The organism is Solimonas soli DSM 21787, assembly GCF_000474945.1.
Classification (GTDB): Bacteria; Pseudomonadota; Gammaproteobacteria; order Nevskiales; family Nevskiaceae; genus Solimonas; species Solimonas soli.
Genome location: NZ_AXDW01000011.1, coordinates 55,507 through 243,254, shown reverse-complemented (window position 1 = coordinate 243,254; position 187,748 = coordinate 55,507). Strand labels below are relative to the sequence as shown.

The window sequence follows — 187,748 nt, the reverse complement described above, 5'->3', positions numbered from 1 at the left end:
GCCATGGTTTGTCGCAGCTTCGAATGCGCTCGATGAACGCGCATTGCCCTGGGCGGGACCTGCGAATTTCGATGTTCTGGTGCGCCCGGCAGGATTCGAACCTGCGACCTACGGTTTCGGAAACCGGCACTCTATCCAGCTGAGCTACGGGCGCGTGGAGGGCGGATTCTAAAGCACGGCGCCCGGCGAAGCCACGGAACGAACAAAAAAGGGCCGCCGGACCGGGCTTGTCCGGCGCGGCGCACGCCACCCCGCCTCCAGAGCCTGGTGTTCTGCGCCGCCGCGCTCAAGCTTTGTAGGCCGGCACCTGGAAGCTGCGGCGCATCATCGCCTCGAGCTGGGTATCGGACAGCAGGCGCTTCATCATGCCCATCGGCTTCACGTCCTTGCCGAGATACTCCATCGGCTTCCACTTCTTCTTGTCGAGGATGACCAGCGTGCCGGCCAGTGCCTGCTCGGGCGTGGCGCCGCTCTTTTCCAGCATGTCGGGCAGCACTCGCGTCATCACGCGCTTCAGGTACGGCTCGTAGACCTGGCGCACCGCTTCCGGCTGCTCGTTCCAGCTGCGCTCGGTGTTGGCGTGCGAGTTCGCCGACATCGCTGTCAGCACGCCGCCGGGAATGATCGAGGTGACCTGAATGCCGAACGGCGCGAGCTCGTGGCGCAGGGTCAGCGTCATGCCGTGGATGGCATGCTTGGTCATGTTGTAGGCGCCGGCGCCGACCGGGTTGGCGAGGATGGCGCCGGAGCTGTAGTTGGCGATGCGCGAACCGGGCGCGCTGCGGCGGATCAGCGGCAGGAAGGCCTGGATCACGCGCAGCTGGCCGAACAGATTGATGTTGAACAGGCGCTGCACCGCCGCGAAATCGGCCGCTTCCAGCACGCCGGTGCCGATGTTGGCGACACCGGCGACATTCATCAGCAGATCGAGCCCGCCGCCGCCCAGCGCGTCGGTCACGAATCCGGCGCTCGCCTTCACCGATTCGTCCTTCGACACGTCCTGCTCGACGACGACGACGTTGCCGCCGGTGACGAGATCCGTGGGCGCGCCGGGCAGCACGCCGGCGAACACGCGCCAGCCGCGCGCCGCCAGTGCCTTCGTCAGCAGATTCGCCTGTCCGACATTCGCGCCGGTGATGAACGCCGTCTGCATTTTCCGATCCTCAAAAACACGGGGCGGCAAAGCCGCCCCGTTTGACAGTCACTCGCAGAGTTCTTAATGGCCGCCGCGCGCCGCCGCTTCCGGGCTGAACATCGCCGGCGTCAGCGGCTTGTTGGTGCGCCACCAGCCATCGCCGCGCTCGTTGACCATGTAGCCGGCCTCGTAGGCCTTCGCCGTCAGGTCGTGATAGACCGAGGTGCCGCGGTGGAAGGTCTGCGATTCCTGCGAGAAGAAGTAGTTGACGAAGGCCACGCGCCACAGCTGGCCGCGCGCGTCGTAGTTGTCGGCCCACAGCGCCATCCAGGTGTCCTCGTCGACGTACAGGCGTCGCTTGCTGTAGATGTGGCGCACGCCCTGCTTGAGCGAGCCTTCGAGTATCCACACGCGGTGCAGCTCGTAGCGCTCGTAGTCCGGGTTGATGGTGTTCGGCTTGATGATGTCCGTGTACTTGAGCGCCGGATCATTGATCTTGAAGTTGTGGTACGGCACGTAGATTTCCTGCTTGCCGACCAGCTTCCAGGTGTAGCGCTCCGGCGAGCCGTTGAATACGTAGTCGTCGTCGACCGTGCGCAGTCCGGCCGGCGGCACCGGGTAGTCGAAGCCGACTTCCGGCGCCTGGCGCACGCGGCGGATGCCGGGCTGGTACTGCCAGGACTGCGTCGAATCGTTCTTGAAGTTGTTCGGCTGGATGCCGACGGCGACAAAGCCCTTGTCGCGTTCCGGCAGCAGGTAGCCGGTGTAGAAGTAGGCGTTGATCTTGTCGGTGAACGAGCCGCGCTTCTTCGGGTCGTTGCCCGGGTTCAGCGTCATGAACTTGTTGCGGCCCCAGGCGATGCTGCCGTTCGAATAGACGTCGGCGATGTCGCAGACCGCCTGCTCGGTCCAGGCGCGATGCGGGTTGATGACGTTCCAGATCGCTTCGAGGCCGCTCTTCGGGAAGGGGAACGGAATCGCGCCGCTGATGCCGGTGATGCCGAGACCGTCATCGACGACTTCCGAGGTCGTCGCGTTCTTCTTGACCGTGTCGCAGACCCAGGCCGGCACGCCGAAGTCGCGGTGGCTCGGATACACGTTCATGCGGTACGAATCGGGGAACTGCTTGAGCAGCGCCTTCTGGCCTTCGGTCAGCTTGGCTTCGTACTGCGCCATGTTCTTCGCGGTGACCGTGAACAGCGGCTTCTCGTCGGCATAAGGTCCGGGTTCGTAGCCGAACGGCTTCTTCATGCCCGGCCAGCTGTCGAGGTACTTGCCGGTGTATTCGGCGACGCCGCCCGGCGAGCCGGCCTTCTCGGCGCCGATGCACGTCAGCTTCGGACCGTCGAGCTCCGCCGCTTTCGCGGCATCGACCTTCGCGTAAGCCTGCGGCGCGGCAAAGCCGATCGCGCTGACGGCGAAGCAGGACGCCAGAACCGTTTTGACCTTCATGTTCTCTCCTCGTCGTTGGAATCGCCGGAGACGATCCCATCAAAGCGCGCGCAGGACATTCGCTGCGCCGCGTGAGCGGCCTGTCGCCATCGTCGCGTGAAGCCGATCGTGTGCGGGCCGGAGCGCGGTGCGCGCCACGCGCACATCGCCGTGGAGCTATCGTAGTTGCGAATCGGCGCGGTGCCTCGTCCGAAACGAGTATCCGCGCCGCGGCCTGCGTTCAGAGATAGTCGTTCAGCAGGCTGGCGGCGACGCGCGTCTCGTCGGCGAAGCGCGTCTCCATGTCGGCGAGCGCCATCTTCTCGATCTGGCCGCCGAGCAGCGGCACGCTCGATTTGATCGTCCAGTCGTAGACCACGCGCGTGTGCTTGCCGTCGGCGACGATCTGCGCCGTGCACGCGCAGTCGATCGGCATCATGCCGGCATCGACCTTGACGCTGCCGCGCCGCTCGGCGAGATGCCAGAGCTCCTCGTTGACGACCGTCGCCTCGGCCTTCTTGCCGCCCGGCATCTGCACCGGCACCTTGCGCTCGACGCGGATGCGGAAGGTGTTGGCATCGGCCTCCTGCGCCAGGACCTTGTACGGCAGGCCGAGCGCATCGAGCTTCTTCACGTGGAAGGCCTTGTCGCCGAACATGCGGACGACCACGTCCGGTGGCGCGGCAAAGCGCGCCTGCATCTGATGCTTCATGGCCTTCTCCCCCTCGTTGTTCCCGGCTTCAACCGGCGTAGATCTCGAACGATTCCTTCGGTGAACCGCATTCCGGACAGACCCAGCCGTCCGGCAGCTCGCTGAACCGGGTGCCCGGCGCGATGCCGTGTTCGGGCATGCCGAGCGCCTCGTCGTAGATGTAGCCGCAGATCACGCAGATCCATTTGTCCATGGCGTCGTCTCCCGGGCCGCGCGTCAGCGCTCGCGCCGCCGCGTATGCAAGGTCCTGGCGAGGTTCTCGCGCTTCTCGCGCGCGGCGGCGTAGCCGGACAGCATCGTGCGCAGGGCGACGCGCCAGTCGACCAGCATCGCCGTCTCGCCGAGATTGCCCAGCAGCGCGCGCGCGTGCGGCAGCTCGCCCTCGTCGCGCTCGTCGAAGGTGCGGTCGATCAGCTGATGCCAGGGCTCCTGGTTCTGGATGCTGGCCTTGAGGCCGGCGGCGCCGAGCGCGGCGCCGAGCGTGACCATGCCGATCCAGTGGAACAGCGCCGCGCTTTCCTCGGCGCGGAAGCCGTGCGCCGCCATCGCCTCGATGAACTGTTCGAGGATGTCGAGCTCGGCGTGCGGCCCGAGGCGGCCCTTGAGCAGCTCGGCGATCAGCAGCGGCTCGGCGGTCAGCACCTCGAACAGGCCCTCGGCGTAGCGCTCGGCGAGCGCCGTCCAGTGCTCATGCGCGCCGTCCGGCAGGCGGCGCGCGAGCATGATCTGGAAAGTCGCCAGGCGCAGCAGCTCGTCGCGGTTGTGGACGTGCCGGTACAGCGTCGCCTGCGCGACGCCGAGCCGGTCGGCGATCTGCTTGAAGGTGACGGTGTCGAGGCCGATCTCGATCGCCGCCGCGATGATCGCCTGCACGGTGACGGCCGGCGGCCGTCCGACGCGCGCCACGGCCGGCGCCGGCGCGCTCGCCGCCCCGGCCACCACCCCCTGAGGCTGCCTCTCCGACACTCCCCGTCCAGTCCTGCGCATGATGGCGCTGTGCTCCATGCCGCCGAGTTTCAATAACGCATGCCCGGAATTCTTCGTCCGCCCGGACGACGGGGCAAGTCGGCGCCCGCCGCGCCCGCGGTCTCAGCCGGCCCAGACCGGCACGCCGGCGCGCCAGGTCATGCGCACGCGCGCCGCGCCGAGCCGCGTGCGCAGCGCCGCCCACGGCGTGGCCAGCAGGCAGAGATCGGCCGGCGCGCCGACCGCGAGCGGCGGCGCCGGCCGCGTCGGCGTGCGCAGCGCGCCGGTGAACAGGGCGTGCGCGGCCTCCGGCGTCAGCGTCTCGTCCGCGCCGAGCAGCGCGCCGCGCGGCGTGCGGCGCTCGCAGGCGGCCTGCATGGCGCGCCAGGGATCGGCGTCGCCGAACGGCGCGTCGGTGCTGCCGGCCAGCGCCACGCCGGCCGCCTGCAGGCCGCGCAAGCGGTACAGCCAGGCACGATCCTGCGGCTCGACCTCGGCGAGATACGCATCGCCGCGCTCGGCGACGAAGTTCGGCTGCGTCACCACCCACAGGCGGCGACGCGCCAGCTCGGCGGCGAGTTCCGGCGGCGCGACCGCGGCGTGCTCGATGCGGTCGCCGCCGCGCGTGCCGGTCTCGGCCAGCGCGCCGAGCACGTAGACCAGTTCGGTGCGCGTCACGCAGTGGAAGGCGACATTGCGGCCGTGCGCGTGACTGCGGCGGATCGCCGCGCACAGCGCCTCGAAATCCGGCAGCGCGTGCTCGTGCAGATGGAACTTGTGCGCGCCACGCGCCACGCCGGGCCGGTCGGCCTCGGCGTCGAGCCGCGCATCGCCCATCACGCACAGCGCCTGCAGCAGTTCGCCGCGCGCCTGCAGCGCCGCGAAATGCGCGAGATCGTCGGGGCCGTTGGTGTGTGTGGTGTCGGTCAGGCCGACCACGCCGCGCGCCGCCAGCGCGTGGCTCAGCGCCTGCAGCGCGGGCCGCGCGCGCGGCAGGCGCGTGCGCAGCCAGTCGTCGGCGTCGTAGAGGCGTCCCGTCAGCCGGCCGTCGACGCGCTCGAAGGGATCGTCGCCGTCGTCGCGCGCGCCGAGCGCGGCGAGCGCCGCCGAGTTGAAAATCCACAGCCGGCCGCTGCGCTGCTGGATGCGCAGCGGCCGCGACGCGACGACACGATCGAGCCGCGCGCGATCGAGCGGCCCGGCCACCGTTTCGTGATAGCCGACGCCGCGCAGCCAGCCCTCGCCCTGCGCGGCCGCCGCGCGCAGCGCCGCGACCAGGGCCGCCTCGTCCTGCACCTGCGGCGGGCCGCAGGCGACCGAGGCGCGCGCCGCGGCGAGCGCCTGCAGATGGATGTGGTGATCGCGCAGCGCCGGCAGCAGGGCGCCGCCGTCGGCGTCGATCACCGTCTCGTCGCCCTGCGCATGCAGGCGCGCGCCGATCGCGGCGATGCGGCCGTCGGCGATGCGCAGATCGACGACTGGTCCGAAGTGCAGCTCGGCGCGGCGAATCAGCATGCGATGCCCCAGCCTTGCAGCACGCGCGTCGTATCGGCGCCGAGCGCCGCCGCCGTGCCGCGCGCGGCGCGCGCGGGCGGCAGGCCTGCTTCGAGGCCGGCGACGCACGCGGTCCACTCGCGCTGCCGCGCGCGCAGGGCCTCGTCGTCGCGTGGCCGGTCGAACTGCGCGACGTGGCGCGCAACATCGCGCAGCGCCAGCGCGAGCAGGCGCCCGCCGCCGGCGCGATGGCTGGCCCAGGCGGCGAGCGCGGCGTGCAGGCCGGTCAGCGGGTCGGCGATCGCATCGCCGACGAAGACGCGCGCGCCGCTGGCGCGGTACAGGATTTCCGACAGGCCGGCGGCGACGCCGGCGTCGTCGCCGTAGGCGATCCACTGCGCCTGCGGCTCGGCGCGGCCGTAGCCGGTGAGGCTGACCCAGGTCAGCCCGGCGTTCTCGCGCAGCAGCGCCTCGGCCTCGATGCCCATCTGCCGCAGCGCGCGCGGCCGCGAGGCCTCGATGACGATATCGGCGCGCAGCAGCAGCTCGCGCAGCTGTGCGCGGCCGCGCGGCGTGTGCAGCTCGAGCGCGACGCTGCGCTTGCCGGCGTTGAGCAGATCGAAGAACGCCGCCGGCCCCTGGCGCGCGCCGTCGGGACGCGTCGTGCTCTCGCACTTGATCACCTCGGCGCCGCAGCGCTGCAGCAGCTGCGTGCACAGCGGGCCGGCCCACAGCGAGGACAGATCGACGACGCGCGGCGGCCGCGCGGGTTTCATCGCGAAATGCGCGTCGCCGCGCGGCAGCTCGAACCAGGCCGTGCGCTCGTGCGGCGCGTCCACGCCCGGCGCGACGGCCAGACCGAGCAGCCGGCCGCGCGCGACGAGTTCGTCGCGATGGCGCGTGCGCACGAGCCGCGCGACGCGATCCCAATCCGCCGCGTCGTCCTCCAGCCAGGCCGGCAGCAGCGACCAGTCATCGTCGCGCGCCAGGCTCAGGGCGAATGCGCCGTCGGCGGCATCGAGCAGGCGACAGGCGCCGCCGGCGGATCGCGCGCCCTGACGGCGCAGCCCCGTCAGCGCCGCGCGCTCGCCGAGCAGGCGGGCTCCGCGCAGATCGGCGAAGTCGGCCTGCGGCGCCAGCGTGGCGAGCGCGGCGAGCGCGCCGTCGGCGAGCGTGGCGAGCGGCACGGGACACATCAAGGGCGGTCCGTCGGCCTGACCGCTGAGCGCCATCAGGCCGCTCGCCGCGCAGGCGAGCGCCGGATGCTCGTCCGGCACCGGCGCCGGCGCCGATGCGGCGACGCCCAGACTCGCGAGCAGCGCATCGCGATAGGCGGCGCCCGGCGCCGCGGCATCGCGCGGCGCGCTCATCGTGCGCTCAACCGCCGCCGGCGTTGGTCTGACGATGAATCCACAGTTCCTCGGCACGCTGCTTGACGCCCGCCGTCATGCCGGCGAAGCCGTTTTCGAGCGCGCGACGGAACAGCGCCAGCACGACGACGCTGAGCCAGCCCTGCAGCTGGAAGTGCGAGCGATAGCGGCTGCGCGCGCCGTCGACCGGCGTGATCTCGTGCGAGCGCCGCGACGACAGCGCGCCGCCCGGCACCGGCTTCATGCTGTACGCGAAGCCCTTGCCCGCCGTGTATTCCTTCATCCACTCGCGCTGCGCCTGCGGCCGCGCGGTGAGCCTGACCTTCATGTCGATCGGGTCGCCCGGACGCAGGGTCGAGCGGCATTCGACGCAGAACGGATTCCACTCCGGATACTTCGCCAGATCGCTGATCACTTCCCAGACGACGTCGGCGGGGGCGTTGATGTCGACCGTCTTGTCGATGATGAACGGCATGGCGCGGCTCCGTGGCGGTCGCGGAAGATTAAACGCTGCGGCGGACGATGCGCAGTCTCCGCCCTCGCCCGCAAGCGGCAAGGACGGCGCTCAGCCGGCGAATTCCTGGCGGATCACGCGGCGCAGCACCTTGCCGGTCTCGTTGTACGGCAGCGCGTCCTTGAAGACGATGGCCTGCGGCACGCGCGAGGAGCGCAGCCGGCCCTTGACCAGCTCCTGCAGCTCGGCGGCGTCGACGGCGGCGCCGTCCTTGAGCACGATGGCCGCGGCGACGGCCTCGCCCCACTGCTCGTCGGGCATCGCCACGCAGGCGCAGTCGGCGACCGCCGGGTGCGAGAGCAGCACGTCCTCGATCTCGCCCGGCGAGATGTTCTCGCCGCCGCGCACGATGACGTCGTCGGCGCGGCCGTCGAGGAAGAGGTAGCCCTCGGCGTCGAGATAGCCGCGGTCCTTGGTCGGGAACCAGCCGTCGGCATCGAGCTGGCTGCCGAGCGAGAGGTATTCGCCGGACACCTGCGGGCCGCGCACGTAGACCATGCCGGCCTCCTCGGGCCCGAGCACCTTGCCGTCGTCGTCGCGAATCTCGATCTCGACCGCCGCCGGCCGGCCGACCGAGGCCAGGCGGCGGCGCACCAGCGGATCGTCGCTGGCGGCGGCGGCGCGGTGATCGTCCGGGCCGAGCACGGCGATCGTCGAGCTGGTCTCGGTGAGGCCGTAGGCGTTGGTGAAGTCGACGCCCGGGAACAGCTGCATGGCCTTGGCGATCGTCGACAGCGGCATCTTGCCGCCGCCGTAGGCCAGCGCGCGCAGCGCCGGCAGGTCCGGCGCGGCGCCGTGCTCGACGAGGTGATCGACGATGCGGCCGAGCATGGTCGGCACGAGAAAGGCGTTGCTGACCTTCTCCCGGCGCATCGCCTCGAGCCAGGCGCGCGGTTCGAAGTTCGGCAGCAGCACCATGCGCCGGCAGGCATAGGTCGAGCTGAGCACCGCCGAGATGCCGGCGATGTGATACGGCGGCACGGTGACGACGATCGCGTCGTCCTCGTCGGCCGCGCCGAACTCGACGGTGCCGACGATGTAGCTCATCAGGTTTTCGTGGCGCAGGATCGCCGCCTTCGGCTTGCCGGTCGTGCCGCTGGTGAAGAGCTGCACGGCGATCGCGCGCGGGTCCTCGGCCGGCTGCGGCGGCGCGCCGTCGAGCGGCGGCAGTGCGAGGAATTCGCCGCGATCGAGAATCCCCAGGTCGGCGCGTGGCACGAGCAGCTTGCGGTAGTCGTCGATCGTGATCAGCAGCGCCGGCGCGATGCGCTCGACCAGCTCGTTCAACTCCGGCGCCGTCAGGCGGTAGTTGAGCGGCACGTAGGGCACGCCGGCGTAGGCCGCGGCGAACACGGCGATCGGCGTCGCCGGGCTGGCGACGTCGAGCAACGCGACGCAGCGCGCGCCGGAGGCCTGGATGCGCGCCGCCGCGCGCAGCGCCGCTTCGCGCAGTGCGGCGTAGGTGTAGCGCTCGTCGCCGACGACCAGCGCCACGCGTTCGCCGAACGCTTCGGCGGCCATGTCGAGAATGGTGGAGATGTTCATGGTGCTCGGGCGGTTGCGATCGGCTGGCGGGTCGGCGTTCCAGGTGCCCTGCATTCTCCCCGACCTCGCGGCTGCCCGGCGCGGGGCGCCGGTCGGGATGAGGGCGGATCAAGCGGCATTGCGGAAACGATCAAGAAGCGTCGGCGCCGCAGGCTCGCCGCTCGCCGCCCCGCGCCACGCGGACGCTCAGTCCGACGACGGCAGCTGCTTGGCCTGCTTCACTTCGAGCGGCGTCGTGCCGAGGCTCAGGCCGCCCTTGCCGCCCTTGGTGCAGAGCAGCTCAAGCGATTCGTCGGCGTTGACATAGCGCTTGCCGATCAGCGTCGGCCCGCCAAAGGCGGCATCCGGTTCGCCGCCCGCGCTGTCGGTCGGCGCCACCATCGGCGCGCCACCGCAACGCAGATCGTGCTCGCCGGCCGGCGCCTTGACGACCATCACCTGCGTTTCGCAAACCGCGCTCTTGAAGCGCGAACCGGGCTTCAATGCCGTCGCCATGCTGTCCTTCTCCTCGACGTGGGTGCGTGAACTGTAAGGAAGCCGCCGCCTTCCGACCCCGTCCACTTGTGGGAGGTGAGTCCGACTCGGGGCGCGCGGCGGCGCACGCCCCGCCGGGAGATCCTCATTGCCTGCGGCCGGCGCCGGCGTTCGCCGTCGCCGCGAACCGCTTCCCGGACCTTTCGCATGCCGCGCCGACGCAGGCCCCGCCGTACACGCCGAGCCCTCGATGTCGAGGACAGGCGATGGTGAAGGAACCGCGGTGCAGGGCCTGGTGATTCGGGTCGCCGCGATACGGCGCTTGTCGCCATGGGAGTGCCAGTCCGGACCGAACCGGCACCGAGTGATCTCGACGCCATCGCCGACTATACCGCCCTGGAAAATCCGGAAGCCGCCAAAGAACTGGTGCGGCGCGTTTTTCAGCACGTCGGTCAGCTGGCGGCTCATCCCGGAGCGGATCGAAGCCGCAGGAACTCAAGGGCTGGCGCTACCGGCGAATCGTCGAGGCGCCCTGCCGGATTTTCTATCGTCGGGATGACGATCGCATTTACATCCTGTACGTCATGCGCGGCGAGCGCCTGCTGCGGACAAAGCTGCTGTCCGCACGCAGCAAGAAGACAACCGCAAGGCGGCGCTCGACGTCAGCGAGTTCAGCGACGAGCTGCTGACCGCGCGCGGGACGGCGCGCGTACAGCGCGACTTCAGCTGGGCACCGGACAATCGCGCAACGAACGGCGGATCTGCCGCCCACGTGGAGGGATTCACATGCGACGCAATATCGAAGCGACGGCCGGTCTTCTGCTGCTGGCGGCGCTGTGCGCGGCCGCGGGACTGGCGCAGGCGGCCGAGGCCAATCCGGCCGACATGAAGCAGGCCGACAAATTCCTGGCGCAGTTGCCGAAAACCTGCGGCGCCAGCAGCAAGTCGGTCGCCGACGACGGTTCCGTCAACATCCGCATCAAGTGCGACGGCAACGGCAAGAAGATGGACGGCCTGGTCGCGATCAAGGACGGCATCGTCACCAAGGTCGAATAGCGGCGGCCAATCGCGCGGCCCGGCGCCGCGATGCGGCGCCTTCAGGCGCGCAGGGCCGCCTGCCACGCGCCGACGCGCCGGAACAGCTGCGCGCGCGCCGGAAACAGGAAATGACTGTGCCCGGTCTCCGGCAGCACGAGCAGCGTGATGTCGGACGAACCGCTGAACGCCGCCGGCACCTGATGCGCGGGGCCGACCATGTCGCGGGCGCCGACGCCGAGAAACACCGGCACCGCGATGCTCGCCGCTTCCGGCGCGACGTTGCCGGGCACGATCGACAGCGTCGCGGGAATGGGCAGCAGGCAGTCGGTCGCGGCCTTGAGCGCGGCCACGCCGGCCGGCTCGGCTTTGCTGCTGCCGAACAGCTCGCTGTTGCCGGCGCGCGCGGCGTGAATCACGGGATAGGCCTGGCCGCCGTACATCTTCCGGGCGATGTCGAGCAGCAGCGGCCGTGCGGCGAGCGGATCGCCGATGTCCTTGAGCGGCGGCGGCGCGTACTCCGGCAGGCCACGCGTCGAGAAGCCGAGCAGCACGACGGCCGCGTGCGGCGCATGCGCGTGCTGCTGCAGGATCGTCATCATTGCGCCCATCGAATGGCCGACGCCGATGCTGGCGAGGTCCGGCAGCGCGCCGAGCCGCGGATGCGCGCTGCCGTCGCGCAGCTTCGCCATCAGCGTTTCATGGACGTGGCGATGGATCGCGGTCAGCGTGTCCGGCGTGCACAGCCAGCCGTCGTCCGGCTTGCTGCTGTCGCCGAGGCCGAGGTAATCGACGGCGGCGACGACGAAGCCCTGCGCGGCCATCGCGCGCGCGAAGCTGAAGCTCGTGTCGGGCGGACCGCCGCCTTCCGCCGGCGGCAGCAGATCGCCCCCGCCCGCCTTGGCGGGCGGGATCAAGTCAAAGTAGCGGCGATTCATGTTGCCGCCCGGCAGACACCACAGCAGCGCGCGCGGCGGCACGTCCGGCGGCGGCGCGAACAGATCGACGGCGATCCGCGGCGCGCGCTCGCCGGGCAGGCTCGCGCCGGCGTCGAGCCGCAGCGTCAGCGGCGCGGCCACGCCTTCGGCCTCGCTCGTCATGCGCTTCGCGCGGGCCTCAGGCGCGCGCGAGCACGGCGCCGGCCATGCCCGACGAGACGAGCACGTGCTCGACGGTCTTCTTCGTCACCTGGTTGTGCGAGGTGCCGCGAATCTGCCGCACGCCCTCGATCATGCTGTTCATGCCGTGGATGTAGGCCTCGCCGCTGAGGCCGCCGTTGGTGTTGGTCGGCAGCGGTCCGTCGAGCGCCATGCCGCCGGATTTGACGAAATCCTTGCCCTCGCCCGGCTTGCAGAAGCCGAAGGCTTCGAGCTGCAGCAGCACGTGCGGGGTGAAGGCGTCGTAGATCGCCGCCATCTGCATGTCGGAGGGCGCCAGGCCGGTCATCGCCCACAGGCGTTTGGCGACGCCCTGCGCCTCCGGCATCACCGTGAGATCGTCGTGGTAGTAATTGGAGATCACTTCCACGTTGTACGGAATCGACTGCGTGGCGCCGAGGATGTGCACTGGCTTCTGCTGCAGATCGCGCGCACGGTCGAGGCTGGTGACGAGGATCGCCACGCCGCCGTCGCTCTCCTGGCAGCAGTCGAGCAGGCGCAGCCAGGGCTCCTGGATCCACTTCGAGCTCTGATGATCCTCGAGCGTGATCGGCTTGCCGTAGAACCACGCCGCCGGATTGTTCGCCGCGTAGGCGCGCTGCTGCACGCTGATGTAGCCGAGATCGCGGTTCGTCACGCCGTACTTCTGCATGTAGCGCGCCGCCTGCAGCGCGCCCCAGCTCGCCGGCGTCATCGCGCCGTAGGGCACGCACCACAGCAGCGAGCCGGTACCGTTGCCCGACTGGTACTGCATCTGCTGGCCCTGCGGATTCTGGCCGAAGCGGTACTGGCTGCGTTCGTTCATCGCGCGCCAGATCAGCACGTTGTTGCACAGGCCGGCGTTGACCGCGGCCATCGCCTGGTAGATCGTCGCCGCCGCCGCCGCGCCGCCGCCCGGGATGCGCGTGGTGTACGCCAGATCCTTCACGCCGAGGCAGCGCGCGAGATTGATCTCGTCGCTGTTGTCGATGGTGAAGGTGATCATGCCGTCGATGTCGTGCGGGTTGACCCCGGCGTCGCGGCAGGCCGCCAGCGCGCACTCGGCGGCGAGCTGCAGCTCGCTGCGGCCCGAGGCCTTGGAGAACTCGGTCTGGCCGATGCCGGCGATCGCCGCTTCCGTGAATTTTCTTGCCATGTCTGCGTTCTCGTTCTTCTTATTTTCCGGCCGGCTTGAAGACGGGGACCTTGTGGTTGTTCATGGTCGCCTCGAACGTCACCACGACCGGCATGTCCGGGCGGATTTCGTCGTGCGCGCAGTCGACGACGTTGGAGACGAAGCGGATGCCTTCCTCGAGCTGGATCACCGCGACGATCGGCGCCTCCTTGAAGCCGAACGGCGCCGGATGGCGCGGAATCGTCCAGCCATGCACGGTGCCGCGACCCGACAGCGGCACGATCTGCCGGTTCAGGCTGAAGCACTGCGGACACATCGGCCGCGGCGGGAAGGTGAACAGCCCGCAGTCGCCGCACTTCTGGCCGACGAACTGCTCCTGATCGGCCGCGTCCCAGAAGAACTTCGCGTCGAGCGTGACGATCGGCGGAATGCGTGTGGGCTTGGGCGCGGCGGGTGCCGCCGGCGCGCTGTCGGTCGGAGTGCTCATCGTGTGTCCTGAACCTGGGATCTGGATTTCGGGTCGCCGCACGTGACGCGGGCGACGATGCTGGATCGACGATAGCCGGCGCAACGCCGGTGCGGCCTGATACAAACGGGTGATACAAAGGATGACGCCTCGTCGCCGTTCGACTTGTCGACCCCGGCAGCGTATCCTCGCCGCCCTTCCCCAGCCTTCGGCGTGAGTCCACGCCGCCAGCGGAGATCGTCCGCCGGCCTCCCCGACCGCTCGCGCCTCGCGCCTTCGATCCCGGACCTGCGCAGGCCGGCAGCTCGCCGGCGCCTTTCGCCGTTGCGTGCAGCGGCGCCCTCCACCGCATCGGAGCGACAACGATGGCCAAGACCAATTACGGATTCGAGAAACGCCAGCGCGAGCTGGCCAAGAAAAAGAAGAAGGACGAGAAGGAGCAGCGCAAGGCCGCTGCGCGCTCGGTCGGCACGCCGCCGGAGGGCGGGACTTTGCAGTGAGCTGTGCCGTCGCAGCCCGCTCCCACTCGCCGTTCCGCTGGAGAATGATCCATGGCCAAGGCCCGTTACTACATTCGCGTGATTCATAAAGGCCGCGAGAAGGACTACTTCGATTTCTGGCGCCGCGATCTGCGCCAGAACACCGCCGGTGAAGCGCTGACCGCCGAGCTGGTCGGCTTCGACGTCGCGCAGGCCGGCGCCAGCGTCGAGGAAGCGATCGCCGCCGTGCGCCGCAAGCACGCCGGCCTGCAGATCGACACGCAGAGCACGCGCGTCGACGAAGCCATCGTCGACTGATCAGCCGGCGATTGCGGCCGCTTCGCCGGCGAGCAGGAAGGCCAGCGCCTCGGCCGCCGGCTGCGCGACTTTCAGCTGCAGCAGATCGTCGGCGCGCGTGCGGCCGAGATTGACCGCGGCGAGCGGCTTGCCGGCCCGGGCCGCCGCCTGCGCGAAGCGGTAGCCGGACCACACCATCAGCGAGGACCCGACGACGAGCATCGCGTCGGCCGCCCGCAGCGCGGCCATCGCCGCGTCGACACGCTCGCGCGGCACGCTCTCGCCGAAGAACACCACGTCCGGCTTCAGCAGGCCGCCACAGGCCGGGCACGGCGGCACCGCGAAGGAAGAGAAATCGGCGTGCTCGAGATCGGCGTCGCCGTCCGGCGCGATGCCGGCGTCGAGGGTCGCCCACGCCGGATTGCGCTGCAGCAGGAGCTGCTGGAACTCCGCGCGCGGCCAGCGCCGCCCGCAGGACATGCAGCGCACGAGATCGAGCCGGCCGTGCAGATCGACGACCCGTTCACTGCCCGCCTGCTGGTGCAGGCGGTCGACGTTCTGCGTCAGCAGCAGCTCGACGCCGCCGCGGCTCTCCAGCGCCGCCAGCGCGCGGTGCGCGCTGTTCGGCTGCGAGCGTCCGAACAGGCGCCAGCCGACGACACTGCGCGCCCAGTAGCGCTGCCGGGTCGCGGGCTCGCCCATGAAGGCCTGATAGGTCACCGGCGGAGCGCGTTTCCAGGCGCCGTCGGCATCGCGATAGTCGGGAATGCCGGAGTCGGTGCTGACGCCGGCGCCGCTCAGGACGAACAGGCGCGGATGCCGGTCGATGAAGTCGCGCAGGGCGATGTCGCTCATGCCGCGAGTATGCCGGAGCAGGCCGGCAGTGGCTTGCGCGACAGGGCAAGGGCTCCGCTATGATCGCTCGCTCCCCGGGCTCATCGAGCGATGGGCTCTTGTACGGCGCAGGAGATGCGCGCTGCCATGCGGCGGAATGCCCGATGGCGGTGCCGCGGCGCGGTGCCGGGGAAAAACCCAAGCAAGGACGCCGCATGCCGAAACCGCCAGCCGACCCCGTCTCGGTTCACGACACCCGTTCGCGCCTGCCGATGGCGCCGCCGGTGCTGATCGGCTTCGCGGCGGCCATCCTCGTCGTCTGCCTCATCACCGCCGTTTCGTACCGGTCGCTGCGCGAGCGCGACGAAACCTCGGCGCGCGTGCAGCACACCCTGCAGCTGCTGCAGCAGCTGCAGGACGTGCTGTCCGTCGTCAAGGATGCCGAGACCGGCCAGCGCGGTTTCCTGCTGACCGGAGACGAGCAGTACGCCGAACCGTACATCGCCGCGCAGGCCACGCTGCCGTCGGCGCTGTCGGCCTTGCGCGCCACCGTCCGCGGCGATGCCGAGCGGATGCGGCAGCTCGACACGCTCGAATCGCTGATCGGCCAGAAGATGGACGAGCTCGGCCAGACCGTCGCGCAGAAGCGCGACGGCGACAGCGCCCTCGCCACCGCCACCGTGCGCAGCGACCGCGGCCGCGCGCTGATGGCGCGCATCCGCACGCTGGTCGCCACCATCGACGCGGACGAGCGCGCCGCGCTGCGCGAGCGCCAGCAGGCGTGGCAGGATGCCGCGCGCTTCTCGGTGCTGTTCACCTGGGGCAGCGCGGGCCTGCTGCTGACCCTGATCCTGGCCGGCGCGGCGATGACCGTGCGCGACTACCGCGCGCGGCAGACGCAGACCTGGCTGCGCAGCGGGCAGCTGGCGCTGGCGGCGCGGCTGCAGGGCGAACAGCGGCTCGAGGTGCTCGGCGCCAATCTGCTGGCGTTCCTCGCCGACTATCTCGGCGCGCGCGTCGGCGCTGTCTACGTCGCCGAGGGCCGCACGCACTTTCAGCGCGTCGCCGGCTATGCGCTGGCGCCCGACGCGCCCGGCGGCACGCTGCGCCCCGGCGATGGCCTGCTCGGCGAGGTGGCGCGCGAGCGGCGCACGCTGCAGGTGCGCGAGGTGCCGGCCGGCTATCTCGCCGTGCATTCGGCATTGGGACAGGGCCGGCCGGGCGAACTGCTGATCGCGCCGGCGATCGTCGACGAGCAGGTGCAGGCGGTCATCGAACTCGGTTTTTTCCGCCGTACCGACGCCAGCGATCGCGAACTGCTCGACCGCGTGTCGGAGACGCTCGGCGTCGCCGTGCGCGCGGCGCGCGACCGCACGCGCCTCGAGGAACTGCTCGAGGAAACGCAGCGCCAGGCCGAGGAGCTGCAGGCGCAGCAGGAGGAGCTGCGCGTCAGCAACGAGGAGCTGGAGGAACAGGGTCGCGTCCTCAAGGAATCGCAGGCGCGTCTCGAAGCGCAGCAGACGGAGCTCGAACAGAGCAATGCGCAGCTCGAATCGCAGACCCACGTGCTGGAGACGCAGCGCGACGATCTGGCGAAGGCGCAGGCCCTGCTGCTCGACAAGGCCGCCGACCTCGAACGCGCCAACCAGTACAAGAGCGAGTTCCTCGCCAACATGAGCCACGAGCTGCGCACGCCGCTCAACTCGACGCTGATCCTCGCCAAGCTGCTCGCCGACAACAAGGACGGCAATCTGTCCGAGCAGCAGGTGCAGTTTGCGCGCACCATCTTCTCGGCGGGCAACGATCTGTTGGCCCTGATCAACGACATCCTCGATCTCGCCAAGATCGAGTCCGGCAAGGTCGAACTGAGTCCGGAGACGGTGAGCGTCGCGCGCCTGACCGACGATCTGCGCGCGATCTTCGCGCCGATCGCCGAGCAGAAGGGCCTGCTGCTCTCCATCAGGATCGACGACGACGTGCCGGCGGCCTTCGAAACCGACATGCAGCGCGTCACGCAGATCCTGCGCAACCTGCTGTCGAACGCGGTGAAGTTCACCGCGCACGGCGAGGTCGGGCTGCGCGTGCAGGCGGCGCCGGACGGCCTGTCGTTCGCCGTGCACGATACCGGCATCGGCATCGCCGCGAGCCAGCAAGGCCTGATCTTCGAGGCCTTCCGCCAGGCCGACGGCAGCACGCACCGCAAGTACGGCGGCACCGGGCTCGGCCTGTCGATCTCGCGCGATCTGGCGCGCCTGCTCGGCGGCGACATCGGCGTGCGCAGCGCGCCGGGCGCCGGCAGCACCTTCACGCTGACGCTGCCGCTGCGCTACCCGGCGCAGGCCGGCGGCGCGCCGCCGGAAGCCGCCGCGCCGGCGCCGCGCACCGAAGCCGAGACGCCGTCGCTGCCCATCGCGCCGCCGCCGCCGACGGCTGCCGTCGACGACGACCGCGCGCGGCTGAATCCGGATGCGCGCCTCGTGCTGATCGTCGAGGACGATCTGCGTTTCGCGGCGATCCTGCGCGATCTCGCGCACGAGCTCGGCTTCCAGGCCGTGGTCACGCACAGCGCCGGCGATGGCCTGGCGGCGGCGCAGCACTGGCGGCCGAGCGCCATCGTGCTCGACATGAACCTGCCCGACTACTCCGGCCTCGGCGTGCTCGACCAGCTCAAGCGCAACGCGCAGACCCGGCACATCCCGGTGCACGTGGTCTCGGTGGCCGACTACGCGCAGGAGGCGCTCGAGCGCGGCGCCGTCGGCTACGCGCTGAAGCCGGTCAAGCGCGAGGAGCTGATCGACGCCTTCCGCAAGCTGGAAGAGCGCCTCGCGCAGACCCTGCATCGCGTGCTGGTGGTCGAGGACGACGCGCGGCAGCGCGACAGCATCGAGCGCCTGCTCGGCGGCGGCGACATCGAGATCGTCTCCGTCGCCAACGGCGCCGACGCCCTGCAGGCCCTGCGCGCGACCACCTTCGACTGCATGGTGATGGACCTCTCGCTGCCCGACTTCAGCGGCTACGAGCTGCTGGAGCGCATGTCGCAGCAGGACGGCGTCGCCTTCCCGCCGGTCATCGTCTACACCGGGCGTTCGCTGACGCACGAGGAAGAGCAGCGCCTGCGCCGCTATTCGAAGTCCATCATCATCAAGGACGCGCGCTCGCCGGAACGCCTGCTCGACGAGGTGACGCTGTTCATCCACCAGGTCGAGGCCCGGCTGCCGCCGGAGCGCCAGCGCATGCTCAAGGCGGTGCGCGACCGTGACACCGCGCTCGACGGCCGCCGCGTGCTGATCGTCGAGGACGACGTGCGCAACGTCTTCGCGCTGTCGAGCCTGCTCGAACCCAAGGGCGTGAAGGTGGAGATCGCGCGCAACGGCCGCGAGGCGGTCGAGGCGCTCGACCGCAGCCAGGCGAATCCGCAGGAGGCGATCGATCTGGTGCTGATGGACATCATGATGCCGGAGATGGACGGCTACACGGCGATGCGCGAGATCCGCCGCCGCCCGCATTTCCGCCGCCTGCCGATCATCGCGCTGACCGCCAAGGCGATGAAGGACGATCAGGAGAAATGCCTGTCCGCCGGCGCCAGCGATTACATCGCCAAGCCGCTCGACGTCGAGCAGCTGCTGTCGCTGATCCGCGTATGGATGCCGAAGTGAACCGCGCCGCGGCGGAAACGCCGCCCGAGCCGCCGCTCGATCCGGTCTTCGAGATCGAGATGCAGCTGCTGCTCGACGCGATCTACCTGAAGTACCACTACGACTTCCGCGCCTACGCCGGCGCCTCCCTGCGCCGCCGCCTGCGCACCGCGCTCGAACGCTTCGCCTGCCGCACGCTGTCGCAGCTGCAGGACCGCCTGCTGCACCAGCCGGAGCTGTTCCCGCCGCTGCTCGATTACCTCACCGTGCAGGTCAGCGACCTGTTCCGCGATCCCGCCTACTTCCGCGCCCTGCGCGAGCGCGTGGTGCCGCATCTGCGGACCTATCCGTCGCTGAAGGTGTGGATCGCCGGCTGCAGCAGCGGCGAGGAGGTCTATTCGCTCGCCATCCTGCTGCGCGAGGAAGGCCTGCTCGAACGCACGCTGATCTACGCCACCGACATCAATCCGCAGGCGCTGCAGCGCGCCGAGGCCGGCGTCTACGAGATGGACCGCGTGCCGGGTTTCACCGAGAACCATCGCCTGTCCGGCGCCCCCGGCTCGCTGTCCGATTACTACACGGCGGCCTACGGTCGCGCCCTGTTCGACCGCTCGCTGAAGAAGCACATCGTGTTCTGCGACCACAGCCTCGCCACCGACAGCGTGTTCGCCGAGGTGCAGCTGGTGTCGTGCCGCAACGTGCTGATCTACTTCAACCGCGAGCTTCAGGACCGCGCCCTGGGCCTGTTCCGCGAGGCGCTGTGCCGGCGCGGCTTCCTCGGCATCGGCTCGCGCGAATCGCTGCGCTTCTCGGCGCACGCCGAGGCCTTCGAGGAAGTCGCGCGCGAGGATCGCGTGTTCCGCAAGCGGGAGGGCGCATGAACGACGTTGCATTTGCGCAGCGGCGCATCGACGCCGTCGTCATCGGCGCCTCGGCCGGCGGCATCGAGGCGCTCGGCCTGCTGCTGCCGGCGCTACCGGCGCAGCTGCGCGCGCCGGTGCTGATCGTGCAGCACATCCCGCGCGATCGGCCGAGCCTGCTGGTCGACATCTTCGCGCCGCGCTGCGCGCGGCCGGTGCGCGAGGCCGACGACAAGGAGCCGGTCGCGCCCGGCACGGTGTACTTCGCGCCGCCCGACTATCACTTGCTGGTCGATCGCGGCCCGCAGCTCGCGCTGTCGGCCGACGAACTGGTGCACTTCTCGCGCCCCTCGATCGACGTGCTGTTCGAATCGGCCGCCGATGCCTACGGCGCGCATCTGCTCGGCATCATCCTCAGCGGCGCCAACGACGACGGCGCCGCCGGCCTCGCCGCCGTGCATCGCGCCGGCGGCATGGCCGTGGTCCAGGACCCGCGCGGCGCGCAGGCCGAGACCATGCCGGCCGCCGCCCTGCAGCGCACCGCCGCCGCCCTCGTCATGTCGCTCGAAGCGATTCGCGATCTGCTGCACGCCCTGGAACGTGACCATGCCGCTTGAAAACCCGCCCCCGCCGACGCGCATCAAATGCCTGCTGGTCGACGACGTCGACGCCAACCTGCTCGCGCTCGCGGCGCTGCTGCGCAGCGACGACGTCGAACTGCTCACCGCGCGTTCCGGTGTCGAGGCGCTGGAACTGCTGCTCGCGCACGACATCGCGCTGGCCCTGCTCGACGTGCAGATGCCGGAGATGGACGGTTTCCAGCTCGCCGAGCTGATGCGCGGCAGCGAACGCACGCGGCACGTGCCGATCATCTTCATCACCGCCGGCGGCCGCGACGAGCGCCGCGTGTTCAAGGGCTACGAGAGCGGCGGCGTCGACTTCCTGCACAAGCCGATCAACCCGGTGATCCTGCGCAACAAGGCGGACGTGTTCTTCCGCCTGTACCGCCAGCAGCAGCAGCTCGCATACGAGCTGCGCGAACGCACCGAGGCCCTGCACCTGGCCGAGATGTTCATGGCCGTGCTCGGCCACGATCTGCGCAATCCGCTGTCGGCGGTGATGCTGATGGCGTCGGCGATCGAGGGGGCGACGCCGGAGCGCGTCGCCGCGCTCACCTCGCGCATCATCTCCAGCTCGCAGCGCATGGCGCGCATGATCGACGACCTGCTCGACGTGGTGCGCGCGCGTCTCGCCGGCGGCATCGCCATCCGCCGCGAAGCGGCCGATCTCGGCGTGCTGGTGCGCCGCGTCGTGCACGAGCACCGCGCCGCGCATCCGCAGCGCCGCATCACCATCACCGAGGATGGCGACCTCGGCGGCGAATGGGATGCCGACCGTCTCGCGCAGGTCGCCTCGAACCTGATCGGCAACGCGCTCAAGCACGGCGATGCGGCCGGCGCCGTGGAAATCCATCTCGACGGCCGCGCGCCCGGCGCGGCGACATTCAGCGTGCGCAACGGCGGCCGCATTCCGCCGGAGCTGCTGCCGATGCTGTTCGATCCCTTCCGCGGCCGCAGCCAGAACGAGGGCCGCCGCGATGGACTCGGCCTGGGCCTGTACATCGTCAAGCAGATCGTCGACGCGCACGGCGGCGAGGTCGAGGTGGAATCGGCCGGCGCGCAGACCTGCTTCGTGGTGCGCCTGCCGCGCGGCGCGGCCGCGGACGAGGACGCGGCGCGCGAGACGCAGCGGTTTCAGGGGCCGCCGAACAGCCGCGCGTCGATGCGCGAATAGAGAATGCCGTCCGGACCGGACGGATACTCGATCCAGGCGGCGCTCCAGGTCGCGGCGAAGTCGCCGGCGGCGTCCATCGCCACGTCGGAGAACCGGAAGCTGCCGAGCGGCGCAGGCGTCGTCACTTGATGAAGCGGCCCTGCGCCCGGGCGACGACGAAATCGCCGACGACGCCGTGCTGGCGCGGCATGACGCCGAGGCGCAGCCCGGCCGCTACGACGCGCTTTACCTGCCGCATAGCGCACGCGCATCGCCTTCAGCGTACCGCCGGACCGGCATTGGCGGGCGGCCGCGGAAAAAGGCGAAGGCTGAAGCGAAGGGCCGTCGGCGCCCGTGCCGCCGCGGCGCCGCGCATGTCGCGCGCGCGACGCGGCCTCTTGCCGTCGCGGCAAGGAGGCCCGCCCGATCGTCGCGCTACTGCTTGGCTTCCTTCTCCAGCATGCTCGCCATGCCCGGCTTCGGCGCCTGCGGCTGCGTCGTCGCCGGACGCGGCGGCATGCGCGGCATGCCGACGAAGCCGATCGCGAACTGCTCTTCCATGGTCTTGATCTGCTCCTCGCTGTAGCCCATGCCGGCGAGGATTTCCTGGGTGTGCTCGCCGACCAGCAGCGGGCGACCCTGGATCACGCCCGGCGTGTCGGACAGCGAGAACAGCAGGCCGATCTGGTCGAGCTTGCCGACCACCGGATGCGGATAGCTGACCACCATCTTCGCCTTCTGGAATTCCGGCACGTCGTGCAGCTTGCGCGAGAATTCCGCATCGACGATCTCGACCGGCACGCCGGCCTTGTCGAGCGCGGCGAAGGCCTCCTGCGCGGTCTGCGCCTTGATCCGGGCGGCGATGGTCTTGGCGAGCGCGGCGTCGTCGGCGGCCGCGTCGGCGGCGATGCCGCAGGTTTCCAGCAGCGCGGCGCGCTGCGGGCCGCGCGTGGCGGCGACGCAGATCCAGCCGTCGGCCGCTTCGTACAGGCGATGCGTCGCCGAGTAGCCGAGCTGCAGCGCGCCGATGCGCGGCCGCGCGAAGCCTTCGCCGTTCGGCCTGGCGACCGCGTAGCTGGTGTTGAGCAGCGCGGCGTTGATGATCGAGGTGTCGACGAACTGGCCTTCGCCGGTGCGGTCGCGGTGGTAGATCGCGTTGCAGATGGCGATCGCCGAGAGGAAGCCGTTGCCGGTATCGCCGAAGCTGGTGAAGCTCCACAGCGGACGACCCTTCACGCCGCCCTCGTCGCGCGCCATGCCGCCGTCCTCGAACTGGATGCCGGACAGGCAGGCGCCGGTCTGGTCGTTGCCCGGCAGGCCGGCGCGCGCGCCGCGCTCGAAGCCGCGCGTGTGGCAGTAGATGAGCTTCGGGTTGATCTGCTTCAGCGATTCGTAATCGATCTTCAGGCGCTCGGCGGCGTCGTAGCGCATGTTGTGCTGCACGACGTCGGCCTGCTTGACCAGATCGAGCAGGATCTTCATCGCGCGCGGATCTTTCAGGTTCAGGGTGATCGACTTCTTGCCGCGGTTCGCCATGTAGGCGATGTGCACGCGGTGCCAGAACAGATCGAAGAGGCCGTTGACCTTGATGACGGTCGCACCGAGATCGCTGAGCAGCTGCGTGCCGAACGGACCGGCGATCGCCAGGCCGAGGTCGAGGACAACGATACCCGCCAAAGGTGCGGCCGCCGCAGGCGGCCGGCCACCGTCCCTCGCCCGCGCAGCGGGAGAGGGGGGGACCGTCTGCGCAGCAGACGGTGGGGTGAGGGCAGCGGCCTTCGCTTCCTTGATGATCCTCGCCGCTTCCGCCTTCACCTCATCGGTGTTGGCGCCCGGCGCGACGGCCGGCGCGCCGGGCCGGCCTTGCGTGAGGCTCATGTTGTAGGCATTGCCGACGGTGCGGATCGTGCCGAGCGTGGCGTCCGTCGTCTCGGTGACGCAGCCGTCTTCGAGGAAGGCCGGATCGGCGAGCGATTCCTCGATGCTGCGCACCGGCTGCATCGTCATCTCGGCGGTCGCGGCGGCTTCGATCCAGTCCTTGACCGGAAACTTGGCGACGGCCTCGGCGAGGATCGGCTGGTAGTGCGACATCACCAGGATTTCTTCGGGGCCCGTGCCGAAGCGGTCCGGGTCGTTCTGCACGGTGAGGTCCGGCGAGGCGTTGAGCGTGTCGCCCTGCGCGGCCTGCAGGATGAAGCGCGGGTTCGGCACCCAGTTGTGCAGCCAGTGCCCGTCCTTGGCCTGGAAGTGCCCCTTCGGCGACTTGCTGCCGAGAATCCAGGTGTCGAAGCCGGGCGCGTCGATCTTCTCGGCGCGCTGCCAGACACCGGCGGCGCCGGCCAGCGCGCCCTGCAGCAGCGAGGTCTCGACCCACTGTCCGCGGCCGGTGATCTCGCGCGCGCGCAGCGCCGCGGCGATGCCGAGCGAGGCGTTGAAGAAGGCGCCGAGGCTCGGCCACTGCGAGGCGACGAACAGCGGGCCCGGACGCGGCGCGCCCTGCACCCAGTCCTGCGGAATCTCCAGATCCGGGAACGGGTCGGGCTCGCCGTTCATGTGGTTCAGCGCGCCTTCCGGCCAGCCGCGCTGCTCGAACATCAGGCCGGTGCGCGCCTGCACCAGCGCGTCGATCGCCGGGCGGTCGCTCAGCGGATTGTCGCGGCCGTAGCCGGTGATCGAGCAGACGATCAGGCGCGGGTTGAGCGCGGACAGCGTCGCGTAATCGAGGCCGAGCTTCGCGGCTTCGCCGGGCGCGTAGGACTCGACGAGGATGTCGGCGGTTTTCACCAGCGCCAGCAGCACGTCCTTGTCCTCGGCCTTGCCCAGATCGAGGAAGGCGCTCCTCTTGCCGCGCTGCCAGACCGTGTAGCCGAGCTGCTGCGGGCCGGGCTCGAAGCGCGCCGGATCGCCGCCGGGCGGCTCGATCTTGATGACGTCGGCGCCATTGTCACCGAGCAGCATCGCCGTCATCGGCCCGGCCACGCCGGACGTCAGATCGAGCACTCTCAGATTCGCGAGAACACCGGCTTTCGTTGCAGCCATCTTGATCGCCTTCGATTTGCCGAAAGATTGAGACGGTCCGAGCTTACCCGCCGCCTGCGCAAAAGCGTCGTTCACTTGGACGAGGCATGCACGAGCCTGTCATCGACGCGTCAGCCGGACCTACATGCCCCGACTCCCTCTCCCCTCGAACGAGGGGAGACCTCGGTCCCCGAAAGGGGAGGGTTGGGGTGAGGGGTTACGAAATCGAGCGATGCGGCCAGCAAGCGCCCCTCACCCAACCCTCTCCCCGCAAGCGGGGAGAGGGCGTCAAGCGGAATCACCCCAGCCCGAACGTCCTCAGCGCATTGCCCGACGTGATCTTCACGCGGTCCGCCTTCGGAATGCCGGCTTCCTTGAACTGGCTGACCACCTGCTTGCGCGAGTTCGGCCAGCAGGTCGCCGGATGCGGGAAGTCGGTCGACCAGTACAGGCAGTCGGCGCCGAAGTAGCGGTAGCAGTCGGCGAGGCCGCGCGGCTCGTACATGAAAGTGGCGCCGCACTGCGCACGGAAGGTTTCGGACGGCGGCCGCTTCACGCCGGGGAATTCGTAGTGCTGGTGCATGCGCGGGTCGAGCAGCGATTCGAAGAACCACGGCAGCCAGCCGAGGCCCGGCTCGACGAACAGCACCTTCATCTTCGGATACTTTTCCAGCGTGCCGGTGAGAATCCACATGCAGATCGACTCGGCCAGCGGCGCCCAGGCCAGGCCGGTGAAGATGCCCTTCTGCGGCGTCGGATCGCGGCGGAACACGTCCCACAGCTGCGTGCGCACGTCGAGATGGTTGAGGATGGTCAGGCCGGTGTCCTGGATCGCCGACCACAGCGGCGCGTAGCGCGCGTCGTAGACATCCGGCAGGCCGAAGTCCGACGGGAATGGCGTGATCTGCACGCAGCGCGCCTTGCGGTCGCGCGCCAGGCGCTCGACTTCCTTGACCGCGAAGTCGACGTCGTACAGCGGCAGCTGGTAGGCCGTCATCAGGCGCACCGGATCGACGGCGGCGAAATCCGCCATCGCGTCGTTGTAGCCGCGGAACACCTCCTTCCAGTCGTCGCCCATCAGCGTCGGATTGGCGATCTTCGCGCCGGCCAGCTCCGGGAAGATCACCTCCGCGAACACGCCGTCGCGATCCATGGCCTTGAGCTTGCCGTGCGGCTCGAAGTGCCCCGGGTCCCTGGCCGCGTCCGGATCGACGAAGTCCTCCAGCTCCAGCTGCTTCTGGCCGCCGCGCAGCACCTTGGCCGCGTACTCCTCGGCCTTCTTGTTGGCCTCGTCCCAGACCGCGTGCAGCTCCTTGCGCAGCCGCGCCTTCACCCAGTCGTCGCTGAAGTGGACATGCGAGTCCACCGAAACCAGTTTCTCCGTCGCCAGTTCGCTCATCGTGCGTCTCCTCGTTGCTCGCGGCCTGTTGCCGGCTCGCTGAAATGAAAGCGGTCCGGCACCGCGCCGGCATCGGCGACGAGTCTAGGCAGGGCGCGGCAGGCAACCCCATAGCAAAAAGTGACAAGTGCGGAGGAACCGGCGCCGGACCGGCGCCTCAACGCATGATCGCCGCGTGCGCCAGTTCTCAGGATCGTGGGGAATCCGGTTGTGCGACATGGCATGTGGAATGGCGCCTATCCGCCGATCGGCCAGAGCTGGCGGCGGAACTGGTCGCGCATCACGCCGTTCTTTGACTATCTGCCGGAGATTCGCAAGTGATCTGCACTACCAACGCGATCGAATCGGTCAACATGAGCTTGCGCAAGCCGAGCAAGAACCGCGGATCTTTCCCCGCGACGAAGCGCTGATCAAGCTCTTCTCCCTGGCCCTGCGAAACATTCGCCAACGATGGACCATGCCGATCCGCGATTGGAAGGCTGCACAAATCCGATTTGCTATCCAGTTCGAGGAGCGGATGCCGATCCGTTGACCCATCGCCGTCCACACAAAAGTCCGGACACGCTCGCACACCGGATGGTGCCGAGCATGAGCCGCCGAGGAAACTGCCACGACAATGCGGTCGCCGAGAGCTTTTTCAGTGCGCTGAAGAAGGAGAGGATCAAGCGGCGGATTTATCCAACGCGACAAGCTGCCGCATCGGATCTGTTCGATTACATCGAGATGTTTTTTACAACCCGGTGCGGCGGCATGGTTCCGCTGGCGATCTATCACCCGTAGAGTTTGAACGGCGCTACGCGCTGAACGGCTCTTGAGTGGCTACGAAAATCTGGTCGGTCCAGAGCTCACTCGCTCCCGCAGCCTGCGGATGCTGTAGTGAACCCCGGTCAAACATAACGCCCATGTCTGACGTAGTCGCAGGCGCGCTCGACGAGGAGATGTTGACGACGCGGCCCCGATTGGCGGCCTTCATGTCCGGCAACACGACCTGGGTGACGATGAAGGCGCCGATGCCGTTGACGTTCATCATCTTCTCCCAGTCGGCCTCGGCCTGTTCCTCGGACGGAATGAAGTTGGAGAGGCCGGCGTTGTTGACGACGATGGTCACCGGGCCGAAGGCTTGGCGCCGCGCTTGACGGCGGCGGTGACCTGCGCGGTCGGCGATGCTGGCGTTCAGCGCCAGCGCCTTGCCGCCGGCCGCTTCGCGGAAAATAAGGAGCCATTCAACCCGGCACCGACTCCTGTCCGTGCAGCGTCTTACGGTGCATGAGGCGACCACTGTCCAGCGGGTAATCCTCGGTGCGGTGCATGGTGCCGGTGTTGTCCCCGGAAGTCGACGAGCCGCATCCTGCCGCTGGTGATGTTGACGCCGCGGGAGGGCGATTCCGGTGTTCAAGGAATCGGACGCGACGGGCTTCGGCAGAGCTGACGCCCGCCGCGTCGCGATGCCGAAGCGCTGCGGCGCGTGGGGCCGAAGGCGACGAGCGATCGCGCCTGGCGGCCGCAGCGTCCGTCGTGCGGCGTCGTGGCGTGCACGGCGCGCGGATTTCGCTACGACAGGCGCATGCGCTCCGGCGCGCGCAGCGCCGGTTCGGCGCCGCGGCGCACGTCGAGGGGCGACAGCCCGGCCCAGGCCCTCAGCGCGCGCGTCAGGCCGTTCGGCTCGGCGAAGCCGGCGCGCAGCGAGACTTCGCCGATCGGCAGCTCGCCGTCGCCGAGCCATTTCAGCGCCAGCTCGCGGCGCACTTCTTCCTTGACCAGACGGTAGCTGCTGCACTCCGCCTGCAGGCGGCGACGCAGCGTCTGGCTGCTGAGATGCAGTTCGCCGGCGGCCTCCTCGATCGACGGCAGGTGCTGCTGCGTTTCGAGCTGCGCCTTCAGCCGCGCTTTCAGCTGCGACTTGAACGACAGGTGTCCGCCGTACAGCGCCGAGCGGTCGATGTCGCGCGGCGAGAGGAAGCCGTTGAGATCGGCGCGGCTGCGCACGACCGGCCGCTGCAGATAGCGGGCCGGCAGCAGCAGGCGCGGCTGCGCCTGCGAGAAACGGCAGAGGCCGCCGAGCATTTCCGAGTATTCCTCGGGCCGGCCGGCGCGCGGGTGGGCGAAGTCGGCGGCGACGACGGGAATCTCCTCGCCGATCAGCCAGCCGGACAGATGCGCCCACAGCATGAACCACCACTCGTTGAGGAAGCCCTGCGGGTCGTAGCGCGGCTGCGCGATGTGCATCTCGATCGCCGCGAGTTCGCCGTGCAGCCGCAGCTCGAAACGCAGGTCGCCGGTCTGGCTGGCGTAGAAGGCGAAGGCGCGGCGCAGGGCCTCGCCGAGCACGCCGCCGGTGACCGTGCCCTCGCACATCATCTCGAAGGAGCCGAGCGGGCACGGCGAGCGGGTGAAGCCGCAGAACTCGTCCGCCATCAGCAGCTTCAGCTTGCGCGACACGCGCAGGAAGGTCGGCGCGTCGATGCGCTCGCGCGCGTCGTGCAGCAGCGCCGGCGCGATGGGAATGGCCTCGCAGATGCGCGCCTCGTCGTAGCCGCGCGCCGCCGCGTTGCGGATCAGCGTGCGGGCGTAGCGGTCGATCAGGCCGGGCGTTGACATGCGGATAGCCGGTACAGAGCGCGCATCGAGCCTAGGCGCGCGCTTCGCCTCCTCGCCTGCTGCAAATGGACGAGGGTCGGCCGGGACCGCGATTCAGGCCCGGAGCCCGCCCAGCATGCCGAGCAGCGCCAGCTTGATGCGCTGCAGATGGCGCTCGACGTGGCGCACCTTGCGCTCGAAGACGTGCTCGATCGACAGGCCGGTCAGGAAGCAGTGCACGAAGGTCATGGCCTCGCGCAGCTGCGCGTCGTCGAGCTTCGAGTCGCTGAAGATCTCGCGCATCAGCTTCTGGTGCGCGCGGATGTGGCGCTCCTCGGCGCTGCTCGGCGCCGAGCGCTGGAAGCCGCGCATCGCCAGCAGGATTTCGAGCGCGACGAGATAGACGTCGTCCTGATAGTGCCGCCACATCAGCTCGACGAAGCGGCCGACGCGCGCCGCCATGTCGCCGCTGCGCAGGATCGGGTCCGCCATGCGCTCCGAGAAGCGCTGGTGGGAGATTTCGAGGATCGCGTCGAGGATGTCTTCCTTGGCGCCGAAGTGATGCTGCGCGGCGCCCCAGGTCATGCCGGCGCGCTCGGCGATGCGGCTCGCCGTGGCATTGGCGAAGCCGCCTTCCTTGATCAGCGCGATGACGGCGCTGATGATCTTCTCGCGCGCCAGCCGGGTCTTCTGCGCCTGCCGGCCGGGCGCCGTGGCGGCGGTCTTGTTCGCGGTCTTTTTCTGCGCACGCGGTCGCGTGCCGGCGGTCGGCCTGGGCATCGTCAGTTCGTCGGCGGGTTCGGGGGCGTTTCGGGGCGCGCATTGTCCAACAGATCGGCGCAGGCGTGCTCCGCGGCAAGGAAGCCGAAGGTCATGGCCGGCCCGAGCGTGGCGCCGGCGCCGGGGTAATGGCGGCCGGTCACCGAGGCGGCGAGATTGCCGACCGCGTAGAAGCCGGCGATCGGCGCGCCGTCCGCGCGCAGCACCCGGCCGTGCTCGTCGGTCGCCAGCCCGCCCTTGGTGCCGATGTCGCCCGGATGGATTTCCAGCGCGTGGAACGGCGCCTCGGCCAGCGGCGCGAGGCAGGGATTCGGCCGGACGCGCACGTCGCCGTAGAGCAGATCGTAGGGATTCTCGCCGCGCCCGTAGTCCTCGTCCTTGCCGTTCGCGGCGAACACGTTGAAGCGCGCGACGCTCGCCTCGAGCCCGGCGGCGTCGATGCCGAGCTTCGCGGCCAGCGCGCGCAGGTTCGGCGCCGTCGTCAGCAGCGCGCGGCGGATGTGCCGCGGCTGCAGCCAGTTCAGATGCATGCCGCCGGGCAGCAGCGGTCCGAAGGGGTATGCGCGGGCGTAGCGCGCGTCGAACACCAGATAGGCCGGCAGATTGCCGTCGGCGTACATCGCCTGCACCGCCGTCGTGTAGGCGACCGATTCGTTGAAGAAGCGCGCGCCGCGCCGGTTGACGACGATCGCGCCCGGCATCGAGCGCTCGGTGAACAGCATGCGCGCGCGGTCTTCGCCGGCGATGTGCATCGTCGGCCCCCACCAGGCCTCGTCGAGCAGGCGTGTCGCCGCGCCGAGGCGCTGGCCTTCGACGAGCAGGTCGCCGGTGTTCGACGGGCTCGCCGCCGACCAGCGCGCCTGCGTCGGCTTCGGCAGGTAGCGCTCGCGCAGCTGCTGGTTATGCTCGAAGCCGCCGCTGCCGGCGATCACGCCGCGCCGCGCGCGGATGCGCAGCGGTTTTCCTTCGCGCTGCACTTCGGCGCCGACGACGGCGCCGGCCTCGTCGACGACCAGCCGCCGCAGCGGCGTGTTCAGCCGGATCGGCACGCCGCGGTCGAGCAGCGAACGGCGCAGCCGGCCGATCAGCGCATTGCCCATGGTCAGCCGCCGCGAGCGCGTCGAGCGCAGACGCCAGGGCAGATCGAGGAAGTAGGCGAGCGTCAGCTTGAGCAGCAGCTTGAACCAGCCGGGCGACTTGCTGAGCAGGACCGCGCCTTCGCTGTTGCTGTAGCCGATCATGCCGAGCACGCGCGTCTGCCGGTGCGGCGCCTGCATGTCGCGGAAGTCGTCGCCGAGCGCGCGGGCGTCGTAGGGCAGCGGATCGATCGAGCGCGCGCCGGGGCGCGAACCGGCGAGATGCTGGTAGTAGTCGGCGTAGCAGGCCATCGCCTGATAGGCGACGTGGCTGTGCTCGCAGAGCCAGCGCAGCATGCGCTTGCCGTGGGTGACGAAGGCGCGCACGTTGGCGGCCGGCGCGTCGTCGCCGACCAGCTGCGTCATGTAGTGCAGCGCGTCGGCCTCGCTGTCGTCGATGCCGCAGCCGGCCATCAGGTGATTGCCGGGTATCCACAGGCCGCCGCCCGAGGTCGCCGAAGTGCCGCCGTAGACCGCGGCCTTCTCGACGATCAGCACGCGCGCGCCGGCGTGCGCGGCGCGCAGCGCGGCGGTCATCGCGCCGGCACCGGAGCCGACGACGAGGACGTCGACTTCGTGATCGAAGGGCTGGTTCGGCGCCGCATGCGTCATGCTTGCCACCTCAAAATTTCCCAAAAGAAGATTCCCTCTCCCCCATCGCGATGCGATGGGGGAGAGGGTGAGGGTGAGGGGGTGCCTGCTCGCCGCGCATCTCGATCTGATAGCCCTCTCCGGCCAGCCGGCCTGCATGCCGGCTGGCGTTCGCAGGCTCGCAGCTGTGCTGCTCGAAAGCCCTGCTCACCCCCAGCCCTCTCCCCTCTGCTGAGGGGAGAGGGAGTCAACTTCTTTGCGCGCTTCACGGTTCACTTCCCATCCAGCGTGAACGCGACGACCGCATCACCGACCGCGTCACCCAGCGCGCCGTGACCGCCGGCGGCGATGACCACGTACTGCGGACCACTGGCCCTGGTGCGATAGCTGATCGGCACCGCGTGGCCGGCGTAGGGCAGCTCGTAGCGCCAGAGTTCCCGGCCGTCGTCGGCATCGAAGGCGCGCAGGTACTGGTCCATGGTCGCGGCGATGAACACGAGCCCGCCCGCCGTCTGCATCGAGCCGCCGGAGTTCGGCGTGCCGGTTCTGAAGCGATCGCCGAACGGCGCCATCCTGTTCAGGGTGCCGAGTTCGCGCCGCCAGGCGATGTCGCCGCTGTCGAGATCGATCGCGACGAGTTCGCCCCAGGGCGGCGGCACGCAAGGGGTCTTCAACGGCGACAGGAACGGTTCGCGCACCACGACGTAGGGCGTGCCGGCCTGCGGATTGACGCCGACCAGATCGCTGCCGCCGGTCGCGCCCTGGTAGTCGGCGCGCGCAATCACGCGCAGCACGAAGGGCGCGCGCTGCAGGTTGACGACCATGCGCCGCTTCACCGGATCGACCGACACCGAGCCCCAGTTGATGCCGCCGCCGAGGCCCGGATATTCGAGCGTGCCCTTCAGCGACGGCGGCGTGAACGCGCCGCGGTAGTCGAGCGCGTCGAACGCGGCCTGGCACTTGCCCTTGTCCCAGAACGTCAGGCCGAACAGCTCGTCACGCTTCAAGCTCAGCGGATGCAGCGGCGCCGGCCTGGTCGGAAACGGCTGTGTCGGCGAGGCGCGCTCGCCGGGCAGCGTCGATGCCGGCACGGCGCGCTCCTCGACCGGGAACAAGGGCTTGCCGGTTTCGCGGTCGAGCAGGAACACGAAGCCGAGCTTGGTCGCCGCGATCAGCGCCGGCTGGCCGACCTGCGTGCTGTACGCGACCGGCTGCGCGGCGACGTCGTAGTCCCAGAGATCGTGATGCACGGTCTGGAAATGCCACACCGGCTTGCCGCTGCGCGAATCGAGCGCGACCACCGACTCGCCGTAGTGATCGAGATCGCGGCGCTCGCTGCCGCCGTAATGATCGGGCGCGGCGCTGCCGGTCGGCGCGAAGATCAGGTGCCGCTCGGGATCGGCCGACATCAGCGCCCAGACGTTCGGCGTGCCCGGCGTCAGCGTCGCGCCCTTGGCGATTTCATCTGCCGTCACCGCATGCAGGTCCGGCGGCACCGAATCCCAGACCCAGCGCAGCGCGCCCGTGCGCGCATCCCAGGCGCGCAGGCCGCCGCCCGGCGCGTCGGTGCGCTGGCCGTCCTTGACGAAGGCGCCGGTGACGATCAGGTCATCGATCGGCAGCGGTGCCGAGGTCGGGTAGTACTCGGCTTCGCGCACCGTGCCGAGCCCGGCCAGCAGGTTGACGGCGCCGTTCCGGCCGAACGCGCTGCAGGGCCTGCCGGTTTTCGCGTCGACGGCGATCAGGCGCGCGTCGAGCGTGGTCTCGAAGATGCGCTGTGCGCAGGCCGCCTTGGCGTCGGCCTGCGCGTCGACCCAGTAGGCGACACCACGGCAGACCGGCGCATAGACGCCCTTGAGCCAGACCTTCGGATCGTGCGTCCAGCGCTCGCCGCCGGTCTCGGCGTCGAGCGCGACGATGCGGTTGTACGGCGTGCAGAAGTACAGCGTGCCGTCGATCATCAGCGGCGTCGCTTCGAAGGCGGTCGCGCCGTGCGTGGCGTCGCCCTTCGAGAAATCGCCGTGGTGATAGGTCCACTTCGGCCGCAGGCGCGCGACGTTGCCCTTGTCGATCTGCGTCAGCGGCGAATAGCGCTGGGCGCCCGGCGTGTTGCCGATCTCGCGCCACTGCGCGCCGTCGTCGGCGTGCGCGACCGCGGCGACGCCGGCCAGCGCGAGCACGGCGAACACGCGCCTCATGGCGCCGCCTCGCCGAGAAACACGCGGGCGATGCGCTCGCGCAGCGCGTGCGTCATCGGCAGCTCGACGCCGAGCGCATCGGCGCTGCGCAGCGCCGCATCGAGATCCTTCCGGCCGAGCGCGGCGAACGGCCCGAAGGCCTTGCGCATGAACTCGACGCCCTGCGGCGCGAGCTTCTGCCGGTGGCTCAGAAAGGCTTCCATCTGCGGCGTGACCACGCCGTTGGCGCGGCCGACCTCGATCAGCAGTGCGGCGTCGAGACCGCCGGCCTGCGCCAGGCGCACGCCCTCGTCGATCGCCGCGAAGGCGGCGTAGGTCATCAGGTTGTTGCAGAGCTTCAGGGCGATGCCGCAGCCGGGCGCGCCCGCTTCGACGATCCTGCTCGACCAGCACGACAGCACCGGCCGCAGCCGTTCGACCAGCGCCGCGTCGCCGCCGACCATCGCGCACAGGGTGCCGGCCTCGGCGCCGCTGGCGCCGCCGGTGATCGGCGCATCGACAATGTGCAGCCCGCGCGCCTGCGCATCGGCCGCCCAGCGCAGCAGTGCGGCCTGGGTGACGGTGCTGTGCACGGCGACGATGGCATCCGCCGGCAGCTGCTCCAGCAAACCGTCGGGGCCATACAGCAGGCCTTCGACATCCTTGTCGTCGCGCACGCAGAGGCCGACGATGCGGCACTGCGCCGCGAGCACGCGCGGCGATGCCGGCGTCGCACCAAGGGCTGCGAGTTCGTCTAGCGGTGCCTGCGCGACATCGTGCACGAGCAGCGGCTCGCCGAGCTTCAGCTGATGCTTCGCCATCGGCTTGCCGATATTGCCGAGGCCGATGAATCCGATTGCCACGTGTCTCTCCCCTTCCCTGTCTTTACTCCCTCTTCCCATCGCATCGCGATGGGGAGAGGGTTGGGATGAGGGGCGCTTTTGCGTCGAGCGTCACCCGATCGGCACCCCTCACCCTAACCCTCTCCCCTCACGAGGGGAGAGGGAATCCCTTTTATTGCTTGGTTTCGCCTTCCCACTCGTTCTCCAGCAGCTTCGGCATCGGCATGTTCGGCCGCACTTCCATGAACTCGACGGCGACGCCGGGCGGCAGCTCGAAGCAGGCGGCGATCGCTTCGCCGATCGCCTCCGGCTGCGCGGCGCCGTCGAACTTCGGGCCTTTCTCCAGCCAGGCCGCCATCGCGCCGGGCAGCACGGCCGGATCGAAGTTGGCGATGCTGCCGGTCGCCACTGCGCCGGGGCTGAACAGCGTGACCATGATGCCGTCGCCCTTCACTTCGCTGCGCAGCTCGGCGGTGAAGTGATCGACGGCGGCCTTGGCTGACGAGTACATCGCCATGTGCGCGAACTCGTTCTCGTGCCGCACGCTGGCCGACGACAGATTGACGATGCGTCCGCCGCCGGTCTTGCGCAGCTGCGGAATCGCCAGCTGGCAGGCGAACAGGGTGCTGAAGAAATTCAGATCGAAGATGCGTCGCGCCTCGTCTTCCGGCACGTCCTCGATGCGCCGTGCGAACGGGAAGCCGACGTTGTTGACGAGGCCGTCGATGCGGCCCCACTGGGCGACGACCTGGTCGAAGGCCGCCGCGAGCGCGGTGCGGTCGCTGACGTCGGCGGCGATGCCCAGCGCGCGCTCGCCGCCGATCGCCGCGACCGCGTCGTTCAAGGCGTCCCGGTTGCGCGCCAGCAGCGCGACCCGCGCACCGCGCGCCGCCAGCACCTGCGCAGTCGCCAGGCCGATGCCCTTCGAAGCGCCGGTGATGACGATGACCTGATCCTTGACGCGCCAGTTGATGCCCGTCTGCATGCTCGTCTCCTCAGGCGCGCATCAGCTGGCCGCCGTCGACGTTCATGATCAGGCCGGTGACCCAGCCCGCATCGTCGGACAGCAGGAAGGCCAGCGGCTTGCACAGATCGTCCGGCGTGCCGAGCCGCGCCAGCGGCATCTGCACGACCATCGCGTCGATGTACGGCTGCGGCACCTTGTCGCGCAGGGCCTGCGTGTCGGTCGGGCCCGGCGCGATGGCGTTGACGCGAATACCCTTGGGCCCGAGTTCGCGCGCCAGCACGCAGGTGATGCCGTTGAGCGCGAGCTTGGTGATCGAGTAGTAGTCGATGTTCATCCACGCCGCCGTCGACGATTGATTGACGATGGCGGCGCCGGGCTGCATGTGCGGCGCGACGGCGCGCGTCATCACCACCGCGCCGAGCATGTTCACGCTGATCAGCTTGTTCAGGTAGGCGAGATCGACCGTCATCAGCGGATTGAAGTCGAGCTTGCCGAACATCGCCGCGTTGTTGACGAGATAGTCGATGCCGCCGAACTTCGCGAGCGTCGCCTCGGCGAGCGCCTGCGCCGATGCCTCGCTCGACACATCGACCTTGATGAACAGCGCCCTGCCGCCGGCCTGCTCGATCTCGTGCGCGACGCGCCGGCCCTGCGTGTCGTTGATGTCGGCGACGACGACGCTGGCGCCGAGTTGGGCGAGCCCCTTCGCATAGCCCTCGCCGATGCCCTGACCGGCGCCGGTGACGATCGCGATCTTGTTGCTGAAGTGCATGCGGATTGTCCTTGTTGCCTAGCCGGCATTGCCGTCCGCCGGGAGTTCGACCTCGATGCCGTCCAGCGCTTCGGTGACGAGCACCTGGCAGCCGAGGCGGCTGTTCGGGCGCCGCTGGTTGACGGCCTCCAGCATCAGCTTCTCGCCGTCGGCGGGCGGCGGAATGCGCGTCTGCCAGGCATCCGGGATGTAGCAATGGCAGGTCGCGCAGGAGCAGATGCCGCCGCACATGCCGATGACGCCCGGCACCATGTTCAGCGTCGCGCCTTCCATGAGATTGCTGTTCGGCTCGGCCTCGACCGTGTGGCGTGTGCCGTCGTGTTCGATGTAGGTGATCGCAACCATGTGTCGAAAGTTCGCGTTTCAGACGGTCATTCCCGCCTGCGCGGCAATGACGACCCATGAAAAGTTTGCGCGGCGACTCATGCCTCAGGCCGGAACCGCGACCGTCTTGGTCTGCAGGTATTCCTCGAAACCCTGCTCGCCCATCTCGCGGCCGATGCCGCTCTGCTTGTAGCCGCCGAACGGTGCGTCGGGCGCGAAGAAGTTGGCGCCGTTGATGTTCAGCGTGCCGGTGCGCAGGCGGCGCGCGATGCGCAGCGCGCGCTGCGCATCGGCGGAGAACACCGAGCCGGACAGGCCGTAGATGGAATCGTTGGCGATGCGCACGGCGTCATCGTCGTCCTCGTAAGGAATGGCGACGAGCACCGGCCCGAAGATTTCCTCCTGGGCGATGCGCATGTCGTTGCGCACGTCGGCGAACAAGGTCGGCTCGACCCAGAAGCCCTTGTGCAGATGCGCGGGCCGGCCGCCGCCACAGACCAGGCGCGCGCCTTCGCGCTTGCCGGTCTCGATGTAGTCGAGCACACGCTGCCGCTGCCGGGCACTGACCAGCGGTCCCATGATCTGCTGCGGCGCGTACTGATCGCCCGGCCGCACGCAGGCGAACATCGCTTTCAGCGTTTCGATACCTTCGGCGTAGCGCGACTCCGGCAGCAGGATGCGCGTGGTGATCGCGCAGCCCTGGCCGGCGTGGTAGCAGACGCCGAGGCCGGACAGCAGCGCGGTGGAAAAATCGGCATCGTCGAGAATGAGGTTCGCCGACTTGCCACCGAGTTCGAGAAAGACCTTTTTCACCGTCGCCGCGGCCTTGTCCATGATGCGGCGGCCGGTCGGCGTCGAGCCGGTGAACGAGATCATGTCGATGCGCGGATCGCCGCTCAGCTTCTCGCCGATCGCCGCCGGATCGGAGGCCGTCAGCACATTGAACACACCAGCCGGCATGTCGGTGTGCTCGGCGACCAGCTTGCCGAGGATCGTCGCCGTCCACGGCGTTTCCGGCGCCGACTTCAGCACCACCGTGCAGCCGGCGGCGAGCGCCGGCGCGATCTTGGCCATGTTGATCTGGAACGGGAAGTTCCACGGCGAGATGGCCGCGACCACGCCGGCCGCCTCGCGCCAGATCAGGCGGCGGCTGGGCACGCCCATGGTGTTGCTGACCGGCAGTTCGCCGGCCCACTCGTAGCGCTCCATCAGCTCGATCACGTAATCGAGGATGCCGATCGGGCCATCGCCCTGCGGGCCGTTCTCGGTGATCGCCCGCGGCGCGCCGGTTTCGGCGACGACCTGCGCACGCAGCTGCGGCGCGTTCGCGCGCAGGGCGTCGCGCAGCTGCATCAGGCAACGCTTGCGAAAGCCGCGATTCGTCGACCAGTCGGTCCTGTCGAAGGCGCGACGCGCGGCGGCGATGGCGAGCTCGGCATCCTCGACGCCGGCGTCGGCGACCTCGCCGACGACGTCCTCGGTGGCCGGATTGATGTTCGCGTAGCCTTGCCCCGATTGCGCGGCGACCAGCCGGCCGTCGATCAGCAAGCGCGATTCGCCGGCGGCGATGACGGGTGCGGCCTGGGCAGCATTCATGGGGCGGACTCCGGCTTCGAGGGCTCAGCCGGCGCGCGGCCGCAGCACATGCACGCGCAGCATCAGCAGGCCGAAGATGACCAGCCACATACCGTTGAAGATGACGACGGGAACGATCTGCGCGCCGGTGTCGCGATAGGTGCGCAGCTCCCAGATCAGATAGAAGCCGATCGCGTAGCTCATCATGCCGGCCATGAAGGTCGCGAGGCCGCGATACCACGCGCGGTCCTGGCGCTTGCCGAGAAACACGATCACCGACAGCACGTAGAACCACGAGAAGAAGAACATGTCGAGTTCGTTGACCAGCCGCAGCCAGACCGGCGCGTCGCGGTAGATCGGCTCGACCTGCACGTAGCCGAGCCAGGCGCGGCCGATCGCCGTCGCGCCGCAGGGGCCGTCCGGGCCCAGTGTCAGGCCATCCCAGCCGCAGCCGAACACGAACAGCGGCGCGTAGACCAGCGACATGAAGCTGGTGAACAGGAACAGCACGATCAGCAATCGGTCCAGCCAGCGCGCCGCCATGCAGCCGTCTCCTCTCGTCGTGGGGCCGGCGCGCTGCGGATGGCGCCCGGCTCGCCGCTAGATTCGGGCCGCGCGGCATCCGCATTCATCCTCCGTTTGGAGGACGAGTTTGAAACCATGCGATCGCAATGTTTTACGCGAAATCGGGCGGCCATGCGGGCCGCCGCACAGCGACGGAGACGAACATGGAAGGCAATCGGCACGGCGGCGACCTCAACTACGCCGCGGACACCCTGAAGCGCTCGTCGGCCTCGACGGTGCAGCGCAATCTGCAGACGATCCCGCGCCTCGGCGACGGCTCGCCACGTTACGCGCGCGGCTGGCACATGGTCGGCTGGAGCGACGAGTTTCCGGCAAACGAGGTGGTGCCGCGCGATTACTTCGGCATGCGCCTCGCGTTCTACCGCGGCGCAGACGGCACGGTGCGCTGCCTCGATGCCTTCTGCCCGCATCTCGGCGCGGACCTGTCGGCCGGCAAGGTGATCGGCAACGAGCTGCAGTGCCCGTTCCACAACTGGCAGTACGACGGCGCCGGTCAGTGCGTGAAGATTCCGTACTGCGACAAGATTCCGGCCCGGGCGAAGACACGCTCCTTCGAGACGCGAGAGATGAACGACACGGTGCTGATCTGGTTCGATCCGGAGTTCGGTGCGCCGGATTACGAGATTCCGCCGCTCGCCGACTATTCGCCGGCCGACGCCGCCGATTCGAAGGGCTGGACCCGCGGCTGGCGGCGCTTCCGCATCACCATCAGGACGCATCCGCGCGAGGTGATCGAGAACACCGTCGACAAAGGCCATCTGCTGCCGATCCACGGCTACGACGTCGACCAGTGGCTGCCGGTGTGGAACGGCCACATGACCGGCGAGCTGATGTGGGGCACGCACACGCGCCTCGCCGCCGACGTGCAGGACGACAAGCTCTACGTGCGCTCGATCAGCCACGGGCCTTCGTACCAGTACACCTGGCAGACGCAGGATTCGAAGCAGTTCGACTCGGCGATCCTCACCGCCTGGTGCCCGATCGACGAGAACACGCTGGAGTACTGGTTCGGCGTCATCGTCAAGGCCAATGCCGCCGAATTCCCGCCGGAGGCGCTGGAGATGGCGGCGCAGGGTTACTGCGAAGCCTCGTACCAGGCCTTCATGGAGGACGTCTACATCTGGGAGCGCAAGCTGTATCGTCCCGAGCCGACGCTGTGCGCCAACGACGGGCCGATCGCCAAGCTGCGGCGCTGGTACATGCAGTTCTACACCGATAGGGCGAAGCTGCCGAAGCCCTGGCACAACCACAATCACGAGTGGACGGTACATGACCTGCGCGACCGCCAGGCCGAGGTCATCGCCGCCCAGGAGGCCGAACCAGCTTCGGCCTGAACCCAGCTCAGGGAGCAAGGTGTATGGCGAAGTGGGAATGCACGATTTGCGGAATGATCTACGACGAGGAAAAGGGCGATCCGGACCATGGCATCGCGCCGGGCACGCGCTTCGAGGACATTCCCGACGACTGGGTCTGCCCGGACTGCGGCGCGGCGAAGGACACCTTCGAGAAGATGGGGTAGCGCTACGCGAACACGATCGCGCGCATAAAAAGTGAACTCCTCTCCCCCGGATACGGGGGAGAGGCTGGGTGAGGGGGTGCACGATCGAGCGACGCGGCGAGCAGCTCCCCTCACCCCACCCTCTCCCCGCATGCGGGGAGAGGGAGAAATGGCAAGAGGAGAGACGATGAGCGATCACGACGGCAAGGACACCTTCGAGAAGATGGGGTAGCGCTGCGCGAACACGATCGCGCGCATAAAAAGTGAACTCCTCTCCCCCGGATACGGGGGAGAGGCTGGGTGAGGGGGTGCACGATCGAGCGGCGCGGCGAGCAGCTCCCCTCACCCACCCTCACCCCGCATGCGGGGTGAGGGAGAAATACAAAGAGGAGACCCGATGAGCGATCACGACAGCGACGCGTCCGCCGACGGCTCGCGTCGCGCCTTCCTGCGCCGGCTCGCGCTGGCCTCGGCCGGTGCCGCCGGCGCGGCGGCGAGCTTCGACCTGTCGGCGGCGACGCCGGCCGCGCGCCGCGAGGTGCGCCACTGGGACGCGACGAGCGAGGTGCTGATCATCGGCTCCGGCGCCGGCGGCATCGCCGCGGCGATCGAGGCGCGGCGTGCCGGCGCGCAGGCGCTGGTGCTCGAAAAATTCCAGGTGCCCGGTGGCTCGTCGAGCCTGTCCGGCGGCGTCTGCTACTGCGGCGGCGGCACGGCGCTGCAGAAGGCACTCGGCTTCGAGGACACGGTCGAGGCGATGTACGACTACATCGTTGCCGCCAGCGGCCTGCACGCATCAATCGACAAGGCGCAGGTCTATTGCGAAAACAGCGTCGCGCACTTCGACTGGCTGGTCGCCAACGGCGTGAAGTACGCGCAGAAGTTCTCCGACGAGAAGGAAATCTCGATCCCCGACGGCTCGCTGTATTTCTCCGGCAGCGAGCGTGTATGGCCGTACCGCGACGCCATCAGGCCGGCGCCGCGCGGCCACGTGCCGCCCTCGCCGCACCTGATCGGCGGCCGCGATCTGATGGCGGCGCTGACCGCCTCGGCGCTGAAGCTCGGCGCGACCCTGAAAACGCGCATGTCGGCCGAGCGTCTCGTCGTCGAGAGCGACGGCAGCGTCTCCGGCGCCATCGTCACCGACGAAGCGGCAAACAGGAAGGTCGCGATCCGCGCGAAAAAAGGCGTGGTGCTCGCCGCCGGCGGTTTCATCCACAACCGCGCGATGCTCGAACGCTACGCGCCCGAACTCGCGCAATGCTCGGCGCCCTGGGGCCGCGCCGGCGATCTCGGCATCGGCATCCAGATGGGCATGGCGGCCGGCGGCGCGGTGCTGCGCATGAACCAGGGCTTCGTGATCATTCCGATCTATCCGCCCGAGAGCATCGTCAAGGGCATCATCGTCAACGCGCGCGGCCAGCGCTTCGTGCCGGAGGACGGCTACTACGGCCTGCTCGGCCACGAGATCGCCTTCCATCAGGACGGCAAGGCCTTCCTGATCGCCGATGCCGACATCGCCTTCGCCTGGGACGACTTCCGCCTGCCGGTCGCGGCCAAGGCCGCGACCATCGCCGAACTCGAAAGCGCCTTGCAGATGCCGGACGGCGCACTGACGCAGAGCGTCGACTACTACAACGCGCACGCGAAGAGCGGCGACGATCCGCTGCTGCACAAGGCGAAGAAGTTCAACGCGCCGTTGCTCAAGGCGCCGTTCACCGCCTACGACCTGCGCCTGCCGAACGTGTTCGCGCCGGTGCACACCTTCGGCGGCCTGCAGACCAATATCGACGCGCAGGTCATCAACGCCTGGGGCGAGCCGATCCCCGGCCTCTACGCCGCCGGCCGCACCTCGGCCGGCCTGCCGGTCGCGCCGTACATCGGCAGCGGCATCTCGGTCGGCGACGCCAGCTACTTCGGCCGCCGCGGCGGTCATCACGCCGCGACGCGCAAGGCCTGAGGGAGAGGACGATGAAGCGGATCCGATTCGCGATCTTCGGTGCGCTGCTGATGATGGCGCCGCTCCTGCACGCGCAGACCGCCGCCCCGCAACCGGCTGCGGCGGCGTCTACGCAAACCGCCCTCGTCGGCGACGCCGCGCGCGGCCGCAAGGTCTTCTTCCAGTGCCGCACCTGCCACTATCCCGAGAAGGCCTACGGCAACCACAATGGCCCGAACCTCTACGGCATCTTCGGCCGCAAGGCCGGCACGCGCGAAGGCTATGCGTACTACTCGGAGACGATGAAGAAGGCCGGCTTCGTGTGGACGCCGCAGCTGCTCGACTTCTGGCTCGCCAATCCGAAAATCTTCCTGCCCGACAGCGCGATGGTGGTGTTCGAAACGACGCCACAGGATCGCGCCGACCTCATCGCGTATCTGCAGCAGTTTCACGATTGAGGCGTGCCGCATCGCACACTTTGAATCCAAGGCACGATGCTAGATTGCGCTCCGGGAATGTCCGTATCTTTCGGGGGAAAGCAATGCGCGTGATGTCATGGCCGGCCATCGCCGGCGGGCTGCTGTCGGGCGGCATCGGACTGGCTTTGGCGACGGACAGCATCGGCGAGCGTTACGCGCCCGTGCTGGTCAGCGATCCAGCGGCCGCTGCGCAAGACCTGGGCTATGGACTCGCGGTCGATGCGCGCGGCAATTTCGTCGCGGCGTGGACCGAACAGGGAGAACGCAATGGCGGCACCTGGTTTGACGTGCTGATCCGCCGCGTTTCATTCGATGGCACGCCGCTGGCCGCAGCCGCTCCGATCGACGATGCCACGGGCGTGCAGCGCCTGTACCCCGCCATCGCTTCCGATGCCGAAGGAAATTTCGTCGTCGCCTGGGGCGAAGCTGCATCGGCCGATCTGCAGAACCTGACGATCCACGCGCGCCGCTTCGCCGCCGACGGATCACCGCTCGGCGCGGCTACGCTCATCAGCACCGTCGACACGCAGGCGGACGGCGGGCCGCAGATCGCGGCCAACGCCGCGGGCGACCATGTGATCGCCTGGTTCCGCAAGGGCACGCCGACCGTCGCGGTGGCACGCGTCTTTTCCGCGACGGGCGCAGCAGTGGGCCCGGAGTTCGCCCTGCCCGTGCTCGACGGCACCAACCCGCGCCTCGACGGCATCGCCCTGAGCGACGACCGCCGCGTCATCGTCGCGGCGGCGCTCGGCGTGCAGTCCGGCGGCGACGATTTGCGCTTGCAATGCTTCAGCGACCAAGGCTCGCCGGTCGCCGGCGCGATGACCGTCATCGCCGCGAGCCCCGATGTCATTCCCGACGGCAACCACGGCGCCCTGGCCGCGACGCCGGACGGACGTATCTTCGTGTCCTGGCCGCAGACACGCGTCGACAACATGCAAGGCAAGGTGTTCTCCGAATTGCAGTTGCAGGCCGTCGCCGCCGATTGCATGACGCCCGGCTGGCACGCCACGCCCTTGTCCTTGCCCGGCAGTGAAGGCAGCGTGTCCGCCGCAGCGCTCGTGACCCGTCGCGATGGCGGCGAACTGATGCTCGGCTGGGCATTCGAGGGCGCGCAGGCTGCCGCCTTCGCGCGTCACTACGGCAGCGACGGCAGCGTGCTGTCGGACGCCATTCCGGTGGTCGGCAACATGACCTCGGTGTCGGCACCGCAGCTAGCCATGCGCAGGCATGGCTTCAGCGCCGTCTGGAGCCAGGCCAGCACCGCGAGCCTCGCGACGTACACCGACGTCTATGCGCGCGGCTTCTTCACGGCCAGCGCGCCGGATCCGTATCTGAGTGCGCCAACGATCGACTTCGGCAATCAATCCGTCGGCGTGGCGAGCATGGCGCAGGCGGTCAGCGTCACCAACGACGGCAATACGCCGCTCGTCATCGCTTCCGTCACGGCTTCCGGTGATTTCGCCGTGAGCGCGAACGGTTGTTCGACCGCGGTCGCGCCGCAAGCCAGTTGCACGATCGCCGTCATCTTCACGCCCGGCGCTGCGGGCGCACGCGCCGGCGATCTCGAGATTGTCAGCAACGCCGACGATAGCCCGGCCAGCGTGACATTGACCGGCACCGGCGTTGCCGGCGGCACGGGCGGCGGCACGACCGGCGGAGATACCACTGGCGGCGGTACGGGCGGCGATAGCGGCGACGGCAATGAGGGCGAAAACGGCGGTGCAATGCCGTGGCCGCTGCTGGCCGGCCTGCTCGCCGCGGCAGCATTGCGCCGTCGCCGCGGCGCCTCCCGGCTCTAGTCCCGATCCGGCGCGCCGAGCGGGAAGTACGGCCGGAACGGCCGCGCCTCGTCGACGCAGCGTGCGAACGAGGGCCGGGCGAGCAGGCGCCTGCGGTAGGCGATCACGTTGGCGAACTTCGCGTCGATCGCGTGCGTCCAGTCGGCATAGAACAGCGATGGCGCGGCGGCGCAGTCGGCGAGGCTGAAGCGGTCGCCGGCCGCCCAGGTGCGCGTGGCCATCACGCCGTCGAGCCAGGCGTACGAGGTTTCCAGCATGCGGCGCGCCTCGTCGACGCCGTATGGATCGCGATGCGCTTCGGGCCGCAGCGCGTTGAAGACGATCCGCCCCTGCGGCGTCATCACGTAGTTGTCGAAAAAGCGATCCATGAAGCGCACTTCGAGCGCGGCGCGCGGATCGTCCGGGATCAGCGGCGCCGGTCCCGGATGGAAGCGCTGCAGATGCTCGATGATGATCGTCGCCTCGCGGATCACCTGCTCGCCGTCGACCAGCACCGGGAAGCGCTTCATCGGCCACAGCGCGGCGAGTTCGGCATCGATTTCCGGCGTGCCGACCTGGCGATACTCGAACGGGGTGCCGTTCTCGTAGAGCGCGATCAGCGCCTTCTGGCAGTAGGACGAGAACGGGTGCGCATAGAGTTTCAGTGACATCAGTCTTTCCTTTTCAGCTTTCGTAGGCGCGCTGCAGCGCGGCGACATCGAGTTTCTTCATCGGCATGAGCGCGGCCATCACGTGTTCGGCGCGCACCGGGTCGCCGGTGAGCCATTTCAGCATGATCGACGGCACGACCTGCCAGGACACGCCGTAGCGGTCCTTCAGCCAGCCGCAGGGCTGCTCGCTGCCGCCGGCGGTGAGCGCGCTCCAGTAATAGTCGATCTCGGCCTGCGTCTCGCACTCGATCTGGAACGAGACCGCCTCGCTGAAACGGAACTGCGGACCGCCGTTGAGCGCGGTGAAATGCAGGCCGTCGAGCTCGAACTCCACGGTCAGCACCGAGCCGGCGGCGTGCCCGTGGATGTCCCTGCCGGCCTCGCCGTAATACAGGGTCGCGGCGATCCGCGACCGGGGAAAGATGCCGGTGTAGAAGGTCGCGGCCTCCTCGGCCTGGCCGTCGAACCACAGGCAGGGTGCGATGCGGCATTGCAGGGTCATCGTCGTCTCTCCTGAACCCGGCGAACCGGCCGGCGCGGGCGTGGCGGCGCCCCATTCCCTGACACGTCGAACGAGAGTGCCGAAAATCGACAGGCCGGCCGACGTCCCCGCGCGCCGCTCAGAAGGCACCGATCACGTCGCCGAGCCGGCGGGTCTGCCAGACGTTGAGCATCCTGTTCGTCATGTGCGGCTGGATGCGCGCTTCTCGTGCCGGCTGAACCGCGGATCGCGGCTGCTCTCCCCGGCATCGATGTCGGCGATATCGCGTTCGACGGCGAGCGGCGCGCCAGAAAGCCGGGGCCGTCGGCGCACAGCGTCCGCCGGAATCGGCGGGCCGAAGATCTCGCCGGGCGCCGGGTGTCGGCAACCGCCTGTTCGTGCCTCGCCGGCATCGCGCGCCCTCTTCGCATGCCGGTACCGTGCCTGCGCTGCGACGCGGCGAATCTGCAGCACGATTCATCGTCCGGCTTGAGCGCCCATGGCCGATTTAGCGATGCTTCGGCCGGTTCCCGCGCGCGCCGTCGCTCAGGCGATCGGCCCGACGATCCAGGTGAAGAGGTCGAGCAGCAGCAGCACGATCATGCTCACTGCGGACGCCTCGATCGCCGCGCGCGACACCGTCCACGGCTGCGCGGCGTCCTCGTCGAGCCGGTAGACATTGGGGAAGCTGACGATGAAATACAGCGCGTAGCACAGCGAGCCGATCGACAGCATGCGCGGAATGTCGACATACCAGACGTTGGCGCGCGACATCTGCGACGAGGCGACATAGAAATAGGTTTCGGCCCAGGCAAAGAAGTACGCGACGGCGGCGACGGTGATGATCCATAGAAGGCCACGCAGCAGTGGCGCCGCGCTCAGGCTCATGGTGCGCACGCGGCGCATCACGACGACGGCGATGCTGTGGTAGACGACGAAGAAAGCCACCGCGTTGAAATACATGCCCGGCGGCACCTTGCGAGAGGTGGCGAGCGCGGTCGCCTCGTCCGGGCCGAGCAGGGCCGAATCGAAGTACCAGCTGACGTGCGGAAAGCGGTAGCGGATGCCGAGCACGTCGAAGAAGTACTCGGTGTGGAAGTACGTGGCGAAGAACACGTACACGAACATGTAGACGTTGAGCTTGAACCAGTAGCTGCGCAGTACCGGCACGCCGCTGTTGCGGCGCAGCCACCAGGGCAGCAGCACGCAGTACGGAATCCACATCAGCACGTTCTGCGCGAGGTTCCAGAAATTGCCGGTGTCGAGCAGGCCGTGGGCGAGGATGACGTAGTTGTAGAGGCCGAACAGCGGCACGAAGGCGAGGAAGAACTTCTCGCCCCAGGCCTTGTCGGGATTCTTCGAGAACCAGTAGCCGGGCAGACTCATCGCCGCATCTCCGCGTGTCGTTTCACGCATGCTCGCGTGCGCCACGCGGCGCCAGCGGCCCCTATTCGGAGGAGACGCGCGCGGCTTACGGGCCCGCGCCGGCCTTGAGCTTCGAGGCGATGCCGAACAGCAGCGAGCCGCGCGGATAGCCGACGTACTGCGTCAGGAACGGCACCAGGGCATCGAGCTGCGCGGGCGTCAGCTCGCCGCGCTTGAACGCGGCGCGCAGCTGGATTTCCAGCGTCGTCGCATCGCCGAGCGCGGTGATCGCGCCGATCAGCAGCAGCCGGCGCTCGCGAATCGACAGCGTCTCGTCGGCCCACAGCGTGCCGAACAGCGTCTCGAGCATGTAGTCGATGAACGGGTCGGCGCCGCCCGGCGGCAGCTGCGCGTCGCCGGCGTAGACCTCCTTGAACAGCTCGATGCCGCGCTCGCGATCGTATTTCTTCACGCCTTCTCCGGATCCGCCCGCCGCGCCGCATCGCGACAAAACCATTCAACTGCAATGCGGCGCGCCATCCATACCCAGTTTGAGGGAGGATCGGCGCCGGCGCGCGGGCCTACCTTCGGCCGTCGCCTACGATATGGAACGCGGGGAGAACCGATGGCATCTCGCGACAGCAAACGCCGCGGCCGCGGCCCGACCGCGATCGCCGCGGCCGTGCTCTGCGGCGCGGGCCTTCCGGCGGCGCAGGCCGATTCCTACGACGTGTTCGGCGCGGAACTGGAAACGCAATTCTCCGCGACCTACTCGGCGGCGTGGCGGCTGCAGGCTCCGGACAAGCGCCTCATCGATGCGCCGGGCGCCGCCACCATTCCGGTGCCGGACTACTTCAAGGTGCCGGAATCCGCCAACTACGACGACGGCGACCGCAATTTCGACAAGGGCGCGCTGGTCAACAACCGCATGACGCTGCTCGGCGAGCTGCTGCTGCGCAAGAACGAGTACGGCATCCAGCTGCGCGGCGACGCGTTCTACGACGACGTCTACCAGCATCGCAACGACAACCGCTCGCCGCAGACGGTCAGCAAGACGGACGGCGACTACGACGAATTCAGTGGTGCCGCGCGCTATTACGACGGCGCGCGCGCGCGCCTGCTCGACGCCTATGCGTTCGGCTCCTGGTATCTGACCGACACCATGGTGCTGAACCTGCGCGTCGGCCAGCACGTCGCCGCCTGGGGCGAGAGCCTGTTCTTCGACGGCATCGCGCTCGCCCAGGGCCCGGCCGACGCCACCAAGGCCAACGTGCCCGGCGCCGACGTGAAGAGCCTGCTGCTGCCGGTCAACCAAGTGTCGATGCAGCTGTCGCTCAACGACGAGTGGACGCTGCTGGGCCAGTACAAGCTTGCCTTCAAGCCGACGGAACTCAATCCGGTCGGCGAGTACTTCTCGGTGACCGACGTCGTCGGCCCCGGCGCCGAATTCATCTACGGCCTCGAGAATCCGCTCTACCTGCCGAACTACAGCGATTTCAATCTCGCTTCCGACGATGCCGTCGAGCTGGTCGATCTCGCGCTGTCGGCGCTGGCGCCGAACGCGCCGACCGGCACCGTCACGCAGGCGCTCGGCCGCCTGCTCAACGCGCTCGATCCGTATCTGCCCGACGTGCCGCTGCCGGTCGGACAGATCGGCCAGCCCGGCACGCCGAAGTACATCAACGTGCAGCGCATCAAGGACACGCGGCCGAGCTGGGGCGGCCAGTACGGCGTCGGCCTCAAGTACCAGATCACGCCGGTGACCAACATCGGCCTGTACTGGCTGCGCTACCACAGCACCACGCCGGCGCCGGTGCAGAACTACGGCTACGCGGCGCTGATCGGCGGCGTCAACGGCATCCCGCCGCTCGTCACCACGCAGATCCTCGATCTGCAGGTGCCGGTGACGTACAGCGTGCATTACTTCGACGGCATCCACCTCGGCGGCCTGAGCTTCTCGACCACGCTCGGCGGCGTGAACGTCGCCGGCGAGGCGATCTACCGCGACGGCGCCGACGTGCTGGTCGACGTCGACGGCGGACTGCTCGGCCCGGTGCCGACGCCGGTGCGTTCGAAGATCTGGCAGGGCCTGCTGTCGGGGCTCTATTCCTTCGGCCCGGGCCTGTTCTGGGATTCGCTGTCGCTGGTCGGCGAGACCGGCTTCATCCACGTCGCCGACAACGACGCCGGCTGCGGCCCGACCAGCTGCACGAAGCAGCTCACCTATTCGCGCGACGCCTCCGCCGTCTCGACGCTGGCGATCGTCGACAAGAAGAACGTCTTCTCCGGCTGGGACCTGTCGATGCCGGTCAGCTACGCGATGATGATCGACGGCCAGAGCTCGCTGCTGTCCGGCTTCGGCGCGCTGATGGGCCCGCACGACAAGCGCTTCGGCGTCGGCGCCTACTTCACCTACCTGCAGCAGTTCACCGTTGGCCTGCAGTACAGCGGCTTCTTCGGCAAGCCGGACCTGCGCGCCAATCCGTATGCCGACCGCGACAACATCGGCGTGACCTTGAAATACAACTTCTGATTCTGAAGCGGGAACGCGGCCGGCGGCGGCGCCGGACCGCGAAGACGCAATCCCGGTCAGGCGCCGCAGCGAGGCTTGCGGCACAGGCCTCCACACGGACCGCCGCAAGAACGCGCCGCATCCGGATGCTTACGCCGCGCGCTTCGCCGGCGTGCTGGCCTACATCGACGCGCATCTCGATGCGGCACAGCCAGATGACGCGCAGGATCGCCAGCTCGCGCTCGCGCACCGGGAGCGTGCCCTGGCACAGCACGGTGCCCCTGCGCGACGGCATGGCGCAGCGCGGAATGTGCGTACAATGGCCGAGCCGTGCTCCTGCGGTGGCCTTCATGGATGCTCCGCATGGCCCACGTCACCGCGCAGGATTGCCTGCTCCACGTTCCCGACAGCTTCGCCTTGACGCTGATCGCCGCCAAACGCGCGCGCCAGCTGGCGCGCGGCGCCCAAGCGACGCTGCCCTGGGGCGATCACAAGTCGACGGTGATGGCCCTGCAGGAAATCGCCGCCGGCCTCGTCACCGCCGCGATCCTCAGCGAACCGGATCTGCCCGCGCCGCAGCCGGGCGCGATCGAGTTCGAGCCGCTGGTGCTGTAAGCCGCAGGCCGGACCTGCGTGTACGCGCACCCGCTGACGCGGCGCTGCGATGTCGAGGCCGTGACCGCGTGCGCCGATTCGACAAGCGGGGCCAATGCGGGTATGGTCGAATGGCAAGTATCAAGCAGTGTACTCAGCTAGTTCGTTTCGCCCCGAGCTTTTCGCGATACGGAATTCCCAGATGCGTTCCTTGACCGTTTGCGCCTCGGCGGGCGGTTTGCCCGTTCTTCTCAAAGGAATGCATCCATGAGCAACACCTCCAGCGGTACCGTCAAGTGGTTCAACGACGCCAAGGGCTTCGGCTTCATCACGCCGCTGAACGGCGGTGAAGACCTGTTCGCGCACTTCAAGGAAATCGAGGGCGGCGGCTTCAAGTCGCTCACCGAAGGCCAGCGCGTCGAGTACGTCGAAGCGCGCGGCCCGAAGGGCATGCAGGCGACCAAGATCCGCCCGATCGGCTGATCGGCAGCCAAGCTGTCGCGTCAGCAACCGCGGCGGTCACGACCACCGCGGTTTTTTTGGCGTTTTTTTTGCCGCATGCGGCAACGCCACCCGCTCATGAGCCGAAGCTTCGGCTGCCTGCCGTATGGCGGCATGGCCGAGGCTGCTCTCTCCAGCCAGGAATTCCCATGAAACCCAGATTCCCTCGCAAGTCCACGCAAGACGCGGCGCCGCCGAAAGTGCGCCGCGCGCCCGGCTCGCCGACCAAGAGCCAGCTGCAGGCCATCGCCGTGGCCGAAGCGCGCAACCGCGCCGCGAAGTGGAAGACGCTGATTCCGGTCGCCAACGCGCTGTGGACGAAGATCCACGCCGCCGATCTCGCGCGCACCAACGGCGACATTCACATGCTCTCCGGCATGGTGCAGATGCACTACCAGGCCAGCCGGCAGGACGTCGATCGTCAGGTGAAAGCGTTCTTCGATCAGCACATGCCGTCCGAGCCGCTGGTCGCCCGGCCGGCGACGATCGCGACGCCCGTCGCCGCCGCGCCGGAAAGCGTCATCGCGCCGGCGTCGGTGCTGTCCGCCTGAGTGCAGCCGCGCGATCGGGCCGGCGCCGCTGCGCCGCCCGAGCGCGTGATGCGGCAGACACGGCCGGCGCACGCCGGCCGTGTGTCGGCAGCCTAGGCCGTCAGCGACCGCTCGAGCAGCACGAGCAGACGGCTCCAGGCCTTTTCCGCCTGATCGTGGTCGTAGACGGCGGAGTCGGGCGGACACCAGCCGTGCTTGGTGCCCGCATACACCTCGATCTCCGCCGGCAGCTTCGCCTGCGCGAACGCTTTGCGCAGCACTTCCTTGGCCTCGGGCTCCCTGGCATCATCGTTCTCGGCGATGGCGATGAGGAACTGCGCCTTCATCTGCGGGATCAGCAGATGCGGGCTGTCCGGCTTGTCGGTGGCGAGTCCGCCGCCGTGGAAAGTGGCGCCGGCACCGATGCGCGCCGGCACCGCGGCGGCCGTCTGAAACACCAGCGGGCCGCCCATGCAGTAGCCGGTCGTGCCGATCTTGCGCTTCCGGTCGACCGCCGCCTGCTGGTCGAGAAACGCGACGAAAGCCCTGGCGTCGGCGGTCGTGGTGTCCGGGCTCAGGGTGTCGCGCAGGGCCATCAGCGCATTGCGCGTCGCCGGATCGTTGAAGTCCGGATGCTCGGGCGCGGTCGGCGCTTTCTGCGTGCGGTAGAAGGGATTGACGACCAGCACGGCGTAGCCGGATGCCGCGAGGCGCGTCGCCATGTCCTTGAAGGCCGGCCGCAGGCCGAAGATGTCGGGCCAGATCAGCACGCCCGGATGCTTGCCCTTGGCCGGATGCACGAAGTACGCATCGGCGCTGCCGGCCGGCGTCTTGATCTCCAGGTCCTGGCCCTGGGTCTGCGCGGCCTGCGCCACGCCGGGCAGCGCCATGGCCAGGCCGGCGCCGAGCGTCGTGAGTCCGAAGCCGCGCCGCGTCAGTCCCGTCCTGCGCCGCGCAAAATATTCGAGGTCATCGTGTTCGCACATCGTTCGCTCCGCGCTGAATGACGCCGAGCATGATCAGGCATCGGCGTCGATTTTTCACGCGCCGCGCCAAGGTCTGCTGCCGCGCCATCGCGCATCGCGTGCATGCGGCCGAACGACGACACGTCCCCGTGCCGGACCCGGCGCGGCAAGCGGCACGCCCGCCGCGGGCACCTCCGAGCAAGGGGCAATTCAGTGAGCGCCGCTAAGGTGAGACGGAACGACCACCCACGTCCATCACGCAGGAGGCCATCATGTCGCTCATCGACAAAGCCGTCGCCGCCCTTACCCCGCCGGAATCGGAACGCGAGCGGCGCAGGGCGCGCCGCGAGGCGCAGGACATCGCCGCGGCCGGCAGCTGGTTCGCCATGATTCTCGACCATCACGAACAGATCGAGGCGGCGTTCGACGCGCTCGAGAAGGCCGGCAGCGCGGCGCAGCGGCGCGCCGCGCAGAAGTGGCTGGCGATCATCCTGACCGGCCACTCGATCGCCGAAGAGGCGGTCATCTATCCGGCCATGGCCTCGCACAGCGAAAAGGCCGGCGCCGAGATGGCGTACCAGGAGCAGAGCGCGGCCAAGGGCGAAGTCGCGGCGCTCGAGGAACTCGACCCGCTGAGCGAGGACTACCGCGACAAGCTGGCGCACATCCGCGGCGCCGTCGCCCATCACATGTATGAAGAGGAAAGCCGCCGCTTCCCGAAACTGCAGGAACGCGCGGACGCCGCGACCCGCGCGCGCCTGCGCCGGCGTTACGAGGAGGAGTTCAAGCGCTACGTCGGTGGCGACACGCAAGCCGGCGTGATGAAGGCGGCGCAGGAGGCGCGCTCGCACTGAACGCGGGCGCGCGGCAGCGGCAGAGTGCGCCGCGCGCCCGGCGCGGGCCGCCGGGGCGCGCGGCTTGCCGCCTCAGCGCTTGAAGACGCCGACGACGCGCACCACCTTGTCGATCAGGCTGACCATGCCGTCCGGCACCGGCTTGCCCTCGAGCAGCTGCGTCAGCTGCTTCTTGTACTTGTCGGTGAGCGGCGGGAACAGGGTGCGCGGATCGACGACCTTGGGTCCTTCCTCGAACACGGTGCGCGCGTTCGAGCACTCGGCGAAGGTGTTGAAGCCGACCAGGCGGCCGATGCCGCTGTGGTTGACGCCGCCGAACGGCAGGTACGGGTTGGTGCCGGACTGCACGACGTTGTGGTTCAGCACCATGCTGCCGGACGTCGTGTTCTTCAGGAAATATTCCCAGACCTCGCGGTCCCTGGCGAACACGTAGGACGCCAGCGGCTTGTCGTGCTTGCGGATGTAGTCGACGACGTCCTCGCGCTTCCGCCACGGCATGACGACGATCACCGGCCCGAAGATCTCTTCCTGCATGATCTTCATGTCCGGCGTCGTGTGCGTGATGACGGTGGGCGCGATGTAACGCTCCTCCGCCTTGTACTCGCCGCCCATGACGATCTTCGCGCCCTTGGCGCGCGCGTCCTCGATCAGCGCCTTGATGCGCTCGAAGTGGCGGGCGTTGATGACGCGCGGATATTCCGGATTCTTGTCGAAGCCTTCGCCGCGCGGGTCGTACATCGCGGTGATTTCCTTGACCAGGGCGTCGACGTAGCGCTGGAACACCGCTTCGTGCGCGAACACGTAGTCCGGCGCGATGCAGGCCTGGCCGGCGTTGCACATGCGGCCCCAGGACGTCTTCAGCGCGGCATCCTCGACATCGGCGCTGGCGTCGACGATGGACGGATTCTTGCCGCCCATTTCCAGCGTCACCGAGGCGAAATGCTCGGCGGCGGCGCGCATGATGATGCGGCCGACGGTGTTGTTGCCGATGTAGAAGATGTGGTTGAACGGGCAGGCGAGCAGGCCGGTGGCCGCCTCGACGCCGCCTTCGACGACGGTGACCTCGCCATCCGGGAACGCTTCGCGGACGATGTCCGCCATCACCTTCGACGACGGCGCCGCCAGTTCCGACGGCTTGACGATGACGGCGTTGCCGGCGGCCAGCGCGCCGAGCACCGGCAGGAAGCCGATCACGTATGGCGCGTTCCAGCTCGGCAGCACCAGCACCATGCCCTTGGCTTCGTAGTGCAGATAGCACTTCTTGCCGAGCGTCATCAGCGACGGCGGTGCCGGCTTGTCGCTCATCCAGTCGGCCAGATGCTTGGCGATGTGCTCGGCCTCCATCTTCAGCATGACGAGCTCGCCGTCGACGTCCGGAGGCGTCAGGCCGCGCTCTTTCTTGACCGCCTCGTAGATGCGCGGCCGCGCGTCCAGCGTCGCCTTCATCAGGCGGCGGATGCGTTCGACGCGCTGCGCCGCGCTGCTCTGCGCGAGCTGCGGGACGAGGCCGGCCACGCGATCGAAGGTGGCGCGAATCTCGTTGTTGACCGGCAGATTGACGACCGTGCTCATCGCTCCTTGCTCCTCATGAGGCATCCCGCATGTTGGTCCTTCGCGGCGCCCCTCACCTCGTCCGGATGGCGGGGGTGGCGGCCCGCTCAGTGGCCGGATCGCGCCGCCGCCTCCGGAGTGAACTGCGAGGCCGACATCGGCTTGTTGATCTGCCACCACTGCTTGCTCTCGTTGACGAGATAGCCGGCCTCGTAGGTACCGGCGCTGAGGTCGTGGTAGATCGACACGCCGCGATGCCAGGCCTTGCCTTCCTGCGAGTAGTGATAGGTGATCAGCGGCACGCGCCACAGCTGGCCGCGCGCGTCGTAGTTGTCGGCCGTCAGCGCCAGCCAGCTGTCTTCGTCGACGTACAGGCGGCGCTTGCTGTAGATGTGGCGCACGCCTTCCTTGAGCGTGCCCTCGACGATCCATACGCGGTGCAGTTCGTAACGCAGGTAGTCCGGATTGACGGTGTCCGGCTTGATCAGGTCCTTGTACTGGATCGCCGGGTCGTTGATGCGGAAGTTGGCGTAGGGCACGTACATCTCCTTCTTGCCGACCAGCTTCCAGGTGTAGCGCTCCGGCGAGCCGTTGAAGCCGTAGTCGTCGTCGACGGTGCGGAAGCCCGCCGGCGGCACCGGGTAGTCGAAGCCGACTTCCGGCGCCTGGCGCACGCGGCGCGTGCCCGGCAGGTACTGCCAGGACTGGGTCGAGGCATTGGTGTAGTTGTTCGGCTGGAAACCGACGGCGACGAAGCCGCGATCGCGCTCCGGCAGCATGTAGCCGGTGTAGAACTGCGCGGTCATGCGCTCCGCGTACGATTTCTCCTTGCTCGGATCGTTGTTGTGCACCAGCACCATGAACTTCTGCCGGCCCCAGGCAACGTTGCCGCCGGCGTAGACGTCGGCGATGTCGCAGATCGCCTGTTCGGTATAGACGCGGCCGGCGTTGCCGACGTTCCAGATCGCCTCGAGGCCGCTCTTCGGAATCGGGAACGGAATCGCGCCGGCGGTGCCGGACAGGCCCTTGCCGTCGTCGATCACCTCCGCCGTCGTCGCGTTCTTCCTGGTGCGCCGGCAGGTCTCGTCGGAATCGGCGAAGTCGCGATGGCTCGGATAGACGTTCATCCGGTAGGCGTCCGGATATTTCTTGAACAGCGCCTTCTGGCCGTCGGTCAGCCTGTCCGCGTACTGCGCCATGTTCTGCGCGGTGATCGTGAACAGCGGCTTCTCGCTCGCATAGGGCCCGGGCACGTAACCGCCCGGCGCCTCGAGCCCCGGCCAGCTGCCCTTGAACTTGCCGGTGTACGCGGCGACGCCGGCCGGCGTGCCGGCGCGCTCGGCACCGATGCAGCTCAGCTTCGGCCCGTCGAGCTGCGCGGCTTCCTCGGCGCTGACCTTGGCCTGGGCAGCGCCGGCCGCCAGGGCGAGCCCCGCCGTCACCACCATCGCTCTTACCGCGCGCATCGGGTCCATCGCGTCCTCCTCGGTCTGTGGACGCCGACCGGCCTGACCGTCCGCCGGCCCGCTGTCCGGGGTTTGCAGATCCGACCGTCCGCCTGCGCCGCGAATCGCGCCATGGACTGTCGCCGCCGCCGAATGCCGATTACAATGCGATCGCAATGTTTTTTTGCGAGTGCCCGCATCGCTCGGCAAGTGATGGTCGGCATTCGGCGGAGCGCCGCGCATCCCCCAAATCAGTGAGGTTTGCGCATGGCGAACGAGAAGCCGCGCGACGGCGTTCCAGGGAGGAAGAAGACGATGTCCGGCAAGGTCCGCTACCTGAACCCTTCGGCGCGCGTCGCGTCGCGTCCGCCGCCGCTGGCGCCGCTGCAGCTGCTCGCCGGTCTCGAGGACGACGAACTCAACGGCCTGCTCGATGCGATCTACGAGGGTCCGGCCGAGCGCCCGGCGTGGGACGGCGCGCTGCGCCTGCTCAAGCAGCGGCTCGATGCCTCGCACGTCGCGCTCATCGTGCGGTCGCCGTCGGCGGATCGCTTCGGCACGATGTCGCACATCGGCTACGAGGACGATCATGCGATGGAGTCGTACACCAAGCATCTGTTCGCCTTCGATCCCTTCGTCAATCTCGACGAGGGCGAAGTGGTGACGCCGGAGGAGCTGATCGGCGAGGCGTGGCTGGACAACGCCATCTATCGCGACTACCTGAAGCCGCTCGACGTGCGCTACGTGATCGGCGCCGACCTGCGCTCCGCCGAAGGCGTCGAGTGCCAGGTGCGCGTCGCGCGGCCGCATGCGGCGCCGCCGTTCGGCGATCGCGAGCGTGCCCTGCTGCGCTTCATCCTGCCGCATCTGAAGCGCGCGATCCGCCAGCAGGTGCGCGTCGACTCCCTGGAATCGGAGCGCAGCCTGTTCGCCGGCGCGGTGAACCGGCTGGCGCTCGGCGTCATCAGCCTGTCGGCGAGCGGCGCCCTCCTCGACATGAACGACGAGGCGCGCCGCATCCTCGCCGAGCGCGACGGCATCGCGCTCGGCATGAACGGCGGCCTGATCACCGACAGCGCGCAGGAGAAGCGCGAGCTGCAGCGGCTGATCGAGCTGGCGATCCGCAAGGCCGGCGGCAAGGGACTGCCCGGCGTCGCCGAGGCGATGCCGATCACGCGGCCTTCGGGGCGCAGCCGCCTCGGCGTGCTGATCAAGGCCCTGCCGCCCGGCAGCTGGCCGGAGCACGAGCGCAGCCCGGCCGCCGTCCTCTATCTGCGCGATCCGGAAGCGAGCACGCCGCAGACCGCGCAGGAGATCGCGCGGCGCCTGCTCGGCCTGACCCGCGTCGAGACGCGCCTGGCGATGTACCTGACCGACGGCCACTCGCTGGACGAGACGGCGGACCTGATGAACATCCGCCGCAACACCGCGCGCACGCATCTGCGCTCGATCTTCAGCAAGACCGGCGTGACCCGGCAGACGACGCTGGTGCGCCTGATGCTGAAGAGCGTCTTCACGCTGGGCTGAGCCGCGGCGTGAAGCGCGCCGGCACGTGCGTGAAGCCGCGCACGTTCGGATTGTGCGCGCGCCGCAGGCCGGACTCGTCGATCTCGTAGTCGGGGATCGCGGCGAGAATTTCCTCGAACACCACGCGCGCCTCGAGGCGCGCCAGCGCCGAGCCGAGACAGGCGTGGATGCCGAGACCGAAGGCCAGGTGATCGCGTGCCCCGCGGCGCACGTCGTAGCGATCCGGGTCCGGATACCTGTCGGGATCGCGGTTGGCGGAAATGATGCAGAGGCCGACGCGCGCGCCCCGCGGGATCGTCTTGCCGCGCAGCGTCACGTCGCGGCCGGCGCGCCGCACGATGATCTGCGAGGAGCCGTCGAAGCGCAGCGTTTCCTCGACCGCGCCGGCGATCAGCGACGGATCGTCGCGCAGCAGCCGGCGCTGATGCGGATGCTGCCAGAGGCGGTAGGCCATGTTGCCGATCAGCTTGGTCGTCGTCTCGTTGCCGGCGATCGCCAGCAGGATCAGCGTGCCGACGACCTGGGCGTGCGACATCGTGCCGGCCCGCTCGGCGTCCAGCATGATGCCGAGCAGGCCATGCCGGGGCGGCGCCGCGGCCTGCCGCGCCGAGTGTGCCTCGAAATACTGCGCCATGTTGATGAAGCCGCCGATGTTGCGTTCCGACAGGGCGTGCTGCTTGTCCTCGCGCGCGATCAGATCGTCGGCCCAGCCGCGCACGCGGTCCTGGTCCTCGACCGGCACGGCGGTCAGCGTCGAGATGACGTCCATCGGCAGGAAGCAGCCGAGATCGGCGACGAAGTCGAAGCGACCGCGCGCCAGCACCGGCGCCAGCAGCGCGCGCGTGCGCTCGCGGATGTACTGCTCGAGCGCCCTGACCGCGACCGGCGTCATCAGCGGCATGAACAGATTGCGGATCCGCGTGTGCGCCGGCGGATCGCTGAAGATGAACATCGGGTACGGCAGCTGCTCGGTCGAGCCCCTTTCGAGCGAGGTGGCGCCGGTGTTGACGAAGCTCCTGAAATCGCGGAACGCGGCGAACACGTCGTCCCACCTGGTGAGGAACCAGAGATCCAGCTCCTCGTTGTAATGCACCGGATCGCGCTCGCGCAGCGCCGCGTAGGTCGGATACGGATCCCAGTGGAACTGATGTTCGTAGGGGTCGAGTCGCAGGGCCTGCATCGCATTCTCCTCGCGCGCCGCTTCGATCGGCGACGCACGGCGAGCATCGGCGATGGCGCGCGCCGCGTTCATCCCTCAAACGGCGCATAAATGCGCGGTCGCGGCGCGGCGGTGCTAGGCCGCGCGCGGCGGCGCCACACCCGGCACGCGCCGCCCCTTGACCCTGACCTTGAAGCTCATCGACGGCCCGGGCGTCGGCGCGGTCTTGGTCTTGAGCACGTAGTCCGGCGACGGCAGCTCGAGATCGAAGTTGTAGAAGACCTCGGCCATGGTCATCGCCAGCAGCACTTCGGCGAGGCTCTTGCCGAGGCAGGTGTGCGGACCACGGCCGTACGGCGAATAGGCACCGACCTGCATGTGCTCGGCGCGCGCCTTGCCGTAGCGGTCGATGTCGAACTTGTCGGCGTCGGCGTAGAACTCGCTCTGGAAATGCGGCACCGCGGTGCCGAGATAGATCATCTCGCCCTCGCGGATCAGGTGGCCGCCGAACATGAAGTCCTTGTTCGCCGTGCGGATCTGCGCGACGGCGATCGGATAGAGGCGCATGGTCTCCATGATCGCGCCGTTGAGCGCCGGCAGTTCCTTCATGAACTCGTCTTCGTTGACCGGCCGGCCCTTGGCGTACAGCGCGTCGACCTCGGCGTGGATGCGCGCCAGCACCTCGGGATGCTTGAGCACGGTGTAGACGATCGCCGAGGTGGTGTTGGCGACGGTGTCGAGGCCGGCGACGTAGGGGCCGGTCATCAGCATCACCAGGTCGCCGGCCGGGATCAGCTCCGGATCGCGCTGGTGCGCCTCCATCACGTCGTCGATCAGCGTCTTGAATTCCTCGGCGACCGCCCCGCCGCGCGCGACGCGGTCCTGGTACTGCTGGATCATCTTGCGGCCGAGCTCGAACATGCGTGCCTTGGCGCGCTTGTACTTCGGCATCTTCATGAGGAACTTCGGGCGCTGGCGCGTGACCAGCACGTTGAGGATGTAGAGGATCGTGGTGCGGATGTCCTGCACGTACTCGCGCGGCGTCTGCCCGGTCAGCACCATGCCGAGCTGCTCGACGACGAGGTACTGCATGGCCTGCACGACCGGCACCTTGCTGCCGACCTTCCAGTCGCGCAGCAGCGCGGTGCGGGTGATGTCGAGCACTTCCTGGTAGCGGCCCTTGATCGATTCCTTGGAGAAGCCGCGCTTCATCACCGCGCGCAGCTGCTTGTGCAGCTCGCCGTCGACCGCGGTCAGCATTTTCGAGGCGCCGAACTCCTGGACCAGCGGCTCCCAGGCTTCCTTGGAGCGCAGCGATTCCTTGCCCTCGCGCGTGCCCATGAAGTTGGCGGCTTCGGCGCCGGCGATCACCGTCAGCTCGTTGCCGAACACGCGGACCTTGAAGACCTGGCCGTACTCGCGATAGCAGCGCGCGAAGAAGCGCGCCGGATCGGCCGCCATCTCCAGCGTGCTGCCCAGCAGCGGCAGGCCGCGCACCACCGGCGGCGGCGTGTGTCTGGGGAGAGTCGGTTCTGCGCTGCCCATGATGCGGCTCCTCGAACTTGAAGGCCGGCGATCGTGCGCGCCGGCCATGCTGGAAATGTGGCGCCGCTCAGGCTGCCCTGCGCTGCGCGACCGCATTGGTCTTGACGATCAGGCGATTGATGCGGCGCGCGTTGTGGTGGTTGTAGTCGTACTCGACGTGGCCGTCGCCATCCAGCAGCCCGGCCTGCGGGAAGCGCCGCATCAGCTCCTGCAGCATCAGGCCGCCCTGCACGCGCACCAGATACGTGCCGATGCAGAAGTGCGCGCCGGCGCCGAACACCAGGTTGCCGTCGAGCTTGCGCGTGATGTCGAGCCGGTGCGGGCTCTCCCACTTCGCCGGATCGATCCAGGCGGTGGTGATGTTGATCAGCACCGACTCGCCCTTCCTGAACTTCTGGCCGCGCCACTCGAGGTCTTCGCTGACGAAGCGGAACTGCGGTGTCTTGCCGAAGGAACCGACGCGCAGCAGCTCGATGATGGCGTTCTCCATCAGCTCGGGCCTTTCGCGCAGCAGGGCGTACTGGTCGGGATGGCTGAGCAGGCCCTTGATCGCGTAGGTGTGCAGATCGGTCGCGGTGTCGGAGCCGGCAACGATCACCGCCTGGATCACCGAGACGATCTGGTAATCGGTGAGCCGGTCGCCGTTGTCGGACGCGGCGACCAGGCTGCCGATGAAATCGTCGCCCGGGTGCGGCGCGGCGCGCCGTTCCTTGATGATGTCGAGGAAATACCGGAAGCCGGCCAGCGAATCCTGCATCGCCTTGTCGCGTTCCTTCGGCGGCAGGTTGATGCGCGTCGCCTTGACGACGTTGACCGCGAAGTCGTGGAAGAACGATTCCATATTGGTCGGCACGCCGACCATGCGCGCGATCGAACGCACCGGCAGCTTCTCGGCGATCATGGTGAACGCATCGAACTGTTCCGGCGTGCCGATCTCGTCGAAGCAGGTCGTGATCAGGTCGCGGATCTTGGCGTCGATCTTGCCCATCACCGGCTTGGAGAACGCCGGCATCGTCAGCTTGCGCAGGCGCAGGTGCTCGGTCGGGCTCACCGCGAACAGGCCGGCGTCCATGGCCCGCTCGAAGTGGTTCTGCTGCTCGAACGGCTTGGCCGGCGGCGCGTACTGCCAGTGCTTGTAGTTCGTCGAGAAGCGGTTGTCCTTCATCATGTCGAGCAGCGGCTCGTGGCCGCTGACGACCCACATCTGCAGCTCCTTGTGCCAGGCCACCGGGTAGTCGCGGATCAGCGTCTCCCAGGTCGCCCACGGCGAGCGGATGAAGTCCTTCGAATACGGGTTGAAGATCTTCGCGTCGATTTCGACGCGGCCCGGTTCGGTGCTGGCGCTCATGGCGGATCCTCCTCCTCGCGGGCCCTCGTCGCGGCCCTGGCTGCACGTCCTGCAGCGTGTCCGTCGAGTTTTGCAACTCGATTCTCGAAATTCATCGTCCGCGTGGAGTAGGAAGGCGCGGCGCCCGATTGCGGCGGCCCGGCGCATGCTTCGGCGGCGCACGGACCGCGTCCGAGCCGGCGCCTATGGTTCGCGCCTGTCCAGCCGGAGCGGAGATGGCCGTGTCGATGCCGCGCGTCGCGTTGCCGGGTGCGATCACGCGACGGGTACCGGCCGGCGCGCAACGGCGAATGGCACTTCAACAAGGATGGCAGCTGCGTCGCCAGGCCGGCGCAGAGCTTCGACGCGAGCGCCGGCTGGACCTTCCTCGCCGTCAGCTTCACGCACGGCGGCGCCACCGATCTGTACGCCTGGCAGGCCGGCGCCGGTTCGGGCGGCGCGATGCGTGCTTTCGCGCTGCTGACGCTGTTCGTCGCCGCCCCGCGCCGGTCGCGGCGCGCGGACCGCCGCCTCAGGCCTCGCTGAGGCGCCGCGCGCCCAGCGCCGCCGCCGCGCGATCGCGGAACAGCCAGGCGCCGAGCGCCGGCAGCAGGCAGATCGCGCCGAGCATGTTGACGAGGAACATGAAGCTCAGCAGCAGGCCCATGTCGGCCTGGAACTTGAGCGCCGACATCGTCCAGGTGCCGACGCCGATCGCCATGGTGATCGCCGTGAACACGGCGGCGACGCCGCGCGCGAGCATGGCCTCGCGGAAGGCGTCGGCGAACGACAGGCCCTTGGCGAGATCGTGCTGGATGCGCTCGAACAGGTAGATGCCGTAGTCGACGCCGACGCCGACGCCGAGCGCGACGACCGGCAGGGTGGCGACTTTCAGGCCGATGCCGAGCGAGGCCATCAGCGCGTTGCAGAAGATCGACACCATGGTCAGCGGCACCAGCACGCAGAGCGTCGCGCGCCAGGAGCGGAAGGTGATGAGGCAGAGCAGCGCCAGGGCGCCGAAGATGGCCAGCAGCATCTTCGCTTCCGCCGCTTCGACGGCCTCGTTGGTCGCCGCCATCACGCCGACGTTGCCGCTGGCCAGGCGCATCTTGACGCCGTCGACCGGATTGTCCTCGATGAAGCGCTTGGCCTCGTGCAGGGCATGCGCGATGTTGGCGCCCTCGTGGTCCTTCATGAACACGAGGATCTGGATCGCCTTGCAGCCGTCGGTGTTGAGGCCGAGATTCGGATCGAAGGCGCGCGAGCCGGTCGACAGGCCGACCTGCGAACGCGGCAGGGCGCGCCAGCGCGGATTGCCCTCGTTGAACGCCGAGATCACCAGCTTGCCGATGCCGCCGACGCCGGTCACCGAGCGCACGCCGTCGACGCCGCGCATGAACAGCTCGAAGCGGTCGATGAGGTTGACGACCGGATAGTGCAGGCAGGAATCGCCCTCGAAGTCCTTGGCCTCGACGATCACGCTGAGCACGTCGGTGCCGATGTTGTACGAATCGGCGATCGCGCGGTTGTCGTGGTTGTAGCGCGAATCCTGGCGCAGCTCCGGCGCGCCGGTGCCGGAATCGCCGATCACCATGCTGCGCGAAACCTGCGTGGTCACCGCCAGCAGGGCGAGGCAGATGGCGAACACGGCCAGCGCGGGCTTCGGCTCGGCGCACTTGGCCATCTGCTTCCAGATCGCCATCTGCCTCGGGCCGGGCGGCTTCAGCGAATGCACGCGGCTGCGCTCTTCGAGGCGGATGTGCGTGAGGATGATCGGCAGGATCATCTTGTTGGTGATGATCATCAGCAGCACGCCGAGGCAGGCGGTGATGCCCAGCTCGTGCACGATCGGGATGTCGATCAGCATGATCACCGCGAAGCCGAGCGCGTTGGTGAGCAGGGCGACGGCGCCGGGAATGAACAGCTTGCGGAACGCCGCGCGCGAAGCCTCGACCGGCGTGCAGCCGGCCACCACTTCGTGCCGCCAGGCGTTGGTCATCTGCACGGCGTGGCTGACGCCGATCGAGAAGATCAGGAACGGCACGAGGATCGACATCGGATCGATGCCGAAGCCGATCAGCGGCAGGATGCCGATCAGCCACAGCACCGGCAGCATGGCGACGACGATGGCGGCGAGCGTCAGGCGCACCGAGCGCGAGTAGAAAAACAGCAAGGCCAGCGTGATGAGGAAGGCGAGCGCGAAGAAGGCGAACACGCCGACCAGGCCGCCGATGACGTCGGCGAGCAGCTGTGCGAAGCCGATGATGTTGACCTCTAGGTTCGGGTCGTAGTCGGGGTTCTTGACCTTCTCGACCGTCAGCTCGCTGCCCTTGAACGGCACCGCTTCGCCGCCGCCGTGCGGCACGCCGAAGAAAGTCTGCGAGCCGAGCAGCCAGCCATAGTCGACGTAACCCTCGTCGATGACGTCGCCGGCCTTGAAGCCGTCGCGGTCGACCTTGAGCCTGTAGACGTACTTGGTCTGGCTCTCGAAGCGGCCGCGGATGTCGCCGAGCTTGTTCATCACCTGGCGGTAGAAGATCTCCGCCTTGGCCGGATTGCCGGTGTCGGCTTCCTGCAGGTCGGCGCGGATCAGCGCCGCCTGGTAGTCGTTGGCGACCAGCAGGCCGACCTGGCCGGACAGCGAGACGTTGTGGCGCACGCGCGCAAGCTGCTCCGGCGTCGCCGAGAAGCGTGCCGGCACCACCGGCTCGCCCTTGAAGCCGTCCTCGGTGATTTCGATGTAGTAGGTGTTCGGCGTGAAGATCGACGAGACGTGCGTGCGGTCGATGCCGGGGATCAGGAAGACGTCGTCGGTCGCCTTGCGCATCGCCTCCATGAATTCGGCGTTGTAGATGTCGCCCTCGCCCTTCCAGCGCAGGTTCACGAGCAGGTTGTTGGCGCCCGAGAAGTTCTTCATGTAATCCATCATCGTGCGCATGTACTCATGCTTGATGGGGATCATCTTGAGGAAGCCGGGGTCGAGCTGGACGCGCGTCGCGCTCCAGCCGAAGAAGATCGTCAGGGCGAGGAAGACGACCGACAGCAGATGACGCCAGCCGAGCAGGAAGTCGGAGATGCCGTCGACACCGCGATGCAGTGCGCCCTTCATGGCCGTGCTCCGGCGGCGCCGGCGCCGAGTTGCACGAACTGGATGCCGCCGTCACCGGCGGTCAGCGCGCTGCCCGCGCTCAGCGGCAGCACGGCGGCGAGGTCGTGCGGCTCGCTGGACGAGGCCTGCGTGAAGCTGCGGCCATCGTCCTGCGAGGTGAGGATCACGTGACCGGCGCCGGCCAGCACGACTTCGCCGCGCGCGCTGACGTTGCCGGAGAACAGCGAGCTTTCGACCGGCGTCCTGACCTTCTGCCAGGTCTTGCCGTCGTCCTCGCTGCGGAACACGTTGCCGCGCATGCCGAAGGCGAGCAGGGCCTTCGACGGCAGCACGATGGCGCCGAAGAACGAGCCCTCGTAGACCGGCGGCAGCTTCTTCCAGGTGGCGCCTTCGTCCGTCGAGCGCGCCATCAGGCCGCGCTCGCCGACGACGATCAGCGAGCGGTCGCCGGCGCGCACCATGGCGTAGAGATGAGGGTCGGCGATCGCCTCGGCGGCGAGGCGCGTCCAGGTCCGGCCGGCATCGCCGGAGGTCAGCATCAGGCCGAAGCCGCCGACCGCGTACAGGCGCCCGTCGAAGGGACCGGCGATGCCGAGCAGCGGGTCGGGTTGCAGCGGCGGCGGTGTCCAGGCCGCCGCGCCGGTCATGCCGGCGAACGGATCGGCCGACGCCTCGGCGCCTTCCGGCGGCGGCTCGGCGCTGAAGCCGGCATCGGCCGGCGGCCCGGCGCCACCGGCCGCCTCGGCGCCGTCCTTCGGCGATTCGATGAAGAAGGTTTCCTGCCAGGTCTCGCCGGCGTTGGTGCTGCGCAGGATCCAGCCATCGTGACCGACGGCAATCACCGTCTTGTCGTCGATGAACTTCACCTGCGTCAGCGTCGAACCGCGCTGCGGCTCGACCTTGGCCTCGTGCCAGGGCCCGCGCGCATCGTCGGCGATCAGCACGCGGCCCTGCTCGCCGACGGCGACGAAGCGCGAACCGCTGCGCGCGAGGCCGTTGACGAGCAGACCGTCCGGATGCACGGCGGTCGGCGCGAACGGCGGCGCCGGGCGTGGCGAGAACGCGTAAGCCGCGGCGAGCGCGACGATCAGCGTGAATACCAGCGCCGGCCAGCTGCCGGTCGATGACGCGGTGGCGCTGCGGCTGCGAACCGCGGAAGCTGCCGTTGCGTTCATGGTTGTCTCCTCCTTGCTGCTCTCGTGCACTTCGCCCTCGTGTGCCGCCCGTGGCGTCCATCGTTTTGCGGCTTTGCCGCCGCCGTGACCGTGGCCGGACCGCCATGGCAATCCGGCGTCAGGGCCGCGCACTCAAGCCGGAATCTCGAACAGGCCGGCCGCGCCCATGCCGCCGCCGATGCACATCGTCGTCACCACGTAGCGCACGCCGCGCCGCCGTCCCTCGATGAGCGCGTGCATCACCATGCGCGCGCCGCTCATGCCGAAGGGATGGCCGATCGCGATCGCGCCGCCGTCGACGTTGAGCCGGTCGTTGTCGATGCCGAGCTGGTCGCGGCAGTAGATCACCTGGCAGGCGAACGCCTCGTTCAGTTCCCACAGGCCGATATCGGACACCTTGAGGCCGTGCCGCGCGAGCAGCTTCGGCACCGCGGCCACCGGGCCGATGCCCATCTCGTCCGGCTTGCAGCCGGCGACCGCGAAGCCGCGATAGATGCCGAGCGGCGCCAGGCCGCGCCGCCGCGCCTGCTCGCCCGACATCAGCAGCGTCGCGGCGGCGCCGTCGGACAGCTGCGAGGCGTTGCCGGCGGTGATGTGCGCGCCCTGCTTCACCCACTGGCCGTCCTTCCACACCGGCTTGAGCGCGGCGAGGCTCTCCAGCGTGGTCTCGGCGCGGTTGCCTTCGTCGCGATCGAGCGTGACGCGCTGCTGGCCGCTCGGGTTGCCTTCCTTGTCGAACAGCTGCTTGTCGACCGTCAGCGCGACGATCTCGTCCTTGAACCTGCCGGCCTGCTGCGCGGCGGCGGTGCGCTGCTGGCTCTGCAGCGCGTATTCGTCCTGCTGCGCGCGCGAAATGCCGTAGCGCTCGGCGACGATCTCCGCGGTCTCGATCATCGGGATGTAGGCCGTCGGCTCCGCCGCGACCACCGCTTTCGACACGAAGCGGTAGCTGTTCTTGTGCTTGTTCTGCACCAGCGAGATCGATTCGAGACCGCCGGCGATGACGATGTCCTGCTCGCCCGCCATGATGTTCTTCGCGGCGATGGCGATGGTCTGCAGGCCGGACGAGCACTGGCGATCCAGCGTCATGCCCGGCACGGTGTCCGGCAGGCCGCCGGTGTAGGCGCAGAGGCGGCCGAGGTTGTAGGCCTGCGTGCCCTGCTGCGCGGCGCAGCCGAGCAGCACGTCATCGACGTCCTTCGGATCGACGCCGGCGCGTTCGACCACGGCCTTGACGACGTGGCCGCCGAGCACCGGCGCCTCGGTGTCGTTGAATGCGCCGCGATAGGCCTTGCCGATGCCGGTGCGGGCGACGGAAACGATCACTGCGGTTTGGGTCATGGCGCTTGTTCTGAAAGTCGAGACGGGGATGCCGAGTGCTGCGGCAGGGACGTCTAGAAGTAGTAACGGCTGATGGTGTCGGCGATGCACGCCGGCTTGGCTTCGCCGTCGATCTCGACGGTGACGCGGATCACCGCCTGCACGGCGCCGTCCTTGCTGCGTTCGGCGGCGATGAGTTCGCCCTTGCCGCGAATGCGGCTGTTGACCTTCACCGGCGCCGGAAAACGCACTTTCTCGCAGCCGTAGTTGACGCCCATCTTCATGCGCACGTCGACGATCTCGGGCAGGAAGCGCGACGCCAGCGACAGGGTCAGATAGCCGTGCGCGATGGTCGCGCCGAACGGACCGGACCCGGCCTGCTCGGCGTCGACGTGAATCCACTGGTGATCGTCCGTCGCGTCGGCGAACTGGTTGATGCGCCGCTGCGTGATCGTCACCCAGTCGCTGGTGCCCAGCGTTTGGCCGACGGCGGCGAGCACGGCGTCGGCGGAATCGAACACGGGTTTCATGGCTTTCAGGCCCTCTGGCTCGATGCGGAAATCGTTTCGCCGACGAGATACGAGGCGTAGTCCGACGCCAGGAACACCATCACGTTGGCGATCTCCCAGGCCTCGGCGCCGCGGCCGAAGGCCTCGCGGCTCGCCAGCTCGTTGAGCAGCTCCTCCGGCGCGCTCTTGCGCAGGTGATCGTGAAAGACGATCGACGGCGACACGGCGTTGATGCGGATGCCGAACTCGGCGGCCTCGAGCGCGCTGCAGCGCGTCAGCGCCATGACGCCGGCCTTGGCGGCCGCGTAGTGCGCCTGCTCCTTCTGCGCGCGCCAGCCGAGCACCGAGGCGTTGTTGACGATCGCCCCGCGGCGGCGCGGCTGCATCTTGCGCAGCATCGCCCGCGTCATGCGGAACGTACCCGTCAGCGTCACATCGAGCACCTTGTGCCACTCCTCGTCCGTCATGTCGACGACGCGCTTGCTGCCGCCGAGACCGGCGTTGTTGATCAGCACGTCGACGCCGCCGAGCTTCGCTTCGGCCTCGTCGACCAGCGCCTGCACGTCGTCCTCGACGGCGACGTTGGCCAGCCGGCCGTGGACCTCGCAGCCCGCATGCTCCTGCTTCAGGGCCGCCACCGCCTCGTCCAGACGGCGGGGGTGGATGTCGGAGATGAACAATGCCCGCGCGCCTTCCTCGGCGCAGCGCGTGGCGGCCGCGAAGCCGATGCCGCCGCCGGCGGCCGCGGTGATCAGCACGCTGCGGCCCTTCAGCAGGCCGTGCGCGGGGACATAGGGAATGGGCGGAACCGTGATCATCTCTTTCCTCAGGCAGCCGGACGCGGCTCGCGCGGCAGGCCGAGGCCGCGCTCCGCGATCAGGTTCAGCTGGATTTCGTTGGTGCCGGCATAGATCGTGTCGGCGCGCGAGAAGAAGAACAGCTGCTGCAGCGGCCGGATCGCCGGATCGTCGCTGACCACGTCGGCGGCGAAGCCGAGCACGTCGGCGCCGAGCTTGCCGAGCTCGCGATGCCAGTTCGACCAGTAGTACTTGTAGATCAGCGCCTCGCGGCGCAGGCCGAGCTGCGCGCCGTCGGCGAGCATGCGCATGGCGTTGTGGCGCATCACGCGCAGCCCGGCCCAGGCCTGCGCGAGCCGCTGGCGGATCTGCGCATCGCGATCGCGGCCCAGGCGCTTCGCCGCGTCGACCACCAGCGCGAACTCGTGCGCGAAGTGCATCTGCTGGCCGAGCGTCGACACGCCGCGCTCGACGTCGAGCAGGCCCATCGCCACCTTCCACCCCTCGCCCGGCGCGCCGACGACGTGGCCGGCCTCGGCAATCGCGTTGTCGAAGAACACTTCGTTGAACTCGGCGCCGCCGCCCATCTGCACGATCGGCCGGATCGTGATGCCGGGCTGCGCGAGCGGCATCAGCAGGAAGACGAGCCCCTTGTTGCCGCGGCTGCCCGGCTCGCAGCGCGCGAGCACGAAGATCCAGTCCGACTCGTGCGCCAGCGAGGTCCAGATCTTCTGGCCCGACACGCGCCACGATCCGTCCGCCTGGCGCTCGGCGCGCGTCGCTACGGCCGCGAGGTCGGAGCCGGCGTTCGGCTCCGAGTAGCCCTGCGCCCAGTACTCCTCGCCGGCGACGATCTTCGGCAGGAAGCGCTGCTTCTGCTCGGCCGTGCCGAACTGGATCAGCGTCGGACCGATCAGCCCTTCGCCGATGTGTCCCATGCGGCCCGGCCCGCCGGCGCGTGCGTACTCCTCGTGGAAGATCACCTGTTGCGCGATCGGGAGGCCGCGGCCGCCCGCCTCGCGCGGCCAGCCCACGCAGGTCCAGCCGCCGCGCGCCAGCTCGCGCTCCCATTCCTTGCGCAGGGCCGGATCGGCCTCCTCGTCGCCGGGCCCGCCGCGATGGCGGAGCGCCGCGAAGCGGCCGCTCAGGTGTTCGCGCATCCACGCCGCGACTTCGGCGCGGAAGCGCGCATCGTCGCTGTGCGGCGCCGCATCGTGCGCGGCCGCCGGCCACGGCGGACGATCGACACAGGCGACGGCGATCGCCTCGCGCAGATCGTCGGCGCGGCCGAGCCAGTGCGACGAGGCCTGGGCGCGCTTGAAATACAGCTGCACGTCGTACTCGGCGGTGAAGCCGACGCCGCCGTGCAGCTGGATCGCCTCCTGGGCGCAGGCGAAGACCGTATCGGCGGCGAGCTGCCGTGTCGCCGCGCATTCGACGCCGAGCGTGGCGGTGTCGGCGGCGCCGGCCGCCAGGGCGGCGGTGCCCGCGACCGCCGAGCGCAGCGCCTCCACCTTCACCATCATCTCGGCGCAGCGATGCTTGACCGCCTGGAACGAACCGATCGCGCGGCCGAACTGCTTGCGCTGCGCCACGTATGCGACCGTCAGGTCGAGGCACTGCTGCGCGATCCCGAGGCCCTCGGCGGCGAGATAGAGCCGCGCCAGCGCGAGCGCCCGCGCATAGCCAGGGTCACGGCCCGGGCCGTCGATGCGTTGCGCCGCGACGCCGTCGAGCTGCAGCGATGCGAAGCGCCGCGTCTCGTCCCAGGTCCGCAGCGGCGTGGCGCGCAGGCCGTTCGCCTCGCGCGGCACGGCGTACAGGCCGGGCTCTTCGGCCTCGCCGCCGTCGTCCAGCGCGAACAGCAGCAGCGTGTCGGCGCTCGCACCGTCGACGACGGCGGCGACCGTACCGGAGAGCCGCCAGCCATGGTCATCGCGACGCGCGCGCAGCGAATGCGCCGTCGCCCGCCACTCGCCATCCGGCATCGCCACGCCGCAGCGCAGCTGTCCGCCGGCGATCGCGCCGAGCAGCTCGGCGCGCGGCGCTTCGTCCGCGCATTCGGCAATCAGGGTCGCGGCCAGCGCCACCGTCGCGAAGTAGGGCGAGCAGAACAGGCGCCTGCCCATCGCCTCGAGCACCGTCGCCATCTCGACCGGCCCGAGGCCGAGTCCGCCATACGCCTCCGCGATCGGCATCGCGCACCAGCCGAGTTCGCCCGCGAGGCGCTGCCACGGTTCGGCGGCGTAGCCATGCAGCTCCGCCATGTGGCGGCGCACGGCGGCGCTGTCGCTGACATCAGCGAGAAAACTCTCGGCGGCGTCGCGGATCAGCAGCTGGTCGTCGCTGAGCGTGAGGTTCATCTTGTTTTTGCGGATGATTCAGACCCCGCATTATTCAGAAGAACCGTCCTCCCACTCTTCACCCGTTGGGACGATCGGCGCCCGCCTCAATTGACGTGCAGCGCCTCCAGCTTGGCCAGCTTGGCTGCGTAAATGTCGTGATCGTGCACGTTGGTGGCCAGCGTCGACGCTTGCGCAAGGTACTTGCGCGCTTCCTGATCACGACCGAGCCGCGCATTGGCGACAGCGATCGCGTAATGCACCTCGGGACTGTACGGCTGCCTCGCCAGCTCGCGCCGGTAGAGGATCAGCGCCGAGCCCGGATCGCCCGCGGCCATCGCCGCGTAGCCGGCATCGAGGAATTCGAACGGCCTGATCGGCTGCACGCTTGCGAGGCGCCGCTCGAAAGACGCCGCCTCGTCGCTTCGCGCCTCGCCGGTCAGCAAGCCGATCATGTTCGACAGCAGCTGCGCGTTATCCGGTTCCATCTGCAGCGCCAGCGTGAAGCTGCGCTCGGCCAATGCCGCATCGCCGTGGCGGCGATAAATGACCCCGAGCGTGTTGTAGGCCGCGACGAAGGACGGGTCCTTGTGCAGCGCGGCGCGGGCCCACCAGTACGCGCCGTCCACGTCGCCCGTCACCATGGTTTCCACGGCGCGGTTGTTCATATACATGGCGACCACCGACGCTTCGTCGATTTCGACGGTCTCCTGCCCGCGCAGCTCGCTGGGCGGAAGGAAGTCGATGACGATGCCCGGGTCGAACGCTCTCGGCTTTCCGGCGACCTGCCCCGGCTCCAGCGCAATGTTGACGTGACCGTTGAGCAACACGAGACGCCCGGTGCGGCTCCAGCTCTGCTCGTTGCGCACGTACTGGTAGCGCACCGGAATGCCGAGCTCACGCGCCAGCGCCGACGTCAGGATGACCAGCGACAGGCAGTTGCCCGAGCGCGCCGCGAAGGTTTCCGCCGCCGTGCGCGTCGTCGAGGCGTCGTAATCGATGCGCAGGCTCGTGCGCATCGCCTCGTACAGTCCGCGCGAGTCGCCGCGCGTGCGGATGAACTTCGGCACCTCGCCGTTGATGAACGCCTGCATCGCCGGGCTGGCGGCGAACAGATCCAGCTGCTGGATCGCGGGCGGCGGCGCGCCGAAACCCTCATCGGCGAAAAGATCGCCGGGAAGCTCGCGGGTCGGCGCCGCACTGCAGGCCGCCAGCAGCAAGGAGACGATCGCCAGTCCTCTCATGATCCACCCCCGCGGCCTGTGCCGGCCGCTGCGCACCGGCTCTACTGTACGCGCGTCGCGGACCGGCGGCATACGGTGGCATGACCGTTCGGCGGCCGCCTTCACACCGTCAGGACAGGCTCCGGTCCGTCGCCGAGCCAGGCCGTGAGCGCGGCGCGTTCGGCGGCGTCGAGCGCGACGGCCTGGTGACGCTCGCGGTCCCAGCGCACGATCACGTTGAGCGCGCTCGCCACGCAGCCGTCGCCGTCGAAAATGCCGACGCCGATGCGGAACGAGCTGCGGCCGATCGCCAGCACGCGCACGCCGACGCGCACATCGGCCGGATAGCCCAGCTCGCGCCGGTAGTCCATTTCGAAGCGCGCGATGACCGTCTGGCGGCGCGCGTCGAGCTCGAACATGCCGAGCGAGCGCAGGAAGCTCGCGCGGCCGGTCTCGACGTAGACGACGTAGGCGATGTTGTTGACGTGGCCGAGCAGGTCCAGGTCGTTGAAGCGCACGCGCTCGCCGACCCAGAAGCGGTAGTCGGCGACGCGCGTGCCGTCGGCCGCGCTCATCGGCGCGAAGCCGCGCTCGCCGCCGGCGCGCGCCGGCACGGAATCCCGGCGGCGCTCATGCGCCGTACACCTTCTGCGCAGGCGGCGATTCGGCGATCAGGGCGGCGACGACGTCGGTCAGCTCGGCCGGCTGCCAGCGCGCCTTCTTGTCGCGGACGGGGCCAGTCTTCCAGCCGCTGGCGATCGAAACCTTGCCGCCCTCGACCTCGAAGACCTTGCCGCTGACCTGGGCCGACAGCGGGCTGCACAGCCAGACGACCAGCGGCGCGACGTTGGCCGGATCGTAGTGGTCGAAGCTGCCGTCCTCGGGCTTCTTCATCATGGCGCCGAACGGCCCCTCGGTCATGCCGGTGCGCGCGGCCGGCACCAGCGCATTGGCGGTGATGCCGTAGCGCGCCAGCTCCGCCGCCTGCACCAGCGTCAGCGAGGCGATGCCGCCTTTCGCCGCCGCGTAGTTGCTCTGGCCGATCGAGCCCTGCAGGCCGGCGCCGGAGCTGGTGTTGACGATGCGCGCATCGACCTTCTGCCCGGCCTTGCTCTGCTCGCGCCAGCGCTGCACGAGACGGCTGGCGATGCAGAAATGACCCTTGAGATGCACCTTGATGACCAGGTCCCAGTCGTCTTCGCTCAGCGAGGCGAACATGCGGTCGCGGACGATGCCGGCATTGTTGACGACGCCGTGCACGTCGCCGAAGGCCTCGATACCGGCGGCGATGATTGCGTCGGCGCCGCTCATCGAGGTGATGTCGGCACAGGCCGCCACCGCCTTGCCACCGGCTGCGGCGATCTCGGCGACGACGGCGTCGGCCATCTCCTGCCTGATGTCGTTGACGACGACGTTCGCCCCTTCGGCGGCGAGCGCGAGGGCGTATTGCCGGCCAAGGCCGGAACCCGAGCCGGTGACGATGATGGTGCGGTGGTCGCAGATGCCCATGTGAGTGCTTCCGGTTAGTTCTATGCGAGCGCGCTCAATGCGACGCTCTGCTGTTGCCGTTGATGTTCGGGTCCCCTTGGGCCGCACCGAGCAGCGCAGCGCGCGCAGGGAATGGCGTGCCAGGACGGCACGCCAAGGCACCGTCACGACAGGGATGTCGTGTCGGTGCCGGTCCCGAGCACGTGAGCAGCGCAGGGAACCCCGCGCAGCGGGGTGCGGCCCTAGGGGTGTGCTTTCTTTTGCTTACTTTTCTTTGCACAAGCAAAGAAAAGTGAGTCGCCTTCAAGGCGAAACAAAAGGCCGGATTTGTCGACGACGCTTGCAGCACGAGTAGCCGGCGCTAAAGCGCCGCCCTCACCCTAACCCTCTCCCGCAAGCGGGAGAGGGAATGAAGTTTGAGTTCGCACATCGTTCAACATCAGTGATCGCGTTCAGAGCCGCTCGATGATCGTCACGTTGGCGACGCCGCCGCCCTCACACATCGTCTGCAGGCCGTAGCGCTTGTGGGTGCGCTCGAGTTCGTGCAGCAGCGTCGTCATCAGCTTGACGCCGGTCGCGCCCAGCGGATGGGCCAGCGCGATCGCGCCGCCGTTGACGTTGGTCTTCTCGCGCGGATAGCCGACGTCCTTGAACCAGGCCAGCACGACCGGCGCGAAGGCCTCGTTGATTTCGACGAGGTCGATGTCGTCGAGCTTCATGCCGGCCTTCTTCAGCGCGCGCTGCGTCGCCGGAATCGGCGCGGTCAGCATGTAGATCGGATCGTCGCTGTACACGCTCATGTGCACGATGCGCGCGCGCGGCGTCAGGCCGTACTGCTTCAGCGCCTTCTCGGAGACGATCAGCATGGCCGAGGCGGCGTCGCCGGTCTGGCTCGACACGCCGGCGGTGATCGTGCCGCCGGGTGCCAGTGGTTCGAGCTTGGCCATCTGTTCGAGCGAGGTGTCGCGCACCGTCTCGTCCATCCTCAGGCCTTCGGTCGCGATGATCTCGCGGTCGAAGCGGCCTTCCTGCTGCGCGACGCGCGCGCGGCGGTGCGACTCGAGCGCGAACTGCTCCATGTCCTCGCGCGAGATCTTCCACTTGTCGGCGATCATCTGCGCGCCGACGAACTGCGACACCGGCTGGTCGCCGAAACGCGCGACCCAGCCCTTGGAACCCGAGAACGGATCCTTGAAGCCGAGCGGCTGCGCGGCGATCATCGCCGACGAAATCGGAATCTGCGTCATCGTCTGCACGCCGCCGGCGACGACCACGTCCTGCGTGCCGCTCATCACCGCCTGCGCGGCGAAGTGCACGGCCTGCTGCGACGAGCCGCACTGGCGGTCGATGGTGACACCCGGCACGTGCAGCGGCAGGCCGGCGGCCAGCCACGAGGTGCGCGCGATGTTGCCGGCCAGCGGGCCGATCGCATCGAGGCAGCCGAAGATCACGTCGTCGTAGGCCTCCGCCGGGATCTTGTTGCGCTCGACCAGCGTCTTCAGCGCGTGCGCGCCGAGATCGGCGCCGTGCATGTGCGCGAGGCTGCCCTTGCGCTTGCCGGTGGGCGTGCGCAGCGTGTCGACGATATAGGCTTCAGCCATGGTGTGACTCCGGGTTCATGTTCGGAAAAGTGGTGCTCGGGCCGATGGCTGCGGCGCCGGCGAGGATATCGGCGGCGACCCGCGCCTTGTGGAACTTGGCGTCGCCCCAGCTCGCATCGAGGGCCCAGGCGCGCTTCATGTACATCTGCAGATCGGCTTCCCAGGTGTAGCCCATGGCGCCGTGCGCCTGGATGCTCCTGCGGCCGGCGAGCCGTGCGGCTTCGCCGGCGGCGAGCTTGGCGTGCGAGACGTACAGCGCGCGGCGCGGATCGTCTTCGGCGACCGCCTGCGCGGCGCGGTGAATGACCGGCTCGGCGAACTCGATCTTGACGGCGACGTCGGCGAGATGGTGCTTGACGGCCTGGAACGAGCCGACCGGCTTGCCGAACTGCTTGCGCTGCGCGGCGTGGTCGACGCCGAGATCGAGCATGCGCTGCGCCAGGCCGAGCAGTTGCGCGGCGGCGGCGAGCGCGGCGCGATCGGCGAGGTCCTTCCACAGCTGCCGGCCCTGTTTCGCGGGGCAGATGCGCGTCGCCGGCGACGGCGTCCAGTCGACCTTGTACAGGCGCCGCGACAGGTCGATGCTCGGATTGAACGACGCCGTGATCTGGCCGGGCTTCAGCGCGTGAATCTCGTCGTCGTGCCAGAGCAGCAGCAGATCGGCATTGGCCGCGTCGGCGACGAACGGATTGAGCGGATGGCCGACGGCGATGCGCGCCTTGCCGGCGGCGATGCGCGGCAGCCAGTCGCGCTTGAGGTTGATGTCGGCCGGCAGATGCGTGAGCAGATAGACCGCCAGATAGGCGGCATCGGTCAGCGAATCGGGAATCGCGAAATAGCCGAGTTCCTGCTGCACCAGCACCCAGTCCAGATCGCCGAGATTGATGCCGCCGAATTCTTCCGGCACCGACAGCGCGGTGAGGCCCTGGTCGGCGAGCTTGGCGCGCAACTCGGCGGAGCGGCCGCTCTTGGTCGTCTCCCAGATCTCGCGCAGCATTTCCGGCGCCGCTTCCACCATCAGGAACTTGTGGATCGCGTCGCGGAACGCGAGCTGCTGGTCTTCGAAGGTGAAATCCATCTCTTTCCCCGTGATTGGTGATGCGTGATTGGCGATTGGCAAATGAAGATTCGTCGGTGCGTCACGCGCTTCTACGAATCACAAGTCACCAGTCGCTGATCACGGACGACGCGCATCAGCGCGGCAGCCCCAACATGCGCTCGGCGATGATGTTTCTCTGGATCTCGTTGGTGCCGGCGTAGATCGGCCCGGCCTGCGCGAACAGGAAGCCGTCGAGCCAGGCCGCGTGCTCGTGCCCGAACGGCCCGCCGTCCGGCGCTTCCGGCATCAGCTCGCCGTAGGGGCCGAGAATGCGCATCGCCGTTTCGTGCATCAAGAGATCGAGCTCGGACCAGAAGATCTTGTTGGTGCTGGCCTCGGCGCCGATCTTCGCGCCCTTGCCCAGGCGGCTGGCCGTGCGGTAGGTGGCCAGCGTGTAGGCCTCGGCGTCCATCCAGCTCTTCATCACCGCGTCGCGGATGCCCGGATCGGCATCGGCGGATTCGCGGTGCCGCAGGTACAGATCGACGAGCTTGCGCGCGGTCTGCTGGAAGCGCGCCGGCGAGCGCAGCATCAGGCCGCGTTCGAAACCGGCCGTCGCCATCGCCACGTTCCAGCCGGCGCCTTCGTCGCCGAGGCGGTTCTCGACCGGCACGCGCACATCGTCGAAGAAAATCTCGGCGAAGCCCGGCAGGCCGTTGAGCTGCTTGATCGGGCGGATGGTGATGCCCGGCAGATCGAGCGGCAGCAGGATGAAGGTCAGGCCGTGATGCCGGCTCGACGCCGGATCGGTGCGGAACATGCCGAACAGCCAGTCGGCCCACACCGCGCGCGTCGACCAGGTCTTCTGGCCGTTGATGACGTAATGGTCGCCGTCGCGCACCGCCCTGCTGCGGATCGCCGCCATGTCGGAACCGGCGCCCGGCTCGGACCAGCCCTGCGCCCAGATGTCCTGGCCGGAGGCCATGCGCGGCAGGAAGCGCGCCTTCTGTTCGTCGCTGCCGTATTCCATCAGCGTCGGCGCGAGCAGGAACACGCCGTTCTGGTTGACGCGCAGCGGCGCGCCGGCGCGCCAGTATTCCTCTTCGAAGATCAGCCACTCGATCAGGTCGCAGCCGCGGCCGCCATACTCCTTCGGCCACGTCACCGCGCTCCAGCGCCCCTCGAACAGGGTCGCTTCCCAGCGGCGATGCGCCTCGAAGCCTTCTTCGGTGTCGAAGCTCGGCAGCGGCGCCTTCGGCACATGGGCAGCGAGCCAGTCGCGAATCTCTTCGCGGAACTGCTTCTGCCGCTCGGTGTAGATCAGTCTCATGAGTTTTTGAAGTTGGCTTCGCGCTTCTCGACGAACGCGCGGCGTGTTTCCGCGGAATCCTTTTCGCTGTAGGCCTGCAGCGTGAAGCCCTGCTCCCAGCGGTACTTGTCTTCGAGGTTGCCGTCCTCGATGCCGTTCAGCGATTCCTTGGCGAGGCGGATCATCGCCGTCGACTTGGCGGCGATCTTGCGCGCGATCGTCAAAGCGGCTTCGCGCAGCTCGGCGCGCGGCACGACGCGCTCGATCGCGCCGAGGCGATGCGCCTCGGCCGCCGTGATCGGCTCGCCGGTGAAATACATCATGCGCACCTTCTGCACCGGCAACAGGCGCTGCAGATGCGCGCCGCCGCCCATCGCGCCGCGATCGACTTCCGGCACGCCGAAGGTGGCGTCGGCGGCGGCGACGACGATGTCGGCGGCGCCGGTCAGACCGATGCCGCCGCCGAGCACGAAGCCGTGCACGGCGACGATGACCGGCAGCGGATTGCGGTGCACGGCGCGGAACGAGCGGTAGTTGCCGGCGTTGACCGAGACGATGCGTTCGGGATGCGCGTCGAGTTCCTTGATGTCGACGCCGGCACAGAAGCCGCGGCCCTCGGCGCGCAGCACGATGACGCGCGCGTCCGGATCGACGCCGAGGCGCTCGATCTCGTCGGCGAGCGCGTGCCAGCCGGCGTCGTCGAGCGCATTGACCGGCGGGCGGTTGATGACGAGCTCGGCGATGCCGTCGGCGATCGTCGTCTGGAATCCGTGGCTCATATCGTTTCTCTCGTTCCGTCTTCGGCGCTGCGCGCCGCCCTGTCCCTAACCCTCTCCCGCCAGCGGCAGAGGCAACGAGTCGGCGCGCCCTTGCTCCCCTCTGGCGCTCGCGGCAGAGGGCGCGGGGGAGAGGGCGCCGAGCGCAGCGAGGCGTTGTTCGGCTTCGCTGATGATGCTGCCGATCAGCTCCGCGACCGCCGGCAATGAATCGATCACGGCGGCGACCTGACCGCTCGGCAGCACGCCTTCATCCGGACGGCCTTCGACCATCGCGCGCTGGATCAGCACCGGCGCATTGGCGGCCATCATCGTCTGGATGGCGCTGTCGCCTTCGCGCAGCGCGCCGACGAAAGTCTTCGCCATGTGTGCGAGCGACATGCCGGTGTGCGCGCGCCAGCGCCAGGCGCTCGCCAGCGCGACGCACAGGCGGTGCAGCAGGCCGCCGCTTTCGAGGCGCAGGAGGAAGGGGTTGTCGATCATGCGCTGCGGCATGCCGTCGACGGCGGTCGACGCACGAATCTGTGCCGGCTCCTTGACCGCGATGTACTTCTCCAGCGTCGCGCGCGGCACCGGCGACTCGGCCGTCATCAGGAAGCGCGTGCCCATGGCGATGCCGGCGGCGCCATAGGCGAGCGCGCCGGCGAGGCCGCGGCCGCTGTGGAAGCCGCCGGCGGCGACCACCGGCACCTTCACCGCGTCCAGCACCTGCGGCAGCAGCAAGGTCGTCGGCACCGAGCCGGTATGGCCACCGCCTTCGCCGCCCTGCACGGTGATGATGTCGGCGCCGAGTTCGACGGCCTTGATCGCATGCTTCAGCGCGCCGACCGTCGGCATGCACAGCACGCCGGCGTCCTTGAAACGCTGGATGGTCCTGGCATCCGGGCCGCGGCCATACGACACCGCGCGCACACGATCGGCGTTGTCGAGCACCAGCTCGATGACCTCGCGCGCGTTCGGCTGGAACATGTGGAAGTTGACGCCGAACCTGCCGCTGCACGCCGCGCGCACCGCGGCGATCTCGCGGCGCAGCGTGTCGGTCGACATCGTCGCCGCGGCGACAAAGCCGAAGCCGCCGGCATTGGTCGTCGCCACGACGAGCTTGGCGTCGGCAACCCAGCCCATCGCCGTCTGCACGATCGGGTAGCGGCAACCGAGCATCTGCGTCAGCGGTGTCTGCAGGGCGGGATTCATCTGTCGGAACCGGTCGGCAGGCGGCGCATCAGCGTTTCACGATCACCGACGAGCCGTGGCCGAACAGGCCCTGGTTCGCGGTGATGCCGACCTTGGCATCGGCGACCTGGCGCGCGCCGGCCTGGCCGCGCAGCTGCCAGGTCAGCTCGCAGACCTGCGCGAGCGCCTGCGCCGGCACCGCTTCGCCGAAGCAGGCCAGGCCACCGGAAGGATTGACCGGGATGCGGCCGCCGATCCGCGTCTCGCCGGCGCGCAGCAAGTGCGCCGCCTCGCCGCGTGCGCAGAGTTGCAGGTCTTCCATCCAGTCGAGCTCGAGCGCGGTCGACAGGTCGTAGACCTCGGCGACGCTGACGTCCTCGGGCCCGATGCCGGCCTGCTCGTAGGCCTTCCTCGGCAGCGCGGCGCGGAAGCTCTGCGCCGGCGCGGCGATCGCCGAATCGGTCGCGATGTCCGGCATCTCGACCAGCGCCGAGGCGAAGCTCGGCGTCACCGTCGACACCGCCGCGACGCGCGGCGCATTGGCCTTGCCGATCCTCGATGCATACGCGAGGCTGGAAACGATCAGCGCCGCGGCGCCGTCCGAGGTCGCGCAGATGTCCATCAGGCGCAGCGGATCGGCGACGATCGGCGAAGCGGCGACTTCATCGGCCTTGAAGGCCTTGCGGTAGCGCGCGTTCGGATTGCTCAGGCCGTGCTCGGCGTTCTTCACTTTCACCGCCGCGAAATCGGCGAGCGTGTCGCCGTACATCGCCATGCGCCGGCGCGCGTACAGCGCGAAGTAGGTCGGATTGGTGATGCCGATGCGAAAGCGCACCCAGTCCGGATCGTCCGGCCGGTCGCCGGGCTGCGGCTTGAGGAAGCCCTTCGGTGTGGTGTCGGAACCGATCACCAGCGCGACCTCGCACTCGCCGGCGAGAATCTTGGCGCGCGCCGCGGCCAGCGCCTGCGAGCCCGAGGCGCAGGCGGCATACGAGGTGTTGACCTGCGCGCCCTGCCAGCCGAGCGCCTGCGCGAAGGTCGCGCCGGCGACCTGGCCGGGATAACCGTTGCGGATCGTCGCCGCGCCGGACACGAACTGCACGTCGCGCCACGGCACGCCGGCGTCGGCGAGGGCGGCGCGCGCCGCGACGACGCCGTATTCGACGAAATTCCTGCCCCACTTGCCCCACGGGTGCATGCCCGCACCCAGGATGGCGATATCACGCGTTGTGCTCATGCACCCGTCCTCACCCCAGCGCCCGCCCGGCGGGCGGCCCTCCCCTCTCCCGCAAGCGGGCGAGGGGCAGAAGCGCGGCCTGCGGCCGCATCTGTATCCCGGTGCATGCCGACGCCGACAATGGCGATGTCCTGGCTCATGCCTGCGCTCCGGCGGGTGCCCACATCCAGGTCAGCTTGCCGTCGGCGAGCGCGCCGAGCTTCAGCTCCATCGTCATGCCGACCTTCAGCTGCTCGACACCGACGCCGGCGACCACCGCACCGAGCACGATCATCTTTTCCTTGTCGAGCTCGACCGCGGCGATCGCGAACGGCCTGAAGGCGTCCTTGTCGACCTGCGCATACGGCTCCGGCGGCTGGTAGGCGGCGTTGCTGTACGACCACAGTGCGCCGCTGCGCGACAGCGGCGTCTCCTCGAAGCGCTCGCCGTCGCAGTCCGGATTGCGGCAGTAGCCGCTCTTCAGCTTCGGAAAGTAGACCGTGCCGCAGGCAACGCAGCGGTTGCCGAGCAGCTGCGGACGCTCGGCGTCGAGCGTGAACCAGCCTTCGAGGAAGGGCTGCGCGTTGCAACCGGCGACGGTGTCGTTCACGCGGCTTTCCTCACGCCGGATGGATTGTCCTTGAGCTGCTTGCTGCGCAGGTCCTTCGGATCGAGCTTGCGGATCAGCGCGAGCTGTTCGGCCGTCGGATACGCGGTCTCGCCCAAGTCTTCGATCTTCAGCAGCGGGAAGCCGGTCGCGGCCTGCACCTGCGCGAAGCTCACGCCCGGGTGCAGGCTGATGACGCGGATCGCATGCTCGCTGTCTTCGCTGCGGCCGCCGAAATCCATCACGCACAGATCGGTGACGATGCGCGCGATGCGCAGGTAGTCCTTCTTCACGCCGGCCGGCCAGCGCTCCTTGCGATAGCCGACCGAGCAGACGACGTCGACTTCCTTGTCGACGAACACGCGCGGGCCATGGTTCGGCACGAAGAAGGAATTGACGTGATTGATGCTGTTGCCGGGAAAGCCGCGCAGGCCGAGCAGCTGGCGCTTGGGCCTGGCGAAATCGCCGATGCAGGAAATGTTCGCCTGTCCCCAGCGATCGACCTGCACCGGGCCGACCAGCGCATGACGGCGGCCGCCCCAGAGGTTGTCGAACACGCGCGAGTACGGCATCCAGCCGGCATAGGCGCGGCCCTCGTGGTTCTTCGCGCCGATCGTCACCGGCTCTTCGGTGAGGCAGGCCTCGCCGTCGGTGATCATCAGCTCGGGGCTGTGCGTCAGCTTGGCGAGGCCCTGCGCGAGGCGCGGGATGATGCCGATGCCGGTCGCCAGAACCTCGCCCTCGTCGCGCCACACCTCGGCGCAGGCGCAGATCAGCAGTTCGGCGAGCGTGAAGTTCGCGGCATTGCTTGTTTGGCTCATGATCAGAACACCTGCCGCGGCAGTTGGGTGATGGCATCGACGCCGCCGACGGCCTGCTGGTACGCCGCTTCGTCGCCGGCGAGGAATTCGCTGGCGTACTGCGCCCAGCCACCGTCCTGCTCGGCCGAATCGCAGTAGCGCTTCAGATGCGCCGCATCCCAGCCGTAGCCGCCGCACTGCGTCGACACGTTGGACGTCGAAACATTGGATGTGGGATGGGCGCCACCGCGCGCCGCGACCACGCCGCTGACGAGGTTGCGCTCGAAGGGATTGAACCTGGCGTCGGTCTCGTCGCTGGCGATGCGCTCGACGACTTCCTCGCTGCTGACGTAGCAGCGCTCGGCGGCGCGCGCGAACCATTCGTCGAAGAACGGATCGGGCGCATAGAGGCGCGTGTTGCCGAGCTTGTCGGCCTTGTGCACGTGCAGCAGCGCGACATCGAGCTTGATCGCCGGCATCGCCAGCAACACTTCGCCGTCCGCATACGGCGAGGTCACCGTGCGGAACTGCGGATTGATCTTGCCCGGCTGGTCGGTGGCGAGGCCGATGCGCGTCGGCAGGAACGGCAGGCGCATCGCCGCCGCGCGCAGGCCCCAATGCAGCTGGCCCTCGTCGAGTTCCATCGCCTCGATCTGGCCGGCCTCGCGCGCCTTGCGGAAGTACGGTTCGAGCGGAATGAAATCGAGCGAGACGAAGCCGTAGATCAGCTTCCTGACCTTGCCGGCCGCGCACAGCATGCCCATGTCGGTGCCGCCGTAGCCGACGACGGTCAGATCCTTGAGCGGCGAACGCAGGATCTCGCGGACGATGGCCATCGGCTTGCGGCGCGGGCCCCAGCCGCCGATGCCGATCGTCATGCCGTCGCGCAGCGTCGCGACGACGTCGGCCGCCGTCATTTGCTTGTTCAGCATGAAAAAGCTCTCAACCACAGATTCCACAGATGACACTCATTGACAGCGTCATGTCGGCCTCCGCTCCGTCCTTCTGTGAAATCTGTGAGATCTGTGGTTAAAGCGCTTTTCATTGAAACCCCACCGAGAAATCGTGACCCCAGATCGAAACCTGCTGCGTCTGCGTGGTCTGCCAGACGCCGGGCTCGACGCTGATGCCGCCGTAGCCGTACTCGATCGCGAAATTGGACGGCGTCAGCATGTAGAACGAGGTCATGCGGTCGTTCTCGTGCTCGCCGAGCGTGGCCATCAGCTTCACGCCCTCGCGCTTCATGCGGTCGTAGGCGAGGCCGACGTCGGTCAGCGTGTTGGTCTCCACCATCACGTGCACGCAGCCGGCCGGGTTCGGCATCTCGGCGAGCGCCACGCTGTGGTGGCGGCCGGCGCTGGCGTGCAGGAAGTAGATGCGCATGTTCGGCGCCTCGGGCGCCGGCTTGAAATTGAAGATGTCGGACAGGCCGAAACCCAGCGTTTCGTGAAAGAGCTGCAGCGTCGGCTCGAACGGGATCGCCGGCAGCACCGTGTGGCCCATGCCCTGCGCGCCGGTCTTGAAGCCCTGCACGCCGATCGGCGACACGAACGGCGTCCGGCCGCCGGCATAGCCGCAGACCAGCTCGTGCAGATTGCCGGCCGGATCGCTGAACGTGGCGATCGCCTCGGCCTTGCGCGCCGCGGCCAGCGCGGCTGCGCCGGCGCTCACGGCCACGCCGGCCTTCTGCAGCGCGGCGACGGTCGCGTCGAAGGCGGCGCGATCCGCCAGCTGCCAGCCGGAGGCGACGTAGCGGTCGGCGGCGCCGCGCACGACGGCGATGCGGAAATCGCGCCCGTCCATCTTCAGGCCGAGGCCGTCGGCGGTCGGCACCGCTTGCATGCCGAGCACGCGTTCGCCGAAGTGCTGCCACTTCGCGATGTCGGTCGTCTCGGCGACGATGTAGGCCAGCGCCTCGATCTTGAGCATGGGGGAGTCCGCCGTCTTGTCGGGAGTTTTGTGGACGACGAAATTATCGAGAGCGCCGGACGCCGGAGCTTCACCCGATTAGACGAGTCAAACCTGCGTTTCCAAAGCCGATTTCCGACACGGCGTGCTCGTCTCATCGGACGAAGCTCGACCCGCGGCGATCGAAATAATGCAGGTGATCCACTGCGCGCCGCGCTTCGCCGAATATCCATCATGCCTACGCCCGCCTCCGCGACCGCTGCCGACGGCAGCCTGCCGATCGATGCGCCGCTCGTCGTCGATTCCGACGGTGCCGTCGACTGGCGGTGGCGCTGCGATGTGCTCGTGGTCGGCTACGGCGCGGCCGGCGCCAGCGCGGCGATCGCCGCACAGGAGGCCGGCGCCAGGACCCTGATCGCGGAACGCTTCGACGGCGGCGGCGCGACCGCGAAGAGCGGCGGCATCGTTTACGCCGGCGGCGGCACGGCGCAGCAGCGGCGCGCCGGCTACGCCGACACGCCCGAGGCGATGTTCCGCTACCTGCAACTGGAATGTGGTTCGCACGGCGACGACAACGCGGTCGCCGACGGCACGCTGCGCCGCTTCTGCGAGGACAGCGTCGGTCTCGTGGCCTGGCTCGAATCGATCGGCGTGCGCTTCGATTCCGACCCGCAGTACGAGAAGACGCAGCCGAAGACCTCGTATCCGAAGGACGGCATCTACCTCTATTACTCGGGCAACGAGGCGGTGAAGGAATACGCCGCGGTGGCCGAGCCGGCGCCGCGCGGGCACCGCGTGCGCGGCAGCTTCCTGTCCGGCCGCACGCTGTTCGAGGCCCTGCGCGCGCGTGTCGACGCGCTCGGTATCCGCACCTTGCGCCAGAGCGGCGTGCGGCGTCTGGTCGTCGACCGCCGGAACCAGGTGCTCGGCGCCGAGCTGTGGCAGCTGCCGGCGGATTCGCCGGCGGCGCGGCGCCACGCACGGCTGATGCGCCGCGCCGAGGCGCTGCACAACATCGCGCCGCGCTGGGCCGACCGCCTGCGCGCGCGGGCGCTGCAGATCGAAACCGCGCAGGGCGACAGGGCCCTGGTGCGCGCGCAGCGCGGCGTCGTGCTCAGCACCGGCGGCTTCATCTTCAACCGCGCGATGGTCGCGCAGCATGCGCCGAAATACACGATGACCATGCGCCTCGGCGCGACCGGCTGCGACGGCAGCGGCATCCGTCTGGGCCAGTCGGTCGGCGCCAGCGTGGCGCGGCTCGACAAGGTCTCGGCCTGGCGCTTCATCAATCCGCCGAGCGTCTGGCCGCAGGGCATCGCCGTCGACGCCGGCGGCGAGCGCTTCTGCAACGAGCAGGTCTACGGCGCCAAGCTCGGCGTGCAGATGTGCGAACAGCACGGCGGCCGCGCCTGGCTGATCATCGACAAGGCGCTGCGCCGCAAGGCGATACGCGAGGCGCTGTTCGGCGGCCTGTGGGCCTTCCAGAGCATGCCGGCGCTGTTCCTCATGCTGTTCGCGCCGCGCGCCCGCTCGCCCGAAGCGCTGGCCGCGAAGATCGGCATGCCGCCGGCGGCGCTGCGGCAGAGCGTCGAGCGCTACAACGACGGCGCGCGGCGCAAACAGGACGCGCTCGGCAAGAGCGCCGCCTATCTCGCCGAGCTGGCGCAGGCGCCGTACTACGCACTGGATCTCTCGGCCGACAGCAAGACCTTTCCCTGCCCGGCGATCACGCTCGGCGGCCTGCGCGTCAACGAGGCGAGCGGCGCCGTGCTCGATGCGCAGGGCCTCGACATCGGCGGCCTCTATGCGGCCGGGCGCAGCGCGGTCGGCATCGCTTCGAACAGCTACGTCAGCGGCCTGTCGCTGGCCGACTGCCTGTGGTCGGGCCGGCGCGCCGGGCGCGCCGCCGCCGGACTCGCCGGTTTGCAGGCGGCGGCCTGAGCCGCGCCCGCGCAACATTCACCGCCAATCATCAGCGCAACACGAGGAGCAGCAGCATGGGTCGTCTGTCAGGCAAGGTCGCGATCATCACCGGCGCGGCGAGCGGCGTCGGCAAGGAAGACGCGCTGCTGATGGCGCGCGAGGGCGCGCAGGTCGTGCTCACCGATCTCAACGAGGAGGCCGGCCGCGAGGTGGCGAAGACCATCGGCGACGCCGCGCTGTTCGTGCGCCACGATATCGCCTGCGAGGACGACTGGAAGAACGTCGTCAAGGCCACGCAGGACAAGTTCGGCGGCGTCGACGTGCTGGTCAACAACGCGGCGATCCTCGCCTACGGCACCATCGAGTCGACGACGCTGGAGCTGTGGCAGAAGATCCAGCGCATCAATTCGGACGGCTACTTCCTCGGCTGCCGCTACGGCCTCGAAGCGATGAAGGCGCGACCGAGCGGCTCGATCATCAACATGTCGTCGATCGCCGGCATCGGCGGCCAGTCCTCGTTCTGCGCGTACAGCGCCTCGAAGGCCGCCGTCGCCGGCCTGACGCGCAGCGTCGCCGCGCACTGCCGCGCGCAGCTCTACAGGATCCGCTGCAACTCGATCCACCCGGACGGCATCGCCACGCCGATGGTCTTCAACCTCAACCGCGACAACAAGGCCGGTAGCGGCTACGTCCGCGAGAAGGATCCCAAGCAGCTGCAGGCGCGCTTCGCGCAGCCGCAGGACATCGCCAACGTCGTGCTGTTCCTCGCCAGCGACGAGTCGAAGTTCATCAACGGCGCGGAGCTGCGCGTCGACAACGGTTATCTCATGTGGGCTGATTGAGCAGATGCTCGCCGCAGCACGCAAAGAAATACCGCCTCTCCCCCGTCGCATCGCGATGCGGGAGAGGGTTGGGGTGAGGAGGCGCTTCGCGGCGCGCTCCGTCGCTCGATTGAGCTCCCCCCTCACCCTCACCCTCTCCCCCCGCATGCGGGTGGAGAGGGGATTTTTTTGTGTGTGCCCTTCATGATCGAAACCGCCCCGCAAGCCTTCGCCGCCGCCGTCGCGACCTTCCGTGATCGCGTCGCGGTGGTCGCCGAGAGCGGTGCGCAGCTGAGCTACGGCGAGCTCGACGCGCGCCGGCGGCGGGCGGCGGCGGCGCTGATGGCGGCGGGCGTGCAGCGTGGCGACCGCGTGGCGATCTGGTGCCCGAACAACGTCGAATGGATCATCGCCGGCCTGGCGATCCATGGCGTCGGCGCGGCACTGGTGCCGCTCAACACGCGCATGCGCGGCGCCGAGGCGGCTTACATCCTGCAGAAGAGCGGCGCGAAGCTGCTGTTCTCGGTCGGCCGCTTCCTCAACCAGCACTATCCCTCTCTGCTGGGCGAGCAGCGGCCGGCGACCCTGCAGACGATCGTCGTCATCGACAACGCCGAGCCCGGCGATCTCGACTGGAACGCCTTCATCGCAAGCGGCGCGTCGGTCGGCGATGCGGAGGTCGATGCCCGTACCGCGAGCGTCACGCCCGGCGACACGCTCGACATCCTGTTCACGTCGGGCACCACCGGCCTGCCGAAAGGCGTCGTCACCACGCATGCGCAGAACCTGCGCACGATCCGCGAATGGTCGGCGTGCATGCAGCTGAATCCGGACGATCGCTATCTGATCGTCAATCCGTTTTTCCATTCGTTCGGCTACAAGGTCGGCTGGCTCGCCGGCCTGATCGCCGGCCTCACCGTGCTGCCGCATGCGGTGTTCGACGCGCGCGCGATCTTCAAGCGCATCGCCGCCGAGAAGATCTCCGTGCTGCCCGGCCCGCCGACGCTGCTGGTCAGCCTGCTCAACGAACCCGAGCGCGCGAGCACCGACATGAGCTCGCTGCGCGCGACCATCACCGGCGCCGCGGCGATCGCGCCGAGCCTGATCGAGCGCACGCGCGCCGAACTCGGCTTCAAGATCGTGCTGACGGCGTATGGCCTGACCGAGACCTGCGGCGTCGTCAGCCTCTGCCAGGCCGACGACGATGCCGAGACCATCGCGCTGACGTCCGGCCGCGCGATGAACGGCATCGAGCTGCGCTGCGTCGACAGCAGCGGCAAGACCTGCGCGCCGGGCGAACCGGGCGAGATCGTGGTGCGCGGCTACAACGTCATGCAGGGTTATCTCGACGATGCGCAGGCGACGGCGGAAGCGATCGACGCCGATGGCTGGCTGCACACCGGCGACGTCGGCAACCTCGATGCGCGCGGCTATCTGCGCATCACCGACCGCCTGAAGGATATGTACATCAGCGGCGGCTTCAACTGCTATCCGGCCGAGATCGAGCGCATGCTCGCCGCGCATCCGGCGGTGGCGCAGAGCGCGATCATCGGCATTCCCGACGAGCGCCTCGGCGAGGTCGGCAAGGCCTACGTCGTGCTGCGGCCCGGCCAGACGCTCGACGAGAAGTCGCTGATCGCCTGGTGCCGCGAGCAGATGGCCAACTACAAGGTGCCGCGGCAGGTCGCCTTCGTCGATGCGCTGCCGGTCAACGCCGGCGGCAAGGTGATGAAGTTCCAGCTGCGCGAGCTGCACAGGCAGGCGCAGGCGGCCTGACATTCCGATTCGAGGAGACTTCCAGATGGACAAGAACCTGAAGGGTGTGGTGGCCGTGGTCACCGGGTCGTCGCGCGGCGCCGGCAAGGGCATCGCGCTGGCGCTCGGCGCCGAGGGCGCGACGGTCTACGTCACCGGCCGCTCGCTGAAGGAAGGCGATGCGCAGCTGCCGGGCACGATCAGCGCCACGGCCGACGAGGTGACGAAGGCGGGCGGGCGCGGCATCGCTGTCGCCGTCGACCACGCGAAGGACGGCGACGTGAAGGCGCTGTTCGAGCGCGTGCAGCAGGAGCAGGGCCGGCTCGACATCCTCGTCAACAATGCCACCTTCCTGCATGAGCAGCTGATCGACAAGGGCGGCTTCTGGACCAAGCCGCTGGAACTGGTCGACATCCTCGATGTCGGCCTGCGCTCGGCCTATGTCGCGAGCTGGTATGCGGCGCCGCTGATGGTCGCGCAGAAGAACGGCCTGATCGCCTTCACCTCCTCGTTCGGTTCGAGCTGCTACATGCACGGACCGGCCTACGGCGCGCAGAAATCCGGCGTCGACAAGTTCGCCAAGGACATGGGCGTCGATCTCAGGCCGCACAACGTGGCGGCGGCGTCGATCTGGATGGGCATGCTGCGCACCGACCGCACCCGGCGCGTGATGGACGCCGAGCCGCAGAAGTACGCCGGCTTCTGGGAGATCGCCGAGACGCCGGAATTCACCGGCCATGTCATCAGCGCGCTGTACCGCGACCCGAAGCGCGCCGAGAAGTCCGGCCAGGTGCTGATCGGGGCCGAGCTGGCGCTCGAATACGGCCTCACCGACGAGGGCCGTCAGCCGCCTTCGCATCGCGCCATGCTCGGCGGCCCGCAGCAGGCCCATCCGGCGATCGTCGAGTGAATTTCCTGCAGCCCGTGGCGGCTTGCGCCTACCGCTGCGCTTCCACGCCCGTTCATGGCGCTGCGTACCCTGCCGGCTCACATCCGTGATGCGAGCAGGAGAAGGGACATGATGAAGACCACCGCCGTTTCCGCGCTGGCCGCAGCGCTGCTGGGCCTCGGCAGCGTCGCGGCCGCGGCGCAGACCACGCCGGCCGAAGAGCAGGACCAGCGTCAGGAGAATCGCCAGCAGCGCCAGGACGCGCGGCAAGAGAACCGCAACAAGCGCCAGGACACCCGCCAGGAGAACAGCAACAACCGTCAGGACACCCGCCAGGAAAATCGCGCGGACCGCCACGGCACCATGAAGGAGAACAGCGCCAGCCGGCAGGAGACGCGGCAGAAGGCGCGCGCCGAGCGCCAGAAGACCCGCGAAGAGAACCGCGAGAACCGTCAGCCGGCGCAGTGAGGCCGCGGCATCACGCCGCCGCATGAAAAAAAGGGCCGCAGTCGCGGCCCTTTTTCTTGCGCGACGGCCGGGCGGACGATCAGGCGGCGATCGCCAGCGTGTCGGCGCGCAGCGGACGGCGGCGAATGAAGCTGTGCACGTCCATCGATTCCTCCAGCAGGCCGCCGCTGGCCTCGGCGAAGTGACGGCCGCTGCCGTGCTCGAGATGTTCGGCGAGCGCTTCCGCCGACTGCCAGCTGGAATACAGGAACCACAGCGCCGGGTCGTCGCTGGACTGGTGAATCGTGAATTCGATGCAGCCGGGCTCGCCGGCCGCTTCGACGGCGAGTTCGGCGATCCGTGCCGCCAGCGGCCCGGTGCAGTCGGGCTTGGCGAGAACGAAGGCAAGATGGGTCAGGCTCATGAGGATCTCCATCGTGGTGCAGGCCCGCAAGGCAGGCCGAGGGCGGCAAGGTAGTGCCCGCCGCATGCGGCCGCGGTGCAGCCGGCGATCGCATGCGTCAGGAAGGAACGAGGGGACGCTGCCAGTATCGCGGCTGCGCGGGGCGCTGCGAATACCCGGGGCCGCCGCGTCCTTGCCTAATCCTGCGGCCTGCTCAGGATGACGGTTTGGCGACCAGGCGGAATTCGACGGCGAGTTCGTCCTGCACCGACAGCGCGCCGCCGAGGATCGAGAACGGCTGCACGCCGTAGTCGCTCTGGCGCAGCGCCAGCGCGCCGGACGCCCGCAGGCCGGCCGCGTCACGCTCGACGCGCAGCGCCACGCGCTGCTCGCGCGTCACGCCGTGCAGGGTGACGGCGATGCGCGCGACGGCCAGCGGCCAGTCGCCGGCGACCTCGATCGAGTTGATGACCACGTCCGGATACTGCGCCGCATCGAGACTCTTCAGCATGTTGCGCTGCGTGCCCTCGATGTCGGCCGCGGAACGCAGGCTGGCGAAGCTGCCGCCGGTCTGCGCGCGCAGGGCCGCATCGTCGATCTGCAGCTGGTCGAGCCGCAGGCGCAGCGTGAACTGCGCACCGCGCAGCGCTTCGCCCGGCAGCAGCAGCTCGCCTTCCAGCTGCGGCGCGGCGAGCACGTGGTTGTGGCCGTACTTCGCCGCCGCGCCGCCGCGGAACGCGTAGATCGTCAGCCGCGAGGCGGCGGCATCGAGCCGGTAGCGCACACCTTCGCCGGCCAGCGGCGCGCGGTACTGCGCGAGCGCGGCGTCGGACATCGCCTCCGCCGTCGGCCGCGGCGCCGGCGCCTGGCAGGCGGCAAGCAGCAGCACGAGCGCCAGCGCGAGCCGTTTCAGCATGCACGCATCACCAGCACGGCCCATGGCATCAGCGCGAGGGGCGGAACACGTAGAGCGCGGCGCACAGCGCGGCGCCGACCGCGTACAGCAGCCAGGTGCGCTCGAAGAAGTACGGGAACACCATCAGCGCGATGCCGATCGCGATCGGCTCCCAGACCATCCACTGGCGACCGTAACGCACCGCCGCCAGGCCGACGAGGCTGAAGAAGATCATCGCGAACAGCGCGGCAGGCGTCGGCATCGGCGATCACGGCTGCGCGCCGCGCCAGCGTTCCGCCGGCGCGCGCAGATAGCAACGGACGACATGGCCCCAGGGCAGCACGATCGGCACGAGCGCGACGCCGATCAGGCAGGCAAACAGCGTTTCGGAGGCGTACTCGTCCAGGCCCGGCCCGAGCCACATCGGGATCGCCGACGCACAGACCCAGATGAGCTTCCACAACAACTCGAACAGCAGCAGCGGCAGCATCTTCAGCGGGTAGCGCAGCCCGAGCAGCGAGAGCACCGCCAGCGCGCCGAGCAGCGCGCGGATCACCGATTTCGGCCCGGCGGCGGGATCGGCGGGAAACAGGATGTACGGCCACACCGTCGTCGCCAGGCCGGCGGCGATGAGCAGGTACATGGCGCGCAGCAGATAAAGTCGCAGCAGAGACACTTCGGTCACGTGGATTCCTTTGTCGCGTTGCCCGCAAGCGCGCCCCGCGGTCCTCTGGCCCTGCGGCAGCAGGCTCCGGCCGAGGGTGGCCGGCCAGGACGGCGCATCATCGCACGGAGGCCGCGGCCACGGGCGGCGCGCCAAAGAAAATGCCCGCCGGGCGGCGGGCATCGAAGTTGGCGCTGGCCGGGCTTACCAGCGCACGATGCCGGTGATGCCGAAGGTCCGCGGATCGACGAAGTTTGCGACGGTCAGGCTGCCGAAACCGGGGCCGAAGTCGATGAAGTTGTTGGCCGTGTCCTCGTCGGTGACGTTGCGGCACCACAAGGCGAGCTCGCCGGTCGCCGTGCCGCCGAGCTTCACGTTGGTGAGCGCCAGGCGCAGGTTGAGGATGCCGTAGGCGTCGACCTTGCTGTCGTCGGCGACCTGCGCCGGATCTACCGGATGCAGCTGGTAGGCATAGGTGAAGAAGGAGGCGGTGTAGGCGTAATCGGCGACGCCGCGCAACTCGCCCCAGCCGAGCTGCGCGAGGCGCGCGTCGAGGAAGAGGTTGAGCGTGTTCTTCGGCGCATGCACGAAAGCGCGGTTGTCGGCGACGTCGTTGCCGTTCTCGTCGAAGAACTCGTCGTACTTCGGATGCAGATAGGCGTAATTGAAGCCGAGCCGCGTGCCCGGCGTCAGCACGAACTGGCCTTCGATCTCGGCGCCGTAAATGGTCGCCTCGCCGGCGTTGCGGACGATGGTGCCGGCCGCGCCGGTGCCGGTGAAGATCGATTCCTGCAGATCCTTGGCCTTGTTGTAGAACAGCGCCGTGTTGAGGAAGCCGCGCCCGTCGAACAGCGTGGTCTTGGCGCCGAGTTCGAGGGAACGCTGCTTCTCCGGCTTGAAGGCGCGATCGGTCTCGGCCGCGTTCGACGCCGGCGTGCCGGCCGGATCGCTGAACTCGCCGTTGAAGCCACCGCTCTTGAACCCTTCTGCGTAGCGCAGGTAGGTGTTGAAATCCGGCGTGAACTGCCAGGCCACCGAGGCCATCGGCGTGGTGGCGCCGAAGGTCTTCGACGGGGCCACCGTGTCGGGCGTCATCAGGTAGTTGAACACCGCGGGATCGGCGTTCGTGCAGGCCGGGTAGAAGAACGAGTTGCAGCCGAAGGTGCGCGTCAGGTCCTTCTTCTCGTTGGTGTACCGCACGCCAGCCGTGAGCGTCAGCGGATCGATCGGCTTGTAGTCGACCTGACCGTAGCCCGAGTACGCGTGCGTCTTGGTGCTGTAGCGCGAGTCGTAGCGCACACCGCCGGCGAAGAATTCCTGCGGGTTGTTGGTCTTGCCGTCGTCGCCAAAATAGTAGAAGCCGGCGACCCAGTTGACGCGATCGGCATGGCCGAGCCACTGCAGGTCCTGCGAGAACTGGTGGTAGTCGGTGAAGCGCTGCGTGAACGCGACATCGAGCGGCGAGCCGTCGAGATCGAGCGAATCGTCCCAGTCGAGCATGCGGTAGCCGGTGATCGACTTCAGCGTGTTCACGTCGTCGAGATTCCAGCTCAGCGTGAACGAATGACCCATGACGCGCGACTTCTCGAACATCGGCGCGTCGACGTCGGCGTGCTTCAGGCGATCGTGCGAGGCGTAGTCGGGCAGCGTCGGAAAGCCGAGGAAGGCGAACGTCGCCGGATCGGCTTTGTAGAGCTGATCCCAGTTCGGCGTCTGGTCGACGATGCTGCGATCGAAGCGGTATTCGCCGAGCAGGCCCGGCGCGAAATCGAAATCGGCGGCAAGGCGGATGCCGTTGTTGTCGCGGTCGTTGAGCTCGCCGACCGAGCTGGTGCGCGTGGTGTGCACCCAGCCGTCGCGCTGCTCCTGGCGCGCCGCGAGCGACAGGCTGACGATGCCCATCTTCGGCAGATCGAGCGAGACCTTCTCGCTCACGGCGTCGTAGTTGCCGATCTCGATGCTCGCCGAGCCGCCGAACAGGCCGCTCGGCTTCTTCGTGATCAGGTTGATGGCGCCGGCCAGCGTGTTGCGGCCGTACAGCGTGCCCTGCGGGCCGCGCAGCACTTCGACGCGCTCGAGATCGACGACGTCGAAGATGCCGCCCTGCGCCTTGCCGATGTAGACGCCGTCGACGTACACGCCGACCGCCGGATCCCAGTAGATCGCCGGATTGATCTGCGACAGGCCGCGAATGGTGATCTGCGAAATCGTCGAGTTCGACGGGGTCTTGCTGATCTGCAGGCCGGGCGCCAGCGCCGACAGGTCGCTGACGTTCTGGATGCCGCGACTGCCGATCTGCTCCGCGCCCATCGCCGTCACGGCGAGCGGCACTTCCTGCAGTTTCTCCTCGCGGCGCTGCGCGGTGACGACGACTTCGGCGATGCGGCCATCGTCGTCGCCGGCGCGCGCGGCCGGCGGCGCGGCGGGGGATGCCGGGGCCGGCGCATCCTGTGCGCGCAGGGCGGGAGTGACGAGCAGCGGCAGCAACGCCGCCATAGCGCCGAGACGGCGCTTGCGATCGATACGGACCATGACTCTCCTCATTGCGTGTGCGGGCGCCGGCTCCGTCGTCGGCGCCGCCGCATGCCGTTCTTTGCGGCAGCTGGCTTTTCTATAGTCCTCCGTCGATGCGGCGTGGCCCTCATCCGGAAGGACGAGAGTTGCGCAGCCGATCGCTCGTTCGGATGAGGCCGCCGGCGGCGGCGCGATGCAAGGATGCGCTGCGTCCGGCTTCGCTTGCGTTCGCCGCCGCAGGCATATCAGGACCATCACCGGGAGATCGGCATGTCACGGCTGAAGAACAAGGTCGCCATCGTCACCGGCGGCGCACGCGGCATGGGCGCGGCCACCGCGCGGCTGTTCGTCGCCGAAGGCGCCAGGGTGCTGATCAGCGACGTGCTCGAGGACGACGGCGCGAAGCTCGCCGCCGAGCTCGGCGACGCGGCGCGCTTCGTGCGGCACGACGTCAGCGACGAGAACGCCTGGCACGCCACCCTGGCGCAGGCGGTCGACGCCTTCGGCGGCGTCGACGTGCTGGTCAACAACGCCGGCGTGCTGATGTTCAAGACGCTGGCCGAGACCAGCAAGGCCGAATTCGAGCGCGTCATCGACATCAATCTGGTCGGCTGCTTCCTCGGCGTGAAGATCGTCGGCCAGCACATGCTCGGACGCCGCCACGGCAGCATCGTCAACGTCTCGTCGGTCGACGGCATGAAGGGCGCGAACGGGCTCGGCGCCTACGCCGCGAGCAAATGGGGCATCCGCGGCCTGACGCGGGTCGCGGCGATGGAATACGGCCACAAGGGCGTGCGCGTGAACTCGATCCATCCGGGCGGCATCGATACCGCCATGGGCAATCCTTACGCCGAAGCGCGCGCCGAGCTCAACAAGCGCTACGCGATGGTGCCGCTGCAGCGCGTCGGCGAGCCGGAGGAAGTCGCGCGCACCTCGCTGTTCCTGGCCAGCGACGAATCGTCGTACCTGTGCGGCGCCGAGATCGCCATCGACGGCGGCATGCTCACCGGCCAGTACTACGTCGGCTTTCCCGGCGCGCCGGGCATCTGAGGTGGCCGCCGCGAAGACGACGCGCGTCAGCCCCACGGCCTACGCGACCGGCTACTTCTGGTATCGCCACGGGCTGTCGCACGCGGCCCTGGCGACGCCGCAGGGCCGCCGCATCGACGGCGTGTTCCGCGCCTTCGCCGGCGCCACCCGAAAACTGTCCGGCTTTTCGCTCGACGCGCTGATGCTGGCGCGGCACAAGGGCATCGACGCGCGGCTGCGCGAGGCGATCGACCGCGGCAAGGTCGCGCAGGTCATCGAGATCGCCGCCGGCCTCTCGCCGCGCGGCTGGTCGTTCACGCAGCGCTACGGCCGGCGCCTGCGCTACCTCGAGACGGATCTGCCGGCGATGGCGGCGACCAAGCGTGCCCTGCTCGAGCGCGCCGGTTCGCTGTCGGACCGCCACCGCGTCGTCGAACTCGACGCGCTCGCCGACCACGGCCCCGACAGCCTCGAAGCGATCGCCGCCACGCTCGATCCGAAGCTCGGCACGGCGATCGTCACCGAGGGCCTCATGAACTATCTCGATCCGCCGAGCGCGCGCGCCGTCTGGCAGCGCATCGCCGCGACGCTCGCGCGCTTTCCGCACGGCGTCTATCTCAGCGACGTCTATTTCCAGGAGCGCGCCCGCCACCCGGCGGTGCTCGCCTTCGGCGCCCTGCTCAGCGTGTTCGTCAAGGGCCGCATGTACATTCACTTCGACACGCCGGCCGACGTGCCGCGCGTCATGAAGGCTGCCGGCTTCGCGCGCGCCCGTGCCATCAAGTGCGAGTCGATCGCGCCGGCGCGCGAGTACGCGAAGATCCGCGGCGGCGACGCGGTGCGCGTGCTCGAAGCCTGGACGTGACGGGCCCGGGCGGCGGACCGCGTCGCGGCGAGGTGATGCGCGCCGCCTAGCCGAGGAACGCCTGGCCGCCGTCGGCGGCGATGCTCTGGCCGTTGATGTAGGCGCAGTCGTCCGAGCACAGCGTGGCGACGAAGCGGCCGATGTCGCGCTCGCAGGCGCCGACGCGCTGCATCGGCACGGTGGCGATGAAGGCCGCCGCTTCCTGCGGGCGTTCGCGCGTCCACCAGGCCATGGCCGGCGAATCGGCGAGCGGCAGGATGATGTTGGTGCGGATGCCGTCCTTCGCCCACTCGCAGGCGGCGGCGCGCGACAGCTGGCGGATCGCTTCCTTGACCGCGCCGTAGGCGCCGTAGCCGCTGGCGTCCCAGCGCATCGCCGCCGGCGAGGCCAGGTTGATGATGCTGCCGCCGCGCTGCCTCAGATGCGGATAGGCGAGCTTCATCAGGCGGAATGTCGCCAGCGGGCCGGATTCCCAGCCGGCGGCGAACGCCGCCTCGCTGAGCTGCTCGAGCGTGCCGAGCGGTACTTCCTGGGCGTTGTTGACGAGAATCTGCAGGCCGCCGAGTTCGCGCACGACGCGCGCCACGCAGGCTTCGAGCGAGGCGGCATCTTTGACGTCGCACTCGACGGCCAGGGCCTGGCCGCCGCGCCGTTCGATCTCGGCGACGGTCGCCGCGCACTTGGCCAGCGTGCGGCCGGCGACGGCGACGCGCGCGCCGTCCGCCGCCAGCGCGCACGCGATGCCCTGCCCCACGCCCTGGCCGGCGCCGGTGACGAGCGCGACCTTGCCCTCTAGTCTCATGACGCCGCTCCTCCACGTCTCGTTGTCGTGGCGGCAGCATCGGCGCCGGCCGCGCGCGCCGCATGATCCGTGCGCAGTAGTCCGCGCCGGACTCAGCCGCGTTCGGCGATGAACAGCACCGACGCCGGCCGCGCGGTGTGCGGATGCAGGGGTTCGCGCATCTCGCGCAGGCGCAGGCCATGCGCTTCGAACAGCGCGATCCAGCTCGCCAGCGTGCGGAAATACCAGGGCGCCGGCGCGCTGAAGCCCTCGCCGCAGCCGGCCCAGGAGCCCTCGCGCCAGCCGTCGGCGTAAGGCACCTCGCCGCAAGCGACGTGCGGATGCAGGGTCTGCATGATGCAGGCGCCGCCGGCGGCGAGCAGCGCCGGCAGCGCGGCGAACAGGGCCGATACCGAGGTGTCGCCGAGCAGCGCGAAATTGCAGGACACCACGTCGAAGCGCTGCTTCAATGCGCCGGCCGCGAGGGCCTCGTAGGAGGCGACGTGGAACTCGCCGTCGCCGGCGCGGCGCGCCGCTGCGATCAGCGCGGCGACGCGATCGGTGCCGACGCGAAGCGGCACGCGCCCGGCGAGCGCGCGCAAGAGCCAGCCCTCGCCGCAGCCGACGTCGAGCAGCGAGCGCGGCCGGCGTTGCAGGATGGCGTCGACGATCGCCGCGTCGGTGACCAGACGCCGGCTGTCGATTCGCTGCGCGCGCACCGCCGTCGTCCACGGCCCGGCGTTGCGCTGCCAGGTCTCGGCGATGCGCCGCTCGGCGTCTTCGGATCGCTCGGCCATGGCCGGCTTACGGCGCCGCGAACACCTTGCGCAGCAGCTCGCTGCCGCGCGCGGCCGGGTTCTGGCGGATGTTCGCTTCCTCGATCGCGATCTTCGCGAACAGGGCGTCGAGCGCCTGGTCGGTGACGTAGCCGTCGAGATCGGGAATCGACTTGCCGGCGGGCTGCAGCCAGGACCCGATCTGCCCCGCCAGCTTCTTGTAGCTCTGCGCGACGCCGACGCCGGCGGTGGCGCCCTGCACGATCGGCAGCATGCGCTCGCGCAGCGTCGCGCCCGACACGCGACGGAAGTACTGCGTCGCCGCATCCGGCGGACCGGCGAGGATCGCGCGCGCGTCCTTGATGCTCATCTGCCGCACGGCGTCGCCGAGCACGATCGCCACCTGCGGCACGGCGCTCTCGGCGGCGCGGTTGAGCGCGAGCTGGAAGTTGTCGAGCTTGTTGCCCTGGCCGAACTGGCGCAGCGTCTTCTCGGCGCCGGCCAGCGGGTCCGGCAGGGGAATGCGCACGTCCGGATCCTTCCAGAAACCGTCGGGCCGGCCGAGCTCGTTGACGGCGCGCGTCACGCCCTGGGCCAGTGCCTCGCGCAGGCCGGCGACGATCTGGCTGTCGTCGAGCCCGGCCGCGGCACCGGCCGGCGACGACGGCGCCGCGAGCGGCCACGCTCCGCCGGCACAGGCGACGCACAAACATCCGCATGACAGCAGCAGCGGCCAGCACAGGTGACGCACGACGGAACGCACGGGGGAAGGCTCCGGTCAGCGACGACGACGACCGGAGTCTAGCGCGGCGGACGCGACGCGCGCGTGGCGGTCTCAGGCGGCGGCCTGGACCCTGGCCGAGGACGATGCCGTCTGCGCGATGTCGCGCGCCGCGATGTAGCCGAAGGTCATCGCCGGCCCGAGCGTCGAGCCGGCGCCGGCGTAGGTCGGGCCCATCACCGCCGCCGAGGTGTTGCCGGTCGCGTAGAGCCCTTCGATCGCGCTGCCGTCCTCGCGCAGCACGCGGGCGCGCGCGTCGACGACCAGGCCGCCCTTGGTGCCGATCTCGCCCGGCCACAGCGGCACCGCGTAGAACGGCGGCTTGAGGATCGGCCCGAGGCAGGGGTTCGGCTTGACGCCGGGATCGCTGTAGTAGCGGTCGATCGCCGTCTCGCCCTTGTGGAACTCCGGATCGACGCCGCTGCGGGCGTACTCGTTCATCTTCGCGACCGTCGTCTGCAGGCCGCCGACGTCGACACCGATCTTCCGCGCGAGCGCCTCGATCGTCTCGGCCTTGTAGTAGACCTTGTCGAGCCAGTCCTTCGGCAGCTTCGAATCCGGCTCGATCTGGCCGGGCAGGAAGATGCCCATCGGATACTTGTAGCGGAAGGTCGCGTCGAACACGAGCCAGCACGGCACGCAGCCGTTGCCCTTGGCGTGATCGGCGTACATCGCGTCGCGGAAGTCCGGATACGCGGCGGCTTCGTTGACGAAGCGCTTGCCCTTGGCGTTGACCGCCACGCAACCCGGCATGCCGCGCTCGATGAACAGGGTGATCTGCTGCGCCGCGCCGGGCTTGCTGACGGTCGGCGAGCCCCAGACCTTGTCCATGTGCGCGAGCGCGGCGCCGAGCTTCCGGCCGGCCTGGATGCCATCGCCGTGATTGATCGGCGGCGCCGCGGTCCAGTCGGTCGTCGTCGGCTTGGCGAGATACTGCTCGCGCATCGCCTGGTTCGACTCGAAGCCGCCGCAGGCCAGGATCACGCCGCGCCGCGCCCGGTAGCGCAGCGTGCGGCCGTTCTGCCTGACGACCACGCCGGTGACGCGGCCGCCCCCCGAAGACGGTTCCTCGATCAGCGATTCCAGGCCGGTCTCGAGCTGCAGCGGCACGTCGTTCCGCAGCATCGCGTAGCGCAGCGCCGCGACCATGCCCTGGCCGAGCACCTGGCGGCGGTCGCGATGCGTCTTCAGGCGCCAGCGGAAGTCGAGCCAGTACTTGAAGACCAGCTTGAGGGTCAGGGCGATCCAGCCGGGGCTGCGCGAGAACAGCGTGTGCGCCTCGATCTGGTCCATGGCGATGCGGCCCATCAGCAGCGTGCCCTTGAACGACTCGCGCTGCTTGTCGAATTCCTTGCCGAGCAAGGCGCCGTCGAAGGCGTCCGGCTGCATCGAGCGCCAGCCTTCCTTGCCGCCCGGCTGGTTCGGATAGTAGTCCGGGTACTTCGGCACGTTGTGGTAGTGCACGTCGAACTTCTGCGCGAGGAAACGGACCATCTCCGGACCGTTCTTCAGGTAGGCCTCGATGCGCTCCTGCGGCACGCTGTCGCCGATCACCGTCTTCAGATAGGTCAGCGCTTCTTCATACGAATCGCTGCCGCCGGTCCTGGCGATGTCGTCGTTGCAGGGAATCCAGATGCCGCCGCCAGACACCGCGCTGGTGCCGCCGTACTTGTCGGACTTCTCGATGACGACGGACGACAGGCCCTGCGCCTTCGCGCACAGCGCCGCCGTCATGCCGCCGCCGCCGGAGCCGACGACGATGACGTCGTATTCCTGATCCCAGCCGCCCGCTTCGTTCATGCCCATGTCACCCGCCCATCACCAATGATCGAATTTGAAAGTCCGGGCCATGGAAGGCCCGGGCGTGAACAGGGACGTTCAGACCAACGTTCTCAAATAAACACGTCGGTGTTGTCGCGGCCGAGCATGACGGCGCCGTAGTTGCGGCCGAACTGGTCGGGGTTGTTCGCGTAGTGGCCGCGCGCGGCGTAGATGTCGAGCAGGTAACGGTGCAGCGGGAAGTCGGTGAAGATGCCGCGACCGCCGCAGGCCGAGAACAGCTGGTAGGCATGCCGGGCGCAGCGCTCGACGACCTGCGAGGCCTGGTAGCGGAAATGCACGCGCTGCGCGATGTCGTCGAGCGGCTCGCCGGCGCGCACCTTGCCCATCAGCACGTCGAAGTTGCGGCGCAGGACCAGCTTCATCTCGTCGATCGCCACGGCGGCCTCGGCGGCGGCCAGCTGCGCCGGCGGCTGCTCGGCGGTCTTGTTGCCCATGTCGCCGACGCGCACCTTGGCGAAATCGACGAAGGTGTTCAGCGCGCCCTGCAGGCCGCCGATCGCCGCCGACGACACCGCGCGCACGAAGATCTGCCCGAACGGCAGCTTGTACAGATCGGCGGTGAAGGTGTGGCGGCCCGGGTTGGTGCCCATGAAACCGTCCATGCCCTTGTGCGTGCGGTACTCCGGCACGAACACGTCCTTGACGACGATGTCCTTGGAGCCGGTGCCCTTGAGGCCCATGACGTGCCAGGTGTCGACGATCTCGAAATCCGACTTCGGCAGCAGGAAGGTGCGGTATTCGGGCGGCTGGCCTTCGTTGAAGATCAGGCCGCCGAGGAAGATCCAGTCGCAGTGATCGCAGCCGCTGGAGAAACCCCAGCGGCCGGAGAAGCGGAAGCCGCCTTCGACCGGCTTGACCTGGCCTTTCGGCATGTAGGTCGAGGCGATGCGCACATTCGTGTCGTCCTTCCACACGTCTGCCGCGGCCTTCGGATCGAACAGGGCGATCTGCCAGTTGTGCACGCCGATGACGCCGTAGATCCAGGCCGTCGACATGCAGCCCTCGGCCAGCGTCATGACGATGTCGTAGAAGACCTGCGGGTCCATCTCGTAGCCGCCGTACAGCTTCGGCTGCAGCACGCGGAAGAAGCCGGCCTCCTCCATCTCGCGCACGCTCTCGACCGGCACCATGCGCGCCTGTTCGGCCTGCTGCGCGCGGCCGACGAGCACCGGCACCATGTCGCGCGCGCGCTGCACCAGCACGTCGGGGGAGATGGGAACTGTCTTTGCGGCTTGGCTGGGCACGGCGAATCTCCTGTGGCGGCGCGGTCACGCGGGCGCATTGCGCGCTTCGATGGCGCCTGCCTTTTTCACAGAAATCGGCTGCGCAAGCCTCGTCCGAATTGGGGAGCAGCGGCGGACGAGCGCGGCTCACTGCGCGCGCACATCGACGATCACCTCCTGCGCGCCGTCGGCGTTCTCCAGCTCCAGCGTCGTCGCGTTGGCGGCCGAGACGACGCGCGCGCCGCTCACCGTGACCGCATAGCCGCTCGGGTAATGCAGCGCGACCGGCACGAAGATCCGCGTCGGCCCGCGCGCCTCGCGCGGCGCGTAGCGGTAGTGGAAGGCGCCGCTGTCCGGATCGAAGGACAGTTCTTCGGGAATGCCGGCGGTCGCCTGCGGGAAGGTGCGCACCAGCACGCGCAGCTTGTCGGTCTTGGCGGTCGAGAGATCGGCGTCGTCGGCGAACAGGCCCTGCGCGCCGCTTTCCTGGGAGGTCGTGGTCGGATCGGCCCAGTTCTTGTACTGCCAGTACTGCCAGCCGATCAGCCGCGCGTCGGCGGCGGCGGTGGTCTGGCGCAGGATGGCGAGATCGTCGCTGGCGCCGAACTCGGTGAGCAGTTCGACGGCATTCATGCGCTGCGCCTGATCGCGGGCCTCGTCGAGCGACATGGCGTTGAAAATGTCGCAGGTCGCCGACACCGGCAGCGCGTCGAGCAGGCCGAGCTGCACGGCCTGGGTCAGCGCCGCCAGCGGACAGTAGTCGTGGAAGGAATAACCGAGCTGCGTCTCGCCGGCGACCGGCGTGAAACCCTTCGGCGTGCCGATGCTGCTGCCTTGCGGCTCGGACTCGAACCACACCATGTTGTGCGGATCGACGGCGCGGATGCCGGCGAGCGCGTATTCGTAGAAAGGCTGCAGCTCGTTCGCGTCGTGCGCCGGGCAGCCGAGCAGCGGAATCAGGCAGAGCGGATATTCGAGCCCGGCCCAGGGTTCGTTGAACAGGTTGTAGCCCATCGAGTACGGCTGATCCTTCCAGCGCCGCGCCACCGCGACCCAGGCGTCGCGAAAGCCGTCGCGCACGCTGCCGCTGTCGGCCCACAGCCTGTCGTAGGCCTGCGACAGCTGCGGCGTGAAGTAGTTGAAAGGAAAGCCGAGGGTCGGTGCGCCGAGCGTGGTCGTCAGATTGCCGACGAGTTGCTCGACCGCCCAGTCCGGCACGCCCTCGCCCTGGTAGATCGGCCCGAGCATGTCCTGGTGGAAATCGAACAGCATCCAGATGCGCCGGGCGGCGAGCAGGCCGATCACGCGGTCCCAGGCGTCCAGATAGCCGCGATCGACGACGCCCGGCGCCGCGGGGGTGACGCCGACCCAGAGCACGCCGATGCGCGCGCTGTTGAAGCCGTGCGCGGCGAGCCAGTCGGCGTCGGCGCCGGCGAAGCCCGCCGCCGTGTCCGGCGGCACGTAGGGTGCGTTCTTCCAGACCAGATTGACGCCGTGCAGCAGCACCACGCGGTCCTGCGCGTCGACCAGCCAGCGGCCTTCGCGGCGCAGCTGCGGGGCGTCGCCGCCGGCCGGCGCGCTGCTCGCGCCGCAGGCGGCGAGCAGCGTGCACAGGACGGCCAGCGCCGCCGGGCGCAGGCGCATCCGCGGGACCTGGCGCATCGTCTCTCCCCGTTTTCCGGCACCGTCGCGGGCCGTGTTTTGTCTAGCTGAAACCTAGGTTCGACAGCGCGCTGTCACTTCATTCAAACGGGTGATGTGACCACCCGGGGCGCTGCCCACACTGGCCGCAGGATCGCAGCCTTGCGGTCACCCGATTTCTCGACCTTCGATGTGGGAGCGCCGGCGCATGGCCAGCTCGAAAGACTACAACCTCGGTGAATTCACCTTTCCGCGCGGCTGGTTCATGGTCGCCGAATCGGCGAAGGTCACCGACAAGCCGCAGGGCGTGCGCTTCTTCGGTCAGGAGTTCGCGCTCTACCGCGGCAAGGACAGCGGCAAGGTCGTGCTGCTCGATGCCTACTGCCCGCACATGGGCACGCACCTGGCGCGCAACAGCACTTCCTACGTGGCGCAGGACGGCGCCGTAGAAGGCGATTCGATTCGCTGCCCGTACCACGCCTGGCGCTTCGGCCCGGACGGCAAGTGCAACCAGATTCCGTATTCCAGCGGACCGATTCCGCCGGCCGCGAAAGTGCGCTCCTGGCCGGTCGTCGAGAGCATGGGCGCGGTCTTCGTCTGGCACGATGCCGAGGGTGGCGCACCCGAATGGGACGCGCCGTTCCTGCAGGAGTGGAACGATCCGGCATGGACGCACTGGACCTTCGACGATCTCGGCCGCGTCGACGTGCATCCGCAGGAGATCGTCGACAACATCACCGACGCCGCGCACTTCGGCCCGGTGCACGGTTCGCGCACCCAGTTCTTCGAGAACGAATTCCGCGGCCATCTGGCGATCCAGCGCATGGGCGGCGGCCATCGCACGCTGATCGCCGAAGGCGGACCGATGCTGGTCACCGAGGCGGTCTATCACGGCCCCAGCATTCTCATCACGCGCATGAGCGGCCTGTACGACTCTTACATCTTCATCGCGCACACGCCGGTCGACGACGGCAGCGCCTATGTCTGGCACGCGCTGCTGGTGCGTACCTCCGACGGCAGCCCGGCGACGGCGCAGGACAACATCGCCGCGCGCCAGTACCAGGACGTAGCGCTCGCCGCCTTCGCGCAGGACTTCGAGGTGTGGAAGCACAAGCGGCCCTGCCTGCAGGGCCTGTTCGTGCAGGGCGACGGCGCCTTCCTCAAGCAGCGCGTCTGGTACAAGCAGTTCTACAACCCGCGCGCCAGGAAGCAGGAATACCTCAAGCAGGTCGAAGGCATCCACGTGCCGCGCGGCATGGAAGCGGCGCCGGAGGAGATGCGCGAGCAGAGCGAGGCCAGCCTGCCGATGGTGGCCAACGGCTAGCGCCCGCCGGGGCGGGCGCGGCCGGCGCACCCAGGGTTTAGCCGGGCCTTAGCCGGGCCGGAAGGTGTAGTCGGCGACGTCGCGCAGCTCGTCTTCCAGTGAGATGCCGATGCCGGTCGACAGCGCGCCGAGCGAGCTGATGGCGTTCAGCACCGAATCCTGGCGCTGCGAGCTGCGCAGGCGCTGGCGGAAGGCCTTGTTGAGGACTTCGAGATCGGCGTAGTGCGCCTTCAGTTCCGACAGATCGCCGATCGCCGCCGAGGTTTCCCGCGCATCGAGCCACTGGCGGATCATGTAAGCGCCGACCACGCGCAGCATGCTTTCCTCGATGCTCGCGAACGGCAGGTGCGTGCGCGCCAGGCCGCGCATGCGGCCGAGGATCGGGCAGGCGCTGCTGGCCATGATGAGGCCGACCAGCGAACTCAGCGCATGCTGCGCCTGGCAGTTCGCCGTCACTTCGCGCTCGGCCATGCGCACGGTGACGCGCGCTTCCTGGTGCGAAATGATCTGCGCGAAGCTGTCGATGGTCGGCACCAGATCGGCGGCCGCCGGGCAGTGGCGCGCTTCGGCGCCGAGCGGGCAGTGCGGACATTTCGAGCGCTCCAGCAAGGCCCAGTCCGGCAGGGCCGCCGCCGCGGACGCTGCGCCGCCGGCCGCGCGGTCGACATCCACCGCAACGCTGGCCTGCCGGCCGTCGCCGAAATCGAAAAGATAGGTGATGCGCACGTGCTCCCCCGCGCCGGCCGAGCCGCGATTCTGACATCGCCCGTGTCGCCCGGTCAGCCGCGCGAATGGGGCGCGCGGCGACGCCGGCCGCGCGCTATTGCATCGCCTGCCTGAAGGCCGCCGGCATGTTGAAGTCGTAGGAGCGCTTCTCGATGCGCTCGCGGATGCGCCAGCCCGCCGCGGTGCGCACGTAGCGGTCGAGATACCAGAGGCCGAGGAACATGGTGTCGCCCTCGCCCGGCGCGCCGTCGGCCTTCGGCAGCACCATGGGATTGAAGCAGGCGACCTTGCCGCTCGCGCGATCGCCGTCGATCTCGAACAGGAAGTTGCCGTTGAAGTGCATGCAGGCCGGGAACACGCCGAGCGCCTGCGGCAGCCAGGCGCGGATCTGCGCATAGCCGCCGTCGATGCCGCCCATCGCGCGGTAGTCGATGTAGGCATCCGGCGTGAAGATGTCGTCGAGCCGTTCGAAGGCGCGTTCGTCGATCGCGTAGGCGTAGCGCACGACGAGCCGCTCGAGTTCGAGGCGGTCGGCGAGTTCGCGCAGCGCGGCGTCGCCGCCTTCACTTCGCACCGATCACCTCCATGTCGCCCGGCGCCCAGTAGGCGCGCATCGAGGAGAACTTGCCGGCGTCGTCGAAGGTCATCACGTCGATCACGCGGATCAGGGCCTGGCCTTCGGGCATCTTCAGCTCGACGTCGAAGGCCATCGCCGCGGCATTGCCGTGCGAACCGCGGATCGGCGCGGCCAGCTTGAGCTTGGCGCCGGTGGCGATCGACATCTGGTAGAACCTGGCGATCTCGGCCCTGCCCTGCTTCGGCTTGCTGCCGACCGGGTCCTCGACGATCGCGTCGTCGGCATAGAGAGCGACGACGGCGCCGGCATCGGCACGGTTGAAGCCATCGATATAGGCCTGCATCGCCTCTTTCATGATCTGTTCGCTTGGCACGCCGACTCCCCAGCCACTTTGAATGTCCGCGCATCCTGTCCGGCCGGCCGGCCGGTCGAAATCATCCGACCGGACTACGCGCGATGGACGAGTGAATTAGTAAAAAGGACTCATAAGGTCGCCATTGTCCGGCGGGCGCTTGACGCCCCCTCCAGACAGGCATATTGATGGCGGGCCGGCCGTTTCGAGAATTCACTCTCAAAATCCCGCAGAGGACGAGAGATGCAGCGGCCCTATCAACGGAGGAGGAAGACCATGGCCGTATCAGCCGAACAGATGTCCGGCGTCCGCAACGTCGCCGTCAGCAAGCGCGCCAGCATCGGCATCGCCGGCAAGCGCCAGAGCGAGACGCCGCCGCTCGACCAGATCGATCAGCTGCTCGGCGCCATCTACGACGGCCCGACCGAATCGCCGCCCTGGCAGACCGCCATGGCCCGGCTGCGCGACATGCTCGGCGCCGCGCACGTCACCTTGATGCTGCGTCCGCCGTCGTCCGACAGCACCGGCGTGATGATCAACACCGGGCCGACCACCACGCAGGGCATCCAGTCCTACGAGACGCATTTCTTCGCCGCCGATCCGTTCGTGCGCCTGGCCGAGGGCGATGTGTTCTCGGCCGAAGAGCTGATCGGTCCGCAATGGATGCAGAGCCAGTACTTCCGCGAGTTCCTCGAACCGATCGGCGTGCGCCATCTGCTCGGCGCCGATATCTACACCAAGGACGGCATCGAGTGCCGCTTCCGCATCACGCGCGGGCCCGCGGCGGCGCCGTTCTCGGCGGAGGACAAGTCGCTGGTGCGCCTGCTGCTGCCGCACCTCAAGCGCGCGATCCAGCTGCACGCGCGCCTCGACTTCCTCGAATGCGAGCGCGCGCTGTTCGCCGGCGCCGTCAACCGCATGCTGCTCGGCATGGTCAGCTTCGACCAGAACGGCAACATCGTCGAGACCAATCAGGAAGCGCGCCGCATCCTCGCCGAGAAGGACGGCATCTGGCTGTCCGGCAACAATCTCTGTATCGAGAGCAGCCAGGAGAGCCGCGAGCTGCAGCGCATGCTGCGCGCCGCGCTGGCCGGCACCGGCGAGGCCGAAGGCCCGGGCGTGGTCGAGGCGATGGCCGTCACGCGCCCGTCCGGTCGCGCCAAGCTGGGCATTCTCGTGCGCGCGATTCCGCTCGGCCAATGGTCGGAAAGCCGCCAGCGGCCGGCCGTCGCCGTGTTCCTGCGCGACCCGGAAGCCAATGCCGCGCAACCTTCGCAGGAACTCGTGCGTCGCCTGTTCGGCCTCACGCGCATGGAAGCGCAGCTCGCGCTGCTGCTGACCGAGGGCTACACGCTCGACGAGGCGGCGGAGAAGATGAACGTGCGTCGCAACACCGCGCGAACGCATCTGCGTTCGATCTTCTGCAAGACCGGCGTGACGCGGCAGACCATGCTCGTGCGCCTGCTGCTCAACAGCGTGCTGAATCTCGGCTAGGGCCTGTTAACGCTAATGGCGTCGCTGTGGCCGAGTCCGTTTTGCCGCAGCGCAAGGAATGAGGAGAGACATGTACTTGATGTACATGAGCGACGAGAGACGCCGCGATGCGGCAAAACGGGCCGGCCCCCTCGGGGTGCCGTCTGGCAAGCGACGCGATTAGTGTTAACAGGCCCTAGCGCATCGCCCGACATCGGGCTGCGCGGGCTGACGACTTTGTATTACAAAGTGTATCGGTACGCGGTGATCATCCGGTGCACGGCCAGCCGATAGAGTGCCGGTCGGGAGGAACGCGGCAGACCAGGGAGGGTCGGCGCCGCCGGGCGACACAGCGTTCCCCCTCCGCCAGGGAAGGGCGTTGGCCGGCAGGGCGCGGTAGTGCGCGCCGTGCCAGCCAAGTGCGACGACGGTCAGGATGACTGTCGTCGCGCCAGGGACGGCGCCGGCCGCGGCCGGTCTTCGTCGTCGTTGCGCATGTCAGCGGATCATCGGCCGGAGCGCTTCGCGCCAAGGCCTGCCCCTTTGATCGGCGCAATGGCGCGGCGCGGCAGCCTCGCAGGATCAATTTTTTCCCGCCATGGCGGCCGGCCCCGCATCACGCGCAAAGCTTGGCGACCGCGGCCCGGCGTTCCTTGATCTTCCGCGTCAGCGCGCCGCGTTGCTCGCAACGCGGATCAAGCGATCGAATACGCTGACGCGGGCCGGGTTCGCAGCGGTCCGCTACTCGTCCTCGCCCATGCCGAGTTCCTTGATCTTCCGCGTCAGCGTATTGCGGCCCCAGCCGAGACGCTTCGCCGCCTCCTGACGCTGCCCCTTGGTCGCGGCAAGCGCGACTTCGATCATCGTGCGTTCGAACAAGGGCACGGCGGTGCTGAGCAGATCGCTGTGGCCGGAAGCCAGTTCCTTCTGCGCCCAGTCATGCAGGCGCTCGTTCCAGCCGCCCGGCGCGGCGATCGGCGCCGCGGCGGCGGCCTCGGGAACCGCGATGGTCACGGCCGGCGCGCTCGGCGCCGCGGTCAGCGGCGGCGTGCTCGCACCCTGCAGCAGCTCGGGCGGCAAGTCCTGGACGTGCACGTCCTGCCCGGGCGCCATCACGGTCAGCCAGCGGCAGATGTTCTCGAGCTGGCGCACATTGCCCGGCCAGCCGAAGAGCTTCAGCCGCTGCAGCACGTCGGCGCGCAGGCGCTTCGGTTCGGTCTTCAGTTCCTCGGCGGCGCGAATGAGGAAGGAACGCGCCAGCTGCGGAATGTCTTCCGGACGCTCGCGCAGCGGCGGGATGCGGATGCGGATGACGTTGAGGCGGTGATAGAGGTCTTCGCGGAAGCGCCCCTCGCGGACCAGCGAGTCGAGGTCCTGGTGGGTCGCGGCGATCACGCGCACGTCGACCTTGACCGGCGCGACGCCGCCGACGCGGTAGAACTCGCCGGTCGACAGCACGCGCAGCAGGCGTGTCTGCAGGTCGGCCGGCATGTCGCCGATTTCGTCGAGGAACAGCGTGCCGCCGTCGGCCTGCTCGAAGCGGCCCTTGCGCTGCGTCGCGGCGCCGGTGAACGAGCCGCGCTCGTGGCCGAAGAATTCGGATTCGAGCAGATCCTTGGGAATCGCCGCGGTATTGATGGCGATGAAGGGCTTGCTGGCGCGCGGGCTGTTGGTGTGCAGGGCGCGCGCCACGAGTTCCTTGCCGGTACCGGATTCGCCGGTGATCAGCACGGTGATGTGTGATTGCGACAGGCGGCCGATGGCGCGGAACACGTCCTGCATGGCCGGCGCTTCGCCGATCATCGTCGCCGGCGGCTCGGCCGGAAGCTCCTCGGCGACCTCGCGGTTGCGCGCCGCGCGGCGCACCAGATCGGCGACGCCGTCGACATCGAAGGGCTTCGGCAGATACTCGAAGGCACCGCCCTTGTAGGAGGCGACCGCGGCGTCGAGATCCGAATGCGCGGTCATGATGATGACCGGCAGCTCGGGGTGCGCGGCGTGCACGCGCCCCATCAGCGTCAGGCCGTCGACGCCCGGCATGCGGATGTCGGAAATCAACACGTCCGGCGCGCCGTCGGCGAGCGCGTCGAGCAGCTCGGCGGCGCCCGGGAAGCTCGTCACCTGCATGCCGGCGCGGCTCAGCGATTTTTCAATGACCCAGCGGATCGACTCATCGTCATCGACGATCCAGACGTTGAGGGCGTTCATGCGGTTTCAATCGGCAGGTAGATGGAGAACACGGTGCAACCGGGCCGCGAGCGGCATTCGATCAACCCACCGTGGCTGTGTACGAGGTATTGCGAGAGCGGCAGCCCGAGACCGGTGCCTTCGGCGCGCGTGGTGACCATGGGATAGAAGATCTTCTCCATCATGTCGCGCGGCACGCCGGGGCCGTTGTCCTCGATGTCGATCTGCACGACGAGCTTGTGCCGCACCGCGGCGATGGTCAGCTGGCGGCGCGTGCGCGTGCGCAGCGTGATCAGGCCGCTGTTGCCGACCGCCTGCAGGGCGTTGCGCAGGATGTTGAGCACGGCCTGGATGATCTGCTCGCGATCGACCACCACTTCCGGGATGCTGGGATCGTAGTCGCGCAGCACGGCCACCTCGGCCGGCGCTTCCGCCTGCACGAGGCGGCGCACGTGCTCGAGCAGCTCGTGAATGTTGAGCAGCACCTTCTGCGGCGCGCGATTCGGTCCGAGCATGCGGTTCACGAGATTCTGCAGGCGATCGACCTCGCGGATGATCACGCGCGTGTACTCGCGATGCTGCGAATCGGGGAACTCGTGTTCCAGCAGCTGCGCGGCGCCACGAATGCCGCCGAGCGGATTCTTGATCTCGTGCGCGAGGCCACGGATCAGCTCGCGGCTGGCATCGAACTGCGACTGGAACAACTCGTCGCGCGAAATGCGCAGATGGCGGTCGACCGGCAGCATCTCCAGCAGCAGGCCCGGTTTCTTGCCGACCACGAAAGGCGTCGCGGTGAGATCGACGGTCACCGCCGGACTGCCGTTGCGCGCCAGCCGCGTCTCGCGCTCGATGAAGCCGGTCGAACGGTCGAGCGCGTCCTGCAGGCGTCCCTGGTGCGGTCCGAAGTGCGGCATCGCTTCGGCCAACGGCGCGCCGAGCGCCAATCGGCGCGAGACTTCGAACAGTCCCTCGGCAGCTGAGTTGATCATCGACACGCGCAAGCCTTCATCGAGGGCGACCACGGCGGTGGTCAATCCATCAATGACGTCCTCCGCCGTAACGCGACTGCGAACACCCAATTTCATCAGGCAAGCGACAGCAAGATGCAGGCCATGGCCGGACCGGCCGAATCGGCCCATCCGTCGGCACGGGATGCACCAGTATAGGGCTCTAGCCTTTTATTGGTGCGCCGGCCGCCAGCTTGAGCGGCGCGACGCGAAAGCGGCTCGCTTCCGAGCGTGCGAGTTCGCGACCGTGATCGTCGAGCAGGATGATCTGCAGCTCGTGCGTGCCGGCCGGCAGAGGCTGCAGCGGGATGCTCAGGGCGTCCACCGGCGCGGCCGTGACGGAACGCCCATCCACTTGATAGACAAGCCGAAATCCGCTCACCAGCGCAGGCATCACGCTGGCCGCGGCGACCAGCGGGGCGGCCTTCGCCGGCAGGCGCTGGTCCGGTGTCGGCGACTCCACGCGCACCGCGAAACGCGCCGCCTGACGCAGGGCTTCGGGCGAGTAGAACACCGTCCGCTTGCCGGCGCCGGCGCCCGGGCTCACGCCCGATAACGGGGCAAGCCGGATCGGCCTGGCATGCTTGTCCGGCGCGCGGTCTGTGTAGTGGACCACGCCTTCGGCGTCGACGTAGCGGTACACGGCCTCGTCCGCCGCGGCGGCCGCGACGAACCCCAATAGCAGACTGGCCAGCATCCCCCTCATGCGTGGCAGCCTAGCCGAAGGCGCGCAAAAGAAAAGCCCCCGCCGGATGGCGAGGGCTTTTGAACCGATCAACGACAGAATGCAGCTCATCACACCCTTCACATCGCTTGCGATGTGAAGAAAAAACATGCCCTGTCGTTATTCGCGCTGACGCTTCGCGTCAGAGCGAATAATACATGTCGAACTCGATCGGGTGCGTCGTCATGCGGAAGCGCGTGACTTCCTGCATCTTTAGCTCGATGTAGGCGTCGATCAGGTCATCGGTGAAGACGCCGCCGCGGGTCAGGAACTCGCGGTTCTTGTCGAGGTTCTCGAGCGCCATGTCGAGGCTGTGGCAGACGCGCGGAATCTTCGCGTCCTCTTCCGGCGGCAGGTGATACAGATCCTTGTCCGCGGCTTCGCCCGGGTGGATCTTGTTCTGGATGCCGTCGAGGCCGGCCATCATCATCGCCGCGAACGCGAAGTATGGGTTCGAGGTCGAGTCCGGGAAGCGGACTTCGATGCGGCGGCCCTTCGGGTTGGCCACATACGGGATGCGGATCGAGGCCGAACGGTTGCGCGCCGAGTAGGCGAGCATGACCGGCGCTTCGAAGCCCGGCACCAGGCGCTTGTAGCTGTTGGTGCCCGGATTGGTGAAGGCGTTGATGGTCTTGGCGTGCTTGAGGATGCCGCCGATGTAGTACAGGGCGAGCTCGGAGAGGCCGCCGTACTTGTCGCCGGAGAACAGGTTCTTGCCGTCCTTGGCCAGCGACTGGTGGACGTGCATGCCCGAACCGTTGTCGCCGACGATCGGCTTCGGCATGAAGGTCGCCGTCTTGCCGAACTGGTGGGCAACGTTCTGCACCACGTACTTCAGCTTGAGGACTTCGTCGGCCTTCTTCACCAGCGTGCCGAACTTGACGCCGATTTCGCACTGGCCGGCGGTGGCGACTTCGTGGTGATGCACTTCGGTCGGCATGCCGACGGCTTCGAGCGTCGAGCACATCGCCGAACGGATGTCCTGCAGGCCGTCGACCGGCGGCACCGGGAAGTAGCCGCCCTTGATGCCCGGACGGTGGCCGGTGTTGCCTTCGGCGTAGTCCTTGCCCGAGTTCCAGGCGGCGTGCACCGAGTCGATCTCGACGAAGCTGCCCTTCATGCCGGCGTCCCAGCGGACGCTGTCGAAGATGAAGAATTCGTTTTCCGGACCGAAGAAGGCGGTGTCCGCGATGCCGGTCGACTTCAGGTAGGCCTCGGCGCGCTTGGCGAGCGAGCGCGGATCGCGCGAATAGCCCTGGCCGGTGGCCGGCTCGATGATGTCGCAGGACAGTACCAGCGTCGGGTCTTCAAAGAACGGATCGACGAACGCGGTCGAGGCGTCCGGCATCAGAATCATGTCGGACTCGTTGATGCCCTTCCAGCCGGCGATCGACGAACCGTCGAACATCTTGCCATCGGTGAACAGCTCTTCCTCGATGGTGTGCGACGGCACGGTGACGTGCTGTTCCTTACCGCGGGTGTCGCAGAAGCGGAAATCAACGTACTTGATTTCCTTCTCTTTAATGGTCTTCAGAACGTCAGCGCCCGACATGGGTCCAGTCTCCTTAGGGAATCAACGAATTCAATGCCGCCGGGGTCTCGGCCACCGGCGCGCGCCAAAGTGCAGCATGAAACATGCCAGTGGACGCAATGCGGGAGCTAAAACGGGGCGCGCTATCGTAACCGCTTTCCGCGGCGCACCGACAGCCCGCTGGCGGCTCAGCGCGGCTTGGCGAGCACGGCCTCGACGGCGCTCTCGTAGGCCGGCCCGAGTTCGTCGCGCTTGTCGACCGTCATGCCGAGATCGCGCAGGCGGCCGTCCTCGAGGCTGTACACCCAGGCGTGCAGGCACAGCTCCTGGCCGCGCGCCCAGGCGTCCTCGGCGATCGTCGTCTGGCCGACGTGCAGGACCTGGGCGAGGACATTGAGCTCGCAGAGGCGGTCATGCCGGGTCGCGTCCTCGGGAATCGCGTAGAGCCGCGACGCGTGGCGGTCGGCGACGTCGCGGACGTGGCGCAGCCAGTTGTCGGCCAGGCCGACGCGCGTCTGGCGCAGCGCGGCACCGACGCCGCCGCAGCCGTAGTGGCCGACGACCATGATGTGCTTCACCTTCAGCACATCGACAGCGTACTGCATCACCGTCAGGCAGTTGAAGTCGGTGGGCACGACGACGTTGGCGACGTTGCGATGGACGAACACCTCGCCCGGCGGCAGGCCGAGAATCTCGTTGGCCGGTACGCGCGAGTCGGCGCAGCCGATCCAGAAATAATCCGGGCGCTGCTGCGCGACGAGGCGCTTGAAGTAATCGGGGTCCTCGGCAACCTTGTCGCGGGCCCAGGTTTCGTTGTTGCGGAAGAGTGGCGTGAGCGATCGCATGGCGGCGCGAATATACCCGGCCGCACGGCAAATGAGGAGCCGCGGCGGCGACGGGGCGGCGCGCATTGACCCGTCGCGGACGCAGATGCGACCGTAAGCGCCTCCGCATTCGCCCGACGACCATGCGCCGGTTTGCCCTGCCTTATCTGCTGATCCTGCTGCTTTCGTTCGCCGTCATCGCCACGCTCGTGGCGCTCGGCGCCCGGCACTATCCGGCGCTCGCCGCCGCCGTGCCGACGACGGCGCCGGTGCTGTCGGGCACCACGCCGCTGGCGCGGCTGCTGCTGCAGATCGTCGTCATCCTGGTGGCGGCGCGCGGGCTCGGCCGCCTGTTCCGCCGCCTGGGCCAGCCGCCGGTGATCGGCGAGATCGTCGCCGGCCTGGCGCTCGGCCCCTCGCTGCTCGGCGGCCTGTGGCCGGCCGCGTCGGCGCAGCTGTTTGCGCCGGCTTCGCTCGGACCGCTGGGTCTGCTGAGCCAGCTCGGCGTGCTGGTCTTCATGTTTCTCGTCGGCCTCGATCTCGACCCGGGCACGATCCGCCACAAGGCGCGCACCGCGATCGTCGTCAGCCACACCAGCATCTTCGTGCCGTTCGCGCTCGGCGTCGGCCTGGTGCTGGTCGCCTACCCGCAGCTCGGTGCGCCCGGCGCGCCCTTCGCGTCGCTGGCGCTGTTCATGGGCATCGCCATGAGCGTCACCGCGTTTCCGGTGCTGGCGCGCATCCTCGAGGATCGCGGCCTGCTGCAGACCGTGATCGGCCGCGACGCGATCGCCTGCGCGGCGATCGACGACGTCAGCGCCTGGTGCCTGCTGGCGCTGGTGGTCGCGCTCGCCAAGGGCGACGGCCTCGCCGGCGTGGCGCTGACCGTGGCGCTGACGGCGCTGTTCGTCGCCGCCATGCTGCTGCTCGTCAAACCGCTGCTCGCGCGCTGGGCGGCACAGCGCCAGTCGCGCGGCGCGGATGCGCTGCAGATCAGCGTGGTGCTCGTGGCGCTGCTGCTCGCGGCGACCATCACCGAAGTCATCGGCATCCATGCGCTGTTCGGCGCCTTCGTCGCCGGCCTGGTGATGCCGGCCGCCGGTGCCTTCCGCGGCCACGTGCGCGAACGCCTGCACGCCTTCGCCACCATCGTCCTGCTGCCGCTGTTCTTCGCGCTGTCCGGCCTGCGCACGCAGCTCGGCTTGATCGACGGCGCCGGCGACTGGGCGCTGTGCGGCGCGATCGTCGCGCTCGCCGTCGCCGGCAAGCTCGGCGGCAGTTACGTCGCCGCGCGCCTCACCGGCGCCGGCCGCGAGGAGGCGTTCACGATCGGCGCGCTGATGAACACGCGCGGCCTGATGGAACTGATCGTGCTCAACCTCGGCTACGACCTCGGCATCCTGTCGCCGCGCGTGTTCAGCATGATGGTGGTCATGGCGCTGGTGACGACGCTGATGACCGGCCCGCTGCTGACGCTCGCCCAGCACCGCGCCGGGGCGCTCGCGCGGCCGGCCTGAAGGCGACCGTGTGCGCAGGGGCGCTTGATATACTCGCCGCCTTTCGTTCCGCTCCGCCTTCGCCGCCATGACGTTCCAGGACCTGATTCTCACGCTGCAGAAATTCTGGGCCGCGCAAGGCTGCGTGATCGTGCAGCCGATGGACATGGAAATGGGCGCCGGCACCTTCCACTGGTCGACCTTCCTGCGCGCCGTCGGCCCGGAGCCCTGGAACACCGCCTACGTGCAGCCCTCGCGGCGGCCGACCGACGGCCGCTACGGCGAGAACCCGAACCGCCTGCAGCACTACTACCAGTTCCAGGTGCTGATGAAGCCGAGCCCGGCCGACATCCAGCAGCTGTACCTGGACTCGCTGAAGCTGCTCGGCTTCGATCCGCTCACGCACGACATCCGCTTCGTCGAGGACAACTGGGAGTCGCCGACGCTCGGCGCCTGGGGCCTGGGCTGGGAAGTCTGGCTGAACGGCATGGAGGTCACCCAGTTCACCTACTTCCAGCAAGTCGGCGGTCTCGAGTGCCGGCCGGTCGCCGGCGAGATCACCTACGGCCTCGAACGCCTGGCGATGTACATCCAGAAAGTCGAGTCGGTCTACGACCTGGTGTGGGCGCGCGATCCGCTGAGCGGGCGCGTCGTCACCTACGGCGACGTCTACCACCAGAACGAAGTCGAGCAGAGCACCTACAACTTCGAGTACGCCGACACCGCGGCGCTGTTCGAGCGCTTCAACACCTCCGAGGCGGAGTGCCAGAAGCTGCTCGCGCTGGAGACGCCGCTGCCGCTGCCGGCCTACGAGCGCATGGTCGCCTGCTCGCACGCCTTCAACCTGCTCGATGCGCGCGGCGCGATCTCGGTGACCGAGCGCCAGGCCTACATCCTGCGCGTGCGCACCCTGGCGCGCGCCTGCGCCGAGGCGTATTACGCCGCCCGTGAAAAGCTTGGCTTCCCGATGCTCGCCGCGGCGAAACAAGCTGCCTGATTCCGGCCCCTGCGCCGCGCGCGCGTCGACCGACGGAGGCGCGGCGGCCGGCTGAAAAATCGCCAACCGGCTAGAATGCGCGCCCTTCGCTGTCCTCGCATTCCGCAGTCATGGCCCGTCCCGCTTCCGCCAGCCGCCGCAAAGGCGCCGCCAGCAAACCCACCGCGCCGAAAGTCGGCTTCGTCTCGCTCGGCTGTCCGAAAGCGCTGGTCGATTCCGAACGCATCCTCACGCAGCTGCGCGCCGAGGGCTACGAAACAACGCCGACCTACGACGCCGCCGACGTGGTCGTCGTCAACACCTGCGGCTTCATCGACGACGCGGTGGCCGAATCGCTGGACGCGATCGGCGAGGCGCTGGCGGAAAACGGCAAGGTCGTCGTCACCGGCTGCCTGGGCGCCGGCCCGAAGAGCCAGATCGTCCGCGACAAGTTTCCCGACCTGCTGTCGATCAGCGGCCCGCAGGACTACGTCTCGGTGATGAACGCGGTGCACGCCGCGGTGCCGCCGGCGCACGATCCGTTCTTCGATCTCTTGCCGCCGCAGGGCATCAAGCTGACGCCGAAGCACTACGCGTATCTGAAGATTTCCGAAGGCTGCAATCACAAGTGCAGCTTCTGCATCATCCCCTCGATGCGCGGCAGGCTCGCGTCGCGGCCGGTCGGCGAGGTGCTGCTCGAAGCCGAGAAGCTGGTGAAGTCCGGCGTGCAGGAACTGCTGGTGATCTCGCAGGACACCTCGGCCTACGGTGCGGACCTCAAGTACGCCAGCGGCCAGTGGCGCGACAAGGCCTACGAAACGCGCATGCTCGGCCTCTGCAAGGGCCTGTCCGAGCTGGGCGCCTGGGTGCGCCTGCACTACGTCTATCCGTATCCGCACGTCGACCACATCATGCCGCTGATGGCCGAACGCAGGGTGCTGCCGTATCTCGACGTGCCGTTCCAGCACGCTTCGCCGAAAGTGCTGAAGGCGATGAAGCGCCCGGCCGCCGCCGAGGACACGCTGGAACGCATCCGCGCCTGGCGCAGGATCTGCCCGGACCTGACCATCCGCAGCACCTTCATCGTCGGCTTTCCCGGCGAAACCGAGCAGGACTTCGAGCTCTTGCTCGACTGGCTCGACGAAGCGCAACTCGATCGCGTCGGCTGCTTCCGCTACTCGCCGGTCGACGGCGCGACCGCCAACGCCCTGCCCGGCCCGGTGCCGGACGCGGTCAAGGAAGAACGCTATCACCGCTTCATGGAAAAACAGCAGGCGATCAGCGCGGCCAGGCTGCAGCAGAAGATCGGCCAGACCATCGAAGTGCTGGTCGACGAAATCCACGACGACGCGGCGAGCGTCGGCCGCTCCTGGGCCGATGCGCCGGAGATCGACGGCAAGGTCTACATCAAGGGCCTCGGCACGGGCGGCAAGCTCAAGGCGATGCCCGGCCAGCGCATCAAGGTCAAGGTCGTCGACGCCGACGACTACGACCTGTTCGCGACGCTCGCCTGAGCGCGACGCGCCTCAGGGATGCCGCGTCTCGGCCGGCTCTTCCACCACGCTGTACCGAGACGTAATCGCCGATCTGCTCGATGTGGCCGCGCCCGAACGGCTGCACGCCGCAGTGCCGGCAGAACGGGCGATGCGTGCTGCGGTTCGCGCCGAACGGGTAGACGCTCAGCGCGTCCTCGCCGGCCCGCAGGCGGAAGGCATCCGGCTTGATGATTTCAGCCGAGCGCCCAGTTCCACAGCGGCACGGTGACGAACGCCAGCAGCGTGCCGGCACCGAGCAAGGTATTGGCGACCGGCGGGTCGAGATTGTGCTGGTCGGCGAGGATGGTCGCCGACACCATCGGCGCCATCGCCGCCTGCAGCACGGCGATGGTCAGCGGCAGGCCGTGGACGCCGCACAGCAGGCCGAGGCCGAGCACGAGCGCCGGAATCAGCGCGAGCTTGTAGAGCAGGCCGATGCCGACCGCACCGAGCCGGTCGCGGCCGAGATGCAGGCGGAAGCGCAGGCCGACGACGAACAGGGCGAGCGGCGTCAGCGTCTGTGCGATGCGCGTCAGGACGGCATCGACGATCTCCGGCCAGCCACCGAACGCGCCGACGACGATGCCGGTGACGAGCGCGACGAAGGCCGGGAAGAAGGCGACGCGACGCACGATCTGCACGGGCTTCGGCGTCTGCCCGGAATACAGCGAGGCGACCAGAATGCCGCCGACCGCGAGGGCGATGAAGCAGCCGGCCTGGTCGGCGACGACGCCGAGCGCGAGGCCTTCGCGGCCACGCAGCGCTTCCAGCAAGGGATAGCCGATGAACGAGGTGTTGCCGAGCCCGGCGACCAGCGTCAGCCCGCCGATGCGCGCGCGCGACCAGCCGAAGCGACGGCCGAGCGTCGCGAACAGCAGCCAGGCGAGGCCGAACACCAGCCACTGCGACAGCACGAGATACAGCATGTGCAGATCGAAGTGCAGGCGCGGAATCAGTTCGAGCACCATCGCCGGCAGCGCCACGTTGATCAGCCACCAGTTGAGGCCGGGCGCCAGACCGATCGGCGGGCGCGCGTAGCGCGCGACGGCGGCGCCGAGCAGCAGGCAGACGATGAGCAGCACGAGCGCGGTCATCACCGGATTTTATCCAGACAGCCCGCGTTCAGCGCTGGCCGCAGCGCCGCGCCGGCGCTGAACTTTCGCGTGGCGCCGGAGCCTAAAACTCAGGTGCTGCATCGAGGGATCCGGCGTAGCGGGGTCCAAGGCGGTTCATAGCCGATGCGCACCCGGGGAAGGCGCGCAAGGCAGGGCGCCTTCCCCTCTTCTGCCGCATGCACGCATCAAGGAGGAAGCGATGGCGACCAAACCCGCGAAGAGCGACCGCGAAGTCGATCGCGCGCTCGAGAACACCTTTCCGGCCAGCGACGCGCCGGCCTGGGGCGGCGGCGACGAGGAACGCCGGCGGCGCGATGCCGCGGCGACCGAGAAGGCAAAAGCCAAGGTCGGCGCGAAAGCGTCGGCGAAGCGCGCGCTTGAAAAGAGCGGCGGCCTGAGGGGCAAGACCTTCGCGATCCTCGCCACCCACGGCTTCGAGCAGTCCGAGCTGATGGAGCCGAAACGCGCCCTGCAGGAAGCCGGCGCGACGATCGAAATCGTGTCGCTCCGGAAAGGCCGCATCCGCGGCTGGCGCAGCAAGGACTGGGGCGACGAGATCGACGTCGATCTCGACCTCAACGCCGCCAACGAAGGCCGCTACGACGGCCTCGTGCTGCCGGGCGGCACGCTCAATGCGGACACGCTGCGCACCGAGCCGCGCGCCATCAATTTCGTGAAGAGCTTCTTCGCGGCCGGCAAGCCGGTCGCGGCAATCTGCCACGCGCCCTGGCTGCTGGTCGAGGCGCAGGTCGTCGCCGGCCACAAGCTCACCTCGTGGCCGTCGCTGAAGACGGACGTGCGCAACGCCGGCGGCGAGTGGGTCGACGAGACCGTGGTGATCGACGATCAGCTCGTCACCAGCCGCAAGCCGGACGACATTCCGGCCTTCAACGAAGCGATGATCGGCCTGTTCGCCAAGAACCAGCGCCGCGCCGCCGCGCGCACGACGCTGGCGCCGGGCGACGTCAGCTAGACCGCGACCGGGTGCCGCCGGCAATAGCGGCCGAACGCCGCGATGCCGAGGTAGCAGATCGCCGGTACCCCGAGCGCGAGACGCAGCGAGGCGGCGTCGGCCACCGCGCCGGTCAGCAGCGGCACGATCGCGCCGCCGACGATCGCCATGCAGATCAGGCCCGAGCCCTCGGCGGCGCGCTCGCCGAGGCCCTCCGAGGCGAGCGCGAAGATGGTCGGGAACATGATCGAGTTGCACAGGCCGACAGCGATCAGCGCCAGGCCGGAAAGCGTGCCCGTGCTGAGGCCGGACAGCAGCAGCAGGCTGATCGCGCCGCCGGCGGCGAGCGCGAGCACGGCGCCGGGCGCGAAGCGGCGCAGCAGTGCGGCGCCGATGAAACGTCCGACCATGGCGCCGCCCCAGTAGAAGGCCACGCGCTCGCCGGCCGCCTGCGAAGCGAGTGCCAGCGTGTCCTCCCGCATCAGATAGCTGACCATCACGCTGCCGATCGCCACTTCGGCCCCGACATAGAGAAAGATGCCGAGCGTGCCGAAGGCGAAGCGGGGGCGTCGGAACAGATCGAGCGACTGCCGCAACGAGACGCTCGCGCCGCGACGCTCGACCAGACGATGACGGCCGCGCCAGACCAGCGCCGCGATGATCAGCAGCGCGAGCGCGAGTCCGAAGTAGGTGCGATCGACGACATGGATTTCCTGGCGGCGAAACGCCGCCAGCGCCTCGCCGCTCAGCGTCGACACGTCCACTTGCGCGAGCGAGCCGAGAATCAGCAGCGCGCCGACATACGGAAATACCGTCGTGCCGAGCGAGTTGAAGGCTTGCGCGAAGGTCAGCCGGCTATGCGCGGTGCGCGGATCGCCGAGCAGGCTGATCAGCGGATTGGCGACCACCTGCACGATGGTGATGCCGGACGCGAGCACGAACAGCGCCAGCAGGAAGGTCGCGAACACGCCGGCGAACGAGGCCGGGATGAACAGCAGGCAACCGGCGGCCATGGTCAACAGGCCGATCACCGCGCTGCGCATGTAGCCGACGCGCTGCACCAGGCGGCCGGCCGGTGCCGAAACCAGAAAGTAAGCCAGGAAGAAGGCCGACTGCACGAGCATCACTTCCGCATAGCTCAGCGCGAAGAAACTCTTGAGCTTCGGGATCAGCACGTCGTTGAGGCTGGTGATGCCGCCGAAGATGAAGAACAGCGCGAAAACGAAGATGCGCAGATCGCGGTTCGACGAGGCATCGCCGCCCGGCGCCGGCGGCGTGGCGGTCGTGTTGAGGTTCATCAGCCGGTTTCTCCTCTGGCTTCGCACCCCGACGCACGGGCCCGGACCGTCATCGGCGCGTCATCGCCGGAGGCAGGAGCCTTGTCGAAGATTCGCAAGGCCGCGCTACTCGACGGTCACCGACTTCGCGAGGTTTCTCGGCTGATCGACATCGGTGCCGCGCAGCACCGCGACATGATAGGCGAGCAATTGCAGCGGCACGGTGTAGACGAGCGGCGCCTGCAGGGCTTCGATGTGATCGGGCATGGTCATCACTTCGACGCCGTCGGCGGGCTCGATGCCGCTGTCCGGGTCGGCGAAGACGAACAGGCGGCCGCCGCGGGCGCGGACTTCCTGCAGGTTGGACTTGAGCTTCTCGAGCAGCGCATTGTTGGGCGCGACGGCGACGACCGGCATGTCGGCATCGACGAGCGCCAGCGGGCCGTGCTTGAGCTCGCCGGCGGCGTAGGCCTCGGCGTGGATGTACGAGATCTCCTTGAGCTTGAGCGCGCCTTCCATGGCCACCGGATAGCTGGGGCCGCGGCCGAGGAAAAGCGCGTGATGCTTGTCGGCGAACTGCTGCGCCCAGGCCTTGATCTGCACGTCGAGCTTGAGCGTGTGCTCGACCAGTTCCGGCACCTGCGCCATCTGCCGCGCATAGAGCGCGATGGTGCGCCGGTCGAAGCCTTTGCGCTGGGCGATGGCGAGGCCGAGCATGCCGAGCGCGGCGAGCTGCGTGGTGAAGGCCTTGGTCGAAGCGACGCCGACTTCCGGGCCGGCGCGCGTCATCAGCACCAGATCGGCTTCGCGCACCAGCGAGGATTCCGGCACGTTGCAGATGGCGCAGGTGGCGATGTAGCCGAGCTTCTTGGCCTCGCGCAGGGCGGCGAGCGTGTCGGCGGTTTCGCCGGACTGCGAGATGGCGAGGAACAGCGTGCCGGCCATGACCACCGGATCGCGGTAGCGATATTCGCTGGCGACCTCGACCGTGCACGGGATGCGCGCGCCCTGTTCGAGGTAATAGCGTGCGACGAGGCCGGCGTGGTAGCTGGTGCCGCAGGCGACGATGTGCACGCTCTGCACCTGCGGCAGGATCTGCGCGGCACGCGGGCCGAGCGCGGCTTCCAGCACGTGATCGCCGAGGAGGCGTTCCGACAGCGTGTCGGCGAGCGCGCGCGGCTGCTCGTAGATTTCCTTGAGCATGTAGTGCGCATACTCGCCGCGCTCGACGGCATCGGCCGACAGCGTCGACTCGTGCACGGCGCGTTCGACGACGCGGCCGGCGCCATCGTAGATCGTCACGCCGTCGCGGCGGATGTCGGCGACGTCGCCTTCCTCGAGAAACTGGAAGCGCCGCGTCGCCGGCAGCAGGGCCTGCACGTCGGACGCGACGAAGTTCTCACCGTGGGTGCCGAGGCCGATCACCAGCGGGCTGGCGATGCGCGCCACGCAGATGCGGTCCGGATGCAGGGCGTCGAAGACGACGATGGCGTAGGCGCCCTTGAGGCGGCGCACGGCCTGCCGCACGGCCGCGGTCAGGTCGAGGCCCTGGCGCACCTGGTCGTGGATGAGATGGGCGATGACTTCGGTGTCGGTCTCCGAAACGAACACATAGCCCTTGCCGCTCAGCTCGCTCTTGAGTTCGACGTAGTTCTCGATGATGCCATTGTGGATCAGCGCGATGCGCCCGCCGGAGACGTGCGGATGCGCATTGGCCTCGGTGACGCCGCCGTGCGTGGCCCAGCGCGAATGGGCGATGCCGAGCGGGCCGTGCGCGGGCGAGGCGCGCAGCTTGTCCTGCAGGCGCACGACCTTGCCGACCGCGCGCTGCAGCTGCAGCCTGCCCTGCACGTCGACGATCGCCACGCCGGTCGAGTCGTAGCCGCGGTATTCGAGGCGGCGCAGGCCTTCGATCAGGATGGAGCTGACATCACGCGCCGCGATGGCGCCGACGATTCCGCACATGTACGGGTCCGGGAAGCGGGATATGAACGGCGATTCTACCGGGACTGGCCGTATCGCCGCGCCGGACGTGCTTAGTGAGCGCTATCCAGCGCCTCGGCGTTCGTGTCAAAGTGCCGACAGGCAAAAAAGCGGCATCGACCGCGAGGCGGACGGCAGATCCGCCCTTGCCCGGATCCATGCATGGAGGAGATGCGATGAACGCGACGAGGACGCAGGCCGTCACCGGCGCATTGGGCGCCGACACGCAGCACAAGACCGCCGACACGGTGTTCCGCGCGATCGGCGTGGCCCTGCAGATCGCCGCCACCCTGGCCATCGCCCGCACCCTGTCGCGGTTCGACACCGGCCTGTTCTTCGAGGGCTTCGTCGTCACTCTCGCCGGCGCCGCGTTCATGCGCGCCAAGTTCGACGTCTACATGGGCCGCTACATCGTCGCCAATCTCGGTGAACGGACCGGCATCGCCAATGCCGACATGCTGCGCACGCTGAGCGTCCGCTTCATGAAGCGCTGCTGCCTGATCTGCGCGCTGCTGCTGGTCGTCGCCGCCGACCTCGACGTGATGTCGCAGAATCTGCATCCCTATCTGCAGACCTTCATTCCCTTCGTGCTGGCGTTGCCGCTGGCGGGCTACGCGCAGATGATCGGCGGCGCCCTGCGCGCGGCGAACCGCTATCTGATGAGCCTCATCTGCAGCGCCTACGCGATGAACGCCGCCATCCTCATCGCCGTGGCGCTGGCGCCGCCGAATCCGCCGCTGGCGCTGTTCTCGTGGATCTTCTTCGGCGGCAGCCTGCTCGGCGCGCTGGTCGCGCACCGCTTCGCGCGGCTGGTGTTCGGCGCGCCGAGCGCACCGGCGCCGCAGGACGAGGCACAGCGCGCGGCATGGACGACGATCGACAACGAGATCAACAGCGGCGCCAGCGTCGGCTTCTCCAACGCGACGATGCTGTGGGGCCCGCTGTGCCTGCTCGTCGTGCTGGCGCCGGCCACGCAGATGGCACTGTTCGCGATCAGCACGCGCACCGCGCAGATCATCCTCTACCTGATTCCGGTCATCGCGCTGATCGTCGCGCCGCGCCTGCTGCGCCAGCGCCAGCAGTACAGCGGCGAGCTGCGGCGCGCCGAGCTGTGGCTGGCCATGAGCGGCCTCACGCTGGTGGCGGGCATCATGGCCGCGGCGCTGATCGCGAGTTCCGCCTGGACGCTGGATCAGTACGGACCGGCGTACCGCGACGCCATCGCGGTCTACATCGCGCTGATCGTCTCCGAGACGCTGGCGACGATCGGCCGCCCGCTGGTCCGCTTCCACGCCGCCAACTGGAACGCCGGCGACGCCCGCCACATCCTCAGTGCCGCCGCGCTCGTCGCCGTGGTGGCGACGCTGGCGCTGGTGCCGTGGTTCGATGCCTTCGGCGCGGCGATCGGCCTCGCCGCCGGCCATGCGACCGCCGTCGCGCTCGGTCTGTGGTCGGCGATGCGCCGGCCGCCGCAGCCGCCGCAAGCCGCCGGCGCATACTGATCGCGCAACGCGGGGGCGGGCGGCTGGAGTGCGCGGCTTCCGGCGCTTATCGTATGAGCGCCGGCCGTCGCGTCGCGGCCGCACCGGGAGACGTCGCATGCTGCTGTGGATGCTGATCGCCGCGACCGGGCTCGCGTGGCTGGCCACGCTCGTCCTGCTGCTGCGCATGCAGCGGCGTGTGCGCGCGCTGCACGCGCGCGCCAGCCTCGCCGCGGCCTTGCCGCCGGACGGCAGCGCGCGGCCGCTGATCACGGTCGAGATTCTCAATCCCTTCGAACTCGCCACCCAGCGCGTCGCGGTCGCCGCCATCGGCGCGCGGCTCGCCCCGCGCGTGATCGAACGCATCGTCTACCAGCAGACCAGCAGCATCCTGCGCACGGAAATCGCCAAGCACGGCGTCGAGGCGCGCGTGCGCATCTGCCATGTGGATTGAACTGGCGCTGCTCGCCTTGCTCGGCACCGCCGGCGCAGGCGCGGCGCTCGCCTGGCGCGTCGGGCGCCAGCTCGCCGCGCTCGAACTGGCGATCACCGCCGCCGAGGCGCGCGGTCGCGAGCAGGAGGCGCGGCTCACCGCCCTGGTCGACTGGCGCGACGGACAGGAACTGGTCGAGCACGCCGCCGACACCGGCGTGTCGATGGTCAAGGCCGTGCACATGGGCATCGCCGACATCCCGTTCTCGATCCTCGAAGCCATTCCGCCGACCGCGGTGCCGACGCGGGTGGTGCGGCAGGTGCACGACGCGATCAGCGAGGGCATCTACGCCGCCCTGAGCGGGCTCAACAAGGCGGTCGGCCGCGAGCTGCGCAAGGGCATCGGCAGCAAGCCCGCCGCGCCGATCGACGCCGCGCCGGCGCGCGACGCCTTGCAGGAACCGCGCGACGAGTGAGGCGGCGCGCCGCCGTCGGCGCCTACTTCGGCTGCTTCTTCGGCCGCTGCCAGCCGGCCAGGGTTTTCTGCTCGCGCGCCCGCGCGATCGTCAGGCCGCCGGCCGGCACGTCGCGCGTGATCGTCGAACCGGCGCCGATCGTCGCGCCGTCGTGCACCGTGACCGGCGCCACCAGCTGGGTGTCCGAGCCGACGAAGACGTCGTCGCCGATCGTGGTGACGTGCTTGCTGGCGCCGTCGTAGTTGCAGGTGATGACGCCGGCGCCGATGTTGGTGCGCGCACCGACGCGGGCATCGCCGACGTAAGCGAGATGATTGGCCTTGGTACCGGCACCGAGCGCGGCATTCTTCACTTCGACGAAGTTGCCGACGTGACTGCCGGCGGCGAGCCGCGTCGTCGGCCGCACGCGCGCGAACGGGCCGATCACGCAGTCGTGCTCGGCGGTGCAGCCGTCGAGCACCGAATGCGCGTGCACGACGCTGCCGGCGCCGAGCGTGACGTTGCGCAGCACACAGTGCGGGCCGATCTTCACGTCGTCGCCAAGCGTCACCTCGCCTTCGAACACGCAGCCGACGTCGATCGTCACGTCGCGTCCGCAGCGCAGCGCGCCGCGCAGGTCGAAGCGCGCCGGGTCGAGCAGCGCGACGCCGGCCTGCAGCAGCGCCGCGGCCTGGCGCTGCTGCAGCACGCGCTCTAGGCGCGCGAGCTGGGCGCGGTCATTGGCGCCCTCGACCTCGGCGGCATGCGCGGCCACGGTCGCCACCTTCAGGCCGCCCTTCGCCGCCATGGCCACGATGTCGGTCAGGTAGTACTCGCCCTTGGCGTTGCCGTTCTTCACTTTCGCCAGCCAGCCGCGCAGCCTTTTCGCCGGCACGGCGAGCAGCCCGGTGTTGATCTCGCGGATCGCCCGCTGGCGCGGCGTCGCGTCCTTCTCTTCGACGATGCCGGTCACGCGCCGGCCGCGATCGCGCAGGATGCGGCCGTAGCCGAACGGATCGGCGAGTTCGACGGTCGCCACCGCCAGCGTCCTCGCGCCGGCCGTGACCAGCTCGCGCAGCGTGGCGACGGAAACCAGCGGCACGTCGCCGTACAGCACGAGCACCTGCGCGCCGTCCGGAATCTGCGGCATGGCCTGCTGCACGGCGTGCGCGGTGCCTTTCTGCTCGCGCTGCTCGGCCCAGCGCAGCGCGCCCTCGCCGTAATGCGCGGCCGCCCAGTCACGCACCTGCGCGGCGCCGTGGCCGACGACGACGTGAATGCCGGCCGCGCCGAGTTCGCGCGCGCGGTCGACGACGTGGCCGAGCATGGCCTTGCCGCCGAGCTCGTGCAGGACCTTCGGCTTGGCGCTCTTCATGCGCGTGCCCTGGCCCGCGGCGAGAATGATGGCGTGCAACGGTGCGGATTTCGCTTTCATATCGAAAGTGTAGAGCGACCCGGCCCTAGGCGGAACGCAGGGCGGCGATCACGCCCAGCAGCGTCGCGCCCGTCAGCGCGGCGACGTAGACAGCGACGATGATCGCCGTCCGCGCGGCGGTCGGCACGAGCCCGCCGCCGTAGACGCGGCGCAGGGCGAAGAACAGGTAGCCGACGATCACGACGTTGATCAGGTCGTTGATGACGTCGTGCGCCGGCTGCGGCCACGGCACGAGACCCGGCAGCAGGGCGAGGAAGGCGAAGCCATGGAAGTGCAGCGCGAACAGCAGATGCTCGCCGTAGTAGCGCCCGCGCACCAGCAGATGGAGCAGCAAGGCGAACAGCGGCACGAGCACGAACAGCACGCGCGGCGCGTTGCGGATCATGCCGTCGCGCAGCACGCGCTGCTGTCGCTGCGGCGGCAGGCGCGCGAAGGCTGCGACGCGACCGTCGAGCGCCGCGATGCCGCTGTCGGCGGCGATCGTCGAGCGCGCTTCGGCTTTCGTCTCGATCTCCAGGGTCCAGCCGATGCGCACGTCGATGCCGGGCACCGCGCTGAGCAGCAGAAAGAACAGCACGCTCACGGCGACGTAGAGATTGAGCGGCTTCAGATAGCGCTCGCGGCGGCCGTCGAGGTAGTCGACGGTGAGCTGCCCGGGGCTCAGCAGGGCCCGCAGGGTCAGCGGCAGCCGTGCCTGCAGCGCCAGCGACTTGTCGGCGAAGTCGCGGAGGAACTGGCGGGCGCTCGGAATGGCGATGCGCGCCGGCTGCCCGCAGTGCGGACAGTAACGGTCGCCGAGCGGCGTTCCGCAATTGCGGCAGCTGTCCTGATCTGATGTCGTCATCTCGCGCCCCCGCCCCAGCGATGCGCCGATCATAGTGCGGCGCGGCGACGGCGAACCGGGCCGCAACGAAAAAGGGCGCCGTGCGGCGCCCTTTCGCAAACCACCCGCATTCCGCTTCAGTGATGATGCGGCGCGTTGAGCTTGCGCACGAACTCGAGGCGGGCAGCGGCTTCGACCAGTTCCATCTGCGCCTTGGCGAGATCGGTCTTGGTCTTGGCGCCGGCCAGCTTTTCCTCGGCCTCCTGCTTGGCCTTCAGCGCCGCCGCCTCGTCGATGTCCTTGCCGTGCAACGCCGCGTCGGCGAGCACGGTGACGAGATAGGGCTGCACCTCGAGGATGCCGCCGCTGACGAAGAACGGCAATTCCTGGCCGTCCGGCGTCTTCACGCGCAGCGTGCCCGGCTTGAGGCGGGTCAGCAGCGGCGCGTGACGCGGCGCGATGCCGACCTCACCCATTTCCGCCGGCGCGAACACCATCTGCGCCTCGCCCGAGTGGATGTGGCCTTCGGCGGAAACGATGTCGACGTGAAGTTGTGGCATTTACGGTCTCCCGGCCTGACGGCCGATCAGAGCTTGTTCGCCTTCTCGACGGCTTCGTCGATCGTGCCGACCATGTAGAACGCCTGCTCCGGCAGGTGATCGTACTGGCCGTCGACGATGCCGCGGAAGCCGCGGATGGTTTCCTTCAGCGACACGTACTTGCCCGGCGAGCCGGTGAAGATTTCGGCGACGTGGAACGGCTGCGACAGGAAGCGCTGGATCTTGCGCGCGCGCGACACGACCTGCTTGTCTTCTTCGCTCAGCTCGTCCATGCCGAGGATGGCGATGATGTCCTTCAGTTCCTTGTAGCGCTGCAGCACGCCCTGCACGTCGCGGGCGGTGTTGTAGTGCTCGGCGCCGATCACGTTCGGGTCGAGCTGGCGCGAGGTCGAATCGAGCGGGTCGACGGCCGGGTAGATGCCGAGCGAGGCGATGTCACGCGACAGCACGACGGTCGAGTCGAGATGCGCGAAGGTCGTCGCCGGCGACGGGTCGGTCAAGTCGTCGGCCGGCACGTAGACGGCCTGGATCGAGGTGATCGAGCCCTTCTTGGTCGAGGTGATGCGCTCCTGCAGCACGCCCATTTCCTCGGCGAGCGTCGGCTGGTAACCCACTGCCGACGGCATGCGGCCGAGCAGCGCCGACACCTCGGTGCCGGCCAGCGTGTAGCGGTAGATGTTGTCGACGAAGAACAGGATGTCGCGGCCCTCGTCGCGGAAGTACTCGGCCATGGTCAGGCCGGTCAGGGCGACGCGCAGACGGTTGCCCGGCGGCTCGTTCATCTGCCCGTACACCATGGCCACCTTGGAGTTGCCGAGGTTCTTCTCGTCGACCACGCCCGACTCCATCATCTCGTGATAGAAGTCGTTGCCCTCGCGCGTGCGCTCGCCGACGCCGGCGAACACCGACAGACCGGAATGCGCCTTGGCGATGTTGTTGATGAGCTCCATCATGTTGACGGTCTTGCCGACGCCGGCGCCGCCGAACAGGCCGACCTTGCCGCCCTTGGCGAACGGACAGAGCAGGTCGATGACCTTGATGCCGGTTTCCAGCAGCTCCGTCGAACCGGCCTGGTCTTCGTAGGTCGGCGCCGCGCGGTGGATCGCCCAGTGCTCGGAGGCGTCGACCGGGCCGACTTCGTCGATCGGCTCGCCGAGCACGTTCATGATGCGGCCGAGCGTGGCCGGGCCGACCGGCACCGAGATTGCCTTGCCGGTGTTGCGCACTTCGAGGCCGCGCTTGAGGCCGTCGGTCGAACCGAGCGCGATCGTGCGCACGACGCCGTCGCCGAGCTGCTGCTGCACTTCGAGCGTCAGCTCGGTGCCGTCGATCTTGAGGGCGTCGTAAATCGCCGGAATCGCATCGCGCGGGAACTCCACGTCGATGACCGCGCCGATGACCTGAACAATCTTGCCGTTACTCATCTGCCATTCCTCAAAACTTTAAACCACAGATTTCACAGATTTCACAGATTTCACATTGCTAAGAACCACAAAGATGGATTCGTTCATCTGTGTGTGATCTGTGAAATCTGTGGTTATTTAGTCTTTCAAACCGCCGCCGCGCCGCCGACGATTTCCGCCAGTTCCTTGGTGATGCTGGCCTGGCGCGCCTTGTTGTACTGCAGCTGCAGCGAGTTGATGATCTTGCCGGCGTTGTCGCTCGCCGCCTTCATCGCCACCATGCGCGCCGACTGCTCGGACGCCGCGTTCTCGATGACCGCCTGGTAGATCTGCGATTCGACATAGCGCGTCAGCACCGTATCGAGCAGCTCGGCCGCGTCCGGCTCGTAGATGTAGTCCCAGTGCTCGAGCAGGCCTTCCGACTTCACCGGCTGCACCGGCAGCAGCTGCACCGCGTCGGCGCGCTGCGTCATCGTGTTGACGAACTGGTTGGCAACCAGGTACACGCGATCGACCTGGCCGTCGCGGTAGGCATCGGACAGCACCTTGATCACGCCCATCAGCTGTTCGAGCTGCGGGCGGTCGCCGAGCTGCGAGGCGGTCGCCAGCACCTTGCCGCCGACGCGCTTGAAGAAGGCGATGGCCTTGTTGCCGATCAGCACGAGATCGGTCTCGACGCCCTTGGCCTGCCACTCGCGGATGGTCCGCACCGTGGCGCGGAAGGCGTTCATGTTGAGACCGCCGCACAGGCCACGGTCGGTCGACACGACGAGGATCGCGACGCGCTTGACCCCGCGCTCGACCATGAACGGATGCTTCACTTCGAGCTTCGCTTGCGCCAGATGACCGAGCGTGCGACGCAGACGCTCCGCGTACGGACGGGCGGCCGCCATGCGATCCTGCGCCTTGCGCATTTTCGACATGGCGACTTTTTCCATCGCGCGCGTGATCTTCTGCGTGTTCTTGACGCTCTTGATCTTGGTGCGGATTTCCTTGGCGCCGGCCATCGCTACACTCCTGCCTCGCTGTGCAGCGCGAGCGTGTCGCGACGCTCGCGCTGTCTCGCTACGCCAGATCCCCGCTGCGCGGGGCCCCTCCACGCTGCTCGCATCTCTAGATCGCCGACTGCTTGACGTAGGTTTCGAGCGCCGACTTCAGACCCGCTTCGAGCGTGTCGTTCCAGTCGCCGGTGTCGAGCTTCGCGAGCAGGTCCTTCTGGCTGCTGGCGAGGAACTGATGCAGACCTTCCTCCCAGACCAGCACCTTGTTGACCGGCACCTTGTCGATGAAGCCCTTCTCGACCGCATACAGCGAGGCGGCCATCAGGCCGACCGACAGCGGCGCGTACTGCTTCTGCTTCATCAGCTCGGTGACGCGCTGGCCGCGCTCGAGCTGCGCGCGCGTCGCCGCGTCGAGGTCGGAGGCGAACTGCGCGAAGGCCGCCAGCTCGCGGTACTGCGCGAGATTGGTACGGATGCCGCCCGAAAGCTTCTTGATGACCTTGGTCTGCGCCGCGCCGCCGACGCGCGACACCGAGATGCCGGCGTTCATGGCCGGACGGATGCCGGCGTTGAACATGTCGGTTTCAAGGAAGATCTGGCCGTCGGTGATCGAGATGACGTTGGTCGGCACGAAGGCCGACACGTCGCCGGCCTGCGTCTCGATGATCGGCAGCGCCGTCAGCGAACCCGTCTTGCCCTTGACCGCGCCATTCGTCATCTTCTCGACGTAGGCCTCGTTGACGCGCGCGGCGCGCTCGAGCAGGCGCGAGTGCAAATAGAACACGTCGCCGGGGAACGCTTCGCGGCCCGGCGGGCGGCGCAGCAGCAGCGAAACCTGACGATAGGCGACGGCCTGCTTGGAGAGGTCGTCGTAGATGATCAGCGCGTCTTCGCCCTTGTCGCGGAAGTACTCGCCCATCGAGCAGCCCGAGTACGGCGCGATGAACTGCAGCGCGGCCGATTCCGAGGCCGAGGCGGCGACGACCGTCGTGTACGCCATCGCGCCGTTCTCTTCGAGCTTGCGCACGACGTTGGCGATCGACGAAGCCTTCTGGCCGATCGCCACGTAGATGCACTTCACGCCCGAGGTCTTCTGGTTGATGATCGCGTCGATCGCCAGCGCCGTCTTGCCGGTCTGGCGGTCGCCGATGATCAGCTCGCGCTGGCCGCGGCCGATCGGCACCATCGCGTCGACGGCCTTGTAGCCGGTCTGCACCGGCTGGCTCACCGACTTGCGGGCGATGACGCCCGGCGCGATCTTCTCGATCGGGCTCGTGCCCTGCGCGGCGATCGGTCCCTTGCCGTCGATCGGGCGGCCCAGCGCGTCCACCACGCGGCCGAGCAGCGCCTCGCCGACCGGCACTTCGAGAATGCGGCCGGTGGTCTTGACGGTCTCGCCTTCCTTCAGGTGCTTGTAGTCACCGAGGACGACGGCGCCGACGGAATCGCGCTCGAGGTTGAGCGCCATGCCGAAGGTCGCGGTTCCGTTCGGCGCGGGCGGGAACTCGAGCATTTCGCCCTGCAGCGCGTCGGACAGGCCGTGCACGCGGACGATGCCGTCCTGCAGCGAGACGATCTGCCCCACGTTGCGCGCCTCGGAGGACGCATCGAAGTTCTTGATGCGCGCCTTGATGAGGTCGCTGATTTCGGAAGGATTGAGTTGCATAGGAACCGATTCCTGAAAATAGTCGGCGCTTTAGCGCGCCCGTCTCACTGCACTACGGCGGTCTTCAGCCGTTCCAGCTCACCCGTCACCGAACCATCGATCACCAGGTCGCCGGCGCGGATCACCGCACCGCCGATCAGCGCCGGATCGGTCTTCCAGCTGATCACGACGTCGCGCGCCAGCTTCCGCCTCACCGCCGTCGCCAGCTTGTCCTGCTGTGCCGGCTCGACCGGCGCCGCCGAGGTGATTTCGACCTCGACGCGACGCTCGGCCTCGGCGCGCAGCGCTTCGTACTGCTCGGCGATCGCGGCGATCGCCGGCAGGCGGCCGTTCTCGACCAGCAGGCGGACCAGCGATACGGCCTCGTTCGGCACCTTGCCGGACAGGGCCTGCGCCAGCGCCGCGGCCAGATCCGTGCGCGACAGCGCCGGATTCGTCGCCAGCGCCGCGACCCTGGCATCGCCGAACAGGGCCGCGATGGCCTGCAGCGCATCGCTCCAGGCCTTGTAGCCGCCGCTGTCGCGCGCCAGTTCGAAAACCGCCTTCGCGTACGGGTGCGCCGTCGTGCTGTAGTCCGCCATGACCTTGCGCCTTAGATCTTCGCCGCGAGCTCGTTCAACACGTCGGCGTGCGCCTTGGTGTCGATCTCGCGCTTGAGGATCTTCGCCGCGCCGGCCACCGCCAGCTCGCCGACCTGCTTGCGCAGTTCTTCGCGGGCATGGGCGACTTCACGCTGCACTTCCTCGTGCGCCCGGGCGACGATGCGTTCGGCTTCCGCCTGCGCCGTGCCCTTGGCCTGCTCGACCAGCTGCGCGGCCTGCTTGTTGGCGGCGGCGAGGATGTCCTGCGCCTGCACGCGGGCTTCCTTCAGCGCTTCCTCGCTCTTCAGCGACGCGTCCTGCAGCGAGCGCGCACCCTTCTCGGCGGCCGCGAGGCCCTCGGCGATCTTGGTACGACGCTCCTCGAGCGCCTTCGTGATGGGCGGCCAGATGTACTTCATCGTGATGAACACGAACAAGAAGAACACGATCATCTGGCCGACGATCGACGGGATGCTTGCCTGCATGGGCTAAGCTCCTGTGAGTGGAGACGGGGGAACGAGGCTTAGTGCTGGATCGCGGCGAGCAGCGGGTTCGCGAACATCAGCAGCAGGCCCATGGCGACGCCGATGATCGCGACCGCGTCGAGCAGGCCGGCGATGATGAACATCTTGGTCTGCAGCATGTTCGCCATTTCCGGCTGGCGCGCGGCGCCTTCGAGGAACTTGCCGCCGAGCAGGCCGAAGCCGATGGCCGTGCCGAGCGCGGCGAGACCGAAGATGATGCCGATGGTCAGGGCCGTGCTGGCCTGGATCTGGGCGATGAGCTCCATGGTGTACTCCTAACTCCGTCGTGTTGCGTGGTGGAAAACGTTCTAGTTACTGCGGTGCCGCCGATCGAAACTTCAGTGATGCTCGTGCGCCATGCTCAGATACACGATGGTCAGCGTCATGAAGATGAACGCCTGCAGCGTGATCACGAGGATATGGAACAGCGCCCAGCCGAGACCCGGGACCACCTGCGCCCACCAGGGCAGCAGCGCGATCAGGATGAAGATCAGCTCGCCGGCGTAGAGGTTGCCGAACAGTCGCAGCGCCAGCGACAGCGGGCGCGCCAGCGTTTCGACGAAATTGAGGATGACGTTGAACGGCAGCAGCCAGGGGCCGAACGGATGCGTCAGGAATTCCTTGAAGTAACCGCCGACGCCCTTGCCCTTGAAGCTGTAGACGAAGATCAGAAGGAACACCGAGATAGACAGCGCGAAGGTCGCGCTCATGTCGGCCGACGGCACGACGCGGATGTAGGCGTGCGCCGGATCATGGCCGGCGGCAGCATGGCCGGCGGCCCACAGCTTCGGAATCAGGTCGACCGGCAGCAGGTCCATGGCGTTCCACAGGAACACCCAGACGAAGATGGTCAGGGCCAGCGGCGCGACAAAGGTGCGCACGCCGTGGAACGAGTCCTTGACCGAGTTGTCGACGAAATCAATAAGGACTTCGACGAAGTTCTGCAGCTTGCCCGGCACGCCCGAGGTCGCGCGCACGGCGGCGATGCGGAACAGCGTCAGGAACGCGATGCCGAGTAGCGTCGAGATGATGAGCGTGTCCAGATGCCAGTCCGACAGCGAAATGAAGCCGCTGTCAGAACCACTCGACCAGTGGCGCAAGTGGTGAGTAACGTACTCGGCAGGAGAGTGACCCGCTTCAGCCATCGCTCGAATTCCAAAGAAGCGCAAACCAGTAGACCGGCAGTGTCAGCGCGAACGTGAGCACGACCGGGACAAACACATCGGCCAACAACCGGACCGCTACCGCGAACAAAACCGCGGCGAGGACAATTTTCCTCACCTCGGCCTTGTAAAAATTCATCACCGCATGCTGGGCATCCTGCCCGGACGCCGAAAACGTTTTGAGCCCGGCGTAGAAGGTCAGCAAAGCGCCGATCCCGCCACCCGCCAGAGCTGCCAGCCCTTCCCGTCCTCCTCCGAGCAGGCCCCAGAGGACGGCGCAAAAGACTGCGATCATCGCCTGATAGCGTGCAATGCGCGTCGCAATCTTCATTTCTTGCTGCGAGCCAGCTTGGTGCGTCGCACCAATCAATCGCAGAGAGTATAGCGGCTGATGAATTCGCCGGGCAAGGGAGTCATAGCTTTTATTGACGTGACCGATGGGTCACATGACGAGTGTGTCAGCCTTGATACAACGCGGCTTTCGGCGCCGACCGTTCTGGGGATGAACCGTCACTGCCGATGCCGCCGCGCGCCGCGAATGATCACGCGATGCAGGGCGCGTCCGGCACTGAAAGAGTGCGTTCGCCGCCGCGCGTTCGGCCCGGCTTTTTCAAGCGAGCCTGGCGAGCAGCCGCTGCAGTTCGTCGGCGCTCTTGAAGCTCACGGTCAGGCGGCCACGGCCGGCGTCATTCTGCTGCAGCCGCACCGGCAGGCCGATCTTCTGCGCGATCTCCTGCTCCAGCGCCGGCGCGCGTGCCTTCGCCGGACGCACGCGGGCGCTGCCGTCGGCATGCACGAGCGCTTCGACCTGCCGCACCGACATCTGCTTTTCGACGGCGAGCTTGGCCAGCGCGGACTGCCGCGCGCCCTCGACGCCGAGCAGCACCTTGGCGTGCCCGAAGCTGAGATGGCCGTTGCGCACCAGCTGCTGCACGTCCTCGTTCAGCTCGATGAGGCGCAGCAGATTGCTGACGTGCGCGCGCGAGCGGCCCACCGCCGTCGCCGCCGCCTCGTGCGTGAGGCCGCAGTCGCGGATCAGCTTTTGCAGCGCTTCGGCTTCTTCCAGCGCATTGAGATCGGCGCGCTGGATGTTCTCGACCAGCGCGACCGCCATCGCACCCTGCTCGTCGAGCGTCTTGACGATCGCCGGCACGGTCTTGAGGCCGGCCTGCCTGGCGGCGCGCCAGCGACGCTCGCCGGCGACGATTTCGTAGCGATCGCCACCGACCGCGCGCACGACGATCGGCTGCACCACGCCCTGCGCGCGGATCGATTCGGCGAGCGCATCGAGCGCGGCGGCGTCGAACTGGCGGCGCGGCTGGTGCCGGCCCGGCTGCAGCACGTCGACCGCGAGTTCGCGCAGCTGATCGCCGGCCTCCTCGTCGACCGTGTTGGCGACGCTGCTCAGCAGCACGTCGAGGCCGCGACCGAGCCCCCTCTTCTTTGCACTCACTGCATGTTCTCCGCGGCCGGCAGCCCTGCGCGACCCTTCAACGATGACCAATCCGCCAATACTTGCACGAAAGTGCGGGCGAAGGTGTGCACGTCGCCTGGCCAGCGCGCCGAAACGTAGACGCCGTCGCGCACGACGAAGGCCGCTGTGGCGTCGTCCGGGCTGTCACGGAACAGGCCGCTGGTCTTGCGCCAGCGCTGCGGGGCGTCGGCGGCGACGTCGAGAAAGTGCGCGGGGTCGGCGAGCGCGCGCGTCACTTCCTGCTGCACGCCGCGATGGCCCGGCGCCTCGCCCGCCTGTTCGCGGTAGGTGCGGTAGTAGTCCGCGTCCCAGAAACGCGCGCCGTAGCGCGTCAGATCCCAGGCGCGCTTCTCGAAAGCCCAGGTCAGGGCCGTGGTGCGGCGGCCGTGCAGCACCGAACGACCCGTGCGCGCCGAGGTGCTGCGCGCCGCGAGGACGACGCCGTGGCAGATCGCGGCGACCGGCTTGCCGGCGTCGAAGCAGTCGGCGACGACGGTCTGCAGCAGCACGTTCTCCAGATATTCACGCATGCCGCGCGCATGTCCCCCGGGCAGCAGCACGGCATCAAAGTCGGCGGCGGCGAGCGACTCGTAGCGGAGCGGCGCCCGGAAGGCGGCATCGCCGACCAGCGCCGCGTGCGCGCGCCGCGCCGGCCGCTGCGCGCGCAGGGCGAGGCCGAGCAGGCGCAGCCGGCGCAGGCCGGGCACGAAGCCCCAGGGATCGAGGCCGACGCCGCCGAGCATGACCGGATCGGCCTGCGCCGGCGCGCCGTCCGGCGTCGCGAAGCGCACCTCGTGGCCGGCCGCGCGCAGCACCTGCCAGCTGATGGCGACCTCGCTCGGATCGTAGTCGCGCCGCGGCAGCGGCAGCAGCACGCGCATCGTCGACGCGCGCGTCAGGCCGGCAGGCGCAGCTGGCCGCCGTCATGGCGCCGCAGCACTTCGCCGGCCAGCGCGAGATAGGCCTTGGCGCCCGACGACGCCGCGTCGTACAGCATCACCGGCAGGCCGTGGCTCGGCGCCTCGGCGAGACGCACGTTGCGCGGCACCAGGGTGCGATAGACCTTGTCGCCGAAGTGCTGGGTGAGCTGGCCGGAAACGTCGTTGGCGAGGTTGTTGCGCGGATCGAACATCGTGCGCAGCAGGCCCTCGATCTCGAGCTTCGGATTGATCACGCGCTTGATCTTCTGCACGGTGTCCATCAGCGCCGATAGGCCTTCGAGCGCGTAGTACTCGCACTGCATCGGGATCAGCACGCCGTCGGCGGCGACCAGCGCGTTGACGGTCAGCTTCGACAGCGCCGGCGGGCAGTCGAGAATCACGTAGTCGAAGTCCTCGGCGACCTCGGCGAGCGCCGACTTCAGCGCGAAATCGCCGACCGCGACATCGCGCAGCTTGATCTCGGCCTCGGTCATGTCGCTGTTGGCGGGCAACAGCGAGAGGCCGAGATCGGGCAGCGGCACGATCGCCTCGCGGATCTTGACCTGCTCGAGCAGCACGTCGCGCGTGCTGTGGCGCAGCCTGCTCTTGTCGACGCCGACGCCCATGGTCGCGTTGCCCTGCGCGTCGAGATCGACGAGCAGCACGCGGCGCTTGGTCGCCGCCAGCGAGGCGGCAAGGTTGATCGACGTCGTCGTCTTGCCGACGCCGCCTTTCTGATTGGCGATGGCGATGATGTGACTCATGACTTCAAGCTGGCGATGACGGCGTGGCGTTCCTCCGCCAGGCCGGGCACGCGCAGACGCTGTTTCTCCCGGATGTCGACGGTGACCGGCACGGCCGCCAGTTCGGCGGCGTCTAGTTTGCCCTTCATGGCGATCCAAACACCACCCGCGGCCAGCAGGGGCGCCGTCGCGGCGACGAAATCGGCCAGCGCGGCGAAGGCGCGGCTGACGATGCCGGCGTAGGGCGCGTCCGGCCGCCAGTCCTCGACGCGGCTCTCGGCGACCTCGACGTTCGCCAGATGCAGCGTGCGCACCACGTGTCGCATGAAGCGCGCCTTCTTGCCGTTGCTGTCGAGCACGGTGACGCGCAGACGCGGCTCGGCGATCGCCAGCACGATGCCCGGCAGGCCGGCGCCGGCGCCGACGTCGAGCAGGCGCGCATCGGGAAAGCCCGGCACGGCGGTCAGCGTCGGCAGCAAGGCCAGCGAGTCGAGCAGATGCTTGGTGACCATCTCGCTCGGCGTGCGGATCGCGGTCAGGTTGTACGCCGTGTTCCAGCGCGCCATCTCGTCGAGGTAGCGCAGCAGCTGCGCGCGCGCCGCGGGCGGCGGATCGAGCCGCAGCGCGGCGAGGCCGTTGTCGAGATGCGCGGCCAGCGGGTGCGTGCTCATCGCGCGGCTCCGCGGGCGCGGCCTTTGCGCGGCAGGACGTAGGGCAGGCGAAGGCGCATGCGGCGCGTCGATCGGCATCCGGGAGGGCTGCGCAGTATACCGGGCGCCGCTCCCCGCAGCCCGCACGCGCCTCAGCGCTTGCTCAACGAACCGAGGATGCCGCGCAGCAGCTGGCGGCCGACTTCGCGGCCGACCGTCGAGGCGATGCTGCGCGTGGCGCTCTTGACCGCGGCCTCCATCACCGTGTCGCCGCGCCGCGCCGGCGTCTTCGGCGGTTTCGGCGCGGGGCTGGTCGGCGGCGGCGCCTTGCCGCGGTCCCACCAGCCGGTGTCGTTCGAAGACGGTGGCGGCGCGGCGGCCGGCGCGGTCGCCGCGGTGCGCGCCGTCAGCTTCTCGTACGCCGACTCGCGATCGACCATCTGTTCGTAGCGACCGGCGAGCGGGCTGCGCGAGACGATGGTCTTGCGCTCGTCCGCCGTCAGCGGGCCGATGCGCGAGCGCGGCGGCGCGATCAGCGTCTTCTCGACGACCGTCGGCACGCCCTTGTCGTCGAGCGTCGACACCAGCGCCTCGCCGACGCCGAGCGCCTGGATCACCTCGGCGACCTTGAGCTTCGGATTGGCGCGGAAGGTCTCGGCGGCGGCCTTGACGGCTTTCTGGTCGCGCGGCGTGAAGGCGCGCAGCGCGTGCTGGATGCGATTGCCGAGCTGGCCGAGCACCGCGTCCGGCAGGTCGAGCGGGTTCTGCGTGACGAAGTAGACGCCGACGCCCTTGGAGCGGATCAGGCGCACGACCTGCTCGACCTTGTCGACCAGCGCCTTCGGCGCGTCCTTGAACAGCAGATGCGCCTCGTCGAAGAAGAACACCAGCTTGGGTTTGTCGGCGTCGCCGGCCTCCGGCAGGCGCTCGAACAACTCCGACAGCAGCCACAGCAGGAAAGTCGCGTACAGGCGCGGCTTCTGGTACAGCACCTCGGCGGCGAGCACGTTGACGATGCCGCGGCCGCTCAGGTCACAGCGCATGAAGTCATTGAGATCGAGCGCCGGCTCGCCGAAGAAATGGTCGGCGCCGTCGGCTTCGAGCTGCAGCAGCGCGCGCTGGATCGCGCCCACCGAGCTGGCGCTGACTAGGCCGTAGTCGGCGCCGAGCGACTTGGCGTTCGCGCCGGCGTATTGCAGCAGCGCGCGCAGGTCCTTGAAGTCGAGCAGCAGCAGGCCCTGGTCGTCGGCGTACTTGAAGACCAGCGCCAGCACCGCTTCCTGCACGTCGGACAGATCGAGCAGGCGGCCGAGCAGCACCGGCCCCATGTCGGACACCGTGGCACGCACCGGATGGCCGCTGCTGCCGAACACATCCCAGAACACCACCGGACAGGCGGCGGGCGCCCAGGCCTCGACGCCGACCGCGGCGGCCCGCTCGGCGAGCTTGGGCTTGGCCTCGCCGGCGGCGGCGATGCCCGACAGATCGCCCTTCACGTCGGCCGCGAACACCGGCACGCCGAGCTGCGAGAAGCCTTCGGCGAGCAGTTGCAGGGTGACCGTCTTGCCGGTGCCGGTCGCGCCGGCGACGAGGCCGTGCCGGTTCGCGTACTGCGCGAGCAGGCGCTGCGGCGTGTCCTCGCCCTTGCCGATCAGGATCGCTGCGCTCATGGTGCCCCCAGGTGATTCGAAGAATGCCGCGTATCTTCAACGAGGCCGGTGACGGCAACAATGCGTGCCGTCATCGGCGCGGGCGCGGCGCCGCTCAGGCGACGCGTGCGAGCAGCCCCGACTGCTCGATCGCCGATGCCGCCTCGGCGGCGAACTGCCCGGCGAGATATTCCTTGCTGAAGTCGTCGGTGAGGATGACGTCGTAGCGCACCGCGTCGTACTGCCGGGCGAGCGCGACCTCGTCGGCGCTCAGCAGCTGCCGCCTGAGCGCGTCATCGAGGCGCTCGGCGACGGTGTCGCCCTGGATCTCGCCCTTGTTGGCGAGCTTGAAGTACTTCAGGTACGCCGCCTCGCACTTGAGGCCGACCTTCCAGGCGTGCTCCATGCGGCCGATCGGATCGTGCTCGCCGCCGTTCTTGAACACCAGCCAGGACAGGCGCTCGCGCACGTCGCTCGGCTCGAGGATCAGGTCGGCGACGCGCGCGTTGACGCGGTCCGAGACCGGCTGGAAATGATTGCCGAGCGGGAACACCACGAGGCGCAGCAGCCAGCGACCCCAGGCGACGGGGAAGTTGCGGATGAAGCCTTCGAAGGCGTGGCCGATCTCGTACAGGCAGTGGTCGAGCGCCCAGCGCGCGTGCGCGCCTTCGGCGTCGCTCTTGCTGCCTTCGAGATAGAACTTCAGCACGCAGGACGCGATGTAGAGCTGCGACAGCACGTCGCCGAGGCGCGCCGACAGGCGCTCCATGAACTTCAGCTTGCCGCCGACCGTGCCCATGGTGAGGTCGGAGGTGAAGGCCAGCGCCGCCGACATGCGTTCGAGCTTGCGGAAATACGGCGCAAACTCGCCGTCGACCGGCGCGCCGGTCAGGCGCGAACCGGACAGCGCCAGCGTGAAGGCGCGCACCGCGCGGTTGATGGCGAAGCCGATGTGGCCGAACAGCAGCTTGTCGAACTTCACCAGGTCATTGCTGCGCGCCGCTTCCATTTCCGGAAACACGTACTGATGGCAGCGGATCGCGCCCTGGCCGTAGATCATCAGATTGCGCGTCAGGATGTTGGCGCCTTCGACGGTGATCGCCACCGGCGTCGCCTTGTAGCCGGTCGCCATGAAGTTGCGCGGGCCCTGCTGGATGCCCTTGCCGCCGAGCACGTCCATGCCGTCGTTGATGATCTTCCGCATCAGCTCGGTCATGTGGTACTTGGCCATCGCCGTCGCCACGCTCGGCGCACAGTGATCGACCGCCGAGGCGGTCAGCACGCGCATCGCCTCCAGCGTGTAGGCGAAGCCGGCGATGCGCCCGGTCGCTTCCTGCACGCCTTCGAACTTGCCGACCGCGACCTTGAACTGGCGACGGAAGCGGCCGTACACGCCGGTCATGCGATAGCCGATCTGCCCCGCCGCGGCGGACAGCGCCGGCAGCGAAATGCCGCGGCCCGAGGACAGGCACTCGCTGAGCATGCGCCAGCCCTTGCCGGCCATCCGCGGCCCGCCGATGATCGCGTCGAGCGGCACGAACACGTCGCGGCCGACGATGGTGCCGTTCATGAACGCCGCGCCCGGATAGTGGCGACGGCCGATGTGCACGTCCGGATGCGAGGCCGGCACCAGCGCGCAGGTGATGCCGTAGTCAATCTTGTTCTTGTCGCCGAGCAGGCCGTCCGGATCGCGCAGCTTGAAGGCGAGGCCGATGACCGTCGCCACCGGCGCCAGCGTGATGTAGCGCTTCGAGAACGTCAGGCGGATGCCGAGCGTGCGCTGGCCTTCGTATTCGCCGTAGCCGACGTAGCCGACGTCCGGCATCGCCGTCGCATCCGAGCCGACTTCGGGCCCGGTGAGGCCGAAGCAGGGAATCTCGCTGCCGTTGACGAGGCCCGGCAGCCACTTCTTCTTCTGTTCGTCGGTGCCGTAGTGCATCAGCAGTTCGCCGGGGCCGAGCGAGTTCGGCACCATGACCGTCACCGCGAGCGTGATCGACTTCGTCGCGAGCTTGGTGACGACCGCCGACTGCGCGTTCGCCGAGAAGCCGAGGCCGCCGTATTCCTTCTTGATCAGCATCGAGAAAAACTTCTTCTCGCGGATGTAGTCCCAGGCCGCCTTCGGCAGATCCTTGGCTTCGTACTCGATCTTCCAGTCGTCGCACAGCTTGCACAGCGCCTCGCACTCGTTGTCGAGGAAGGACTGTTCCTCGGCGGTCAAGCGCGTGTACTGGAAGCTGAGCAGCTTCTGCCAGTCGGGCCGGCCGCGGAACATCTCGGCCTCCCACCAGACGTCGCCGGATTCGAGAACCTCGCGCTCGGTCGACGACATCTCCGGCTGCACCTTCTTGAAGATCGCGAAGATCCAGCCGCTGAGCACGGCGCGGCGCAGCGGCAGCACGTTGAGCAGCAGCGCGGCAACGACGAAGACGATGCCGGTCATCAGCACGGCGGTCGCGCCGATGCTGCCGGCCAGGCCGAGCGCGGCAATCAGCACCGCCGCGCCGATCGTCCACAGCAGCAGCGGCGCGCCGACGAAGGCGAGAATCCAGGCGGTGAGCAGGGCCAGCACGATGATGAGCGTCGTCATATACCTCTCCTAGGTGCTTACGGCGCTGGCGGGCTGCCCTCGCCATCTTCCGTCGGCGCTTCGCGCGGGATCAGGACCTTGATCATCAGCTTGACGTATTCGCTGAACTCGGCGCCCGACGGCATCAGCTCGGGCGTATCGCGCCCGATCTGCAGATTACCCATGAACGTTGCATACGCGAAGCGCGCCCAGTGCGCCGCCGCGGTTTCGGAAAAGCCGAGCGCGCGGTAGCAGTCGAACAGATACTGCATGCGCCGCTCCGACACGCGGCGCACGAAGCTCTGCACCATCGGCTTGTCCTCGGCGGCGGCGATCGCCAGATACAGGCGGCCGGCACGGTAGCTTGCGTTGGCCGCCTTGAACAGCTTGACGATGCGCTGGTACGGATCGGGCTCGGGGCCGATGCGCGCGACGATGTCGTCGGTCTCCGCCTTCTCCCAGCGTTCGAGCGCGGCGCGCAGCAGCGCGTCGCGATTCTCGAAGTGCCAGTAGAACGAGCCCTTGGTGACGCCGAGCCGCCGCGCCAGCGGTTCGACGCCGACCGCGTCGAGGCCGCTGGTGGCGATCACGTCGAGCGCCGCCTCGGCCCAGGCATCGGCGGTCAGGCTTTGTTTCTCGGCGGAAGCGGAGGGCGGCATGCGGGGCAGGAAAGGAAAGTGGTCGGTGCAGTCTATCCATACGGATGCGTATGGAGCAAGCCGCTGCCGCGTTCTAAGCTGAACGCCCGCCTGCACCCGGAGATCCATCGCATGAAACTGCAAGGCTCCTGCCACTGTGGCGCCGTGCGCTTCGCCGTCGAGGCGCAAAGCCCGGTTCCCTATCTGCATTGCCACTGCTCGATCTGCCGCAAGACCGCCGGCGGCGGCGGTTACGCGATCAATCTCGGCGCCGATGCGCGCACCCTGAAAGTCCGCGGCCGCCGGCACCTGCGCGTCTACCACGCCAGGCTGCGCGAAGCCGGCCGCCGCACGCGGCGTTCGCCGGCCGAACGCCATTTCTGCGGCGAATGCGGCAGCGCGCTGTGGCTCTGGGACCCGCGCTGGCCGGAGCTCGTGCATCCGCACGCCTCGGCGATCGACACGCCGCTGCCGCGTCCGCCGCAGATTGTCGAGGCGGCGCTCGCCTATGCGGCGAACTGGGTCGAGATCGCCGACGACGCGCGCCACCTGCGCTGCCGGACCTGGCCCGCGGAGTCGCTCGCCGACTGGCATCGCCGGCACGGTCTCGTCGGCGGCCGGCGCCAGCGCACGTCGGCCGCGCGCCGCGCGCGCCTGAACGCGCCTATTGCGTGAACTGCAGCAGGAAGGCCAGCTTGTCGGTTTCTTCCTCGATCAGCTTGGCGACCGGCTTGCCGGCGCCGTGGCCGGCATTGCTGTCGATGCGGATCAGCACCGGCTTGCCGTCGGCGACGCCGTCCTTCGCGGTCGCCGCCTGCAGCGCCGCGGCGTACTTGAAGGAGTGGCCGGGCACGACGCGATCGTCGTGATCGCCGGTCGTGATCAGCACCGCCGGATACTTCACGCCGCTCTTCACATTGTGATACGGCGAATAGGCGTAGAGCGTGCGGAAGCCGGCCGGCGTGTCGGACGTGCCGTAGTCGCCGGCCCAGGCCCAGCCGATCGTGAACTTGTGATAGCGCAGCATGTCCATCACGCCGACGGTCGGGAACGCCGCGGCGAACAGTTCCGGATGCTGGTTGACGGTGGCGCCGACCAGCAGACCGCCGTTGGAACGGCCGCCGATCGCCAGATGCGCCGGACTCGTCCACTGCTGGGCGATCAGGTATTGCGCCGCCGCCGCGAAGTCGTCGAACACGTTCTGCTTGCGCTCGAGGATGCCGGCCTCGTGCCAGGCCTTGCCGTACTCGCCGCCGCCGCGCAGGTTGGCGAGCGCGTAGACGCCGCCGCGCTCCATGAAGACGAGATTCGGCACCGAGAATTCCGGCGTCTTGGAAATCTCGAAACCGCCGTAGCCGAACAGCAGCGTCGGATTGCGGCCGTCGCGCTTGATGCCCTTCTTGTAGCTGATGAACAGCGGAATGCGCGTGCCGTCCTTCGACTTGTAGAAGACCTGCTCGGTGACGTAATCGGCCGGGTTGAAGTTCAGCTTGATCGCCTGGAAGACCCGGCCCTCATTCTTGGCGAGGTCGTAGACGTAATTGGTCTGCGGCTGGTTGAACGAGGTGTAGGCGTAGAACAGCAAGGGATCGCCGGCCTTGCCGGACAGCTGGATGCCGCCGAGCGCGAGGTCGGGCACGCTGCCGAGGCCGGGCAGCGCGATCTCGCCCTCGGCCTTGCCGTCGATCGCGTAGCGCAGCAGGCGCGAGGTCGCGTCGTGCATGGCCAGGGCGACGATGCCGTCGCCGGCGAACAGCGCCGCCTGCAGCGTATCGGCACTTTCGGGAACGATCGTCTTCCAATCCGCCGGCGCCGGCCGCGCGACATCGATGGCGACGACGCGGCCACGCGCCGCGCCGCTGCTGGTGCGGAAATACAGCGTGCCGCCGCGGTTGCCGAGCAGGCTGTATTCGGCCTCGAAGTTGTCGACCAGCTTGACGAAGGGCGCGTCGAACTTCGGCGCCGCACCCTTGCCGAGATCCTTGACCCAGACCGCGTTCTCGTTGCCCGAGCCCTGCGAGATGGAAACCACCAGCCAGCGGCCGTCGTCGGTGACCTGCGCGCCCCAGCCCCACTGCGGCTGCGCCGCGTTGTCGGCGATCAGCGCATCGTCGGCCTGCGGCGTGCCGAGGCGGTGGTAATAGAGTCTCTGGTCGGCGAGCTCGTCGAAGGTGCCCGGCTTGGCGCCGGCCGGCGGCGCCGGATAGCGCGCGTAGAAGAAGCCGGCGTTGTCGTTCGTCCAGGCGATGCCGGAGAACTTGATGCGCGTCAGCACATCGCCCGTGTCCTGCGCGCTCGCCACCTCGCGCACGCGGAATTCGTTCCAGTCGGAGCCGGCCGCGGCGGTCGCGTAGGCGAGGAAGCGACCGTCGGGCGAGGGCTCGTACTGGGTCAGCGCCACGGTACCGTCGGCGGAAAGCTTGTTCGGATCGAGCAGCAGGCGCGGCTTGCCGTCGCCCTCGTCGACGTACAGCACCGACTGGTTCTGCAGGCCGTCGTTGCGGCCGTAGAACAGCTTGCCGGCCTTCTTCTGCGGCAGATCGTAGCGCTCGTAGTTCCACAAGGCGGCGATGCGCTCGCGCAAGGCGTCGCGCCGCGGCAGGGCGGCGAGATACGGCAGGCTCAGCGCATTCTCGGCGGCGACCCAGCTGCGCGTCGCCGGCGAGTCGACGTCCTCCAGCCAGCGGTACGGATCGGCGACCTTGGTGCCGAAATAATCGTCGACCACGTCGCCGCGCGGTGCCGGCGGATAGCGCAGGGCGTCGGCATGTGCCGCGACGCTCGCGAATGCGCAAATCGCCGCCGTGCTCCATACGCGCATGCCGATCTTCACTGCTGTCTCCCTGCGGTCGATGGTTCCGGACCCGTCGCATGGTACGGCGTCGAAGCGGCTGTCGATACGGGATTTTCCCCGCGTGCCGCGACGCGCGCGCGGGCGCGCCACACGCAATGTGCAGACCCGTCACGCGCGCGCAAAGTTCAGGCTGGGTTCATGGCTTCGAACCAAGATGCGCCGGACGTTAAGGGAGCAACGCAACATCGCGCGCGTCGGCTTTCACGGACATGGCGGTGTTGAGTGGCTTTCTTCGTTCTTCTGACCTGAGGAAAGCAACAATGAAAATGAAGCACAAGGTTCTGGCGGCGGCACTCATCGCCGGCGCGGCGCAGACGGTCTACGCCGACGCCGATTCGACCACGCCGTACATGGGCATCCAGGGCAGCTACGAGTTCCCGGACGCCGTGCGCAACAACGACGACGGCCTCGGCGGCAACCTGCTGTTCGGTTTCCCGACCGGCGAATACTTCGCACCGGAAATCAACCTGTCCGGCGTGCGCGCCGACCGCAAAGGCGCCTCCGGCGCCGACAAGCGCTGGGATCTCGGCCTCGATTTCGCGATCTATCCGTGGAAGCGCTCGTCGTGGTTCTCGCCGTTCCTGCTGCTCGGCGGCGGTGGCCAGCACGTCGACCGCGCCGCCAACGACGGCACCTACGGCTTCGCCAATGCCGGCGGCGGCTTCCTCATCAACGTCAACGAGGCGCGCACCGTGGCGATCCGCGTCGACGCCAAGCGCTACTGGGTGTTCGATGACGACGCGGATGCGATCCACGACCATCTGAACGAGACCCGCATCAACGCCGGCGTGCAGTTCGTGCTCGGCAAGAAGACCGAGAAGCCGGTCGCCGCGCCGCCGCCGCCGCCGGCCGATACCGACGGCGACGGCGTGCCCGACAATCTCGACATGTGCCCCGGCACGCCGGCCGGCACCCAGGTCGATGCGCGCGGTTGCCCGCTGCCGCCGCCTCCGCCGCCGAAGGATTCCGACGGCGACGGCGTCTACGACAATCTCGACGCCTGCCCGAACACGCCGGTCGGCATGAAGGTCGATGCGCGCGGCTGCGCGATCAAGGAAGCCAAGATCGTGCTGCACGACATCAACTTCGAGTTCGATTCGGCGCGCCTGACGGCGGCGTCGAAGGCCGAGCTCGACAAGATCGTGCAGGGCCTCAGGGGCCAGCCGAGCATGGGCCTGATCATCGAGGGCCACACCGACGCGACCGGCTCCGAGGCCTACAACCTGAAGCTGTCGAAGCAGCGTGCCGCGGCAGCCAAGGACTACCTGGTCTCGCAGGGCATCGAGTCCTCGCGCCTCAGCTCGGAGGGCTACGGCGAAAGCAAGCCGGTCGCCTCGAACAAGACCAAGGAAGGCCGCGCCGAGAACCGCCGCGTCGAATTCAAGGTGACCAAGGAGTGAAGCCGTCGGCCTGAAGGCCGCGCCGCCGGCACGGCACGGCCCGCGGCATCGAGCCCCGGCGCGCGAGCGTCGGGGCTTTTTCGTGCGCCTCAGATGGCGAACAGCTTCTCGCGCTGGCCCTGCAGCTGCTGCATGGCGTGCTGGTAGCCGCGCTCGACGATCTCGTCCATGCGCTTCCAGTCGAACATGCCGATGCGCGTGACCGGCATGCGCAGATAGACGTCGGCGGACGCCGCGCGCTGCGCGACGCCGCTCTCGCTGGTCAGGGTCGCCGTGCGGAACAGGATCGACAGCAGGCGCGGCGCTTCCTCGCCGCGCAGGCGGAACACCGCCTCGGGATCCGGCCCGGCGACGCCCTGCGCGGCGATGCCGCCTTCGGTGCTGACGTCGGAGGCGATCACCGGACCGCGCTCGAGGCCGCGCATGACATCGGTCGGCAGGCTGTTGATCACGGCGCCGTCGGCATACAGCTCGCCGTTGTAGGCGACCGGCGGCGCCACGCCGGGCACCGCCATGCTGGTCGCGATCCACAGATACAACGGGCCGCGGTCGCGCACCGCCGCCGCGCCGCGCGTGAGATTGGTCGCCACGCAGAAGTACGGCAGGCGCAGCTCCTCGATCATCTGCTCGCCGAAGATCTCGTGCAGGTGCCGCGCGAACTTGCGGCCGCGGATCAGCGAGATGGTCGGCAGCACGTAGTCGTTGAGATAGTTGTGCGTGACGAAGGTGTCGCGCGCGATCATGCGGATGTCGTCGACGCTGCGGCCGCAGGCGAGCAGGCCGGCGAGGAAGGCGCCCATGCTCGAACCGCCGGTGACGTCGACCGGAATGCCGAGCTCCTGCAGCGCGCGGAACAGGCCCAGATGCGCGAAGCCGCGCGCGCCGCCGCCGCCGAGCACGAGGCCGACGCCGCGGCCCGAGAGCTGGCGCGCGAGCCGCGCGAAATCGGTCTCGCGGTCGAGGCGCAGGTAGTAGTGCGCGCCGGCGCCACAGCGCGAGCGCCAGTCGAGCACGGTCGGCGCCGGCGCGCCGTCGGGCCGGATCATCAGGAGATCCACCGGCGCGCGCGACTGGCTGTCGCGCAGCAGGTCGAGCATGGCTTCGTCGGCTAGCACGCGGCCGGCCTCGCTGACGACCAGCACGCGATCGGCCTGCGCGATGCAGCGCCGCGCCCAGGCATCGGCGCGTTCGGCGAGATAGACGATCTGCGTGTCCTGGACTTCGAGCGCGTTGAGATATTCGGTCAGGCGCCGCTCGGCCTCGGCGTCGTCGTGCTCGCGCAGCGCGCTGCAGGCACCGTCGAGCTCGGCGTCGACGGTGGCGGCACAGACCAGGCGGGCACCGGCGCCGAGATGGCGGCACAGACGCTCGGCAATCTGCCGCGCCGGCATGTCCGGCGTCGCCGGCACCACGGCGATGGTGCCGCGCTGCCGCACGGCGGCGAGCGCCTGCCGGCCGGCGTTCTGGCGCAGGCGCTGCACGATGAGGCGCGTCAGGCGCAGCATGCTTTCCGGGAACTGGCCCATGGTGTGCAGCAGCGCCGCGGTCGGCAGTTCGACCAGCACGCTGTCGCGGATCGCGTAGACATCGGCGGTGTGCGGCTCGCCGAGCACCGCGCTGATCTCGCCGCTCGGCCACAGGCGCGGAATGGTGCCGGCGATGCGGCCGTCGGCGAGCATCGCGCGCAGGCGGCCGGTGGCGACGATGTAGACATGGTCCGGCATCGAACCGCGCGCCACGACCTGGGCGCCGCTGCGCACGTCGATCAGGCGTGCGTGCGCGGCCAGCGCCTCGATCGCCGCCTCGGCGATGTCGGCGAACAGGGGCGACTGGCGCAGGATGTCGCGGGCTTCCATGGGCGCGCAGTCTAGCGTCCCCGCCCGGCGCAACGAAAAAAGGCGGCCGAATGGCCGCCTTTCGCCGACCCGCGAGAGATTCAGCTCTTGCCGGCTTCGCCCTGCCAGCCGCAGGCGAGTCCCTCGTTGTGCTGCTTGAGATAGCCCATCAGCGGCTGGAAGTATTCGATGATCGCCGCGGCGTCCATCTCGCGCTTGCCGGTCAGCTTCTCCAGCGTGTCCTGCCAGGGCTGCGAGGCGCCGGCCTTGAGCATTTCCATGTACTTCTGGCCGGCCGCCTTGTTGCCGTAGATGTCGCATGCATAGAGCGGGCCGGTGAAGCCGGCGGCGTCGCACAGCGCCTTCTGGAACTGGAACTGCAGGACGAAGGCGAGGAAGTAGCGCGTGTACGGCGTGTTGCCGGGAATGTGGTACTTGGCGCCCGGGTCGAAGTCGTCCTCGCTGCGCGCCAGCGGCGGGCTGACGCCCTGGTAGGCGGCGCGCAGTTTCCACCAGCCCTCGTTGTAGTGCTCCGGCGTGATGTCGCCGGCGAACACCTTCCAGCGCCACTGGTCGACCAGCTTGCCCCAGGGCAGGAAGGTGATCTTGTCGAGCGCCAGCTTCATCTGCGCGTTGATCAGCGCGCGCTCGTCGCCCGCCTTCGCGCCGGCGGCCTGCGCCGGCACCAGGCCGATCTTCGCCAGATGCGCCGGCGTCAGCGACAGGGTGATGGTGTCGCCGATCGCCTCGTGGAAACCGTCGTGCGCGGCGTTCTGGAAAATCGGCGCGAGCGGGTTGTACATGAGGTCGTAGTAGATGTGCCCCATCTCGTGATGGATGGTGATGAGGTCGTCTTCCTTCGGCTCGATGCACATCTTGATGCGCACGTCGCCCTGCATGTTCATGTCCCAGGCGCTGGCGTGGCAGACCACGTCGCGGTCGCGCGGGCGCAGCAGCATCGACTTCTCGTAGAACGAGGCCGGCAGCGGCGGGAAGCCGATCGAGGTGTAGAAGTCCTCGGCGATCCTGGTCGTGTCGACGGCGAACTGCGCGTCGGCCTTGTGTTCGAGGTCGGCGAGGTCCAGCGCGGTCGGCTTGCCTTTGAACTCGCCGAGCAGCTTGCGGTAATCGGCGTCGCGGCGCGCCTTCAGGGCGGCGCTGACGTCGAGCGAGCCGACCCCCTTGTAGGGCTCCACCAGCGGATAGATGTTGCTCCACTGCTGCGCCCACATGTTGCCGAGCAGGTGCGCCGGAATCAGGCCGTCCTTCGGCACCACCGCGTCGCCGTACTTCTCGTTGAGCCTGGCGCGCACGTCGCAGTGCAGGGCGTCGTACAGCGGCTGCAGCTGCGACCACAGCTTCTCGACCGTCCGCTCGAACTCGGCCGGACTCATGTCGTAGCCGGCACGCCACATCTCGCCGAGATCGGCGAAGCCCAGCTCGCGGGCGCCTTCGTTGGACAGCTCGACGAACTTCGCGTAGTCCTGCCTGATCGGCCTCGCCGTCGCATGCCAGCCGGCCCAGGCGGCGGCGCGTTCCTGCGGCGACCGCTCGGGATCGTCGATGATCTTTTCGATCTGGTTCAGGTTCAGGCACTCGCCGCCCGGCGTCGGGCACCACTTGCCGGCGCCGTAATTGGCGTCCATGCGCGCCAGCACACGGGTCAGCTCGGCGCGCTTGGCGACGTCGTTCGGCGCCGGATTGGACGTCGACAGCTTGAGCAGCAGCAGGCCGCGCGCGGTGTCCTTGCCCAGCTCGAGGCCGTTGAAGCGCTTGGACTCGTCGAGCTTGCCGGTGAGATAGGCGAGCCACTCGTCGTTGGCCTGCGACGACAGCATCTGCGTGTCGTCGTTGATGAAGGTCTGCTGCGTCCACTGCGCGCTGTTCAGGTACGGCAGCAGGCGGCGGTAATCGTCGTTGACGCCGGCCATGAACGCGTCGGCCTGCGCCGGCGTCGCGCCGCCGTCCTTCGGCGCCGGGCTTGCGTCCTTCTTGCCGCAGCCGGCGAGCAGCACGGCGACCGCGAGCGGGATCAGCAGTTTGCGCATGTTCAGAGTCCTTCCTCCGGAGCGGCCGCGTCGCGCAGCCGGGTCAGCTTGTGGATCGGCCGGGCGAGCACCAGCATCAGCACGCCGGCGCCGAGGCCGAGCAGCGCAACGTTCCAGAACTGGCCGGGCATGTCGCGGATGTCGCTGCCGCCGACGTGGCCGCCGATCAGGCCGGCGGCGAGATTGCCGACCGCCAGGCCGAGGAACCAGGTGCCCATCAGCTGGCCGACATAGCGCGGCGGCGCCAGGCGCGTGACGTTTGACATGCCGACCGGCGCCAGGCACAGCTCGCCGGTCGTGTGCAGCAGATAGGTCAGCAGCAGCCAGCCCGGCGCGACCTTGGCGCCGCTGCCCATGCACAGCTTGGCGGCGAACATGACGACGACGAAGCCGAGGCCCATCTGCACGAGGCCGAGACCGAACTTGGCCGGCGCCGCGGGATCGAGATTGCGCTTGCCGAGCCAGACCCACAGCGCCGCGAAGAACGGCGCGAACAGGATGATGTAGACCGGATTGGCCGCCTGATACCAGGACGCCGGATGCTCGCCATTCGGGAACCACGCGCCGAGGAACGCGCGGTTGGTGTAGTCCTGCGCGAACAGGTTCAGCGAGGTCGCGGCCTGCTCGAAGCCGGCCCAGAATGTCGCCGAGCTGAGAAAGAGGATGCCGATCACGGCGACGCGGCCGCGCTCGGCGCGCGTCAGGTCGGCGAACAGCAGCATGTAGCCGAAGAAGCCGATGCCGACCGCCGCCATCACCACGCCGGCCATCTTGGCCAGATCGCTCGGCCGCACCGGCACGAGGCCGCTGGCGAGCAGCGCCGCGATCGCGGCCAGCACCGCCACGGCGATGCCGAGCGTGCGCCAGCCGCTGCGCTGCTGCGCCGGCGTCGTCGCCGGCGCGAGTCCGCCGCTGCCGAGATGACGTTCGGTGAGCTTGAACTGGATGACGCCACCGAGCATGAACAGGCCGGCGGTGCCGAAGCCGAGGCGCCAGGACCAGTTCTCGCCGACCGTGCCGACCACGAACGGCGCGATCGCCGCGCCGAGGTTGATGCCCATGTAGAAGATCGAGAAGCCGGCGTCGCGACGCGCGTCGTTGTTGCCGTCGTAGAGCGTGCCGACCAGCGCCGAGACGTTCGGCTTCAACAGGCCGACGCCGATGACGATGATGGCGAGGCCGAGGAAGAACAGGCCGGCCGGTCCGGGAATCGCCAGCGTGAAGTTGCCGGCGGAAATGAAGATGCCGCCCCAGAACACCGCACGGCGGCTGCCGATCAGGCGGTCGGCGATCCAGCCGCCGGGCAGCGAGAACAGATAGACGGCGCCGGTGTAGAGGCCGTAGATCGCACCGGCCTCCTCGCGCGTCAGGCCGAGGCCCGGGTTGACCTCGGTGGCCGCCGCGGCGAGGAAGAAGACGAGGATCGCGCGCATCCCGTAATAGGTGAAGCGCTCCCACATCTCGGTGAAGAACAGCGTCGCCAGTCCTCGCGGATGGCCGGCCCAGGTCTTTTCGGTCATATCCCCGCACCCAAGAAATACGCGCCGGAGCGGAACGCCCGCGGCGCGCGAATGACACAGCTGCCGGCACTATGCCTGCCGCCTGCCGAAGGGTCATCCGGTAAATCCACTAGGTGTGCGCGGACGACCGCAGCAGCCACCACAGTCCGGCCAGCAACAACAGGGCCAGCAGCGCGGCCGCCAGGGCCGGTCCGTAACGCCGGCGGCGCGGCGGCGGCGCGACGCCGAGACGATCGTCGAGATGGCGGTCGAGCAGGCGCAGGTTGCGCTCGTTGGACTTGAAGGCGAAGTCGGCGACATCGCCGACCACCGGCAGCACGCCGAGCAGCAGATCGAGGACGATGTTGCCGAGCATGCGGCCGATGACGCCGCGCGGCGCGCGCAGCTGCAGCGCCTCGACCACGAAATAGGCGCCGAGCAGCGCGCCGGCGAGATCGCCGATGCCGGGAATGAGGCCGATCAGCGCTTCCAGGCCGATGCGCCAGGAGGTGCCCGGCACCGCCAAGCCGCTGTCGAGCAGGCGCGCGACACGACGCAGGCGGCTGCGCGTGGCCTGCAGGCCGGCCCCGTTCCGCTCTATCCTCTGCGTCCCATCCTCGTGCAGGGCGGCACCCGGCGGTTTGCGGACTGTCATCTGGCTTCCGGTAAACTTTTTGCGTTCATGGCGGGGACCGCCCACGCGTCGCACGCCTTTGGGGCGGAAAGCGCAGCGTCGCGCACCCGCAAGCCATTATCAGGTCGTTGGGAGTCGCATGCGCGCTCTGCTGAACCGCATTCTGTACAGCCTCGTGTGGTGGATGTTCCGCCCGTTCTACGGCGTGGTCCGCTACAAGACGGCGCCGCTGCCGCTGCGCGACGGCCTCAAGATCGACCCCAACAAGCCGGTCGTCTACATCCTCGCGCAGCGCTCCTGGGTCGACGCCTTCGTGCTCGAACGCATCTGCCGCGAGCACGAGCTGCCGCGCCCGAACCGCACCGGCTCCAATTTCCCGACCGTCGAGCGCGCCGCCGTCGTCTACATGGACGCGCTGCTCGAGACGCGCCTGCACCCGACCGAGCTGTCGCGCCTGATCGAAACCGGCATCGCCACGCGGAGCTTCGAGGCGCAGCTGGTGCCGGTGTCGATCTTCTGGGGCCGCGATCCCGGCAAGGAAACCAGCCTGTGGAAGCTGCTGTTCGCCGACAGCGTGCAGGCCGGCCGCGTGCGCAAGTTCTTCATCATGCTGTTCAACGGACGCAACGTGCTCGCCCATTTCGGCCTGCCGTTCTCGTTCCGCGAATACGTGGACCGCGGTCCCGACGCCTCGACCTCGATCCGCAAGCTGACGCGCGTCCTGCACTTCCACTTCCTGCGCGCCCGCACGGCGGCGCTGGGTCCGAACCTGCTGCGCCGCGGCGTCGTGGTCGATGGCCTGCTCGGCTCGGCCGAGGTGCAGCGCGCCATCGAGCATGCCGCCGGCCGCAACGGCATGACCCTCGACAAGGCGCGCGCCTACGCGCGCAAGTGCGCCGAGGAAATCGCCGCCGACTATTCGAGTTCGAGCATCAACTTCCTCGAGCGCTTCCTCACCTACGTGGTCTTCAAGCGCGTGTTCGCCGGCATCGACGTGCAGGGCCTCGAGCGCATGCGCGAGCTGGCGCAGCAGTACGAGCTGGTCTACATGCCCTCGCACCGCTCGCACGCCGACTACCTGCTGGTGTCGTACTCGCTGTACCGCGCCGGCGTGGTGCCGCCGCACATCGCCGCCGGCGTCAATCTCAACTTCTGGCCGGTCGGCGGCCTGCTGCGCCGCTGCGGCGCCTTCTACCTGCGTCGCAGCTTCTCGGGCGACGCGATCTACACCGCCGTGTTCCGCGCCTACGTCGATTCGCTGATCAAGCGCGGCTACGCGATCGAGTTCTTCCCGGAAGGGGGGCGCAGCCGCACCGGCCGCCTGCTGGCGCCGAAGACCGGCCTGCTGTCGATGGTCGTCGAGGCCGGCTTGCGCCAGGACACGCGGCGCGTGGCGATGGTGCCGGTGTACATCGGCTATGACCGCGTCTGGGAAGTCGGCAGCTACACCAAGGAGCTGCGCGGCGGCGCCAAGGCCAAGGAATCGGCGGAAGGCTTGCTCAAGGCCGGCAAGATCCTCGGCAAGTCCTATGGCAAGGCCTACATCAACTTCGGCGAGCCGATCATCCTGCAGGACTACGCGACGCAGCGCATGCCGGGCTGGCGCGAGGCGATGGCGGCGAGCGACGAGGCGCTGCCGGGCAACTTCAAGGAATTCGTGGCGGAACTGGCGACCGAGAACAGCCGCCGCATCAATGCCGCGGCCGTCGCCAATCCGGCGAGCCTGGCGGCGATCGCCCTGCTCGCCTCGCCGCAGCGCGTCGTCGCGCACGAGGAATTCATCGAGCAGATCGGCTATCTGATCTGGCTGCTCAAGGGCCAGCCCTACGGCGAGCATCTCTACATCCCGGAGAACTCGCCGAAGGCGGTGGTCGACTGGAGCGGACCGATCGGCCAGATCGCCCGCGTGCCGCACCCCTGGGGCGAGCTGCACGGCGTCACCGCGCGCGACGCCGTGGCGCTGACCTACAACCGCAACAACATCCAGCATCTGTTCGCGATCCCCTCGCTGATCGCCAACCTGTTCCGCACCCGCCTGCTGCTGTCCGACGAAGCGGTGGTGATGGGCGTGCGCGCGCTGTACCCCTTCCTGCGCAACGAGTTCTTCCTGCGCTGGGACGCCGGCGAGGTCGAGGGCATCGCCAAGTCCTGGATCAACGTGATGCTCGGGCTCGGCCTGCTGAGCCGCGAGAACGACCGCCTGCGCCGGCCGGACGCCAACCAGCCGGCCTACTCGACGCTCGCCATGCTCGGCCGCGTGCTCGGCGAGACGCACGAACGCTATTGCATGACGGCGCTGCTGCTGGCCGACGAACGCCGCTCGCCGACGCCGCTCAAGCGCGAGCGCTTCGAGGAGGACTGCCGCCTGCTCGCCGAGCGCATGGCCATCCTCACCGGCCGCGACGCGCCGGAGTTCTTCGACAAGGCGCTGTTCAAGGGCTACCTCAACACGCTGATCGAGATCGGCCTGGTCAGCGTCGCCGCCGACAAGACCCTGCTCGTCGACGCGCGCATCGACCGCATCGCCGAACGCTCGCTCGAGCTGCTGTCCGACGACGCGCGGCAGATGCTGCTGCAGCTGCTCGCGCGGCGCCGCCGCGCCGAAAAAGCCGCGGCGATCGAGGCCGTCGCGCAGGGCGCCGAGCCGCCCGCGACGCGCGCCGGGACAGGCGAGGAAAAGCCGCTATAATCCGCCGCGACCGGCGCGCCTCGCGCCTTTTTTGCATCTGGCCCTCCCATCTGGCCCCCTCCCAATCCGGACCTACCCATGAAGAATTCTTTACGCCTGCTGGCCATCAGCCTCGCCGCCGCTGCGATCGTCGCCGGCTGCGCCAAGAAGGACGACAAGGCCGGCAGCAACGCCGCGCTCGAAACCGACGCGCAGAAGTTCAGCTACGCCATCGGCGTCGACCTCGGCAAGTCGCTGCAGCCGGTCAAGGACGATGTCGATCTCGCGGCGATGAAGGCCGGCCTCGATGACGCCTTCGCCGGCAACGCGCCGAAGATGGACGACGCCGCGCGCGAGGAGATCAAGAACACCGTCGCCAAGAAGATGCAGGAGCGCCAGATCAAGCAGCGCGAAGAGCAGGCGGCGAAGAACAAGGAGGAAGGCGCCAAGTTCCTCGAGGAGAACGGCAAGCGCGAAGGCGTGAAGACCACCGCCTCGGGCCTGCAGTACGAAGTCCTCACCGAGGGCAAGGGCGAGCATCCGAAGGCCAGCGACACGGTGACCGTGCACTACAAGGGCACGCTGATCAACGGCGAGGAGTTCGACAGCTCGTACTCGCGCGGCCAGCCGGTGAGCTTCCCGCTCGCCAACGTGATCCCGGGCTGGACGGAAGGCGTGCAGCTGATGACGCCGGGCAGCAAGTACAAGTTCTACATCCCGTCCGATCTCGCCTACGGCGAGCGCGGCGCCGGCGTGAAGATCGGCCCGAACCAGGTGCTGATCTTCGAGGTCGAGCTGCTGTCGATCGGCGAGCCGAAGGAAGACAAGTCTTCCAAGTAAGCCGGGCCCCGTCGCAGGAAAACGCCGCCTTCGGGCGGCGTTTTCGTTTGTGCCTGGGGCAGGCTCCGGCGGCTGCGTTGCCTGCTTCGTCCCGCGCTCGTTTCGCCTTTCGGGCGAAGCAAAAGTCGGATCGGGCCGAGTACGCCGCGCCTGCAGGCTCAGCGAGCGCGCCGCCCCGCCAGGACCTTGCGCAGCCGCAGGCCATCGCCGCCGTCGTCGTAATAGCCCGGCAGGCGCTGCCGCTCGGCGTAGCCGAGACTGGCGTACAGCGCGCGTGCCGCGGCGTTGTCCTCGCGCACTTCCAGGGAGACCGCCGCGCAGCCGGCTGCGCGCGCGCCGCGCTCGGCGACCTGCACCAGGCGACGACCCAGTCCCAGGCCCCGGGCGATCGGATCGACGACCACCGAATAGATGCGTGCGATGGTGCTGCCACGGCGCGTCAGCAGGATCAGCGCGCCGACGACGTGGGTGCGCGCCGCCGTGATTTCCACGACCCAGACCCGGGCGCTGGCGACGCGCAGGAAGCGCTGCACCGAAGCGCGCGACATGCGGTCGCCGGGGAAATGCCGCTCGAGCTCCAGGATGGCGTCGACGTCGCCGGTCCGTGCGCGGCGCAGTCGCGGACTCACCGCGCCTGCTCTCGCGTGCGCTGCTCGAGGCGCTTGATGAAGTACTCCATCACCTTGCGGTACAGCGTGTCCTTGAGCACGAGATCCTCGACGCCGTGATCGACGTTCGGATTGTCGTTGACCTCGATGACCTTGACCACCTTGCCGAACTGCTTGAGATCGACGCCATACAGGCCGCTGCCGACCGCGCGCGCCGCCTGCACGGCGACGTTCAGCACCGCCGCCGGCACGTCCTTGACGTCCAGCGTCTCGTGGCCGCCTTCGACGATCGCGCCGTTGCCGGCGCGCTTGACGACCTGCCAGTGATCCTTGGCCATGTAGTAGCGGCAGGCGTAGAGCGGTACGCCGTCGAGCACGCCGACGCGCCAGTCGTAGTCGGTCGGCTCGTAGGACTGCGCGATGATGAGATCCGAGCGCTCCAGCATGTCGGCCGCCTCTCGGCGGAACTCCGCCTCGGTCTCGACCTTGATCACGCCCTTGGAGAACTGCGAGTCCGGCTGCTTGAGCACGCAGGGAAAGCCCAGCTCGCGGCCGGCCTGCTTGACGTTGCGCGAGTGCAGCAGCACGGTCTTCGGCTGCGGGATGCGGTGCCGCTCCATCAGCTGCGCGAGGAACACCTTGTTGGCGGCGCGCAGGATCGACAGCGGATCGTCGACCACGACCAGGCCCTCGCGCGCGGCGCGGCGCGCGAAACGATAGGTGTGGTGATTGACCGCCGTGGTCTCGCGGATGAACAGCGCGTCGAACTCGGCGACGTGGCCATAGTCCGATTTGTCGATGAACTCGACTTCGAAGCCGAGATCCTCGGCGGCGCGCTCGAACATCCTCAGCGCGCGCGCGTTGGACGGCGGCTCCTGCTCATCCTCGTTGACGAGGATGGCGAGATCGTAGCGCGACGAATCGCGGCGCACGCTCGGCGCGCGGCGCCGCGCGAAATAATCCTGCGCCGCCTCGTAGAGGAATTCGTGGTGCGCGGCCGGCACTTCGCCGAGGGCGATCGGGCCGAAGGTATCGACGCGCCACTCGTCGCCGCGATAGCTGAACTTGGCCTGCAGCAGCGGCGCCGGAAACTGGTTGAACAGGGCGCGCGCCAGGCGCTCGTGGCGCTTGGCCATCGAGCGTCCGAAGTAGACGTTCATCACGTACTCGGCCGAGCCGATGCGCGCCAGCGACTGCTGGATCAGCTCCTCGACCTCGTCGTTGAGGATGCGCGGCGATTCGGCGAGCTTGAGATCCTGGATCGTGGTGATCTCGGGCAGCGGCTTGTGGTCGCGCGCGCCGGCCAGCAGCGAGACGTAGTAGCCGGTCGTCTGGTAGCCGAAGGAACGGCAGAGGTTGTAGATGCGCACCTTGCGCGCGCGCGTCAGGTCCTCGTGCGTGAGGTAGTCCCAGGCGGTGACGACCTCGATGCCGGGAATGCTGACCGGCCAGTCCGAGCGCTGATCGACGACGACGATGCCGCTCATGGCAGCGCGGACGAGAGGTGTTGGCGGCCGCCTTCGGGCGGCGGTTCGGAGGACGCTTCGGGCATGCGGCCGGTCTTGTCGGTGGGGTAAAAACCGCGCGCGCATGCTAGCACGCGGCCTGCCGGAACCGATGCCGCTTTGCTACGCTCGCGCGCGCCGGGAGCCTGGGCTCCGAGAAAGGGGTGGACGATGCGGTCGTGGCGGAGCTGGGTCGCTGGCGCTTTGCTGCCGTTGTCGCTGCCGGCCGCGGCCGGCGACGACCTGCAGTTCAACCGGGTCGAGGCGCCGGTCGCGGTCACGCGCGGCGCGGTATCGACGCCGCCGGGCGTGCGCGGCGCGCTGCTCGCCGGCGACCAGCTGCGCACCGGGCCCGGCGGCCGCGTCAGCGTGGCGCTCGCCGACGGCGGCGCCTTCACGCTGGCCGGCGACAGCGGCGTGCGCATCGTCGCCACCGCGCCGCCCGATCCGCCGGGCCGCACCGTGCTGCTGGAAATGACGCTCGAACGCGGCGCCGTGCACGTCGACGCGCGCAAGCTCGAACAGAAGGCGCCGGCCGACGTTCGCCTGACGCTGTCGCGGATCAAGGTGCGCCTCTACGGCACCGACGCCTGGGCCGAGTCGTCGGCGGCCGGCGACGAGCTGTGCCTGGTGTCCGGCGCCGCCGAGATCGACACGCCGGCCGGGCATCGCCGCCTCGACGAGCCCGGCGAATGCCTGCGCGCCACCGCGCGTGGCGTCGAGCGCGTGGCCGCGCAGGAGGTCGGCCCGCTGGCGCCGCGCCTGGCGCTGACCACCTTCGACGACGACTACGCGACGCGCTACTTGGCGCAGCAGGTGCGGGCCGAGGGCCGGGCGCGGCCGCGTCTCGCGGAACTGGCGTCGCCGGCCGGCGACGGCGCCGCGGCGGCCCTGATCTCGCCGCCGCCGGCCGTGCCCGCCGCGCCGGCACCGGCCGCGGCAACGCCGGCACCGCCCGTGCCGGCACCGCCCGCCCGCCCCGCCGCCGCGGCCGCGCCGGGCCCGCGCGAATGGCGGCTGGTGCTGGCCGGAGCCGGCTCGCGCGCGCAGGCGGAAGCGCGGGCCAGGCAGCTGCGCGCGCGCGGCTGGAACATCGACATCGTCGAAGTGCCGGCCGGCGCCGGCGCCCGCTACCGCCTGCTCGCCGGGCACTATGCGACGCGCGCCGAGGCCTCGGTCGCGCAGGCGAAGACGCACAAGCTCGCCGACCTCCGGGACGCCTGGATCATCGAGCTGCCGCGCGCGCGGCGCTGAGCCGCGCCTACCAGGCGCGCTGGTATTGCGGCGGCGGCTCGGGCTTGAGGCCGAGCTCGAGCGCGGCGCGCCGCGGCCAGTACGGATCGCGCAGCATCTCGCGCGCCAGCAGCGTCACGTCGGCCTCGCCGTTGCGGACGATGGCGTCGGCCTGGCGCGGTTCGGTGATCATACCGACCGCGCCGGTGGCGACGCCGCAGCGGCGGCGGATCTCGGCGGCGAACGGCACCTGGTAGCCTGGCCCGACCGGCACTTTCGCCTTGGCCAGCGTGCCGCCGCTCGACACGTCGATCAGGTCGACGCCGTCGTCCTTGATCGCCTCGACCAGCGCGCAGGACTGCTGCAGATCCCAGCCCGCGCCGTCACGCTGCGCATCCGCCCAGTCGGTCGCCGAGATGCGCAGCCACAGCGGCAGGCGCTCCGGCCACACCACGCGCACCGCGGCGAGCACGCGGCGCAGCAGGCGGATGCGGTTGTCGAAACTGCCGCCGTAGGCGTCGCCGCGACGGTTCGCCAGCGGCGAAAGGAACTCGTGCAGCAGATAGCCGTGCGCGGCGTGGATTTCCAGCAGCTCGAAGCCGGCGTCGAGCGCGCGCCGCGCCGCCGCGGCGAAGGCCTGCACCAGCGCGTCGATCTGCTCGATGTCGAGCGCCTCCGGCACGATGCTGTGCTCGTCGAAGGCCAGCGCCGACGGCGCCACGATCGGCCGCCAGCCGCCCTGCTCGGGCGCCAGCGCGCGGCCGCCGTTCCACGGCGTGGCGCAGCTCGCCTTGCGGCCGGCGTGCGCGAGCTGGATGCCGGCGACGGCGCCGGCCTCGCGGACGAATTGCGCGATCGGCGCCCAGGCCTCGGTCTGCGCGTCGTTCCACAGGCCGGTGTCGCCCGGCGAGATGCGGCCGCGCGCTTCGACGGCGGTGGCCTCGGCGATCACCGCCGCGGCGCCGCCGACGGCACGCGCGCCGAGATGCACGAGATGCCACTGGTTGGGCACGCCGTCGCTGGCCGAGTACTGGCACATCGGCGAGACGACGATACGGTTCTTCAGCGTCAGCTCACGCTGCGGCAGCGGCGACAACAGGCTCATGACGACTCCGTTGCAATGGCCCGCGCATCGTACCGTCGCCGGCGGCCGATGCACCACCTGCGGCGGCGCGCATCTTGCGACCCGTGTCGTGAGGCCGCCGATTTGCATCCGGACCGGCAAGCTTCCTATGGTCCGTCTTTCCGCCGCAAGGAACCGCCGCTCATGCGCCTGCCCCGTCTCAGCCTCGCCTGGCAAATCCTCATCGCGCTCGTGCTCGGCGTGATCGCCGGCAGCGCGCTGCACGGCATGGGCGCCGACGGCGGTACGCGCGACTGGCTGATCACCAACATCCTGACGCCCGCCGGGCAGATCTTCATCCGCCTGATCAAGATGATCGTCGTGCCGATCGTCATCTCCTCGCTGATCGTCGGCATCGCCGGCGTCGGCGACGCCAGGAAACTCGGCCGCATCGGCCTGAAGACCATCGTCTACTTCGAGATCATCACCACCGTCGCCATCGTCATCGGCCTGTTCTTCGCCGACACCTTCCAGCCCGGCGCCGGCATCGACATGCGGCAGCTCACGACCAGCGACATCTCGCAGTACCAGCGCACCACCGAAGCGGTGCAGCAGGGGCCGCACAGCCTGGTGGCGACCATCCTCGGCCTGATTCCGGCGAACGTCTTCGAGGCCATCGTCAGGGGCGAAATGCTGCCGATCATCTTCTTCTCGGTGATCTTCGGCCTGGCCCTGTCGACCTTGCCGGCGGCGCATCGCGACCCGCTGGTGCAGACCTTCCGCAGCATCTCGGAGACGATGTTCAAGGTCACGCACATGGTCATGCGCTACGCGCCGGTCGGCGTGTTCGCGCTGATCGCGGTGACGGTCGCGACCTTCGGCTTCGCCTCGCTGCTGCCGCTCGCCAAGCTGGTCGTGCTGGTCTACGCGGCGGTGCTGTTCTTCGCGCTGGTCGTGCTCGGCGCCGTCGCGCGCCTGTTCGGCTTCCGCATCCTGCGCCTGATCCGCCTGCTCAAGGACGAGCTGATCCTCGCCTACTCGACCGCGAGTTCCGAGACCGTGCTGCCGCGCATCATGGAGAAGATGCACGCCTACGGCGCGCCGCAGCCGATCGCCAGCTTCGTGATCCCGACCGGGTACTCCTTCAACCTCGACGGTTCGACGCTGTACCAGAGCATCGCCGCGCTGTTCCTCGCGCAGCTCTACGGCATCGACCTGACGCTGATGCAGCAGCTGCTGCTGGTGCTGACCCTGATGGTGACCTCCAAGGGCATCGCCGGCGTGCCGGGCGTGTCCTTCGTCGTGCTGCTGGCGACGCTCGGCAGCGTCGGCATCCCGCTCGAGGGCCTCGCCTTCATCGCCGGCATCGACCGCATCCTCGACATGGCGCGCACCGCGCTCAACGTCGTCGGCAACTCGCTGGCGACGCTGGTGATTGCGAAATGGGAAGGCCAGTACGACGCCGCGCAGGGCGCGCGCTACGAACACGAAGTGCTCGGCGGCGCGCCTGCGCCCTAGCCCTTCGTCAGTCGCCCGCGAACTCGTCGAAGGTAGCGTGGCTGCTCGCGTGCAGCTGTGCGTAGAGACCGCCGCGTGCGAGCAACTCGTCGTGCGTGCCCTGCTCGGCGATGCGGCCGTGCTGCAGCACGACGATGCGGTCGGCGTCGCGGATCGTCGCGAGGCGGTGCGCGATGACGAGACTCGTGCGGCCCTTGAGCAGCACCTTGAGCGCCTTCTGGATCTTGAGCTCGGTGAAGCTGTCGATGTTCGCGGTCGCCTCGTCGAGGATCAGGATGCGCGGCTGCGCGAGCAGCGTGCGCGCGAAGCTGATGAGCTGGCGCTGGCCGATCGAGAGGTTGCGCGCGCGCTGGCCGAGCTCGGTCTCGTAGCCTTCGGGCAGGCGCTCGATGAACGCGTGCGCGTGCACGGCCCTGGCCGCGGCGATGACGTCCTCGCGCGTCGCGCCGGCGACGCCGTAGCGGATGTTGTCGAGGATGCTGCCCGTGAACAGGAACGGCTCCTGCAGCACGAGGCCGACGTTGCGCCCGAGCGTGTCGAGCTTGAGATCGCGCACATCAACGCCGCCGACCAGCACCTGCCCCGACCAGACGTCGTAGAAGCGGTGCACGAGCGCGGTGATGCTGGTCTTGCCCGAGCCGGTCGGGCCCACGAGCGCGACGGTCTGGCCCGGCTCGACGCGCAGGCTGATGTCGTGCAGTACCGGCAGCTTCGGCCGGTAGCCGAAGGTCACGTTGCGCAGCTCGATCGCCGGCACGCCGTCGTCGAGCTCGCGCGCGTCGGGCTTGTCCTGGATCTGCACCGGCAGGTCGAGCACCTCGAAGATGCGTGCCGCCGCAGCCATCGCGCGCTGCGAAACCGTGTACTGCATCGACAGCGTGCGGATCGGATCGAAGAAGCGCTGCACGTAGAAGATGTAAGCGACCATCACGCCGACGCCGAGCGTGCCCTTGAGTACCGCGCTGCCGCCGGCGACGACGATGACGGCCATCGCCACGCCGGTCAGCGCGTCGACGGTCGGCACCATCAGCTGCGAGGCGCGCGAGGAGCCGACCTGCGCGTCGAGGTTCTCCTTCGCGCGCTGCTCGTAGGCGACGAGGTTGAGCGCCTCGCGGCGGTGCTCCTGCACGGTGCGGATGCCGTTGATGTTCTCGGCGAGCGCGGCGTTGACGCTCGACGAGGCATCGCGCGCGCGGCGGAAGATGCCGCGCGCCCACGGAATCCACCATGCCCGGATCAGCACGAGCACCGGCAGCACGGCGAGCGTCAGCAGGCCGAGCTCGAGATTCATCCACAGCAGCACGCCGACGATGCCGACCAGCAGGAAGAAGTCGCCGATCGCCGAGACCGAGGTCTCGAGGAATTCCTGCAGCGAGTTGACGTCGCCCTGCAGGCGCGCCATGAGGCGGCCGACGTGCGTCTGCTCGAGCATGCCGAGCGAGACGTCCTGCAGGTGCGCGTACATCGCGCGGCGCAGGTCGAAGATCACGCGCTGCGCGAGCCGCGCGGCGATCCATTCCTGATAGAAGTTGAGCACGCCGTTGGCGACGATCAGCGCGCCGAACGCGAGCAGCACGGTATCGAGCGAGAAGTGCGTCGCGCCGACCGCGCTGTCGACCGCGTAGCGCACCGTCACCGGGATCGCGACCTGCACGGCCGTGAACGCCGCGACCGCGACGATCGCCCAGATGAAGCTCGCGCGGTACGGCCGGATCAGCGCGACGAGGCGGCGCACGACCTTGCCGTCGAGGCGCCGCGCGAAGATCTCCTCGCCGCGCTCGGTGCCCTCGACCGTCGAACCGCCCATCGCGTTGCGGTCGGCATTCATGCCGCCGCCACCGCCGCCCGGCCTCATGCGCGCTTCTCCATTTCGGCGGGTAGTTCACCGGCGGCCAGTTCGACGGCAGCCGGCGCGCGCGCTGCCGCGGCACGGTTCTGCAGCGCCCACAGCTCGGCGTAGTGGCCGCCGAGCGCGACGAGCTGCGCGTGCGTGCCGCGCTCGACGACGGCGCCGTCGTCGAGCACGAGGATCTCGTCGGCGTGCTTCAGCGAGCTCAGGCGGTGCGCGATGATGATCGTCGCGCGATGCGGCGCGGCGCGCATCAATGCGCGGCGCAGCTGCGCCTCGGTGCCGGCGTCGATCGCCGAACTCGAATCGTCGAGCACGAGGATCGCCGGATCGTCGAGCAGACCGCGCGCGATCGACAGGCGCTGGCGCTGGCCGCCCGAGAGCGCGACGCCGCGCTCGCCGACGTGCGCGCCGTAGCCCTTCGGCAGCGCCGCGAGATGCGAGTGGATCTGCGCCGTCGAGGCGACCGCCTGCACGCGCAGCTCGTTGGCCTGCGGATCGGCGTAGGCGATATTGTCGCGCGCCGAGGTATCGAACAGGAAGACCTCCTGCTGCACGAGGCTCACGGCGCGGCGCAGCGAGGCCAGCGTCACGTCGCGGATGTCCTGGCCGTCGATCGTGATGCGGCCCGTGCTGACGTCGTAGAAGCGCGGAATGAGGTTCGCGAGCACCGACTTGCCGCTGCCCGGCGGGCCGACGATGCCGAGCGTGCGGCCCGGCGCGAGCTCGAAGCTCACGTCGCGCAGCGCCGGCCGCGCGCCGGGCTCGTGCGCGAAGCCGACGTGCTCGAAGCGCAGCACGCCGTCGCCGATCCGCAGCTCGCGCGCGCCCGGCGCGTCGCGCACCGCGGGCTCGGCGTCGAGCACCTCGAACAGCCGCGCGCCCGAGGACGTCGCGCGCGCGCTCGAGTTGACGATCATGCCGACCTGGCGCACGGGCTGCTGCAGGATCGTCATGAACGCGAGGAACTCGGTCAGCGTGCCGACCGTCAGCGTGCCGGCGCCGACGCGATGGCCGCCGACGTAGAGCACGAGGCCCATGGCGATGTAGTACGCGAAGTTCATGAGGCTCATCGAGCCCATGCGCACCGTGATGCGGCGATTCGCGAGCGCCAGCGCGGCCTCGGACTGCACATCGAATTTCTGCATCTCGAAGTCGTTGGCCGCGAACGAGCGCACCAAGCGCATGCCCTGCAGGTTTTCCTCCATCGTGCGCGTGAGATCGCTCATCAGCGCCTGCAGCTTCTGCCAGGTCACGCGCAGCAGCGCGCCCATGTTGCTCGCGCGCCAGACGACGAAGGGCACGAACGACAGCGCGAGCGCCGCGAGCGGCGCGTCGGTGCTGAACAGGCGCCACGCGCCGACGCCGACGAGCAGCACGAGCATGACGACGCGCAGCGCGCCCATTTCGATGAACGCGCGCACGCCTTCGAGATCGAGCATGCCGCGCGCGATCAGCTCGCCCGAATGCACGCGGTCGTGGTAGTCGAAGCTCAGGCGCTGCAGCTTCTCGAAGAACGCGAGGCGCAGGTCATAGCCGACGCGCTGCGCGATGTACTCGCCGAGGAAGCCCTGCGTGCCGGTCAGCAGGCCGCGGATCGTGTTGGCGCCGATCACCAGCAGCGCCGTCCACCACAAGGCGTGGCGCGCGGCGTCGGCGTGCGCGGCGCCGCCGGCGAGCAGCGTGTGCGCCTGATCGACGGCGTGGCCGAGCAGGCGCGGCGTGACGAGGCTGAAGATCGCCGCGCCGAAAGTGCTCGCGACGGCGAGCGCGCAGAGCCAGCGGTAGCGCAGCGAGAGGCGCAGCAGGCGGCCGAGCACGCGCGGCATCGCGCGGAGGTCGATCCGCTCCGGCGCGGCCGGATCGGAAGGCGAAACGGTATTCATCGGTTCAGTGGGGTGCAGCGTAGCGCACTCAATGGCGCAGCTCGCCGAGGACTTTTTCCTTGAGCGCCGCGAACGCCGCGTGGCCGCGCGAGCGCGGCCGCGGCAGGCGCACGTCGACGATCGTGCGGACGCGGCCCGGGCGCGGATCGAGCACGACGATGCGGTCGGCGAGATAGACGGCTTCCTCGACGTCGTGCGTGACCATGACCGTGGTGATCGACTCCTGGCGCCAGATGCGCAGCAGTTCTTCCTGCAAGTAGGTGCGCGTCAGCGAGTCGAGCGCGCCGAGCGGCTCGTCGAGCAGCAGGATCTGCGGCTTGGCGACGAGGCCGCGCGCGATCGCCGCGCGTTGCGCCATGCCGCCCGAGAGCTGCGCCGGATAGGCCTTCTCGAAGCCCTCGAGGCCGACCAGCGCGATGTGCTCGCGCACGAGCTCCCGCTTCTGCGCGGCGCTCAGCGTCTTCACCGCGTCGAGGCCGAGCAGCACGTTCTGCTCGACGTCGAGCCACGGCAGCAGGCGGTGCTCCTGGAAGACGATGCCGCGCTCGAGGCCCGGGCCCGTGACCGGCGTGTCGCCGAGCAGCACGGCGCCGCCGTCGGGCGTCTCGAGCCCGGCGATGAGACGCAGGATCGTCGACTTGCCGCAGCCCGAAGCGCCGACGACGCAGACGAACTCGTTGTCGGCGACTTCGAGCTCGATGTCGTGCAGCACCTCGAGCGGCTTGCCGTCGACCGTGAAGTGCTTGGAGACCTTGCGCAGCGCGAGCGTCGCGCGCGCGCGCGCGGCGGGCGGCGCCGGCGCGGCGCGTGGCGCGTCGGCGAACGTTCTCTCCCTCACCCCACCATCCGCTCCGCGGATGGTCCCCACCTCTCCCGCTACGCGGGCGAGGGACGTCGGCAGACCGAGGGCCGGTTCTTGATTGGGCAGCTTGAGCGAAGCCTGGCTCATGACGGGAACCTCAGGTGAATGCGAAACGGCCTTCGGAGACGATCGCGTCGAGCGGCAGCCGGCCGTTCGGCTTCTCGAGCGCGCGCAGGTCCTCGGGCAGCATCTCGACGTCGCCGACGCGGCCGACGGCGATGAAGACTTCGAGCGCGTAGACCTCGGGAATCTGCAGCGCCGTGCGCGTGCGCGCGAGGTCGAAGCCGCCCATCGCGCGCGTGCCCCAGCCGAGCAGGTGCGCCTGATGCGCGAAGTTCGACCACGCCGCGCCGGCGTCGAACGAGTGCGAGCGCGCCGGCTTTGGTCCTTCGGGCGTCTCGCGTTCCTGGCGCGAGACGAGCAGCACGAGCGCCGCCGCGCGGCTCGCCCAGATGCGGTTGCGCTCGTTGAGGAAGCCGAGGAACAGCGGCCAGTCGACGTGGTCGCGCTTGATGTAGACGAAGCGCCAGGGCTGACCATTGCCGCCCGACGGCGCCCAGCGCGCCGCCTCGAACAGCGTGTACAGCGTGGCGTCCGCGATCGCCTCGCCGGTGAACGCGCGCGCCGACCAGCGCGTGTGGAACAGCGGTTCGATCTCGTGTTGCGGCTCACGGACAGCGGCGCTCATGGGCGGTGGCTCCTGTGGATCATGCGAGGCGTTGGTTTCATTCGGCGACGGCCGGCAGCGCCGGTTCGCGCCCGCGGCGCACGGCCGGCGCGAGCAGCGCGAGCAGCACGCCGCCGAACGCGGCCGCCGCGCCGATCACCAGCGGCAGGCCGACGAGGTGCGCGGCGAGGCCGGCGACGAACGCGCCGAGCGAGGGCCCGGCGCGGAACAGCAGGCCGTACAGCGCGAGGCTGCGGCCGCGATACTCGGGCGAGGCGACGAACTGCACGAGCGATTGCAGGCCGATGTTGCTGATGACGTGCGCGGCGCCGGCGGCGAGCATGAACGCCACGGCGGCCTGCACGAACGGCGTCGCGCAGAACAGGATCAGCGCGACCGACAGCGCCGCGGTGCTGACGAGCGCGGTGCCGAACAGCTGGTCGGGCGAGCGCTGGCGCAGCATCCACAGCGAGCCGAACAGCGCGCCGATGCCCTGCGCGGTCATCAGCAGCGACAGCGTCTGCGCACCGCCCTTGAACACCGCGCCCGCGAACGCCGGCAGCAGCTCGCCGAACGGGCGCATGAGCAGCGAGAACACGGCGACGAGCAGGAACAGCGTCTTCATCTCCGGCGTGCGCAGCACGTAGCGGAAGCCGTCGAGCGCGTTGGCGAGCAGCGGCCCGCGCGTCGCCGTCGGCGCGCGATCGATCAGCGGCCGCAGATGCGCGGAGACGAGGATCATGCCGAAGTACGAGACGGCGTTGAGCGCGAACACGAAACCGGCGCTGCCATACGCGAGGATCAGGCCGGCGATCGCCGGGCCGATGCTGCGCGCGAGGTTGAAGGCGATCGAGCTGCTCGCGATCGCCTGCGACAGACGCTCGCGGCCGCCGAGCATGCCGGTCACGGTCATGCGCACGGGCTGGCCGACGCCCTGCAGCGTCGATTCGACGAGCGCGAACGCGATCAGCGCCCAGATCGACAGCAAGCCCGAGAACGCACAGGCGCCGAGCAGCGCGGCCTGCGTCATCAGCAGCCACTGCGTGCGCTGCAGGACGAAATACGGATTGTGGCGGTCGACGATCGCGCCCGACAGCGGCGCGACCCAGAGCAGCGCGATGACGTCGGTCATCGCCACCGCGCCGATCCACGCCGGCGAATGCGTGAGCTGCCACGCGAGCCAGCCGATCGCGGTCTTCTGCGCCCAGGTGCCGATCGACGACACGCCCTGGCCGACGCTGAAGACGACGAAGCGCGGCACGCCGCCGCGCTGCGTCGCCGCATTGTCCAGTGCTTCGCTCAAGACGCCACCGCGAGCGCGCCGACCGTGCGCGCCGTGACCGCCAGCGTGCGCACCACTGCTTCGGTGCGCGGCGCGGCCGACGGCAATTGCGCGACGAAGCGGCCGACGGCCTCGTCGAGACGCTCCTGCAGTTCGTCGCCGATCGCGAGCTCGCCGGGCGCCGCCCAGGCGAGCTCGCTTTCGACCGCGTAGACGCCGTCGAGCACGTGCCGCGCCTTGAGCGCGCTGAGCACGGGCCGCAGCGCGTAGTCGATCGCCAGCATGTGCGCGAGGCTGCCGCCGCTCGCGATCGGCAGCACGAGCGAGCGCGACAGGCCCTTCTGCGGCAGCAGATCGAGCAGCAGCTTGAGCGCGCCGCTGTACGCGGCTTTGTAGACCGGCGTGGCGATGATGAGTCCGTCGGCGCGCGCGACGTCTTCCTGCAGGCGCCGCACGAGCGCGTGGCGGAAGTCGGCGTAGACCAGCGCCTCGGGCGGGAAATCGGACGGATGGTAGGAGACGACCTCGCTGCCCTGCTCGCGCACGGCATGGATGACGCGCTCGAGCAGAGCGGCGGAGCGCGCGTTCGCGTGCGGGCTGCCCGACAGGGTGACGACGAAGCTCATCGGCGTTCCATCTCTTCGGTGATGCGTTGAGGAAACCCCGCCGCCCGGACGGCGACGGGGCCGTGCTGCTTCAGATGACGATCTCGCGCGCGATCGGCTTGCGCTCGCGGATATCGACGAGGCCGCGCTCGCGCGCGGTGTCGAGCGCCGCGTAGATCGCCGCGTTGGCGCCGCTCGTGTCGCGCGCGCCGAGCGGACCCGAGCCCGTGCGCTCGACCTGCTCGCCGTAGCTGTACGCGCCCGGCGCGAAACGGTCGAAGCCGACGCCGCGCCGGAAATCGCCGAGCACCTCGAGCTTGAGCACGTGCTCGTGCGTGACCGGCTGCGGCGTGCGCAGCGGACCGACGTAGAGCGCGTCGGCCGGGCAGTGCGCCTCGCAGAGGTAGCAGGTGCTGCATTCCTCCTGACGCGCGATGACCGGAAAGCCCTTGGCGCCGATGTCGAAGACGTTCGACGGGCAGAGCTCCTCGCACTTGCCGCATTGCGTGCAGCGATCCTCGAAAACCAGTTCGATCATGACGCCTTCGCCTGCAGCTGCGTGTTGCCGGACACCGGCTTGCGCTTGACCCAGATCTGGTCGACGCCGCCGGTGATGACGTGGCTGAGCTCGGACTCGACGATGACCGGATAGTCCGAGCGGCGCAGCAGGCCGCGGCTTTCCTTGCGCTCGAGCGAGCTCGTGAAGATCAGGCGAGCGGTCTGGATCAGCGAGGCCGCTTCGCGCGCGCGCACCACGGCGCGTGCGTAGTCGGCGCCGTGCAGGCGCGGATCGGCCGCCAGACCGGCGCGGATCTGCGCCCAGAGGCCGTGCGCCTTGGCGAGCGAGAGCTCCATCGTCGCGGCGTCCTTGCGGTAGAACTTGGCGACCGGCAGCACTTCTTCCTGGATGCTGGCGATGATCGCGTGCGGATCGAGGTTCGCGTCGCGGCCGCCGGTCGGGCGCAGGCCGGCGCCGCCGAGCGCGACGAGCTTGCGCGTCGCGGCCTTGGCGCCGAAGCGGCGCGCGAACAGCGTCGCCGAATGGCCGGCCCACGAACCCGTGGCGAGCGCCCAGGCCGTCGCCGGACCGGCGCCCGACTGGTTCGCGCCGACCAGCTTCTCGCGCGAGGTCGTGTCACCGGCCGCGAACAGGCCCGGCACCGTCGTCGCCGCGCCGTCGCCGACCTCGATGCCGCCGGCCGCGCGGATCGTGCCTTCGAGCAGGTGCTCGCACTCGTAGTTCTCGCTGAACGGATCTATGCGCAGATGGCGTTTGAAATACTGGAAGGTCATCGGCTGCGAGGCCTGGATCTTGCGGCGGCCCTCCTCGTCGTACTTGTCGAGCTTGACCCAGAGCTTGCCGGTCTCGATCTCGGCGATCGTCGAGCCCTTGCCGCGGCCGACGACCTGGCCATTGGCGTCGGTCATCGTCGCCGAGTTGTAGACGGCGGTCTTCGAGCAGGCGCTGCCCTTCGGCACGATCGCCCACTGCGAGCTGAACTCCATGCCCGAGAAGTGCGCGCCGGCCTCGGCCGCGAGCAGGTAGCCGTCGCCGGTATTGGTGTGGCCGCCCTGGATGCCCGAGCGGAAACCCGTGCCGCCGGTCGCGAGCACGACGGCGCCCGCGCGCACGATGTAGCTCACGCCCTTGCGGCGGTTCCAGCCCGTCGCGCCGGCGACGACGCCGTCCGACATCAGCAGCTCGAGCGCCGGGCTGTGGTCGAGGATCGTGACGTTCTCGTACTTCTCGAGCTGCGTGCGTAGGAAGTACACGGCGTCGGCCGCGCGCATGCCGCCCCAGCGCTCCTTGTTGCCGTCTTCGGTCTTCGGGAAGGCGTAGCCCCAGCGCGACATGAGGTCCTGGTTGATGAAGCTCTGGTCGTAGACCTTCTCGATCCAGGCCTCGTCGGCGAGGCCGAAGGCGATCGGCAGGCGCGCCTTGATCATGCCCTCGCGGTGCTGCGGATCGTCGGGCTTGATGTAGTAGCCGCCCGTGCCGGACGGCGACTGCGCGCCCGAGGTGCCGAAGTAGCCCTTGTCGGCGAGCACGACCTTGCTGCCGGCGCGCGCCGCGGCGAGCGCCGCCCAGGCGCCCGAGGGACCGCCGCCGACCACGAGCACGTCGGCCACGTACTGCTCGTCGAAGGTATCGAGGGTGACTTGATGCGGAAGCTGGACGACGTTGGAACTGCTCATGTGCGGACTCCTGGAATTTGCAGGCTTTCTCGGACGTTGCGGGTGTCTTGCGACGGGCTCTTCGTGACTCGGACCGTGCTGCCAAGCAGCCGCCGTGCCATTCCCGGCGGCCGCAACGAAAAGACTTTTTTCATTTTTATATCAATCACTTGCGATGACTTCCATTTTGCTCTTCGAATATGCCGGCCGGCCTTGCTGAGCGGATCGCAACAGCCGTGCGGCGGATTGCTGCGTTCAGACCATCAGCGCTTGGCGACCTGCAGCAAGGCGCCGCTCTTCGGCCAGTAGTCGGCGAGCTGCAGCTGCTGCAGGGCCGCCTGCTGGTATTGCGGCGCGAACCAGCTGCGCACGGTCGCCTCGTCCGGCGCCTTGCGGATCAGCTGGTGCGAAACGGCGAACTTGACGATCTCTACATAGGCAGCGACCGAGCTTTCGTCGAGCAGCGGATTGAAGCGCTCGCGCAGCGAGCCCTCGTAGTCTTCCTTGACGTACTGGTAGCCGATGCTGCGCGCCGCGAGAAATTGCAGCAGCGCCTCGCGGTGCGACTCCTCGGACGCCCAGTGCGAAACGTCGGTCAGCACCTTGACGACGCGGGCGACGGTATCCGGATATTTCGACGCGAACGCATCGGCGACGAGCACGCCGCTCTGGCTCGGCGCCTGCTGGAAGTCGCGCGTGCCGCCGACCAGCCGCAGCTGCTGGCGATCACGCAGGATCAGCAGATTGACGCCGCCGAACACCGCATCGACGGCGCCGGCGTTGAGCGCGACGACGGCCTCGTTGCCCTGCAGGTTGGTGATCTTGAAATCGTCGTCGCGCAGGCCGTTCGACTCGATCAGCAGCACCAGCGTTTGATGCGGATTGGTGCCCTTCTGCACGGCGATGCGCTTGCCTTTCAGATCGGCGAGCGTGCGGTATGGCGAATCGGCGCGCACGCCGAGATAGTAGTTGCCGGTGCCGCTCGAGCGCCGCGTGGCAACGATGTGCGCCGGGATGCGGTTGGCGAGGCCGATGACGTTGGGCACGCCGCCGTACGTGCCGAAATCGATCGCGCCCTGCGCGAGCGCTTCGTTCTGCGCCGGCCCGGTGCCGGAGAAGAACACCTCCTCGATCTTCGGTCCGTTCGGCCCGAACTCCTTCTCGAACAGATGCAGATACTCGGCGAGCGCTACGAGCCCGGTGCCCTGCGGCTTGCCGCCTTCGCTCTTGACGTTGGAGCCGCCCACTTCGCCGAAGCGGATGGTTTGCGGCTGCGGTTCAGCCTGCACGGCCAGCGGCAGCAGCAGGGCGGCGGCGGCGACGAGGAACGGGCGGATGAGATTGCGCATGATGTGGACCCTGGGGAAAGTGGAATCAGCCGGCGCTCTGCCAGCGGAACAGCCGGCGCTGGCCGCGGCGCAGCAGGCGGTTCATCGCGATGCCGATCAGCGAGATCAGCGTGACGCCGAGCAGCACGACATCGGTGCGGAACTGTTCCTGCGCGGCGATGACGACCGAGCCGATGCCGCCGGAAATCACGCCGATGACGTACTCGGCGCCGATCGCCGCGAACCACGCGAAGATCAGCGAGAGCTGCAGGCCGGTGACGATGCTCGGCAAGGCCGCCGGCAGGTAGATGCGCGTCAGCCGCCGCCAGCGCGACAGGCCGACGACGCGGCCGACTTCGATGAACTGATGCGGCGCGTGCCGCGTGCCCTCGTAGGCGCCCATGACCATCGGCTTGGCGGCGGCGATGGCGATGAACACGAGCTTGCACAGATCGCCGGTGCCGAACCACGCCGTCAGCAGCGGCACCCAGGCGAGGATCGCCACCTGGCGGAAGCCGTGGAAGCTCGGGCCGATGATGCGCTCGGCATGCTTCGACAGTCCCATCGCCGCGCCGAGCACGAGGCCGACGACGATGCCGGCCGAAGCACCGACCAGCAGGCGGCCGAACGTCGACAGCACGCCGCCGACAAGGCTCGCGCGAACGTCGTGGTCGAGCAGCGCGTCGAGCAGCTGCCCGAACGGCACCAGAACCAACGGGCTGACCCAGTGCTCGCGCGTCGCCAGCCACCACAGGAACAGCAGCGCGGCGGGCAGCGCGCAGCCCTGCCACTGCATCTTTGCCGGCGCACCGGCCGCGCTCGCGCTGCCGCGGCGCGTGCCGGGCTGCACCAGCGCTTCGAGTCCGCGCATCAGCAGATCGAGCGTGAACCCCGTCGCGCCGATGACGGCGATGCAGACGAGCACGATGTCGAGCTGGAAGATCTGCCGGCTCCAGGTCATCAGGTAGCCGATGCCGTCGGCCGAGGCCAGCAGTTCGACCGACACCAGCGCGACCCAGACGTGCGCGACGCCCTGGCGCAGGCCGGTGAACACCGCCGGCAGCGCCCCCGGCAGCACGACGCGGCGCAGATAGGTGCCGCGCCGCAGGCGCAGCGCCTGCGCGAGTTCGATGTGCGCGTGCGGAATCGCGCGTATGCCCTCGGACACGACCAGCGTCAGCGGGATCACGCAGGCCTTGGCCATGATGAACAGCTTGAGGCTGTCGTCGATGCCGAGCAGCATCATGAACAGGGGGATCAGCACGATCGACGGAATCTGCGCCAGCGTGCGGAAGCTCGGCCCCAGCCAGCGCTCGGCGCGCTTTGAGGCGCCGAGCGCGACGCCGAGCGTGAGGCCGAGGGCGATGCCGACGGTGGCACCCTTGACGACGCGCCACAGGCTGACGCCGAGCTGCGCCGCCAGCTCGCCGTCGGCGAGCAGGCTGAGGAAAGCCTCGAACACCGTCTGCGGGCCCGGCAGAATGTTGGCCGGCAGCCACGCGTGCGCACTCGCCCGCCACCACAGCAGCAGCACGCAGAGCGGCAGCGACAGATACTGCGCCGCCGCGGCCAGACGTCGCGGCAGCGCGGCGACGAAGGCCTGCGCATGGACGCGGCGTGGCGGCGCGCCGACGGTGCCGCCAACCGTGCCGGCGACGGAAAGCGCGGCCTGGATTTGCTTGGCCATCGTCACGTCTCCGCTAGAACTTCGCGCTCAGGTTCACGCCGACGAAGCGGCGATCGGCCCAGCGGTAGGTCACGCCGGACGTCGACGAGAAGCCCGAGGAATCGACCGCGTAGACCTTGTCGAGCAGGTTCTTGGCGAGCAGGCTGATGTCGTATTTCTCGTCGATCGTGCCGATGCCGATGGTGGCGTCGATCAGCTGCCGCGAGCTCTGCCAGCCGTACTCGTCGAGGCTGAGGCTGGCGTTCTGGCGACTGGCGTAGGCGTCGTTGACACCGGCGTGCACGATCGCCTTGCCGGCGACCGCGCTCTGGTAATCGATGCCGAGGCTCGCCGACCACTTCGGCGCGGCCGGCAGCGTCTTGCCCGAATAATCGCAGGTCGCCGGCACGGTCGCGGCGATGTCGGTGTTGCACGGCGAGTTGTCGAAGCTCGCGTACTCGGCGAGGTTGTAGGCACCGCCGAGACGCACCGTGAGGTAGCGCACCGGCGCCCACTGGCCGTCGAGCTCGACGCCGGTCAAGGTCACGCGCTTGGCGTTGCCCAGCGTCTGGCGCGTTCCGCTGCTCGACGTCGCGTCGGGGATGACGAGCGTCGTCTGGAAGTCGTGGATCTCGGTGCGGTAGAGATTCAGGTCGAACAGCACCCGGCGATCGAACAGCGTGCTCTTGATGCCGAGCTCGCCGTCGTAGGCGACTTCCGGCTTGACGATGTCCTCGGAACCGTCGTTGCTATTCCAGCTCACCGCTCCCGACTTCACGCCGCGCGCGATCGACAGATAGAGCAGAGTGTTTTCCGTTAGCTTGTAGCTCGGCGACAGCAGCGCCGACGTCGACGAGCTGCTGTCCGTTTCGGAGCGCTGCGGACCGTATTTCACCGAGCTGCCGGCCTGCCCCGTGCGGATCGCCTGCGCCGCGGCGAGTTGCGCGGCGCTGGCGCCGTTCGCGGCGGCCACCGCCGTCAGGTCGGCGCCCGGCTTCAGCGTTACGAACTCCCATGTGTTCGACTTCTTTTCCCAGGTCTCGCGCACGCCGGCGGTCAGCGTCGCGCGCTCGGTGAGATGCCAGTTCGCCTGGCCAAAAATCGCGTAGCTGTCCGTCACCGGGCGGCGCAGATTGTTGACGCCCCAGTTGTCGAGCGACAGGCGCAGCAGCTCGCGGCCGGCGGCGTCGGCGTTGAGCGTCGCGTACTGCGGATTGGTCGCGTAGAACGCGCCGGCGTCCTCGCCGAGATAGGTGCGCGACTCGTAGTTGTAGCGGTTGTGCAGAAGATAGGTGCCGATCTGATAGTCGACGCTATCGCCGATCGTCGACGACAGGCGCAGTTCCTCCGACTTCGCCTGCTGGTCGGTGCGGGCGCCGCCGCCGCGGCGGATGTCGAACGGGGTCAGGTCGAAATCGTTGTCGGCGACGAACAGATTGTCGACGTAAGCGGTGATCGACGTCAGTTCGGTGTGCTCACCGATCTTCCAGGTGATTTCCGCGGACGCCGAGTTCTGCTCATCGATCGACGGCGTCACGTAGTCGACGTCGATCTTGAACTTCTCGAACAGCGGCGTGTAGCCGCCGCCGAACCAGTCGCGCGCGAGGCGGCTCGTGAACGTCGCGCCGCTGCGCGCGGTGCCGTCGAGATAGGTCGTCGGGTCGGCGACGACCGGGCTGGCGTTGATGTTCTCGCGCGCGCGGCTGCGCGCGACGATGACGCGCGCCGTCAGATCGTCGGTCGGCGTCAGCAGGAATTGCAGGCGTCCGCCGGCGCGATTGCGGTCGTACCAGGTCGAGCGGTTCTCGTTGACGTTTTCGATGCTGCCTTCGCCGGTGTCGACGAAGAACGACGCGCGGTACGCCAGCAGGCCGTCGACGACGGCGCCGGTGCCGAAGCCGCGGATCTTGCCGTTCTTGCGGCTGCCGTAAGTGAAGTCGAGGCCGTAGTCCGACGCGAAGCTCGGCAGGCGGCTGCGGATGTTGAGCACGCCCAGCGTGGTGTTCTTGCCGAGCAGCGTGCCCTGCGGGCCGCGATCGACCTCGATCGATTCGAGATCGGCATAGTCGGTCCACGACGAGCCGACGTACGGCTGGAACACGTCGTCGACGATGACGCCGATCGGCGATTCGAATTCCTCGCCGGTGACGTTCTTGCCGACGCCGCGGATCGAGATGCTCGAGCGCCGCGAATTCAGCTCGGCCGCCTGCACATTGGTCGCGCGCCGCGCGAAGTCGCCGAGATTGACGGCGAAGTCGCGTTCGAGCTCCTTGCCGGAGATCGCCGAGATCGGCACCGGCACGTCCTGCTGCTGTTCGGCGCGGTTGCGCGTGCGCACGAGGACGGTTTCGATCTGCGCAGCGTCGGCGGCGGCGATCGCCGCCGCATCCGGCGCATCGGCGGCAGTGGCATCGTCGGCGGTGGCCGCGCCCGCTTCAGCGGCCGCCTCGGCATTGCTCGCGACGAGGGCCTCGCTGCCCGGCGCGCCGGGCTCCGGCTGCCCGGCCCCGATCGCGGACAGGGGCAGCATGGACGTCAGCAGCAGCGCAGCCTGCACGGCCTGCCGCGTGCGTCCGGGGCGTGAATCGGAAACCGCCAAACCGCTTGCATCGAACTGCTGATCACTGGACCCCACTGAAATGCTCCCAGGCATGAACATGAAGGAGCCAGCCAAATTGCAATCGATATGCCACGGGAGCCGTTTTTTTCGGAACAAGCAAATATCTATTTATATGGCTCACATCCTTATGTTTCGTATGAGTTTAGTTCGCGATTCACCTTGGGGAATAAGGTCATCCCCAGGAGAATCTCGAAATTTTTAATTTCAGGCGGAGATGGAGATGTGGAGAATGCAGCATCCTGCGCGCGAGCTGCTACATCCCAATCAGCCCGCATTCCCGTCAGTCCGAAGCGGCGAGCTGGCGAGACGCTGCGGCCGGCAATCGGCGCGCGTGCACGCAAAGAGGCCCGCACTCGGGCGGGCAATATGGAGAAGCGGGTTCGCCGGCGCAGCCAGCGCAGCCGATTCAGGCCGCGCGTGCGGTGCGTTCGCGCAGGATGGCCTGCAGCGGCTCGGTCGCGATCCACGCGCGCAGGTCGAAGTCGCCCGGCAGGAAGCCGTGCAGATAGAGGAAGCGCTGGTAGGCCGCGAGCGCGGTGATCGCCTGCTCGTCGAGGTTGGTGTGCTGGTGGCGGTGCAGGTCGTCGCCATACGCCGCTCTGACCCAGCGCTCGTCGGCGTGCGTCTCGCGTGCGACATAGGCGAGCGTCTCGGCGGGATGCGCCTCGGCCCATTCACCGGCGTCGACGACACGGCGCAGGAAGCGCTCGACGATATCGGGCCGCGCGTCGAGCAGGTGCTGGTCGACGGTCAGCGGTCGCGGCGCGCCGTGATTCGCACGCACGAACGGATCGGGATGCGCGCGGATGTCGAGCAGCACGGTCGCGCCGAGCTCGGCGACGAGCTGCGCGCCCTGCGGGCCCTTGACGTACACGGCGTCGGCGCGACATTCGCGCAGCGCGTTGGCGAGCAGCGGGTGGCGGTTGTTGAGAATGCGGTGCGTGGGCCGCGCGAGCTGCGGGCGGTCGAGCACGATGTCGAGCCAGGCGACGTCGGCCTGCGTGAGGCCGGCGATCTCGAGCGCGACGAGCGAGCCGCGCAGCGCGGCGGCACGCTCGTGGTCGACTTCGAGGCCGCGGCGGCGCGGCAGCGCGAGGCGTCGCCCCTTGAGATCGCGCAGCTTGCGGATGCCGCTGTGCGGCAGCGCGATGATGGCCTGGAATTCGTCGATCCAGTTGAGACCGATGACGCGCGTGCGTCGTCCTTCGGCGCGTGCCCACATCGCCGGCGCGCTGCCGCCCTGGCGGAACGAATGCTCGAGCGAATGATCGTAGTGCGAGCGATGCAGGCCGTCGTCGCGGCCCTCGCGCAGCGTATAGACGCCGATGCCGTCGCCACGGAACTCGTCGAGGAACCAGCCGAGCTGCGAGGCGAGGCCGAGCGGCGTCGGCACGGGCGCGCTCGTGTACCAGATCTTGTCGATCGACGCTGGCACGGTGTCATCCTGACTCATCGCTTTGCCAACCGCGGTTGTTTGGGAAGGAGGTGGCCGTTCAGTTCAGGACAGCGCACCCGTGGCGCGCACGCCGCCGACGTTGCTCCGCCCGCGTTCGCTGAGATAGCCGTGCTTGCGCAGCAACGTGCGCAACACATTGCGCGACAGGCCGAGCAGCGCCGCGGCGCGCACCTGGTTGTAATTGCTGTAACGGAACGCCTCGTCGACGATGAGTTTCTCGTATTCGTCGAACAGGTTGTCGCCGCCTTCGTCGAACAATTCCTGCAACGCGTCCTGGACGCGCTCGCGTGGCGTCGCCGTGCTGCGCGCACCGGCGACGGGCAGCGGTCGCGCGGCCTCGCTCGTGAGTTTGAGGTGCTCGGGACCGATCTCGTGGTCGGACGCGACGAGCAGCGCGAAATGCACGACGTTCTCGAGCTCGCGGATATTGCCGGGCCAGCTGTAGCTTTCGAGCGCGCGCAGCGCGGCATGGCCGAACACCTGCGGCGGCAGGCCGAGGCGCTCGCGGTAATGATTCAGGAAATGCTGCGCGAGCGGCAGAATGTCGCCGCGCCGCTCGCGCAGCGGCGGCAGCGTGAGCTGCGCGATGTTGAGGCGATAGTAGAGGTCGAGACGGAAACGGCCCGCGCGCACGGCCTCGCCGAGATCGATGTTGGTCGCGGCGACGAGGCGGATGTCGACGGGAATCGGCTTGCGCGAACCGATGCGCACGACTTCACGCTCCTGCAGCACGCGCAGCAGCTTGACCTGCAGCGACAGCGGCAGGTCGCCGATCTCGTCGAGGAACAGCGTGCCGCCGTTGGCGGCCTCGAACCAGCCTTCTCGGCGGCCTGTCGCGCCCGTGAACGCGCCCGACTCGTGACCGAACAGCTCGCTCTCGGCGAGGTTCTCGCTGATCGCGCCGCAGTTGACCGCGACGAACGGACCGTTGCGGCCGCTGAGCTGGTGGATGTGGCGCGCGAGCAGTTCCTTGCCCGTGCCCGTCTCGCCGATGATGAGCACCGGCGCCTCGCTCGGCGCGACGCGCTCGAGGTAGCGCAGCAGGCCGCGCGACACGGGGTCCGCGAAGACGAGCGCCTTCGCGCGGATCGTCACGGCTTGCGCGTTGCTGCCTTCGAGTGAAAGCAGCGTGGGACGGTGGCCCGATGCATCCGTCATGTCGGGACCTCTGGCTGACCTAAGGCTGGCTGATGGTGAATCGACTCTAAACACCGGCGCTTAGACAAAGGAAATAAGTCCGGACGCTATTCTTAGTCCGTTTTCCCTTCGGAATCTGCGTTCGCAGCAGATTGTCGGCGCGCTGTTGCGTAGCCAACAGCATTGTTGCCCTCAGCCGCCGGACGGCAGCGTGCGCACAAACAAAAAGGGCGTGCCGGAGCACGCCCTTTTCATCAATCGGCGCGCTCGGCGCGCTTGCGCTCGTGTTCCTTGAGGAACTTCTTGCGGCGAGCCGGAGAAAGCGGAATGCCTTGAATGGCATTCCGTCCGGCGAGCGCCCGGCCATGGATGGCCGGGCCGTGGTCAGATCGAGCGTTGAAGTCGCGCCAAGGATGGCATTCGTCAGTCCGCGCGATCCGCACGCTTGCGCTCGTGCTCCTTGAGGAACTTCTTGCGTACACGAATCGACGTCGGCGTCAGCTCGACCAGCTCGTCGTCGTTGATGAATTCCAGCGCCTGCTCGAGCGAGAAGCGCACCGGCGGCGTGAGGATGACGTTCTCGTCCGAGCCCGAGGCGCGCATGTTGGTCAGCTTCTTCTCGCGCAGCACGTTGACGACGAGGTCGTTGTCGCGGGCGTGGATGCCGACGATCTGGCCCTCGTAGACCTCGTCGCCCGGCGAGGAGATCATCTTGCCGCGCTCCTGCAGGTTGAACAGCGCGTAGGCCGGCACCTTGCCCTGGTCGTTGGAGATCATCACGCCGTTGTGGCGCTGGCCGATGTCGGTCGACTCGGTCTTCGGGCCGAAGTGGTCGAAGTTGTGGAACAAGAGGCCGGTGCCCGAGGTCATCGTCATGAACTGCGTCTGGAAGCCGATCAGGCCGCGCGACGGCACGATGTATTCGAGACGCACGCGGCCCTTGCCGTCCGGCACCATGTTCTGCATCTTGCCGCCGCGTTCGGCGAGGCCCTGGATGACGCCGCCCTGATTGGCTTCCTCGACGTCGGCGACCAGCGTTTCATAGGGCTCGCACAGCTCGCCGTCGATTTCCTTGACGATGACCTGCGGCCGCGCGACGGCGATTTCATAGCCTTCGCGGCGCATGTTCTCGAGCAGGATGCCGAGGTGCAGCAGGCCGCGGCCGGAGACGCGGAACTGGTCCGGCGATTCGCCCGGCTCGACGCGCAGCGCGACATTGGTGCGCAGCTCGCGCTGCAGGCGGTCACCGATCTGGCGCGAGGTGACGAACTTGCCTTCCTTGCCCGCGAACGGCGACTTGTTGACCTCGAAGATCATGCTCATGGTCGGTTCGTCGACCTGCAGCGTCGGCAGCTGCTCCGGATGCTTCGGGTCGCAGACCGTTTCCGAGATGCCGAGTTCCTCGATGCCGGTGATGGCGATGATGTCGCCGGCCTGCGCTTCCGGCACCTCGACCTTGTCGAGGCCCATGAAGCCGAGCACCTGCAGCACGCGGCCGTTGCGCACGCTGCCGTCGCGGCCGACCACGGCGACCGGCGTGTTGGTCTTGATCTTGCCGCGCTTGATGCGGCCGGTGCCGATGATGCCGACGTAGGTCGAATGCGCCAGCGAGGTGATCTGCATCTGGAACGGACCGTCGACATCGACCTGCGGCGCCGGCACCTTGTCGACGATGGTCTCGAACAGCGGCGTCATGTCGCCTTCGCGAATGTCGGCCGAATGGCCGGCGTAGCCGTTGAGGCCGGAGGCGTAGATGAACGGGAAGTCGAGCTGCTCGTCGGTCGCGCCGAGACGGTCGAACAGGTCGAAGACCTGGTCGACGACCCAGTCCGGCCGCGCGCCCGGACGGTCGATCTTGTTGAGCACGACGATCGGCTTGAGGCCCATGTTGAAGGCCTTACTTGTGACGAAGCGGGTCTGCGGCATCGGGCCGTCGACCGAATCGACCAGCAGCAGCACGCAGTCGACCATCGACAGCACGCGCTCGACCTCGCCGCCGAAGTCGGCGTGTCCGGGCGTGTCGACGATGTTGATGCGGTATTCGATGCCGGTGCGCTTGTCGGTCCAGCGGATCGCCGTGTTCTTGGCGAGGATGGTGATGCCGCGCTCACGCTCCAGATCGTTGGAGTCCATGATGCGTTCGCCGAGCTGCTCGCGCGCGTCGAGGGTATGCGACTGGCGCAGCAGCTTGTCGACCAGCGTGGTCTTGCCGTGGTCGACGTGGGCGATGATGGCGATGTTGCGAAGATTCTGAATCACGGGGCACCGAACCGGAACGACTTCCGAAATGAGGGGTTTCTGCTTCCGGCCCGACGCGGCACCGGCGTCCCGCAGCCGCAAACGCCGTCGGGACCTGAAAAAGGGCGTGAATTGTACGCGGCGGCCGATGACAGCGATAGGGCAAGTTTTGAGCACGATGCTAGAATCCGCCGCTTCGCCCCAAGACCGACCGTCGATGAGCGCATTGCGTGGCCTCTGGCGCCTGATACTCGGCAAGAAGCTCGATCCCTTCGATCCGAGGACCCGCCAGCACATCGTGCTGATCGCCCTGCTGGCGTGGATCGGCCTCGGCGCGGACGGCCTCTCCTCCTCCTGCTACGGCCCGGAGGAGGCCTTCCTCGCGCTCGGCGAGCACCGCCACATCGCGCTCTACCTGGCCGGCGCCACGGCGCTGACCGTGTTCATCATCTCGCTGGCCTACAACCAGGTCATCGAGCTGTTCCCGTCCGGCGGCGGCGGCTACAAGGCGGCCACGCAGCTGATCGGCAAGCACGCCGGCCTGGTCTCCGGCTCGGCGCTGATCGTCGACTATGTGCTGACCATCGCCATCTCGGTCGCCAGCGGCAGCGACGCGCTGTTCAGCCTGCTGTCGCCCGGCGCCCAGACCTACAAGCTCGGCGCCGAGATCGGCGTCATCGTCCTGCTGATCGTGCTCAATCTGCGCGGCATGAAGGAATCGATCGCCATCCTCGCGCCGATCTTCCTCGGCTTCTTCGTCACCCACGCCTTCCTGATCGTCTACGGCATCAGCTACCACGCCGAAGGCCTCGACGACATGGTCGCGGCGACCTGGAACGAAACGCTGCAGCTCAGCCGCGAATCGGGCTGGATGTTCGCGGTCGCCCTGTTCCTGCGCGCCTACTCGGTCGGCGCCGGCACCTATACCGGCATCGAGGCGGTGTCGAACAACATCAACATGCTGGCCGAACCGCGCGTGCGCACCGGCCACTGGACGATGTTCTACATGGCGCTGTCGCTGGCCTTCACCGCCGGCGGCATCATCCTGCTCTACCTGCTGTGGGACGCGCAGCACGTGCCGGGCCAGACGCTCAACGCCGTGACCTTCCGCGCCATCCTCGACAGCCTGCCCTGGGACACGCACACCTCCGGCCTCGTGCTCGGCGTGGTGCTGGCGCTCGAAGCGGGCCTGCTGCTGGTCGCCGCCAACACCGGCTTCCTCGGCGGCCCGTCGGTGCTCGCCAGCATGGCGGCCGATCACTGGGTACCGCGCCAGTTCCGCCAGCTGTCGAGCCGCATGGTCACGCAGAACGGCGTGCTGGTGATGGGCATCGCCGCGCTGGTGATCCTGCTGCTGACGCGCGGCCAGGTCGGACTGCTGGTGGTGCTGTACAGCATCAACGTGTTCCTGACCTTCTCGCTGTCGCTGTTCGGCCTGTGCCGCTACTGGTGGGAACAGCGTCTGTATCGCCTCGACTGGAAGGGCAAGTTCGCGATGGCGTCGCTCGGCTTCATCGTCTGCGCCGCGATCCTGCTGGTCATCCTCGCCGAGAAGCTCATGCTCGGCGGCTGGGTGACGGTGCTGATCACCAGCAGCGTGGTCGGCTTCTGCCTGCTGATCCACCGCCACTACGAGTACATCCGCCAGCTGATGCTGCGCGTCGACCAGGCCTACGCCGTCAAGCCGGACTGGGACGAGGACGCGCCGCCGCTGAAACCGGACGGCGGCGGCGAGACCGCCGTGATCCTGGTCGGCAACAGCCGCGGCGCCGGCATGCACGCGCTGCGCTGGGTGCTCGACACCTTCCCGGGGCGCTTCCGCAACTTCGCCTTCGTGTCGGTCGGCGAGGTCGACAAGGAAGCCTTCAACAGCGAGCGCACGCTCAAGAGCCTGCGTGCGCGCATCGACAATTCGCTGAACTACTTCACCAGCTACTGCGCCAGCCGCGGCCTGGCCTCGAAGACCTATCAGGCCTACGGCGGCGATCCGCTCGGCGAGCTGATGGCGCTGCTGCCGCAGGTCTTCGCGGACTTTCCGAAAGCCACCGTGTTCGCCAGCAAGCTGGTGTTCGGCAACGAAAACCTGCTGACGCGCTGGCTGCACAACCAGATGCCGCTGGCGGTCCAGCAGCGCCTCGAGGCCGGCGGCCGCGAGATGCACATCGTGCCGCTGCCGATCCCCGAGCCGGCCGCGCCGCCGCCGCGCGTCAGTATCCGCTGAGGCGGCCATCGACGACGCCGGCGTCAGGATTCGGCGCTGATCGGGCGATTTGCCGCCGTTCGGCGTCGCGCGCGGCGCGCGGCGCGGTGCAGAGGCTACGCTGCGGCGATGTACAAGCTGCCTCTCCAGCGCTACCGCCGTCTGCGGCACCTGCTGCCGTTCGACCTGCTCGCCGACAAGCTCTACGGCGTGCTGGTGTTCGCGTGCACGGCGCCGCTGCTGGTGCTGAGCGGCGTCACCATCTTTGCCGACCGGCCCTGGCCGATGCATCTGCTGCTCGGCGTCGTCGGCCTGGCCAGCGTGGCGACCCTGCTGCTGGCGATCTGGCTGACGCATGCCATCGTCGCGCCGGTCTCGCTGGCACGGCGCGCGCTGCACGCCTATCACCGCGAGCATCGCGTGCTGGCCCTGCCCGACGATCTCGACGGCGAGGCCGGCGGCCTGCTCAGCGACGTGCGCGCGACGCTGGAGATCTGCGAACGCCAGCGCCTGGTGTTCGCCGAACAGGCCGACTGGGCCTTCCGCGGCAAGCGCTCGCCGCTGCTCGCCAGCAATGGCACGCCGCGCCACGTGCCGCCCGCGGCCGCGATCGAATCGCCGCCGACGCTGTTCTAGAACCGACGGCGCGTGGCCCGCGCGGCGCGGCGGCGCGGCGGCGGCCAGCTCGCTTATGCTGTGGCTCCCCCTCTTCGTGAGCGCTTCATGAGCGACGTCGTCATCGACATCCTGCAGGGCCGGGTCCGCGATCTCGGCGGCGGCGAGATGGTGCGGCGCGTGCTGCCGATCGGCCATCGCCTGATGGTCGGCCCCTGGGTGTTCTTCGACCACATGGGGCCCTGGAACATGACGCCCGGGCGCGGCGTCGACGTGCGCCCGCACCCGCACATCGGCCTGTCGACCGTCACCTATCTGTTCGAGGGCCGCATCGATCACCGCGATTCGCTGGGCAGCGTGCAGACCATCGTGCCCGGCGACGTCAACTGGATGACCGCCGGCCGCGGCATCGTGCATTCCGAGCGCAGCCCGCCCGACGAGCGCGCGAAAGGCGTGCGCGTGCACGGCATCCAGTCCTGGATCGCCCTGCCGGCGGACGAGGAGGAGTGCGCGCCCGCCTTCACGCACTACGCCGCCGACCGGCTGCCGCGCGCGGCTCGCGACGGCGCGCGGATCTGCGTGATCGCCGGCGAGGCCTACGGCCTGCGCTCGCCGGTCGTCACGCATTCACCGACCTTCTACGTCGAGGCGAAGCTCGCCGCCGGCGCGCGCCTGAAGATGCCGGCCGGCTACGGCGAACGCGCGCTCTACGTCGTCGACGGCAGCGTCGCGCTCGGTGCGCAGCGTTTCGCCGAGGGCACGATGCCGGTGTTCGCCGCCGGTGCCGAGATCGAAGTGCTGGCCGAGAGCGAGGCGCACCTGATGCTGCTCGGCGGCGAGCCGCTCGGCGCGCGCACGGTCTGGTGGAACTTCGTGTCGAGCCGTCCCGAGCGCATCGAGCAGGCCAAGGCCGACTGGAAAGCGCAGCGCTTCAAGAAAGTCCCGGGCGAGAGCGAATTCATTCCGCTGCCGGAAACCCGCTGATCGTCATCCCGCACAGGAGCGCCGCATGATCGTCGTCACCAGTGAAAACATCGCCGGTCATCGCGTCGTGCAGACGCTGGGCCAGGCCTTCGGCGTCGTCGTGCGCAGCCGCGGCATCGGCGGCAACCTGATGGCCGGCCTGCGCTCGCTGGTCGGCGGCGAAATCCACGAGTACACGGCGATGCTCGAAGAAGCGCGGCGCCACGCCGTCGACCGGCTCGTGAAGAACGCCGACGCCATGGGTGCGAACGCCATCGTCATGATGCGCTTCGATTCCTCGGAGATCGCGCAGACCATGAGCGAGATCGTCGCCTATGGCACCGCCGTGGTCGTCGAGCGGGTGTGAGCGCGCGATGCTGCGGCAGGTCCTGATCGCGATCGGCGTGCTGCTGCTCATCGGCGCCGGCGTCGCCGCCGCCTGCGGCGTCTACGCGATCGTGCCGCACCTGCTGGTCGGCGCCTTGGTCTTCGGTGCCGGCGTCGCCTGGGAGCGCTGGCGCTACGGCGCGCTGCGCACGCAGCGCCCGGAACCGCACTGGCAGGCGACCGGCGAGCGCTTCATCGATCCCGAGACGCAGGCGCTGGTCGAAGTCTGGTACGACCCGCGGCGCGGCGAGCGCCACTACCTGCGCCTGCCGCCGCGCGAGTGACGCGAGACGACGGCATCCTGATCTTCCTGCAGAGCACCGTAGCGAGCGATGTTGTGCAACACGTCCTGCAAAACGCCGATAGCTATCTGGTCCAAGCCGTGTTGCGCTGCACTGGAATTGCGCTGAACTCAGAGCGCAAGAACGCGCGCGAACAATCCGCCGTCTCGCAACGCTCCGAGGCCTATCAGACGGAACAACCGGTGGTCATTGGCTACCGAGTACTACGCATCGCGCAGAAGCGCTGAATCGGTACCTATGAAGATCACGCGCTTCCAGACGATTCGCGACTACCGCATATTCCGCAATTTTTTGTGGCCTGCGACGGGACTGCCAGACTTCGCACGCTTCAATCTGATCTACGGCTGGAATGGGGCCGGAAAAACGACGCTGTCGACGTCTTCCTGCACATGCAGCAACGGGAGCGCATCATCGGTAATCCTGTAAGGATTCCCCGGTCAATCGTTGTTTCGGGAACCGCTCATCGGCTCTAAGATACCGTTGAGGGGCATTTCGTGCTTTTGTCACATATTGATCGCTGCCTCCTCGATAAGGTCGGCCCCGAGACTGTGGATTCTGTACGGGGGCGGCATGCGAGCGGCCAAGCTTCGATTCAGTGGGGTTCTATCTCTTGGGCTGCTGGCAACGGCGGCACATGCTGCTCCAGCGGCTGTATGCGCTCACCCACAGCTGTGTAGCCTTCTCGTCGACGGCGCTTATGGGAACTACGTCATCGGCACGTTGATTTACGTTGGCAACAGCGCTGCAGTGCGCTCCCTAGTTGCCAGCGCGAAAGCGCGCGGTCTGTGGAAGCACTTGCCGACAGACGCCGAGCAATACGTTCGCAGGGTGAAGCCTGTAGCGATACAGCATGAGGAAGACGGCAAGCTCGTTACCTCCACTGTGTTCATGGAAGTGGCTGAGTTCGAAGCGGCACCACTTCGTATCGGAGACCTCGTCCGTTATACACCGCACGACGGATCGGTCGACCCGCCGCCGAATGACCCACAAGCCGCCGCTCTGTTCCATGGCTTGACTGGCTGTGTCGCGACGCTTTGCGCGCGCGACGATCAGCGCTGCATGTCGCAGTACCGAAGCGGACTCTTCGCCAAAAAGACTGGAATTCAAATCGACTACCGGACCCTGAAGCCGAAATCGTCGGGGCTTTCGATTGATCCGGTATCACTGATCCCGAAGCAGT

The 187,748-nt window shown here is 68.7% G+C and carries 169 protein-coding genes, 1 tRNA gene and 6 pseudogenes (1 of these 176 running past the window's edge); 52 read left to right on the top strand and 124 right to left on the bottom strand.

Annotation, left to right across the window (positions count from 1 at the left end; translation table 11 throughout):
* Positions 1-77: 77 nt before the first annotated feature.
* From K344_RS0108170 to K344_RS24640, 11 genes are all read right to left on the bottom strand, one after another.
* Positions 78-154: transfer RNA gene (locus K344_RS0108170), tRNA-Arg, on the bottom strand.
* A gap of 132 nt (positions 155-286) precedes the next feature.
* The gene (locus tag K344_RS0108165) at positions 287-1,153 is read right to left on the bottom strand and encodes an SDR family NAD(P)-dependent oxidoreductase (RefSeq protein ID WP_028080256.1); all 867 of its coding nucleotides are present in this window, start codon (positions 1,151-1,153) and stop codon (positions 287-289) included.
* A 63-nt stretch (positions 1,154-1,216) separates the two neighbouring features.
* Positions 1,217-2,587, bottom strand: coding sequence for a DUF1329 domain-containing protein (locus K344_RS0108160; protein WP_028080255.1), 1,371 nt, complete (start codon positions 2,585-2,587; stop codon positions 1,217-1,219).
* Positions 2,588-2,807: 220 nt separating this feature from the next.
* Entirely contained in the window at positions 2,808-3,278 is a 471-nt protein-coding gene (locus K344_RS0108155; protein ID WP_028080254.1) for a DUF2505 domain-containing protein, read from the bottom strand.
* Positions 3,279-3,306: 28 nt separating this feature from the next.
* The gene (locus K344_RS0108150) at positions 3,307-3,471 is read right to left on the bottom strand and encodes a rubredoxin (RefSeq protein ID WP_028080253.1); all 165 of its coding nucleotides are present in this window, start codon (positions 3,469-3,471) and stop codon (positions 3,307-3,309) included.
* Positions 3,472-3,494: 23 nt separating this feature from the next.
* Positions 3,495-4,184, bottom strand: coding sequence for a TetR family transcriptional regulator (locus K344_RS22945; protein ID WP_169729265.1), 690 nt, complete (start codon positions 4,182-4,184; stop codon positions 3,495-3,497).
* 183 nt (positions 4,185-4,367) lie between these two features.
* On the bottom strand, positions 4,368-5,759 hold the full coding sequence (locus K344_RS0108140; RefSeq protein WP_028080252.1) for an amidohydrolase family protein: 1,392 nt from the start codon (positions 5,757-5,759) through the stop codon (positions 4,368-4,370).
* Positions 5,753-7,108 carry a CoA transferase gene (locus tag K344_RS20800; RefSeq protein WP_084197160.1) on the bottom strand — a complete coding sequence of 452 codons (1,356 nt, stop codon included), beginning with the start codon at positions 7,106-7,108 and terminating at the stop codon, positions 5,753-5,755. Before K344_RS20800 ends, K344_RS0108140 begins: the two co-directional genes overlap by 7 nt.
* Before the next feature lie 7 nt (positions 7,109-7,115).
* Positions 7,116-7,583 (bottom strand): SRPBCC domain-containing protein, encoded by a 468-nt coding sequence (locus K344_RS0108130; RefSeq protein WP_028080251.1) that lies wholly within the window; start codon positions 7,581-7,583, stop codon positions 7,116-7,118.
* A 90-nt stretch (positions 7,584-7,673) separates the two neighbouring features.
* Positions 7,674-9,167 carry a class I adenylate-forming enzyme family protein gene (locus K344_RS0108125; RefSeq protein WP_028080250.1) on the bottom strand — a complete coding sequence of 498 codons (1,494 nt, stop codon included), beginning with the start codon at positions 9,165-9,167 and terminating at the stop codon, positions 7,674-7,676.
* A gap of 186 nt (positions 9,168-9,353) precedes the next feature.
* Positions 9,354-10,109, bottom strand: coding sequence for a hypothetical protein (locus K344_RS24640; RefSeq protein ID WP_245586154.1), 756 nt, complete (start codon positions 10,107-10,109; stop codon positions 9,354-9,356).
* Between K344_RS24640 and K344_RS24985 the strand changes: the two are divergent.
* A pseudogene (locus K344_RS24985) lies at positions 10,020-10,330 on the top strand (type II toxin-antitoxin system RelE/ParE family toxin). The gene K344_RS24640 and the pseudogene K344_RS24985 sit on opposite strands and share 90 nt — an antisense overlap.
* 97 nt (positions 10,331-10,427) lie before the next feature.
* On the top strand, positions 10,428-10,697 hold the full coding sequence (locus tag K344_RS0108110) for a PepSY domain-containing protein (protein ID WP_028080247.1): 270 nt from the start codon (positions 10,428-10,430) through the stop codon (positions 10,695-10,697).
* A gap of 41 nt (positions 10,698-10,738) precedes the next feature.
* Here K344_RS0108110 and K344_RS0108105 read toward each other — a convergent pair whose 3' ends face one another.
* Genes K344_RS0108105 through K344_RS0108095 form a run of 3 tightly spaced genes read right to left on the bottom strand, consistent with a single transcriptional unit; the run spans position 10,739 to position 13,434 of the window.
* Positions 10,739-11,776: an alpha/beta hydrolase gene (locus K344_RS0108105; protein WP_028080246.1), complete on the bottom strand. Its 1,038-nt coding sequence runs from the start codon at positions 11,774-11,776 to the stop codon at positions 10,739-10,741.
* A 16-nt stretch (positions 11,777-11,792) separates the two neighbouring features.
* Positions 11,793-12,968, bottom strand: a complete 1,176-nt coding sequence (locus tag K344_RS0108100) for a thiolase C-terminal domain-containing protein (RefSeq protein ID WP_028080245.1) — start codon at positions 12,966-12,968, stop codon at positions 11,793-11,795.
* A gap of 19 nt (positions 12,969-12,987) precedes the next feature.
* Complete coding sequence (locus tag K344_RS0108095) at positions 12,988-13,434, bottom strand: Zn-ribbon domain-containing OB-fold protein (RefSeq protein WP_051362022.1); 447 nt, start codon at positions 13,432-13,434, stop codon at positions 12,988-12,990.
* Between the two features lie 344 nt (positions 13,435-13,778).
* Here K344_RS0108095 and K344_RS24795 point away from each other — a divergent pair, with 344 nt between their 5' ends.
* Together K344_RS24795 and K344_RS0108085 are read left to right on the top strand one after the other, a co-directional pair.
* A complete protein-coding gene (locus K344_RS24795; RefSeq protein WP_281169446.1) occupies positions 13,779-13,913 on the top strand; it encodes a hypothetical protein in 135 nt (44 codons plus the stop codon).
* 51 nt (positions 13,914-13,964) lie between these two features.
* Entirely contained in the window at positions 13,965-14,210 is a 246-nt protein-coding gene (locus tag K344_RS0108085) for a hypothetical protein (protein WP_028080243.1), read from the top strand.
* On the opposite strand, the gene K344_RS0108080 is transcribed toward K344_RS0108085, so the two are convergent.
* On the bottom strand, positions 14,211-15,044 hold the full coding sequence (locus K344_RS0108080) for an NAD-dependent protein deacetylase (protein ID WP_028080242.1): 834 nt from the start codon (positions 15,042-15,044) through the stop codon (positions 14,211-14,213).
* A 194-nt stretch (positions 15,045-15,238) separates the two neighbouring features.
* Here K344_RS0108080 and K344_RS0108075 point away from each other — a divergent pair, with 194 nt between their 5' ends.
* From K344_RS0108075 to K344_RS20795, 4 genes are read left to right on the top strand one after another with little or no spacing between them, the layout of a single operon-like run.
* Positions 15,239-18,679 (top strand): response regulator, encoded by a 3,441-nt coding sequence (locus K344_RS0108075; protein ID WP_028080241.1) that lies wholly within the window; start codon positions 15,239-15,241, stop codon positions 18,677-18,679.
* Positions 18,664-19,539 carry a CheR family methyltransferase gene (locus K344_RS0108070; protein WP_028080240.1) on the top strand — a complete coding sequence of 292 codons (876 nt, stop codon included), beginning with the start codon at positions 18,664-18,666 and terminating at the stop codon, positions 19,537-19,539. The genes K344_RS0108075 and K344_RS0108070 overlap by 16 nt, the downstream gene beginning before the upstream one ends.
* Positions 19,536-20,135 (top strand): chemotaxis protein CheB, encoded by a 600-nt coding sequence (locus tag K344_RS0108065; RefSeq protein ID WP_028080239.1) that lies wholly within the window; start codon positions 19,536-19,538, stop codon positions 20,133-20,135. Before K344_RS0108070 ends, K344_RS0108065 begins: the two co-directional genes overlap by 4 nt.
* A complete protein-coding gene (locus K344_RS20795; RefSeq protein ID WP_084197159.1) occupies positions 20,125-21,312 on the top strand; it encodes a hybrid sensor histidine kinase/response regulator in 1,188 nt (395 codons plus the stop codon). The genes K344_RS0108065 and K344_RS20795 overlap by 11 nt, the downstream gene beginning before the upstream one ends.
* Here K344_RS20795 and K344_RS23955 read toward each other — a convergent pair.
* The 3 genes from K344_RS23955 to K344_RS0108040 all read right to left on the bottom strand — a co-directional run bounded on the left by K344_RS23955 (position 21,273) and on the right by K344_RS0108040 (position 25,708).
* Positions 21,273-21,437 (bottom strand): hypothetical protein, encoded by a 165-nt coding sequence (locus K344_RS23955; RefSeq protein WP_157622828.1) that lies wholly within the window; start codon positions 21,435-21,437, stop codon positions 21,273-21,275. The genes K344_RS20795 and K344_RS23955 overlap by 40 nt on opposite strands.
* Positions 21,438-21,726: 289 nt before the next feature.
* Positions 21,727-24,330, bottom strand: coding sequence for a CaiB/BaiF CoA transferase family protein (locus K344_RS0108045; protein WP_051362021.1), 2,604 nt, complete (start codon positions 24,328-24,330; stop codon positions 21,727-21,729).
* 277 nt (positions 24,331-24,607) lie between these two features.
* Positions 24,608-25,708, bottom strand: a complete 1,101-nt coding sequence (locus K344_RS0108040; RefSeq protein WP_028080237.1) for an amidohydrolase family protein — start codon at positions 25,706-25,708, stop codon at positions 24,608-24,610.
* A gap of 225 nt (positions 25,709-25,933) precedes the next feature.
* On the opposite strand from K344_RS0108040, the pseudogene K344_RS23465 reads away from it, so the two are divergent.
* Together K344_RS23465 and K344_RS23460 are read left to right on the top strand one after the other, a co-directional pair.
* A pseudogene (locus K344_RS23465) lies at positions 25,934-26,240 on the top strand (transposase); the annotation flags it as partial.
* Between the two features lie 35 nt (positions 26,241-26,275).
* A pseudogene (locus K344_RS23460) lies at positions 26,276-26,523 on the top strand (IS3 family transposase); the annotation flags it as partial.
* On the opposite strand, the gene K344_RS23950 reads toward K344_RS23460, so the two are convergent.
* From K344_RS23950 to K344_RS0107975, 11 genes are all read right to left on the bottom strand, one after another.
* Entirely contained in the window at positions 26,502-27,104 is a 603-nt protein-coding gene (locus K344_RS23950; RefSeq protein WP_157622827.1) for an SDR family NAD(P)-dependent oxidoreductase, read from the bottom strand. The pseudogene K344_RS23460 and the gene K344_RS23950 sit on opposite strands and share 22 nt — an antisense overlap.
* A gap of 155 nt (positions 27,105-27,259) precedes the next feature.
* The gene (locus tag K344_RS20785) at positions 27,260-28,306 is read right to left on the bottom strand and encodes an AraC family transcriptional regulator (RefSeq protein WP_051362020.1); all 1,047 of its coding nucleotides are present in this window, start codon (positions 28,304-28,306) and stop codon (positions 27,260-27,262) included.
* A 93-nt stretch (positions 28,307-28,399) separates the two neighbouring features.
* Positions 28,400-29,065, bottom strand: coding sequence for a TetR/AcrR family transcriptional regulator (locus tag K344_RS22940; RefSeq protein WP_028080235.1), 666 nt, complete (start codon positions 29,063-29,065; stop codon positions 28,400-28,402).
* Between the two features lie 2 nt (positions 29,066-29,067).
* The gene (locus tag K344_RS0108010) at positions 29,068-30,813 is read right to left on the bottom strand and encodes an FAD-dependent oxidoreductase (RefSeq protein ID WP_028080234.1); all 1,746 of its coding nucleotides are present in this window, start codon (positions 30,811-30,813) and stop codon (positions 29,068-29,070) included.
* A 251-nt stretch (positions 30,814-31,064) separates the two neighbouring features.
* Positions 31,065-32,990, bottom strand: a complete 1,926-nt coding sequence (locus K344_RS20775; protein ID WP_043114042.1) for a pyrroloquinoline quinone-dependent dehydrogenase — start codon at positions 32,988-32,990, stop codon at positions 31,065-31,067.
* The gene (locus K344_RS0108000; RefSeq protein WP_051362019.1) at positions 32,987-33,832 is read right to left on the bottom strand and encodes an NAD(P)-dependent oxidoreductase; all 846 of its coding nucleotides are present in this window, start codon (positions 33,830-33,832) and stop codon (positions 32,987-32,989) included. The genes K344_RS20775 and K344_RS0108000 overlap by 4 nt, the downstream gene beginning before the upstream one ends.
* 151 nt (positions 33,833-33,983) lie before the next feature.
* On the bottom strand, positions 33,984-34,796 hold the full coding sequence (locus K344_RS20770; protein ID WP_051362018.1) for an SDR family oxidoreductase: 813 nt from the start codon (positions 34,794-34,796) through the stop codon (positions 33,984-33,986).
* 10 nt (positions 34,797-34,806) lie between these two features.
* A complete protein-coding gene (locus K344_RS0107990; protein ID WP_028080233.1) occupies positions 34,807-35,550 on the bottom strand; it encodes an SDR family oxidoreductase in 744 nt (247 codons plus the stop codon).
* A gap of 18 nt (positions 35,551-35,568) precedes the next feature.
* The gene (locus K344_RS0107985) at positions 35,569-35,895 is read right to left on the bottom strand and encodes a 2Fe-2S iron-sulfur cluster-binding protein (protein ID WP_028080232.1); all 327 of its coding nucleotides are present in this window, start codon (positions 35,893-35,895) and stop codon (positions 35,569-35,571) included.
* 84 nt (positions 35,896-35,979) lie between these two features.
* Positions 35,980-37,470 (bottom strand): aldehyde dehydrogenase family protein, encoded by a 1,491-nt coding sequence (locus K344_RS0107980; protein WP_051362017.1) that lies wholly within the window; start codon positions 37,468-37,470, stop codon positions 35,980-35,982.
* Positions 37,471-37,494: 24 nt separating this feature from the next.
* Positions 37,495-37,992 (bottom strand): hypothetical protein, encoded by a 498-nt coding sequence (locus tag K344_RS0107975; protein WP_028080230.1) that lies wholly within the window; start codon positions 37,990-37,992, stop codon positions 37,495-37,497.
* 185 nt (positions 37,993-38,177) lie between these two features.
* Between K344_RS0107975 and K344_RS0107970 the strand changes: the two genes are divergently transcribed.
* From K344_RS0107970 to K344_RS0107950, 5 genes are all read left to right on the top strand, one after another.
* Positions 38,178-39,368 carry a 3-ketosteroid-9-alpha-monooxygenase, oxygenase component gene (locus K344_RS0107970; protein ID WP_169729264.1) on the top strand — a complete coding sequence of 397 codons (1,191 nt, stop codon included), beginning with the start codon at positions 38,178-38,180 and terminating at the stop codon, positions 39,366-39,368.
* Positions 39,369-39,391: 23 nt separating this feature from the next.
* Entirely contained in the window at positions 39,392-39,553 is a 162-nt protein-coding gene (gene rd, locus K344_RS0107965) for a rubredoxin (protein WP_028080228.1), read from the top strand.
* A gap of 376 nt (positions 39,554-39,929) precedes the next feature.
* Positions 39,930-41,492, top strand: coding sequence for an FAD-dependent oxidoreductase (locus tag K344_RS0107960; RefSeq protein WP_169729263.1), 1,563 nt, complete (start codon positions 39,930-39,932; stop codon positions 41,490-41,492).
* A gap of 11 nt (positions 41,493-41,503) precedes the next feature.
* Complete coding sequence (locus tag K344_RS20765) at positions 41,504-41,929, top strand: c-type cytochrome (protein ID WP_245586153.1); 426 nt, start codon at positions 41,504-41,506, stop codon at positions 41,927-41,929.
* Positions 41,930-42,012: 83 nt separating this feature from the next.
* Positions 42,013-43,752 carry a choice-of-anchor D domain-containing protein gene (locus K344_RS0107950; RefSeq protein WP_028080226.1) on the top strand — a complete coding sequence of 580 codons (1,740 nt, stop codon included), beginning with the start codon at positions 42,013-42,015 and terminating at the stop codon, positions 43,750-43,752.
* Here K344_RS0107950 and K344_RS0107945 read toward each other — a convergent pair.
* The 5 genes from K344_RS0107945 to K344_RS23940 form a co-directional block, all read right to left on the bottom strand.
* Positions 43,749-44,402, bottom strand: a complete 654-nt coding sequence (locus K344_RS0107945) for a glutathione S-transferase family protein (protein WP_028080225.1) — start codon at positions 44,400-44,402, stop codon at positions 43,749-43,751. The genes K344_RS0107950 and K344_RS0107945 overlap by 4 nt on opposite strands.
* A gap of 13 nt (positions 44,403-44,415) precedes the next feature.
* Complete coding sequence (locus K344_RS0107940; RefSeq protein ID WP_028080224.1) at positions 44,416-44,904, bottom strand: VOC family protein; 489 nt, start codon at positions 44,902-44,904, stop codon at positions 44,416-44,418.
* Positions 44,905-45,084: 180 nt separating this feature from the next.
* Positions 45,085-45,357: a hypothetical protein gene (locus K344_RS23945; RefSeq protein ID WP_157622826.1), complete on the bottom strand. Its 273-nt coding sequence runs from the start codon at positions 45,355-45,357 to the stop codon at positions 45,085-45,087.
* Positions 45,358-45,429: 72 nt separating this feature from the next.
* A complete protein-coding gene (locus tag K344_RS0107935) occupies positions 45,430-46,269 on the bottom strand; it encodes a hypothetical protein (RefSeq protein WP_028080223.1) in 840 nt (279 codons plus the stop codon).
* An 85-nt stretch (positions 46,270-46,354) separates the two neighbouring features.
* Positions 46,355-46,720: a carboxymuconolactone decarboxylase family protein gene (locus tag K344_RS23940; RefSeq protein ID WP_051362016.1), complete on the bottom strand. Its 366-nt coding sequence runs from the start codon at positions 46,718-46,720 to the stop codon at positions 46,355-46,357.
* Positions 46,721-46,873: 153 nt separating this feature from the next.
* On the opposite strand from K344_RS23940, the gene K344_RS0107925 reads away from it, so the two are divergent.
* The 4 genes from K344_RS0107925 (at position 46,874) to K344_RS0107910 (ending at position 50,406) form a co-directional block, all read left to right on the top strand.
* A complete protein-coding gene (locus K344_RS0107925) occupies positions 46,874-48,781 on the top strand; it encodes a DUF1302 domain-containing protein (protein ID WP_051362015.1) in 1,908 nt (635 codons plus the stop codon).
* 342 nt (positions 48,782-49,123) lie between these two features.
* Positions 49,124-49,375 carry a DNA-directed RNA polymerase subunit omega gene (gene rpoZ, locus K344_RS0107920; RefSeq protein WP_028080221.1) on the top strand — a complete coding sequence of 84 codons (252 nt, stop codon included), beginning with the start codon at positions 49,124-49,126 and terminating at the stop codon, positions 49,373-49,375.
* A 246-nt stretch (positions 49,376-49,621) separates the two neighbouring features.
* The gene (locus K344_RS0107915; protein WP_028080220.1) at positions 49,622-49,837 is read left to right on the top strand and encodes a cold-shock protein; all 216 of its coding nucleotides are present in this window, start codon (positions 49,622-49,624) and stop codon (positions 49,835-49,837) included.
* Positions 49,838-50,004: 167 nt separating this feature from the next.
* Positions 50,005-50,406 carry a hypothetical protein gene (locus tag K344_RS0107910; protein ID WP_051362014.1) on the top strand — a complete coding sequence of 134 codons (402 nt, stop codon included), beginning with the start codon at positions 50,005-50,007 and terminating at the stop codon, positions 50,404-50,406.
* Positions 50,407-50,498: 92 nt separating this feature from the next.
* Here K344_RS0107910 and K344_RS0107905 read toward each other — a convergent pair whose 3' ends face one another.
* Positions 50,499-51,371: a dienelactone hydrolase family protein gene (locus tag K344_RS0107905; protein ID WP_028080218.1), complete on the bottom strand. Its 873-nt coding sequence runs from the start codon at positions 51,369-51,371 to the stop codon at positions 50,499-50,501.
* A gap of 251 nt (positions 51,372-51,622) precedes the next feature.
* Between K344_RS0107905 and K344_RS20755 the strand changes: the two genes are divergently transcribed.
* The gene (locus tag K344_RS20755; RefSeq protein WP_051362013.1) at positions 51,623-52,204 is read left to right on the top strand and encodes a hemerythrin domain-containing protein; all 582 of its coding nucleotides are present in this window, start codon (positions 51,623-51,625) and stop codon (positions 52,202-52,204) included.
* Positions 52,205-52,276: 72 nt separating this feature from the next.
* Here the strand turns inward: K344_RS20755 and K344_RS0107895 are convergent, their stop codons facing one another.
* Together K344_RS0107895 and K344_RS0107890 are read right to left on the bottom strand one after the other, a co-directional pair.
* Complete coding sequence (locus tag K344_RS0107895; RefSeq protein WP_028080217.1) at positions 52,277-53,776, bottom strand: aldehyde dehydrogenase family protein; 1,500 nt, start codon at positions 53,774-53,776, stop codon at positions 52,277-52,279.
* 86 nt (positions 53,777-53,862) lie between these two features.
* Positions 53,863-55,230 (bottom strand): DUF1329 domain-containing protein, encoded by a 1,368-nt coding sequence (locus tag K344_RS0107890; RefSeq protein WP_084197152.1) that lies wholly within the window; start codon positions 55,228-55,230, stop codon positions 53,863-53,865.
* Between the two features lie 285 nt (positions 55,231-55,515).
* On the opposite strand from K344_RS0107890, the gene K344_RS0107885 reads away from it, so the two are divergent.
* A complete protein-coding gene (locus K344_RS0107885; RefSeq protein WP_051362029.1) occupies positions 55,516-56,727 on the top strand; it encodes a helix-turn-helix transcriptional regulator in 1,212 nt (403 codons plus the stop codon).
* Here K344_RS0107885 and K344_RS0107880 read toward each other — a convergent pair.
* The 3 genes from K344_RS0107880 to K344_RS0107870 all read right to left on the bottom strand — a co-directional run bounded on the left by K344_RS0107880 (position 56,714) and on the right by K344_RS0107870 (position 60,779).
* Positions 56,714-57,907 (bottom strand): cytochrome P450, encoded by a 1,194-nt coding sequence (locus tag K344_RS0107880; protein WP_028080214.1) that lies wholly within the window; start codon positions 57,905-57,907, stop codon positions 56,714-56,716. The genes K344_RS0107885 and K344_RS0107880 overlap by 14 nt on opposite strands.
* 114 nt (positions 57,908-58,021) lie before the next feature.
* Positions 58,022-59,431 (bottom strand): cytochrome P450, encoded by a 1,410-nt coding sequence (locus K344_RS0107875; protein ID WP_028080213.1) that lies wholly within the window; start codon positions 59,429-59,431, stop codon positions 58,022-58,024.
* A 67-nt stretch (positions 59,432-59,498) separates the two neighbouring features.
* Positions 59,499-60,779 (bottom strand): cytochrome P450, encoded by a 1,281-nt coding sequence (locus K344_RS0107870; RefSeq protein WP_028080212.1) that lies wholly within the window; start codon positions 60,777-60,779, stop codon positions 59,499-59,501.
* A gap of 249 nt (positions 60,780-61,028) precedes the next feature.
* On the opposite strand from K344_RS0107870, the gene K344_RS0107865 reads away from it, so the two are divergent.
* Positions 61,029-61,304, top strand: coding sequence for a hypothetical protein (locus K344_RS0107865; RefSeq protein ID WP_028080211.1), 276 nt, complete (start codon positions 61,029-61,031; stop codon positions 61,302-61,304).
* Here the strand turns inward: K344_RS0107865 and K344_RS0107860 are convergent.
* The 20 genes and pseudogenes from K344_RS0107860 to K344_RS0107770 all read right to left on the bottom strand — a co-directional run bounded on the left by K344_RS0107860 (position 61,291) and on the right by K344_RS0107770 (position 83,171).
* Positions 61,291-63,867, bottom strand: coding sequence for an efflux RND transporter permease subunit (locus tag K344_RS0107860; protein WP_028080210.1), 2,577 nt, complete (start codon positions 63,865-63,867; stop codon positions 61,291-61,293). The two genes, K344_RS0107865 and K344_RS0107860, sit on opposite strands and share 14 nt — an antisense overlap.
* Complete coding sequence (locus tag K344_RS0107855; protein ID WP_051362011.1) at positions 63,864-65,042, bottom strand: sialidase family protein; 1,179 nt, start codon at positions 65,040-65,042, stop codon at positions 63,864-63,866. The genes K344_RS0107860 and K344_RS0107855 overlap by 4 nt, the downstream gene beginning before the upstream one ends.
* A gap of 132 nt (positions 65,043-65,174) precedes the next feature.
* Positions 65,175-66,383: an acetyl-CoA C-acyltransferase gene (locus tag K344_RS0107850; RefSeq protein WP_028080208.1), complete on the bottom strand. Its 1,209-nt coding sequence runs from the start codon at positions 66,381-66,383 to the stop codon at positions 65,175-65,177.
* Between the two features lie 53 nt (positions 66,384-66,436).
* Positions 66,437-66,892, bottom strand: a complete 456-nt coding sequence (locus K344_RS0107845) for a MaoC family dehydratase (RefSeq protein WP_028080207.1) — start codon at positions 66,890-66,892, stop codon at positions 66,437-66,439.
* Positions 66,893-66,897: 5 nt separating this feature from the next.
* A complete protein-coding gene (locus K344_RS0107840; RefSeq protein WP_028080206.1) occupies positions 66,898-67,689 on the bottom strand; it encodes an SDR family oxidoreductase in 792 nt (263 codons plus the stop codon).
* Between the two features lie 8 nt (positions 67,690-67,697).
* Positions 67,698-68,852: pseudogene (locus tag K344_RS24980) on the bottom strand (acyl-CoA dehydrogenase family protein); the annotation flags it as partial.
* An 84-nt stretch (positions 68,853-68,936) separates the two neighbouring features.
* Positions 68,937-70,031, bottom strand: a pseudogene (locus K344_RS24975) (acyl-CoA dehydrogenase family protein); the annotation flags it as partial.
* Between the two features lie 86 nt (positions 70,032-70,117).
* A complete protein-coding gene (locus K344_RS0107830; RefSeq protein ID WP_028080204.1) occupies positions 70,118-71,254 on the bottom strand; it encodes a tetratricopeptide repeat protein in 1,137 nt (378 codons plus the stop codon).
* A gap of 101 nt (positions 71,255-71,355) precedes the next feature.
* Entirely contained in the window at positions 71,356-71,847 is a 492-nt protein-coding gene (locus tag K344_RS0107825) for an acyl-CoA thioesterase (RefSeq protein ID WP_051362009.1), read from the bottom strand.
* A 16-nt stretch (positions 71,848-71,863) separates the two neighbouring features.
* Entirely contained in the window at positions 71,864-72,742 is an 879-nt protein-coding gene (locus K344_RS0107820; protein ID WP_028080202.1) for an SDR family oxidoreductase, read from the bottom strand.
* Between the two features lie 431 nt (positions 72,743-73,173).
* Positions 73,174-74,322 carry an acetyl-CoA C-acetyltransferase gene (locus K344_RS0107815; RefSeq protein WP_028080201.1) on the bottom strand — a complete coding sequence of 383 codons (1,149 nt, stop codon included), beginning with the start codon at positions 74,320-74,322 and terminating at the stop codon, positions 73,174-73,176.
* Entirely contained in the window at positions 74,315-75,400 is a 1,086-nt protein-coding gene (locus K344_RS0107810) for an acyl-CoA dehydrogenase family protein (RefSeq protein WP_028080200.1), read from the bottom strand. The genes K344_RS0107815 and K344_RS0107810 overlap by 8 nt, the downstream gene beginning before the upstream one ends.
* Before the next feature lie 115 nt (positions 75,401-75,515).
* Positions 75,516-76,691, bottom strand: coding sequence for an acyl-CoA dehydrogenase family protein (locus tag K344_RS0107805; protein WP_028080199.1), 1,176 nt, complete (start codon positions 76,689-76,691; stop codon positions 75,516-75,518).
* Complete coding sequence (locus K344_RS0107800) at positions 76,688-77,449, bottom strand: enoyl-CoA hydratase family protein (RefSeq protein WP_028080198.1); 762 nt, start codon at positions 77,447-77,449, stop codon at positions 76,688-76,690. Before K344_RS0107800 ends, K344_RS0107805 begins: the two co-directional genes overlap by 4 nt.
* Positions 77,450-77,494: 45 nt before the next feature.
* Positions 77,495-78,640 carry an NAD(P)H-dependent flavin oxidoreductase gene (locus K344_RS20750; protein WP_051362008.1) on the bottom strand — a complete coding sequence of 382 codons (1,146 nt, stop codon included), beginning with the start codon at positions 78,638-78,640 and terminating at the stop codon, positions 77,495-77,497.
* A gap of 28 nt (positions 78,641-78,668) precedes the next feature.
* Complete coding sequence (locus K344_RS0107790; RefSeq protein ID WP_028080197.1) at positions 78,669-79,856, bottom strand: lipid-transfer protein; 1,188 nt, start codon at positions 79,854-79,856, stop codon at positions 78,669-78,671.
* Between the two features lie 136 nt (positions 79,857-79,992).
* Positions 79,993-80,445, bottom strand: coding sequence for a Zn-ribbon domain-containing OB-fold protein (locus K344_RS0107785; RefSeq protein WP_028080196.1), 453 nt, complete (start codon positions 80,443-80,445; stop codon positions 79,993-79,995).
* Positions 80,442-81,263, bottom strand: a complete 822-nt coding sequence (locus K344_RS0107780) for a CoA-transferase subunit beta (protein ID WP_028080195.1) — start codon at positions 81,261-81,263, stop codon at positions 80,442-80,444. Before K344_RS0107780 ends, K344_RS0107785 begins: the two co-directional genes overlap by 4 nt.
* Before the next feature lie 2 nt (positions 81,264-81,265).
* The gene (locus K344_RS0107775; RefSeq protein ID WP_028080194.1) at positions 81,266-82,171 is read right to left on the bottom strand and encodes a CoA transferase subunit A; all 906 of its coding nucleotides are present in this window, start codon (positions 82,169-82,171) and stop codon (positions 81,266-81,268) included.
* Between the two features lie 112 nt (positions 82,172-82,283).
* Positions 82,284-83,171, bottom strand: a complete 888-nt coding sequence (locus K344_RS0107770) for a VOC family protein (RefSeq protein ID WP_028080193.1) — start codon at positions 83,169-83,171, stop codon at positions 82,284-82,286.
* 213 nt (positions 83,172-83,384) lie between these two features.
* Here K344_RS0107770 and K344_RS0107765 point away from each other — a divergent pair, with 213 nt between their 5' ends.
* The 5 genes from K344_RS0107765 (at position 83,385) to K344_RS0107745 (ending at position 89,006) form a co-directional block, all read left to right on the top strand.
* The gene (locus K344_RS0107765; protein WP_028080192.1) at positions 83,385-85,091 is read left to right on the top strand and encodes an FAD-binding protein; all 1,707 of its coding nucleotides are present in this window, start codon (positions 83,385-83,387) and stop codon (positions 85,089-85,091) included.
* Positions 85,092-85,147: 56 nt separating this feature from the next.
* Entirely contained in the window at positions 85,148-85,915 is a 768-nt protein-coding gene (locus K344_RS0107760) for an SDR family oxidoreductase (protein ID WP_028080191.1), read from the top strand.
* Positions 85,916-86,098: 183 nt separating this feature from the next.
* The gene (locus tag K344_RS0107755) at positions 86,099-87,670 is read left to right on the top strand and encodes a FadD3 family acyl-CoA ligase (protein WP_028080190.1); all 1,572 of its coding nucleotides are present in this window, start codon (positions 86,099-86,101) and stop codon (positions 87,668-87,670) included.
* A gap of 25 nt (positions 87,671-87,695) precedes the next feature.
* Entirely contained in the window at positions 87,696-88,559 is an 864-nt protein-coding gene (locus K344_RS0107750; protein WP_028080189.1) for an SDR family NAD(P)-dependent oxidoreductase, read from the top strand.
* A 108-nt stretch (positions 88,560-88,667) separates the two neighbouring features.
* The gene (locus tag K344_RS0107745) at positions 88,668-89,006 is read left to right on the top strand and encodes a hypothetical protein (RefSeq protein WP_028080188.1); all 339 of its coding nucleotides are present in this window, start codon (positions 88,668-88,670) and stop codon (positions 89,004-89,006) included.
* A 79-nt stretch (positions 89,007-89,085) separates the two neighbouring features.
* Here K344_RS0107745 and K344_RS22930 read toward each other — a convergent pair whose 3' ends face one another.
* The 5 genes from K344_RS22930 to K344_RS0107720 form a co-directional block, all read right to left on the bottom strand.
* The gene (locus K344_RS22930) at positions 89,086-89,409 is read right to left on the bottom strand and encodes a putative quinol monooxygenase (protein WP_169729262.1); all 324 of its coding nucleotides are present in this window, start codon (positions 89,407-89,409) and stop codon (positions 89,086-89,088) included.
* A gap of 193 nt (positions 89,410-89,602) precedes the next feature.
* Positions 89,603-90,304: a YceI family protein gene (locus K344_RS20740; protein ID WP_051362006.1), complete on the bottom strand. Its 702-nt coding sequence runs from the start codon at positions 90,302-90,304 to the stop codon at positions 89,603-89,605.
* A gap of 28 nt (positions 90,305-90,332) precedes the next feature.
* A complete protein-coding gene (locus K344_RS20735) occupies positions 90,333-90,545 on the bottom strand; it encodes a hypothetical protein (RefSeq protein ID WP_043114040.1) in 213 nt (70 codons plus the stop codon).
* A 6-nt stretch (positions 90,546-90,551) separates the two neighbouring features.
* Positions 90,552-90,968 (bottom strand): hypothetical protein, encoded by a 417-nt coding sequence (locus tag K344_RS20730; RefSeq protein ID WP_043114039.1) that lies wholly within the window; start codon positions 90,966-90,968, stop codon positions 90,552-90,554.
* A 183-nt stretch (positions 90,969-91,151) separates the two neighbouring features.
* Complete coding sequence (locus K344_RS0107720) at positions 91,152-93,479, bottom strand: TonB-dependent receptor (protein ID WP_028080186.1); 2,328 nt, start codon at positions 93,477-93,479, stop codon at positions 91,152-91,154.
* A 252-nt stretch (positions 93,480-93,731) separates the two neighbouring features.
* Between K344_RS0107720 and K344_RS0107715 the strand changes: the two genes are divergently transcribed.
* Together K344_RS0107715 and K344_RS0107710 are read left to right on the top strand one after the other, a co-directional pair.
* Positions 93,732-94,511 (top strand): SDR family NAD(P)-dependent oxidoreductase, encoded by a 780-nt coding sequence (locus K344_RS0107715; protein WP_028080185.1) that lies wholly within the window; start codon positions 93,732-93,734, stop codon positions 94,509-94,511.
* A gap of 1 nt (position 94,512) precedes the next feature.
* The gene (locus K344_RS0107710) at positions 94,513-95,355 is read left to right on the top strand and encodes a class I SAM-dependent methyltransferase (protein ID WP_028080184.1); all 843 of its coding nucleotides are present in this window, start codon (positions 94,513-94,515) and stop codon (positions 95,353-95,355) included.
* Positions 95,356-95,401: 46 nt separating this feature from the next.
* Here the strand turns inward: K344_RS0107710 and K344_RS0107705 are convergent, their stop codons facing one another.
* The 6 genes from K344_RS0107705 to K344_RS0107680 form a co-directional block, all read right to left on the bottom strand.
* Positions 95,402-96,157, bottom strand: coding sequence for an SDR family NAD(P)-dependent oxidoreductase (locus K344_RS0107705; RefSeq protein ID WP_028080183.1), 756 nt, complete (start codon positions 96,155-96,157; stop codon positions 95,402-95,404).
* A gap of 92 nt (positions 96,158-96,249) precedes the next feature.
* Positions 96,250-96,933, bottom strand: coding sequence for a methyltransferase domain-containing protein (locus K344_RS0107700; RefSeq protein WP_028080182.1), 684 nt, complete (start codon positions 96,931-96,933; stop codon positions 96,250-96,252).
* A gap of 7 nt (positions 96,934-96,940) precedes the next feature.
* The gene (locus tag K344_RS0107695) at positions 96,941-97,621 is read right to left on the bottom strand and encodes a DUF4197 domain-containing protein (protein ID WP_211234492.1); all 681 of its coding nucleotides are present in this window, start codon (positions 97,619-97,621) and stop codon (positions 96,941-96,943) included.
* 126 nt (positions 97,622-97,747) lie between these two features.
* On the bottom strand, positions 97,748-99,493 hold the full coding sequence (locus tag K344_RS0107690) for an FAD-dependent oxidoreductase (RefSeq protein ID WP_245586152.1): 1,746 nt from the start codon (positions 99,491-99,493) through the stop codon (positions 97,748-97,750).
* A 92-nt stretch (positions 99,494-99,585) separates the two neighbouring features.
* Positions 99,586-100,713 (bottom strand): flavin-dependent monooxygenase, encoded by a 1,128-nt coding sequence (locus K344_RS0107685; RefSeq protein WP_051362026.1) that lies wholly within the window; start codon positions 100,711-100,713, stop codon positions 99,586-99,588.
* Positions 100,714-100,905: 192 nt separating this feature from the next.
* Complete coding sequence (locus K344_RS0107680) at positions 100,906-102,420, bottom strand: cellulase family glycosylhydrolase (RefSeq protein ID WP_245586150.1); 1,515 nt, start codon at positions 102,418-102,420, stop codon at positions 100,906-100,908.
* A gap of 187 nt (positions 102,421-102,607) precedes the next feature.
* Here K344_RS0107680 and K344_RS0107675 point away from each other — a divergent pair, with 187 nt between their 5' ends.
* Positions 102,608-103,723 (top strand): 3-ketosteroid-9-alpha-monooxygenase, oxygenase component, encoded by a 1,116-nt coding sequence (locus tag K344_RS0107675; protein WP_028080177.1) that lies wholly within the window; start codon positions 102,608-102,610, stop codon positions 103,721-103,723.
* A gap of 48 nt (positions 103,724-103,771) precedes the next feature.
* Here K344_RS0107675 and K344_RS0107670 read toward each other — a convergent pair whose 3' ends face one another.
* From K344_RS0107670 to K344_RS0107660, 3 genes are all read right to left on the bottom strand, one after another.
* The gene (locus K344_RS0107670; RefSeq protein ID WP_028080176.1) at positions 103,772-104,449 is read right to left on the bottom strand and encodes a DUF6901 family protein; all 678 of its coding nucleotides are present in this window, start codon (positions 104,447-104,449) and stop codon (positions 103,772-103,774) included.
* A 94-nt stretch (positions 104,450-104,543) separates the two neighbouring features.
* A complete protein-coding gene (locus tag K344_RS0107665) occupies positions 104,544-105,023 on the bottom strand; it encodes a nuclear transport factor 2 family protein (RefSeq protein WP_043114038.1) in 480 nt (159 codons plus the stop codon).
* Positions 105,013-105,399, bottom strand: a complete 387-nt coding sequence (locus K344_RS0107660) for a steroid Delta-isomerase (RefSeq protein ID WP_028080174.1) — start codon at positions 105,397-105,399, stop codon at positions 105,013-105,015. Before K344_RS0107660 ends, K344_RS0107665 begins: the two co-directional genes overlap by 11 nt.
* 255 nt (positions 105,400-105,654) lie before the next feature.
* Here K344_RS0107660 and K344_RS0107655 point away from each other — a divergent pair, with 255 nt between their 5' ends.
* The gene (locus K344_RS0107655) at positions 105,655-106,872 is read left to right on the top strand and encodes a helix-turn-helix transcriptional regulator (protein ID WP_245586149.1); all 1,218 of its coding nucleotides are present in this window, start codon (positions 105,655-105,657) and stop codon (positions 106,870-106,872) included.
* Positions 106,873-107,592: 720 nt separating this feature from the next.
* Here the strand turns inward: K344_RS0107655 and ntrC are convergent.
* The 5 genes from ntrC to can all read right to left on the bottom strand — a co-directional run bounded on the left by ntrC (position 107,593) and on the right by can (position 113,145).
* The gene (ntrC, locus tag K344_RS0107650; protein WP_028080172.1) at positions 107,593-109,059 is read right to left on the bottom strand and encodes a nitrogen regulation protein NR(I); all 1,467 of its coding nucleotides are present in this window, start codon (positions 109,057-109,059) and stop codon (positions 107,593-107,595) included.
* Positions 109,056-110,123, bottom strand: coding sequence for a nitrogen regulation protein NR(II) (glnL, locus tag K344_RS0107645; protein ID WP_043114036.1), 1,068 nt, complete (start codon positions 110,121-110,123; stop codon positions 109,056-109,058). Before glnL ends, ntrC begins: the two co-directional genes overlap by 4 nt.
* A gap of 85 nt (positions 110,124-110,208) precedes the next feature.
* Positions 110,209-110,742, bottom strand: coding sequence for a DUF4124 domain-containing protein (locus tag K344_RS0107640; RefSeq protein WP_028080170.1), 534 nt, complete (start codon positions 110,740-110,742; stop codon positions 110,209-110,211).
* 169 nt (positions 110,743-110,911) lie between these two features.
* The gene (glnA, locus tag K344_RS0107635) at positions 110,912-112,321 is read right to left on the bottom strand and encodes a glutamate--ammonia ligase (RefSeq protein WP_028080169.1); all 1,410 of its coding nucleotides are present in this window, start codon (positions 112,319-112,321) and stop codon (positions 110,912-110,914) included.
* Between the two features lie 167 nt (positions 112,322-112,488).
* Positions 112,489-113,145, bottom strand: a complete 657-nt coding sequence (gene can / locus K344_RS0107630) for a carbonate dehydratase (protein WP_028080168.1) — start codon at positions 113,143-113,145, stop codon at positions 112,489-112,491.
* Between the two features lie 122 nt (positions 113,146-113,267).
* On the opposite strand from can, the gene K344_RS20725 reads away from it, so the two are divergent.
* The 3 genes from K344_RS20725 to rimO all read left to right on the top strand — a co-directional run bounded on the left by K344_RS20725 (position 113,268) and on the right by rimO (position 117,110).
* Entirely contained in the window at positions 113,268-114,641 is a 1,374-nt protein-coding gene (locus K344_RS20725) for a cation:proton antiporter domain-containing protein (RefSeq protein WP_051362004.1), read from the top strand.
* A gap of 67 nt (positions 114,642-114,708) precedes the next feature.
* Positions 114,709-115,617, top strand: a complete 909-nt coding sequence (gene glyQ / locus K344_RS0107620) for a glycine--tRNA ligase subunit alpha (protein WP_028080167.1) — start codon at positions 114,709-114,711, stop codon at positions 115,615-115,617.
* A gap of 110 nt (positions 115,618-115,727) precedes the next feature.
* Positions 115,728-117,110 (top strand): 30S ribosomal protein S12 methylthiotransferase RimO, encoded by a 1,383-nt coding sequence (rimO, locus tag K344_RS20720; protein WP_043114035.1) that lies wholly within the window; start codon positions 115,728-115,730, stop codon positions 117,108-117,110.
* A 49-nt stretch (positions 117,111-117,159) separates the two neighbouring features.
* On the opposite strand, the pseudogene K344_RS24970 reads toward rimO, so the two are convergent.
* Together K344_RS24970 and K344_RS0107610 are read right to left on the bottom strand one after the other, a co-directional pair.
* Positions 117,160-117,324 (bottom strand): annotated as a pseudogene (locus tag K344_RS24970) (GFA family protein); the annotation flags it as partial.
* A gap of 1 nt (position 117,325) precedes the next feature.
* Positions 117,326-118,225 (bottom strand): AEC family transporter, encoded by a 900-nt coding sequence (locus K344_RS0107610; protein WP_028080166.1) that lies wholly within the window; start codon positions 118,223-118,225, stop codon positions 117,326-117,328.
* 415 nt (positions 118,226-118,640) lie between these two features.
* On the opposite strand from K344_RS0107610, the gene K344_RS0107605 reads away from it, so the two are divergent.
* Positions 118,641-119,219 carry a type 1 glutamine amidotransferase domain-containing protein gene (locus K344_RS0107605; protein ID WP_028080165.1) on the top strand — a complete coding sequence of 193 codons (579 nt, stop codon included), beginning with the start codon at positions 118,641-118,643 and terminating at the stop codon, positions 119,217-119,219.
* On the opposite strand, the gene K344_RS0107600 is transcribed toward K344_RS0107605, so the two are convergent.
* Both K344_RS0107600 and glmS read right to left on the bottom strand, forming a co-directional pair.
* Positions 119,216-120,496, bottom strand: coding sequence for a sugar MFS transporter (locus K344_RS0107600; protein WP_028080164.1), 1,281 nt, complete (start codon positions 120,494-120,496; stop codon positions 119,216-119,218). The two genes, K344_RS0107605 and K344_RS0107600, sit on opposite strands and share 4 nt — an antisense overlap.
* Positions 120,497-120,601: 105 nt before the next feature.
* The gene (gene glmS / locus K344_RS0107595; RefSeq protein WP_028080163.1) at positions 120,602-122,440 is read right to left on the bottom strand and encodes a glutamine--fructose-6-phosphate transaminase (isomerizing); all 1,839 of its coding nucleotides are present in this window, start codon (positions 122,438-122,440) and stop codon (positions 120,602-120,604) included.
* Between the two features lie 194 nt (positions 122,441-122,634).
* On the opposite strand from glmS, the gene K344_RS0107590 reads away from it, so the two are divergent.
* The 3 genes from K344_RS0107590 (at position 122,635) to K344_RS20715 (ending at position 124,847) form a co-directional block, all read left to right on the top strand.
* Positions 122,635-123,960 carry a lipopolysaccharide biosynthesis protein gene (locus tag K344_RS0107590; RefSeq protein WP_028080162.1) on the top strand — a complete coding sequence of 442 codons (1,326 nt, stop codon included), beginning with the start codon at positions 122,635-122,637 and terminating at the stop codon, positions 123,958-123,960.
* Positions 123,961-124,057: 97 nt separating this feature from the next.
* Positions 124,058-124,393, top strand: coding sequence for a hypothetical protein (locus K344_RS0107585; RefSeq protein ID WP_028080161.1), 336 nt, complete (start codon positions 124,058-124,060; stop codon positions 124,391-124,393).
* On the top strand, positions 124,383-124,847 hold the full coding sequence (locus K344_RS20715) for a hypothetical protein (RefSeq protein ID WP_043114033.1): 465 nt from the start codon (positions 124,383-124,385) through the stop codon (positions 124,845-124,847). The genes K344_RS0107585 and K344_RS20715 overlap by 11 nt, the downstream gene beginning before the upstream one ends.
* Before the next feature lie 22 nt (positions 124,848-124,869).
* On the opposite strand, the gene glmU is transcribed toward K344_RS20715, so the two are convergent.
* The 18 genes from glmU to K344_RS0107490 all read right to left on the bottom strand — a co-directional run bounded on the left by glmU (position 124,870) and on the right by K344_RS0107490 (position 142,646).
* Positions 124,870-126,240 (bottom strand): bifunctional UDP-N-acetylglucosamine diphosphorylase/glucosamine-1-phosphate N-acetyltransferase GlmU, encoded by a 1,371-nt coding sequence (gene glmU, locus K344_RS0107575; RefSeq protein ID WP_028080160.1) that lies wholly within the window; start codon positions 126,238-126,240, stop codon positions 124,870-124,872.
* A gap of 46 nt (positions 126,241-126,286) precedes the next feature.
* Positions 126,287-127,105: a DUF3667 domain-containing protein gene (locus K344_RS0107570; RefSeq protein WP_028080159.1), complete on the bottom strand. Its 819-nt coding sequence runs from the start codon at positions 127,103-127,105 to the stop codon at positions 126,287-126,289.
* A 116-nt stretch (positions 127,106-127,221) separates the two neighbouring features.
* On the bottom strand, positions 127,222-127,644 hold the full coding sequence (locus K344_RS0107565) for a F0F1 ATP synthase subunit epsilon (RefSeq protein WP_028080158.1): 423 nt from the start codon (positions 127,642-127,644) through the stop codon (positions 127,222-127,224).
* Between the two features lie 26 nt (positions 127,645-127,670).
* Positions 127,671-129,068: a F0F1 ATP synthase subunit beta gene (gene atpD, locus K344_RS0107560; protein WP_028080157.1), complete on the bottom strand. Its 1,398-nt coding sequence runs from the start codon at positions 129,066-129,068 to the stop codon at positions 127,671-127,673.
* 125 nt (positions 129,069-129,193) lie between these two features.
* On the bottom strand, positions 129,194-130,054 hold the full coding sequence (atpG, locus tag K344_RS0107555) for a F0F1 ATP synthase subunit gamma (protein WP_028080156.1): 861 nt from the start codon (positions 130,052-130,054) through the stop codon (positions 129,194-129,196).
* Positions 130,055-130,160: 106 nt separating this feature from the next.
* On the bottom strand, positions 130,161-131,714 hold the full coding sequence (gene atpA, locus K344_RS0107550; RefSeq protein ID WP_028080155.1) for a F0F1 ATP synthase subunit alpha: 1,554 nt from the start codon (positions 131,712-131,714) through the stop codon (positions 130,161-130,163).
* Positions 131,715-131,758: 44 nt separating this feature from the next.
* Positions 131,759-132,295, bottom strand: coding sequence for a F0F1 ATP synthase subunit delta (locus K344_RS0107545; protein WP_028080154.1), 537 nt, complete (start codon positions 132,293-132,295; stop codon positions 131,759-131,761).
* Between the two features lie 11 nt (positions 132,296-132,306).
* Complete coding sequence (locus K344_RS0107540; RefSeq protein WP_028080153.1) at positions 132,307-132,780, bottom strand: F0F1 ATP synthase subunit B; 474 nt, start codon at positions 132,778-132,780, stop codon at positions 132,307-132,309.
* 38 nt (positions 132,781-132,818) lie between these two features.
* A complete protein-coding gene (atpE, locus tag K344_RS0107535) occupies positions 132,819-133,085 on the bottom strand; it encodes a F0F1 ATP synthase subunit C (protein ID WP_028080152.1) in 267 nt (88 codons plus the stop codon).
* Positions 133,086-133,157: 72 nt separating this feature from the next.
* Positions 133,158-133,964, bottom strand: a complete 807-nt coding sequence (gene atpB / locus K344_RS0107530; protein WP_028080151.1) for a F0F1 ATP synthase subunit A — start codon at positions 133,962-133,964, stop codon at positions 133,158-133,160.
* Positions 133,957-134,313, bottom strand: a complete 357-nt coding sequence (locus K344_RS20710) for an ATP synthase subunit I (RefSeq protein WP_051362003.1) — start codon at positions 134,311-134,313, stop codon at positions 133,957-133,959. Before K344_RS20710 ends, atpB begins: the two co-directional genes overlap by 8 nt.
* Before the next feature lie 279 nt (positions 134,314-134,592).
* A complete protein-coding gene (locus tag K344_RS0107520) occupies positions 134,593-135,435 on the bottom strand; it encodes a ParB/RepB/Spo0J family partition protein (protein WP_028080150.1) in 843 nt (280 codons plus the stop codon).
* Positions 135,432-136,337 (bottom strand): type 1 glutamine amidotransferase domain-containing protein, encoded by a 906-nt coding sequence (locus K344_RS20705; RefSeq protein WP_051362002.1) that lies wholly within the window; start codon positions 136,335-136,337, stop codon positions 135,432-135,434. The genes K344_RS0107520 and K344_RS20705 overlap by 4 nt, the downstream gene beginning before the upstream one ends.
* 14 nt (positions 136,338-136,351) lie before the next feature.
* The gene (locus K344_RS0107510) at positions 136,352-137,140 is read right to left on the bottom strand and encodes a ParA family protein (protein ID WP_028080149.1); all 789 of its coding nucleotides are present in this window, start codon (positions 137,138-137,140) and stop codon (positions 136,352-136,354) included.
* Positions 137,137-137,790: a 16S rRNA (guanine(527)-N(7))-methyltransferase RsmG gene (gene rsmG, locus K344_RS0107505; RefSeq protein ID WP_028080148.1), complete on the bottom strand. Its 654-nt coding sequence runs from the start codon at positions 137,788-137,790 to the stop codon at positions 137,137-137,139. The genes K344_RS0107510 and rsmG overlap by 4 nt, the downstream gene beginning before the upstream one ends.
* A gap of 131 nt (positions 137,791-137,921) precedes the next feature.
* Positions 137,922-139,439 (bottom strand): helicase HerA-like domain-containing protein, encoded by a 1,518-nt coding sequence (locus K344_RS0107500; protein WP_028080147.1) that lies wholly within the window; start codon positions 139,437-139,439, stop codon positions 137,922-137,924.
* Positions 139,440-139,533: 94 nt separating this feature from the next.
* Positions 139,534-142,008, bottom strand: a complete 2,475-nt coding sequence (locus tag K344_RS0107495) for an acyl-CoA dehydrogenase (RefSeq protein WP_028080146.1) — start codon at positions 142,006-142,008, stop codon at positions 139,534-139,536.
* Between the two features lie 17 nt (positions 142,009-142,025).
* Positions 142,026-142,646 (bottom strand): TetR/AcrR family transcriptional regulator, encoded by a 621-nt coding sequence (locus K344_RS0107490; RefSeq protein ID WP_028080145.1) that lies wholly within the window; start codon positions 142,644-142,646, stop codon positions 142,026-142,028.
* A gap of 111 nt (positions 142,647-142,757) precedes the next feature.
* Between K344_RS0107490 and K344_RS20700 the strand changes: the two genes are divergently transcribed.
* On the top strand, positions 142,758-143,300 hold the full coding sequence (locus K344_RS20700) for a GFA family protein (RefSeq protein ID WP_051362001.1): 543 nt from the start codon (positions 142,758-142,760) through the stop codon (positions 143,298-143,300).
* Here K344_RS20700 and K344_RS0107480 read toward each other — a convergent pair.
* Positions 143,290-145,458 (bottom strand): prolyl oligopeptidase family serine peptidase, encoded by a 2,169-nt coding sequence (locus K344_RS0107480; RefSeq protein ID WP_245586147.1) that lies wholly within the window; start codon positions 145,456-145,458, stop codon positions 143,290-143,292. The genes K344_RS20700 and K344_RS0107480 overlap by 11 nt on opposite strands.
* 287 nt (positions 145,459-145,745) lie before the next feature.
* Here K344_RS0107480 and K344_RS22925 point away from each other — a divergent pair, with 287 nt between their 5' ends.
* The gene (locus tag K344_RS22925; RefSeq protein WP_051362000.1) at positions 145,746-146,879 is read left to right on the top strand and encodes an OmpA family protein; all 1,134 of its coding nucleotides are present in this window, start codon (positions 145,746-145,748) and stop codon (positions 146,877-146,879) included.
* A gap of 89 nt (positions 146,880-146,968) precedes the next feature.
* Here the strand turns inward: K344_RS22925 and K344_RS0107470 are convergent, their stop codons facing one another.
* From K344_RS0107470 to K344_RS0107455, 4 genes are all read right to left on the bottom strand, one after another.
* On the bottom strand, positions 146,969-148,735 hold the full coding sequence (locus K344_RS0107470) for a patatin-like phospholipase family protein (protein WP_028080143.1): 1,767 nt from the start codon (positions 148,733-148,735) through the stop codon (positions 146,969-146,971).
* A gap of 80 nt (positions 148,736-148,815) precedes the next feature.
* A complete protein-coding gene (locus tag K344_RS0107465; protein ID WP_245586146.1) occupies positions 148,816-150,762 on the bottom strand; it encodes a M2 family metallopeptidase in 1,947 nt (648 codons plus the stop codon).
* A 2-nt stretch (positions 150,763-150,764) separates the two neighbouring features.
* Positions 150,765-152,282, bottom strand: a complete 1,518-nt coding sequence (locus K344_RS20690) for a peptide MFS transporter (protein ID WP_043114030.1) — start codon at positions 152,280-152,282, stop codon at positions 150,765-150,767.
* Positions 152,283-152,391: 109 nt separating this feature from the next.
* Positions 152,392-152,916 (bottom strand): DUF4112 domain-containing protein, encoded by a 525-nt coding sequence (locus K344_RS0107455; RefSeq protein ID WP_051361999.1) that lies wholly within the window; start codon positions 152,914-152,916, stop codon positions 152,392-152,394.
* A gap of 118 nt (positions 152,917-153,034) precedes the next feature.
* Between K344_RS0107455 and plsB the strand changes: the two genes are divergently transcribed.
* Entirely contained in the window at positions 153,035-155,584 is a 2,550-nt protein-coding gene (plsB, locus tag K344_RS0107450) for a glycerol-3-phosphate 1-O-acyltransferase PlsB (RefSeq protein ID WP_028080140.1), read from the top strand.
* 78 nt (positions 155,585-155,662) lie between these two features.
* On the top strand, positions 155,663-156,403 hold the full coding sequence (bamJ, locus tag K344_RS0107445; protein WP_028080139.1) for a BamJ family beta-barrel-assembly machinery protein: 741 nt from the start codon (positions 155,663-155,665) through the stop codon (positions 156,401-156,403).
* A 158-nt stretch (positions 156,404-156,561) separates the two neighbouring features.
* On the opposite strand, the gene K344_RS0107440 is transcribed toward bamJ, so the two are convergent.
* Together K344_RS0107440 and K344_RS0107435 are read right to left on the bottom strand one after the other, a co-directional pair.
* Entirely contained in the window at positions 156,562-157,032 is a 471-nt protein-coding gene (locus K344_RS0107440; protein ID WP_028080138.1) for a GNAT family N-acetyltransferase, read from the bottom strand.
* Positions 157,029-158,498 (bottom strand): RimK family ATP-grasp domain-containing protein, encoded by a 1,470-nt coding sequence (locus K344_RS0107435; RefSeq protein WP_028080137.1) that lies wholly within the window; start codon positions 158,496-158,498, stop codon positions 157,029-157,031. The genes K344_RS0107440 and K344_RS0107435 overlap by 4 nt, the downstream gene beginning before the upstream one ends.
* A gap of 189 nt (positions 158,499-158,687) precedes the next feature.
* On the opposite strand from K344_RS0107435, the gene K344_RS22920 reads away from it, so the two are divergent.
* The gene (locus tag K344_RS22920) at positions 158,688-159,770 is read left to right on the top strand and encodes an SPOR domain-containing protein (RefSeq protein ID WP_084197136.1); all 1,083 of its coding nucleotides are present in this window, start codon (positions 158,688-158,690) and stop codon (positions 159,768-159,770) included.
* Positions 159,771-159,777: 7 nt separating this feature from the next.
* Here K344_RS22920 and K344_RS0107425 read toward each other — a convergent pair whose 3' ends face one another.
* Positions 159,778-160,854 (bottom strand): NADH:flavin oxidoreductase/NADH oxidase, encoded by a 1,077-nt coding sequence (locus tag K344_RS0107425; RefSeq protein WP_028080136.1) that lies wholly within the window; start codon positions 160,852-160,854, stop codon positions 159,778-159,780.
* Between the two features lie 162 nt (positions 160,855-161,016).
* Here K344_RS0107425 and gltP point away from each other — a divergent pair, with 162 nt between their 5' ends.
* Positions 161,017-162,330, top strand: a complete 1,314-nt coding sequence (gene gltP / locus K344_RS0107420; protein ID WP_028080135.1) for a glutamate/aspartate:proton symporter GltP — start codon at positions 161,017-161,019, stop codon at positions 162,328-162,330.
* A 7-nt stretch (positions 162,331-162,337) separates the two neighbouring features.
* On the opposite strand, the gene K344_RS0107415 is transcribed toward gltP, so the two are convergent.
* The 15 genes from K344_RS0107415 to typA all read right to left on the bottom strand — a co-directional run bounded on the left by K344_RS0107415 (position 162,338) and on the right by typA (position 182,122).
* Positions 162,338-164,185 (bottom strand): ABC transporter ATP-binding protein, encoded by a 1,848-nt coding sequence (locus K344_RS0107415; RefSeq protein ID WP_211234491.1) that lies wholly within the window; start codon positions 164,183-164,185, stop codon positions 162,338-162,340.
* Positions 164,182-166,065, bottom strand: coding sequence for an ABC transporter ATP-binding protein (locus K344_RS20680; protein WP_084197134.1), 1,884 nt, complete (start codon positions 166,063-166,065; stop codon positions 164,182-164,184). Before K344_RS20680 ends, K344_RS0107415 begins: the two co-directional genes overlap by 4 nt.
* A gap of 28 nt (positions 166,066-166,093) precedes the next feature.
* Positions 166,094-166,825 (bottom strand): ABC transporter ATP-binding protein, encoded by a 732-nt coding sequence (locus K344_RS0107405; RefSeq protein WP_028080133.1) that lies wholly within the window; start codon positions 166,823-166,825, stop codon positions 166,094-166,096.
* A 199-nt stretch (positions 166,826-167,024) separates the two neighbouring features.
* Positions 167,025-167,615: a nitroreductase family protein gene (locus K344_RS0107400; RefSeq protein WP_028080132.1), complete on the bottom strand. Its 591-nt coding sequence runs from the start codon at positions 167,613-167,615 to the stop codon at positions 167,025-167,027.
* 37 nt (positions 167,616-167,652) lie between these two features.
* A complete protein-coding gene (locus K344_RS0107395; protein WP_028080131.1) occupies positions 167,653-168,897 on the bottom strand; it encodes an MFS transporter in 1,245 nt (414 codons plus the stop codon).
* The gene (gene ssuE / locus K344_RS0107390) at positions 168,894-169,502 is read right to left on the bottom strand and encodes an NADPH-dependent FMN reductase (RefSeq protein ID WP_028080130.1); all 609 of its coding nucleotides are present in this window, start codon (positions 169,500-169,502) and stop codon (positions 168,894-168,896) included. The genes K344_RS0107395 and ssuE overlap by 4 nt, the downstream gene beginning before the upstream one ends.
* A 70-nt stretch (positions 169,503-169,572) precedes the next feature.
* Complete coding sequence (locus K344_RS23440) at positions 169,573-170,019, bottom strand: 4Fe-4S dicluster domain-containing protein (RefSeq protein ID WP_084197128.1); 447 nt, start codon at positions 170,017-170,019, stop codon at positions 169,573-169,575.
* The gene (locus K344_RS0107380; RefSeq protein WP_028080129.1) at positions 170,016-171,677 is read right to left on the bottom strand and encodes an FAD-dependent oxidoreductase; all 1,662 of its coding nucleotides are present in this window, start codon (positions 171,675-171,677) and stop codon (positions 170,016-170,018) included. The genes K344_RS23440 and K344_RS0107380 overlap by 4 nt, the downstream gene beginning before the upstream one ends.
* A 242-nt stretch (positions 171,678-171,919) precedes the next feature.
* Complete coding sequence (locus K344_RS0107375; RefSeq protein WP_028080128.1) at positions 171,920-173,005, bottom strand: ABC transporter substrate-binding protein; 1,086 nt, start codon at positions 173,003-173,005, stop codon at positions 171,920-171,922.
* Between the two features lie 25 nt (positions 173,006-173,030).
* Positions 173,031-174,671 carry an ABC transporter permease gene (locus tag K344_RS20670; protein ID WP_051361997.1) on the bottom strand — a complete coding sequence of 547 codons (1,641 nt, stop codon included), beginning with the start codon at positions 174,669-174,671 and terminating at the stop codon, positions 173,031-173,033.
* A 13-nt stretch (positions 174,672-174,684) separates the two neighbouring features.
* Entirely contained in the window at positions 174,685-177,207 is a 2,523-nt protein-coding gene (locus K344_RS0107365) for a TonB-dependent receptor (RefSeq protein WP_028080127.1), read from the bottom strand.
* A 469-nt stretch (positions 177,208-177,676) separates the two neighbouring features.
* On the bottom strand, positions 177,677-178,705 hold the full coding sequence (locus tag K344_RS0107360; RefSeq protein ID WP_211234489.1) for an ABC transporter substrate-binding protein: 1,029 nt from the start codon (positions 178,703-178,705) through the stop codon (positions 177,677-177,679).
* A 63-nt stretch (positions 178,706-178,768) separates the two neighbouring features.
* On the bottom strand, positions 178,769-179,884 hold the full coding sequence (locus tag K344_RS20665; protein WP_051361996.1) for a sigma-54 interaction domain-containing protein: 1,116 nt from the start codon (positions 179,882-179,884) through the stop codon (positions 178,769-178,771).
* Between the two features lie 233 nt (positions 179,885-180,117).
* The gene (locus tag K344_RS23930; protein ID WP_157622822.1) at positions 180,118-180,306 is read right to left on the bottom strand and encodes a hypothetical protein; all 189 of its coding nucleotides are present in this window, start codon (positions 180,304-180,306) and stop codon (positions 180,118-180,120) included.
* Positions 180,287-182,122, bottom strand: a complete 1,836-nt coding sequence (gene typA / locus K344_RS0107350) for a translational GTPase TypA (protein ID WP_028080125.1) — start codon at positions 182,120-182,122, stop codon at positions 180,287-180,289. Before typA ends, K344_RS23930 begins: the two co-directional genes overlap by 20 nt.
* A gap of 196 nt (positions 182,123-182,318) precedes the next feature.
* Between typA and K344_RS0107345 the strand changes: the two genes are divergently transcribed.
* The 8 genes from K344_RS0107345 to K344_RS23925 form a co-directional block, all read left to right on the top strand.
* The gene (locus tag K344_RS0107345; RefSeq protein WP_028080124.1) at positions 182,319-184,322 is read left to right on the top strand and encodes an APC family permease; all 2,004 of its coding nucleotides are present in this window, start codon (positions 182,319-182,321) and stop codon (positions 184,320-184,322) included.
* 108 nt (positions 184,323-184,430) lie between these two features.
* A complete protein-coding gene (locus tag K344_RS0107340) occupies positions 184,431-184,937 on the top strand; it encodes a hypothetical protein (RefSeq protein ID WP_028080123.1) in 507 nt (168 codons plus the stop codon).
* Between the two features lie 87 nt (positions 184,938-185,024).
* The gene (locus K344_RS0107335; protein WP_051361995.1) at positions 185,025-185,900 is read left to right on the top strand and encodes a pirin family protein; all 876 of its coding nucleotides are present in this window, start codon (positions 185,025-185,027) and stop codon (positions 185,898-185,900) included.
* Positions 185,901-185,925: 25 nt separating this feature from the next.
* Entirely contained in the window at positions 185,926-186,246 is a 321-nt protein-coding gene (locus K344_RS0107330) for a heavy metal-binding domain-containing protein (RefSeq protein ID WP_028080121.1), read from the top strand.
* A gap of 7 nt (positions 186,247-186,253) precedes the next feature.
* Complete coding sequence (locus tag K344_RS20660; protein WP_043114028.1) at positions 186,254-186,550, top strand: hypothetical protein; 297 nt, start codon at positions 186,254-186,256, stop codon at positions 186,548-186,550.
* Positions 186,547-186,795: a hypothetical protein gene (locus K344_RS0107320; RefSeq protein WP_028080120.1), complete on the top strand. Its 249-nt coding sequence runs from the start codon at positions 186,547-186,549 to the stop codon at positions 186,793-186,795. Before K344_RS20660 ends, K344_RS0107320 begins: the two co-directional genes overlap by 4 nt.
* 10 nt (positions 186,796-186,805) lie before the next feature.
* On the top strand, positions 186,806-186,994 hold the full coding sequence (locus K344_RS24965) for an AAA family ATPase (protein ID WP_084197124.1): 189 nt from the start codon (positions 186,806-186,808) through the stop codon (positions 186,992-186,994).
* A 144-nt stretch (positions 186,995-187,138) separates the two neighbouring features.
* Positions 187,139-187,748 carry the 5' portion of a hypothetical protein gene (locus tag K344_RS23925; protein ID WP_157622821.1) on the top strand. 2 nt of this gene lie beyond the right edge of the window, so 610 of the gene's 612 nt are visible here — the first part of the coding sequence; its start codon is at positions 187,139-187,141; the stop codon is cut by the window's right edge — 1 of its three bases falls inside, at position 187,748.

What these genes read in the sequence shown, in the direction of transcription:
- K344_RS0108140 (WP_028080252.1), bottom strand. Translation starts at nt 5,759, where the DNA reads ATGCTGATTCGCCGCGCCGAGCTGCACTTCGGACCAGTCGTCGATCTG.
- K344_RS0107985 (WP_028080232.1), bottom strand. Translation starts at nt 35,895, where the DNA reads ATGGTTGCGATCACCTACATCGAACACGACGGCACACGCCACACGGTC.
- rsmG (WP_028080148.1), bottom strand. Translation starts at nt 137,790, where the DNA reads ATGAGCACGCACCCGCTGGCCGCGCATCTCGACAACGGCCTCGCCGCG.
- K344_RS20765 (WP_245586153.1), top strand. Translation starts at nt 41,504, where the DNA reads ATGAAGCGGATCCGATTCGCGATCTTCGGTGCGCTGCTGATGATGGCG.
- K344_RS20700 (WP_051362001.1), top strand. Translation starts at nt 142,758, where the DNA reads ATGAAACTGCAAGGCTCCTGCCACTGTGGCGCCGTGCGCTTCGCCGTC.
- K344_RS0107790 (WP_028080197.1), bottom strand. Translation starts at nt 79,856, where the DNA reads ATGAGCACAACGCGTGATATCGCCATCCTGGGTGCGGGCATGCACCCG.
- K344_RS20800 (WP_084197160.1), bottom strand. Translation starts at nt 7,108, where the DNA reads ATGAGCGCGCCGCGCGATGCCGCGGCGCCGGGCGCCGCCTATCGCGAT.
- K344_RS0108150 (WP_028080253.1), bottom strand. Translation starts at nt 3,471, where the DNA reads ATGGACAAATGGATCTGCGTGATCTGCGGCTACATCTACGACGAGGCG.
- K344_RS20680 (WP_084197134.1), bottom strand. Translation starts at nt 166,065, where the DNA reads ATGAATACCGTTTCGCCTTCCGATCCGGCCGCGCCGGAGCGGATCGAC.
- K344_RS0108100 (WP_028080245.1), bottom strand. Translation starts at nt 12,968, where the DNA reads ATGGCAAGAAAATTCACGGAAGCGGCGATCGCCGGCATCGGCCAGACC.
- K344_RS0108085 (WP_028080243.1), top strand. Translation starts at nt 13,965, where the DNA reads ATGGCCAAGGCCCGTTACTACATTCGCGTGATTCATAAAGGCCGCGAG.
- K344_RS0107590 (WP_028080162.1), top strand. Translation starts at nt 122,635, where the DNA reads ATGAACGCGACGAGGACGCAGGCCGTCACCGGCGCATTGGGCGCCGAC.
- K344_RS0107800 (WP_028080198.1), bottom strand. Translation starts at nt 77,449, where the DNA reads ATGAGCCACGGATTCCAGACGACGATCGCCGACGGCATCGCCGAGCTC.
- K344_RS0108105 (WP_028080246.1), bottom strand. Translation starts at nt 11,776, where the DNA reads ATGACGAGCGAGGCCGAAGGCGTGGCCGCGCCGCTGACGCTGCGGCTC.
- K344_RS0107850 (WP_028080208.1), bottom strand. Translation starts at nt 66,383, where the DNA reads ATGACCCAAACCGCAGTGATCGTTTCCGTCGCCCGCACCGGCATCGGC.
- K344_RS0107860 (WP_028080210.1), bottom strand. Translation starts at nt 63,867, where the DNA reads ATGAAGGGCGCACTGCATCGCGGTGTCGACGGCATCTCCGACTTCCTG.
- atpD (WP_028080157.1), bottom strand. Translation starts at nt 129,068, where the DNA reads ATGAGTAACGGCAAGATTGTTCAGGTCATCGGCGCGGTCATCGACGTG.
- K344_RS0108010 (WP_028080234.1), bottom strand. Translation starts at nt 30,813, where the DNA reads ATGACGCATGCGGCGCCGAACCAGCCCTTCGATCACGAAGTCGACGTC.
- K344_RS0108095 (WP_051362022.1), bottom strand. Translation starts at nt 13,434, where the DNA reads ATGAGCACTCCGACCGACAGCGCGCCGGCGGCACCCGCCGCGCCCAAG.
- K344_RS0107950 (WP_028080226.1), top strand. Translation starts at nt 42,013, where the DNA reads ATGCGCGTGATGTCATGGCCGGCCATCGCCGGCGGGCTGCTGTCGGGC.
- K344_RS0108040 (WP_028080237.1), bottom strand. Translation starts at nt 25,708, where the DNA reads ATGAGCGAACTGGCGACGGAGAAACTGGTTTCGGTGGACTCGCATGTC.
- atpG (WP_028080156.1), bottom strand. Translation starts at nt 130,054, where the DNA reads ATGGCCGGCGCCAAGGAAATCCGCACCAAGATCAAGAGCGTCAAGAAC.
- K344_RS0107925 (WP_051362015.1), top strand. Translation starts at nt 46,874, where the DNA reads ATGGCATCTCGCGACAGCAAACGCCGCGGCCGCGGCCCGACCGCGATC.
- K344_RS0107870 (WP_028080212.1), bottom strand. Translation starts at nt 60,779, where the DNA reads ATGAGCGCCAGCACCGAACCGGGCCGCGTCGAAATCGACGCGAAGATC.
- rimO (WP_043114035.1), top strand. Translation starts at nt 115,728, where the DNA reads ATGGCCCGTCCCGCTTCCGCCAGCCGCCGCAAAGGCGCCGCCAGCAAA.
- K344_RS24795 (WP_281169446.1), top strand. Translation starts at nt 13,779, where the DNA reads ATGGCCAAGACCAATTACGGATTCGAGAAACGCCAGCGCGAGCTGGCC.
- glnL (WP_043114036.1), bottom strand. Translation starts at nt 110,123, where the DNA reads ATGAAATTGGGTGTTCGCAGTCGCGTTACGGCGGAGGACGTCATTGAT.
- K344_RS0108125 (WP_028080250.1), bottom strand. Translation starts at nt 9,167, where the DNA reads ATGAACATCTCCACCATTCTCGACATGGCCGCCGAAGCGTTCGGCGAA.
- K344_RS0107770 (WP_028080193.1), bottom strand. Translation starts at nt 83,171, where the DNA reads ATGCTCAAGATCGAGGCGCTGGCCTACATCGTCGCCGAGACGACCGAC.
- K344_RS0107935 (WP_028080223.1), bottom strand. Translation starts at nt 46,269, where the DNA reads ATGAGTCTGCCCGGCTACTGGTTCTCGAAGAATCCCGACAAGGCCTGG.
- K344_RS20715 (WP_043114033.1), top strand. Translation starts at nt 124,383, where the DNA reads ATGTGGATTGAACTGGCGCTGCTCGCCTTGCTCGGCACCGCCGGCGCA.
- K344_RS0107700 (WP_028080182.1), bottom strand. Translation starts at nt 96,933, where the DNA reads ATGGCCGAGCGATCCGAAGACGCCGAGCGGCGCATCGCCGAGACCTGG.
- K344_RS0107610 (WP_028080166.1), bottom strand. Translation starts at nt 118,225, where the DNA reads ATGACCGCGCTCGTGCTGCTCATCGTCTGCCTGCTGCTCGGCGCCGCC.
- K344_RS0107855 (WP_051362011.1), bottom strand. Translation starts at nt 65,042, where the DNA reads ATGAACGCAACGGCAGCTTCCGCGGTTCGCAGCCGCAGCGCCACCGCG.
- K344_RS20735 (WP_043114040.1), bottom strand. Translation starts at nt 90,545, where the DNA reads ATGCCGACGCCTGCCGCGCTGTTCGCGATGATCTTCTTCAGCCTCGTC.
- K344_RS22940 (WP_028080235.1), bottom strand. Translation starts at nt 29,065, where the DNA reads ATGCCCAGGCCGACCGCCGGCACGCGACCGCGTGCGCAGAAAAAGACC.
- K344_RS0107685 (WP_051362026.1), bottom strand. Translation starts at nt 100,713, where the DNA reads ATGGTGCCGGTGCTCGTCGGCCGCGCGCAGCAGGCCGAACAGGCGCGC.
- K344_RS0107755 (WP_028080190.1), top strand. Translation starts at nt 86,099, where the DNA reads ATGATCGAAACCGCCCCGCAAGCCTTCGCCGCCGCCGTCGCGACCTTC.
- K344_RS0107750 (WP_028080189.1), top strand. Translation starts at nt 87,696, where the DNA reads ATGGACAAGAACCTGAAGGGTGTGGTGGCCGTGGTCACCGGGTCGTCG.
- K344_RS0107510 (WP_028080149.1), bottom strand. Translation starts at nt 137,140, where the DNA reads ATGAGTCACATCATCGCCATCGCCAATCAGAAAGGCGGCGTCGGCAAG.
- K344_RS20710 (WP_051362003.1), bottom strand. Translation starts at nt 134,313, where the DNA reads ATGAAGATTGCGACGCGCATTGCACGCTATCAGGCGATGATCGCAGTC.
- K344_RS0107340 (WP_028080123.1), top strand. Translation starts at nt 184,431, where the DNA reads ATGTACAAGCTGCCTCTCCAGCGCTACCGCCGTCTGCGGCACCTGCTG.
- K344_RS0107745 (WP_028080188.1), top strand. Translation starts at nt 88,668, where the DNA reads ATGATGAAGACCACCGCCGTTTCCGCGCTGGCCGCAGCGCTGCTGGGC.
- K344_RS22925 (WP_051362000.1), top strand. Translation starts at nt 145,746, where the DNA reads ATGAAGCACAAGGTTCTGGCGGCGGCACTCATCGCCGGCGCGGCGCAG.
- K344_RS0108080 (WP_028080242.1), bottom strand. Translation starts at nt 15,044, where the DNA reads ATGAGCGACATCGCCCTGCGCGACTTCATCGACCGGCATCCGCGCCTG.
- K344_RS0108110 (WP_028080247.1), top strand. Translation starts at nt 10,428, where the DNA reads ATGCGACGCAATATCGAAGCGACGGCCGGTCTTCTGCTGCTGGCGGCG.
- K344_RS0108155 (WP_028080254.1), bottom strand. Translation starts at nt 3,278, where the DNA reads ATGAAGCATCAGATGCAGGCGCGCTTTGCCGCGCCACCGGACGTGGTC.
- K344_RS20665 (WP_051361996.1), bottom strand. Translation starts at nt 179,884, where the DNA reads ATGACGGATGCATCGGGCCACCGTCCCACGCTGCTTTCACTCGAAGGC.
- K344_RS0107435 (WP_028080137.1), bottom strand. Translation starts at nt 158,498, where the DNA reads ATGAGCGGCATCGTCGTCGTCGATCAGCGCTCGGACTGGCCGGTCAGC.
- K344_RS0108075 (WP_028080241.1), top strand. Translation starts at nt 15,239, where the DNA reads ATGCCGAAACCGCCAGCCGACCCCGTCTCGGTTCACGACACCCGTTCG.
- plsB (WP_028080140.1), top strand. Translation starts at nt 153,035, where the DNA reads ATGCGCGCTCTGCTGAACCGCATTCTGTACAGCCTCGTGTGGTGGATG.
- K344_RS24965 (WP_084197124.1), top strand. Translation starts at nt 186,806, where the DNA reads ATGAAGATCACGCGCTTCCAGACGATTCGCGACTACCGCATATTCCGC.
- K344_RS0107495 (WP_028080146.1), bottom strand. Translation starts at nt 142,008, where the DNA reads ATGACGACGCTCATCATCGTGCTGGCCCTGCTCACCGCCTGGATTCTC.
- K344_RS0107345 (WP_028080124.1), top strand. Translation starts at nt 182,319, where the DNA reads ATGAGCGCATTGCGTGGCCTCTGGCGCCTGATACTCGGCAAGAAGCTC.
- K344_RS0107810 (WP_028080200.1), bottom strand. Translation starts at nt 75,400, where the DNA reads ATGGATTTCACCTTCGAAGACCAGCAGCTCGCGTTCCGCGACGCGATC.
- K344_RS0107715 (WP_028080185.1), top strand. Translation starts at nt 93,732, where the DNA reads ATGTCACGGCTGAAGAACAAGGTCGCCATCGTCACCGGCGGCGCACGC.
- K344_RS0107815 (WP_028080201.1), bottom strand. Translation starts at nt 74,322, where the DNA reads ATGGCTGAAGCCTATATCGTCGACACGCTGCGCACGCCCACCGGCAAG.
- glnA (WP_028080169.1), bottom strand. Translation starts at nt 112,321, where the DNA reads ATGTCGGGCGCTGACGTTCTGAAGACCATTAAAGAGAAGGAAATCAAG.
- K344_RS0107500 (WP_028080147.1), bottom strand. Translation starts at nt 139,439, where the DNA reads ATGAGCGCAGCGATCCTGATCGGCAAGGGCGAGGACACGCCGCAGCGC.
- K344_RS0107840 (WP_028080206.1), bottom strand. Translation starts at nt 67,689, where the DNA reads ATGATCACGGTTCCGCCCATTCCCTATGTCCCCGCGCACGGCCTGCTG.
- atpE (WP_028080152.1), bottom strand. Translation starts at nt 133,085, where the DNA reads ATGGAGCTCATCGCCCAGATCCAGGCCAGCACGGCCCTGACCATCGGC.
- atpA (WP_028080155.1), bottom strand. Translation starts at nt 131,714, where the DNA reads ATGCAACTCAATCCTTCCGAAATCAGCGACCTCATCAAGGCGCGCATC.
- K344_RS0107640 (WP_028080170.1), bottom strand. Translation starts at nt 110,742, where the DNA reads ATGCTGGCCAGTCTGCTATTGGGGTTCGTCGCGGCCGCCGCGGCGGAC.
- K344_RS20725 (WP_051362004.1), top strand. Translation starts at nt 113,268, where the DNA reads ATGCGCCGGTTTGCCCTGCCTTATCTGCTGATCCTGCTGCTTTCGTTC.
- K344_RS0107690 (WP_245586152.1), bottom strand. Translation starts at nt 99,493, where the DNA reads ATGAACGAAGCGGGCGGCTGGGATCAGGAATACGACGTCATCGTCGTC.
- K344_RS20750 (WP_051362008.1), bottom strand. Translation starts at nt 78,640, where the DNA reads ATGAATCCCGCCCTGCAGACACCGCTGACGCAGATGCTCGGTTGCCGC.
- K344_RS0107945 (WP_028080225.1), bottom strand. Translation starts at nt 44,402, where the DNA reads ATGTCACTGAAACTCTATGCGCACCCGTTCTCGTCCTACTGCCAGAAG.
- rd (WP_028080228.1), top strand. Translation starts at nt 39,392, where the DNA reads ATGGCGAAGTGGGAATGCACGATTTGCGGAATGATCTACGACGAGGAA.
- K344_RS0107675 (WP_028080177.1), top strand. Translation starts at nt 102,608, where the DNA reads ATGGCCAGCTCGAAAGACTACAACCTCGGTGAATTCACCTTTCCGCGC.
- K344_RS0107990 (WP_028080233.1), bottom strand. Translation starts at nt 35,550, where the DNA reads ATGCACTTCAGCAACAAGATCGCGATCGTCACCGGCGCCGGTCAGGGC.
- K344_RS0108045 (WP_051362021.1), bottom strand. Translation starts at nt 24,330, where the DNA reads ATGGCTGCAACGAAAGCCGGTGTTCTCGCGAATCTGAGAGTGCTCGAT.
- K344_RS0107540 (WP_028080153.1), bottom strand. Translation starts at nt 132,780, where the DNA reads ATGCAGGCAAGCATCCCGTCGATCGTCGGCCAGATGATCGTGTTCTTC.
- rpoZ (WP_028080221.1), top strand. Translation starts at nt 49,124, where the DNA reads ATGGCCCACGTCACCGCGCAGGATTGCCTGCTCCACGTTCCCGACAGC.
- K344_RS0107805 (WP_028080199.1), bottom strand. Translation starts at nt 76,691, where the DNA reads ATGAGACTGATCTACACCGAGCGGCAGAAGCAGTTCCGCGAAGAGATT.
- K344_RS0107490 (WP_028080145.1), bottom strand. Translation starts at nt 142,646, where the DNA reads ATGCCGCCCTCCGCTTCCGCCGAGAAACAAAGCCTGACCGCCGATGCC.
- K344_RS0107380 (WP_028080129.1), bottom strand. Translation starts at nt 171,677, where the DNA reads ATGAGCAGTTCCAACGTCGTCCAGCTTCCGCATCAAGTCACCCTCGAT.
- K344_RS0107570 (WP_028080159.1), bottom strand. Translation starts at nt 127,105, where the DNA reads ATGACGACATCAGATCAGGACAGCTGCCGCAATTGCGGAACGCCGCTC.
- K344_RS0107655 (WP_245586149.1), top strand. Translation starts at nt 105,655, where the DNA reads ATGGCCGTATCAGCCGAACAGATGTCCGGCGTCCGCAACGTCGCCGTC.
- K344_RS0107895 (WP_028080217.1), bottom strand. Translation starts at nt 53,776, where the DNA reads ATGAGCACGGTCGTCAATCTGCCGGTCAACAACGAGATTCGCGCCACC.
- K344_RS0108070 (WP_028080240.1), top strand. Translation starts at nt 18,664, where the DNA reads ATGGATGCCGAAGTGAACCGCGCCGCGGCGGAAACGCCGCCCGAGCCG.
- K344_RS20775 (WP_043114042.1), bottom strand. Translation starts at nt 32,990, where the DNA reads ATGAGGCGCGTGTTCGCCGTGCTCGCGCTGGCCGGCGTCGCCGCGGTC.
- K344_RS0107830 (WP_028080204.1), bottom strand. Translation starts at nt 71,254, where the DNA reads ATGAGAGGACTGGCGATCGTCTCCTTGCTGCTGGCGGCCTGCAGTGCG.
- K344_RS0107760 (WP_028080191.1), top strand. Translation starts at nt 85,148, where the DNA reads ATGGGTCGTCTGTCAGGCAAGGTCGCGATCATCACCGGCGCGGCGAGC.
- K344_RS0107705 (WP_028080183.1), bottom strand. Translation starts at nt 96,157, where the DNA reads ATGAGACTAGAGGGCAAGGTCGCGCTCGTCACCGGCGCCGGCCAGGGC.
- K344_RS0107415 (WP_211234491.1), bottom strand. Translation starts at nt 164,185, where the DNA reads ATGAGGCCGGGCGGCGGTGGCGGCGGCATGAATGCCGACCGCAACGCG.
- K344_RS20740 (WP_051362006.1), bottom strand. Translation starts at nt 90,304, where the DNA reads ATGCTGAAACGGCTCGCGCTGGCGCTCGTGCTGCTGCTTGCCGCCTGC.
- K344_RS0108160 (WP_028080255.1), bottom strand. Translation starts at nt 2,587, where the DNA reads ATGAAGGTCAAAACGGTTCTGGCGTCCTGCTTCGCCGTCAGCGCGATC.
- K344_RS22930 (WP_169729262.1), bottom strand. Translation starts at nt 89,409, where the DNA reads ATGAGCCTGACCCATCTTGCCTTCGTTCTCGCCAAGCCCGACTGCACC.
- K344_RS0107765 (WP_028080192.1), top strand. Translation starts at nt 83,385, where the DNA reads ATGCCTACGCCCGCCTCCGCGACCGCTGCCGACGGCAGCCTGCCGATC.
- K344_RS0107960 (WP_169729263.1), top strand. Translation starts at nt 39,930, where the DNA reads ATGAGCGATCACGACAGCGACGCGTCCGCCGACGGCTCGCGTCGCGCC.
- K344_RS23440 (WP_084197128.1), bottom strand. Translation starts at nt 170,019, where the DNA reads ATGATCGAACTGGTTTTCGAGGATCGCTGCACGCAATGCGGCAAGTGC.
- atpB (WP_028080151.1), bottom strand. Translation starts at nt 133,964, where the DNA reads ATGGCTGAAGCGGGTCACTCTCCTGCCGAGTACGTTACTCACCACTTG.
- K344_RS0107975 (WP_028080230.1), bottom strand. Translation starts at nt 37,992, where the DNA reads ATGGCGGCGCGCTGGCTGGACCGATTGCTGATCGTGCTGTTCCTGTTC.
- K344_RS0107335 (WP_051361995.1), top strand. Translation starts at nt 185,025, where the DNA reads ATGAGCGACGTCGTCATCGACATCCTGCAGGGCCGGGTCCGCGATCTC.
- K344_RS24640 (WP_245586154.1), bottom strand. Translation starts at nt 10,109, where the DNA reads ATGAGCCGCCAGCTGACCGACGTGCTGAAAAACGCGCCGCACCAGTTC.
- K344_RS0107885 (WP_051362029.1), top strand. Translation starts at nt 55,516, where the DNA reads ATGTCCGGCAAGGTCCGCTACCTGAACCCTTCGGCGCGCGTCGCGTCG.
- K344_RS0108165 (WP_028080256.1), bottom strand. Translation starts at nt 1,153, where the DNA reads ATGCAGACGGCGTTCATCACCGGCGCGAATGTCGGACAGGCGAATCTG.
- K344_RS0107915 (WP_028080220.1), top strand. Translation starts at nt 49,622, where the DNA reads ATGAGCAACACCTCCAGCGGTACCGTCAAGTGGTTCAACGACGCCAAG.
- K344_RS0107375 (WP_028080128.1), bottom strand. Translation starts at nt 173,005, where the DNA reads ATGCGCAATCTCATCCGCCCGTTCCTCGTCGCCGCCGCCGCCCTGCTG.
- K344_RS0107720 (WP_028080186.1), bottom strand. Translation starts at nt 93,479, where the DNA reads ATGGTCCGTATCGATCGCAAGCGCCGTCTCGGCGCTATGGCGGCGTTG.
- K344_RS0107470 (WP_028080143.1), bottom strand. Translation starts at nt 148,735, where the DNA reads ATGGAAGCCCGCGACATCCTGCGCCAGTCGCCCCTGTTCGCCGACATC.
- K344_RS20795 (WP_084197159.1), top strand. Translation starts at nt 20,125, where the DNA reads ATGCCGCTTGAAAACCCGCCCCCGCCGACGCGCATCAAATGCCTGCTG.
- K344_RS0107880 (WP_028080214.1), bottom strand. Translation starts at nt 57,907, where the DNA reads ATGCAGGCCCTGCGACTCGACCCCTACGAACATCAGTTCCACTGGGAT.
- K344_RS0107780 (WP_028080195.1), bottom strand. Translation starts at nt 81,263, where the DNA reads ATGAGCCAAACAAGCAATGCCGCGAACTTCACGCTCGCCGAACTGCTG.
- ntrC (WP_028080172.1), bottom strand. Translation starts at nt 109,059, where the DNA reads ATGAACGCCCTCAACGTCTGGATCGTCGATGACGATGAGTCGATCCGC.
- K344_RS0107455 (WP_051361999.1), bottom strand. Translation starts at nt 152,916, where the DNA reads ATGACAGTCCGCAAACCGCCGGGTGCCGCCCTGCACGAGGATGGGACG.
- K344_RS0107890 (WP_084197152.1), bottom strand. Translation starts at nt 55,230, where the DNA reads ATGGACCCGATGCGCGCGGTAAGAGCGATGGTGGTGACGGCGGGGCTC.
- K344_RS0107565 (WP_028080158.1), bottom strand. Translation starts at nt 127,644, where the DNA reads ATGCCACAACTTCACGTCGACATCGTTTCCGCCGAAGGCCACATCCAC.
- K344_RS0107600 (WP_028080164.1), bottom strand. Translation starts at nt 120,496, where the DNA reads ATGAACCTCAACACGACCGCCACGCCGCCGGCGCCGGGCGGCGATGCC.
- K344_RS0107845 (WP_028080207.1), bottom strand. Translation starts at nt 66,892, where the DNA reads ATGAAACCCGTGTTCGATTCCGCCGACGCCGTGCTCGCCGCCGTCGGC.
- K344_RS22920 (WP_084197136.1), top strand. Translation starts at nt 158,688, where the DNA reads ATGCGGTCGTGGCGGAGCTGGGTCGCTGGCGCTTTGCTGCCGTTGTCG.
- K344_RS0107330 (WP_028080121.1), top strand. Translation starts at nt 185,926, where the DNA reads ATGATCGTCGTCACCAGTGAAAACATCGCCGGTCATCGCGTCGTGCAG.
- K344_RS20705 (WP_051362002.1), bottom strand. Translation starts at nt 136,337, where the DNA reads ATGCGCGTGCTGCTGCCGCTGCCGCGGCGCGACTACGATCCGAGCGAG.
- K344_RS0107585 (WP_028080161.1), top strand. Translation starts at nt 124,058, where the DNA reads ATGCTGCTGTGGATGCTGATCGCCGCGACCGGGCTCGCGTGGCTGGCC.
- K344_RS0107425 (WP_028080136.1), bottom strand. Translation starts at nt 160,854, where the DNA reads ATGAGCCTGTTGTCGCCGCTGCCGCAGCGTGAGCTGACGCTGAAGAAC.
- K344_RS20690 (WP_043114030.1), bottom strand. Translation starts at nt 152,282, where the DNA reads ATGACCGAAAAGACCTGGGCCGGCCATCCGCGAGGACTGGCGACGCTG.
- K344_RS20660 (WP_043114028.1), top strand. Translation starts at nt 186,254, where the DNA reads ATGCTGCGGCAGGTCCTGATCGCGATCGGCGTGCTGCTGCTCATCGGC.
- gltP (WP_028080135.1), top strand. Translation starts at nt 161,017, where the DNA reads ATGCGCCTGCCCCGTCTCAGCCTCGCCTGGCAAATCCTCATCGCGCTC.
- K344_RS0107905 (WP_028080218.1), bottom strand. Translation starts at nt 51,371, where the DNA reads ATGTGCGAACACGATGACCTCGAATATTTTGCGCGGCGCAGGACGGGA.
- K344_RS0107970 (WP_169729264.1), top strand. Translation starts at nt 38,178, where the DNA reads ATGGAAGGCAATCGGCACGGCGGCGACCTCAACTACGCCGCGGACACC.
- K344_RS20770 (WP_051362018.1), bottom strand. Translation starts at nt 34,796, where the DNA reads ATGCAGACGGGCATCAACTGGCGCGTCAAGGATCAGGTCATCGTCATC.
- K344_RS0107875 (WP_028080213.1), bottom strand. Translation starts at nt 59,431, where the DNA reads ATGGGCAGCGCAGAACCGACTCTCCCCAGACACACGCCGCCGCCGGTG.
- K344_RS0107910 (WP_051362014.1), top strand. Translation starts at nt 50,005, where the DNA reads ATGAAACCCAGATTCCCTCGCAAGTCCACGCAAGACGCGGCGCCGCCG.
- K344_RS0107940 (WP_028080224.1), bottom strand. Translation starts at nt 44,904, where the DNA reads ATGACCCTGCAATGCCGCATCGCACCCTGCCTGTGGTTCGACGGCCAG.
- K344_RS20670 (WP_051361997.1), bottom strand. Translation starts at nt 174,671, where the DNA reads ATGGCCAAGCAAATCCAGGCCGCGCTTTCCGTCGCCGGCACGGTTGGC.
- K344_RS0107820 (WP_028080202.1), bottom strand. Translation starts at nt 72,742, where the DNA reads ATGGGCATCTGCGACCACCGCACCATCATCGTCACCGGCTCGGGTTCC.
- K344_RS0108065 (WP_028080239.1), top strand. Translation starts at nt 19,536, where the DNA reads ATGAACGACGTTGCATTTGCGCAGCGGCGCATCGACGCCGTCGTCATC.
- ssuE (WP_028080130.1), bottom strand. Translation starts at nt 169,502, where the DNA reads ATGAGCTTCGTCGTCACCCTGTCGGGCAGCCCGCACGCGAACGCGCGC.
- K344_RS0107465 (WP_245586146.1), bottom strand. Translation starts at nt 150,762, where the DNA reads ATGCGCAAACTGCTGATCCCGCTCGCGGTCGCCGTGCTGCTCGCCGGC.
- K344_RS0107980 (WP_051362017.1), bottom strand. Translation starts at nt 37,470, where the DNA reads ATGAATGCTGCCCAGGCCGCACCCGTCATCGCCGCCGGCGAATCGCGC.
- K344_RS0107545 (WP_028080154.1), bottom strand. Translation starts at nt 132,295, where the DNA reads ATGGCGGACTACAGCACGACGGCGCACCCGTACGCGAAGGCGGTTTTC.
- glyQ (WP_028080167.1), top strand. Translation starts at nt 114,709, where the DNA reads ATGACGTTCCAGGACCTGATTCTCACGCTGCAGAAATTCTGGGCCGCG.
- K344_RS20755 (WP_051362013.1), top strand. Translation starts at nt 51,623, where the DNA reads ATGTCGCTCATCGACAAAGCCGTCGCCGCCCTTACCCCGCCGGAATCG.
- bamJ (WP_028080139.1), top strand. Translation starts at nt 155,663, where the DNA reads ATGAAGAATTCTTTACGCCTGCTGGCCATCAGCCTCGCCGCCGCTGCG.
- K344_RS0107400 (WP_028080132.1), bottom strand. Translation starts at nt 167,615, where the DNA reads ATGAGCGCCGCTGTCCGTGAGCCGCAACACGAGATCGAACCGCTGTTC.
- glmS (WP_028080163.1), bottom strand. Translation starts at nt 122,440, where the DNA reads ATGTGCGGAATCGTCGGCGCCATCGCGGCGCGTGATGTCAGCTCCATC.
- can (WP_028080168.1), bottom strand. Translation starts at nt 113,145, where the DNA reads ATGCGATCGCTCACGCCACTCTTCCGCAACAACGAAACCTGGGCCCGC.
- K344_RS0108130 (WP_028080251.1), bottom strand. Translation starts at nt 7,583, where the DNA reads ATGCCGTTCATCATCGACAAGACGGTCGACATCAACGCCCCCGCCGAC.
- K344_RS0107680 (WP_245586150.1), bottom strand. Translation starts at nt 102,420, where the DNA reads ATGCGCCAGGTCCCGCGGATGCGCCTGCGCCCGGCGGCGCTGGCCGTC.
- K344_RS20785 (WP_051362020.1), bottom strand. Translation starts at nt 28,306, where the DNA reads ATGTCAACGCCCGGCCTGATCGACCGCTACGCCCGCACGCTGATCCGC.